The 230,686-nt window shown below is 28.8% G+C and carries 181 protein-coding genes, 14 tRNA genes, 5 rRNA genes, 1 other RNA gene and 6 pseudogenes (2 of these 207 cut by a window edge); 91 read left to right on the top strand and 116 right to left on the bottom strand.

The features are described 5' to 3' along the window. Window positions 1–206 carry the final stretch of a translation elongation factor 4 gene (gene lepA, locus GOQ20_RS01930; protein ID WP_167845184.1) on the top strand. 1,600 nt of this gene lie to the left of the window's left edge, so only the last 206 of its 1,806 coding nucleotides appear in the window; the start codon falls outside the window, past its left edge; it ends in the stop codon at window positions 204–206. 378 nt (window positions 207–584) lie between these two features. On the opposite strand, the pseudogene GOQ20_RS01925 reads toward lepA, so the two are convergent. From GOQ20_RS01925 to GOQ20_RS01900, 6 genes and pseudogenes are all read right to left on the bottom strand, one after another. After that, window positions 585–1,679 (bottom strand): annotated as a pseudogene (locus GOQ20_RS01925) (IS30 family transposase). A gap of 186 nt (window positions 1,680–1,865) precedes the next feature. Next, window positions 1,866–2,852, bottom strand: a complete 987-nt coding sequence (locus tag GOQ20_RS01920; RefSeq protein ID WP_167845183.1) for a 2-hydroxyacid dehydrogenase — start codon at window positions 2,850–2,852, stop codon at window positions 1,866–1,868. Between the two features lie 14 nt (window positions 2,853–2,866). Continuing rightward, window positions 2,867–3,970, bottom strand: a complete 1,104-nt coding sequence (locus GOQ20_RS01915) for an AEC family transporter (RefSeq protein WP_167845182.1) — start codon at window positions 3,968–3,970, stop codon at window positions 2,867–2,869. Between the two features lie 171 nt (window positions 3,971–4,141). Beyond that, window positions 4,142–4,217, bottom strand: a tRNA-Lys gene (locus tag GOQ20_RS01910). Window positions 4,218–4,223: 6 nt separating this feature from the next. Continuing rightward, window positions 4,224–4,310: transfer RNA gene (locus GOQ20_RS01905), tRNA-Leu, on the bottom strand. Window positions 4,311–5,017: 707 nt separating this feature from the next. Then, complete coding sequence (locus GOQ20_RS01900; protein WP_167845067.1) at window positions 5,018–6,196, bottom strand: IS30 family transposase; 1,179 nt, start codon at window positions 6,194–6,196, stop codon at window positions 5,018–5,020. A 674-nt stretch (window positions 6,197–6,870) separates the two neighbouring features. Between GOQ20_RS01900 and GOQ20_RS01895 the strand changes: the two genes are divergently transcribed. The 3 genes from GOQ20_RS01895 to GOQ20_RS01885 all read left to right on the top strand — a co-directional run bounded on the left by GOQ20_RS01895 (window position 6,871) and on the right by GOQ20_RS01885 (window position 11,244). Continuing rightward, window positions 6,871–8,979, top strand: a complete 2,109-nt coding sequence (locus GOQ20_RS01895) for an ATP-dependent Clp protease ATP-binding subunit (protein ID WP_167845181.1) — start codon at window positions 6,871–6,873, stop codon at window positions 8,977–8,979. A 113-nt stretch (window positions 8,980–9,092) separates the two neighbouring features. Next, on the top strand, window positions 9,093–10,997 hold the full coding sequence (locus GOQ20_RS01890; RefSeq protein ID WP_167845180.1) for a M13 family metallopeptidase: 1,905 nt from the start codon (window positions 9,093–9,095) through the stop codon (window positions 10,995–10,997). A gap of 91 nt (window positions 10,998–11,088) precedes the next feature. Beyond that, window positions 11,089–11,244, top strand: a complete 156-nt coding sequence (locus GOQ20_RS01885) for a hypothetical protein (RefSeq protein WP_167845179.1) — start codon at window positions 11,089–11,091, stop codon at window positions 11,242–11,244. A gap of 276 nt (window positions 11,245–11,520) precedes the next feature. Here GOQ20_RS01885 and GOQ20_RS01880 read toward each other — a convergent pair whose 3' ends face one another. From GOQ20_RS01880 to rsmD, 3 genes are all read right to left on the bottom strand, one after another. Next, window positions 11,521–12,567 (bottom strand): Fic family protein, encoded by a 1,047-nt coding sequence (locus GOQ20_RS01880; RefSeq protein ID WP_167845178.1) that lies wholly within the window; start codon window positions 12,565–12,567, stop codon window positions 11,521–11,523. A gap of 131 nt (window positions 12,568–12,698) precedes the next feature. Beyond that, window positions 12,699–14,015, bottom strand: a complete 1,317-nt coding sequence (locus tag GOQ20_RS01875; protein ID WP_167845177.1) for a class I SAM-dependent RNA methyltransferase — start codon at window positions 14,013–14,015, stop codon at window positions 12,699–12,701. Next, window positions 14,008–14,550 (bottom strand): 16S rRNA (guanine(966)-N(2))-methyltransferase RsmD, encoded by a 543-nt coding sequence (rsmD, locus tag GOQ20_RS01870; RefSeq protein ID WP_167845176.1) that lies wholly within the window; start codon window positions 14,548–14,550, stop codon window positions 14,008–14,010. The genes GOQ20_RS01875 and rsmD overlap by 8 nt, the downstream gene beginning before the upstream one ends. Before the next feature lie 71 nt (window positions 14,551–14,621). Between rsmD and trmB the strand changes: the two genes are divergently transcribed. Then, on the top strand, window positions 14,622–15,230 hold the full coding sequence (gene trmB, locus GOQ20_RS01865) for a tRNA (guanosine(46)-N7)-methyltransferase TrmB (RefSeq protein WP_167845175.1): 609 nt from the start codon (window positions 14,622–14,624) through the stop codon (window positions 15,228–15,230). 36 nt (window positions 15,231–15,266) lie between these two features. Here trmB and GOQ20_RS01860 read toward each other — a convergent pair whose 3' ends face one another. The 3 genes from GOQ20_RS01860 to GOQ20_RS01850 form a co-directional block, all read right to left on the bottom strand. Beyond that, window positions 15,267–17,174, bottom strand: coding sequence for an ABC transporter ATP-binding protein (locus tag GOQ20_RS01860; protein ID WP_167845174.1), 1,908 nt, complete (start codon window positions 17,172–17,174; stop codon window positions 15,267–15,269). Next, on the bottom strand, window positions 17,167–18,939 hold the full coding sequence (locus GOQ20_RS01855) for an ABC transporter ATP-binding protein (RefSeq protein WP_167845173.1): 1,773 nt from the start codon (window positions 18,937–18,939) through the stop codon (window positions 17,167–17,169). Before GOQ20_RS01855 ends, GOQ20_RS01860 begins: the two co-directional genes overlap by 8 nt. Window positions 18,940–19,088: 149 nt before the next feature. Next, a complete protein-coding gene (locus tag GOQ20_RS01850) occupies window positions 19,089–20,012 on the bottom strand; it encodes a nucleotidyltransferase (RefSeq protein ID WP_167845172.1) in 924 nt (307 codons plus the stop codon). Between the two features lie 50 nt (window positions 20,013–20,062). Here GOQ20_RS01850 and GOQ20_RS01845 point away from each other — a divergent pair, with 50 nt between their 5' ends. The 7 genes from GOQ20_RS01845 to GOQ20_RS01815 all read left to right on the top strand — a co-directional run bounded on the left by GOQ20_RS01845 (window position 20,063) and on the right by GOQ20_RS01815 (window position 28,575). Beyond that, window positions 20,063–21,268 carry an MnuA family membrane nuclease gene (locus GOQ20_RS01845; protein WP_167845171.1) on the top strand — a complete coding sequence of 402 codons (1,206 nt, stop codon included), beginning with the start codon at window positions 20,063–20,065 and terminating at the stop codon, window positions 21,266–21,268. 130 nt (window positions 21,269–21,398) lie between these two features. After that, window positions 21,399–21,602, top strand: a complete 204-nt coding sequence (rpmF, locus tag GOQ20_RS01840; protein WP_167845170.1) for a 50S ribosomal protein L32 — start codon at window positions 21,399–21,401, stop codon at window positions 21,600–21,602. A 104-nt stretch (window positions 21,603–21,706) separates the two neighbouring features. Then, window positions 21,707–22,309 (top strand): Holliday junction branch migration protein RuvA, encoded by a 603-nt coding sequence (ruvA, locus tag GOQ20_RS01835; RefSeq protein ID WP_167845169.1) that lies wholly within the window; start codon window positions 21,707–21,709, stop codon window positions 22,307–22,309. Further along, window positions 22,284–23,237, top strand: coding sequence for a Holliday junction branch migration DNA helicase RuvB (gene ruvB, locus GOQ20_RS01830; protein ID WP_167845168.1), 954 nt, complete (start codon window positions 22,284–22,286; stop codon window positions 23,235–23,237). The genes ruvA and ruvB overlap by 26 nt, the downstream gene beginning before the upstream one ends. 62 nt (window positions 23,238–23,299) lie before the next feature. Further along, a complete protein-coding gene (gene secDF / locus GOQ20_RS01825; RefSeq protein WP_167845167.1) occupies window positions 23,300–25,903 on the top strand; it encodes a protein translocase subunit SecDF in 2,604 nt (867 codons plus the stop codon). 78 nt (window positions 25,904–25,981) lie between these two features. Continuing rightward, complete coding sequence (gene obgE / locus GOQ20_RS01820) at window positions 25,982–27,247, top strand: GTPase ObgE (protein ID WP_167845166.1); 1,266 nt, start codon at window positions 25,982–25,984, stop codon at window positions 27,245–27,247. A gap of 188 nt (window positions 27,248–27,435) precedes the next feature. Continuing rightward, window positions 27,436–28,575, top strand: coding sequence for a low temperature requirement protein A (locus tag GOQ20_RS01815; protein WP_167845165.1), 1,140 nt, complete (start codon window positions 27,436–27,438; stop codon window positions 28,573–28,575). Window positions 28,576–29,556: 981 nt separating this feature from the next. Here the strand turns inward: GOQ20_RS01815 and GOQ20_RS01810 are convergent. Together GOQ20_RS01810 and GOQ20_RS01805 are read right to left on the bottom strand one after the other, a co-directional pair. Beyond that, a complete protein-coding gene (locus tag GOQ20_RS01810) occupies window positions 29,557–30,153 on the bottom strand; it encodes an NAD(P)H-dependent oxidoreductase (RefSeq protein ID WP_167845164.1) in 597 nt (198 codons plus the stop codon). Window positions 30,154–30,155: 2 nt separating this feature from the next. Further along, the gene (locus GOQ20_RS01805) at window positions 30,156–30,752 is read right to left on the bottom strand and encodes an FMN-dependent NADH-azoreductase (protein WP_167845163.1); all 597 of its coding nucleotides are present in this window, start codon (window positions 30,750–30,752) and stop codon (window positions 30,156–30,158) included. 148 nt (window positions 30,753–30,900) lie between these two features. Between GOQ20_RS01805 and GOQ20_RS01800 the strand changes: the two genes are divergently transcribed. Together GOQ20_RS01800 and rbfA are read left to right on the top strand one after the other, a co-directional pair. Next, on the top strand, window positions 30,901–32,088 hold the full coding sequence (locus tag GOQ20_RS01800; RefSeq protein WP_167845162.1) for a phosphopentomutase: 1,188 nt from the start codon (window positions 30,901–30,903) through the stop codon (window positions 32,086–32,088). Window positions 32,089–32,150: 62 nt separating this feature from the next. Beyond that, window positions 32,151–32,489 carry a 30S ribosome-binding factor RbfA gene (rbfA, locus tag GOQ20_RS01795; RefSeq protein ID WP_167845161.1) on the top strand — a complete coding sequence of 113 codons (339 nt, stop codon included), beginning with the start codon at window positions 32,151–32,153 and terminating at the stop codon, window positions 32,487–32,489. Window positions 32,490–32,577: 88 nt separating this feature from the next. Here rbfA and GOQ20_RS01790 read toward each other — a convergent pair. After that, window positions 32,578–32,651: transfer RNA gene (locus GOQ20_RS01790), tRNA-Gly, on the bottom strand. A 460-nt stretch (window positions 32,652–33,111) separates the two neighbouring features. Between GOQ20_RS01790 and GOQ20_RS01785 the strand changes: the two genes are divergently transcribed. Next, window positions 33,112–33,528: a helix-turn-helix domain-containing protein gene (locus GOQ20_RS01785; RefSeq protein ID WP_167845160.1), complete on the top strand. Its 417-nt coding sequence runs from the start codon at window positions 33,112–33,114 to the stop codon at window positions 33,526–33,528. 68 nt (window positions 33,529–33,596) lie between these two features. Here the strand turns inward: GOQ20_RS01785 and rpmG are convergent, their stop codons facing one another. The 4 genes from rpmG to GOQ20_RS01765 all read right to left on the bottom strand — a co-directional run bounded on the left by rpmG (window position 33,597) and on the right by GOQ20_RS01765 (window position 36,728). Continuing rightward, entirely contained in the window at window positions 33,597–33,749 is a 153-nt protein-coding gene (gene rpmG, locus GOQ20_RS01780) for a 50S ribosomal protein L33 (protein WP_129620440.1), read from the bottom strand. A 76-nt stretch (window positions 33,750–33,825) separates the two neighbouring features. Further along, complete coding sequence (locus GOQ20_RS01775) at window positions 33,826–34,653, bottom strand: deoxyribonuclease IV (protein WP_167845159.1); 828 nt, start codon at window positions 34,651–34,653, stop codon at window positions 33,826–33,828. Then, window positions 34,646–35,722: a potassium channel family protein gene (locus GOQ20_RS01770; RefSeq protein WP_167845158.1), complete on the bottom strand. Its 1,077-nt coding sequence runs from the start codon at window positions 35,720–35,722 to the stop codon at window positions 34,646–34,648. The genes GOQ20_RS01775 and GOQ20_RS01770 overlap by 8 nt, the downstream gene beginning before the upstream one ends. Window positions 35,723–35,783: 61 nt before the next feature. Continuing rightward, window positions 35,784–36,728: a LacI family DNA-binding transcriptional regulator gene (locus GOQ20_RS01765; protein WP_167845157.1), complete on the bottom strand. Its 945-nt coding sequence runs from the start codon at window positions 36,726–36,728 to the stop codon at window positions 35,784–35,786. Window positions 36,729–37,177: 449 nt separating this feature from the next. Here GOQ20_RS01765 and GOQ20_RS01760 point away from each other — a divergent pair, with 449 nt between their 5' ends. From GOQ20_RS01760 to pip, 3 genes are all read left to right on the top strand, one after another. Further along, on the top strand, window positions 37,178–38,428 hold the full coding sequence (locus GOQ20_RS01760; protein ID WP_167845156.1) for a hypothetical protein: 1,251 nt from the start codon (window positions 37,178–37,180) through the stop codon (window positions 38,426–38,428). 116 nt (window positions 38,429–38,544) lie between these two features. Beyond that, window positions 38,545–39,591: a M24 family metallopeptidase gene (locus GOQ20_RS01755; RefSeq protein ID WP_167845155.1), complete on the top strand. Its 1,047-nt coding sequence runs from the start codon at window positions 38,545–38,547 to the stop codon at window positions 39,589–39,591. Next, window positions 39,584–40,528 carry a prolyl aminopeptidase gene (pip, locus tag GOQ20_RS01750; RefSeq protein WP_167845154.1) on the top strand — a complete coding sequence of 315 codons (945 nt, stop codon included), beginning with the start codon at window positions 39,584–39,586 and terminating at the stop codon, window positions 40,526–40,528. The genes GOQ20_RS01755 and pip overlap by 8 nt, the downstream gene beginning before the upstream one ends. A 41-nt stretch (window positions 40,529–40,569) precedes the next feature. Here pip and rplO read toward each other — a convergent pair whose 3' ends face one another. From rplO to GOQ20_RS01635, 23 genes are all read right to left on the bottom strand, one after another. Beyond that, window positions 40,570–41,010, bottom strand: a complete 441-nt coding sequence (gene rplO / locus GOQ20_RS01745; protein WP_220096534.1) for a 50S ribosomal protein L15 — start codon at window positions 41,008–41,010, stop codon at window positions 40,570–40,572. A 2-nt stretch (window positions 41,011–41,012) separates the two neighbouring features. Beyond that, entirely contained in the window at window positions 41,013–41,654 is a 642-nt protein-coding gene (gene rpsE / locus GOQ20_RS01740) for a 30S ribosomal protein S5 (protein WP_167845153.1), read from the bottom strand. Beyond that, window positions 41,654–42,004 (bottom strand): 50S ribosomal protein L18, encoded by a 351-nt coding sequence (gene rplR, locus GOQ20_RS01735; RefSeq protein WP_129620431.1) that lies wholly within the window; start codon window positions 42,002–42,004, stop codon window positions 41,654–41,656. The genes rpsE and rplR overlap by 1 nt, the downstream gene beginning before the upstream one ends. A gap of 21 nt (window positions 42,005–42,025) precedes the next feature. Continuing rightward, the gene (gene rplF, locus GOQ20_RS01730; RefSeq protein WP_129620430.1) at window positions 42,026–42,565 is read right to left on the bottom strand and encodes a 50S ribosomal protein L6; all 540 of its coding nucleotides are present in this window, start codon (window positions 42,563–42,565) and stop codon (window positions 42,026–42,028) included. An 8-nt stretch (window positions 42,566–42,573) separates the two neighbouring features. Further along, a complete protein-coding gene (gene rpsH, locus GOQ20_RS01725; RefSeq protein ID WP_167845152.1) occupies window positions 42,574–42,969 on the bottom strand; it encodes a 30S ribosomal protein S8 in 396 nt (131 codons plus the stop codon). Window positions 42,970–42,971: 2 nt separating this feature from the next. After that, complete coding sequence (locus GOQ20_RS01720) at window positions 42,972–43,157, bottom strand: type Z 30S ribosomal protein S14 (RefSeq protein WP_129620428.1); 186 nt, start codon at window positions 43,155–43,157, stop codon at window positions 42,972–42,974. Continuing rightward, window positions 43,157–43,702 (bottom strand): 50S ribosomal protein L5, encoded by a 546-nt coding sequence (gene rplE / locus GOQ20_RS01715; protein WP_167845151.1) that lies wholly within the window; start codon window positions 43,700–43,702, stop codon window positions 43,157–43,159. The genes GOQ20_RS01720 and rplE overlap by 1 nt, the downstream gene beginning before the upstream one ends. A gap of 2 nt (window positions 43,703–43,704) precedes the next feature. Further along, on the bottom strand, window positions 43,705–44,034 hold the full coding sequence (gene rplX / locus GOQ20_RS01710; protein WP_187468897.1) for a 50S ribosomal protein L24: 330 nt from the start codon (window positions 44,032–44,034) through the stop codon (window positions 43,705–43,707). A 13-nt stretch (window positions 44,035–44,047) separates the two neighbouring features. Then, entirely contained in the window at window positions 44,048–44,413 is a 366-nt protein-coding gene (gene rplN, locus GOQ20_RS01705; protein WP_129620425.1) for a 50S ribosomal protein L14, read from the bottom strand. Between the two features lie 2 nt (window positions 44,414–44,415). Next, window positions 44,416–44,682, bottom strand: coding sequence for a 30S ribosomal protein S17 (gene rpsQ, locus GOQ20_RS01700; RefSeq protein ID WP_129620424.1), 267 nt, complete (start codon window positions 44,680–44,682; stop codon window positions 44,416–44,418). Window positions 44,683–44,684: 2 nt separating this feature from the next. Continuing rightward, entirely contained in the window at window positions 44,685–44,876 is a 192-nt protein-coding gene (rpmC, locus tag GOQ20_RS01695; RefSeq protein ID WP_129620423.1) for a 50S ribosomal protein L29, read from the bottom strand. Continuing rightward, window positions 44,876–45,301 carry a 50S ribosomal protein L16 gene (gene rplP, locus GOQ20_RS01690; RefSeq protein ID WP_129620422.1) on the bottom strand — a complete coding sequence of 142 codons (426 nt, stop codon included), beginning with the start codon at window positions 45,299–45,301 and terminating at the stop codon, window positions 44,876–44,878. The genes rpmC and rplP overlap by 1 nt, the downstream gene beginning before the upstream one ends. After that, the gene (rpsC, locus tag GOQ20_RS01685) at window positions 45,279–45,953 is read right to left on the bottom strand and encodes a 30S ribosomal protein S3 (RefSeq protein WP_167845149.1); all 675 of its coding nucleotides are present in this window, start codon (window positions 45,951–45,953) and stop codon (window positions 45,279–45,281) included. The genes rplP and rpsC overlap by 23 nt, the downstream gene beginning before the upstream one ends. Window position 45,954: 1 nt before the next feature. After that, window positions 45,955–46,296, bottom strand: a complete 342-nt coding sequence (gene rplV / locus GOQ20_RS01680) for a 50S ribosomal protein L22 (RefSeq protein ID WP_318028587.1) — start codon at window positions 46,294–46,296, stop codon at window positions 45,955–45,957. Continuing rightward, window positions 46,296–46,574 (bottom strand): 30S ribosomal protein S19, encoded by a 279-nt coding sequence (rpsS, locus tag GOQ20_RS01675; protein WP_167845148.1) that lies wholly within the window; start codon window positions 46,572–46,574, stop codon window positions 46,296–46,298. The genes rplV and rpsS overlap by 1 nt, the downstream gene beginning before the upstream one ends. Further along, window positions 46,574–47,419 carry a 50S ribosomal protein L2 gene (gene rplB / locus GOQ20_RS01670; RefSeq protein ID WP_129620418.1) on the bottom strand — a complete coding sequence of 282 codons (846 nt, stop codon included), beginning with the start codon at window positions 47,417–47,419 and terminating at the stop codon, window positions 46,574–46,576. The genes rpsS and rplB overlap by 1 nt, the downstream gene beginning before the upstream one ends. 107 nt (window positions 47,420–47,526) lie before the next feature. Continuing rightward, on the bottom strand, window positions 47,527–47,985 hold the full coding sequence (gene rplW / locus GOQ20_RS01665; RefSeq protein ID WP_129620417.1) for a 50S ribosomal protein L23: 459 nt from the start codon (window positions 47,983–47,985) through the stop codon (window positions 47,527–47,529). Continuing rightward, window positions 47,985–48,701, bottom strand: coding sequence for a 50S ribosomal protein L4 (gene rplD / locus GOQ20_RS01660; protein WP_167845147.1), 717 nt, complete (start codon window positions 48,699–48,701; stop codon window positions 47,985–47,987). The genes rplW and rplD overlap by 1 nt, the downstream gene beginning before the upstream one ends. 2 nt (window positions 48,702–48,703) lie before the next feature. After that, a complete protein-coding gene (gene rplC / locus GOQ20_RS01655; RefSeq protein ID WP_167845146.1) occupies window positions 48,704–49,498 on the bottom strand; it encodes a 50S ribosomal protein L3 in 795 nt (264 codons plus the stop codon). 50 nt (window positions 49,499–49,548) lie between these two features. After that, window positions 49,549–49,860 (bottom strand): 30S ribosomal protein S10, encoded by a 312-nt coding sequence (gene rpsJ / locus GOQ20_RS01650; RefSeq protein ID WP_129620414.1) that lies wholly within the window; start codon window positions 49,858–49,860, stop codon window positions 49,549–49,551. 198 nt (window positions 49,861–50,058) lie between these two features. Next, entirely contained in the window at window positions 50,059–50,397 is a 339-nt protein-coding gene (locus GOQ20_RS01645; RefSeq protein WP_167845145.1) for a thioredoxin family protein, read from the bottom strand. A gap of 2 nt (window positions 50,398–50,399) precedes the next feature. Beyond that, window positions 50,400–51,461, bottom strand: a complete 1,062-nt coding sequence (locus GOQ20_RS01640; RefSeq protein WP_167845144.1) for a hypothetical protein — start codon at window positions 51,459–51,461, stop codon at window positions 50,400–50,402. A 2-nt stretch (window positions 51,462–51,463) separates the two neighbouring features. Next, window positions 51,464–53,116 carry a ribonuclease J gene (locus tag GOQ20_RS01635; protein WP_167845143.1) on the bottom strand — a complete coding sequence of 551 codons (1,653 nt, stop codon included), beginning with the start codon at window positions 53,114–53,116 and terminating at the stop codon, window positions 51,464–51,466. A 205-nt stretch (window positions 53,117–53,321) separates the two neighbouring features. Between GOQ20_RS01635 and GOQ20_RS01630 the strand changes: the two genes are divergently transcribed. Further along, entirely contained in the window at window positions 53,322–53,606 is a 285-nt protein-coding gene (locus GOQ20_RS01630) for an HU family DNA-binding protein (RefSeq protein ID WP_167845142.1), read from the top strand. Window positions 53,607–53,667: 61 nt separating this feature from the next. On the opposite strand, the gene recU is transcribed toward GOQ20_RS01630, so the two are convergent. Continuing rightward, window positions 53,668–54,147 carry a Holliday junction resolvase RecU gene (gene recU / locus GOQ20_RS01625; RefSeq protein WP_129620409.1) on the bottom strand — a complete coding sequence of 160 codons (480 nt, stop codon included), beginning with the start codon at window positions 54,145–54,147 and terminating at the stop codon, window positions 53,668–53,670. Between the two features lie 300 nt (window positions 54,148–54,447). Here recU and tpiA point away from each other — a divergent pair, with 300 nt between their 5' ends. Both tpiA and GOQ20_RS01615 read left to right on the top strand, forming a co-directional pair. Beyond that, window positions 54,448–55,182: a triose-phosphate isomerase gene (gene tpiA / locus GOQ20_RS01620; RefSeq protein WP_129620408.1), complete on the top strand. Its 735-nt coding sequence runs from the start codon at window positions 54,448–54,450 to the stop codon at window positions 55,180–55,182. A 53-nt stretch (window positions 55,183–55,235) separates the two neighbouring features. Beyond that, window positions 55,236–56,660, top strand: a complete 1,425-nt coding sequence (locus GOQ20_RS01615; protein ID WP_167845141.1) for a hypothetical protein — start codon at window positions 55,236–55,238, stop codon at window positions 56,658–56,660. Between the two features lie 75 nt (window positions 56,661–56,735). Here GOQ20_RS01615 and GOQ20_RS01610 read toward each other — a convergent pair whose 3' ends face one another. From GOQ20_RS01610 to ffs, 3 genes are all read right to left on the bottom strand, one after another. Then, window positions 56,736–57,041 (bottom strand): hypothetical protein, encoded by a 306-nt coding sequence (locus GOQ20_RS01610; RefSeq protein ID WP_167845140.1) that lies wholly within the window; start codon window positions 57,039–57,041, stop codon window positions 56,736–56,738. 42 nt (window positions 57,042–57,083) lie between these two features. After that, window positions 57,084–57,160, bottom strand: a tRNA-Arg gene (locus tag GOQ20_RS01605). A 69-nt stretch (window positions 57,161–57,229) separates the two neighbouring features. Next, window positions 57,230–57,326, bottom strand: an RNA gene (gene ffs / locus GOQ20_RS01600) — signal recognition particle sRNA small type. 271 nt (window positions 57,327–57,597) lie between these two features. On the opposite strand from ffs, the gene GOQ20_RS01595 reads away from it, so the two are divergent. The 12 genes from GOQ20_RS01595 to GOQ20_RS01540 all read left to right on the top strand — a co-directional run bounded on the left by GOQ20_RS01595 (window position 57,598) and on the right by GOQ20_RS01540 (window position 67,682). Further along, on the top strand, window positions 57,598–58,776 hold the full coding sequence (locus GOQ20_RS01595) for an IS30 family transposase (protein ID WP_167845067.1): 1,179 nt from the start codon (window positions 57,598–57,600) through the stop codon (window positions 58,774–58,776). A 608-nt stretch (window positions 58,777–59,384) separates the two neighbouring features. Continuing rightward, window positions 59,385–59,468 (top strand) — tRNA-Tyr (locus GOQ20_RS01590). A gap of 3 nt (window positions 59,469–59,471) precedes the next feature. After that, a tRNA-Gln gene (locus tag GOQ20_RS01585) sits at window positions 59,472–59,546 on the top strand. A gap of 71 nt (window positions 59,547–59,617) precedes the next feature. After that, entirely contained in the window at window positions 59,618–61,057 is a 1,440-nt protein-coding gene (gene proS / locus GOQ20_RS01580; protein ID WP_167845139.1) for a proline--tRNA ligase, read from the top strand. Window positions 61,058–61,215: 158 nt separating this feature from the next. After that, a complete protein-coding gene (locus GOQ20_RS01575) occupies window positions 61,216–61,602 on the top strand; it encodes an MG284/MPN403 family protein (RefSeq protein ID WP_167845138.1) in 387 nt (128 codons plus the stop codon). A 2-nt stretch (window positions 61,603–61,604) separates the two neighbouring features. After that, window positions 61,605–62,735: a hypothetical protein gene (locus GOQ20_RS01570; protein ID WP_167845137.1), complete on the top strand. Its 1,131-nt coding sequence runs from the start codon at window positions 61,605–61,607 to the stop codon at window positions 62,733–62,735. Continuing rightward, window positions 62,728–63,117 carry an MHO_1590 family protein gene (locus tag GOQ20_RS01565; protein ID WP_167845136.1) on the top strand — a complete coding sequence of 130 codons (390 nt, stop codon included), beginning with the start codon at window positions 62,728–62,730 and terminating at the stop codon, window positions 63,115–63,117. Before GOQ20_RS01570 ends, GOQ20_RS01565 begins: the two co-directional genes overlap by 8 nt. Window positions 63,118–63,139: 22 nt before the next feature. Continuing rightward, on the top strand, window positions 63,140–63,358 hold the full coding sequence (locus tag GOQ20_RS01560) for a phosphopantetheine-binding protein (protein ID WP_167845135.1): 219 nt from the start codon (window positions 63,140–63,142) through the stop codon (window positions 63,356–63,358). 18 nt (window positions 63,359–63,376) lie between these two features. Beyond that, a tRNA-Trp gene (locus GOQ20_RS01555) sits at window positions 63,377–63,451 on the top strand. A gap of 43 nt (window positions 63,452–63,494) precedes the next feature. After that, window positions 63,495–64,484, top strand: coding sequence for an NAD(P)H-dependent glycerol-3-phosphate dehydrogenase (locus GOQ20_RS01550; RefSeq protein WP_167845134.1), 990 nt, complete (start codon window positions 63,495–63,497; stop codon window positions 64,482–64,484). 63 nt (window positions 64,485–64,547) lie between these two features. Then, the gene (gene tig, locus GOQ20_RS01545) at window positions 64,548–65,870 is read left to right on the top strand and encodes a trigger factor (RefSeq protein WP_167845133.1); all 1,323 of its coding nucleotides are present in this window, start codon (window positions 64,548–64,550) and stop codon (window positions 65,868–65,870) included. Window positions 65,871–66,053: 183 nt separating this feature from the next. Continuing rightward, the gene (locus GOQ20_RS01540; RefSeq protein ID WP_167845132.1) at window positions 66,054–67,682 is read left to right on the top strand and encodes an IS1634 family transposase; all 1,629 of its coding nucleotides are present in this window, start codon (window positions 66,054–66,056) and stop codon (window positions 67,680–67,682) included. 1,140 nt (window positions 67,683–68,822) lie between these two features. Here the strand turns inward: GOQ20_RS01540 and GOQ20_RS01535 are convergent. Next, on the bottom strand, window positions 68,823–70,001 hold the full coding sequence (locus GOQ20_RS01535; protein WP_167845067.1) for an IS30 family transposase: 1,179 nt from the start codon (window positions 69,999–70,001) through the stop codon (window positions 68,823–68,825). A gap of 245 nt (window positions 70,002–70,246) precedes the next feature. Then, window positions 70,247–70,438 (bottom strand): 50S ribosomal protein L28, encoded by a 192-nt coding sequence (gene rpmB / locus GOQ20_RS01530; protein ID WP_129620398.1) that lies wholly within the window; start codon window positions 70,436–70,438, stop codon window positions 70,247–70,249. Between the two features lie 478 nt (window positions 70,439–70,916). Between rpmB and GOQ20_RS01525 the strand changes: the two genes are divergently transcribed. Next, a complete protein-coding gene (locus tag GOQ20_RS01525; RefSeq protein ID WP_167845131.1) occupies window positions 70,917–72,581 on the top strand; it encodes a DUF2130 domain-containing protein in 1,665 nt (554 codons plus the stop codon). A gap of 148 nt (window positions 72,582–72,729) precedes the next feature. On the opposite strand, the gene GOQ20_RS01520 is transcribed toward GOQ20_RS01525, so the two are convergent. From GOQ20_RS01520 to GOQ20_RS01440, 17 genes are all read right to left on the bottom strand, one after another. Further along, window positions 72,730–73,830 (bottom strand): YihY/virulence factor BrkB family protein, encoded by a 1,101-nt coding sequence (locus GOQ20_RS01520; protein ID WP_167845130.1) that lies wholly within the window; start codon window positions 73,828–73,830, stop codon window positions 72,730–72,732. 5 nt (window positions 73,831–73,835) lie between these two features. Then, a complete protein-coding gene (gene gatB / locus GOQ20_RS01515) occupies window positions 73,836–75,260 on the bottom strand; it encodes an Asp-tRNA(Asn)/Glu-tRNA(Gln) amidotransferase subunit GatB (RefSeq protein WP_167845129.1) in 1,425 nt (474 codons plus the stop codon). Continuing rightward, on the bottom strand, window positions 75,260–76,579 hold the full coding sequence (locus GOQ20_RS01510) for an amidase family protein (protein ID WP_167845128.1): 1,320 nt from the start codon (window positions 76,577–76,579) through the stop codon (window positions 75,260–75,262). Before GOQ20_RS01510 ends, gatB begins: the two co-directional genes overlap by 1 nt. A 2-nt stretch (window positions 76,580–76,581) precedes the next feature. Beyond that, on the bottom strand, window positions 76,582–76,884 hold the full coding sequence (locus GOQ20_RS01505; RefSeq protein WP_129620393.1) for an Asp-tRNA(Asn)/Glu-tRNA(Gln) amidotransferase subunit GatC: 303 nt from the start codon (window positions 76,882–76,884) through the stop codon (window positions 76,582–76,584). Between the two features lie 11 nt (window positions 76,885–76,895). Next, window positions 76,896–77,744 (bottom strand): pseudouridine synthase family protein, encoded by an 849-nt coding sequence (locus GOQ20_RS01500; protein WP_167845127.1) that lies wholly within the window; start codon window positions 77,742–77,744, stop codon window positions 76,896–76,898. 45 nt (window positions 77,745–77,789) lie between these two features. Beyond that, window positions 77,790–78,362 (bottom strand): SMC-Scp complex subunit ScpB, encoded by a 573-nt coding sequence (gene scpB, locus GOQ20_RS01495; protein ID WP_129620392.1) that lies wholly within the window; start codon window positions 78,360–78,362, stop codon window positions 77,790–77,792. Beyond that, entirely contained in the window at window positions 78,352–79,119 is a 768-nt protein-coding gene (locus GOQ20_RS01490) for a segregation/condensation protein A (RefSeq protein WP_129620391.1), read from the bottom strand. Before GOQ20_RS01490 ends, scpB begins: the two co-directional genes overlap by 11 nt. After that, window positions 79,112–79,873, bottom strand: coding sequence for a lysophospholipid acyltransferase family protein (locus GOQ20_RS01485; protein WP_233091236.1), 762 nt, complete (start codon window positions 79,871–79,873; stop codon window positions 79,112–79,114). The genes GOQ20_RS01490 and GOQ20_RS01485 overlap by 8 nt, the downstream gene beginning before the upstream one ends. A 15-nt stretch (window positions 79,874–79,888) precedes the next feature. Then, window positions 79,889–80,197 carry a holo-ACP synthase gene (locus GOQ20_RS01480; RefSeq protein ID WP_167845126.1) on the bottom strand — a complete coding sequence of 103 codons (309 nt, stop codon included), beginning with the start codon at window positions 80,195–80,197 and terminating at the stop codon, window positions 79,889–79,891. 82 nt (window positions 80,198–80,279) lie between these two features. Further along, window positions 80,280–81,833 (bottom strand): MAG3240 family lipoprotein, encoded by a 1,554-nt coding sequence (locus GOQ20_RS01475; protein WP_167845125.1) that lies wholly within the window; start codon window positions 81,831–81,833, stop codon window positions 80,280–80,282. A gap of 235 nt (window positions 81,834–82,068) precedes the next feature. Beyond that, a complete protein-coding gene (locus GOQ20_RS01470; RefSeq protein WP_167845124.1) occupies window positions 82,069–82,896 on the bottom strand; it encodes a hypothetical protein in 828 nt (275 codons plus the stop codon). Window positions 82,897–83,091: 195 nt separating this feature from the next. Continuing rightward, a complete protein-coding gene (locus GOQ20_RS01465; RefSeq protein ID WP_167845123.1) occupies window positions 83,092–84,177 on the bottom strand; it encodes a ribonuclease III domain-containing protein in 1,086 nt (361 codons plus the stop codon). 314 nt (window positions 84,178–84,491) lie between these two features. Next, window positions 84,492–84,575: transfer RNA gene (locus tag GOQ20_RS01460), tRNA-Leu, on the bottom strand. Window positions 84,576–84,609: 34 nt separating this feature from the next. Continuing rightward, a tRNA-Thr gene (locus GOQ20_RS01455) sits at window positions 84,610–84,685 on the bottom strand. A 1-nt stretch (window position 84,686) separates the two neighbouring features. Further along, window positions 84,687–84,762 (bottom strand) — tRNA-Val (locus GOQ20_RS01450). Between the two features lie 5 nt (window positions 84,763–84,767). Further along, window positions 84,768–84,843, bottom strand: a tRNA-Glu gene (locus GOQ20_RS01445). Between the two features lie 6 nt (window positions 84,844–84,849). Then, window positions 84,850–84,924, bottom strand: a tRNA-Asn gene (locus GOQ20_RS01440). Window positions 84,925–85,192: 268 nt separating this feature from the next. Here GOQ20_RS01440 and nagA point away from each other — a divergent pair. The 3 genes from nagA to ptsP all read left to right on the top strand — a co-directional run bounded on the left by nagA (window position 85,193) and on the right by ptsP (window position 88,859). Continuing rightward, a complete protein-coding gene (nagA, locus tag GOQ20_RS01435) occupies window positions 85,193–86,293 on the top strand; it encodes an N-acetylglucosamine-6-phosphate deacetylase (RefSeq protein ID WP_318028586.1) in 1,101 nt (366 codons plus the stop codon). Between the two features lie 9 nt (window positions 86,294–86,302). Next, window positions 86,303–87,037, top strand: coding sequence for a glucosamine-6-phosphate deaminase (nagB, locus tag GOQ20_RS01430; protein WP_233091235.1), 735 nt, complete (start codon window positions 86,303–86,305; stop codon window positions 87,035–87,037). Between the two features lie 124 nt (window positions 87,038–87,161). Further along, window positions 87,162–88,859 (top strand): phosphoenolpyruvate--protein phosphotransferase, encoded by a 1,698-nt coding sequence (gene ptsP, locus GOQ20_RS01425; RefSeq protein ID WP_167845122.1) that lies wholly within the window; start codon window positions 87,162–87,164, stop codon window positions 88,857–88,859. Between the two features lie 94 nt (window positions 88,860–88,953). Here the strand turns inward: ptsP and GOQ20_RS01420 are convergent, their stop codons facing one another. After that, window positions 88,954–91,053 (bottom strand): hypothetical protein, encoded by a 2,100-nt coding sequence (locus tag GOQ20_RS01420; protein ID WP_167845121.1) that lies wholly within the window; start codon window positions 91,051–91,053, stop codon window positions 88,954–88,956. A 242-nt stretch (window positions 91,054–91,295) separates the two neighbouring features. Between GOQ20_RS01420 and GOQ20_RS01415 the strand changes: the two genes are divergently transcribed. The 3 genes from GOQ20_RS01415 (at window position 91,296) to GOQ20_RS01405 (ending at window position 93,252) form a co-directional block, all read left to right on the top strand. Continuing rightward, window positions 91,296–92,474: an IS30 family transposase gene (locus tag GOQ20_RS01415; RefSeq protein ID WP_167845067.1), complete on the top strand. Its 1,179-nt coding sequence runs from the start codon at window positions 91,296–91,298 to the stop codon at window positions 92,472–92,474. A 620-nt stretch (window positions 92,475–93,094) separates the two neighbouring features. Further along, a tRNA-Cys gene (locus GOQ20_RS01410) sits at window positions 93,095–93,169 on the top strand. A 6-nt stretch (window positions 93,170–93,175) separates the two neighbouring features. After that, a tRNA-Arg gene (locus GOQ20_RS01405) sits at window positions 93,176–93,252 on the top strand. A gap of 185 nt (window positions 93,253–93,437) precedes the next feature. Here GOQ20_RS01405 and GOQ20_RS01400 read toward each other — a convergent pair. Beyond that, window positions 93,438–94,196, bottom strand: coding sequence for a hypothetical protein (locus GOQ20_RS01400; protein WP_167845120.1), 759 nt, complete (start codon window positions 94,194–94,196; stop codon window positions 93,438–93,440). A gap of 80 nt (window positions 94,197–94,276) precedes the next feature. Here GOQ20_RS01400 and GOQ20_RS01395 point away from each other — a divergent pair, with 80 nt between their 5' ends. Beyond that, the gene (locus tag GOQ20_RS01395; RefSeq protein ID WP_167845119.1) at window positions 94,277–94,594 is read left to right on the top strand and encodes a hypothetical protein; all 318 of its coding nucleotides are present in this window, start codon (window positions 94,277–94,279) and stop codon (window positions 94,592–94,594) included. Window positions 94,595–94,907: 313 nt separating this feature from the next. Here the strand turns inward: GOQ20_RS01395 and GOQ20_RS01390 are convergent. From GOQ20_RS01390 to recO, 3 genes are all read right to left on the bottom strand, one after another. Next, window positions 94,908–97,793: ribosomal RNA gene (locus tag GOQ20_RS01390) — 23S ribosomal RNA — on the bottom strand. 286 nt (window positions 97,794–98,079) lie between these two features. Next, window positions 98,080–99,589, bottom strand: a 16S ribosomal RNA gene (locus GOQ20_RS01385). Window positions 99,590–99,739: 150 nt separating this feature from the next. Then, window positions 99,740–100,411 carry a DNA repair protein RecO gene (recO, locus tag GOQ20_RS01380; RefSeq protein WP_167845118.1) on the bottom strand — a complete coding sequence of 224 codons (672 nt, stop codon included), beginning with the start codon at window positions 100,409–100,411 and terminating at the stop codon, window positions 99,740–99,742. 107 nt (window positions 100,412–100,518) lie between these two features. On the opposite strand from recO, the gene GOQ20_RS01375 reads away from it, so the two are divergent. From GOQ20_RS01375 to GOQ20_RS01355, 5 genes are read left to right on the top strand one after another with little or no spacing between them, the layout of a single operon-like run. Beyond that, a complete protein-coding gene (locus GOQ20_RS01375) occupies window positions 100,519–100,848 on the top strand; it encodes a hypothetical protein (protein ID WP_167845117.1) in 330 nt (109 codons plus the stop codon). Then, on the top strand, window positions 100,841–102,469 hold the full coding sequence (locus GOQ20_RS01370) for a DAK2 domain-containing protein (RefSeq protein ID WP_167845116.1): 1,629 nt from the start codon (window positions 100,841–100,843) through the stop codon (window positions 102,467–102,469). Before GOQ20_RS01375 ends, GOQ20_RS01370 begins: the two co-directional genes overlap by 8 nt. After that, complete coding sequence (plsX, locus tag GOQ20_RS01365) at window positions 102,469–103,455, top strand: phosphate acyltransferase PlsX (protein WP_167845115.1); 987 nt, start codon at window positions 102,469–102,471, stop codon at window positions 103,453–103,455. The genes GOQ20_RS01370 and plsX overlap by 1 nt, the downstream gene beginning before the upstream one ends. Beyond that, complete coding sequence (rnc, locus tag GOQ20_RS01360) at window positions 103,448–104,143, top strand: ribonuclease III (RefSeq protein WP_167845114.1); 696 nt, start codon at window positions 103,448–103,450, stop codon at window positions 104,141–104,143. Before plsX ends, rnc begins: the two co-directional genes overlap by 8 nt. Before the next feature lie 12 nt (window positions 104,144–104,155). Then, entirely contained in the window at window positions 104,156–107,083 is a 2,928-nt protein-coding gene (locus GOQ20_RS01355; RefSeq protein WP_167845113.1) for an AAA family ATPase, read from the top strand. A gap of 114 nt (window positions 107,084–107,197) precedes the next feature. On the opposite strand, the pseudogene GOQ20_RS01350 reads toward GOQ20_RS01355, so the two are convergent. From GOQ20_RS01350 to GOQ20_RS01330, 5 genes and pseudogenes are all read right to left on the bottom strand, one after another. Further along, window positions 107,198–108,291: pseudogene (locus GOQ20_RS01350) on the bottom strand (IS30 family transposase). A gap of 169 nt (window positions 108,292–108,460) precedes the next feature. Continuing rightward, window positions 108,461–109,432 (bottom strand): energy-coupling factor transporter transmembrane component T family protein, encoded by a 972-nt coding sequence (locus GOQ20_RS01345; protein ID WP_167845112.1) that lies wholly within the window; start codon window positions 109,430–109,432, stop codon window positions 108,461–108,463. Beyond that, window positions 109,432–110,418: an energy-coupling factor transporter ATPase gene (locus tag GOQ20_RS01340; RefSeq protein WP_167845111.1), complete on the bottom strand. Its 987-nt coding sequence runs from the start codon at window positions 110,416–110,418 to the stop codon at window positions 109,432–109,434. Before GOQ20_RS01340 ends, GOQ20_RS01345 begins: the two co-directional genes overlap by 1 nt. Continuing rightward, entirely contained in the window at window positions 110,409–111,209 is an 801-nt protein-coding gene (locus GOQ20_RS01335) for an energy-coupling factor transporter ATPase (protein WP_167845110.1), read from the bottom strand. Before GOQ20_RS01335 ends, GOQ20_RS01340 begins: the two co-directional genes overlap by 10 nt. A 46-nt stretch (window positions 111,210–111,255) precedes the next feature. Continuing rightward, the gene (locus GOQ20_RS01330) at window positions 111,256–111,870 is read right to left on the bottom strand and encodes a ribonuclease HII (protein WP_167845109.1); all 615 of its coding nucleotides are present in this window, start codon (window positions 111,868–111,870) and stop codon (window positions 111,256–111,258) included. 43 nt (window positions 111,871–111,913) lie between these two features. Here GOQ20_RS01330 and GOQ20_RS01325 point away from each other — a divergent pair, with 43 nt between their 5' ends. The 3 genes from GOQ20_RS01325 (at window position 111,914) to GOQ20_RS01315 (ending at window position 113,753) form a co-directional block, all read left to right on the top strand. Continuing rightward, complete coding sequence (locus GOQ20_RS01325; RefSeq protein WP_167845108.1) at window positions 111,914–112,441, top strand: hypothetical protein; 528 nt, start codon at window positions 111,914–111,916, stop codon at window positions 112,439–112,441. Window positions 112,442–112,509: 68 nt separating this feature from the next. After that, the gene (locus tag GOQ20_RS01320) at window positions 112,510–113,337 is read left to right on the top strand and encodes an HAD family hydrolase (RefSeq protein ID WP_167845107.1); all 828 of its coding nucleotides are present in this window, start codon (window positions 112,510–112,512) and stop codon (window positions 113,335–113,337) included. A gap of 92 nt (window positions 113,338–113,429) precedes the next feature. Next, window positions 113,430–113,753 carry a TM2 domain-containing protein gene (locus GOQ20_RS01315; protein WP_233091234.1) on the top strand — a complete coding sequence of 108 codons (324 nt, stop codon included), beginning with the start codon at window positions 113,430–113,432 and terminating at the stop codon, window positions 113,751–113,753. Between the two features lie 174 nt (window positions 113,754–113,927). Here GOQ20_RS01315 and GOQ20_RS01310 read toward each other — a convergent pair whose 3' ends face one another. After that, window positions 113,928–116,312 carry a phosphoketolase family protein gene (locus GOQ20_RS01310; RefSeq protein WP_167845106.1) on the bottom strand — a complete coding sequence of 795 codons (2,385 nt, stop codon included), beginning with the start codon at window positions 116,310–116,312 and terminating at the stop codon, window positions 113,928–113,930. Between the two features lie 239 nt (window positions 116,313–116,551). Here GOQ20_RS01310 and GOQ20_RS01305 point away from each other — a divergent pair, with 239 nt between their 5' ends. After that, the gene (locus GOQ20_RS01305) at window positions 116,552–117,526 is read left to right on the top strand and encodes a ribose-phosphate pyrophosphokinase (RefSeq protein ID WP_167845105.1); all 975 of its coding nucleotides are present in this window, start codon (window positions 116,552–116,554) and stop codon (window positions 117,524–117,526) included. Window positions 117,527–117,557: 31 nt separating this feature from the next. Beyond that, window positions 117,558–118,127, top strand: coding sequence for an NUDIX hydrolase (locus tag GOQ20_RS01300; protein ID WP_233091233.1), 570 nt, complete (start codon window positions 117,558–117,560; stop codon window positions 118,125–118,127). A gap of 55 nt (window positions 118,128–118,182) precedes the next feature. Here GOQ20_RS01300 and GOQ20_RS01295 read toward each other — a convergent pair whose 3' ends face one another. The 5 genes from GOQ20_RS01295 to ftsY form a co-directional block, all read right to left on the bottom strand. Beyond that, the gene (locus GOQ20_RS01295) at window positions 118,183–118,662 is read right to left on the bottom strand and encodes a hypothetical protein (protein WP_167845104.1); all 480 of its coding nucleotides are present in this window, start codon (window positions 118,660–118,662) and stop codon (window positions 118,183–118,185) included. A 77-nt stretch (window positions 118,663–118,739) separates the two neighbouring features. Further along, window positions 118,740–119,330 (bottom strand): hypothetical protein, encoded by a 591-nt coding sequence (locus tag GOQ20_RS01290; protein WP_167845103.1) that lies wholly within the window; start codon window positions 119,328–119,330, stop codon window positions 118,740–118,742. Window positions 119,331–119,471: 141 nt separating this feature from the next. Then, window positions 119,472–120,053 carry a hypothetical protein gene (locus tag GOQ20_RS01285; RefSeq protein ID WP_167845102.1) on the bottom strand — a complete coding sequence of 194 codons (582 nt, stop codon included), beginning with the start codon at window positions 120,051–120,053 and terminating at the stop codon, window positions 119,472–119,474. Window positions 120,054–120,085: 32 nt separating this feature from the next. Further along, window positions 120,086–120,316: a sigma factor-like helix-turn-helix DNA-binding protein gene (locus tag GOQ20_RS01280; RefSeq protein ID WP_167845101.1), complete on the bottom strand. Its 231-nt coding sequence runs from the start codon at window positions 120,314–120,316 to the stop codon at window positions 120,086–120,088. After that, window positions 120,306–121,355 (bottom strand): signal recognition particle-docking protein FtsY, encoded by a 1,050-nt coding sequence (gene ftsY / locus GOQ20_RS01275; RefSeq protein ID WP_167845100.1) that lies wholly within the window; start codon window positions 121,353–121,355, stop codon window positions 120,306–120,308. The genes GOQ20_RS01280 and ftsY overlap by 11 nt, the downstream gene beginning before the upstream one ends. A 146-nt stretch (window positions 121,356–121,501) precedes the next feature. Here ftsY and GOQ20_RS01270 point away from each other — a divergent pair, with 146 nt between their 5' ends. Then, the gene (locus GOQ20_RS01270; protein ID WP_167845099.1) at window positions 121,502–123,409 is read left to right on the top strand and encodes a M13 family metallopeptidase; all 1,908 of its coding nucleotides are present in this window, start codon (window positions 121,502–121,504) and stop codon (window positions 123,407–123,409) included. A 52-nt stretch (window positions 123,410–123,461) separates the two neighbouring features. On the opposite strand, the gene GOQ20_RS01265 is transcribed toward GOQ20_RS01270, so the two are convergent. Next, window positions 123,462–126,395 (bottom strand): hypothetical protein, encoded by a 2,934-nt coding sequence (locus GOQ20_RS01265; RefSeq protein WP_167845098.1) that lies wholly within the window; start codon window positions 126,393–126,395, stop codon window positions 123,462–123,464. Between the two features lie 171 nt (window positions 126,396–126,566). Here GOQ20_RS01265 and GOQ20_RS01260 point away from each other — a divergent pair, with 171 nt between their 5' ends. The 3 genes from GOQ20_RS01260 to der are packed head-to-tail and all read left to right on the top strand — an operon-like array spanning window position 126,567 to window position 129,006. Next, window positions 126,567–126,989, top strand: coding sequence for a hypothetical protein (locus GOQ20_RS01260; RefSeq protein WP_167845097.1), 423 nt, complete (start codon window positions 126,567–126,569; stop codon window positions 126,987–126,989). Window positions 126,990–127,031: 42 nt separating this feature from the next. Continuing rightward, window positions 127,032–127,706 (top strand): (d)CMP kinase, encoded by a 675-nt coding sequence (gene cmk / locus GOQ20_RS01255; protein ID WP_167845096.1) that lies wholly within the window; start codon window positions 127,032–127,034, stop codon window positions 127,704–127,706. Then, window positions 127,699–129,006 carry a ribosome biogenesis GTPase Der gene (gene der, locus GOQ20_RS01250; protein WP_167845095.1) on the top strand — a complete coding sequence of 436 codons (1,308 nt, stop codon included), beginning with the start codon at window positions 127,699–127,701 and terminating at the stop codon, window positions 129,004–129,006. The genes cmk and der overlap by 8 nt, the downstream gene beginning before the upstream one ends. A gap of 127 nt (window positions 129,007–129,133) precedes the next feature. Here the strand turns inward: der and GOQ20_RS01245 are convergent, their stop codons facing one another. The 6 genes from GOQ20_RS01245 to GOQ20_RS01220 all read right to left on the bottom strand — a co-directional run bounded on the left by GOQ20_RS01245 (window position 129,134) and on the right by GOQ20_RS01220 (window position 137,281). Then, window positions 129,134–130,792 carry an IS1634 family transposase gene (locus GOQ20_RS01245; protein ID WP_167845019.1) on the bottom strand — a complete coding sequence of 553 codons (1,659 nt, stop codon included), beginning with the start codon at window positions 130,790–130,792 and terminating at the stop codon, window positions 129,134–129,136. A gap of 286 nt (window positions 130,793–131,078) precedes the next feature. Beyond that, complete coding sequence (gene parE / locus GOQ20_RS01240; RefSeq protein ID WP_167845094.1) at window positions 131,079–133,013, bottom strand: DNA topoisomerase IV subunit B; 1,935 nt, start codon at window positions 133,011–133,013, stop codon at window positions 131,079–131,081. Between the two features lie 47 nt (window positions 133,014–133,060). Continuing rightward, window positions 133,061–133,987 (bottom strand): SPFH domain-containing protein, encoded by a 927-nt coding sequence (locus GOQ20_RS01235; RefSeq protein ID WP_167845093.1) that lies wholly within the window; start codon window positions 133,985–133,987, stop codon window positions 133,061–133,063. Between the two features lie 120 nt (window positions 133,988–134,107). Beyond that, a complete protein-coding gene (locus GOQ20_RS01230; RefSeq protein ID WP_167845092.1) occupies window positions 134,108–135,151 on the bottom strand; it encodes a YwaF family protein in 1,044 nt (347 codons plus the stop codon). 316 nt (window positions 135,152–135,467) lie between these two features. Then, window positions 135,468–136,256 carry an alpha/beta fold hydrolase gene (locus GOQ20_RS01225; RefSeq protein WP_167845091.1) on the bottom strand — a complete coding sequence of 263 codons (789 nt, stop codon included), beginning with the start codon at window positions 136,254–136,256 and terminating at the stop codon, window positions 135,468–135,470. A 2-nt stretch (window positions 136,257–136,258) separates the two neighbouring features. Then, a complete protein-coding gene (locus GOQ20_RS01220; protein WP_167845090.1) occupies window positions 136,259–137,281 on the bottom strand; it encodes a lipoate--protein ligase in 1,023 nt (340 codons plus the stop codon). A 45-nt stretch (window positions 137,282–137,326) separates the two neighbouring features. On the opposite strand from GOQ20_RS01220, the gene GOQ20_RS01215 reads away from it, so the two are divergent. Continuing rightward, window positions 137,327–138,505 (top strand): IS30 family transposase, encoded by a 1,179-nt coding sequence (locus GOQ20_RS01215; protein ID WP_167845067.1) that lies wholly within the window; start codon window positions 137,327–137,329, stop codon window positions 138,503–138,505. Window positions 138,506–139,174: 669 nt separating this feature from the next. Continuing rightward, window positions 139,175–139,408 (top strand): hypothetical protein, encoded by a 234-nt coding sequence (locus GOQ20_RS01210; RefSeq protein WP_167845089.1) that lies wholly within the window; start codon window positions 139,175–139,177, stop codon window positions 139,406–139,408. An 18-nt stretch (window positions 139,409–139,426) separates the two neighbouring features. Here the strand turns inward: GOQ20_RS01210 and GOQ20_RS01205 are convergent, their stop codons facing one another. Further along, window positions 139,427–142,255 carry a UvrD-helicase domain-containing protein gene (locus GOQ20_RS01205; RefSeq protein WP_167845088.1) on the bottom strand — a complete coding sequence of 943 codons (2,829 nt, stop codon included), beginning with the start codon at window positions 142,253–142,255 and terminating at the stop codon, window positions 139,427–139,429. Window positions 142,256–142,513: 258 nt separating this feature from the next. Between GOQ20_RS01205 and GOQ20_RS01200 the strand changes: the two genes are divergently transcribed. The 3 genes from GOQ20_RS01200 (at window position 142,514) to GOQ20_RS01190 (ending at window position 147,312) form a co-directional block, all read left to right on the top strand. Beyond that, on the top strand, window positions 142,514–143,692 hold the full coding sequence (locus GOQ20_RS01200; RefSeq protein WP_167845067.1) for an IS30 family transposase: 1,179 nt from the start codon (window positions 142,514–142,516) through the stop codon (window positions 143,690–143,692). A 665-nt stretch (window positions 143,693–144,357) separates the two neighbouring features. Beyond that, on the top strand, window positions 144,358–145,824 hold the full coding sequence (gene lysS / locus GOQ20_RS01195; protein ID WP_167845087.1) for a lysine--tRNA ligase: 1,467 nt from the start codon (window positions 144,358–144,360) through the stop codon (window positions 145,822–145,824). A 111-nt stretch (window positions 145,825–145,935) separates the two neighbouring features. Then, window positions 145,936–147,312 (top strand): M17 family metallopeptidase, encoded by a 1,377-nt coding sequence (locus GOQ20_RS01190; protein WP_167845086.1) that lies wholly within the window; start codon window positions 145,936–145,938, stop codon window positions 147,310–147,312. Between the two features lie 200 nt (window positions 147,313–147,512). On the opposite strand, the gene GOQ20_RS01185 is transcribed toward GOQ20_RS01190, so the two are convergent. From GOQ20_RS01185 to rsmG, 3 genes are read right to left on the bottom strand one after another with little or no spacing between them, the layout of a single operon-like run. Continuing rightward, window positions 147,513–148,397 carry a hypothetical protein gene (locus GOQ20_RS01185; RefSeq protein WP_167845085.1) on the bottom strand — a complete coding sequence of 295 codons (885 nt, stop codon included), beginning with the start codon at window positions 148,395–148,397 and terminating at the stop codon, window positions 147,513–147,515. Between the two features lie 31 nt (window positions 148,398–148,428). Further along, entirely contained in the window at window positions 148,429–149,355 is a 927-nt protein-coding gene (locus GOQ20_RS01180; RefSeq protein WP_167845084.1) for an RluA family pseudouridine synthase, read from the bottom strand. 12 nt (window positions 149,356–149,367) lie between these two features. Then, window positions 149,368–150,054 (bottom strand): 16S rRNA (guanine(527)-N(7))-methyltransferase RsmG, encoded by a 687-nt coding sequence (rsmG, locus tag GOQ20_RS01175; RefSeq protein ID WP_167845083.1) that lies wholly within the window; start codon window positions 150,052–150,054, stop codon window positions 149,368–149,370. Window positions 150,055–150,111: 57 nt separating this feature from the next. Here rsmG and rrf (GOQ20_RS01170) point away from each other — a divergent pair. Next, a 5S ribosomal RNA gene (gene rrf, locus GOQ20_RS01170) occupies window positions 150,112–150,217 on the top strand. 219 nt (window positions 150,218–150,436) lie between these two features. Beyond that, window positions 150,437–150,542, top strand: a 5S ribosomal RNA gene (gene rrf / locus GOQ20_RS01165). On the opposite strand, the gene GOQ20_RS01160 is transcribed toward rrf (GOQ20_RS01165), so the two are convergent. Continuing rightward, window positions 150,543–151,085 carry a hypothetical protein gene (locus GOQ20_RS01160; protein ID WP_167845082.1) on the bottom strand — a complete coding sequence of 181 codons (543 nt, stop codon included), beginning with the start codon at window positions 151,083–151,085 and terminating at the stop codon, window positions 150,543–150,545. Window positions 151,086–151,190: 105 nt separating this feature from the next. Here GOQ20_RS01160 and GOQ20_RS01155 point away from each other — a divergent pair, with 105 nt between their 5' ends. The 4 genes and pseudogenes from GOQ20_RS01155 (at window position 151,191) to GOQ20_RS01140 (ending at window position 156,800) form a co-directional block, all read left to right on the top strand. After that, window positions 151,191–153,314 carry a HinT-interacting membrane complex protein P80 gene (locus GOQ20_RS01155; RefSeq protein ID WP_167845081.1) on the top strand — a complete coding sequence of 708 codons (2,124 nt, stop codon included), beginning with the start codon at window positions 151,191–151,193 and terminating at the stop codon, window positions 153,312–153,314. Further along, the gene (locus tag GOQ20_RS01150; RefSeq protein WP_167845080.1) at window positions 153,314–154,519 is read left to right on the top strand and encodes a HinT-interacting membrane complex lipoprotein P60; all 1,206 of its coding nucleotides are present in this window, start codon (window positions 153,314–153,316) and stop codon (window positions 154,517–154,519) included. The genes GOQ20_RS01155 and GOQ20_RS01150 overlap by 1 nt, the downstream gene beginning before the upstream one ends. 11 nt (window positions 154,520–154,530) lie before the next feature. Continuing rightward, window positions 154,531–154,848: a histidine triad protein HinT gene (hinT, locus tag GOQ20_RS01145; protein ID WP_167845079.1), complete on the top strand. Its 318-nt coding sequence runs from the start codon at window positions 154,531–154,533 to the stop codon at window positions 154,846–154,848. 278 nt (window positions 154,849–155,126) lie between these two features. Next, window positions 155,127–156,800, top strand: a pseudogene (locus GOQ20_RS01140) (IS1634 family transposase). Window positions 156,801–156,891: 91 nt separating this feature from the next. Here the strand turns inward: GOQ20_RS01140 and GOQ20_RS01135 are convergent. The 8 genes from GOQ20_RS01135 to GOQ20_RS01100 all read right to left on the bottom strand — a co-directional run bounded on the left by GOQ20_RS01135 (window position 156,892) and on the right by GOQ20_RS01100 (window position 173,945). Beyond that, window positions 156,892–158,229, bottom strand: a complete 1,338-nt coding sequence (locus tag GOQ20_RS01135; RefSeq protein WP_167845078.1) for an ATP-binding protein — start codon at window positions 158,227–158,229, stop codon at window positions 156,892–156,894. A gap of 100 nt (window positions 158,230–158,329) precedes the next feature. Further along, window positions 158,330–158,557, bottom strand: a complete 228-nt coding sequence (locus GOQ20_RS01130; RefSeq protein ID WP_167845077.1) for a hypothetical protein — start codon at window positions 158,555–158,557, stop codon at window positions 158,330–158,332. 476 nt (window positions 158,558–159,033) lie between these two features. Next, entirely contained in the window at window positions 159,034–159,996 is a 963-nt protein-coding gene (locus tag GOQ20_RS01125; protein WP_167845076.1) for an ABC transporter ATP-binding protein, read from the bottom strand. Then, complete coding sequence (locus GOQ20_RS01120) at window positions 159,996–168,065, bottom strand: ABC transporter permease (RefSeq protein ID WP_167845075.1); 8,070 nt, start codon at window positions 168,063–168,065, stop codon at window positions 159,996–159,998. The genes GOQ20_RS01125 and GOQ20_RS01120 overlap by 1 nt, the downstream gene beginning before the upstream one ends. A 168-nt stretch (window positions 168,066–168,233) precedes the next feature. After that, complete coding sequence (ftsH, locus tag GOQ20_RS01115) at window positions 168,234–170,300, bottom strand: ATP-dependent zinc metalloprotease FtsH (RefSeq protein WP_167845074.1); 2,067 nt, start codon at window positions 170,298–170,300, stop codon at window positions 168,234–168,236. A gap of 30 nt (window positions 170,301–170,330) precedes the next feature. Next, the gene (gene tilS / locus GOQ20_RS01110) at window positions 170,331–171,209 is read right to left on the bottom strand and encodes a tRNA lysidine(34) synthetase TilS (RefSeq protein WP_167845073.1); all 879 of its coding nucleotides are present in this window, start codon (window positions 171,207–171,209) and stop codon (window positions 170,331–170,333) included. Continuing rightward, a complete protein-coding gene (gene pth, locus GOQ20_RS01105) occupies window positions 171,196–171,750 on the bottom strand; it encodes an aminoacyl-tRNA hydrolase (RefSeq protein ID WP_167845072.1) in 555 nt (184 codons plus the stop codon). The genes tilS and pth overlap by 14 nt, the downstream gene beginning before the upstream one ends. Further along, a complete protein-coding gene (locus GOQ20_RS01100) occupies window positions 171,741–173,945 on the bottom strand; it encodes an ATP-dependent DNA helicase (protein ID WP_167845071.1) in 2,205 nt (734 codons plus the stop codon). Before GOQ20_RS01100 ends, pth begins: the two co-directional genes overlap by 10 nt. A gap of 234 nt (window positions 173,946–174,179) precedes the next feature. Between GOQ20_RS01100 and GOQ20_RS01095 the strand changes: the two genes are divergently transcribed. The 4 genes from GOQ20_RS01095 to GOQ20_RS01080 all read left to right on the top strand — a co-directional run bounded on the left by GOQ20_RS01095 (window position 174,180) and on the right by GOQ20_RS01080 (window position 178,900). Next, window positions 174,180–175,535: a DnaA ATPase domain-containing protein gene (locus tag GOQ20_RS01095; RefSeq protein ID WP_167845070.1), complete on the top strand. Its 1,356-nt coding sequence runs from the start codon at window positions 174,180–174,182 to the stop codon at window positions 175,533–175,535. Between the two features lie 147 nt (window positions 175,536–175,682). Then, window positions 175,683–176,801: a DNA polymerase III subunit beta gene (gene dnaN / locus GOQ20_RS01090; RefSeq protein WP_167845069.1), complete on the top strand. Its 1,119-nt coding sequence runs from the start codon at window positions 175,683–175,685 to the stop codon at window positions 176,799–176,801. A 5-nt stretch (window positions 176,802–176,806) separates the two neighbouring features. Next, on the top strand, window positions 176,807–177,019 hold the full coding sequence (locus GOQ20_RS01085) for an RNA-binding S4 domain-containing protein (RefSeq protein ID WP_129620331.1): 213 nt from the start codon (window positions 176,807–176,809) through the stop codon (window positions 177,017–177,019). A 207-nt stretch (window positions 177,020–177,226) separates the two neighbouring features. After that, window positions 177,227–178,900, top strand: a complete 1,674-nt coding sequence (locus GOQ20_RS01080) for an IS1634 family transposase (RefSeq protein ID WP_443093812.1) — start codon at window positions 177,227–177,229, stop codon at window positions 178,898–178,900. 117 nt (window positions 178,901–179,017) lie between these two features. Here GOQ20_RS01080 and GOQ20_RS01075 read toward each other — a convergent pair whose 3' ends face one another. Beyond that, entirely contained in the window at window positions 179,018–180,676 is a 1,659-nt protein-coding gene (locus GOQ20_RS01075; protein WP_167845068.1) for an IS1634 family transposase, read from the bottom strand. 902 nt (window positions 180,677–181,578) lie between these two features. On the opposite strand from GOQ20_RS01075, the pseudogene GOQ20_RS01070 reads away from it, so the two are divergent. The 4 genes and pseudogenes from GOQ20_RS01070 (at window position 181,579) to GOQ20_RS01055 (ending at window position 196,059) form a co-directional block, all read left to right on the top strand. After that, a pseudogene (locus GOQ20_RS01070) lies at window positions 181,579–183,207 on the top strand (IS1634 family transposase). Window positions 183,208–183,406: 199 nt separating this feature from the next. Then, window positions 183,407–184,585: an IS30 family transposase gene (locus GOQ20_RS01065; protein WP_167845067.1), complete on the top strand. Its 1,179-nt coding sequence runs from the start codon at window positions 183,407–183,409 to the stop codon at window positions 184,583–184,585. Between the two features lie 698 nt (window positions 184,586–185,283). After that, window positions 185,284–194,187 (top strand): GA module-containing protein, encoded by an 8,904-nt coding sequence (locus tag GOQ20_RS01060; RefSeq protein WP_167845066.1) that lies wholly within the window; start codon window positions 185,284–185,286, stop codon window positions 194,185–194,187. A 198-nt stretch (window positions 194,188–194,385) separates the two neighbouring features. After that, a pseudogene (locus GOQ20_RS01055) lies at window positions 194,386–196,059 on the top strand (IS1634 family transposase). Between the two features lie 103 nt (window positions 196,060–196,162). Here the strand turns inward: GOQ20_RS01055 and GOQ20_RS01050 are convergent. Beyond that, window positions 196,163–196,858 (bottom strand): PQ-loop domain-containing transporter, encoded by a 696-nt coding sequence (locus GOQ20_RS01050; protein ID WP_167845065.1) that lies wholly within the window; start codon window positions 196,856–196,858, stop codon window positions 196,163–196,165. Between the two features lie 48 nt (window positions 196,859–196,906). Here GOQ20_RS01050 and mnmE point away from each other — a divergent pair, with 48 nt between their 5' ends. The 11 genes from mnmE (at window position 196,907) to GOQ20_RS00995 (ending at window position 209,912) form a co-directional block, all read left to right on the top strand. Further along, window positions 196,907–198,265 carry a tRNA uridine-5-carboxymethylaminomethyl(34) synthesis GTPase MnmE gene (gene mnmE, locus GOQ20_RS01045; RefSeq protein ID WP_167845064.1) on the top strand — a complete coding sequence of 453 codons (1,359 nt, stop codon included), beginning with the start codon at window positions 196,907–196,909 and terminating at the stop codon, window positions 198,263–198,265. Between the two features lies 1 nt (window position 198,266). Beyond that, the gene (locus GOQ20_RS01040) at window positions 198,267–199,061 is read left to right on the top strand and encodes a TatD family hydrolase (RefSeq protein WP_167845063.1); all 795 of its coding nucleotides are present in this window, start codon (window positions 198,267–198,269) and stop codon (window positions 199,059–199,061) included. After that, on the top strand, window positions 199,061–199,834 hold the full coding sequence (rsmA, locus tag GOQ20_RS01035; RefSeq protein ID WP_167845062.1) for a 16S rRNA (adenine(1518)-N(6)/adenine(1519)-N(6))-dimethyltransferase RsmA: 774 nt from the start codon (window positions 199,061–199,063) through the stop codon (window positions 199,832–199,834). Before GOQ20_RS01040 ends, rsmA begins: the two co-directional genes overlap by 1 nt. 242 nt (window positions 199,835–200,076) lie before the next feature. Then, on the top strand, window positions 200,077–201,264 hold the full coding sequence (gene tuf, locus GOQ20_RS01030; RefSeq protein WP_167845061.1) for an elongation factor Tu: 1,188 nt from the start codon (window positions 200,077–200,079) through the stop codon (window positions 201,262–201,264). 202 nt (window positions 201,265–201,466) lie between these two features. Next, complete coding sequence (locus GOQ20_RS01025; protein ID WP_167845060.1) at window positions 201,467–202,408, top strand: Dam family site-specific DNA-(adenine-N6)-methyltransferase; 942 nt, start codon at window positions 201,467–201,469, stop codon at window positions 202,406–202,408. Continuing rightward, on the top strand, window positions 202,408–203,430 hold the full coding sequence (locus tag GOQ20_RS01020) for a DNA adenine methylase (RefSeq protein WP_167845059.1): 1,023 nt from the start codon (window positions 202,408–202,410) through the stop codon (window positions 203,428–203,430). The genes GOQ20_RS01025 and GOQ20_RS01020 overlap by 1 nt, the downstream gene beginning before the upstream one ends. Next, window positions 203,418–206,105 carry an McrB family protein gene (locus GOQ20_RS01015; RefSeq protein ID WP_167845058.1) on the top strand — a complete coding sequence of 896 codons (2,688 nt, stop codon included), beginning with the start codon at window positions 203,418–203,420 and terminating at the stop codon, window positions 206,103–206,105. The genes GOQ20_RS01020 and GOQ20_RS01015 overlap by 13 nt, the downstream gene beginning before the upstream one ends. Further along, window positions 206,106–207,368 (top strand): LlaJI family restriction endonuclease, encoded by a 1,263-nt coding sequence (locus GOQ20_RS01010; RefSeq protein ID WP_167845057.1) that lies wholly within the window; start codon window positions 206,106–206,108, stop codon window positions 207,366–207,368. Window positions 207,369–207,548: 180 nt separating this feature from the next. Beyond that, window positions 207,549–208,268, top strand: coding sequence for a UMP kinase (pyrH, locus tag GOQ20_RS01005; protein WP_167845056.1), 720 nt, complete (start codon window positions 207,549–207,551; stop codon window positions 208,266–208,268). 1 nt (window position 208,269) lies between these two features. Beyond that, complete coding sequence (gene frr / locus GOQ20_RS01000; protein ID WP_167845055.1) at window positions 208,270–208,821, top strand: ribosome recycling factor; 552 nt, start codon at window positions 208,270–208,272, stop codon at window positions 208,819–208,821. Window positions 208,822–208,883: 62 nt separating this feature from the next. Continuing rightward, a complete protein-coding gene (locus GOQ20_RS00995) occupies window positions 208,884–209,912 on the top strand; it encodes an ABC transporter ATP-binding protein (RefSeq protein WP_233091232.1) in 1,029 nt (342 codons plus the stop codon). Window positions 209,913–210,140: 228 nt separating this feature from the next. Here the strand turns inward: GOQ20_RS00995 and tsaD are convergent, their stop codons facing one another. From tsaD to GOQ20_RS00975, 5 genes are read right to left on the bottom strand one after another with little or no spacing between them, the layout of a single operon-like run. Then, window positions 210,141–211,079 carry a tRNA (adenosine(37)-N6)-threonylcarbamoyltransferase complex transferase subunit TsaD gene (tsaD, locus tag GOQ20_RS00990; RefSeq protein WP_167845054.1) on the bottom strand — a complete coding sequence of 313 codons (939 nt, stop codon included), beginning with the start codon at window positions 211,077–211,079 and terminating at the stop codon, window positions 210,141–210,143. After that, on the bottom strand, window positions 211,079–211,639 hold the full coding sequence (tsaB, locus tag GOQ20_RS00985; protein ID WP_167845053.1) for a tRNA (adenosine(37)-N6)-threonylcarbamoyltransferase complex dimerization subunit type 1 TsaB: 561 nt from the start codon (window positions 211,637–211,639) through the stop codon (window positions 211,079–211,081). The genes tsaD and tsaB overlap by 1 nt, the downstream gene beginning before the upstream one ends. Next, the gene (locus GOQ20_RS04650) at window positions 211,639–211,899 is read right to left on the bottom strand and encodes a tRNA (adenosine(37)-N6)-threonylcarbamoyltransferase complex ATPase subunit type 1 TsaE (RefSeq protein ID WP_233091231.1); all 261 of its coding nucleotides are present in this window, start codon (window positions 211,897–211,899) and stop codon (window positions 211,639–211,641) included. The genes tsaB and GOQ20_RS04650 overlap by 1 nt, the downstream gene beginning before the upstream one ends. Beyond that, window positions 211,889–212,041 (bottom strand): hypothetical protein, encoded by a 153-nt coding sequence (locus tag GOQ20_RS04645; RefSeq protein ID WP_233091230.1) that lies wholly within the window; start codon window positions 212,039–212,041, stop codon window positions 211,889–211,891. Before GOQ20_RS04645 ends, GOQ20_RS04650 begins: the two co-directional genes overlap by 11 nt. Continuing rightward, window positions 212,041–212,901, bottom strand: coding sequence for a DegV family protein (locus GOQ20_RS00975; protein ID WP_167845052.1), 861 nt, complete (start codon window positions 212,899–212,901; stop codon window positions 212,041–212,043). The genes GOQ20_RS04645 and GOQ20_RS00975 overlap by 1 nt, the downstream gene beginning before the upstream one ends. Before the next feature lie 37 nt (window positions 212,902–212,938). On the opposite strand from GOQ20_RS00975, the gene GOQ20_RS04640 reads away from it, so the two are divergent. Genes GOQ20_RS04640 through tyrS form a run of 3 tightly spaced genes read left to right on the top strand, consistent with a single transcriptional unit; the run spans window position 212,939 to window position 214,751 of the window. Next, a complete protein-coding gene (locus GOQ20_RS04640; RefSeq protein ID WP_233091229.1) occupies window positions 212,939–213,310 on the top strand; it encodes a hypothetical protein in 372 nt (123 codons plus the stop codon). Further along, window positions 213,211–213,516: a hypothetical protein gene (locus tag GOQ20_RS04635; RefSeq protein ID WP_318028591.1), complete on the top strand. Its 306-nt coding sequence runs from the start codon at window positions 213,211–213,213 to the stop codon at window positions 213,514–213,516. The genes GOQ20_RS04640 and GOQ20_RS04635 overlap by 100 nt, the downstream gene beginning before the upstream one ends. Further along, the gene (gene tyrS / locus GOQ20_RS00965) at window positions 213,516–214,751 is read left to right on the top strand and encodes a tyrosine--tRNA ligase (RefSeq protein ID WP_167845051.1); all 1,236 of its coding nucleotides are present in this window, start codon (window positions 213,516–213,518) and stop codon (window positions 214,749–214,751) included. Before GOQ20_RS04635 ends, tyrS begins: the two co-directional genes overlap by 1 nt. 39 nt (window positions 214,752–214,790) lie before the next feature. Here tyrS and GOQ20_RS00960 read toward each other — a convergent pair whose 3' ends face one another. Further along, window positions 214,791–221,750, bottom strand: coding sequence for a hypothetical protein (locus GOQ20_RS00960; protein WP_167845050.1), 6,960 nt, complete (start codon window positions 221,748–221,750; stop codon window positions 214,791–214,793). 246 nt (window positions 221,751–221,996) lie between these two features. Here GOQ20_RS00960 and GOQ20_RS00955 point away from each other — a divergent pair, with 246 nt between their 5' ends. Then, a complete protein-coding gene (locus GOQ20_RS00955) occupies window positions 221,997–223,091 on the top strand; it encodes an IS30 family transposase (protein ID WP_233091228.1) in 1,095 nt (364 codons plus the stop codon). A gap of 115 nt (window positions 223,092–223,206) precedes the next feature. Here GOQ20_RS00955 and GOQ20_RS00950 read toward each other — a convergent pair whose 3' ends face one another. Genes GOQ20_RS00950 through coaBC form a run of 3 tightly spaced genes read right to left on the bottom strand, consistent with a single transcriptional unit; the run spans window position 223,207 to window position 225,970 of the window. Continuing rightward, entirely contained in the window at window positions 223,207–224,043 is an 837-nt protein-coding gene (locus tag GOQ20_RS00950; RefSeq protein WP_167845049.1) for an HAD family hydrolase, read from the bottom strand. 41 nt (window positions 224,044–224,084) lie between these two features. Further along, complete coding sequence (locus GOQ20_RS00945) at window positions 224,085–224,831, bottom strand: type III pantothenate kinase (protein ID WP_167845048.1); 747 nt, start codon at window positions 224,829–224,831, stop codon at window positions 224,085–224,087. Further along, a complete protein-coding gene (gene coaBC / locus GOQ20_RS00940; RefSeq protein ID WP_167845047.1) occupies window positions 224,813–225,970 on the bottom strand; it encodes a bifunctional phosphopantothenoylcysteine decarboxylase/phosphopantothenate--cysteine ligase CoaBC in 1,158 nt (385 codons plus the stop codon). Before coaBC ends, GOQ20_RS00945 begins: the two co-directional genes overlap by 19 nt. Window positions 225,971–226,145: 175 nt before the next feature. Between coaBC and rrf (GOQ20_RS00935) the strand changes: the two genes are divergently transcribed. Beyond that, window positions 226,146–226,251, top strand: a 5S ribosomal RNA gene (gene rrf / locus GOQ20_RS00935). A gap of 73 nt (window positions 226,252–226,324) precedes the next feature. Continuing rightward, complete coding sequence (locus GOQ20_RS00930) at window positions 226,325–226,888, top strand: ECF transporter S component (protein ID WP_167845046.1); 564 nt, start codon at window positions 226,325–226,327, stop codon at window positions 226,886–226,888. 179 nt (window positions 226,889–227,067) lie between these two features. Here the strand turns inward: GOQ20_RS00930 and GOQ20_RS00925 are convergent. The 4 genes and pseudogenes from GOQ20_RS00925 to GOQ20_RS00910 all read right to left on the bottom strand — a co-directional run. Next, window positions 227,068–228,161 (bottom strand): annotated as a pseudogene (locus GOQ20_RS00925) (IS30 family transposase). 210 nt (window positions 228,162–228,371) lie between these two features. Continuing rightward, window positions 228,372–229,466, bottom strand: coding sequence for an IS30 family transposase (locus GOQ20_RS00920; protein WP_233091228.1), 1,095 nt, complete (start codon window positions 229,464–229,466; stop codon window positions 228,372–228,374). Window positions 229,467–229,645: 179 nt separating this feature from the next. Next, window positions 229,646–230,524, bottom strand: a complete 879-nt coding sequence (locus tag GOQ20_RS00915) for an aromatic motif membrane protein (RefSeq protein ID WP_167845045.1) — start codon at window positions 230,522–230,524, stop codon at window positions 229,646–229,648. Next, window positions 230,514–230,686: the 3' portion of an aromatic motif membrane protein gene (locus tag GOQ20_RS00910; protein ID WP_167845044.1), read on the bottom strand. 745 nt of this gene lie beyond the right edge of the window; only the last 173 of its 918 coding nucleotides appear in the window; the start codon falls outside the window, past its right edge; its stop codon occupies window positions 230,514–230,516. The genes GOQ20_RS00915 and GOQ20_RS00910 overlap by 11 nt, the downstream gene beginning before the upstream one ends.

Genomic DNA, 230,686 nt, shown 5'->3' with positions numbered 1-230,686 from the left:
GTGGTAAAATTATTGCTCGTGAAACCATTAAAGCTTACCGTAAAGATGTTACAGCTAAGCTTTATGGAGGGGATGTTACTCGTAGACAAAAACTTCTTAAAAAACAAAAAGAAGGTAAAAAGAGAATGAAACGTCTTGGTTCAATTGAAGTTCCACAAGAAGCATTCTTATCAATTTTAAAAACTAATATTGATAACAAAAAATAATGAAATTCACGCATTTAGCGTGAATTTTTGTTTGCTAAATTGCTTAATAATTCCATAAATGCCTATTTTTAAGGCATAAAAATGTTAAGCAAAAAATTGACTGCTTAGCAAATTAGTTTATAATAAATTTAATGCTTTCGTTAATAACGAAAGGGTGAGATTTGCTTAGATCAAATCGCTGCTTGCGTATAGTTACCCGCCATTCGCAAAATAATATTAGTGTAAGCGAACATGCTTACATTTTTTTATGCAAAAAAATCGAAAAGCTAATTGAGCTTTTCGATTGCTTGAGTGTAATCTCCAGTGCAACAAAAACACCATCCCAATGCAACATATGGGATGGTGTTTTTGTTGTGGTGTTTCTTTAAATTTTATGAATTATTTTTTATATCATTTGAAGAATTTGTTTCTTTCAATATTGGACTTTATTTTTCTAAAAGCACGATCATATAATTGGATTTCTTGTATTTTCGAATCTCAAGGTTTTTTATAATAATTCAAATCGAAAAACAACTCATCAGCTGAAAAATAATCAAGAATTTCTCTTGGCATATTGTTTATTTGTTTTTCTGTTTCCATAATTTCTTCATCGGATATTTTGTTAAAATTTGTTTTCTTTGGATATTTTCTTCTTATTAAACCATTAAAGTTTTCAATTGATCCTTTTTAGAAAGAAGCATATGAATCAGCTTTATAAATTTTAATTTGCAACCTATAACCAATCATGAAAAACGACTTAAATTCAAGTCCGTTATCAATAGTTATAGATTTAACATTTAGTCTTTTTTCTTTGATTAATTCAAACAACACTTTTGCTACATTTCACGGATTTTTGTCAGGTACTTTCCTTATCAATCCATAACGAGTTTGTCTTTCTTCAAAGGTTAATAAATGTGCAGTGGTTTTTCCTTTTTTACCGACAATTAAATCAGCTTCTCAGTGTCCAAATTCAGATCTATCATTAACATTTTTAGGTCTAAAAGTTATTGGTATAACATATCTATTACCTACAAGTCTTGTTATTGTGTCACCAGTTCTTTTTCCACCTTTTTTATAACGCGGACGTAGCTTGTTTTTTATTGTCAAAGCTCATAAACCACTATTCATTCAATTGTAAATTGTTTTTATTGTAGGTATTGGAAAATCATAATGATTCTTTATTTTGAATCAGGTAATTTTTACCCCTGAATAAGTATTGTCAAAGTTTTCTAAAAATACTTTTGTGAAGTCTTTATAATAATAAAAATCAGATTCCAATTTAAATTGATATTTTCATTTTTCTCTTATTTTAGATTTGTTTTCAGCTTCTTCAGCTATATACCCATTTTCGGTCGAATTATTTTTTATTTCTCTTCATATTGTAGATTTTGAAAAACCAAGAATTTTTGCAATTTTTTCTAAAGAAATCGAATAATCTTTTAAAAAAAGTTCTAGTTGTGCCCTATTTTTGAAACAAATTCTTTTATAATTCATTTATGTGGATCCTTTGCAAAAACACCACAAAAAAATTTTAATAAATTTAAAAGAAACAAAAACACAAGAAAAAAAGCGCGGCGTTTAGCCATGCCTTTTTTCTTGTGTTTTTGACCCCTCGCGTTGCAATGCAAATTACAATCGAGCAATCGAAAAGCTAATTGAGCCTTTCGATTTTTGTTTTAATTAAAGTTTGTTTGGACAATCACCAGATTCTACAAAGTTTTTAAGGTTTTCATATGAAATTTCAACCATATTAGCAACTGCTTCATCTGTGTAACTTCCAATGTGAGGTGACACTAATACTCTTGGATACATACTTAAAAGCTTTAAGATCACTTCATCTTTAATTTCAGGCTGATTTTTTCCAAAGTAAAGCTTTTCTTCATATAAAACATCAAGTCCAGCTCCACTAAGTTTTCCTGATTCTAATGCTTCTAAAATTGCGCTTTCATCTTGGATTTGACCTCTAGCGCTATTGATTAAAATTGAACCATCTTTCATTTTTGAAAGTAAGTCTTTATTAATCATTTTATCATTTACACCTTTAATATAAGGCATATGGAATGAAACAATGTCAGCTTGAGCAAGTACTTCATCTAATGAAGCATATTCAAGAACTTCTTTAGCTTTTTCATTTGGATATGGATCATACCCAAGAACTTTAGCTCCAAGTCCTTTAAACATTTTAGCTGATTCATAACCAATTTTTCCAGTTCCAATAATTGCTACAACACTGTTTTTCATTTCTTTAGCAAATCCAAATGGATCGATTTGGAAATTGTGTTTTGAAGCATTGTAAGCAAAGTGAGCTGTTTTTCTTGAAAGTGATTGCGCCATTGATACAGCAACTTCAGAAATAGCTGTTGGTGAATAACTTGGCACACGAGCCATTAAGATACCTAATTCTTTACCTTTAGATACGTCCATGTGATCAAAACCAACAGTTCTTGTTAAAACATATTTAATTCCGAATTCTTTAACTTTCTCAAGCACATCACAGTTGATTTTATCGCTAGCACGAGCGATAATCGCATCAAACCCTTTAACACAATCAACATTATCTGCACTTAAAGATTCACGACGGAGTTCTAAATCATAGTTATAGTTTTTATTATATTTTTCGAAGATAGGTTTTTCAACATCCCTAACACCAAAACAAATTACTTTCATTTATTTACCCCTTTTTATCTAAAAGCTACTTCACAAAGGAAGATTCAGAATGGGATTGCAACAATTGCAAGAAGTGTTGTTAAAGCAGAGCACTCGGCTGCAAATTGTTCATTGTTTTTATATTGCATCGCGTAAGCAATAACAACTGTAGCAGGTGGAACTGCAGCAAAAATAACCATTGAAGCTGCAACTGCTTTTGTGACTAATGCACCTGCATTTAAGGCTCAGAACACTCCGAATACCATAGCTGGAAGAGCTACTAATTTTAAAACAGCAAAAATTCATACTCATTTATTTTTAGCAGCTGAAGCAAGGTTTGAAGTTGCTAAAGTCATACCAATTGATAATCATACTAATGGACTAGCAAGACCGCTTAAGTATGTAAACGGTTTATGTAATCATGGCGCAGTCACTGAAAGGTCAAATCAAGCAACAATTTTTCCTTTTTCATTTGCACCTTGGAAAAATTTTGCAGGGATTAAACCACTTAAGTAACAAACAAGCCCTACAAATGTTGCAATAACAATAGGGTTTAAAAGAGCAGTTTTTAATGATTTTGTAATATTTGCACGGTCAAATTTTAACCCTGCCATAAGCATAAAGCAGTATGAGTATAAAAATACTCTATATGGAATTGATCAGATATTAGCTGCTGCTACTCCAGAGTTATATACTGATTTAATAATTGGAAGCCCAAAGAATGTTGTACTTCCAAAGATAAGCATCATTCAAATAACAAGGGCTTTTCCTTGAGATACATTTTCACCACCAATTGTTTGCACAATTGAGTTATCTGTAATTTTTGAAGATACTTTTTTGTTTGAGTAATTCACTCAAACAAAAGCTATTAAACAAAGAATTGCATAAAATGCAACAGAGATACCAAGAACAACTCCTTGCTCTTGAAGCTCTTTAATTGTAGCTGTTTTCATAAATCCTGAAATAGCAAGTGCAGGAAGAGCTACTTTTAAAACAATCGCATTTAAAACACCTTTTCATTCAGCTTTAAATACTTTGATTTTAACAAGAGTAAATCCTAAAGCAACAATTAAAATTGTTGATAAGATTGCTCCCCATAATTGCGAATTGGACATAACAGCTTTTAATGTTTCTAACATATTAAAATACATCCTTTTTTATTATGAATGCTTATTTTATAAATAAGCATTAAAAATTTTACATTATTTAAAATTTTTTAAAAAAATTAAGCACCTTAGTTGCTGTAGTTTTTTTAAAAAAGTGTGGAAAAAAACACCTTTTACAAGGTGTTTTTGGACAATTTCTTGAAATGGTACGCCCTAGAGGATTCGAACCTCTGACCCAATGGTTAAAAGCCATTTGCTCTACCTGCTGAGCTAAGGGCGCTCATCTTGGTGCCCAGGACTGGACTTGAACCAGCACAGTCTTGCGACCGAGGGATTTTAAGTCCCTTGCGTCTACCTATTCCGCCACCTGGGCTTTTTTGTTTGCTAAATTATTATAGCACATAAATAAAATCAAACAAATATTTTTTTATAAATTTTTTATTTTTATAAATTCTTGCTTATTTATATGTGCGAAATTTATTATACACTAAAAAAAATTAGAGCAAGCAAAATTCTTATTTTCATTTTCCTTAAAAATTGGAAAAGTGACGCGCAAGTTAAGTGTCAAAAAAATAACAATGCTTTTTTAATGTTTAAATTATAAAAAAATTAGAGCTAAAAATGAATAAATACTGACAAAGGTAAAATCAAAATTGCAAGCCCTTGTGGCTTGTTTTCTTATAAATTTTGAAGTTCTTTTGCTTCTTTTCTCCGAAAGAAAAGAAGGCCTGTGCGGCAGCGCAATCTTTGAATCTGTAACAAAAGATAGACATAGAACAATACAGCGATAAACTGACATTACACATCAAATGGGCTTCAACCACAAAAATCTAGTTTAGCGCTTAAATACCAAGCTTTCTTTTATTGCTATTAATTTGAATTTTGAAGTTCTTTTGCTTCTTTTCTCCGAAAGAAAAGAAGAGAAGGCCGCGTGCCAACGCAATTAATGTATTTGTAACAAAAGACTGTCATTACAAGACTATTCTTATTTAAACTGATATTTACACAAAAAATAGTTTTTCTTCACATAAATTTGGTTTAGGTCATCATTCTTGAACTTAGCATTTATTGATATTAATTTTAATTTTCTATTGCTAATATTCTTTTGTATTCATCGATTTGTTCTTTGATTCAAAACACGTATTCTTGTGTGAGTGAATTGAAACTTTTACCCTTCGGAATAAATCTTCTAATGTATCTATGAGCATTTTCAATTGAACCTTTTTGATACGAAGCATAAGGTTTACATTTAAATAACTTTTTCTTACCTACCACTTTATGAAGAAGTGTGTTTTCACTACCGTTATCTACTGTTAAGGTTTTTATTTCGAGATTGTATTTTCTTATTAACATCCTTAATGCTTTGTTAATTGATTTTGCATCTCTTTTTGTTAAAGCAATGTATAACTCTCTAGTTTTACGATCTAAAAGTGTGAAAAGAACAAACTTATCTTCTCTTTTACCAACTACTGTATCAGCTTCAAAATGACCTTTTTCTAATCTTAAATTTGCTTCTTTAGGTCTATATTTTACGTCTCTAGCGTGTATCAATGACCTTTTACCTTGCTTTAATGTAGTTTTTGTATAACCACCTCTTGATAAATATAAAAGCGGGTCAAAAGAAAGTTTTATTCTTTGTTGCTTTAGAGCTTTGTAAACTGTGCTAAATGTAGGACAAAAAGCATTTTGATTTGTTTGTTTAAACGAGTTAATCATAAACTTAACAGACATTTTACATTTAATGTTTTTAGAGTTTTTGCTTGCTTTTTTTCTTAATTCTTTAGTTACATCGTTTCAATATTTCTTAAAGTGACTTCACTTATTTTTTTGTGATTCTGACACTATCATTAACCTTTTGGTTTTATAACTAAGCAAATGATTTGATAGTTTTCTGAACGAGAGAAATTTAGTTATAAAAATTTTAGATCCGCAAATTTTGCAAATAACTTTATTTTTTAGGCTTTTATGATAGTCATTTTTTTCAATCATTATTTCCATTTTTTGCTTAACCGTTCTAGATTGATAACCAAAATATTTCGCCGCTTTTGATACTGAATTCAACAATAGAACTTTCAAAATAATTTCCCACATTAAGAGTATAGATATTTGTTTATCTCTAAGCAACCTTTTAGACGAAACATTTGAGTGAAGACGTTTTATCTCATCATCAGATTCTTTGATGATGAAGTGACGGAAGTTTTCAGCATTATTTTTTACACAAATAATATTTTGTTTAGATAAATCTATTAATTTTTTCATATAATAAAAATGTGTCCTTTCTATTTAGCATTATTATTTTACACAATGGACACAAAAAAGTCACACGCATTAAATTTGCGTGTGACTTTTCTAATTTATAATTTTCATTTTCCTGTAATTTTGTCAGATAATAAAAATGTGTCTTTTCTTTTTAGCATTATTATTTTGCACAATGGACACAAAAAGTCACGCGTATTAAATTTGCATGTGACTTTTCTAATTTTTCTTTTTATTTTGCTTGATCGTCTTAGCTCAATTTTTTAATATCTATATTTTTATATATAATAATTATGTGCCTATTTATTTTTTAACAGAGGATAATTAGGCACATAATTGCTAAAATTTGTTTTCGCAATTTGGATCCTCTTTTTTTAACTGGAGATATTAAAAAGCGTAGGATTGTTGAAACTCTGTTTAGAAACAAATCTTTTATAATTCATATGGTAAGGTGTTTTTTCTAATTTAGAAACACCGGGGTTGGTTTATGGCCAGCCTTTTTATTTAACTTTTGCCCCTTAAAGAAAACTTTATTTCAGGGGTTTGAATTACTTATTGTATAAACATAAGGAAAGGACCTCAATTTTTTCTCCGAAAAAATTTAGCAATTAAATTACTTGTTTGCTAAATTTGTGATACAATATTATATATAAAGATGGAAGCAAGGAGGAAAGAAGATGAATATGAGTTATGAAAAAGAAGAAAAAGCATTAGTTAAATATGGCAAAAATTTAACTAAACTTGCTGAAGCAAACAAACTCGATCCAGTTATTGGTAGAGATGATGAAATTCGTAGAATGATTCGTATTTTAAGTAGGAAAACTAAAAATAACCCTGTTTTAGTTGGAGAACCTGGAGTTGGTAAAACAGCTATTGTTGAAGGTCTTGCTCACAAAATAATTGAAGGACAAGTTCCTGAAAACCTAAAAAATGCTCAAGTTATTGAAATTGACCTTGCAGCATTAATTGCTGGTGCATCTTACCAAGGTGAATTTGAAAAAAGATTAAAACAATTATTAAAAGAAGTGGAAGAAAGTAAAGAAGAGCTTATTTTATTTATTGATGAAATCCATATGTTAATTGGTACAGGTAAAACTGGTTCAAATTCAGGAATGGATGCTGCTAACATCATTAAACCTTTAATGGCTAGAGGGATGCTTCATTTAGTAGGTGCAACAACTTTTGATGAATATCGTAAATACATTGAAAGCGATGCAGCTTTAGAAAGAAGAATGCAAAAAATAGATGTGGAAGAACCAAATGTTGAAAGTACAATTACTATTTTAAGGGGGATTAAAGAAAGACTAGAGCACTACCATAAAGTTAAAATTTCTGATGATGCTCTAATTGCTGCTGCTAAATTATCAAATAGATATATTACAGATAGATTTTTACCTGATAAAGCAATCGATTTAGTCGATGAAGCAGCCGCCACTATTAAAACTGAAATGAACTTTGAACCTGAAGTTCTTGAAAAACTTAAACAAGAAAAAATCAAACTTGAAATGGAAAAAATTGCGCTTAGAGATAGTAAAAATCAAGCCGCAAGAGTTGAAGAGTTAACTAACTTAATTAAAATAGGTGATGAAAAAATTGCTCAATTAGAAAAACAATGAAAAACTGAGAAAGAAAAAGTGAATGAGCTTTCACAACTTCAAAAAAGACTTTCAGATTTAAAATTTAGTTTCCAAAATGCTCAAAATGAAGGGAATTTTGAATTAGCTTCAAAAATTAAATATAGCGACATTCCTAAAATCGAAAAACAAATTGAGGAAATTGAATTTGCTAAAAATAGTGCTAATGCATTATTAAAAGACATTGTTTTAGAAGAAGATATTGCCAAAATTATTTCTAAATGAACTAAAATTCCAATTAAAAAATTAATTGAAACTGAAAAAAATAAATTAATTAACTTAGAAAAAGAATTAAATAATGAAATTATGGGTCAAAAACAAGCTATTGATTTAGTTTCTCGTGCTATTTTAAGAACTAAAGCTAATATTAATGACCCAAATAAACCACTTGCTAGTTTCTTATTCTTAGGACCAACAGGAGTGGGTAAAACTGAACTTGCAAGAAAATTAGCACTTCAATTGTTTGATAGTGAAAAACAAATGATTCGTCTTGATATGTCTGAATATATGGAAAAACACAGCGTAGCTAAAATAATTGGAGCTCCTCCAGGTTATGTTGGTTTTGATGAAGGAGGACATTTAGCTGAAAGAATTAGAAAAAATCCTTATACAATTTTACTTCTTGATGAAATTGAAAAAGCTCATCCAGATGTGTTAAATGTGTTCTTACAACTTTTAGATAATGGGATGATTCGTGATTCAAAAGGTAAAATTATCAACTGTCGTAATTTAATTGTTATTATGACTTCAAATTTAGGGGCTAAAGAAATTATCGAAAACAAAGGACCTCTTTCAGATAAAGAAGTTAAAGTAATTCTCACTCGGTTCTTAAGACCAGAATTTATCAATAGAATTGATGAAATCATTTGCTTTAACCCATTATCTAAAGATAATGTAAAAGCTATCATTAAAATTGAACTTGATAAATTAGTAAAAAGAATTAAAGAAGCTAAAAACATTGATTTAACTTATACAGATAAAGTTATTAATAAAGTTTTAGATGATGCTTTTGACCCTGAATACGGTGCTCGCCCAATTAAAAGATACATTCAAAAAAGAATTGAAAGTGTTATTGCTCTTAAAATTATTGAAAAAGACTTGCACGATACCAAAGTTGAATTGAATGTAAAAGATAATGAATTTGAAATTTAATATTTAGGTAGCAAATGCTACCTTTTATTTTTAAAATTTATTTGCTAGCTAAGAGTGCAAATAAAATATAATTAAAATATTATTTATTGTAAATAAAAATAAAAGGAGTAAAAATGAATTCAAAACTAATTAAAAATGACTTTTTTGATGCAGTAAATAAAGAATGATTAGATAAAACAGAAATTCCTTCAGATCGTTCTGCATATGGTTCATTTATCATTTTGGATATTGAATTAGAAAAATTATTAAAGAATTTATCTAATGATTGAGCTACAGGTAAAGCAGATCTCCCAAATGATCAAAGAATTCACGAATACGTGAAATTTTATAGAATGCTTACAGATTGAGAAAAAAGAGAAGCTCTTGGAATGAGCCCTCTTAAACCAATTATTGAAACTATCGAATCTTTAAAATCATTTGCTGATGTTGACCAAAATTACATCGAACTTTCTAAAAAACTTAGATCAATGCCTTATGAAATTTACAGCTATTCAGATTTTGAAGATAGCTCAGTAAATGTTTTATGATTAGGGATTCCAGGAATTATCCTTCCGGATAAAAAAGATTATGCTAATGAAAAGAAAAAAGAAGAACTTTTAGGTAAATATCAAGAAGTTGCTACTAAATTATTAGTTAAATATGGAAAAAGCACAGCAGAAGCAAGTAAAATCGTTGCAAATGCCCTTAAATTTGATGCTTTATTAGTAGAAGCTCAGCTCTCAAGTGAGGAAAGAGCTATTGTTAAAAACTACTACAATCCTTACACATTAGACCAAGTTACAGAGCAATTTGGATTTAACGTAGCTAAAATTGCTAAACAATTAACTAAAAAAGATTTACAAAAAGTTATTTTAGGAAACCCATATATTTTTGAGCAATTCCCAAAAATCTTTAATGAGCAAAACTTTGAAATTTACAGAGACTACTTAATTGTAGATAATATCTTCGCAAATGCTCAATATTTAGATGAATACACAAGAGTGCTTGCTGGTGAATATTCAAGATTTATCTCAGGTGTTAAGGAAGCTAAACCTAAGGAAAAAGCTGCTTACTTAACAGCTATGTCATTTTTCAAAATGCCTATTGGACTTTACTATGGACTTACATATTTTGGGCCTAAAGCTAAAGCTGATGTTGAAAAAATGATCCAAAATATGATCCAAGTTTACCAAGAACGTTTAGAAAAAAATACATTCTTAAGTCCAGAAACAATTAAAAAAGCTATTTTAAAATTAAATTCACTTAATGTAATGATTGGTTATCCAGAGGAAATTGAAAGCTACTATGACCAATATAAAACAAAAACATTTGAAGAAAACGGAAGCATTATTGACAACGTTTTAAGTTTTAGTGCAATTTCTCACGAATATAACTTAGCAAAATGTGGTGAAAAAGTTAATAAGAAAATCTGATCAATGACACCTGCTATGGTCAATGCATACTATAGCCCAACTACAAACTCAATTGTTTTCCCAGCCGGAATCTTACAAAAACCTTTCTACTCACTTGAACAAAGCAGCAGCGCTAACTTCGGTGGAATCGGAACAGTTATTGCTCACGAAATTTCTCACGGCTTTGATAACAATGGTGCCCTTTTTGACGAAAAAGGAAACATGAAAAACTGATGAACTGAAGAAGATTTTGCTAAATTCGAAGAAAAAACTCAAGCAATGATTGATCTTTTTGATGGAGAAGAAATTGAAGCTGGAAAATGTAACGGTAAATTAACCGTTTCAGAAAACATTGCTGATGCTGGTGGATTTGCATGTGCATTAGAAGCTGCAAAAAGAGAAAAAGATTACAACCCTAGAAAATTCTTTGAAAATTATGCTGAAATTTGAAAATTAAAATATACAGAAAAAACAGCTAAATTATTACTTCAAACAGATGTTCATGCACCAGTTAAATTAAGAACAAATGTTCAACTTAAAAACAACCTAGATTTCCAAAAAGAGTATGAAATTTCTGAAGGTGATAAAATGTATTTAGCACCTGAAAAAATGGTAAAAATTTGATAATAAATAAGCCATGCTACGCATGGTTTTTATTATTTTTAAAAAGCTATTTCGCAATTTTATATAATTTAATTAATAGAGTATGGAGGGGTAAATGGAATACATATTATATATTATTGGAGGGTTAATCCTTTTAGCAGCTCTTTGAGGAGTTATTAAACGTCTTTTAAAGATTTTATGATCTATTATTTCACTTGTTATCGGTGCAGGGATAATTATTTTCGCTTTAACAGCCTGCACAAACTTCTAATTTAAAATTAGCTAACGAACATATTAAGCTGGCATTGCTGGCTTTTTTACTTACTTTCCCACTTGCTAGTATAAAAAGTTATGCTACTAAGTGGGAAAGGTTGAAAGTGCTTAGTTTTCCGCTTAGTAGCATAAAAAATAAACTTCATTTTGTTTCCAATTTATATAATCTAAAATTACTAATAAATCTATAAATTAATCATATTGGTAATTGAATTTCGATTTTTCCAATGATAGCGAGCTTGATGTCAAATTGAAAACAAATCTACTTTCAACTCTACTTTAATCTAAAATAAGTTGTGGATTTACCAACACCTTCTCTTTTAATATCACCTTGGTTTACTAACTTTCTAAGTGAACCTTCAATTGAACTAATACTTAACGAAGGACAAAGCTCTCTTATATCTTGCTTTGTAAATCTTCCTATTTTTTGCATAACAGCTTTTCTCACCATTTCCACAGCTGGCATTTTACCTTCAACAATAGTAAATCGATCCTCAAAACTTTTATATGCAGATAAAACAGTGCCTAAAAGATATTTGATAAAAGGCGTTGGATCTTCATTGCCTTCATACCAATTTACACCTGATTTATTAAGTGAATTATAGTAATAATCTTTATCTTTAGCTATTATCGCTTCTAACGATATATATTTACCAACATAAAAACCATTTTGGTATAACAAAAGAGTCGTAAGAAGTCTGCTAATTCTTCCATTTCCATCATTAAATGGGTGAATACATAAAAAATCATGAATAAAAACAGGAATAGCAATTAATGGGTTTACTTCTGCATTACCAATTACTTTGTTATATTCAAAACAAATTCTTTCTAAAGTTTCGGGGGTTTCAAAAGCAAATAGTGGAGTAAATAGCACTTCAGAACGACCATCAGGATAATTAGCTACAATAACATTATCAGAACTTTTTGTTTTTCCACCAGATCCGTTTTCTAAATGACTAAACAAAATTTTATGTAATTGTAAAATATAGTTTTTAGAAATAGGTATTATGTCAAAATTGTTATGAATTATATTTAAAGCGTCTCTGTATCCTGCAATTTCTTTTTCATCTCTGTTTTTTGGCGTTGTTTTTTCTTCCACTATTTGTTTTAATCTACTTTTAGTTGTTACAATTCCTTCAATTTCATTGGATGATTCAGTACTTTGTATTTTAGCAATTTCAATTAATTTGTTTAACTCATCATTTTTTTCTTTTAAATAAAATTCTTGCTTACCTTGATATCTGTAAATGTCTGCAACTAAACTTAAAACATCTAAATCCCACTTCTTTTCTTTTAATTTGGAATAGTTAAAAATTCTCATGATTTCCCCTTAAAGATATTTCTTTCCCTTAAAATATAGCACTTTTTAAGGGAAAAAGCATTTTTTAATGAGAATTTATATAAAAAAATCTTTCTCAAGCTTTTTTTGAAAAAGATTTTCATTTTTATTTATTAATCATTCCTATACATAAACACAACCGTTTCAATGTGATACGTATTAGGGAACATATCAAAACCTTGTACAAAGTCAATTTTATAGTTATAAACTTCAGTAAATCTTTTCAAATCTCTCACCAAAGTCCTTGGATCACAGGACATATAAGCTATATTTTTCACACCTTTTTTAGCGATAAGATCAATTAATGCGTCATTAAGTCCGCTTCTTGGCGGGTCTAAAATAACAAAACTATCATTACTATTTAAATGTTTTTCTAATTCTTTAGATTTAAACACATCTTCAGCTTCATAAAAAGCTTTAGAAAAATTATTTTTAAGCGCATTTTTCTTGGCTAAGAAGATTGATTGCTCTTCTATATCAACACCAAAAATGCTTATAGATTCTTCAGAGACAAGTTGACCAATTGTCCCTACTCCGCAAAAAAGATCAATAATTACTTTTGGATTTAAAGACAAAATTCTTTCTTTAATTTTAGAAAACATTATAGATGCTATTTCATTATTGATTTGAAAAAATGATTTGTCTAAAACTAAAAATTTCTTATCCAAAAGAGAGATAACAAATGGTTTTTTAGTTCAATTTAAAACTTCTTTAGAAGTATCTAAATTAACAATTTTAATTTGAATTAAATTACGAATATCCTTGATTTTCAAAAGAAAATGGTTTTGAAAAACAATTTTGCCAGTCACTTTTAAACAAACAATTGTTTCGTTATTATTGTTTGTTTTAAGGATTATTTCTTTGAAATTATCTAAATCAGAATGATCAAATTCCAAGTTAATTAAGTTAACTATTTTTAATAAAACTTGGTTAATTGATTTTTGATTAAGAACTAAATTATCTGTATTAATTAAAATGTTAGACTTTGCTCTATATTCACCATAACGAAGTTTATTTTGGTCTACAAAAAGTGGATAAGTTGCTTTATTACGATAATTGTAAATGTTTTTAGCCCCATAAAAAAACTTTAAAACATTTGGATCTATATTTAAATTTCTTAAAAATAAGGTTTGTAAGTAGTGTTGTTTAAGCTCAATTTGATATTCGTATTTAAGATTAATTAAAGGGTTAGAAGATACACAATTGTAAGATTTTTCATTTCTAATAGATTCATTTTGCTCAATAAATTCTTCAACAAGTGCAAAAGAAAATTTTGAATTGCTTTTAATAATTTTTGCTTTAACAACTTCGTTTGTAAAAGCATTATAAACAAATATTTTATGCCCGTTTTCTAGGGTTGCTTGACCTAGACCTTCATAAGTGATTTGCTGAATTTTAACTGTTAAAACTTGATTATTTAAATTATTCATGAGTTATATATAAAATATCTACTTTTCCATATCTTTTGCTTTTAAATACCCTTAAACCTTTAGGGATGATCACTTCTGAAACTTTGTTAGTTTCTACAATAATTTCACCATCTTCATTAAGAATATTTCGCTGAGCAATTAACTTTAAAGAATCATTTAAAAGAGCATAGTCAGCATATGGAGCATCAATAAAAATAAAATCAAAAGTTTCGCTAGTGTTTTGTAAAAATAAAAGTGAATCTTTTTTAATTGCGTTAATATTATCAATTTGCAAGCTTGAAATATTTTTTTTAATAATGTTAAAAGCTACATTGTTAAGTTCAAGCAATGTTACATTTGAAGCCCCTCTTGATATTGCTTCAATTGCCATTGAACCACTTCCTGAAAAAAGATCTAGAAAGGTTTTATCAACAATTTTAAATTGAATGCTTGAGAAAATTGATTCTTTTACCTTATCCATTGTAGGTCTAGAAATTTCAAGTGCTGGTTGCTCAATTTTACGATTGCGATATTTTCCTGAAATAATTCTTAGCATAATAACTCCTTATTTTTACTAAATATATGTTTATAAATTATAAATACTTTTTTATATTATAATAGTTAAATATGAGATTAAGACATGACAAAACCGCAGCTGATAAATTAGCTCAATCCAAATTTTTAATTAAAAATTTCCCACTCAAAGTTAATGAAAATGATGTTTTAGAAATTGGTGCTGGAAAAGGTGAAATGATCACTCAATTAGCTCTAAACAACCCAAATGTTACTTACTATGCGTTAGAGAAGTACCCAACAGTTGCTAATAAAATCCTTAAAAAAATTAATGAACTGAATTTAGAAAATCTTTTTATTATCACTGAAGATGCCACAAAAATTGATGAACTTTTTGACGGTACAATGAACCAAATTTGACTTACATTTAGCGATCCATGACCTAAAAACGCACACGAAAAACGTCGTTTAACTTACAAAACTTTCTTAGAAAAATACAGAAAGATAATGAATCCAAATAGCGTTTTAAAATTCAAAACTGATAATGATAAATTATTCAACTATTCTGTAGAATCTTTTAAAGAAAATAATTGAACAATAATTGACATAACCACCGATTTGCATAAAAGTAAATATAATGCCGATAATTATCAAACTGGTTATGAACAAAAATGATCAGCGCTTGGAAAAAATATTAACTTTTTAATTGCTAAGCCAAATTAATCAAAAAGACAAGCTAGCTCTAGCTTGTCTTTTGTTTTAATCAAGTTCAATAGCACCTGTATAAAGTTTGTAATACATACCTTTTTGAGCAAGAAGTTCTTTATGGCTTCCTTGCTCAGCAATTTCACCTTTATCTAAAACCACAATTTTATCGACGTTTTTGATTGTGCTAAGACGGTGAGCAATAATAAATGAAGTTCTATTATTCATTAAATTATACATAGCTTCTTGAACATGTTTTTCGGTTTCAGTATCGATTGTACTTGTAGCTTCATCAAGGACTAAAATCATTGGTTGAAGCATACTTGTTCTAGCAATTGAAAGCAGTTGTTTTTGACCTTGAGAAATGTTTTCTCCAGCATTTTCAAGCTCAGTTTCAAATCCATTTTCCATTAAACCGATAAAACGATCTGCGTTTGCAACACTAGCTGCGTATTCAACATCTTCTTTAAGAGCATTTTCAACTCCATAAGAGATGTTTTCTTTAACACTTTTACTGAAAAGAGAAGTATCTTGAAGTACAAAACCAAGTGATTTTCTTAATGAAGATTTTTTAATTTCTTCAAGATTAATTCCATCAAGTAAAATTTCACCTTGATTTACATCATAGAAACGGTTAATTAAGTTAGTAATTGTAGTTTTTCCAGCTCCAGTTGCACCAACAAAAGCAATTTTTTGACCAGGCATTACTTCTAAATTAATATCTTTAAGAATCATTTTTTGGTCTGTATATCCAAAGTAAACATTTTTAAATACTACCTGTCCTTTAGCTTCTTTAAATATTACTTTTCCATCTACAAGCATTTTGTAGTAGAAATTAGATTTTTCAAGGTTTAACACAGCTAAAAGCTCTTTTTCAGTTTCATTTAAATCTCTTTCACGAACTATTTCAATAGTCCCAAGATCTTGCTCTTCTTTTTCTTCAAAAACAGCAAATACTCTTTGAGCTCCAGCAATAGCTACTGAAATTGTGTTAAATTGTTGGCTAATTGTTGCAATTGGGTTTGAGAAACTTCTTGTATATTGAAGGAATGAAACTAATACCCCGATGTTTAAACCTATATTTAAGGTTCCAACGTGTCCGTTATTAGCCAAAACAACTCCACCAATAAGAGCAACTATTGCATAATTAATGTTCCCCATATTCATAAAAAGCGGGAATAAAATGTTCATTATAGCTTTAGATTTAAAGTCACTTTTGTAAAATTCATCATTTTTCACTGTTAAATCAGATACTGATTTTTGTTCATGATTAAAGACTTTAATAACTTTAACCCCATTAATCATTTCACTTATAAATCCATTTAATTTACCTAAGCTCTTTTGTCTTTGCACAAAGTATTTTCCTGAATAAATAGCAAATTTACTTGAGAAAAACATAAGTACAAACACAAGTAAAAGCACTATAAGTGTCATAAATCAGCCGTAGTAAAACATTAAGAATAATAAAATGAAAATTGTTGCAATTGAGTTAATAATTTGCGGGAAACTTTGAGAAATCATTTCTCTTAAGGTATCAATATCATTTGTATAAATCGAAATTAAATTTCCATTCAAATTAGTATCAAAGTATTTAATTGGTAGTTTTTGCATTTTTGAATATAAACTGACTCTTAATTTTTGAATTGTCGAATGAGCAAGTGAAATTGACAATCTTGAAGCAACAAATTGACAAGTTACACCAATTAAATACATTAGCCCTAAAAGTATAATCGCTATTGTAAATCCATATCAATCGAATTTTTTAGCACCACTAATGAAATATGGGACTAAAAATTTATTGAAAAGAACAATACCTAAAAATGATTGGCTAAGTGAAAATGTAGCAGCTGTTACAAGCATCCCAAATATAATTAATGAAAAGTAAACTTTATTAGTTTCTCACATGAATTTCATTAATTTTTTGAAGGTTTGTGAATCGAATTTAGATTTTTTTCTATTCATTTCCACCTCCTGCTAATTGGTCTTTTCAAAGGTTTGCGTAAAATTCATTATTTTTTAATAAATTCTCATGGGTATCATATCCAGATACTTTTCCATCATCAAGAACAATAATGCGATCTGCATTTTCAATTGATGTAATTCTTTGAGCAATGATTAATTTAGTTACATCTTTGAGATTATTAGAAAATTCTTCTCTAATTTTACGATCTGTATTATTATCAACAGCGCTTGTTGAATCATCAAGTACAATAATTTTTGACTTTTTAAGAAGTGCTCTTGCAATACATAAACGTTGTTTTTGCCCACCTGAGAAATTATTTCCACCTTCTTCAACTTTTGAGTCTAATCCATTTTCTTTTTCGAATACAAATTCATATGCTGAAGCTTGTTTTAAAGCCTCAATAATTTCACTATCAGTTGCATTTTCGTTTCCTCAAAGCATGTTTTCACGAATAGTTCCGCTAAAGAGTGTATTTTTTTGAAGCACCATTGAAACTGCATCTCTTAATGATGCTACATCATAATCTTTAACGTTGTGACCATCAATTAAAACCTTTCCACTAGTAACATCATATAAACGAGGTAAAAGTGAAACTAATGAACTTTTTGAACTACCTGTTTTACCAATAATTCCAATTGTTTCACCTGCATTAATTTTTAAATTAATATTGCTTAAGTTTTCTAATTGAGCATTTGTGCTATATTTTAAATAAACATCAACAAATTCAATTGAACCGTTTTTAACTTCTGTAATTGGGTTTTCTGGGTTTTGAATGTAACTTTTTTCACCTAAAATTTCTTTAATTCTACCAACACTAGCTTTAGCAATTGTAATTGTTGCAACACTCATAGCAACAAGCACAAATGAAATAAGCACTTGAAACATATATCCAAAAAATGAAACTAAAACCCCTGGAGTAATGGTTCATTCATTAAATGGAGTAAAGACCATATGGTTTGTTGCAATTAAAATAAACGCAAAAACACATAAATAAATAGCTCCTGAGAAAATAGGTTGTGAAAGCGACATTAATTTTTCAGTATAAATTGAAATTCTTTTCACATCCTTGGTTTGCTTTTCAAATTCTTTAAATTCTTTTTCTTCTTTTGCAAATGCTTTAATTGTTCTCATTGCAATTAAATTCTCAGAGATTTTATTATTTAATTTATCGTAAGAACTAAGCATTAATCCGTATCTTTTAAATACTAAGAACATAATTGTAAAGACAATAATCGCAAGTACAAATACAACTCCGATCAATACTGAAGCAAGCATTGCTGCATTTACAAAAGCCATTATGATTGCAAAAACAATCATAATTGGCGCTCTAACTAAAGTTCTAACAATCATTAAATATGCATTTTGCACGTTAATAATGTCATTAGTCATTCTAGTAATTAAGCTTCCGCTTGAATATTTGTCTAAATTCTTAAATGAAAGTGAGACAATATTTTCGTAAATAGCTTTACGAATATTTTTACCAAGTCCAGCTGCAGCTTTAGAAGCGCAGACACCACTTAGAATACCGAAAATAAGAGAAATAAATGAAAGACCTAAAATAATAAGTCCGTATTTCACAATAGCATCCATATCGGTTTTTGGCATTCCAACTTTTAGTCCTTTATCCATTAATTCACTAATGAAAAATGGAATAAGAACTTGTGCTACAACTTCTAAAATAACAAAGAAACCTGATAAAAAAGAAACAAGTCTATACCCAGCTGTAAAAGGATATAAATGTACTTTTTTACTATTTTTTTGCATTTTTCCTTCCTTTTTTATTTTTTTATAATTTATAAATTATTTTATGCTTTTTATTTTTTAAAAAAGTATTTTCAAATTATTTTGAATTGTACATATGTAATATATTCCACATTAAAAAACCGAAAACTTGAGTTTTCGGTTTTATGCGATTATTTATATTTTTTAAGCAAAACAAAGAGATAAGCTCGCTTAATTCTACTACGAGTATAGCGCTTAGAAACGCAAGCTTCTACAAACTCTTCATAAGTTTCTAAATGAATGTTTTTCTTAAATAAATTTTCCACCCCCTCAGAGATCATCTTCATTTTCGCGAGCTTTTCTTTTTGAGTATTAATAACAATTTTTTGAAACTTTTTGTAAGTGTCACTAATATTTTTAGAAGTCATTTTCTCCCTAGGTATAGGAGTAAAAGGAGAAATATCTTCGCCACTCACAAGCATTGAACGAATTTTTGACGCTGAAGCAAATTGATTATTTGTCTCTTCAGAATGAAAATCAATTGTTCTTAAAATTGAAATTGGAATGATATCCAAATTGTGATTAACAATGGTTTTGACATATTCAAGGCCTAAAATGTCATTAGGCATTGTGATATTACTTCCTGAAAGCTCGCTTAAAGCTAAATTGGTTGCTCTAGGAAACGAATTACCTTTTTGTTTTAGATATTTTTTAATAAGAAGGTTGTATTGATCTAAGTTATTTTTGATTAAATTAGCAATTTTTAAAAATAAATTCACATCGTTTGTTTCAGAACCAAAAACTAAGTAATTGATACCTTTTTTAGCTAATTTTAAGACAGCTTCGGATGCAAAAATATGGGCAGCTTGAGCTGAAATATCGGTATGAAGCTTGACAAATTTATCTACACCATATTTTTTAGCATACTTTTTTCTTACTCTTCAAGGAGCTATGATTATCTCACCTCTTTGAGAATATTTATAGCTCATTGCAACAGTTATTTTGCAATTTGGAAACATTTTTTTAATTTGCTCAATTTGATAAATGTGGCCATTGTGAAAGGGATTATATTCTACAACTATACCCACATGTGGCCTTTTTTCTCTTAAAAACATATATTAAATAATACTAAATTTAGTATTATTAGAAAACAAAGAAAAGGGGAATGATGAAAAAGAAAAGAAGTAAAAAAGCACCAGTAATTTCTTCGGTTGCTTCAGTAGCAATTGCTGCTATTGCAATTGGTGGATATTTTGTTTATGATAAATTTTTCAAAACAGAGCAAACCACTACAAATAAAAACATTTCATTAAATAAAGAAGGGTTTAACGTTACTCATTGAAACATCCTTAATTATGGTGGTAAAAATTCAAATAAAGGTTCATTAAAAGTAACAGGAATCACTGAAATTCTTGCTAATTTAGATTCTTCAATTATTGGCTTAACTGAAATTAATCACGGAGCAGGGAATAAAGTCGCGAACATTGTTGAAGGGTTAAATAAACTTCAAAATAAGCATAATTACGCTTCAATTATTCAAAACGAAAATGATGCTATTAATCCGACTTTTGAAAACTCAAAAGAACAAATTGCTGTTCTTTATGACCAAAACGTTTTTCAACCAATTAATTTCAATGGTTTAGCTCAAAACCAAATGTCATTTAAGCAACCTATCAAATTTGTTGGTGCAGACAGAAATACAACTTATACAAGATTTCCAATGATAAACTACTTTGAAAATAAAGTTAATGGTGCAAAAGTTGCTACTATTTTTGCACACTTTGATTCACCAGATAGTAATTCTAAAAATGGTGAAAGTGATGTAAAACTACCAGATAGTTATCAAGGAGTAAATATTAGTAAATCAGGACAAGGAAGTCAAGAAGTATCAGAAGCTTTCGGGCTTGAACAAGTATTTGAGTTTGTTAAAAAATATGTTGATCCTAAAACTACTATTATTTTTGGTGGTGATACAAATATTAAACCTAATAATAACACTATTTTTCAACACTTTGAAGATATTAATAAATACCAAACTTACTACAATTCCGTTGATTTAGAAATTTACGAAACTAGTTTAGGATCAAGCAGTTCAAACCCTTATGCAAACCCATATGACAAGTTTCTTTTTATAGAAGGTGAAAAACTTGATGTAATTGATGCAAATGAAAATACTTCACAAGAATATAAAGAGCTTTTCAAATACGATATTGTCAATATGTTCAATAAATATTCAGAAAAATATGATCGTTTAAAATACCGTCAGTTATTTAAAAAAGAAAATCCAGATGGATCTGACTCAGATTTTAATATAGTGAAAAAAATAAGCGACCATGCTCCTATAACAATGACTGTTGTGTATAAAAAATAAATTTTTGTTATTTTTTGATATTTGATAAAATTAAAAAGCAATCTTTATTAACTAAAAAACTTAGTGTTTAAAAAATATTGAGTATAATAGAGAAAACAAATTTTCATGAAAATTTTTAAAGGAGGTGAAAATGGCTATTGTTCCTAAACGTAAGACTTCTAAACAACGTAAACACAAGAGAAATTCTCACAGTGCATTAACAATGCCTAACCTTGTAGCTTGCCCAAACTGTACAATGATGAAAGAACAACACGTTGTATGTAGAGAATGTGGATTCTATAAAGGACAAAAAGTTGCTGGTTTTGTTTCAAACCAAGACCGTATTGCTAAATAATAATATAAAATGCATTAATGTGAACAAAACGACGGTTTTGTTCATTTTTTGTACTTTTTTAAGCAAATTCTCCAATTTTTATATGTTAAAGATGGAGGCAAAAAATGATACTTTATAAAATTGGAGAAATTGTATATAAAAACTTTAATAACTTAATATTAGAAAATAAAGGGGAAGGGCACATTGTTAATGTAGCAAATGAATCTCGCTATAATGTAGGACAAAAAATTAAGTTATATTTATATGATTACAGAACTGATTATTTATGTAATACATACGGATTTAAAGACTTTAAAGAAAGACTTCTTTTTGTTGATTTAATTGCAATTGACAAAGTGGGTCCAAAAATAGCTATGGCAATTCTGGATAAAGGATGAGAATTAGTAGCTTCATGAATTGCTGAAGATAAATGAAGCGATCTTGCTAGCATTAACTTCGTTTCAGAAAAAGTTGCAAAAAATATTTGCAATGAATTACAAAGAAAATGAGCAAAAATTACTTCTAATATTTCTAAGAAAACTAAGGAAGATTTAAATAACATCTCTGAAGTTTCAAAAACGCTTGAAACATTAGGATTTAAGAAAAAACAAATTGAATATGCTTTAGAGAACTTAAAAGCAAAAACAAATATTGACCAAATGGTTGAAGATAGCATTAAAATAATAGCAACTAAGGGTCAAAATGAACTTGGATCTAAGGCCGCTTAATTTTAAGGAATTTATTGGTCAAGACAAAATTAAAAAGACACTACAAGTAATGATTAAAAGTGCGAAAGTTCAAAATAAACCAATTGATCATATTCTTTTTTATGGAATGCCAGGGATGGGAAAAACTACTCTTGCTACTATTATCGCCAATGAATCAGATAACAACATTCACTATGTGCAAGGTTCGAACATAGAGAAAAAGTCTGATTTAATCAGTATTTTATCAATACTTAAAGAAAATGATATTGTCTTTATTGATGAGATTCATAGCATCAATAAAGGAGTTGTTGAATTTCTTTATTCAGCAATGGAAGATTTCGTTTTTGACTTAATTATAGGTGCAGAAGGTAATAGCAAAGCAATGAGAATGAAGCTTAAACCGTTTACTTTAATTGGTGCTACGACTAAATTAAATGAAATTGTCCAGCCTTTTAAAGATCGCTTTGGTTATTTATGTAGACTTTCATCATATACACTTGAAAATATGATGGAGATTATCCAAAAATCTTCAAATGCACTCAAAATCGAAATTCAAGAAAACCTTATCCGCTTAATTGCTGAATATTCAAGATCTACACCTAGACTTGCCAATCATTTATTGAAAAGAATTAACGATTTTTCAATTTCACAAGAGCAAAAAGAAATTGATAAAAGAATTATTATGAAAACCTTTAAGAATTTGGATTTATATGAATTTGGACTCACAAAAGATCACATTGAATATATGAGCATTTTAAAAGATGGATTTGAAGAAAAATGTGTATCATTAGATACACTTTGCGGGCTTTTACTTAACTCAAAAGAGAACATAATAAACGAAATCGAACCTATTTTGCTTTATTTGAAGCTAATTGAAAAAAATTCTAGAGGGAGAAGAATTACAAGCAAAGGTATTGATTATTTAATTAGACAAAAATTGCATAAATAACTCTTCTTTTGAGTAATATTTAATACTAATTAAAAGCTCAAAATATGGTAATATTTAATAATATGATAGAAAGAATAAAAAAATTCTTTGCACTTACAAATTGAAAAAGATGATTAATCAGTGCAATCACTATTATTTCTACTTTTTTAGCTATCACTTTTGGTAGTGTTTTTTTTGTTAGCAAAAACGTTAATAAATCAATAGATTATGGTGGTGGTATTGAAGTTCGTGTTCAAATTAAAGATAGTAAAACTAATCAAAATGCTGATAAAACTTTAACTGAACAAGTTAATACTTCATTATTTAATCGTCTTACAGGTGGTACAGGTTTAAATGGTATATCTGTTTCAACTGAAGGTGATGGAAAAATTAGAATTACAAAAAGTGGTGAAATTTCAGATGCAGAAAGAAAAGAATTCGAATCTGAAATTGTTGAAAAACCACTTTTAACCATTACTGACATTAATATGAAACCTCTTTTTTACAATGGTAAATTCACTGAAGAGGGTTCATTAGAAAATGGTGAACCAATTAATTGAGTTCCTCCATTTCAACAAAATGGTGCTAAGTACACAAATCAAAACGGTAAAGAATCAGTTCAAATTACATTAAGCGATAATGATGCAGTAGCTGAATGAACAAGAGCTACCCAATACTTATCACAACAAGATAAACAATTAACAGGTCAAAACTTAGTGTTAATGTGACTTGATATTGAAAAACTTATAAATATTGCTAAAACAGAGTTTCCAGTTGAATGAGACAATGCAAATCACAACTTATGAAACTTTATTCACGTTAATGAAAAACCATATCAAGAATATGAAATTGATGGAAGAAAACAATATAGAGCTAATGCTATAAAAGAAAATGTTATTGCTATTAATGAACTTTTCTTAATTAGTTCAGCTTCTGTAAATTCACCAATTAACTCAAAAGAAGTTATTATTAATGGTAATTTCACAGCTGCTCAAGCTCAAAAATTAGCTAATAAAATTAACTTTGGTTTAAGTAGTTATGATTTAGAGTTATTATCAAGTGTGTATGTAAATGCAAACTTAAATAACACAGCATTTGATTATGCAATTATTGCTGGTATTGTTATTTTCTCTGTAATTTCTCTTTTCATGATTATAAACTATGGTCTTTTAGGCGCATTAAGCACAATCAGTATAGCTTTATATATTTTCTTAACACTTTTAATGTTCACAGTGCTTAGAGGTGAATATTCACCAGCTACAATTGCTGCTTTAATTATCGGAATTGGAATTAGTGTTGATGCAAACGTAATAACGTTTGAAAGGCTTAAGAAAGAAGTTTATAGTGGTGATACACTAAATAAAGCCTTTAAAAATTCAAACAAAATGTCTATTTCGTCAATTATGGATGCTAACATCACAACCATCATTGTCGGTTTTATCTTGTTCTTCTTAGGAACAAAAGATGTTAGAGGATTTAGTATAACTCTTATTTTATCTATCCTATTTACGTTATTAGTTATGCTTGTCTTTACCCGTTTCTTAGCTACTATGCTTGTCGGCACCGGTGCATTCAATGATCGTTTATACCTTTTAGGAATTAGAAAAAGATATATTAAACACACTTCAAAATTAGGTATTTTGGTTAACAAGTCAAATTATCTTAAAAATGCTAAATGATTCGCTCTTCTTTCATTAATATTTATTATCGCTGGTTCAATTGTCTTTACTATTTTCGCAGTCCAAGGACAAGAATTTAGTGCAGGAATTAACCGTTCAATCGAATTTAGCGGTGGAATTAACTTCTTAGTAAATGCTGATGTTGCTAAAGGTCAAGAATTTACGCTTGATCAAGCAAATGAATTAAAATCTTTACTTGTTAAAAATGCAAGCGATTTAAATTTACTAAATCCAGAAAACGTTATTTCAATTCAAAGCGCTGATTCAAATTCATTAAATTATGTTTTATCAATTAAAACATCACAAGATCTTACAAATAGTGCAGATAAAATCAAAAACTTAATTAATGATTATAATTCTGATTTAATCGTAACTAACTACCTTGTATCTGCAGCTGAAGCTAATAAATTAGTGCTTAATGCGTTTATCGCTACAGGAATTAGCTTTATCGGTATTGTTATTTACATTCTTGTAAGAATGAATTGAACTTACTCAATTGCTGCAATTATTGGTTTATTACACGACTTTTTAATGGTAATTGCTTTTGTTGTTATTACAAGATTACAAGTATCAACAATTATTGTTGCTGCTGTGCTGTCAATTCTCGGTTTAAGTATCAACGATACAGTTGTAACATTCGATAGAATTAGAGAAAAAATCCAAAACAAATATGCAAACAAAATTTTAGATAAAAAAGATATTAAAGACATAATTAATTCAAGTATTGCAGATACTTTAAAAAGAAGTTTATTTACATCAGGAACAACTCTTTTTGCAGTAGCTACCTTGCTTGCATTTAAAAACGCAACCAACTTTACCTTTAACATAGTTATGCTTTTTGGTATTTTAATTGGGGTATATTCATCGATTTTCATTTGTTCATGAGTATGAAGCAAATTAGAATTATTCAGACAAAGAAGAATTCAAAAGAGAATTCAAACTGGTTATTGAAATATCAACAAACCTGAAGAGCAAACATTTAAAGGAATTAATGATTTCAAATATTAAGCTAGTGCCAAGCTAGCTTTTTTCTTTACTTTCATGGGAATTTTGTATAATTTAAATTACATTTTAAAAAGGAGTAATATGGCGCGTTTTATAGATGAAATTAAGATTTTTTTACAAGCAGGAAAAGGTGGAGATGGAATGATGTCATTCCGTCGTGAAGCTCACGTTGATAAAGGTGGACCTGATGGTGGAGATGGTGGTAACGGAGGTAATATTTACTTCGTTGGTGACCTTGGTAAAAATACCCTTTTAAGCTTTTACAAAAATAAACACATAGTAGCTGAAGATGGTGTAAAAGGTGGTCCAAAAAACTTATACGGGGCTAATGGGAAACACACATATGTTAAAGTTCCGATTGGAACTTTAGTATACAAAGGTAAACAACTTGTTGCTGATGTTATTGAACCTGACAAACCATATTTAGTAGCTAAAGGTGGAAAAGGTGGTAGAGGAAACACTAAATTCAAAACCGCTAAAAATACTGCACCTAGAACTACCGAAAATGGAATGCCTGGTGAAAAATATGAAGCAGAAATTGTGCTTAAAATTCTTTCAGATGTTGGTCTTGTTGGTAAACCAAGTGCAGGTAAAAGTACCTTTTTAAATGCTATTTCTAATGCTAAAGCAAAAGTCGCTGAATATGAATTTACCACTTTGGTGCCTCAACTCGGAATGGTTCAATGATACGAAAATTCATTCACCGTTGCTGACTTACCAGGGCTTATCAAAGGTGCTGCTTTAGGTAAAGGGCTTGGTATTCAGTTCTTAAAACATATTGAACGTTGTCGTGTTATTGCTCATATTATTGACTTTGGTTTAGAAGAAAAAAATCCAATTGAAGATTATGAAACAATCAACCAAGAATTACATAGTTATAATTTAAAACTTGAAAAGAAAAAACAATTAATTGTTGCAAATAAATCAGATCTTCCTTCTTTTGAAACACATATGAAATCATTCAAAGAAAAATACCCAGATCTTGTTGTAATCCCTATTTCAGCAATTAATAAAGAAAACCTCAACCTTGTGAAAAAAGGTTTATGAGAAATGATTCTTCATACAGATTACGATCCAATTGATAATAGTGAAAATGAAGTAAAAGAAATTACTTTTGAGCCTGATTATGTAGTAAAAAACCCTTACAAAGGATACTTCGAAGTTAGTGGTAAAAAAGTTGAAGAGCTTTACCACAAAATTCCAATTAACACTTATGATAACCTTGTTCGCTTTAACAACATTTTAAAGAAAATCGGTGTATGAGAAGAACTTGTACGTCAAGGAGTAACTAAGGGCGATACTATTTCAATTTATGGATTCCAATTCGAGTGAGAAGATGAACAATAATTTTAGGCAAATAGTTTATTGGTTTGACACTTAAATAATTCAAAATGACGAATAACCCTAATACATAGAGTAATTCGTCATTTTTTGTAATAATATCCCTATATATTAAAATGATTGTAAATAGCTTTTTAGATAAGTGAAAAAATATAAAATTTAAAAATAAAAATATTAGGGGAAAGGAATAAATTATGATGAAACAAGCGGTAATAAATTTTGTTAAAAAAGTTTCGCTTGCTGAATTATTTTATGATTTAGTTTTTGTTTTAGCTATTTCGCGGTTTGTAAATATTTTTGAACATGATGACCATAGTAAAATAGTTTTTCAAGATTTTTTAAAATTTGGCTTAGTGCTTATCAGTTTAATCAACGTTTGGGTTACTAAAACCATTTTTATCAATCGGTATGGTAGGGATACCTTTGTTGAAAAACTATTTATGCTAATCGATATGGCTATTATTATGTATATTTCTTATTCAATTAATAATAATTGAGAAGAAAGTTTTACCAGGTTTAATTTAGCATTTAGTTTTATAGTATTTAGTTTTGTAGCGCAGTTTATTTACTTTTTATTTGCAAACAAAGAAGTTTGCGAATATCGGAAAGCATTTTATATTCACATTTCATTTTTCTCTGTAATTGGGATTGCAATAGTTTCAATTTCACAACTAAGCTACTCAATAGGTATTTATCCTGCAATTGTGATTTTAATTATCACTTGACTTGTGCCTCACTTCATTCGTTTTATTGTTAAGGAAAAACCAATTAATTCACCACATGCAATTGAAAGATTAAATCTTCTTACAATCATTTTCTTTGGTGAAATGCTTATTGTTTTATCACACTATTTTGAACACCTAGATTGAAAAGGGATTTTGGCTATTTTATTTTGCGGTTCTTTATTTTTATATTACACATTGTTTTTTGACAATATGATTGATCATCACAAAGGCAATAAAAGAGTTTATTGGTTATTCTTTATTCACTATTTAATATTTATAGCTCTTAGTCTTTTAAGTTTAGATTTTGAATTTAGCATTCATAATCAACTTTCATCCACTTTAATTTGAGTTATTTGTTATATAGCTTTAATTATTTATGTACTTTGCTTATTTGTCATTCTTTATCTTTTTGGAAAACCAAAATATCGTTTTAATTTAATTTACATTGGAAGCACACTTTGAATTCTTGGTTTTATTTTCGGAATAGGATTTATCAATATTGGCTACCTATTTTACCATTTCTGTTTAACTAGTTCTTTTGCTGTAATAATGGTAATTCAACTTTATGCTTTCATTTATTCCAAAAAAAGATACTCAAAAACAAATTAATCAAGAGCATTAATAAAATAAACAAATTACGATATACAAAACACCGTTTCCCATTTAATTAGGAAGCGGTGTTTTTGTGAATATTATTTATAATAATCGAAAATGTTAGTCTTTAAGTCAATCAAATCAACATTTAGTGATTCCATTTAAAGGTTCTTTTCCTTCTTTTGCACGAACTTTATTTCTAAGGCATATATTAAAATAAAGTCATAATCAGACAATGAAATAAGCCATTAATAAAGTATAAAACATAATTAATGTAAACAATAATGAATAAAGAGGGCTTTGGCTGCTTTGGCGTTCTCTTTCATGAATCGAATCTAATATTGTCGATCAACTCACATAGGCTGCAAAAATAGAAATCCCGAACACTGCTATCACAAATAATAAAGCAATAATTCAATAGAAATTATCTATAAATTGTCTAGTATCATTTAATTCATCATTTTCATACTTTCTTCTATAGAAAAATTTGCAAATTCAAGAACAAATAACTAAAAATGGGTTTATGCATGCTAAAGTAAAACAGAATATTTTTCTGCTAAATTCACACTGTCATTGCCAGAATAATACGAAATTAAACAGAAAAAATATAACGAATTTATAACTAGTATAGTCTGTAAAGAGGCAAAAAATGCATTTACATTCCTATTTTTGGATACAGGATAAAAAATTGCTTCGGTAAGAATCATATAATCTCCACTCTTTTTTTAGATATTTAAATGCGCAACTTTATAAGTTATAATTCACTTTATTTTGAGTATCAAAAAGTTGCTCATTTAGTTGTTAGTTCAAAGAAAAATATTTTAGGCTCCTTCCATATATTAATATTCTACAATTAATATAACCTTTGCCCCAATTATTTCTTTTTTTAAAAAATCTTTTTTTCCAAATAATAACCTATAAATTAAAAAAATTTTGAAACACTCTTTTAACTACTAAATATAAGAGTGTTTCAAAATCTAAGTCATTTTTATAATTTTATTGTGCAATTTCAGCAACTACCTCATCTAAAATTTTTTCACTATAAGCAATTGAACCCATTTTTTTCATCTCTGGATCTACATCTGTATTTTCAATTATTGTGCAAGCAAAATTTTGGAATCCTAATAAAATCATCACATTTCTAAAGTAATAAAGCGGGCTAGTTAGATCACGCGGATCGTTTTCTCCACCTGATTCAATGATTAAATGCACTTTCTTTTGTGAAAAATCATATTCTGGCTTTTGATCTTTTTTGTATGTAAAAGTTTTCCCTGGAATAGCAACGGAGTCTAGAAAGTTCCTTAAAATTGGGCTTAAACTACAATTTATAATGGCTGAAGATATAATTATTTGATCATGATTGTTAATTTGATTTAAAAAGTTTTGAACATCTGGATGATTATAATAAGAATCTAAGTTGTTTTCGTGTAACACACTTTTATAGTGCTCAATTTCATTTAAATCTACTTTTGAAACCTGAAAATCACTATGTCTTTCAAAGTGATTTGCTAAGCGATTTAATAAAGCTTTTGAAAAAGATCTTTTTTCATCTTTGAAAAAAGAACCATCAATAAATAATAATTTTTTACTCATTATTAAAAGTTTTTAACTAATTCTTGTAATTCTGCTTCTCTTGATTTTAAGTATTCTGCAGGTGTCGTTTTTGAAATTGGCTCAACTTTTGTGCCTGCTATTTCGATTGTTTCCACTTTATTAGCTCCCAAGAAATTTCAAGTTCCTTTTAATCATTCAATATGACTACCTCAAGGATATCAATCTCTTGGCGCTCCTTGTGAAGCAATAATAAGTACTTTTAAGTTATTTAAAAGACCAATTGCTTCACCTTTTTTAGAATATTTATAACTAAAAGTTTTATTTGCAACAGCGATTGAATCAATAAAGTTTTTCACAACTACAGTTGGCCCAAAGTTTGTCATTGAACAAGAAATTACTACTTTATCTGCGCTTTTTAATAAATCGATTCACTTATCAGATTCGACTTCTTGTCAATAAGTAGTCATATTATTTTTGTTTAAAAATACTTTTGAGTGTGTTTCGTTCAAATCAAAACGTAACACTTCATCATTAGGATTATTTTTTACATATTCATCATAAACAAAGTTTGTTGCATGTTTAGAAAATGAATTTTCGTTATTAATTAAGTTTCCATCAAAAAATAAAATTTTTGCCATTTTTTAGCTCCTTTTTTAATCTTTTTGCAATATTTATATTACATTTTACACAAATAAAGTCAAAAATATTTAAATTAATTGAAATAAAAAAGTTTAAAATTAATAATATATATAATTTTTATATATTCAATATATTTAAGGAGTCAAAATGGCTAAATTTAAACGTGTTTTTATGATTGTTACAGATGGTTTAGGAATTGGACCTGATCGCGATCAAAAAGCATTTGGTGATGCTGGTGCTAATACAATTAGATCTGCTTCATTTGCAGATGAATTCAAAATTGATACTTGAAAAAAATTAGGTATTGGTAACATCACAAATTTAAATGGTAATTATCATACAAAAAATCAATTAGCTTACATGGCTAAAGTTCAAGAGGTGTCAAATGCTAAAGATACACTTGCAGGACACTGAGAAATGATGGGGATTAAAACCCTTGTTCCTTTCCCTACCTTCTTTGAAGATGGATTCCCAAAAGAATTAATTGCTGAATTAGAAAAAGCATTTGATGGGCGTAAAATTGTTGGTAATAAAGCAGCTTCTGGTACAGATATTATTAACGAGCTTGCTCATGAAGAAAAAAACAATGGATCAATTATTGTTTATACTTCAATGGACTCTGTGCTCCAAATTTGTGCTCACGAAGAATGAACAGGTTTAGATAATTTATACAAATATGCTAAAGCGGCAAGAGAAATTTGTTCAAGTAGACCCGAATGAAACGTAGGTAGAATTATCGCTCGTCCATATGTGGGTGAAGAAGGAAATTACACTAGAACATTCAACCGTCATGATTATGCAAATAAACCAAAAGAAATGATTTTAAACGAACTTCAAAAACAAGGTGTTGAAGTTATTTCTGTAGGTAAAATCAATGACATTTTCGTAGGACAAGGAATTTCAAGACACATTCCAAGTGGTAGTGATGCTAAAGGTATGGATATCACAATTGAACTTGCTCAAGAAGATACAGAAAACAAATTTATCTTTACAAACTTAGTGCAATTTGATTCACACTACGGACACAGAAGAAATGTACACGGATTTGCTCAAAACATTGCTGATTTAGATATCAAATTAGCTAAATTAATTAATGTGTTAAGAGAAGATGATTTATTAATTATGACAAGTGACCACGGAAATGATCCTGCTTATCCTGGATTTAATCATACACGTGAATTCTTACCAGCTACAATTTATTCTAAATCATTTAAAAAACCTAAAACACTTGAAAACTTCAATGGTTTAGGAACTCTTGGAAATATTGTTGCTAGAAACTTTGGTGCAGAAATTGTAACCGAAACTGGTGATGATATTTTCGATAAATTAGTTTAGTTCTCATTCTCTCTAAGTTAAAAAACTTAGAGAGTTTTCTTTTATATTGTTATAATTAATATATGAATGAAATTAACTTAAAAAGAAAAGAATCGCAAGCTCATCAAATTGTAGCTGATATTTTAGCAAATGGAATCAAAAACGCAAACGTTGTGGATCCTATTGTAATGGATGTAGTTCTTTCATCTGACCTTTCACACCTTAAAGTTTTTGTTAACCTTTCTGGTAATCAAAATAAAGGGATCGAAGCATTAAACAACGCAGCTGGTTATGTAAGAAGTATTCTTGCTAAAAGATTAGATTGAAGAAAAGTTCCTCAAATTGTCTTCAAAATTGATGATGTTAGTGCTAATGGATTTAAAATTGATGAAATTTTAAGAAAACTTAACTCAGAAAACTAATACCTTCTTTAAGGTATTTTTTTATGTTATTTTTATTTGCGAAAATAAAAAAAGAACCATTAGGTTCTTTTTGGTCATAAAAATGAAATGGAGCGAGTAAAGGGAATCGAACCCTCATAGTCAGCTTGGAAGGCTGAAGTTCTGCCATTAAACTATACTCGCATTTGTTTGCCTAATTATTATAGCATATTATTTTAAACTCTCAAAATATTTTTTTGAAAATTTTAATTTTATATATTTCTTGCTAACAAGCTATATTATTATAGCACAAAGGCAGAGAATGCGAATAAAAAAATATAACATTACATTTAAAATTGATTTTTACAATAATTAATCCGTGAAATATAACAGAATTGACATAATAAGTCAAGTTTAAAAAGATAAAAGTTGTAAAAAATCTGATTTTTATAGTATTTTTATAATTTTCTAGAGAAAATCAGCAAGAAAATTTATACTTTTGAACCTATAATCAGTAAATATAGTTAAAATTTTCTAAAAATTAGATAAATAAAACTATTTTCTTACTTTTTTGTGTGGAAATTTTTCAAAAATTAAAGTTAAAATGTTCTATAATGTTTTTTTGTAGTTATAATTATAAAAAAATAAAAAAGGAAATAAGTTTATGATCAAACTATTAAAACGTAAAAGTACAGAATATGAGCGTAAACTCACGAAAAGGCTTAGATTTTTAGAAGAACACAAAGATTGATCAAACGTGAAAATCGCTAAAAAACTCGGCGTATCGCCTGAATCTGTGCGTAAATGAAGACTTAAAATCGAAAAAGGGGAAGAGATTTTAGTGCTTCACAAAAACAGAAAGAACACAAATGCTTCTAAACACTCATCGGAAGAATTAAATGAAATATTTATTGAATATCAAAACTTTTGTAACACACAAAATAACTTTAAATGTGTGCCATTAAAACAATATTATCGTGATTATCTTCAAGATAAGATTGATATTAGTTATGTTCAACTTTTCAGAAGATTTAAAACACTAGGGCTATCTAGTTTTTGCAATAGCAAAAAACAAAAATAGGGGAGAAGAAAAATCGGGAGCATCCGATTTTTTGTATAAAAAAACATAGCAAATGCTATGTAAATTTATTATTTTTTCTCTTTGTGAAGTTGGTGAGCATTACATTTTGAACAATATTTTTTAGTTTCTAATTTTTCTGGGTGATTTTTTTTGTTCTTTTTAGAAATGTAATTTTCCATTTTGCATTCTGTACATGCTAATGTGAATCCTTCTCTAGCCATAATTGCTCCTTTATGTATTTTATAACGTTATAAATTGTATGTATATTATACTATAAAACTACTTTTTATATAAACACTATTTTTTAAGTAATAATTCGATTTCTTCTTTATAAATTGGTCCAAAATCGCTTCATGGTGTTTCTAAAATAATTGGAATATTCTCAAAATCTTTATCATGCACAATTGCTTTTAATGTCTCAAGTCCGATTTTTCCTTTACCAATATTTTCGTGGCGATCTTTTTGAGATCCTTTGTCATTTTTTGAATCATTTAAATGGATAACTTTGATGTGTTTAAGTAAATCTCATTCAATCAATTCTTGTTTAAATTTCTCATAATTTTTAATGTCATATCCAGCATCTCAAACATGACAAGTATCTAAACAAATTTGAACTCTATCATTATTAATTCAGTCTAAAACATATCTCATTTGCTCAAAGTCAATACCAATTTCAGTCCCTTTACCGCTCATTGTTTCGATACAAATAACAACATCTTTAGTATTTTCTAAGATATATTGAAGGTTTTCAATTAGAGTATCAAGACCTTCTTGAGGTGAAAATACTGTATATGCTCCTGGGTGTAATACTAAATATTTAGCACCAATATAGTTCATTCTTTGAATTTCTTCAATTAAGAAATTACATGCAAAGGTAGTTTTTTCAGGATTAGCTGGGTTAACAATATAAGGTGCGTGCACAATAATATCTTCTTTTGCAATATGCTTTTCAAAAAGTTCTTCATATTTATCTAACTGATATTCTGAAGTATCCACTCTTTTTGATGTTTGTGGAGCCCCTAAATAAATCATCATTGTATTAGCTTTATTTGAATAACTTTCAGCAGCTGCACCGTGAAGATAATCAGGTTTTTTAAATGAAACGTGGCTTCCTAATTTAATCATTTTTTTGTTCTTCCTTTTCTTTTATTTTAGTTTCTTTATTTTCTTCTTTGGGCTCTTCTTTACTTTTTCTACCAAAAAGTTTGCTTGGTTTTTTGTTTTGTAAATGACTTTGGATATCTGTTAAGAAAGAACCAGCGATGATCCCGGAAGGAATTGCAATAATAGCTACTCCTAAAAGAGCCATAACACTTACTAATGCTTTTGAAATTGGTGCATGTGGTGAAAAATCTCCATAACCAATAGTTGTTAAAGTAATTGTTGAAAAGTAAATAGCATCTATAAAATTATCAATATATCCAGATCCAATTGCTTGATAATCAGCAGAGTTTTTAGCTGCTTCAATTGCAGCTTCTTTATTAGCAAATTCTTTATTTGCAAAAATAAAGATTGTGTTATTTTGTGATTTTACATTATCATCTAAGAAATTCTCACGTAATTGATTTACATACTCAAGTTCATTATTTCAAATAATAAGTCCAAAAAGGATAATTAAAATGATAATAAAAAGAAAAATGTAAGTAAGGAGTTTTCTTTGTTTTTCAAATACGTTAATAATGATTCTAAATGGAGCAATAAGTTTAAACACTAAAAAGATTCTAAAAATCTTTAAAATGTTAAGCCCTTTTAGGACTCCAAAGAATCCTTTTCCATCCATATTAACACCAATTAAGGATAGAGCATGCACTGAACTGAACACACAAAGAAGAAGCAAGATTCCAATAAAACTAATTGGGAAAAATAAAAGTGAGTACTTAATTTTTAATGGGCTAGTCACTTTAAAACGATATGTGATTAGGTGCGCAAAATAATCAAAGGAAAATACGAAAAATGATAAGATTTGTCCAATAAACACTAAACTTTTTCCAAATGATCCTAAACTATTTAAGTTAAATAAAGATGCAAACGAAATTGAACATACAAAAACAATTAAACAAGCATAACTCAATTTAGCAAATCTAACTTCGTTTTTGATTTTGTCATATTTTTCGTTAATTTCTGGATTAGATCAAACAATGTCAGATAGAATTTCTAAATTAAAATATTTTTTTAAAAACTTTGTTAATTTCATTTTTTACTTTCTTACATAATTTTAATAATATAAATAATAAAAATGCTACTAATTAGCATTTTTAAATTATTCTAGCTTTAATTTTCTTTTCTTGGGTAATTCCGTCAACATTGTTTAAAAGAATCATCTTTTCAATTTCCACACCAATAAGTGGGTAATCAATAAACACTTTAGCTTTGTAATGCTTGATGTAATCGTAAATTGATTTATAACCAATATCAGTTAATCTTAAGCTATTTCCAGCTAAGTTTGCAAGTACAATGTAAATTTCATGGCTTGAACACACTACATTAGATATTCCCTCAGCTCTAATGAAACGAATAATTGAGTTAAGATCATTCCCGTCTTTTGTATTAACTTCTTTTCTAATGTATTCAACATTTGAAGCTTCACAGCTTTTTACAAACCCTTCATAACGTTCTTGCATTTGCTGTGAATTGATTTTCTTATCAGCAAGGAATAAGATTTTTGATTTATCTTGCACTTCTCTAATGAATTTGAGAGTAACTTCTTCAAAACCTTTTTTCTCATCTACTTTGATTCAATTAAGCCCTGGCACTTCGTGTCCAAATACAACAATTGAAACATCATCAATGTCTTTTAGAAAATCAAATAATTTAATATCATAATTAGCCACAAAAACAACAATAGAAGTAGGTCTTCATGAAAGAATATATCTAATTGTTTCAATATATTCTTCTGTTGAAACACCTGTGTAAGTTGTATTTACTCTTCTTCCGTTTTTCTTACATGCTTGCACAATACCGCTAGTAATTGCTAATGAGACATTTTGTTCTCATTCAGGCATAATAACAAAAACAGAGTGATCTTTACCTCTAATCATTCTAGCACCGTGATTTGGGTAATATCTATGTTGTTTTACTACTGATTCAATTTTTTCTTTCGTTTTCTTTGATACGTATCCATTATTGTAATATCTACTAATAGTTGATATTGATACACCCGCCATCTCTGATATATCTTTATAAGAAATTTGTTTTTTCATAAAATGAATTTTAACAAATTATGGAAAATTTCCATATTTTAAGTTTCATTATTTTTTAAAAAATTCAACTTCTTAGCGATATTTGAACTAGATTAGAAATTAAAATCAACTTTTATTATTTTTTACAAATTTATAAAATTAAGTTGAAAAAATCGAAATATTTTTTTATTTTAAGAAAAAACATTTTTAGTACTGAAATATAGCTGCAAAAAATTAAACCATTTTTTAGAGTTAAAAAACAAAAAATTTAAAATTTATTATGTGAAATTAATATATTTACATATAAATTAAAAAAAACTTCAAGATTATTTGTATAGTTTTATAATTTAATTATATGGATACAATAAAAACACTTTATTTTTGAAAAAGGTAATCATATTTTAAATTTAATAAATACAAGTTTTTGTTGTATTTGTTGTAAAACATAAAAAAGTATGAAAGAAGGAAAAATGTTTAAAAGGACATTATTTTTAGGCATATTATCAGCTACAGGATTCGCACCAGTTGCTGCAACGGCAATTTCAGCAGCTGCACCAGTAGCTGAAGAAAATGCAATGATTGCAGGTATGAAAAAGACAATAGATCAAACTAAAACAATTTTTGATAGACTTGTTGAATCGCAATTAACTCCAGTTTTTACAAAATTCCAATCTGATCACAATGTGGAATTAAATTCAAAATACATTGAATTTCAAAAACAGAAAATGGAATATGCTAAAACCTCTTTTGATAAAGTTGCAAAAGAATATAAAAAATTATCTGCTGCTCAAGCATATACGAAAAAAAATGCAGTAGAATGACTTGTTCAAACTTTTATCTTTGCAATTAATATTTATTCAGATGCACAAAAAGAATTAGATAAAGCAAAAGCTTTAGCATCTGTTGTTGATAAATATAAAGTTGTACCAACAGAAGGTGAAACTTTAACAGAAGAACAACAATTAGAAAGACGCAAAACACAAGAAATATACGAAAAATTACTTGAATCTTTAAAACAAACAGAAACTCAACAAAAAGAAGAAAGAGCTAAAAAAGAGCAATATATTGAAGAATTAAAAGCTGAAAGAAAAAAAAGAGGTGCAACTGATTCAGAAATTTTTGACTTGTTTGTAGAAAGTGAAGATGAGCCAGGTAACTACACTTTTACATCAGCTTACTTACAAAATCTTTCTGTGGATTTCTCAAGTAAATGAGTAGATGCAAATGATGAATTAAAAGAAACTAAAGAAGAGTTAACAAAAGTTAACACTAAGGCTCAAGAATTAGATGCTGAAAAAGAAAAATTAATAAACGATCTTAAAGCATCTAAAGATAAAGTTGTTGCGCTTGAAACAAAAGGAACTGATTTAAAAACTGAAATTAACAAAATATTAGAAGGTATGGGTTCAAAAGAAAGAATCGCTGATAACGAAGATACTAAAGACGGAATTAGAAGGATTTTACATCTTCAAAAACAAGAAATTGAAAGCCTTAAAAATGATCTTGCTGGAGCTAAAGAATCAAAAGGAAAATTAGCTACTTCAGAATCTAAAAATGCATCACTTTCAAAAGAAAAAGATACATTAAAAGAAAAATTAGATGCAGAACACAGAAATAGAAATATTTTAGTTGCTATCCTTTCAGCTTGCTTAGCAGGTACATTATTAATGTTAATTTTATTGCTTGCTAAATTCTTAAATAAGAAAAAAGAAGAAAAATAAAACTCAGTTAGTTTGCGTAAGACTATTTGGTCTTACGTTTTTTCTTGCCCTTAAAAAGGCTTTTAATAATATTATGTATAATATTATTAAATTAATGATATTAGAAAAGAGGAAAAATGAATCGTTCAAGATTAGACAAGCTTTTTACAGAGCATGGTGTAGATGCTTATATTTCTGAAGCTCCACAAACTAGATTATGATTTGCTGGTGTTCAAACCTCAGATGGTTTAATTGTTATTGAAAAAGATAAAGCTACATTATTCGTAGACGGAAGATATATCGAATACGCACAAAATCACGCTAAAAACGTTGATATTGTGTTAATGCAAGGCAATTCTACAAAGGAATGATTTGCTAAAAAAGGATTTAGGAAAATAGCTCTTGACAATAACTATTTAGTAAAACAAGTGCAAGATCGCATTTTATACTACACAGGTAAAGATGTACAAATTCATTGAGTAGATGCGCAAGAGCTTAGAATTGTGAAAGATGAAAAAGAAATTGAAACACTTCAAAAAGCTATTAATATCTCATTAAAAGCTTATGACAAACTTATGGAGTGATTAAAACCTGGTGTAACTGAAAAAGAAGCAGCAGCTTATTTAAATTACCAATTAAAACTTAACGGGTGTCAAAAAGAAGGGTTTACAGAAATTATTGCAACAGGTGCAAATAGTGCTGAACCACACCATCATCCAACTGATAAAGTTATTGAAAACAACACTTTATTAAAAGTAGACTTTGGTGGTGAATATAACGGATATACAGCTGATATTACAAGAACAATTATTTTAGGCGGAGAAGAAAATGCTAAAGATCCTAAAATGGCCGAAATTCTTAATATTGTAAAAGAGGCAGCTGCAGCTGGTAGAAAAGCAGTTCGTCCTGGTATTAAAACAAGTGAAATTGACAAAATTTGCCGTGATTACATTGCGGAAAAAGGGTATGGAAAATACTTTGTTCACTCAACAGGTCATGGATTAGGAATTGATGTACATGAATATCCAAATGTTGGTGCAACTTCTAATTTTGTTTTAGAACCTGGAATGGTTATTACTGTTGAACCTGGTATTTACATCGAAGGACTTGGTGGTGCAAGAATTGAAGATGATGTTCTTGTTACTGAAAATGGACATAGAGTTTTAACTCGTCCAAATGAATAATAAAAACGTAAAATTTAAGGAAAACTATTTGGAGCTTGATTCAAAAACCAAAATGTGGTATGCCACATATGGTAATCCAAAAGGTTTTCCTATTTTAGTAGTCCACGGTGGCCCAGGCGGTGGATCACACACCGCACTAACAAAATTTGTAGATGTTAAATTCTTTAAATACATATTTTTTGATCAAAGAGGGTGTGGAAAAAGCACACCGCATTTAGAGTTAAAAAATAATAACACACAACAATTAGTTGAAGATATCGAAGCTTTAAGAAAATATTTAAAGCTTGATAAATTAACAATCTTTGGTGGCAGCTGAGGAACAACACTGACTTTAATGTATGCTATTAAATATCCACAAAATGTTGCTACAATGATACTTAGAGGTGTTTTTTTAGCCCGTCAAGAAGATGTGGATTTTCTTTATGAAGGAAAAGGTGCTAATTGATTCTTCCCTAAAGAATATGAAGTATTTAAAAATGCAGTAGTTAATTTAAAAGGAAGAACAAACATTGCTAAGTATTATAAAGCTTTAACAAATAAAAATCTTGATCTTGAATATAGAAAGAAGTTTGCTGCTATTTTTTATAAATGAGAATTTTCTCTTGTTAGTGTTAGAGAGCGTGAATTTAAAAAAGAATATGAGCAGGAAGCTTATGATTTAGCTCTTTTAGAAAGCCATTATTTTTACAATAAATCATTTATGCCAAGTGATAACTACATTTTAGAAAATGCAGATAAATTTAAGCATATTCCAACTTACATTATTCACGGGCATTTTGACATCGATACCCGTTTAATTGGGGCTTATTTATTAGAGCAAAAGTTGGATAATGTCAAAACTTATTACAATCACATGGCAGGGCATTCGCTTTTAGATTCAGCCAACTTACAAGCCCTTGAAGATATTTTAGAGCAATTAAAAAACAAAGCTAGTTAGTTAGCTTTGTTTTTTAATTGGTTTAATTTGAATTTTGATAATTATAATTCGTTAACTGATCCACCAGCTTTTTCTACTGCTTCTTTTGCGGCTGCACTTACTTTGTGAAGTGAAACTGTAACTTTTTTAGTTAATTCTCCATTTGCAAGTAATTTAACAGGTAAGTTTCTTTTTGCTAAGTTTTTTGCTTTTAATGTTTCAACTGAAACAACATCGTTATCATTAAATCTTTCTTGAATATCTGAAAGGTTAACTACTTGATATTCAACGTGATTTACGTTTGTGAATCCACGTTTACCAATACGACGGAATCATGGTGTTTGACCCCCTTCGAATCCAAGTCTGTGTCCTTTACGTTTGTTTTGTCCTGATTGCCCTTTACCAGCTTGTTTTCCTTTTCCAGCAGCGTGTCCACGACCTTTACGGTGTTTTTCTGGTCTTGAACCTTCTGTGAATTTAAGTGAATGTAATTTAATAGCCATAATTATATTAAGTCCTTTACATCTTTGTCTCTAATAAAAGCAATTTGTTCAGGTGTTCTAAGTTCTTGTAAAGCTTTAACAGCAGCCTTAACTGTATTAGCTTTTGAACGTGAACCGTATGTTTTTGTAACGATATCTGAGTATCCTGCAAGTTCTACAACCGCACGCACTGTTCCAGAAGCAATAAGCCCTTTCCCTTTAGGTGCAGGTTTAAGCATAACTTTTGATGATAAGAATTTTGCTCTTGTTTCGTGTGGCACTGTTCCATTTAAAACTGGGACTTCAACTAAGTTGTTTTGTGCATCTTTGATAGCTTTTTTAATTGCATCTGGAACTTCATTTGCCTTACCATGTCCATATCCAACGCTACCTTTTTTGTTCCCAACAACAACAAATGCTGAGAAACTAAATCTTCTTCCACCTTTAACAACTTTTGTAACACGAGCGATATCGATAACTTTTTCTGAGTATTCTGACACTGCTTGTTCTGATCTTGGTTTACGAGGTTTTCTTGAAAATTCTGAACGATTTGAACGAGGTTTTGTCTCTTTGTTTGAATCTTTAGCAAAAGAATTTCTTGGTTGTTTTTTAGCTGTAACTTCTTGTGTTCCAGCAGCAACTTTTGTTTCTTTTTGGTTTTCCATTAGAACTTAACTCCTTTTTCTCTTACTGAATCTGCAAATGCTTTAACTCTACCGTGGTATAAGTAACCTGAACGGTCAAATACGATTTCTTTAACTCCAAGAGCAACAATTTTGTCACCCATAGCAAGTCCAAGTTCTTTAGCAGCAGCGATGTTTCCGCTGTATTTTGAATCTTTTAATGTTGATACACTAGCAAGTGTAACACCTTTTGTATCATCGATAAGTTGAGCATAGAAGTTTTGGTGTGATTTAAACACACTTAAACGAGGTTTTGTTGCTGTACCAAAAATGTTTTGACGTAAACGAACGTGTTTAACTTTTCTAGCAGCGTTTCTTGATAAGTTTGCCATATGTAATACCTAAGCTCTAAATTATTTAGAAGCTGTTTTCCCTTCTTTACGTCTAATTTTTTCTCCTCTATAAGAAATACCTTTACCTGAGTAGACATTAGGTTTTCTTACAGCACGAACGATTGATGCAAATTGTCCAACACTTTGTTTGTCAATACCTTCTACAGATACTTCTGTTGGTTTTGCAACTTTAACTGTAACATCACTTGGTACTTGTAATTTTACTGTATGTGAGTATCCAGCAGCAATTTCTAAAACATTACCTGCAAGAGTTGCTTTGTATCCAACCCCTTTAATGTCAAGTTCAATTTTGAAACCTTCTGAAACACCTTTGATCATATTCGCAATATGAGCATTTGTTGTTCCGTGTAATTGTTTTGTGTGTTTTTCTTCGTTTGCACGAGTAGTTGTAACTTGTCCGTTTTCTACATTAACTGTAATTTTGTCGCTAAAAATTCTTTCAAGAGTTCCTAATTTTCCTGATACTGTAACTTTTTGTCCGTCTACTGTAACAGTTGTTCCAGCAGGAATTGTTAAAACACGATTTCCAACACGTGACATACTGTTACCTATCAAATGATGGCGATAGCTTCACCACCAACATTTTCTTTCTTAGCTTGTTTTCCAGTCATAAGACCTTTTGATGTAGACATAATTACTGTACCGTATCCTGAAAGTACTGAAGGAATTTCTGTTGATTTGTAGTAAACTCTAATTCCTGGTTTTGAAACTCTTTTGAAATCTTTAATAGCAGCTTGATTACCTTTGAATTTTAATGACACAACAAGTTTTTTCTCTGTTTTTTCACCTGTAACTTCGTATGATGAAATGTATCCTTCTTCTTGAATAAGTTTAACAATAGCTTCTTTTTTCCCTGAGTAAGGAATTTCTACAGTTTTGTGTTTTCTCATGTTCGCGTTTTTAATACGAACGATTAAATCTGAAATAGGGTCTGTAATAAACATAATTATCAGCTCGCTTTCTTAATGCCTGGAATTTTACCTTCGTGTGCAAGGTTTCTAAAACAAATACGGCATACTTTATATTTTCTTAAAACTGCATGTGGACGTCCACATAATTCACAACGTGTATATGCACGTGTAGAGAATTTAGGGTGACGTTTAGCTTTTTCGATTAATGCTTTTCTAGCCATTATTTAATTCCCTTTCCTTCAAATGGAATTCCTATGTTTTCAAGAAGTGTTTTTGCTTCATCATTTGATTTTGCTGTTGTTACGATGATAACATCAAGTCCTTTGATACGACGAATTTTATCAAATTCAATTTCTGGGAAGATAATTTGCTCTTTAATTCCTAATGAGTAATTTCCTCTTCCGTCAAATGCTTTAGGGTTTGCTCCACGGAAGTCACGAATACGAGGCATAGCAACATTAATTAATTTGTCTAAGAATTCTCACATTCTGTCTCTTCTAAGTGTAACTTTTCCACCCATTGGCATTCCTTCACGAAGTTTTCATGAAGCGTTTGATTTTTTAGCAACTGTTTGATATGGTTTTTGTCCTGAGATTAATGTAAGTTCGTTAAGAACTTCTTCAATAGCTTTTGAGTTTGAAACTTCTTTACCAGCTGTCATGTTGATTACTACTTTTTCAATTCTTGGCACTTGCATTGATGAAGAATAATTGTATTTTTCTTTAAGAGCAGGAACTGCTTTTTCTAAATAAACTTGTTTTAACATAATTAAATTTCCTTCTTAGTTTTTTTAGCAATTCTAACTTTTTTGCCATCTTTGTTTAATGAGTAACCAATTTTTGAATATTGAGCAGGTTTATCTTTGCTAGCTTTTTTAACTAAAATAGCAACATTTGATGCGTGAATTGGAGCTTCGATGTTTGAGATTGAACCATCTTGGTTTTGTTGTGAAGGTTTGTTGTGTTTTGTAACGATGTTTAAGTTTTTAATAATAACTTTGTTTGCTTTGTGTAATACTTTTTCAATTCTTCCTGTTTTCCCTTTTTCTTTTCCAGCAATTACGATAACTTCGTCATTTTTCTTAAATTTAACTTTCATCATAACTCCTTAATTAAAGCACTTCTGGTGCTAATGAAACGATTTTAGGGTATTTTTCACGAATTTCACGTGCTACAGGTCCAAACACACGTGTTCCACGTGGTGTTCCATCTTCTTTAAGTAATACAACAGCATTTTCATCGAAACGAATGTATGACCCGTTTTCACGAGCAATACCGTATTTTGAACGAACCACAACAGCTTTTACAACTTGACCTTGCTTAACGTTCCCATTAGGAATAGCTTTTTTAACTGAACAAACAACAACATCACCAATTTTTGCAACTTTTTTCTTTGATCCACCTAAGATACGAATAACACCAATTTCTTTAGCACCTGAGTTATCTGCAACGTTTGCTTTTGATAATTCTAATAACATTATTAATTATCTCCTTGTGCTGATTGTTTTACTTCTACTAATCTAAAACGTTTTGTTCTTGATAAAGGTCTTGTTTCCATAATAACAACAATATCATTTAATTTTGCTACATGGTTTTCATCGTGAACCGCGAAACGTTTTGTTGATTTATAACGTTTTGAGTAAAGTGGGTGTTTTTTGTATGTATCTACTGCAACAATAATTGTTTTAGGTGTTTTGTTTGCTGAAACAACTGTACCAACTAAGGTTTTTCTTGTATTTCTTTCCATAATTATTTAGCTCCTTTTTCATTTAATGCTGTAAGAACTTTTGCTATGTCTTTTCTGATACTTGAAATTTTGTGTGTTTGGTCTAAACTACCTGTTGAGTTTTTGAATCTTAAAGTTCAAAGTTCTGCTTTTAAATCATTAACAAGTTTTAATAACTCTTCTCTTGATTTAGCTTTAATGTCTTTGTATAACATTATTTATCTCCTTCTTGATTCTTTGTAATAATTTTTCATTTAACTGGAAGTTTGTGACCTGCAAGTCTAAGAGCTTCTCTAGCTCTTTCTTCTGAAACACCACCAATTTCAAACATAACTGTATTTTCTTTTACAGATGCATATCATAATTCTGGAGCACCTTTACCTGATCCCATACGAACACCAATAGGTTTTGATGTTTTAGCAAAGTGTGGGAAGATACGGATAATAACTTGTCCTTCACGTCCAAGACTACGTGTAGCAGCAATACGAGCTGATTCAATTTGTCTTGATGTAATAAGTGAAGGTGTTGCGGCTTGAAGTCCAAATTCACCGTATGATACTGTGTTTCCTTTGTGAGCTTTACGTTTGTTTGGGTTTACTAAAAATGGTTTACGATATTTAGTTCTTTTTGGTTGAAGCATGTTTTCTTTCTCCTTCCAAAATTTCTCCTAATGATACTCAAACTTTAATTCCGATTGCACCATATGTTGTTCTAGCTGTTGCTGTTGCATAGTCAACATTTTGTCTAAGTGTGTGAAGTTTCATTTCTCCTTCAGAATATCCTTCTGTACGAGCCATATCAACACCATTTAAACGACCACTAACGGCTGTTTTGATTCCTTTTGCTCCAGCTCTAAGTGCGCTACGAATAGCGATTTTTTGAGCTGAACGGAAGCTTTCACGGTTTTCTAATTTAGTTGCAATCATTTCTGCAAGTAATTTTGCATTAAGATCTGGGTTTGCAAGTTCTACAACTTGTAAATTAACATTTAAGTTTCTGTTTTTTAAGAATTTCTTTAATTTTAAAGTTAATTCTTGAACGTTTTTACCTTCTTGACCTAAAACGGCAGCAGGTTTAACTGTGTGAATATACACTGTTACTTTGTTATCTTGTGTTCTTTTTACTTGTACTTTTCCGATTTGGTATTGACGTACTAATTTATCAAAGAATTTATAAATTTTAGCATCTTCAACTAAGTAGTTTCCGAATTGCTCTTTACCAACAAATCAAGTTGAGTTATGTGCTTTAGTTACTCCGTAACGAAAACCATTTGGATTAACCTTTTGTCCCATATTAATTTCTCTCCTCTAATGTTATTGATAAATTTGATGTACGTTTTAAAATTGAGTAAGCTCTACCATGACTTCTAGGTTGGAATCTTTTAAGAGTTGGACCTTCATTAACATAAACTTCTTTAACAAATAATTTTGAAGCATCCATACCATGATTGTTTGTAGCATTTGCAATTGCTGAGTTTAATAATTTAACGAAAATTGGAGCAGATTTTTTGTTTGTATTTTTAAGGATTCCTAATGCTTTAACAACATCAAGTCCTCTAAATAAGTTAGCAACTAAAGCTGCTTTTGAAACGCTAACTCTTTGGAATTTAACGTGTGCTTTTGCTTGTTGTGCCATTATTTTTTCTTACCTTTATCTGCACCGTGACCTGAGAAGGTTCTTGTTGGTGAGAATTCACCAAGTTTGTGACCTACCATATCATCTGTTACGTATACTTCGTTAAATACTTTTCCGTTGTGCACTGCAAATGTAAGTCCAACGAAATCTGGGAAGATTGTTGAACGTCTTGATCATGTTTTAATTGGTTTTTTAGGTGCTTTACCTGATACAATAGCATCTACTTTTTTAAGTAAGTGCTCATCAGCGAATGGACCTTTTTTAAGACTACGTGCCATTATTTAGCATCCTTTCTTCTTCTTAAAATTAATTTGTTTGAAGATTTCTTAGTTTTTCTTGTCTTAACTCCAAGAGCTTTTTTACCTCATGGTGTAAGAGGAGCTTTACGCCCAACAGGTTGTTTTCCTTCTCCCCCTCCATGTGGGTGGTCTACAGGGTTCATAACTGATCCACGAACTGTAGGTCTGATTCCTTTGTGTCTGTTAATTCCAGCTTTACCAACGTTTACAAGTAAGTGTTCTTCGTTTCCAACAACTCCAATTGTTGCACGGCAACGAGCTAAAATACGACGTGTTTCACCTGATTTTAATCTTAAAACAACGTATTTTCCGTCTTCATCTTTACCAAGAATTTGAGCAGAAGTTCCGGCACTACGTGCAATAATACCTCCACCTCCTGGTTGCATTTCAATGTTGTGTACAAATGTTCCTTCTGGGATGTTTGCAAGTGGTAATGAGTTACCAACAACGATATCTGATTCAGGACCTGAAACAACAACTTGTCCTAATTTGATACCTTTAGGAGCTAAAATGTATCTTTTTTCTCCATCTGCATAAGCTAATAAACAAATGTTTGCTGATCTGTTTGGATCATATTCAATTGTTTTTACTGTAGCAGGAATGTTATCTTTATTACGTTTGAAATCTACAAGTCTGTAGAAACGTTTAACACGTCCTCCATGATGTCTTACAGTAATTTTACCTTGGTTGTTACGCCCTGCATTGTTTTTTAAATTCACAAGAAGTGATTTTTCAGGAGCGTGACCTGATAAGTTCTGTTTAAAATCAAGAGTAGACATGTTTCTACGACCATTTGTCGTAGGTTTATAGTGCTTAATAGCCATATTATTTGTCTCTCCTTTGCTTAAAAATAGTTGCGGATCTTCTTTTAAGCATGCATAATTCCGCATTTATCGCAATTTTAAATCTTGATTTAAAATTAGATTATTTATTATTCTCCACCAACTTTTCTTGATGAAGTTGATTTTTTAACTGATGATGTTTTGTTTGTTTTAGTTGCTGTTGCTTTTTTGTTGAATTTAGCAGCTAATTTGCTTTCTTTTTCAGCAACTTTTGCTTTTGTTTCTTTTGATGAAGCTTTTGCTTTAACTTCTTCTACTTGTTGTTCTTCACCTGGGAATAAGTTAATTACTTGTCCTTCAGCTACTTTAACGATCGCTTTTTTGTATCTGTTTGTAAATCCATGGAAACGACCAATGTTTTTTGGTTGTTTTTCAACTTTGATTGTATTTACACTAACTACTTTAACTTGGAAAATTGTTTCTACTGCTTGTTTAATTTGGTGTTTGTTTGCATGGTAATCAGCAATAAAAGTATAAACACCATTACTCATTTGTGAGTTTGTTTTTTCTGTTAAAAGAGGTGCACTAATAACTTTTGTAAGTTCCATTATTTAGCCTTCCCTTCTAAAATTTTTAATGATTCGTTTGAGATGATCATAACATCTGCTCAAATAAGTTCTTCAACGCTAATTGAGTTAGCTTTTGTTGTTTTAACATTTTGAAGGTTTCTTGATGAGTAGAATACATTTCTATCTTCTGTAACAATTAAAACGTGTTTTAAGTTTGCTACTTGTAAATCTTCAAGGTGTTTTACTAAAGCTTTTGTAGAAATTGATTCAAGTGTAAGGTCATTTACAATAACAGCTTTATCGTTTGCAAGAAGTGTTAATCCTGAAACAAATGCAGCGTATCTAACTTTTTTGTTAACTTTTAATGAATAGTTTTTAACTGATTGAGGACCAAATGCTCTACCTCCACCAACTCAAATAGGTGAACGCATTGAGCTGTGACGTGCACGTCCTGTTCATTTTTGTCTTCAAGGTTTTTTACCACTACCGCTAACTTCAGCACGGTTTTTAACTTGGTGTGTTCCTTGTCTTACGCTAGCTCTTTCTGACATAATTGTGTCAAAAATTGCTTGTTCGTAAATTTTTTCACTGTTGAAAAGGTTTTTTGGTAATTGAACTTCTACTGATGGTTTTGCAACTTTAGCTGTTTTTTGAACTTTAACTGCAGCAGGTTTTGAAGGTTTTTTAGCAGCTGATGCGCTTTTAGCTTTTGCAGCTGGTTTAGCTTTTGTTGTTGTTTTTTTAGTTTCAGCCATGATTATTTGTCCCCTTCTTTTGCTTCTGCTTCTTCGATTAATTGTTTAAGTTCACTTGAGTGCATTCCAACTGTAACTTCAATGTTGTATTTTTTAGCTTTTTCAACAAGTTCGTTCATTAAAATAACTTCTTGTACATCAACAAGTTTAACTGCTTCACGGTTTGGAAGCCCTTTAACAGCTTCTTTAACCATAACAAATGATTTTTTAGGACCTGGAATTGATCCTTTAACAAGAATGTAATTGTTTTCTACATCAACCTTTACAATCTCTAAGTTTTGAACTGTTGTTTTAACATGTCCAAGGTGTCCAGGCATTGTCATACCTTTGTAAACACGGTTACCTGAAATATCTCCAAGTGATCCTGTTTGTCTAACTGGTTGACTACCTCCACCTCCACCGTGAGATTTAGGTCCAATGTGTTGATTGTGTCTTTTAATTGTTCCAGCAAATCCTTTACCTTTTGAGATACCTGTTACATCAACAAGTTCTCCTGCAGCAAATAAATCAGCTGTAACTGTAGCACCGAGTTCGTATCCAGACATATTACGAACTTCTTTTATGAAGCGCTTAGGTGTTGTTTGCGCTTTAGCAAACTGACCAGCATCTGGTTTGTTTGTACGTGAAGCTTTTTTATCAAAAACTGATAATTGAGTTGCAACGTAACCATTAACTTCGTCAGTTAAAACTTTAGTAACAACATTTGGTTGAACTTCTATAACAGTAACTGGTATTCTTGAACCAGTTTCACTGAAAATTTGAGTCATCCCAACTTTACGTCCTAAGATTCCTTTCATTCTAGTCTCCTTATTTTTTTATAAATAAATTTTAAAATCACTAAGTGTGATTATTTAACTTTAACTTGAATTTGAACACCAGCTGGTAATTCAATTCTTTTAAGTTTTGCAAGAGTTTCTTTTTCGTTTGCAAATTCTGAAATTACGATTAATCTTTGGTGTGTTCTACTTTCGAATTGTTCACGAGATGGTTTGTTAATGTGAACAGATCTTAAGATTGTAATTTCTTCTCTTTTTGTAGGAAGAGGAACTGGTCCACTTACCTTAGCTTTTGTTTCTTCTGCTAATAAAACAATTTTTTTAGCAGCCGCATCCACTAATGCGTGGTCGAAACCTTGTACTTTAACATTTAATTTATTCATGTTGTCTCCTTTGTTCTTTTTTGAACATAGCTCACTATAAAAACTCAATAAACCCTCAACAACTTTTTTTGGTGTATTGACAACCTTATAGGTCCTCGCTATATTGCTAATTAATTATAAGTTAAAAAATAAAAAACGGAAATGAAAATTCCGCTTTTTTTATTTGAACAACTCTTCTTGGTGTATTGAGCGCAAAAATTAATGTAAACTTTTCTCAATTCAACTTTTTAACACAGGTGCAGGAATATATTCGTACCCTTTTTCTAAGATTTCTTCGTTTTTAATCAATAAAATTGTAGGCACTTTCAAAACTTTTCATTTAGTATCTGGGTTTCTAAAAAGTTTTGCTTCTTCAGCATCTACATTAATAAATGAAATGTTGTTGTTATCTTTATATTCGCTTGCAACTGAATCTACAACTGGCTTCATCATTTTACAATCACCGCATCATTCTGTAGTAAATTCTAAAAAGATTAATTTATTTTTATTTGATGCAAGAAACTTTTCTGCATCTTGTCATAACATTTTTTCAAACATAATTATTCCTCGTTATTAATAATTGGTGAATGTTTTTCTAATATCTCAAAAACATTTAGGACTTTTTTATCTTCATTTTTTTGTTCTAAGTTTCCCTCTAAAGTTTCGTCAGTTTTATTAGTTATTAAATAACTAGTAGTTGCTTTTTTTGCTTCAGATAAAGAATTCATTTCTTCTTTTGATAAGTTACGTTCTACTTCATTAAATTTAATAAGCTCTTGAATAAGCTTTAAAAAACTAATTGAGTTATATTGTAACTTTGCATATTTTGCATTTTTAAAAAATACATCAAATCATTCCACTGTTTTTTCAGTTAGCACAAAAGGAAGTTTTCTATTTTTAAGTTTTGAATAATATTCAGTAGCTGTAATCTTGTAGATTTTTTGCTTAAACATTTTAAATGGAAAAATAAATCTAAGTTTGACAATGATAAAACCTAAAAATAAGATTAAGAGAATAATTGAAAAAACAAACGCAAGTGGTAAGTAATATAAAATGTTAAAAATAGTATCAAAAAGAAAACCAATATGATTTCAGAAAAAGTTTTCTTGAACTACATATTGCTCTCAAAATCCCGTTTTAAAGATATTCTCGGTTAAAATGATTTTAAATTGGAAATCCTTGTTGTATGCATAATTTAAAATCATATGATCAAAAAAGCTTCAAAAAATAAAGATATTTCAAATGAAAATAAGAATTTCTCTTTGGGCATGGAAAATAGAAACTTTTCGATATTTTCCAAATCACCCTACACATTTACCATTATAAGCATTACTTATAATAAGCACACCACAAGTAGCATAGCCACATAAAATTAAAGGTAAAACTAAGTTACCAAAAATTAAATCAATGGTGTAAATGTAAAACTTCACAAATCAATATGAAGCACCAAAAGAAGCATTTAAAGCAAGTGCAGTTATGTTAAAAAACAAAAGAAAAGTTGTAAGTGAAAAAATAAGAGCAATTTTTCATCTTTTGTTCTTTTCCACGAAAGTTCGATAATCTTTTGGTTCATCTTCAATTTTAAGATTTTGAATTTCTTTATTTATATCTTTTAATTTCATAATTAAATAGTTGTAAATGTAACTGCAACCATTGGGTCTTTATCAGTTAATTTAAAAATTCTCTTTCTTATGCTTTTTCTAAGTTTTTCAGTTACTTCTTTTAATGAAGTGAAGTCATTTTCTTGGAATACTTTAATGATTGTTTCTTTAACTAAAGTGTCAATTTTTTCTTTATCAGATTCATCAATTACACCGATGTAATTAATGTGTAAATTACTAATTATTTTCTTTGTTTTAGGAGAATAAATAGAGTTAATAATCACCACTCCTTCTCTACCTAAAGCTTCTCTTTCAGAGATAACTTCACTTGAAATATCTCCTACCCCAAATCCGTCAATAATTAAATCTCCAACTGGTTTTACTTTACCATTTGTACTAAATAATTTTCCATCTACAAAGTGAGCAATTCTTCCATTTGATAAAGAAATAGAGTTAATTTTTTGATTCTTTTTAAGATTATTTTCAACATACATTATTGCGTCTGCTAAATATCTATAAAGACCTTGAGTTGGAATAAAGTGTTCGGGTTCCAGCATATTAACTAGGTTAGAAATATCTTCCTTTGTAGGTCTATTTCTGTAATATTCATTATCCGGAATATCGTATAAAATTGGAAAATTCTTTGCGATATTATCAAGCACAACAGCTGCAGTTGATTCAAGACCATTTACTGGTGGAGCAAGCATTAATACTGTATCAGTTGGTAAGATTTTTAAATAAACATCTTTTTCATCTGTGATTCTCATGAAACGTAAATATAAGCGTTCAATTGAACCAGTAACTAAAATAACAGCATTTTTGTGTTTTGAAACTTTCTTATAATCAATAAATTCAGGCATTTCAAGCTCTGGGTTTGCTTTCTTAAGCAAATCAAGCAATTGACCGTAAGTCTTCCCATAAGGAGCTACAGGGCGATTGTATTTTTTAGCAAGGTCTAAAATTTGCTGTAAAACAACCATTTCTTCATCATAAGCACCAACAATAATTCTGCTTTCTTTATTTGTTTTTTCGAAAATGTCTAAAACTTCAGAAGGAAGCCGGAGTTTATCGATTGCTTTTCCTGAAAAATTACTTTTACCAGCATCAGAAATTAAAGCAACTATTTTACGATTATCTAAAAGCTTTTTAAGGAAAGAAAAACTTGTTCTTCCATAAATTCCAAGATTCCCTTCAATATAGTTAAACATAAAAAGGTAATCTCCATTTGGTGTTATGAAATCAAAAGCATTATTTCCTGGCATACTTCCAGTAAGCGGAATCGGCATAACTTCTAAAGAACCAATTTTAGTTCGAGCATTTAAAATAACAATTTTATAATCCTTTGGATTGATTTTGTATTTATTTAAACGATCAATAATCATTCATTTATTAAATGCTGATGTATAGATCGTTAAATTAGGAATTTTCAGCACAAGTCAAGGAAGTGCGCTAAAAGTTTCATTTTTAACATCAGAGATAAAAATTCCCTTGATTTTCTTTCTTTTTGATTCTAAATAACCAAAATCTGGAATTAAGGTATCAACACCATTTTGAGAATTAATCGGAATTTTCACACCCGCATTGATTACAAAGATTTCATCATTGTATTCAAACACGTATGAATTTTTACCATTTTCATCTTGCCCTCCTAAGGCAAAAATATTTACGTGATTCATTTTTCTCCTTTAAAAAATTATTTATGTGAATTGAAAAAATATTTAATTTATTAAATAATTAATTTAATTATAACAAATGAAAAAATAATGTGAATTTTTAAATTTTAGAAATGCTTTTTTACTCTTTGAAAATTTTCATTTTTTTCTTTAAAGGCCTAAAATATAGTATAATTTGTACAATAAAATTCATTTAGGAGAGAAAAAAATGACAAAAAAAGAATTTATTGCTCAAGTAGCAGAAAGAGCTCAATTCACACCAAAAGAAGTAGAGAAAGTTTTTGACTCAATGGTTTTTGTGCTTAAAGAACAATTAATCGCTGAAGAAAAAGTGCAATTATCACACCTTGGAATCTTCTCAACAGTAATTAAACAAGAACGTACAATTACAAATAGATTTACAGGTGCAGAACAAGTTGTTCCACAAAAACGTGTGATTAAATATAAACCTTCTAAATATTTACGTGAAACAGTTGATATTAGAAATGACTAATATTAATTTGTAAAAATTTAGTTTTTCCAAAAATTATAAAAGTGGCAATTTGCTGCTTTTTTTACAAAAATGACAATAAACCTGGAAATTCTAACTCTAAATATAAACAATTGCTTTTTACATCATTATAACTAATATGTTTTTTACCTTCCTTGATTGCCTTCTCAATAAATTCTAGACCAACCTTTCAAAAAGTATTATTGTGCGAGAAAAACAAAACTATAAAAGATTCTCCACCACTTTGTTTAATAATCCTTAGATATTCTAATTGGTGCTTTTGGATGTTCGCTAAATAGAAATTATCTTCATTGCAGGTTTTTGCTTCAAAACACACAAAAATACCCTTATAACACCCTATATAATCAACAGTGCTTTTTCCTGATAGATAGGCTTTTGAAACATTTTTCTTTTCTCCGTTTTTAGTTATATCCACAAATTTTATAGGTATTTGTTTTTTCTCAATATAAGCAATTTTATTCTTTCAATAAAAATCAATTGTTTTATTGATTATTTTCTCAAGTAACATTCCTTTATTTTTCATAACATTATTAATATAATTTTTTTATCTTTGCGCACATTTTTTAGGAAAATTGGAATTAAAAAATGTGCGCTCGTAAAAAAATAATTAATAAAGTCACGAAGATAATTATAAAAACAATTCTTGTGTGAAATCGTATGCTATATGAATTTTAAATATAAAAAACAAGTTAAATAAAATTTTTAAATTTTCTTTGGTTAATGAATCAATTTTTTAAGCCTTATTTTCATAAAAATTGCTTAAAAAATTTCGTTATATTTGTATAATAATTAACAACAAATGAAAATATTTTAAGGAGTCAAAATGCGTAAAACAGTTATTGTTGGTAACTGAAAAATGAACAAAAATTTTTCTGATACTAAAGCTTTTTTAGGGCAATTAGAAAATGTTTTTGAACAAAATAAAAACAAAATAATTGATAACCTTGACTTTGGTATTGCAGCACCTTTCCCAAATTTAGCTGCATTTAAAGAATCAAAAGTTGAAGGTTTAAAACTTGCAGCACAAGATATGTCACAATTTGACAAAGGCGCTTACACAGGTGATACATCTGCAGATATGCTTTTAGATTTAAATGTTAAATATGTAGTTTTAGGTCACTCAGAAAGAAGAGCATACCACTTTGAAACTGATGAAGTTGTTAATGCAAAAGCTGCTAAAGCTATTGAAAAAGGTTTAACACCTATTGTTTGTGTTGGTGAAACACTTGAACAATATGAACAAGGTAAAACAAAAGAAGTTGTTAAGGAACAAGTAGAAAAATCATTAAAAGGTTTAGATTTATCTAAATTAGTGATTGCTTACGAACCAATTTGAGCAATTGGAACCGGTAAAGTTGCTACTCCTGAAGTTGCTGAAGATGTATGCAAATACATTCGTTCAATTACAGCTGATCATGCAATTATTCAATATGGTGGATCTGTTTCACCTAAAAATGTTGCTGAACTTCACTCAATGCCAAATATCGATGGTTTTCTTGTAGGTGGAGCTTCATTAGAAGCTGATAGCTTTGTTCAACTTTTAACATTAGGAAAATAAAAGATACTGAATTGTTATTATTTTTAATAGCAATTGGTATTTTTTTATAACAAATGAACAAAAAAATAATTTATATTGATTTTGAAGCTATTACAGAAAATTACCTCAGTCCTTTAGGGATTAAAAAAATTCATGATTTACCTTTTATGTATACCATCGGGCATTACAACAAAAATAATAAGTTTATAACTAAAACATCTTTTTTTAAGTTTGATAAGCTTGTTAAAAAAGTGAATGAACAAAATAAAGCTAACTGACCCTACATTAAAGAGCACATTGTTAATTCAATTAATACTTTAATTCACGAAAATTGAACAGCGCAAAAATTAGAAAATCAAATTGATTTTGCTGGTTGAAACCCTGGTCTTGAAAAGAAAATTCTTACTGAATATTGTAAATTTGATAATTCAGTTTTTAATGTTATTACTCACAAAACACCAATAGCTTTAGATAAAGTAATTCCAAAAAATTTATTTCTTAAGAAACAAAATACAGACTATTTTTCATATACTAAACCATTTTTAAGTCAAATGGGAATTCATAAATTGCAAATCGATAAATCTGGTAATATAGCTGCATTTTTAGGCTCAGTTTTGCTTGGTTCAACAATTCGCTCTTCATATATTTTTAAGAAACTTCGAAAAACTGGGGATAATTTAGAATTCCAAAAAGTGCGTCAAGAACTTATTAAATATAACTTAGATGATGTTTTAAAGCTTGATTTTTATGAACAAAACAAACAAAAGTTAACTAAATTAATTGATGAACAAGATGAGCTTGTAGGCCCAATTAAACTTCAAAGAAAGAAATTTAACAAAGTTATTTTAGATATTGCAAAACAATTTCGTCTTGAAAACTTTAAAAAGTTTCATAAAGCATATTTAGATAAGTTTAAAAATTTAGACTCAAGTAATTTAATTAAAAAAATTCAATCCGTCTTTGATACATTTAAATTGAATACTGAATTTCTCTTAAGCTTCCAACAAAATTACTTAGGATCAAATCTTGAAATTATTTCACAAGGTCTTGTAACTTTCTTAGAAAAAGTGAAAAACATTGGTGATGATGTTCTTTTAGAACAAATTACCGAATCACAACTTCAGCCAATTGAAGTTGTGATTCTAAAAAATGTGATTGCGCTTGAAATTAAGAACACTAATCCAAACTTTTTCAAAATCACTGATATTTTAAACAAAAGAATTAAAGCCTTTAATCAATTTGAAAGCTACTTAAAAAACAACTTCAAGCTAAATACAGTCTTAGAAGTAAAAAATATGATGCTTACAATTGGTTCTGTCCTTGAATTTATTCAAGAAAATGATTATCAAAATGGTTTTGCTTCCCTTAAAAATGATTTCATTGAATTTACTAAAAACACACGTGATGAAAATAAATTAAAAATTGAATTACTTAATAAAGAAGAAGAAAAAGTTGTCTTTAATTTATTTAAAAAATACTTAAATATCTCAATCAAATAACAGGTATTTAAGTATTTTTTATCACTAAAATTTAGGAATATCTAGAAAAAAAGTAATAAAAAATAGAGCCAGGCTCTACTTATCATTTCTTGAAATATAAAGTAAATATGGAATAAAAAACATTCCATAAATACTTCCAAGGATCGGAACTACAATTAAAGATAAAAGAAATAATGTAAGGTTTTGAACGTTCCGTTGATAAAAAGTAAAAATTAAAATAAATAAAATGATAATTTTAAAAATGAATACCATTATTGCAAGTAATAAAAATAATGGATTAGGGTTAGGTAATTGAGTAAGGAATATAATTCCAAAAATCACTTCTAATAAACCGAAGATAAGTGTTGGAATTCCAAAAAATTTTAAATTTAATCTAAGCATAGAATTAATAGTATACTAAATTTGAAAAAAGGTATAAAAAAATGGCGATCACGAGAGGATTCGAACCTCCGACCACAAGCTTAGAAGGCTCGTGCTCTATCCAGCTGAGCTACGCGACCACGTAATATTATTTTACAACAAAATCAAAAAATCAAAAACATTTTATTGAATTAAAATTGTGATATTTACTAATAAAAAAGACCACTAGACACAACACTTCCTCATGTGGCTGCTACATTTCTGTCCTGACCAAGTTAGTGGGTTATTGTTCTAATGGCTATAAAATTATAGCACATAAAAATGAAATTTATAAATTAGAAAAATCACTCGCATATTTTTATTAAATAGCAAACGAAATGTCACATTAGTTAAGTTTATTTTGTATAATTGTTTTGCTATATTAGTTGCACACTTAAACAAAAAGATTTTTATAGTAAAATTGATAAAAAATATTTTTATAAATTAGAAAAGTCACACGCAAATTTAATGCGTGTGACTTTTTTGTGTCCATTGTGTAAAATAATAATGCTAAATAGAAAGGACACATTTTTATTATATGAAAAAATTAATAGATTTATCTAAACAAAATATTATTTGTGTAAAAAATAATGCTGAAAACTTCCGTCACTTCATCATCAAAGAATCTGATGATGAGATAAAACGTCTTCACTCAAATGTTTCGTCTAAAAGGTTGCTTAGAGATAAACAAATATCTATACTCTTAATGTGGGAAATTATTTTGAAAGTTCTATTGTTGAATTCAGTATCAAAAGCGGCGAAATATTTTGGTTATCAATCTAGAACGGTTAAGCAAAAAATGGAAATAATGATTGAAAAAAATGACTATCATAAAAGCCTAAAAAATAAAGTTATTTGCAAAATTTGCGGATCTAAAATTTTTATAACTAAATTTCTCTCGTTCAGAAAACTATCAAATCATTTGCTTAGTTATAAAACCAAAAGGTTAATGATAGTGTCAGAATCACAAAAAAATAAGTGAAGTCACTTTAAGAAATATTGAAACGATGTAACTAAAGAATTAAGAAAAAAAGCAAGCAAAAACTCTAAAAACATTAAATGTAAAATGTCTGTTAAGTTTATGATTAACTCGTTTAAACAAACAAATCAAAATGCTTTTTGTCCTACATTTAGCACAGTTTACAAAGCTCTAAAGCAACAAAGAATAAAACTTTCTTTTGACCCGCTTTTATATTTATCAAGAGGTGGTTATACAAAAACTACATTAAAGCAAGGTAAAAGGTCATTGATACACGCTAGAGACGTAAAATATAGACCTAAAGAAGCAAATTTAAGATTAGAAAAAGGTCATTTTGAAGCTGATACAGTAGTTGGTAAAAGAGAAGATAAGTTTGTTCTTTTCACACTTTTAGATCGTAAAACTAGAGAGTTATACATTGCTTTAACAAAAAGAGATGCAAAATCAATTAACAAAGCATTAAGGATGTTAATAAGAAAATACAATCTCGAAATAAAAACCTTAACAGTAGATAACGGTAGTGAAAACACACTTCTTCATAAAGTGGTAGGTAAGAAAAAGTTATTTAAATGTAAACCTTATGCTTCGTATCAAAAAGGTTCAATTGAAAATGCTCATAGATACATTAGAAGATTTATTCCGAAGGGTAAAAGTTTCAATTCACTCACACAAGAATACGTGTTTTGAATCAAAGAACAAATCGATGAATACAAAAGAATATTAGCAATAGAAAATTAAAATTAATATCAATAAATGCTAAGTTCAAGAATGATGACCTAAACCAAATTTATGTGAAGAAAAACTATTTTTTGTGTAAATATCAGTTTAAATAAGAATAGTCTTGTAATGACAGTCTTTTGTTACAAATACATTAATTGCGTTGGCACGCGGCCTTCTCTTCTTTTCTTTCGGAGAAAAGAAGCAAAAGAACTTCAAAATTCAAATTAATAGCAATAAAAGAAAGCTTGGTATTTAAGCGCTAAACTAGATTTTTGTGGTTGAAGCCCATTTGATGTGTAATGTCAGTTTATCGCTGTATTGTTCTATGTCTATCTTTTGTTACAGATTCAAAGATTGCGCTGCCGCACAGGCCTTCTTTTCTTTCGGAGAAAAGAAGCAAAAGAACTTCAAAATTTATAAGAAAACAAGCCACAAGGGCTTGCAATTTTGATTTTACCTTTGTCAGTATTTATTCATTTTTAGCTCTAATTTTTTTATAATTTAAACATTAAAAAAGCATTGTTATTTTTTTGACACTTAACTTGCGCGTCACTTTTCCAATTTTTATAAAAAATATTTTTTGTTTTTTGTTTTTTATGTATAATAATTTAGCAACCAAACAAAATGGGGGGATAGCAAAGCGGCCAAATGCGGGTGGCTGTAACCCACTTTCTTAGGATTCGGGGGTTCGAATCCCTCTCCCCCCACCATTTTGCCCCATAGCCAAGCGGTAAGGCAGCGGGTTTTGGTTCCGCCATGCGTTAGTTCGAATCTAACTGGGGCAGCCATATCACCGGAAGGTGATTTTTTTATACCTTTTTAAAATAAAAAATAACTTTTTGTTTAAAATTAATTTAATATGAAAAAAGAATTAGAAAAAATTACTCCACTTGAAGTGGACTTTGCCAAATGATATACAGATGTAGTAAAAAATGGGAATTTAATGGCTTATGGGCCAACAAAGGGAACTATCGTTTTTAAACCTAATTCATATGGGATTTGGGAAATTATTCAACAAGAATTGAATAAAATTTTTAGGGAAAAAGGTGTTCAAAACGTTTATCTTCCACTTCTTATTCCAGAAAGATTATTTAACTTAGAAAAAGAACACATTGAAGGATTTAACCCCGAATTAGCCACAGTTACTAAAGTGGGAGATAGAGATCTTAATGAAAAACTTTTTATTAGACCTACTTCAGAGGTTTTATTTGCTGATTTATTTAAAAATTCAATTGAATCTTATAATGATTTACCACTTATTTATAACCAATGATGTAGCGTTATGAGATGAGAGAAAACAACTAATCCTTTCTTAAGAACTCGTGAATTCTTATGACAAGAAGGGCACACATGTCATTCAGACCCAATGGAAGCTCGTAAGTTCACAAGAACAATGATTTCAACATATGCTAAATTCTTACAAAAATATTTAGCTATTCCTACAGTTGTGGGTAAAAAAACTCCACATGAAAAATTTGCAGGTGCTTGTTCAACTTACACAATTGAAGCAATGATGAAAGATGGTAAAGCTTTACAAGCTGGTACAAGTCATTACTTGGCTCAAAACTTTTCAAAACCATACCAAATTACATTCAAAAATAAAAACAATCAACTTGAAAATGTGTATCAAACTTCATGAGGTGTAACTACAAGGCTACTTGGTGCAATCATTATGACTCACGGAGATAATAGAGGGATTATCATTCCGCCTAGAGTTGCTCCAGTACAAGTAGATATTTTAGAACTTTTTGCAAATAAAGAACCAAAAGTTAAAGACGTATCAAAACAAATTTATGATCAATTGAGCAAGAAATTCAGAGTAAGAGTTGATGCAAGCGATAAAACAGTTGGTTTTAAAGCTTCTAATAGCGAAATTCAAGGTGTTCCATTAAGAATTGAAGTTGGACCAAGAGATTTAGCTAATAATCAAGTCACATTAGTTAGAAGAGATACACTTGAAAAAATAACTGTTGATATTAATGATATTAAAAAAACAGTGACTACGCTTCTTAATAACATTCATGACAATTTATATAGCGCAGCCAAAGAAAGATTAGATTCTAGAACTGTACTTGTTAAAAATTACGATGAATTTAAAGAAAAAATTGCCCAAAACTACTTTGTTATTGCTCCATTTTGCTGTGGATCTGAAGCAGAAGAAAGAATTAAAGAAGAAACTGGTGCATCAACAAGATGTATTCCAAAAAATATGGATAAACCAGGTAAAGATGTGGAATGTATTTTCGAATCTTGCGACACAAAAACAGCTAGATATGTTGTTTTCGCAAAAGCGTATTAATTTTTTAAGCTAAAACTTTCAATAGTTTTAGCTTTTTTATTTTTTCTTTTTAAAAAAGACGAATCATTGAAAATGTGGAACAAAAATGATCCAAAATCAGATATTTTTTGCAAAGAAAGCCCAATTTTTGTACATTTAAAAATGAAAGGAGAATAATAATGAATTCAATTCTAACAAAGGAAGAAAAAACATTTTACAATCAACAATGTAGGCTTACTAGAGAAATTTGCAAAATGCACCTACTTTATTTAGACAACATTAAAAAACAAATATCTTGTCTTAAGTTTAAGGAAAGATTTGAAAAAACTAATCCTGAATTTACCGCAAAGAGACAATTACTTGAAGAAAAACTTCAACAAAATGATAGTTTGATACAAATTGTATTATCGAATATGTCTCCAAAAAATGCATGAATAATCGAAAAAACCTATTTAAGTAATAATTACAATAGTGAATGATACTTAGATTATTTTTCTAAAACAACTTTTTACAAAAGAAAACGTGAGGCAATTAAAGAATTTGTTGATCTTTATTTTAGTAACTAATTATGATAGTTTGAGATCACGTTTATAACGAACATAAAATCTTTGAAGTAGACAATTTTAACTACAGCCACAAAATCTTAAAGCACCATCCTTATTTATCAGGTTTTGTTAATGAAGCATTTATCAGAATTAATAAAAACTTGGAAAGTGGGTTTTTTGACATTGATTCTAAAATTTCTACCAATTTCCCAAGTTATTACCAAAGTCGATCTAGTTATGTAATTTATATTAATGGTAAAAAGATAATTAATAAAACTTCAGTGAGCAAAGAACATGTTCACATTGATGAATCTGTTTTAAACCTGAAATACACCCAAATTAAGGAAGTTACTTACGAAATTTATTATGAAAACCAAAAAGTTTTAACTTATGCAACCTTATTTTCAGAATTTGAAAAAACAAGAGTTGAAGAAGTGATTAATACACCTAAATTTATTGCAAAAATTCCAAGAAGCATTGAACTAAATTATCGAAACGCTAAAACAATTTATGTTAATAAATACTTTGCTTCATATATTTTAGATATCAACAAATTAGATAATCAAAATTATTTAAATAAAGTGGCTCATTTAACTATCGGCAGCAACCCAAAATGATATCCTCTCTCGGATAAAGAAAAGCCATTTAAAAATTTAAATTCTCTAACTTTAAAGAAATTCCTAGTTCCAGGTTTATATAAAAATAACTTTGAAGTGCGAGTGAAAGAAATAAGTAAAAAAGAATACAACATCCGTGCGCGTGAATTTGAATTATTAATTGACTCTTTTTACATAACTGATGAAAATACAGGAAAAATTGTTAAAAGCAGTTCATTTGGCTCTAAAAAATCAATCAAGGCTCCTTTTAGATACAAAGGCCAAGTAGAAATGCAATTTTGACTAGATTGTCCTGATATTGAAATGTTAGTAACTTACAATTATTTGCTTAGTGAAAATACGCAATACCAAATTCCAAAGAAACCAAAAATTCAAATTGATCCAATTAACCAAAAAGTAACTAACTTCAGATATAAAATTGACTTTGACAAGCTAACTGACAAACGCAAAGAAGGTTATGTGTTTATTAAAGATGATTGAATTCTTGAGCAACCTTTTATCCTAGAAAATAAGGAAAATAAGCAAAAAGATGATTAAAAAAATCTTCATTTATTTAGCATTAATGCTTTCAGTTTGTGCAATTTCCTTTGGTTGCTATTTCGTTATAAAATCAAATACTACTAACAACGAAACTAAAAATAAAGAGTTAAAACCAAGTGAAGAATTTTTGCGAATTTTTCCACTTGTTGATGCAAAATATTTCCAAGATTATTTGCTAGAAGATGGCGATGGAAGCTTTTATATTAATACAGAAATTATTGATAAATTAGTTGAAGATATTTCTCGAAGAGTGAGCACTTATGACGGCGATTTATACTTTGATTATGAGATAGTGAGCAAACAACAAATTCTGATTCACTTCTTATTTGGACACCAAAATGGTCAAAAACTTACTCAAAGTTATAACATTCACATTTAATTAATTGGTATATAATAAAACTATGAACACAAGAGAAATTATTATTAAAAAATTACAAAATTTAACTAAAGTTAAATTTAATGAAGATTCTTTGTTAGAAGATCTTAAAATTGATTCATTGGATTTAGCTGAATTAATTATTGAAGCTGAACAAGCTTTTGACATCAGTATTGATGATAATAAATTAAATGATGTTAAAACTGTAAAAGATGTAATTTTACTAATTGAAAATTCTAATTAGTGTATAATATAAAGGCTTAGGAGTATAGTTCAACGGTAGAACAACGGGCTTCAACCCCGTGTGTTGTGGGTTCGAATCCTGCTACTCCTGCCATTTTTTTTATACTTTTTTTTACTAAATTAATATAATTAAAATTATGAATAATAAATTTTCAATTATTGGCACAGGTGCTTGAGCAACCGCTATTGCAAATGTTTTAATCGATAATAATGTACAAGTTAAAATGTACGGAATTAACAAGCAAGAAATTAGTGATATTAACAAAGGAAGAAACACTAAATTCTTTGGTGAAACACTCCTTACAAATTCACACTTGCTTTCTGCTACAAGTAGTTTAGATGAAGTGCTCCAATTTTCAAATAATATCGTGCTCGCAGTTCCATCAGTTGCTTTAGATTCAGTAACAAAAAACATTAAAGCACAGCTTAAGGATGCTAAAATTAATGTAATAAACGTAGCTAAAGGTTTTGATAATACAACCGGAAAATTCTTATCAGATATTATTGAAGCTAACCTTGGTGATTCAATGATTAATCTTGCAACTTTTATTGGTCCTTCATATGCAATTGAGGTTTTTGAGAAAAAACTCACAATGATTAATGTAGCTACTAAAAACGAAATTTATGCTAACTTTTTATGCGAAATTTTTGATAATCATTACTTTAAATTGGAATGAATTTCAAATGAAATGGGAGCTCAAATTTTCGCAGCTCTTAAAAACGTTTTAGCTATTGGAGTTGGGATAATTGCTTACAATAATCCTGGTAAAAACACTCACTCAGCAATGATTTCACTTGGAGTTAGAGAAATTCTCAAGGTTTATCACGTAATGAGTAATGATAATAATGATATGGTTGGGTATGAACTTTCAGGAATTGGAGATGTGTTTCTTACTTGTTCATCAACTAAGAGTAGAAATTTTAGTTTTGGACAAAAAATAGCACAAATTGGTGTGGATCAAAGCCTAAAACAAGAAAAAATGACCATTGAGGGTTATGACACAGCTAAAATTCTTAAAAATATTTTAGAAAGTCATAAAGTTTATGTTCCGTTATTAAAAAACATAGTTGATGTTCTTTTTAATAGCAAGGAGCCAAACCAAATCTTGGACTTTCTAAATTGATAATTTAAACCTTGAATATGGTAAAATATAAAAAATATAAATCATTAAGAATCATTAAGGAGAAAAATGATTAAGTTTACATTAGATAAAAAAAGTGCTGAAGTTGTTGCTACTTCAGTTGTTAATAAAGAAGACTTTACAAAAGCATTAGAAAAAAACATTGATGCTGCTGCTAAAAAAGTGGTTGTTAAAGGTTATAGAGCAGGTAAAGCGCCTCGTGAAGAACTTTTAGCTAGAGTAGATTCATCAAAAGCTATTGCTAAAACAATTGAAGAGTTTGCTTCAAAAAGATTCCAAGATGTTTTAAAATCATTTAGCGAAAAAGAAAACGAAGAATTTGCAAAAGCGGCTTTCGGGCAACCTCTTTTAGATAATGAAACAGACAAAGATGGAAACGTAATTCTTAAATTTGTTTTCCCAGCTCTTCCTGATACATCAGAATTATCATTAGAGAAAGTAAAAGTTAAATACCACTTGGATAAAGTAACAAAAGAAGTTGTTAATAGTGAAATTGACAAGCTTGAACAATCACTTGGAACAACAAGAGATCTTAAAAAAGGTGAAAAAACACAATTAGGTGACATCGTTACAATTAACTTCAAAGGATTCATTAACGATGAAGCTTTCGAAGGTGGAGAAGCTTCAGAATATGACCTTGAACTTGGTTCAAAAGCTTTCATTCCCGGTTTTGAAGATCAACTTCTTGATAAAGCAAAAGGATACAAAGGTGATGTTACAGTTACTTTCCCAGCTGATTACTACGTTAAAGAATACCAAAGCAAACCAGCTGTATTTAAAGTAGAAATCTTAAAAGCAAAAAGAAAAGAATCAGCAAAACTTGATGAAAAAACTTTAAAAGAAATATTGCCTCACTTAAACGTTAAATCTGTTGAAGAACTTAAAGAAGTAATTAAAGAGAACTTATCACTTCAAAATTGATCACAATCACAAGATGCTCTTCTTAAAAGCATTGTTGAACAATTAACAAAAGAATCAAGCTTAGTAATTAACAAAGCTCTTTACCAAAAAAGAGTTGCTGAATTAAACAAAAACTTCTCGGATTCATTAAAACAATTTGGTGTTAAAAAACACGAATACTTACGTGTAACAAAAACAACAGAAGAAGATTTAAATAAACAATTAGAAGAACAAGCGCTTAACGAAACAAAAGAAAGTGTTGTGTTTAACTGATTATTATCTCTTTCTCCACAAGCTAGCGAAGAAGACGTTAAAGAATTCCAAGAACAACTTGGTAATAAAGAAAAATTAGGTAAAGCTGATCTTACTGCAATTACTTCAAGATACAAATTAGTTAAATTTATTCTTTCAGTAGTTGATAAAAAAGGTTTAGAAGCATTTGAAAAAGCAACAAAAGAAGCTTTTAAATAAGAGTGCAAAAAATAATCATCACTTCTAGTGGTGATTATTTATAAAAAAACGAAGACAAATCCTGAGTTTCCAAGTTGAGCCTATTTTTAGGCTCATTTTTTTATACATATATCAAAGATATATGAGCTAAAGAAAAAAATATTTTTTACTTACATTACACACATAAAATGATATAATAAGAGCATGAGTTACAGTTTATGCAAGAAAAAACAAAATGGAAAATATTATTTAGTTTTAGCTATTTCTAAAGGTTTTAAAAAAGGTTATGGAAATCAGATTGGTCTAGGATACTGAGAAGATATCAAAGAAAAGTATGGATTATCTTCAATTGATGATCTGAAAGAAATAGCGAAAAAAGTAGATACATCTTTAGATAAAGCTGTTGCAAAAGAAGAATTTTTTAAATTATTAAAACCCACTTCTGTAAAAACAAGTATCCAAAATATTGGAGTTGATTTAATTTATAAAGTTATTAAAGAATTAAATTTATTTTCAGCATTACCAAAAAGTAAACATAAATCGTTAGAAGAGGTTTTGGAATTTTTCATAGCAACTAGAATTATCCTTCCAAGAAGCTATATGTCACAATATAAAAATAAAAGTGATTTTATAAATGATATTAATGTTAAAAAATCATCAATATATAACTATCTTGATGTTATTTTCGAAAATAAGAATTCTGTTTTAGTCAATTTATTTCAAAAAATAAATGAATTTACAAATCGTAATAATAAAGTTATTCACTTCGATAACACAACAGTTTATTTTGAAAGCTTTACAAGAGAAGGGATAAGAAAAAACGGTTTTTCAAAAGACGGAAAACACAATGAAGATCAAGTAGTCATAGCAATGGCTGTAGATGAAAACGGAATACCAATACACTATAAAGTTTTTCCAGGTAACACAGCTGATGGTAAAACAATGTTATCCTTCGTTTTAGAACTTCAATCAATCTATAAAATAAAGGATATTACAATAGTTGCAGATCGTGGAATAAATAACAACGCAAACTTACGTTTCCTAGAACAAAAAGGAATTAAATATATATTCCAAAAAAGATTAGATACATTAAGTATCGGGATGAAAAAATTCATTCTTGAAGACAAATATTATGTTTTTAGAGACGAAATGTTTTGAAAAGAACAAATTGTTGAATCTGTTTGAAACAAAAATAGATTTAATGGTAAATACAGAAAATGATGTGTGTTTTTCAGTCCTGGGAAAAAGACTTTAGATAAATTAAAAAGAAATAATTTTATTGATAAATTGAATAAGAAAACTGTAAATGGAGAACTCCCACTTAGTTCTTTAGTTCCAGAATATAAAAAGAAATACATGGACATTGATGGTAAAACAGTAGGTAAATTAAATTGAGAGAAAATTAAGAAAAAAGAATCTGAAGATGGTTTTTACATTATAGAAACCAATATTCTAGATTTAACACCAGAAAAAGCTAATGAAATTTACAGAAAACAATGAAAAGTAGAAGAAAATTTCAGAACATTAAAATCTTCTTTACAAGTTAGACCTGTTTTTGTTCATAATGAACAGCATATACTTGCGCATCTTTTATTATGTTTCATTGCTCTTGTTGTTTTAAAATACTGTCTTTACAAATTAAAGAAATATTATGAAATCAATGGAGAAATACAAAAAGTGACGTTAGATTTATTTGTGGATTCATTAAGAATGATGACTATAACAAAAAAAGAAGTAAATGGAAAAGTGGTACAAGAAATAATTAATGATTTGGATGAAAACCACAAAGAAAATATAAAAATTTATAAAGATTTTATCGCATGTATGAGTTAATTCTATGTGTGTAATTTTAAATGTAAAAAAACGAATACACCTCATTTATAGATGTATTCGTTTTTTATAGTGTCTCAACTTGGAAACTCAGGAAGCATTTGAAAAAGCAACAAAAGAAGCTTTTAAATAAGAGTGCAAAAAATAATCATCACTTCTAGTGGTGATTATTTATAAAAAAACGAAGACAAATTATCGATGTCCTCGTTAGATAAAAAAATATAAGAAATAAGTAAAAAATAAAAAATTAAAAATTTAGGATATTTTCGCGTTTACAAAATAAATAAAAGACTAGGCTAAAATCCTGAAATACACAAGCAGGAAGACTGGAGGGAAAGAAAGGGAATAAAAAAATAAAAAAGGGGAATACCAATATTACAGCCTGTAAAAATACAAAATTCAAGAATGTTTTTAACAGTATTTTAAGCCTTTGTTTAATAACATTTTAAACAATCAACGAATAAAAAATATTTGAGTGAGAGAACATAAAAGAATTTACTTTTATGTAAGTTGAGAAATATCAAATTTTTAACTTTAAAATACGATAAACGGGGGTATTTTCACCCCGGTATTAATTATAATACAAAATAAAATTAAAAATTGGAAAAGTGACGCGCAAGTTAAGTGTCAAAAAAATAACAATGCTTTTTTAATGTTTAAATTATAAAAAAATTAGAGCTAAAAATGAATAAATACTGACAAAGGTAAAATCAAAATTGCAAGCCCTTGTGGCTTGTTTTCTTATAAATTTTGAAGTTCTTTTGCTTCTTTTCTCCGAAAGAAAAGAAGGCCTGTGCGGCAGCGCAATCTTTGAATCTGTAACAAAAGATAGACATAGAACAATACAGCGATAAACTGACATTACACATCAAATGGGCTTCAACCACAAAAATCTAGTTTAGCGCTTAAATACCAAGCTTTCTTTTATTGCTATTAATTTGAATTTTGAAGTTCTTTTGCTTCTTTTCTCCGAAAGAAAAGAAGAGAAGGCCGCGTGCCAACGCAATTAATGTATTTGTAACAAAAGACTGTCATTACAAGACTATTCTTATTTAAACTGATATTTACACAAAAAATAGTTTTTCTTCACATAAATTTGGTTTAGGTCATCATTCTTGAACTTAGCATTTATTGATATTAATTTTAATTTTCTATTGCTAATATTCTTTTGTATTCATCGATTTGTTCTTTGATTCAAAACACGTATTCTTGTGTGAGTGAATTGAAACTTTTACCCTTCGGAATAAATCTTCTAATGTATCTATGAGCATTTTCAATTGAACCTTTTTGATACGAAGCATAAGGTTTACATTTAAATAACTTTTTCTTACCTACCACTTTATGAAGAAGTGTGTTTTCACTACCGTTATCTACTGTTAAGGTTTTTATTTCGAGATTGTATTTTCTTATTAACATCCTTAATGCTTTGTTAATTGATTTTGCATCTCTTTTTGTTAAAGCAATGTATAACTCTCTAGTTTTACGATCTAAAAGTGTGAAAAGAACAAACTTATCTTCTCTTTTACCAACTACTGTATCAGCTTCAAAATGACCTTTTTCTAATCTTAAATTTGCTTCTTTAGGTCTATATTTTACGTCTCTAGCGTGTATCAATGACCTTTTACCTTGCTTTAATGTAGTTTTTGTATAACCACCTCTTGATAAATATAAAAGCGGGTCAAAAGAAAGTTTTATTCTTTGTTGCTTTAGAGCTTTGTAAACTGTGCTAAATGTAGGACAAAAAGCATTTTGATTTGTTTGTTTAAACGAGTTAATCATAAACTTAACAGACATTTTACATTTAATGTTTTTAGAGTTTTTGCTTGCTTTTTTTCTTAATTCTTTAGTTACATCGTTTCAATATTTCTTAAAGTGACTTCACTTATTTTTTTGTGATTCTGACACTATCATTAACCTTTTGGTTTTATAACTAAGCAAATGATTTGATAGTTTTCTGAACGAGAGAAATTTAGTTATAAAAATTTTAGATCCGCAAATTTTGCAAATAACTTTATTTTTTAGGCTTTTATGATAGTCATTTTTTTCAATCATTATTTCCATTTTTTGCTTAACCGTTCTAGATTGATAACCAAAATATTTCGCCGCTTTTGATACTGAATTCAACAATAGAACTTTCAAAATAATTTCCCACATTAAGAGTATAGATATTTGTTTATCTCTAAGCAACCTTTTAGACGAAACATTTGAGTGAAGACGTTTTATCTCATCATCAGATTCTTTGATGATGAAGTGACGGAAGTTTTCAGCATTATTTTTTACACAAATAATATTTTGTTTAGATAAATCTATTAATTTTTTCATATAATAAAAATGTGTCCTTTCTATTTAGCATTATTATTTTACACAATGGACACAAAAAAGTCACACGCATTAAATTTGCGTGTGACTTTTCTAATTTATATACAAAATAAAATAAAAAGTTCTAAATTTAGGGTGTGAAGTTAATTATTTTCCAACTTTTGATTTTTGATATTTCTTAAAATAATTGCTTATTTTAAGCTAAAAAATAAATAAAAAATCGCTTGATCAAGGCGATTTTTCAATGATTAAATTAATCCTTTTAATTTAAGAGTTTTTAATGTTTTGGCACTAACTCTTAATGTTTGAGGTGTACCATCAATTGTAACTTTCACTTTTTGAAGGTTAACATTGAATTTACGTTTTGATGCGTTCATAGCATGTGAACGTGTGTTACCTGATAAAGGTCCTTTACCTGAAAGAACGTCTCTTCTTGCCATATTGAATCCTTTCTATTTATTAGCTAATAATTAGTCTTGTTTATTCATATTTCAAGACGTGCCTTTAAATTATAGCAAAAAAGTTAATTTGTGAAAAATAAAATTAACCAAGGTTTTTCTTTATTAAATAACAAACAAAATGTCACATGTTTTCTTTCTATTCAAAAATTTACCGATTGTAAAAAAATTTTACAAAGGTTTTAATAAGAAAATTTTGATCCAATATTTTTTCCATAAATTTAAAGTGAAATATACTTGACTCATTATTAAATAAATAATAGTTAACTTAGTAATAATATTTATTTAATAATGGTTTTTGAATATATTTTGGAGCGCTCAAAAAATAGCTCTATTTTGCATCAAAATTAACAAGATATATCAACAGTCATTTTTAGTTTTTTTTGTAAAAATTCTGTTATTTCTGACCTTCTGAGAGTAAAGGTATATATAATTAAATTAGATATACGGAGGTGTGATTATGGCAAAAGAAATAAAAATTAAATTAATTGATAGTAAAGAGTTAATCTTCCAAATTGAAGAAGATGCTCAAAAAGGTGATTATTTTAACATTAAAGAGGCATTTGATGTTGATTATTCAGAATTAATCAAAGCAATTGAAGAAGGAAAAAATGATGAATATAAAAGATTAGTTGAAAATGAGAAACAAAACTGAGAATCTCAAATTGAATTAAATCCTAAATTCAAGCAAGTTAAAGATTTGCTTTCACAATTTGAAAAAAGAAATGAATTGTTACAACAACAAATTGAACAAATCAAAAGTGATAGCAAAAAGAATGAAGAATTACTTAAATCAAACCATCAAAATGAAGTTAGTGCAAAAACTACAAACTTAAAAGAAAGTTATGAACAAACAATTAACCAGTTAAGATCTGAAGCTGAGTTATTGAAAGTTGAACTCCAAAACACAAAAGAAAATCTAGAATTACAAATTCAAAATAAAGTAAGCGAAAAAGAAAAACAAATCCAAGATAAATACTTACAAAGTATTGAAAAAGAAAAAGAAAAAATTAGCAATTTAGAAAAAGAAAAAGAAAAAGAGCTAGGTGCGTTAAAAGTTCAAATTACAGAACTTCAAAAAAATCAAGAAAATGCCGAATTACAAGTAGAGAAAAAATACTTAAACCTTCTTGCCGACGAAAAACAAAAAGTAACTCAATTAAAATCTGAGCAAGAAGCTCTTAAATTAAAATACGAAAAAGAAGTGCAAATAGAGTTAGAGAAAACTAAAAATACTTATGAAGAAAAAATCTTAGAAAAAGAAAAAGCAATTGCGAAATTAGAAAATGCAAATCAGGAATTATTAACAAAAAAAACATACTTAAGTACAAAACAGCTTGGAAATAGCTTTGAAGATGCTGTTTATCAAACTCTTAGAGATTCTTTCGGATATTCACAAACAATTAAAATTGAAAAAGCTAAAATGGTTGCTGATGAAGATGGTAAAAAAACAGCAGCAGACTTTTCTATTGAAATTTATGAAAATGCAGATTCAAAAGAACCTATCGCAAAAATTGCTGTAGAAGCTAAAACAAAACAAGAAAATTCAACAACTAATATAAAAAATGAAGATCACCTTAAAAAATTAGAAAAAGATAGACAAAAATCAAAATCAGATTATGCTATTTTAGTTTCTGAACTTGATTTTAAGGAGGGGAACTTCTACATTAATAACCCTCGTGATTACAAAAACATTTACATCTGTAGTTTAGACTTAATCGTTCCGGTTGTAGGACTTTTAATTAATATTTCACAAAAAACTCACTCAATTAAAGCCAGCGAAACTAGAATCGAAGAAAAAGTAAAAATTCTAAGCAAATTTGAAGACTTAAGAGAATATCTTGCAAAACATATGGAAGCTATTAACAAGAGCTTAAATGATATGCGCGCAAGTGCAGAAGCAATTCAAAAATCAGCTCAAAAAATTAAAGATAATGCTGACAAAATTCAAGATAAAGAATTCCGTTTAATGAATAATAAAGTTGACGGATTCAAAATTGAAACACAAGTTAAAAAACTTGAAAAATTAGGAGCTTTTGAATCTTCTGATCCAAAACAACTTCAACATGTTATTGAAGTAAATCCAGAAGAATTCTCTGAATATAACGAGAAAGATGAAGAATAATTAATCATTTCCAAGTTATAAATATAAAAACACCGAATGTGTCTATAAATAAGGCATATTCGGTGTTTTTGCGCAATCTAATTACACACATAGAACCTAAGGCATTTTAAAGTAATAAAAAATCGAAACATTGCTGTTTCGATAATTATTAAAAGTAGTAGAAGAAGCTTTTTTTAGAAATAGTTCTACCACTAATAAAGTTAGAATAATAAGCTTTATTAAATGTAATTCCAAGGAACATAAAGTAAGTAAATAAGTTAATAAAGAAAGCGATAGTAAGGAAAAATCCTACTGCTCCACCGAATTTATCATAACTGAAAAGTTTGTTAATTGACGAGAAAATAATAGCCAAAATCGTAATTGGTAGCGCAGAAATAATAGCTCCACGATATACTGAATTCATCTTTTGTTTAAATGAAGGAGCTAATTGAAAAAGACCTATAAATAGGATGACAAAGAAAATAAATGACATCATAATAAAGTGCACTTCTCTCACAATTGAAAACACGGAAGAGTCTTTATCAAAAATATTTTTTGCCATTAAAGCATCGACTAAGATATGGAAAGTTGAGAAAAATCAAAGAAGCACAGACACAAAAAGCACTAAGAAAAATCCTTTAAGTTTATTCCCGATAAATGTTCCGATTTTTTTATGATCGTAAATGAAGTTACATGAAGAAATAAGTTTAGCATACCCTTCGCTAGAAATATAAAGAGCTGAACCAAGAAGCAATAATTTAGGGATTAAAGTAGCATAAGAGGCTACATTGCTATTTTCTTGGAAGTCTTGAATACCAATAAGGTATTTGACAGATCCAGGCATAAAACGTCCTAAAATGATGCTTCCAAATGATTCTTGAAACTTACTTGATGAAAGACCGATAAATGGTGTAATTGACACTGTTAAGTTATTTAGAAGAAATACAACATAAATAACAGGTACGAATGAAATTAACAAATAAAAAGCAGTGGAAAGTCAAATAAAATTATATTGTCTTGATGAAAAATCTTTATAAACGGTATTGATAACATTTTTCTTTTTCTCACCTTCATTTTCATCTCTCACTCTAATGAAAATAGTGGAAACTATCTTGATGAAAAACTTAATGATTTTTTCATAAAACTTCTCAATAGCATCAAATTTTTCTGGTCAAATTAAGTTAAGGTGAAAATCTTTAAAAACTTTTCGTTTTTTATTGATTTTCACAAGTTCTTTATAGTTTAAAGTTTTTTTTCTTTTTCAAAACATAACAATTATTTTTTGAATTTATTTTTTAAAAATTCAACTGTTGAATCATTTGCAAGTTGTGGGTTAATTTGTCCACCAGTTTTTTTCATCATAGCACCTAAAATAAATTTAACAACTTTTTCAGGACGATTTGGATATTCGCTAATTAATTCTTCATTTCCGTTAATAATTTCTGAAATAAGATTGTTAATTAATTTAGGATCTGAAATTTGTTTAAGATTTTCTTTTTCTAAAAGCTCGTTAACATCACCTTCAAAGCCAGCTAAAAGTGGAATAAGTTTTTTAAGTGACTTACCTGAAATAACACCTTCTTCAAGTAATTCTAATGACTGCTGGATAAATTCAGGTTTGATTTTAAGCTCAACTGGATGAATTCCTTTGGCATTAGCAAGGGATACAACTTCAGCAAAAAATACTTTAGAAAGTTTATCTTTATCTGGATAAGGAATTGAATCAAAATATTTTGAAAGCTCAATATCGTCAATTAAGCTTTGAACATAAATGTTTTGGATATTGCATTCTAAATATCTATTTTTCTTCTCTAAAGGAAGCTCTTTTAAAATCACTGAATCAATAAATTCTTTTGACAGCTTAATAAATGGAATATTTGGCTCTGGGAAGTATTTATAATCAGTTGTTCCTGTTTTGGTACGCATAACAACATTGATGTTTTTTTGGTCATCAAAACGCTTGGTTTGTTGAAGAATTTCTTGGTGAGTAAGAATTTTTTCTCTTTGAAGCGCAATTTCATATTCGATTGCTTTTTTAATATTTGAAAGCGAGTTCATATTTTTAATTTCAACTTTTGTCCCAAATTCTTTGGTTCCAAAAGGTCTAAGCGAAATGTTAATATCAGCTCTTAATGATCCTTGCTCTAATTTACCTTCAGAAATTTCTAAAGCAAGCACTGTTTTTTTGATCATATCGACATACGCCGCAGCTTCATCTGCATTTTTAATTGTTGGATAAGACACAATTTCAATAAGTGGAATTCCAGCGCGGTTATAATCGAGCTTTGTTCCGTTTTCATCATGGTGCTGTCTTGCAGTATCTTCTTCAAGGTGAATTCTTTCAATTTGAATTTCTTTAAGTCCATTTGAAGTTTCGATGCTTAAGACACCATTTTTACCAATAGGTCTATAATACTGAGTGATTTGGAAACCTTTAGGTAAATCTGGATAAAAATAATTCTTACGGTCAAAGTGAAGTTCATCATCAATTTCCATTTTTAAAGCTTTAGCTAAAGCTACAGCGTATTTAACTGCTTGTTTATTAATAAGTGGAAGCGTACCTGGATAACCTAAATCAATTTGATTTGCACAAGTATTTGGAGCCGCTTCAAAATCAATTCTTGAAGGAGAAAACATTTTAGTTTGGGTTTTAAGTTCAACGTGGATTTCGATCCCAATAACTGTTTCAAAATTATTCATTAGTTCCCTCCTTTAATTAACTGTTCAAAGTAATTAGCATAGTTTAATAACTCATTATCTTGATAAATTTGTTTTTCTAAACAAAGGTTAAATGGCATATTATCAAAGCTTCCAAACGGAATTGTAATTGAAGGAATACCCGCTAAATTAGCACCTGTAAGAATATAATCCATTAAGTTTGGTTCTTGCACTTCATCAAATAATGGAGCAATTCCACGATAAGCTGGGTAAATAACCACATCACCTTGCTTTTGAAGAGAGTCAATATAATCTTTAATCACTCTTCTTGCTTTTTGAGCTCTAATAAAGATTTCCTCTTGGTTTTCACTATATAAGAAATAACTTCCTAAAGTTAATCTTTCTTGCACCATTTTTCCAAATTTCTCAGAACGAGTGTTTTTCATAATTTCTTCTCAAGTGTTTCCATTCACTCTTGAACCAAAGCTAATTCCTGTAAGATTTGATAAATTTGAAGAAGCTTCAGAGAAGCTTACTACTTGGTACACAATTTTAATAGCTTTTAAAATGTCATAATTAGGATTAATTTTAAGAACTTCAACTTGCTCATTTTCAAGCTTTTTGAGTAAGTTATCAAAAGCTTCATTCACATAAGAATTACAAAAGATACTAAAATCTAGGGCTACAACTTTTTTAGGTTTGCTTGTTTGAAGTTTATTAAGCTCAACATTAACACTTGTCATATCTTTTTTATCTTTACCAAACATCGCTTTAGATGCAGCAAAAATATCATTTACATTGTGAGCAAAGTAAGCTACTGTATCAAGCGAAGAAGCATAAGCAAACATTCCATATCTACTAATTGCTCCATAGCTTGGTTTAAACCCTACAACCCCTTGGAATGAAGCTGGAAGACGCACACTATCACCGGTATCACTACCTAAAGCAATTGACACATTTTCAGTAAGAGTTACAACTGAACCTGAAGAGCTTCCTCCTGAAAATCTTCTTGGATCTAGTTTATTTTTTACAAGACCAAAAGCACTATAAGTTCCAGTTCCACCTAAAGCAAGCTCGTCATTATTTACTTTAGCAGCAGCAATAGCACCTGCATCTAAAAGTTTTTGCACTGCAGTTGCATTATAAAATGGATTGAAGTTTCCTAAAATTTTACTTGAAGATCTTGTTGGAGCATTTTTAGTAGCAAAAACATCTTTGATAGTAATTACGCTACCATTTAAAATACCTTCGCTATCTTCTCTATAACCATTTTCATACACAAAAGCCACAGCATTATTATGATCATTTTTAAGCTCAATGAGTGCTTTTTCTAAGTTTCCTTTTTGTTTTACTAATTTCATTTTTAATCGACCACCTTTGTTGTAATTACAAATGAATCATCTTTTTCAGTTGCGTTTGCTAAGATTTGTTCTTTATTAATGCTTGGTAAGCTTGCTGGTTCATCTTCTCTTAAAAAATCAATGTGTAACTGTTCATTTATATGTGTCATTGGCTTAACATTTTCTAAATCTCAAGCTTTAATATCTTCAAGATCATTTTGGATTGTCTCTCATTTTTCTAAGATACCTTCAATAACTTCTTTGCTTGGTTCAAGCATTAATGAGTTAACTATTTCATAAAGTTTTTCTTTACTAATGTGTTTCATTGTAGCTCCTTTTATCATTTAGGGTGCGAGATAAACTCTAAACCATTTAAATATTTTAAAGCACCTTCAAGGCCATTTAATTTTAAATAATATGAATGTAGCATTAAGCGCTTAGCTTTTTTGCCACCATATTTTTTATCTCCGTAAATTGGATAACCTAGGAATTTTAGGGCAATTCTAATTTGGTGCTTTCTTCCAGTAAGAATTTCTGCTTCTTTTCTTTTACCATCATAAGTTAAAATAGTATGTGCCATTTTTGAATTTTTTCTTTCTTTAGTGCTAAATTTTAACTTCTGAGTTTCTTTATCAATATATTGATAAAGCACCACTTCTTTTTTATCATAATTAAAATCGCTTATAAAAAGATATTTCTTAGTGAAGTTATTAGTTGCATTATTGAATTGCACTACAGCTTCATAAGTTTTTCCGTACACAATAATTCCGCTGGTTTCTTTATCTAACCTTCCTATGTGGCTTGGTTTAAAGCTATCAGTTTTTTTGTATTTTAAATAGCTAAGAACTTGATTATCTAAGCAATTATCACCATCATGGATGCTAATACCTTCTTTTTTGTCAATGACTAAAATATTAGCATCCTCGTGTAAAATAGTGAAATTGTGATTTACCTTGATAATTTCTTCTTCTTTAGAAACATCGCTAATTCCATAAACTCAAATTTGATCACCTTCTTGAACAACGTAGTCTTTAGGAAGATTTCTTCTACCATTAACTTTGATATCTTTTTTTCTAAAAAGTTGCTCTAATTTGCTTTTAGGAACATTGTCAAAATATTTACTTAGAAGTTTATATAAACTTCTTCCTTGATCATTTTTAGTAGCTGTAATTTTTTCTAATTGCATAAATTTCCTTTAAATAATAAAAAATCCTATTAAAAAATAGGAAATTTAATCTTGTCTTTGACTTGTAAATAAATTGAAGTCTTGATCTTCGTTTTCAACTCCATCAACATAGTTGAAGTCTCTCATTTTAGGTAAATCAGTCATGTTTGTTAATTTAAAGTGGTCATAAAATTTAGGAGTAACTCCATAAAGAACAGGATTTCCTTGTGTTGGTGAAACCCCAACTTCTTCAATAACTCCTTTAACTAAAAGTGTGTTAACAACTTGATCAGAAGCTGCACCTCTAATTTTTGCAATTTGGCCTCTAGTAATTGGTTGCTTGTAAGCAACAATTCCTGCCACCTCAATAGCAGCATTTGAAAGTCTTTGTTTTTTTGTAACATTTACCATTTTGCTAACAAAATCTTTAACTGTTTCTCTAGTTGCTAATTTATACACTTCATTAAAAGCAACTACTTTAAGCCCTCGATCTTGCTCGTTAAAATCTTTATGAAAATCTACTAAAACTTTTTTAGCTTCGCTTAATGTATTTAAGTTAAAAATTTCTTTTACTTGCTCTAATGTTAACCCTTCATCCCCTTGAATGTATAAAAGAGCTTCTAAAATCTTATTTTTCATATTCAGGCCCCCTTTTGATAACAATTTCCCCAAATTGTTCTTCTTGCTCAATAATTAATTTTTGTCTTCTTGAAAGATCAAGCACAGCAATTAATGTAACCACAAAGTGATTTAAGCTAGGTAAAGTAAAAACTTCTTCAAAAGAAAGGGTTTCTTTCTGTTTAAGTAAGTTCATAATAAAATCAAATTGATCTGCCGGTGTAAGCTTAAATGTTTCTAGCTTAGTCATTCTTAATTTTTGAGCATACACTCTTTCAAACATTTTTCGAAGTGTGCTTACAAGTTTAACAATGTTTGATTTTCCATCAAGTCGTGCATCATTTGAATCCACCACAAATTCATCAATGTTACTTGGTTTTTTAATAAAAATATCCTGGCGAGCATCTTGGAAAGTTTTTAAAGCTTCCTTAATTTCTTTAAATTGTTGATATTCAATAAGTTGTTGAATAAGGTTCTGTTTTTCTTCTTCAACTTCAGCTACTTCTTCCGGTTCTTCAAGAATCATTTTAGCTTTTAATTGAATCAAGGTAGCTGCCATTAAAAGATAATCTCCAGCTAAGTTAATTTCGCTATCTTGAAGGTGTTTAATAATTTGTAAATATTGGGTTGCTATTTCAGCAATGTCCACGTCCATAATGTTTATTTTTTTATCCTTTACAAGTGAAAGCAATAAATCTAATGGACCATCAAATTTACCGATTTTAAATTTATACTCTTCTAGTTTCTCAAATTGAAGTGTATTTTCTGTATTATTCATTTTTATCTATTTCCTCTTGAATTAATTTTCTTACTCTTTCAGCAACAGCTTTAGGATCTTGAGTCATGTAAGCAATTGGTTTTAATGGATTTAAAAATGATACTACTACTTTTAAACGACCTTTTCTACCTTTATTAAATACAGTTTCGCTACCGTTAATTGCGACTGGAACAATTGTGTAATAATCATTTTTTGCTACCTTGAAAGCTCCAGAATTAAATTTACCAAGTTCTTTACCTTTAACTCTTGTCCCCTCAGGGAAAATAACACCATAAGTTTTATTTTCCTTAACAAAAGCTGAAAACTCTTTAAGAACTTCTAAACTTTCTCTAAAGTTACTACGATCAATAGCAAAAGCATCATTTAATGAAAGTGCATTTCTAAGAATTCTTCAATCTAATAGCTCTTTTTTAGCTAAGAAAGTTGGAACTTTTCTTTCTTTATTTGGATCATCTTGCACCTTTCATAAAGCTGCCATAATTGCTAATGAATCAGCGTTTGATTTGTGGTTTGGTACAAGCATTACATTACCTGAACTAGGAAGATTGTCAGCGCCAAATACTTCTAAATCAACATTATAAATGTCTAAAATTTTACGTGAAAGCTTGCTTAAAAAATCATTTCTTAATTGTGCAGGCACATTCTCAGGTGTTTTACGATATTTTCTAGATAAAGAAAAAATCCTTCTAAGTCTATTTAATCATGGAAATACAAATAAAATTTTCTTGAAAATTGGTTTTATTGTTAACTTCATTTCCCCTCCCTAAAATTAATCATTTTCAACCACAAAAGCAACAATGAAGTCATCATCATGTGAAATTGAAATGCTAAAGTTTTTAAAAACTCATTTTTTATCTTCTTTAGACAAATCAATTTCGGTAAATTTAGCATAATCATTATTTGCTTTAAAAATTGCTTCTTTAATTGCTCATGAACGAGCTAAAAAAAGAGGTTTTCTTTCTTTTGGTACTTTTTTATAAATTGCTAATTCTGAAATAGATAAAATTCGCTTTGCGAAATTAATGTCTTTGTTAGCAAAGCGAGATATTTTAGTTAAATCTACCCCAATATTTTTCATATTAAAAATATTATAATTTATTAATTAAATAAAAATAATAAATTTATGCAAAAAATAGGCTTAAAAAGCCTTTTGCAATTTGTTATTTTGCTTTAGAAAATCCTTTAAATCCTTTAATTGAATATTCAAATTCATCGTAAGTTAATTTATTTTTTAAACCTTTAATTTTGACATTCACATCAATTATTCCAGCTTGGTTTTGGTTTATTTTTGCATCACTAAATTCCACAATAAGGGGTTCAAAAAGTTCTCCTGGCATATCAAAATTAATTAAGTATCCATTAATGAAAGTTGAAGCTACTCAATTTAAAAATAGCAGTTGATTTTGATTAGAATAATAAAACTCATATGGATCAATTTCACTTTGCTTTTTACCTCAAAATGCAACTTTGGAGCTTAATTTTTCAATAGATAAATCTAAGTTATTAATAAGAATGTTTTTAAAGTCACTGTAACTAATTTGGCTTGAACCAATCATATTGCCTTGCTCATCTTTTTCATATGAATTATAGTGATATAAGTCAAAAAGATCATCATTATCAATGCTTGTTTTATAACCATTAAAAAGGTGTTTATGAGATGAAAAATCAATTGAATAAAGATAAGTGTTATCTAATAAATTCCCATTTTTATCAAATTTATTCAAGTAGATCTTATTAATTGAATTTGAGTTATTAAGCAAATTAGTACTGCTTGAATTTTCTATATCTATTTTAAAGGTGTATTTGCTGTTGATGTAATTAGGAACACTTACTTTAAAGTAATCTTTAGCTTGTTCAAGAAGTGCTAAAAAACCTTTTGCTGTCATTTTATAATCTAAAATACCATTTTCTAAAAGGTCTTCAACATCTCTAACACCTAATAAATTATTATCAAGAGCAATATTAAAGCTTTGAACTTGTTCATTAAATAAAGCAACTTGATCAGGAATTTCTAATTTAAACGAAGTTGGAAAGCTTGAAGCACGGTTGTAGTTAAAAAAATCAAAAAGAAAAGCAGAAGAATTTTCAAAAATTAATTTGTCATCTTGATCATAAAAAGAAATTTGTAAATAAAGTTTATTAGACGAAGAATTAAGTGGTTGAATGTTTACCCTTTTTAAACTTTTTCCATTGAATTTATAGGCTTTAAAGTAAAAAGTTAAAATCTTTTCTAAATAATTGATTTGTTCTTCGTTATTAATAAAACCAATCATTCTCATGTTGTTTATTTTGATAAGATTAGGAAAAATAGAATAATATTTATCGATGTGAGAAATTATGTCTAAAAGGGCTAATTGAATATTTTTAACATAGAAATTACCGTTAAAAAAGTCTTTTTTTATAGAGTTGATTTTGTTCTTACTTAATTGTAATGCAAGTGAATCTAAATTGTAGGCATTATTAAAAAGCACATTAAAATCAGAAATATTTTCTAAATATTTCTCTTGAAAGTTATTCTCTGATATTAATACAGTTTCTCCTTTTTTGTAAAAATTACCTAACTCTTTTAGAAAAAGAAATTGATCTTTGTTGTAAATTTGCTCATTTAATTCTTTTTCAATTGTAATTTTTTGAGCTTCATTGCAACTAATAAAAACACTTGGGATTACAAGTGTGGATAAGGAAAGTAAAAAAATTTTTTTGTTTTTTCTCATATCTAAATTATATTGAATCATTATTTTTGTATACAAAAAAATCCAGAATAACCTGGATTTTCTTTAAATTATTTTATTTTGTATTTTTGTGTTTTAGTCTGATTAAGAAAGTTACAAGAACAATGCTTAAAAACATAAAAACCCCTGAAAATACAGATCCAACAATTCCTCTAATTTTATTATTATAATTTTCAGTGCTTAATAATGATAATTTTACAGAGTCAAAAGAATTTTTTTAAAGTTCTTTATCTTTTTGAGCTAAAGCACTTTCTAGATTAGATATTTTTTCTTTTAAATCTGCATTTTCGGTACTTAAATTTTTATTATCCTCATTCAATTGATTAATTGAGGCTTCTTTTTCTTTTAAAGATAGATAGTTTCCTTGAATGATTCAAGTTTGCTTATCTAAATACTCAAGAAGTCATTCTTTAGATATGTCATTTCTTGATTCTTGATGAATAGTGCTATATAAAACTTTAATTAATTCAGCTTCTTTTAATCAATACGAAAGTACTCTAAAATGTGTGTTTGTTTGAACGTTTTCATTGAAATTGTTTATTAAATTCTCATATTCTTTGCTATAACCTTTTTCTTTGATTTCTTCTGTTTTTTCATTAATTTTCTCTAATTTTTCGTTTAATTGTTTCGGAATAAGATTTACCTTAATAAAAGCTACGGTGTTTATAAAATATTTAAAATTAGAAATAATAAGTTTTTTGTATTTTGCAGCTTGTTCTTCACCACTTCTTCCTTTATCAACATCTCTATTATAAATTTTGATAAGACTAAGCACTTCATTTTTTAATGATTCAAAAGTTTCTTCAGTACCTTTTCCATTAGTTACAAACTCCCCTTTTAAACCATCAATTTGTTCTGTGTATCATTCAAAATCCGCTAACTCATGGCTAGATTCTGTATCAATTTTTGTATGCAATGTTGATAATTGTTCTTCTGTGTAATTTAAATTATATGGACTATTTTCTGTATTTGTTTCACTTGCAGCAGCACTAGCTGCAAGTGTCGTGACAAAAGGAGCACTAATGCTTGTTAAATAAAAGCTCATTTTTTATACTTCATTATCTCACCTAAAAAACTTCGTTTTATATATAAAATTTTATTCTTTTCTGGCTTTTTAGCCCTGAAATGCAAATGATCTGATACAAATTCCAAATTTATGTGTGAAATTATAAAAAAATTCCTTTCATAAAACCATTTTTGTAAAAACATAGTTCTCATAAAAGGAATTGTAATGTGTTAATTATTCATTTTCATACTCATCTTCTAAATCAAAAATTTCACAAAGACATAAATATGCAGCATATCTTTTTGCTTGTTTTTTAGAATCTCAGCTTGCTGTTCAAGATATATCTTCGCTTTTTACTTTGCAAGTAACTTCTCAAAAAGGATCTCCATCTTCATCATATAATTCTTCTTCTGGAATGTAATATTCTGGCATTGAAATATAACCTTTTTGAGCTAAATTATGAAGTGTAGAAATTGAATTTTGTAGAGTTAAATCTTCTGGACATTCATCATTAATTGTCCATAATTCATCATGTTTTCATAAATCATCATATGCTTCTTTAGCAACCAATCTTCTTCCTTCAGATTTGCTATCTGAAAATACTTGATATAATTTTTGACCTCTTGGTGTACTAAGACTCAATTTCACAAGATATTTTTTATTTTCATAATTTCGCATATAAGTTGTAGTAAAACCGAAATCAAACGGATCTCTTTTCTTTGGATAACAATCAATAAACTCATAAACTGGAATTTCACCATGTTCTTTTTGGTTTCACTCTTGAATAAATGTGACATAATCTTCTTCTTTGAAATTTTTATCTAGAAGATTTTCTATGTTTAACATCATTCCTACAGATTCTTCTAAAGATTTCGGATCTCAATTTGAATCAATGGCAATTGCTCCTAAAATTGCTTCAAATAAATCTTCTTTAACAGATGCTTCTTGGTGGCGTTTTTGTTTATTGTCACCTTTACCCATATAAAGAAGATCTTCTAGTTCCATTTCTTCGATTCTACTTGAAAGTGTGTGCTTATTTACAAGTCTTTTCATCAAATTAGTTAGTCTACCTTCTGTTTTGTATTTGCGAGTAGCAAATTCGTCTGAATCATTTTGAAATCCATATTTATCCATGAGAATTTTAGTAACATATAAATTTAACACTTTATCTCCGATAAATTCTAAAACTTCGTTATTTTCTCCACCTTCTTCAATAGAGTAACTTCTTCTTGTAAATGCTTGATATAGCAACTCTTTGTTTTGAAATTCATAACCGATTTGGCTTTCTACAACTTCAATATAATCGTTTAAATTTCTCATAAAAACCTCCTGAAACATTAATGTGTCATAAGATAAATAAAAAATTCTATAAAATAATTGCATTTGAAAAAAGACAAAATATTTTATAGAATATAAATTTCCAAAATTTCTTTATAAATCACTTTTGTTGAATTTGCCCCACTGTTCATAAGGTAAATTCAACAAAGAGAATTCCATAACTTAATTTGAGAGATTTACACCCTTTATTCATCTTTTGACATTAAAATTGTAATAAAAAATCATGCAACCTTTAAGCAAATTGACAAAAATTGATTAAAAAAACTAACGACTATACATCGTTAGACACTAAAACATGGTGCGCAAGAAGGGACTCGAACCCTTATGCCGGAGGCACTAGAGCCTAAATCTAGCGTGTCTGCCAATTTCACCACTCGCGCTTAAAAAAGTTATAAAAAAATATGCATATGCATATGGTGCCGTCTATAGGACTCGAACCTACGACCTACTGATTACAAGTCAGTTGCTCTACCAACTGAGCTAAGACGGCGTGGTGGAAGATAAGGGACTCGAACCCATGACATTCGCCTTGTAAGGGCGACGCTCTCCCAGCTGAGCTAATCTTCCATAAATGGCAGTCTGTACGGGGATCGAACCCGTGCATGCATGGATGAAAACCATGTGTGTTAACCGCTTCACCAACAGACCATATAATGGCGCCGATTATTGGGATTGAACCAACGACCAACTGGTTAACAGCCAGCTGCTCTACCGCTGAGCTAAATCGGCATCTTGCGTTTGTTTGCTAAATTATTATAGCATAAAAATTTTTATTAACAAAATATTTTTTAATTTTTTTGCTAACCGAACATCACTTGCGGTGTGTTCGATATTTATTATACATTAAAAATATGAAACAAAAGCTTTTTTCATATTTTTTTAATTTTTATGCAGATTATTAAATGTATTATAAATAAGTAATAAAATTATATACAAAAGTATTAATCTAAAAATTATTATTTAATTATCAAAAATCTTCAAGAAGAGGTTTGCATTAATGAAAATTATTGAAAATGTTACAGTTGTAAACGCTGATAGCACAATTGAATGTGCAGACATTTATATCGAAAATGACAAAATATCTAAAATTGTTGCTAAGGAAGAGCAAAAAGCGGAAAAGCTTGCTATCCCCGGATTTATCGACACACACATTCACGGTTTTGTTGGCTATGATGTAATGGAAGGGACTAAAGCAACGGAAATTATTTCTGAGAATTTAGCTAAATATGGAGTTACTTCTTTTATGCCTACTGCAATGACTAATTCATGAGAAAAAATTCTTGCTTCTTTAAATGAAATTAGTTCAAACAAAAAATGAGTCAGCAAAAACTTAGGTCTTCACATTGAAGGTCCATATATTGGTGAAAATAAAAAAGGTGCTCACAAATCTGAATGATTATTAAAAGCTAGCGATGAAAATTTAAATCAAATGTACCAAGCTTCTAATAAAATGTTAAGAAAAATTTCATTTGACCCTAAAATGGTTGATCTTAATGTGCTTAAGAAAATGTTTGATCTTAACATCATCCCTTCAATTGGACATTCAGATGCTTCATTTGATATTTCCCAAGAATACTTTGCAAATGGTTGTGCTTCGGTGTGCCATTTATGAAATGCAATGAGTGGGGTTGATTCAAGAAAACCAGGAATGGCCCAAGCTGCTTTAATGAATCCTAATGTATATACTGAATTAATTGTTGATTTAAATCACGTAAGTGCTCAGACAGTAAAATTCACTATTCAAAACAAAGGTGTTGATAAAGTGTATTGTGTTTCTGATGCAATTAAACCAGCATATGGCCCAAATGGTGATAGTATATCAGGTGGAGTTGCTGTGATTAAGCAAGATTTACTAATCACAATTAAAGAAAACGGAACTATTGCAGGAAGTGGAATTACCCTTTATGATAGCTTTAAAAACATCATTAAACTTGGGTATTCGCTTCAAAATGCAGTTGCCCTTACATCAGCAAATGTTGCCACAATGATGAATTTAGATCTTGGTGCTATTAAAGAAAATAAAATAGCTGACCTTGTTATTTTGGATAAAAAGAATTTAGATATTTTAAGTGTTTATGTAAACGGAAACAAAATCTAAGGAGAAATAATGAAAAACGAAATTAAGGTACAAATTTTCCCTACTTATAACCAGCTTTCAGAAAAAGCTGCACAAATGTTTATTGATCAAATTAATAGCAAAGCAGATAGCAGAATTTGCTTTGCTACAGGATCAAGCCCAATTGAAACTTATAAAAACTTAATTAAAGCTTACCAAGATAAAAAAGTAAGCTTTAAAGATGTTGTAAGTTTTAATTTAGATGAATATGTTGGTATTGAAGAAACAAACAAATGTTCATACCACTACTTTATGAATGAAAACTTATTCAATCACATTGATATTCAAAAACAAAACATCAACTTCCCTAATGGAAATGGAAATATTGCAGAAAATGCAGATGAATTTAACAAAAGAATTGACGCTCTTGGCGGAATTGATTTTATGATTTTAGGAATTGGAACAAATGGACACATCGCCTTTAATGAGCCTGGGTCACAAAAAGATCAATTAACAAGAGAAGTGCAACTTACACAAAGCACAATTGAATCAAATAAAATTTACTTTGATAACCCTAATGATATCCCAAAAACCGCTATTTCTTTAGGGATTGGTAATATTTTAAGTGCTAAAAAAATTATTTTAGTAGCTTCAGGATCATCAAAAGCTCAAGCTATTCATGATGCTGTTAAAGGGCCTATTTCTTCAGATTGTCCAGCTAGTTTCTTACAATTACACAATGATGTAACATTCTTAATTGACGAAGAAGCAGCTAAATTATTATAAGAACAAAATCTAAAATGTGTAAATGATTACACATTTTATTTTTGCCCTTTTTTGCGCTACCTAAATTACTGTGGTAAATTTTGTAAAATTTAAAAACTATTAACATTGATAATAAGGAGTTATTATGGTTATCAAAGGTATCGGGGCATCTAAAGGTGTTGCAATTGCAGAGGTATTCAAAATTGAAGAATTACCTATGGACATTACAAAAACATCTTCAGATCCACACAAAGAATTAAAATTATACGAAGAAGCGCGTCAAAAAGTTTTAGTTAAATTAGAAAAAACAAGAGAACTTGCTTCAAACCCTGAGCATGCAGCAATTTTTGATGCTCACATTAGTTTCGTGCTTGATCCAGCTGCTATTGATGGTGTAAATGCTGAAATTAAAAATGGTTCATCTGCAGAATATGCAGTTAAAACATTCTATGACCAATTTGCAGCTATTTTTGAATCTATGGATGATGAATATATGCGTGAAAGAGCAGCTGATATTAAAGACGTGGCTAAAAAATTATTATTTGCTCTTAACGGAATTGAAGAACCAGATCTTTTAGGAATTGATAAAGAAGTTATTATTGTTGCTGAAGATCTTTCTCCAAGTCAAACAGTTCAATTAAACCGTAATTTTGTTAAAGGTTTTGTTACAAACATCGGAGGACCTACATCACATACAGCTATTATGGCTCGTTCACTTGGAATCCCTAGTGTTGTTGGAACAAACTCAATTATGGAACACTCAAAAATGGGTGATGTAATTGCACTTGATGGAAGTAAGGGTGAAGTTGTAGTTAACCCTTCAGAAGAAGAAGTTGCAAAATACAAAAAAGCTCAAGAAGAATATGCAAATTACTTAGAAAAACTTAAATTATTAAAAGGTAAAGCATCAGTAACAAAAGATGGTAAACATGTTGAACTTGCAGTAAACATTGGTTCACCAAAAGAAATCGAAGCTGTTTTAGAAAATGACGGTGAAGCTGTTGGACTTTTTAGATCAGAATTCTTATACATGGATAATGAAAATTGACCAACAGAAGAAGAACAATTCCAAGCATACAAATCAGCAGTTGAAGGAATGAACGGAAAAAGAGTTGTTATCCGTACTTTAGATATTGGTGGAGATAAAACTTTAAAATACTTTAAGTTCCCAGATGAATTAAACCCATTCTTAGGATATAGAGCTATTAGATTCTGTCTTTCAAACTTAGATATTTTCGAAACACAATTAAATGCTTTAATTCGTGCCAGTGAATTTGGAAAAGTAGCAATTATGTTCCCAATGATCACAAATGTTCAAGAATTTATTGATGCAAAAGAAGTATTTAACAGATGTTATGACAAAATGCTTGCTAAATATCCAAACATTGCTAAAAAAGAAGATATTGAAGTTGGACTTATGATGGAAACACCAGCTGCTGCTGTGCTTTCAGATAAATTCTGTAAATATGCAGATTTCGTATCAATTGGTACAAACGACTTAATTCAATACTCAATGGCTGCAGATAGAATGAATGAAAACATTTCATATCTTTATCAACCATTAAACCCATCTATTCTTAAATTAATTAAATATGTTATTGATGGAGCACACAAACACGGTAAATGAGCTGGTATGTGTGGAGAAATGGCTGGTGATCAAAAAGCATTACCTATCTTATTAGGACTTGGACTTGATGAATTCTCAATGAGTGCAAGAAGCGTGCTTCCAGCTAGAGAACTTATTAATAATCTTTCATACGAAGAATGCAAAAAAATCGCTGAAAAAGCTTTAGAACTTGATACAGATAAAGAAGTTCAAGAATTATTAGCTAAAAGCTTTTAATAAGCATTAAAGAGCCCTTTAAGGGTTCTTTTTTATACAACAAAAAACGACATCAAATAGATGTCGTTTTACTTTTAACTATTTAACAATTTAATTAAGCTGTTGGTTCAGAAGTAACTTCTGTTGGAGTTTCTACATTTTCTGAACCTGCTGTTGATTCAGCTGCAGCTGGATCTGTGCTTTCAGAAGTTGTAGTAGGGTTATTATTTGTTTCAGATGTTGGTTGAGAATCAGTTGATGATTTAGGTGATTCAGACTCTGATACTGGTTGTTCTCTATCTGTTGCAACTTCTGTACCACTTGTTTCTTCTGTAGTTTCTTCATTTGATGAATCATTAGATTCTACTGCTGCATTTTCATGAGGAATTGTGAATGATTGTGGGTATTGTTTTTCATCTGTTCCTTGAATTACAAATGAAAGAACACCTGCTTGTTTATTAAATGAAGCTGTAGCTATAATATTTTTTTTCTTTCCACTTCCTGATAAAACTATTAAACTTTTTACTTCTTCTTCAACTCTAAGAACATCTCTTGAGGAATCAGTTCCAGAACCTTTAGGTCTTACTATTGAATTTGCGTAAAGTTGTAATTCAAAAGTTACAACATTTGGATCTTCTGTTTCTTTAAATTTATTTTTTGGATTTGTTAAGCCTTCACTAATAGCAAGAACTTTTTCAACTGTTAACCCTTCTACTAATGTAATTTTACCTGTAAATGGTGTTGTTTCAACAGTTTCTTCAGGTTGATTGTTTTCTGGTTGTTCTTCACCTTCATTATTTGTCACTGGTTCAACATTATTATCTGTGCTAGAACCTGAACCTTCTCCTTCAGCCGGTGCTGGTTGTTCTGGAGCAACAACCGGTGTAACTTCTTTTTTCAATCCTTTAACAACTACTACGAAATAACCATTAAACCCTTTTGCTTTAGGATCTTCTGGGTATTCAGTAGTTGTTTCACCTAATGAATTAAGATAAAGTACATTTTCATCTGTAGGTTTATTTAATAATACTTTGTATGTTAATACACCTGCTTTTTTATCAGCATTTAATACTTCAAATGCAACTTGGTATCTTTCAACAAAGTTTGTACCTAACGGGATTTGTACACCTCTTACTGTGATTGAACTTGGTAATACAGTAATTTGTTTAAGAATTTCTGGTGTAAATTCTTCTGGAGAAATTTCTGATTTTTCTTTTTCTCCAAATGCACTAGCAAGGTTAACTTCAATTGCTTCTGTAAGTGGAACTTTATCTAATTTTGGATGTGAAGCTGAATCAAATTTAGAACCAAGAACAAATCCTGTTAATACTAATTTTTGGAACCCTCCAACTTCAATACTTTTATCTGCTTTTTTGTTGTAGAAAAGAACAGATTCTGGCTCGATAAATGCCATTTTTGTATATGTGAGTTTTCCTTCTAATGGTTTACTTTCAACATTAACATGAACTTTTCCTCTCATTCCTGGTTTTTCAGTTAATGTAAAGGCGTTAGTTGTGTCATAGAAAGCGTTGTTGATTTTATCAAAGATTTTCCCTGATCTTGGAACAACTAATTTTACTTTACTTTCATTAAAAATTGAAATGTATGAACTAGCAAGTGATTCAGTAAGAATTTCATCCACTTGTGTTTTATTTAAATATCCGCTTTGTTCAACTTTTTTACTTGCAACTAAGTTTGCATCACCGCTTTCATTTGGTGTACTTATTTTTATATTAAATTGTTTTTTACCATCTTTGTATAATGTTTCTAATTCTCTGAATTGATCTAATCTTGTAAGATCTTGTTCTAATTTAAGTAATTCATCCCCAAGAACTGAAGTAGTAACATTAACTGTTACTAAATCTAAGTGTTCTTGTTTTACAGATGGATTTGAATCTTTAACTTGAAGTGAAACAACTAAATCTGTAGCTTTAGCTCCAAACGGTGTTTTTGAAGCAGCTTCAGGGTTTAAACTAATCACTAAGTTATTTGCTAAAATGCTGTTAAGCATTTCTTGTGTAACAACTGTCTTAGTTGAAGATTTAGGTTCTTCAACTGGTGTAGCAGGTGTTGTGGTACCTGTAGTTGTCTCACCCTTATTTTTAGAATCTTTGTTTTCAACTTTTTTTGTATCATTACATGAAACTACTGAAAATGTTGAGGCTGCTGTCAAGATTGTAGCACTCGATAATAATAAATTTCATTTCAATTTCATAAAACTCCTAAAATTTTGTATTTTATACAAAAATTTTAAACAAAACACGCATAAAAATTCAGAAAAGTTAGTTTTTTTCACTTTTTATTGAAAATTTTGATTTACTTATGAAAAAATCTTTATTATCGCATTTTTATGTTATTATAAATTAGAAAAGTCACACGCAAATTTAATGCGTGTGACTTTTTTGTGTCCATTGTGTAAAATAATAATGCTAAATAGAAAGGACACATTTTTATTATATGAAAAAATTAATAGATTTATCTAAACAAAATATTATTTGTGTAAAAAATAATGCTGAAAACTTCCGTCACTTCATCATCAAAGAATCTGATGATGAGATAAAACGTCTTCACTCAAATGTTTCGTCTAAAAGGTTGCTTAGAGATAAACAAATATCTATACTCTTAATGTGGGAAATTATTTTGAAAGTTCTATTGTTGAATTCAGTATCAAAAGCGGCGAAATATTTTGGTTATCAATCTAGAACGGTTAAGCAAAAAATGGAAATAATGATTGAAAAAAATGACTATCATAAAAGCCTAAAAAATAAAGTTATTTGCAAAATTTGCGGATCTAAAATTTTTATAACTAAATTTCTCTCGTTCAGAAAACTATCAAATCATTTGCTTAGTTATAAAACCAAAAGGTTAATGATAGTGTCAGAATCACAAAAAAATAAGTGAAGTCACTTTAAGAAATATTGAAACGATGTAACTAAAGAATTAAGAAAAAAAGCAAGCAAAAACTCTAAAAACATTAAATGTAAAATGTCTGTTAAGTTTATGATTAACTCGTTTAAACAAACAAATCAAAATGCTTTTTGTCCTACATTTAGCACAGTTTACAAAGCTCTAAAGCAACAAAGAATAAAACTTTCTTTTGACCCGCTTTTATATTTATCAAGAGGTGGTTATACAAAAACTACATTAAAGCAAGGTAAAAGGTCATTGATACACGCTAGAGACGTAAAATATAGACCTAAAGAAGCAAATTTAAGATTAGAAAAAGGTCATTTTGAAGCTGATACAGTAGTTGGTAAAAGAGAAGATAAGTTTGTTCTTTTCACACTTTTAGATCGTAAAACTAGAGAGTTATACATTGCTTTAACAAAAAGAGATGCAAAATCAATTAACAAAGCATTAAGGATGTTAATAAGAAAATACAATCTCGAAATAAAAACCTTAACAGTAGATAACGGTAGTGAAAACACACTTCTTCATAAAGTGGTAGGTAAGAAAAAGTTATTTAAATGTAAACCTTATGCTTCGTATCAAAAAGGTTCAATTGAAAATGCTCATAGATACATTAGAAGATTTATTCCGAAGGGTAAAAGTTTCAATTCACTCACACAAGAATACGTGTTTTGAATCAAAGAACAAATCGATGAATACAAAAGAATATTAGCAATAGAAAATTAAAATTAATATCAATAAATGCTAAGTTCAAGAATGATGACCTAAACCAAATTTATGTGAAGAAAAACTATTTTTTGTGTAAATATCAGTTTAAATAAGAATAGTCTTGTAATGACAGTCTTTTGTTACAAATACATTAATTGCGTTGGCACGCGGCCTTCTCTTCTTTTCTTTCGGAGAAAAGAAGCAAAAGAACTTCAAAATTCAAATTAATAGCAATAAAAGAAAGCTTGGTATTTAAGCGCTAAACTAGATTTTTGTGGTTGAAGCCCATTTGATGTGTAATGTCAGTTTATCGCTGTATTGTTCTATGTCTATCTTTTGTTACAGATTCAAAGATTGCGCTGCCGCACAGGCCTTCTTTTCTTTCGGAGAAAAGAAGCAAAAGAACTTCAAAATTTATAAGAAAACAAGCCACAAGGGCTTGCAATTTTGATTTTACCTTTGTCAGTATTTATTCATTTTTAGCTCTAATTTTTTTATAATTTAAACATTAAAAAAGCATTGTTATTTTTTTGACACTTAACTTGCGCGTCACTTTTCCAATTTTTAATTTTTATGTTATGAAAAAAATAAATTTATTGTATAATAAATTAGCACATAAATATTGTGATGCCAATCTTGGCACCATAGCCAAATGGCCAAGGCATGAGTCTGCAAAACTTTGATTACGGGTTCGAATCCCGTTGGTGCCTCCAATTTATGCGCCCGTAGCTCAATTGGACAGAGTGTTAGGTTACGGCCCTAAAGGTTGCGGGTTCGACTCCTGCCGGGCGCGCCATATAGTATTTATTACTACCAAATCTCACATTTGATGTGAGATTTTTTTATTTTTAAATTAACAATCCTTCATAATTGAAATAACTGAAAATAAGCTTAATAAATGCCCAAAATTGAATAAAAAAGCAATACAAATCAATTAATTCATATTGCTTTGAGTTTTGATTAAAATAAGGCTTAAAAACGCTAATTAAACGATGTAATTTGAAGGTTTTTAAAGTTCTTAGGATCTTGTTGCATAACTTTGAAAATACGATAATAAATTTCAGAGACAAACATTCTTCCTTCCATTGCGTAAAGGCGCATCCCATCATTTTGTTCTTTTGATAAAATTTGGAAAAAGATAGTGACTTTGTCTTTGATTTCATCTGGCATTCATGAAGAAAGAAGAATAATTTTAGCTTCTGTGTATTTGATTAAGTCAATCATTCAAGAGTGCTGAAGTGATACTGAATTTACAATGATGACATCATCTTTGTTTAAAAGTCTTGAAATTCCAATTTGTTCATACTTGTTTCAAACAATGATAGCTGTTTTGTTCATTCTAAGAAGCTTAATTTGGAAGTCCATATTATTGCCTAAAGCTCCAGATACCCCAATAAAGAAGTTACGATGTGCTTTATTGATTAATTCAGCTGCTTGAACTATTTTTTGATCTTCATTATTTTCAATTTCATATTTAGCGTTAATTGAACTATTATGTAAAAAGAAAATTTCTTTGGCATTATTGACTTCAAATACCTTAACAAAAATACTAAGTGCCGAAGGGCTAACTCCAATTTCTTCACAAAATTCAACACCTCTTTCGATGCGTTGTTTCATTTTTAACTTATGAAGAAGTTGTTCTGCAATATAACCGTTAATATTGCTTCTTTCTTTCTTGATTTTGATCAATTTAGCTAAATATTGATCAGCAGATATTTCAAAAGTTTCTGTTTTTCCCATAGCTTTATAATTATAAAATAATTAAAAATTTAATCTTATAAATTAAAACTTTTTATTTTTAATAGTGTTAAAATTTTGTTATGGAAAAATTACAAATAAAAGATGCCAAAGAGTTAGAATTATCATTTGATTTTCAAATCAAAAGTTTTGAAAATAGAAATTTTGTAATTGCTGTTAATGGAATGCTTAGAGACATTCAATATAGTCCAAGTTTTAATGAATGATTTATCGAGGATTTAATTTATTTCCTTGAAAAAAACAGATACCAACTTCGTTGAGACGTTCAAATTGTTCTATTAGAAAACCTGGAATCATTAAAATTAAGCAAAGAACACTTACAAAGTTTAAAAGACTTTTTGGTTTCAAATATCACAAACTTTGATATTACATTTAAATAGATAATGGCGATGGTCGTTATTTTTTATGCCTATTTTTGTGAATTAAAAGATAAAATGCAGGTTTTAAATCTGCATTTTTTATGCTACTGACTGGGAAACTGGAAAAATCAATTTTAGCTTTGTGACATTTCCCAGTTAGTAGCATTAAAAGTTTGTTTAGTGACTTATACCTTTCGGAGTTAGCAGCATAACTTTTATACTAGAAAGTGGGAAAGGTAATAAAAAAAACTCCACTAGGGAGTTATTTGTCCTCTGAAAACTGAATAGTAAATTCTTTATAATAATTCATTAAAATGTCTTGAATAACATCTTAACTTTTAAACCTATCAATTTATTAGTAATGGTCAGCTGAATGTATTACTACACTTACACTTCCATCCTATCAACCTCGTAGTCTACAAGGAATTTCAAGGGAATACTCATCTCTGAGGAGGCTTCCCACTTAGATGCTTTCAGCGGTTATCCCTTCCGTACTTAGCTACCCAGCTATGCTCCTGGCGGAACAACTGGAACACCAGCGGTACGTCCACTCCGGTCCTCTCGTACTAAGAGCAGCTCTCATCAATATTCCAACGCCCACATCAGATAGGGACCGAACTGTCTCACGACGTTCTGAACCCAGCTCGCGTACCGCTTTAATTGGCGAACAGCCAAACCCTTGGAACCGACTCCAGCTCCAGGATGCGATGAGCCGACATCGAGGTGCCAAACCTTGCCGTCGATGTGATCTCTTGGGCAAGATAAGCCTGTTATCCCCAGGGTAACTTTTATCCGTTGAGCGACTGCCGTTCCATGACGTACAGCCGGATCACTAAGTCCTGCTTTCGCACCTGCTCGACTTGTAGGTCTCGCAGTCAAGCACACTTCTACCTTTGCGCTCTACATATGGTTTCTGACCATATTGAGTGTACCTTTGAACGCCTCCGTTACCTTTTAGGAGGCGACCGCCCCAGTCAAACTACCCACCACGCACTGTCCCCCCACCGGATAACGGCGGCAGGTTAGAAACTCAACATACCAAGGGTGGTATTTCAACGGCGACTCCCTTAAGGCTAGCGCCTTAAGATCAACGTCTCCCACCTATCCTACACATGTTAGGCCAAGTTCCAATACGAAGTTGTAGTAAAGCTCCATGGGGTCTTTTCGTCTTGATGCGGGTACCCAGCGTTTTCACTGGGACCATAATTTCACCGAGTCTAGTGTTGAGACAGTTGAGAGATCATTGCGCCTTTCGTGCAGGTCAGTATTTAGCCGACAAGGAATTTCGCTACCTTAGGACCGTTATAGTTACGGCCGCCGTTCACCCGGGCTTCATTTCAACGCTTCGCATAAGCTAACGCATCCACTTAACCTTCGGGCACTGGGCAGGCTTCACCCCCTATACATCACCTTACGGTTTAGCAGAGAGCTGTGTTTTTGATAAACAGTTGCCCCTCACAATTTACTGTGGCCAACTCAAAGTTGGCACCCCTTCTCGCGAACTTACGGGGTCATTTTGCAGAGTTCCTTAACACTAGTTTTCTCGCTCGCCTTAGAATACTCATCTTGGGAACGTGTGTCCGTTCTCGGTACAGGTGACCGTTATTTTAAACGTTTAGAAGCTTTTCTTGGAAGCATGAAATCACATAATTCGCTCAAATGAGCTATGCATCATACATCCCGGTTATAGAGTGCGCATTTAACTACACTCACCAGTTTGCATTTACCCCCAAATCCAATAATGGGTAATGTTATCCTTCTCCGTCACTCCATCACTAATAACAGCCAGTACAGGAATATTAACCTGTTATCCATCGAATACGCCTTTCGGCCTCTCCTTAGGTCCTGACTAACCCTGGGTGGACGAACCTTCCCCAGGAAACCTTTCCCAATAGGCGTTGAGGATTCTCACCTCAAATCGTTACTCATACCGGCATTCTCACTTCTTAGCGCTCCACCAGTCCTCACGGTCTGACTTCACCGCCCTAAGAACGCTCCTCTAACGTACTTTCGTACCCGTGGCTTCGGTATTGTGTTTTACTCCCGTTACATTATTGGCGCAAGATCTCTTGACTAGTGAGCTATTACGCACTCTTTAAAGGATGGCTGCTTCTAAGCCAACCTCCTAGTTGTTTATGAAATCTCACAACCTTTCTGACTTAACACAATTTTGGGACCTTAGCCGACGATCTGGGTTGTTGCCCTCGCGAGCCGGGACGTTAGCACCCCGGTTCCGACTGCATGACAATACACAATGGTATTCGGAGTTTGATTATAGTCAGTACCGCTAGGCGCAGCCATTCCATATTCAGTGCTCTACCACCAAAGTTTAACATCACACGCTAGCCCTAAAGCTATTTCGAGGAGAACCAGCTATCTCCAAGTTCGATTGGAATTTCTCCACTATTCACAAGTCATCCGGGCACTTTTTAGCGTACTACGGTTCGGCCCTCCACTTGGGGTTAGCCAAGCTTCAGCCTGCTCATGAATAGATCACATGGTTTCGGGTATATGACAACATACTAAACGCCCTATTAAGACTCGATTTCTCTGCGGCTCCGCTTTTATCCACTTAACCTCGCATGTTATCATAACTCGCCGGTCCATACTGCAAGATGTACGCCATCACCCTTTAATGGGCTCTGACTAATTGTAAGTAAGTGGTTTCAGAATCTATTTCACTCCCCTCCCGGGGTTCTTTTCACCTTTCCCTCACGGTACTAGTTCACTATCGGTGTCTGGTTAGTATTTAGCCTTACCGGATGGTCCCGGCAGATTCAGACAGGGTTTCACGTGCCCCGCCCTACTCAGGATACTATCAGAAGTCTTTACCATTTCGCTTACGGGAGTATCACCCTCTTTGCTTAGCTTTCCCACGCTATTCTGCTATGATAAAGATTTGTAACTTCATGTAGATAGTCCTACAACCCCGACTAATGTCGGTTTGGGCTCTTCCACGTTCGCTCGCCGCTACTAATGGAATCATTATTTATTTTCTCTTCCTGTTGCTACTAAGATGTTTCAGTTCACAACGTGTCTCGTCTATATAACTATTTGATTCATTATACAGCAACTAGAAATTACTCTAGCTAGGTTTCCCCATTCGGAAATCCCCGTATCGTAGCTCATATCCAGCTCCACGAGGCTTATCGCAGGTAATCACGTCCTTCATCGACTTCCAGACCCAAGGCATCCACCACAAACTCTTACTTATTTAAAAGTTGTAACAATATTTACCTATTTGTTTGATGTATTCAAAGACATTTCAATAAATTATTATTTTTAAAATAATAATTAACTCGGTATCACAAAACAAATTGACTAATTTATTTTTTGATGTCGTTGTTATATTAATTTAATATCTTTACTTTACTATTCAGTTTTCAAAGAACAAAGAGAGAAAGTTCTCTCAAAACTAGATATATGACATGACCTATTATTTGTCGTTAATATTTAATAATTTTTGTTGTATTTTTCAGCACTAAACTGAAAGGTGTACTCCGTAGAAAGGAGGTAATCCATCCCCACGTTCTCGTAGGGATACCTTGTTACGACTTCACCCCAGTCACCAGTCCTGCCTTAGGCAGTTGTCTCCGTAGTTAACAAAACCGACTTCGGGCATTACCAGCTCCCATGGTGTGACGGGCGGTGTGTACAAGACCCGAGAACGTATTCACCGTAGCGTAGCTGATCTACGATTACTAGCGATTCCGACTTCATGTAGTCGAGTTGCAGACTACAATCCGAACTGAGAATGGTTTTTTGAGATTTGCTCCACGTCGCCGTATTGCGTCTCTTTGTACCATCCATTGTAGCACGTGTGTTGCCCCACTCGTAAGAGGCATGATGATTTGACGTCGTCCCCACCTTCCTCCCGGTTACCCGGGCAGTCTCCCTAGAACGTTTAACTAAGGACAAGGGTTGCGCTCGTTGCAGGACTTAACCGAACATCTCACGACACGAGCTGACGACAACCATGCACCATCTGTCATTCTGTTAACCTCCACTATATCTCTATAGCTTTGCAGAAGATGTCAAGAGTGGGTAAGGTTCTACGCGTATCTTCAAATTAAACCACATGCTCCACCGCTTGTGCGGATCCCCGTCAATTCCTTTAAGTTTCACTCTTGCGAGCATACTACTCAGGCGGATGATTTAATGCGTTAGCTGCGCCGATGAGTTCCCCATCAGCTAATCATCATCGTTTACGGCGTGGACTACCAGGGTATCTAATCCTGTTTGCTCCCCACGCTTTCGTCTCTCAGTGTCAATATGTGTCCAGTTAGCTGCCTTCGCCATGTTGATGTTCTTCCTTATATCTACGCATTCCACCGCTTCACAAGGAATTCCGCTAACCTCTACACAATTCTAGTTTGCCAGTATCCAATGCAATTTGGGGTTGAGCCCCAAGTTTTCACACCAGACTTAACAAACAACCTACAGACGCTTTACGCCCAATAATTCCGGATAACGCTTGCAACCTATGTATTACCGCGGCTGCTGGCACATAGTTAGCCGTTGCTTTCTGATAAGGTACCGTCAAGGTCAAGGCATTTCCTCCTCGACTTTTTCTTCCCTTATAACAGCAGTTTACAACCCGAAGGCCTTCATCCTGCACGCTGTGTCGCTCCATCAGGCTTTCGCCCATTGTGGAAAATTCCCTACTGCTGCCTCCCGTAGGAGTCTGGGCCGTATCTCAGTCCCAGTGTGGCGGATCAGTCTCTCAACCCCGCTAAACATCATCGCCTTGGTGAGCCATTACCTCACCAACTAGCTAATGTTACGCACCCCGATCCCCTTGTGAAGCTTTAAAGGCTCCTTTTATAAATACCTCATGCGAGATATTTAAGTATCCGGTATTAGCGCTAATTTCTCAGCGTTATCCCAATCAAGGGGGCACGTTAAGTACGTGTTACTCACCCATTCGCCGCTAAGTTCCGAAGAACTCCGCTCGACATGCATGTATTAGGCACACAGCCAGCGTTCATCCTGAGCCAGGATCAAACTCTCGAAAAAATTGACTGTCATGTACATTGTATATATCTAGTTTTCAAAGAACTTTTTATTTCGCAAATGTTGCTAAATTATTATAACACCATTTTTAAAAATCAAAAACTTTTTTAAATATTTTTTTGAAAAGCTTCGTTTTTAATTTGCGTGATATTATTATACACCAACACCATTTTTAACCAAAACTTTTTTTAACTTTTTTTGAAAATCATTATTAAAGAGTTCATCAACATTATTTATATATGTATAGACATCATTATAAGAAGATCAAATTAAATTAAGTAAATTAACATCCATTCATTTTTGTTCTTCATGAATATTGCAAATAAAACCACCTTCTTCTAAATCAAAATAAACGATTGCTTTATAACTGTTACAAATCCTACAACTACTGAAGTTTGGAGCTATCCCAAACATAGTTATAAACTGGGTTAAAAAATGCGTATATATATAATTTATATTATAGGGGTTAATTTCAGGAAGAATTTTAAGGTATTTGCTCACAAATAAGCTGCGAAATTCACATTGTTTTAAAACCTTAGTAATTTTTAATTTAAATTGGCTAACTGTCTCATCATAAAATTTAAAATTCTCTACAATATGAACTTTTTTGAGCTTTCCGATTTTTCCTTCAAAACGTGGCTTATAATATTCAATTCTTACAGGAAGTCCAATTTGTAAATTTGCTCTGTTTTTGCTCTTTGGTTTAGAAAGTCCAAGTGCATATAAATTCAAAATTCCGCTATTGGTATAAAATGAAACTATATGAGCATTTTCTTCATAAGGGTAAATATCAAGTACAATCCCTATCATTTCACTATGAGACATTTTCAATTTTCCTTTTTTTGTATATAATAACAATTAATTACTTTATAAAATAATATTAATATTATATATTTAAATTTCATATTTAAATAGGCAAGAGGTATTTGCGCATGAGTATTGAAGCTGCACAAGAAATTTTCTACAGGGTAATTATTGCTCAACCAGGAATTGTTTCAATTTTGCCCTTAAATAATTCAGGCCTTGAACAAGAACAAGAAGAACTTGATTGACCATTAGATGAGAAACAAATTTTTAATCGCTTACATGTTTACCAATTAAACCAAGGTTGAGTTTTTAAAGTCAACTTACAAATTCAAAACGATATATCAGTAAATATTATTTCAAAAGAGATCTTACAAAGATTACAATATGAACTTAAAAAGAAAAAAATGAAATTAGATAATTTAACTATTTTCATTAAAGGAGTAATTAATGTCTAAATTTTTAGATGGAGAAAAATTATCCAAAGCTATAATCTCTGGTGCTTATGCATTAGCAAATAACAAAAACAGAATCGATTCATTAAATGTTTTTCCAGTTCCTGATGGTGATACTGGAACTAATATGTCTTCAACATTTTTAGCTACTGTTAAAAACCTTGAAAAACTAAACAATCCAGATGTATCTAAAGTAGCTGCGTCAGTTGCTCATGATACCATTTATGAAGCTAGAGGAAACTCAGGGGTTATTTTAAGCCAAATTTGAAAAGGTTTTGCTCTTGGTGTCGATAAGAAAAAGAAACTTTCTGCAAATGATTTAATCATCGCTTTTGAATCAGCAACTCAGAGAGCTTACAAATCAGTATTTAAACCAATTGAAGGAACTATCTTAACTGTTATTCGGGAAATTTCAGAAAATTTACGTAAAAATCACTTTGATCAAAAAGACCTTGAAATAGAAGATCTTTTTGATGAAATTGTTGCTTACGCTCGTAAAAGTTGTGATGAAACTCCAAATAAATTAAAAACTCTTCGTGAAGTTGGAGTTACCGATAGTGGCGGGGAAGGTTTATACCAAATCTTATGAGGAATGAATGAATTTCTTCATGGAAATCCAGTGAACTTAAAAGAAGAGCAAGAGGCAATCACAGCTTTTATTAGTGATAGCGAGGTTTATGATGGTGAATTTGGATACTGCACTGAGTTTTTAATTGATATGCCAAATTGAAAAGATTTTGACAAAAACAAATTTAACGCTGAACTTGAAAAAATTGCTAACTCATTAGTTATTGTTAATGATGATAACCTTTTAAAAGTACATGGGCACACTTTAAAACCTGGTGATATGCTTAACTTTGGTCAAAAATACGGTGAATTTATCAAAATTAAATCTGAGAATATGACACTGCAAGCTAACGATTCTAAAGCTACAACTATGGAACTTGCAGATAAAAATTCTCCTAGAGCTCTTTGTGGTGTAGTTTCATGTAATTTAGGGAATGGAATTATTCGAACAATGAAAGAACTTAACTGTGATTACATTGTTGAAAGCGGGCAAACTCAAAACCCTTCAGCTCAAGATTTAATTAATGCAATTGAACAAGTTAATGCTGAAACTGTGTTTGTGCTTCCTAATAATTCAAACGTGATTTTAGTTGCTCAACAAGCTGCCCAAGTGGTTACTGATAAAAATGTAATTATTGTCCCAACTAAAACTCAAATTCAAGGAATTACAGCAATGATGAATTTCAACAGTGAAATTCCTTCAGAAGATAACTTAGAACAAATGCAAGAAGCAATTGCAGGTGTATCAACTGGTGAAATTACACAAGCTGTGCGTAATACCAAAATTAATAATGTTAAAATCAAAGAAGAAGACTTTTTATGTATTTTAGATAACAAAATTGTTGCTTCTGAAAAAGATCTCTTTACAGCTGGTAGAAAATTAGTAGACCGCATGATTAAACCAAAAAATGAAATCGTGTCAATTTATTATGGAGATGAATCTAGCTTAACTGAAGCAGAAGAATTACTTAATTATATTAATAGTAAATATGATATTGAAGTTGAAATTATCGAGGGAAATCAACCGAATTATCACTTTTACATTGGGGTAGAATAATGATTAAGTATAGAATTGCTTTCGATATTAACGGGAATGATAACGGTCCAATGGCCGCTTTTTTTGCTTCACTCAAATTTACTACAAATAATCCAGAAATTGAAATTATTTTAGTTGGAAACACTGATGAAATTAAGTACGATCAAGAAATTCCAAGCAACATCAAATTCATTTTAAATAAAAACAAACCAAGTGATATTAAAAACATCCGCGCTATTATCAAAGAAGATTTTTCAATGAATCAAGCTATTGATTTAGTTTTAAATAAAGAAGCTGATGCAATTGTTTCTAGTGGTGATAGTGGTGCTTACATTTCACTTTTAACTCTTAAAGCTAAGCGTATTCATGGAATTAGTCGTCCTGCATTTATGGCTGAAATTAATACAGTAAAAAGAGAAAAAACACTCTTTTTAGATATTGGGGCTAACATTATAGTTAAACCTGAATATTTATATGAATGAGCTAAGCTAACTAATGCTTTTTATAAGCAAATGCATGGTAAAAACAATCCAAAACTTACTATTTTAAATATTGGGACAGAAGAATATAAAGGGCCAGAGCTTTTACAAGAATCTGCTAAGTTAATTAAGCAAGATTCAAGCATTAATTTTATTGGTTTTAGTGAACCAAGAAACTTGCTTAAAGGTGATTACGACATTGCTATTTGCGATGGATATGCTGGAAATTTAATTCTAAAAAGTTATGAAGGTGCAATTTTCACATTTAGAGACCTTTTAAAAGAGTCAATTATGAAAAAGCTTAAATATAAGCTTGCTGCACTTCTTTTAAAAGGTGCTTTCAAAGATACAATGGAAGTTTTAGATTATCGAAATGCAGCTTCTGGTTGAGTTTTAGGTGTTAATGTTCTAGCAATTAAAAATCACGGGTCTAGCGATCAAAAAAGCTATGAAACAACACTTGAAAAACTTAAAGCAGCCTTTGAAAATGATCTTTTAAATAAATTAAAAGAGGTTGCTAATGAATAAAATAATTACTAAAGCAACTTCACTTGAGCATTTTTTGTTTCTAAACGAAATTGAAACTTCGAATATTAAACTATATCAAGAAGCCATCACTCACTCGTCATATTTGGTAAATCATCGATCAGCTCATAGTTATGAAAAGCTAGAATTTTTAGGGGATGCAATTTTGCAGTTAGTTTCTTCAGATTACATTTTCCGTAAATATAATAAATTGGAACCTGGATATCAAACTCGACTTAGAGCTAATGTAGTGCGAACCGAAACTCTTGCAAACATTACCGAATCACTTGGTTTAGTGGAGCTTATCCGCACTGGAAGTGGACAAATGGAAACTGATGTTAAGTTTTCTCAAAAAGTAAGAGCTGATGTTTTTGAAGCAATGGTTGCTGCAGTTTATTTAGATAAAGGATTTCGTTTTGCTGCTAAATTCATTGGTAAATATCTTTTTGATATTATCGATGATATTCATGGCGGACATAACAAAGATTCAAAAACTGAGCTTCAAGAATACTTCCAAAGCGTAAGCAAGGAAAATATCCACTATCAAGTTGAGCAGCTCAGTGATGGAAAATTCAAGGCAAAAGCTATCCATGATAAAATAATTTATGGTAGCGGAATAGGGAATACAAAAAAAGAAGCTGAAACGCAAGCAGCTACTGATGCTTTAACTAAGTTAAAAAGCGACAATTAAAGAAGGTAAAAAATGAAATTAATTAAAGTTGAAACACATGGATTTAAAAGTTTTGCTGATCCAGTTACACTTCGTTTTGATGGGGGTGTTGTTGGAGTTGTAGGACCTAACGGTTCAGGTAAAAGTAACATCAACGATGCGATCAAATGAGTTTTAGGGGAACAAAGTTCAAAAGAACTTCGTGGGGATAACATGCAAGATGTTATTTTCTCAGGATCAAAAATTGTGCCTGCAATGAATAAAGCAAGCGTAAAATTAACATTTGAAGACCCACAAGAAGGTGTTGTGACAATCGAAAGGGTGATTCAAAGAGGAAAAGGTTTAAACCAATATTTTATGAACAATAAACCTGCTCTTCATAGTCAAATTAAAGCTCTTGCAATGCAATCAGGAATTGGAAAAAGCTCACTTGCAATTATTTCTCAAGGAACAGTTAGTGAGATTGCTCAATCTAGTGATGAACAAAGAAGAGGAATTTTTGAAGAAGCTGCTGGTGTATCTAAATACAAAACCAGAAAAGAAGAAGCAATTAAAAAATTAGAAAAAAGTGAAGGTTCATTAAAAAACATCAACACAAGTATTAATGAACTTGAAAGACAACTTGAACCATTAAGAAAACAAGCTGAAAAAGCTATTAAATATCGTGATAAATCCAGAGAACTTAAAGAAATTGAAATTGGTTATTTAGCACACGAAATTGAAAGATTATCAGCACTGAGCGAAGAACTTAATGCAAACTTAGAAGGTGTTCAAGAAACTAAAGAATCATACGAAAACGATATTGAAGAAATTACTAAAAAAATTGATCGTAAGAAAATTGAATCAAATGAACTTAATAATGAAATTAATAAGCTTGCTGGTGTTGAAATGGCTCTTAATCAAACCATTAACAACTTAGAGCGTTCATTTGATTTAGAAAACCAAAGACTTCAAATGATTGCTCGTGGTGAGTTAAATGTTGATCCAGAACAAAGAAAGAAAGCTATATTTAATCAAATTGAACAACTTACACACCAAATTAACTACTACCAAGATATCAAAAATGATCTTGAAAGTAAGTTAGAAGAATCAAAAACATTTATCAGTCAAAAAAATGCTTTATTAAATGAAAGAAGAGCTAAATTCGAATCTCTTAATAAACGTAAAATTTCTTACGAAACTCAATTAAGACTGTTAAAAGAAAAACAAAGCAAAAGAACTAACCTTTTTAAAGGGACTAGAACTATTTTAGAAAATAAATCTAACTTTAGAGGGTTTAAAGGGATTGTTGCTGATTTAATTGAAGTCGAAAGTAAATATTCAGTAGCTATTGAGACTATTTTATCTAACGCATTGCAACACATTGTAGTTGATAATTCAGATACAGCTGTTAAAGCAATTAACTTTTTAAAAGCAAATAATGGTGGTAGAGCTACATTTATCCCTCTTACTTCAATTAAAGAAAAAGGAATTAGAGACGATTATTTACTTGTGCTTAGAAGTCAACCAGGATTTGTTGGAATCGCGAGTGATTTAGTTAAAACTAAACCTGAATTTGCTAAATTAGCGCAATTCTTACTTGGAAACGTCATTGTTGTTGATAAAGTTGATCTTGCTGATAAAATCTCTGTTTTATTAGAAAGAAAATATATGGTTGTCAGCATGGAAGGGGACATTGTTCGTCCTGGTGGAGTTATGGTTGGAGGGGTTCAACAAGAAAGTGAAGAACTCCTTGGTTTAGATAGAAAAATTCAAGAAATGGAAAATGAACTTCCTGGAATTAACTCTCAAATGAGTGCTATTCAAACCGAAATTGAAAACCTTGCTACCGAAAGAAACCAAAAAGAACATTATTTTAGAGAATATAGCAGTAAAATTAGTGCTAATAATGTTCTTTTAGAAAATGCCAATGCTGCGCTTGAAGAAGCTAAAGTGCAAGCTTCATCACTTGGTGAAAGTGTGCAAAATGTAGGCAAAGAAGCTAAAGTAAATGATGCGCTTGAAGATTTAAATAAAGCTAAAAGAAATCTTTCAGTAACTCAATTCGATCTTTCAGCTAAAAGAAGCACTAAAGCTACTTTAGATGATGAAATTAATGCTCTTGATAGAAGTAGAAATGACTTATACAAAAATTTAAAAGCATTAAACAATTCATACCGTAGCAAAATTGAAGAAGCTAACAGAGCATCTTCAACACTTGCAGTGCATAAAGAACGTCTTTCTGAGTTCTATAAATTAACTTTAGAATTTGCAAGAGAAAACTTCCCACTTCAAATTTCAGTGGAAGCTGCTGGTGAAATTATTGCTGATATTAGAAGTGAAATTGCTGAACTTGGAAATGTAAACCTTGAATCTATCGAACAACTTGAAGAAGTAGAATCAAGATACAACAAACTTACAGCTGATCGTGATGAACTTGTTGAAGCTAAAAATGCAGTTATTGAAGCTATTGCAGAACTGGATAAAATCATTATTACTCGCTTAACAAACGTTGTGCATGATATTAACTTAGAGTTTAACAACGTCTTTAGCTCAATGTTTGGTGGTGGAAGCGCTAAAGTTGAATTTGTAGATCCTAAAAATGTGCTTGAATCTGGAATTTCAATTTTTGCGCAACCTCCAGGTAAAAGTATTAAGAACTTAAAGCTATTCTCTGGTGGTGAAAAATCACTTATTGCAATTTCTCTTTTATTTGCAATTCTTAAAGCAAGACCTCTTCCTCTTTGTATCTTAGATGAGGTTGAAGCTGCACTTGATGAATCAAATGTTGTGAGATTTGCTGAATACTTACAACAACTTAAACATCAAACACAATTTATCGTTATTACTCACCGTCATGGAACAATGACACGTGTAGATCACCTTTTTGGTGCTACAATGCAAAAACGTGGAGTTACTTCATTTTTCACAGTTAAAATTGAAGATGCTAAAAAGCTTATTGAAGAAGCTCCAGAAGCTTAATAAAAAACTCGCGATTGCGAGTTTTGCTTGAGTGTAATCTCCAGTGCAACAAAAACACCACTCCCAACGCAACATATGAGGTGGTGTTTTTTGTAGTGTTTCTTTAAATTTTAATTATTTTTTATATCATTTGAAGAATTTGTTTCTTTCAGTATTGGACTTTCTTTTTCTAAAAGCACGATCATATAATTGGATTTCTTGTATTTTCGAATCTCAAGGTTTTTTATAATAATACAAATCGAAAAACAACTCATCAGCTGAAAAATAATCAAGAATTTCTCTTGGCATATTGTTTATTTGTTTTTCTGTTTCCATAATTTCTTCATCCGATATTTTGATAAAATTCGTTTTCTTCGGATATTTTCTTCTTATTAAACCATCAAAGTTTTCAATTGATCCTTTTTGGAAAGAAGCATATGAATCAGCTTTATAAATTTTAATTTGCAACCTATAACCAATCATGAAAAACGACTTAAATTCCAGTCCGTTATCAATAGCTATAGATTTAACATTTAGTCTTTTTTCTTTAATTAATTCAAACAACACTTTTGCCACATTTCACGGATTTTTATCTGGTACTTTTCTTATCAATCCGTAACGAGTTTGTCTTTCTTCAAAGGTTAATAAATGTGCAGTGGTTTTTCCTTTTTTACCGACAATTAAATCAGCTTCTCAATGTCCAAATTCAGATCTATCATTAACATTTTTAGGTCTAAAAGTTATTGGTATAACATATCTATTACCTACAAGTCTTGTTGTTGTGTCACCAGTTCTTTTTCCACCTTTTTTATAACGTGGACGTAGCTTGTTTTTATTGTCAAAGCTCATAACCCACTGTTCATTCAATTGTAAATTGTTTTGATTGTAGGTATTGGAAAATCATAATGATTCTTTATTTTGAATCAGGTAATTTTTACCCCTGAATAAGTATTGTCAAAGTTTTCTAAAAATACTTTTGTGAATTCCTTGTAATAATAAAAATCAGATTCCAATTTAAATTGATATTTTCATTTTTCTCTTATTTTAGATTTGTTTTCAGTTTCTTCAGCTATATACCCATTTTCGGTCGAATTATTTTTTATTTCTCTTCATATTGTAGATTTTGAAAAACCAAGAATTTTTGCAATTTTTTCTAAAGAAATCGAATAATTTTTTAAAAAAAGTTCTAGTTGTGCCCTATTTTTGAAACAAATTCTTTTATAATTCATTTATGTGGATCCTTTGCAAAAACACCACAAAAAAATTTTAATAAATTTAAAAGAAACAAAAACACAAGAAAAAAGCGTGGCGTGCAGCCATGTTTTTTTTCTTGTGTTTTTGCCCCTCCGCGTTGCAATGCAAATTACAATCGAGCAAAACTCGCGATTGCGAGTTTTTTTATACAACTTTTAAAAGGGTGTATCAAGAAGGAAGGTATCCGCCGTTTAGACCTGGATTTATAATATTAACAATTAAAAAGGCCATTAATGAAAGGATAAATAAGACTACAAAAAGATCAAGTCATTTAAGTTTTAATTGTCTATATTTAGTTCTTTTTTCGTATGGATCATACCCTCTAGTTTCCATTGCATTTGATAAATCTTCCGCTTTAGCAAATGATGAAATGAAAAGCGGAATAATTAAGGTGGTAAAAGCTACTACTTTTTCTTTAATATTACCATTTTTGAAATCAACTCCCCTAGATGATTGAGCTTTCATAATTCTTTGCGCTTCATCTAAAAGTGTTGGAATAAAACGAAGTGCAATTGAAATAATCATCGCAATAATGTGCACTGGTACAAATAAGAATTTAAGCGGTCACATTAAATCTTCAAGTGCTTTAGTAAGTAAAATTGGTCTTGTTGTATTAGTTAAAATTGTAGTTGATAAAATCATTGTATAAACTCTTAAGAAAAGAGATAATGTTTTATTTAAAGTAAGCATTGAAATTCCATATTCAACACGATATGTGCTACCACGTTTTAAAGTAGTTAAAACTCCATTAATCATAAATGTTGCACTATCAATATTAATTTTTTGTTCAGAACCTTGGAAGAACTTAATAAATGAAGCTGGATAATATCCTTTAATTCCAACTTGATAATTAGTAAGTGAATAAATGTTAACTAAAAGGATCACTAACGATACAAAAATTGGAAATTTTAGCATTGAAATAAGTGGTCTAACTTTCTTAATTGTAAATAAATAAACAATAATTAATGGTGCCAATAAAATCACCATATCAATGAAATACTGTGAAATGAAAACAAAAACGATATAGAAAATGGCAATTAAAATTTTAATCCTTGGATCAAGACGATACATAAAAGAGTTATCACCAGGGATGTATCTACCAAATACACTTTTCATTAGTTAACTCCTTTACTTTTTAAATAATCATTAAGGAAAGTAATTAATTCTTCTTCTGTTGTTACTTGTGGAACGTTAATTCCTTTATTTCTTAGTTTATTTACAAATTCAAGCAATTTTGGGGGTTGTAAGTTATTTTCTTTAAGAAACTCCACATCATTAAGAATTTCATAGGGTTTACCATCACGCACAATTTGTCCATCTTTAAAAATGATAACTCTCTTGCTTCTAGCTAAAATATTATCAAGATCATGTGTTACATTAATAATGGTAACATTGTGGTTTTCATTTAAATCAGTAATGATATCCAAAATTTCTTTAACTCCAACAGGATCAAGTCCAGCTGTAGGTTCGTCAACTACTAAACAATTAGGCTCCATTGCTAAAATCCCCGCAAGAGCAACCCTTCTTTTTTGCCCACCACTTAGGTCAAATGGACTTCTTTTTAAATAACTGGTAGGAAGCCCTACAAGTTGAATGTATTTTTCAGCTCTTTTTTTAGCTTCTTCTATAGGAACTCCTAATGAAACAGGTCCAAAGATGATATCTTCTTCAATTGTTGCTTTAAAAAGTTGATATTCAGCAAATTGGAAAACAATTCCTACATTTTTACGGAGCGTTTTGATTTTTCTGAAACGTTTGTTCTGGCGAATAAGTTTTTTGTTCTCATCATATTGGTTGTATCTAAAACGAACTGAGTTTTTCATTTTAGGATTTGAACAATAAACTTCTAAAGTATTAACTTCATTTTGCTTAATTTTTTTATTATAAATGTCTGTATCGTAAATTCAGGTAATTTCACCTTTTGTAGGCAATAAAAGACCATTTAAATGTTCAATAAAAGTGGTTTTACCACTTCCTGTTTGTCCAATAACTCCAACATATTCACCTTGCTTAACTTCAAAATTTACATTATTTAGAGCTTGAAATTCTCATGGTGTTTTACGGGAGAAAATATGACTAAGATTTTTAATTTTTATTTGCATAATTCGTTAATCAACTCCTCCTCGTTATATGTAGGTTCAATTCCATTTAGTTTTTCACTAATTCTGTAGTAAAAAGGCGAGTCTATTTTAGCAATATCAATGATTTCTTTATTGTTAAGAATTTCTTTTGGTGATCCAGCTGCAACAAGCTCTCCACCAGCGAAAACTAAACATTTATCAGCTAAAATCGCTTCATCCATATCATGTGTAATTGAAATTAAAGTCTTATTTTCATCAGCTTGAATTTCTTTGATAATTTCAATAATTCTACTTTTACCTTTAGGGTCAAGCATTGAAGTAACTTCATCGAAGATAACAACTTCAGGGTCTAAAGCAAGCACAGAAGCGATAGCAACTCTTTGTTTTTGACCACCACTAAGATTTTCAGGCTCTTTTTCTAAGTGTTTTTGCATATCAACTCTTTTAGCATACTCTAACACTCGCTTTTTCATCTCGTTTTGTGGCATATTCTTATTTTCAAGTCCAAAAGCAATATCATCTTCGACACTTGAACCCACAAATTGGTTATCAGGGTTTTGAAAGATAATTCCAATTTTTTGTCTGATTTTTCTAAGGTTTTCTTTAGAGTATAAAATACCATCAATTTCGATGGTTCCTTTTTGCGGTTTAAGTAATGCTACAAGTATTTTAGATAAGGTACTTTTCCCTGATCCATTATGTCCTAAAATTGCTACATATTCGCCTCTTTTGATCTCAAAACTAACGTTATTAAGTGCAGGTTTTAAATCATCTGGACGGTATCTAAATGTTAAGTTATTGACTTTTATCATAATACTAATTTTACCACATATAATAATCGCTAAAATTAGTTAAAAATTAATTTATACCATTGTTTTTTGTGCTTAAAATGCTTTTTATGGGTTCAAAATTCTTTCTATGAAAATCAGTGATTCCGTATACAAAAATAGCCTTTAAATGTTCCTTGGTTAGATATCCTTTGTTTCTATCCCAACCAAATTCAGGGTGCTTTGAACTAAGATTGTCCATATATTGATCACGAACAACTTTAGCTACAATGCTTGCTGCGGCAATGCTAATGCTTTTTTGATCACCTTTAACTAAATTAATTTGCTCTATTTTAGTCTCAATTTTCTCAAAATCAGTTATAACTAAGTCGATTTTAGTTTTGATAAGCTCTAAACATCTTTCCATTCCTGTTTTTGATGCTTTTTTAGGGTTTAAATTAAAAATTTCTTCTTCACTCATAAATGCATAAACTACTTCAAGTGCATCTTTTTTAATTATTTCAAAAAGTTCTTCTCTTTGTTTTGCAGTAAGCTTTTTGGAATCTTTAATTTTGCTATTTTCGTAGTTAATTGGGAAAATTACTCCAGCTACTACCATTGGGCCAGCAACACACCCCCGACCCACTTCATCAAGGCCAATAATGCTTAAATTTTTATCTCAATACTCTTGTTCATATCTTTGCATATGTCTAAATTATAATTCATAAAACAATATATAATACATACATATGGGAGCAAGAGTTTATACATTATGTAATTATTGCAATGATGAGCATATTTATATTATTGGTTTAGTAGGAGAAATATTCATCATTGATCAGTTTTTAAGAATATGAAAAACTAAGCAAAAAAATTTCTTTCAAAGAGAAAATTTTGATAATGATTTTGTTAGTTTCATTAAGGAAAATAAGGTCTTTGATGGAGTTTCTGAAAGCGAAATTCAAACTCAATTAGATGTTGTTTACAAATTTGTTAATGGTTTTTTTAATCCACGTGAAAAAGAACTGCTTACCAAAAATATTTTGCTTAGTCACCAAGTTGAAATCACGCCAGTTGTTAATAGCGATTTGGAAGAATCAAAAAGAGAAGTGACTAATATCCCAATTTTGAAGCTAGAATTTCTAAACGAAAAACCTTACATTCGAGAATATTCTAAAAACGTACTATATCTTCAATATAATGAAACCTTAAAGGCATTTATTTGTCCTAGGTCATTACAATTCAATGCTGTGGTTACTCGAAACGAAGAAGATTAATCTTGCAGAAGGTCTATAAACGACCTTTTGCATTTTTTATTATCTAAATTCTCTATATAATTAAGATTATGAAGAAACCAGAAATAATTTTTGTCGACTTAGATGCGACTTTACTTGATTCAAAAGATAATTACACAAAAGTTCCAAGTAAAGAAAACTTAGAAGCAATTGAAAGAGCTAAAAAAGTAGGTATAAAAGTAGTTGTATCTACAGGTAGAGGAATTAATCACGAAACTGAATACATCGTTTCAAAAATTGGTGATTTAAATTATATTGCTTGAAATGGAGCTCAAATTATTCACCACAATAAATCAATTAAAAACTTTTCAATTGAAAAATCAGTTATGCAAGATCTTTTTAATGAATTGGATAAAGCTAAAGCAAGTTTTATTTTAAATTCAGACCCTGTAAATCACGCTTATGTAAGAAATATTTTTATGAAAGCAATTATGATTTTTACTAAATTTACAGGTAAACCATTAAGTGCTTTTAAAAATGATTTAGATGTTTTTAAAGTTCTTGTGTGATCGCCATCAAGAAAGAAAGTGCATCGTTTATGAAAAGAATTAAGCAAGAAATTTGAAGGGAAGCTTAACGTTGCTCTTAGCGGACATAAAGACCACGCTTTAGAAATTACAGCGCCAGAAGCTACAAAAGGTGATGCAGAAGTGTTCTATTGCAACTTTTTAGGAATTGATCCACAAAATGCAATTCACATTGGTGATTCAGGTAACGACGCTACAACACAAGGAAAAATTGGTAAAGCTGTTGCTTTAGGAAACTCAGTAAAAAGATACAAAGAAATTGCTGATGAAATTTTTGAACATCATTACAAAGATGCTGCAGTTGGCTTATACATTAATAAATTGCTTGATAAATTAGAAAGAAGTAAATAACCACAAAAATTGCTTAATAACCCTAAATTTAAGAATTATAAAAATAATATATAATACTAGCAATTAATAAAAAAACAAAAAAAGGAGAGAATATGAATAACGGAGATAACTTCGGAAATGGAAACAATTTTGGAAACGGAAATTTCAACATGAACAATAACATGAATAACAATATGAACATGGGATTCGGTGGGTTCCCACAAGTAAGTAGAAAAAACAGAACTACTTTAGTACTTTTAAGCTTTTTCTTAGGTGGTTTAGGAGTAGATAGATTTTATGCTGGAAGAATTGGTTTAGGAATTTGTAAATTAATTTTTTGTGTAGTTACATTTGGTATTTGATATATTATCGACCTTATTTTAGCAATTTGTGGTGCTCAAAGAGACGAATACGGATTACCAATTTCACAATGATAATGCAAAATGGCGCAAATCTTTTATAGATTTGCGTTTTTTATGTGTATAAATTGGAAACATTAAATCACTAATATCGCTTAATTTTAGGGATATTAGTGATTTTTGATTGCCCTAGCTCGGAAAGCAAGTAAAAGAAAAACCCCGCCTAATAAGGCAAGGTTTTGAAGTTAAATATTATTTTTTAACACCTTCTCATTTTCAGTATCTAACTTCATCCATATCGATACCATATTGTTTAATGTAAGCTTTGTGTTCTTTGACTTTATTTTGCATTTGTTTTACAAATTCAGAATCATTATCTTTATAAACGGCTTTAGCTACAGTTTCTGAGATGTGGAATCTGTCCATATCACTCATTAAACGAATGTCAAATGAAGTTGTAATATCTCCTTTTTCACGATATCCATGAACTTTTAAGTTGTGGTTATGTCTATTAAAGAAGATATCTCTAATTAACCCTTCGTATCCGTGGAATGCAAATACAACTGGTTTATCTTTTGTGAAGATTGCGTCAAATTCTTCATCACTAAGTCCACGTGGGTCGATGCTTGGGTGACGAAGTCTTAATAAATCAACAACGTTTACAAATCTAATTTTAAGTGATGGATATTCTTTGTTAAGGTATGAAATTGCTGCAAGCATTTCAAGGTTTGGTTCTGTACCACTTGCTACAAGCACAACATCTGGTTCTTCACCATCTTTAACTGTTGATGCTCAGTCAATAACTTTAAGTCCTTTTTCAACTAATTCTTTAGCTTCTTCTACGTTGTAGAATTGTTCTCTAGGTTGTTTTGAAGCAACGATTAAGTTAATTACATTTCTTTCTTTAAATGCTTTTTCTAATACAGCTAAAAGAGTATTTGAATCAGCTGGAAGGTATTCACGAATAAGTTCAGGTTTTTTATCAGCAAGGTGTCCTAAAATACCTGGATCTTGGTGTGTATAGCCGTTGTGGTCTTGTTGGAATGCTGTTGAAGTAGCAATTACGTTAAGTGAAGGGTAATCATTTCTTCAGTTAACTTTTTGTGCTTTAGCAACTCATTTCATGTGTTGTGTAAGCATTGAGTCAACAACTCTTAAGAATGATTCATATGAAGCAAAGTATCCATGTCTTCCTGTTAATACATATCCTTCTAAGAATCCTTCTGCTTGGTGTTCTGATAATTGTGAATCAATTAATCTACCACTTGGTCCAATTGCTTCATCTAACTCAGCATCAACTCTTTCAAGTCATTGTCTTTTTGTGACTTTTAACACTTCAAACACACGGTTTGATTTAGTTTCATCTGGTCCAAATGCACGGAAGTTGTGTGGGTTTTTCACAATCATATCAGCAAAGTATTTTCCAGCATTAACCATATCTTGATCTTTAATTTCACCTGGTTTATCAAATTTTAAAGCAAATTTCTCTCATGGTGATAATTCAAGAACTTTAGGATCTACACCACCATTTGTAATTGGGTGCATTCCCATTCTTTTGTTTCCTTTAGGAGCAATTTCAGCATATTCTGCTTTGAAGCTTCCATCTTTGTTAAATAACTCTTCTGGTTTGTATGATCTAAGTCATTTTTCAAGTTCGTCTTTGTATGTTAAGTTTTCAGCACTAACTGGAAGCGGAACTTGGTGAGCTCTGAAACTTCCCTCAATTACTTCCCCTTTAAATGAGTGAGGAGCAGATCATCCTTTTGGAGTTCTAACAACAAGAACAGGTCAAATTCCTCTTTTTGCTTCATCAGCACTTTTTTGACGAGCTTCTGCTTGAATTTTTAAAATTTTCTCAATTGCTTCATCGAATGCTTTAGCCATTGGTTCATGAATTGCTTCAGGATTAAATACGTCACCTTCTACAAAAATAGCGTCTCATCCGAATCCGTTAAGCATATTTTTAATTTCTTCATCTGTTTTACGAGCTAAAAGTGTAGGGTTAGAAATTTTACCACCGTTAATGTGTAAAATTGGCAAAACAGCACCATCTGTTACTGGGTTAATAAATGAATTTGAGAATCATCCAGCTGCTAATGGACCTGTTTCAGCTTCACCATCACCAATTACTGTTGCAGCAATAATTTGTGGGTTATCTAAAATAGCTCCTGTTGCGTGTGAAAGTGCATATCCAAGTTCTCCACCTTCATGGATACTTCCTGGTGTTTCAGGTGCAGCATGTGAAGCTGTTCCCCCTGGGAATGAGAATCTTTTGAACATTCTTGTCATTCCTTCAACATCTTGAGTAATTTCTGGGAAAAGTTCTGTGTAGCTTCCATCAAGATATGAGTTTGAAATCATAACTTGTCCACCATGTCCAGGACCTTCAATGTAGAACATTTCTAAGTCATATTTATTAATAACACGGTTTAAGTGTGCATAAATTAAGTTTTGACCAGGAATTGTTCCTCAGTGTCCAATTGGGTAAATTTTAATATCATCTGCTTTTAATTCTTCATGTAAAAGCGGGTTGTTTCTTAAATAAATTTGTCCAGCTGATAAATAGTTTGCAGCACGTCATCAGGCATGAATCTTGTTTAAATATTCTTTAGAATCGAAAAATTTTTTATCTTTCATAAAACCTCTATTTATTGTTTGTATTTATTAAAAATTTGAAAGAACCTTAATTCTTTCTTTATATTTAAATTATTTAACTTTTTAGTGTTGTTTTTTAACTAAAAAGGTTAAAAGAATATAAATTATGTAATTAATTCCACTATTTTTTATAAAATATTTTTTCACTTTTTCATTTTTAGTATTTATATTTTAAAAATAACATATAAAATATAGATGTAAAAAATTTTCAAAGGATCATAATGAACAAATCAAATACAATTTTATTTGGTATGAACAACACTGAAAAACTTGCAGAAAAAGTTTCTGAAATTGTTGGAATACCTCTTTCAAAAGTGGAAAAAACAGTTTATGCAGATGGTGAATTTATGCTTGTTGCTGATAAAACCGTTAGGGATCATGATGTTTTCATTGTAGCAAGTACATCTAGACCAGTAAATGACAACATTATGGAATTATTGCTTTTTATCGACTCACTTAAAAGAGCAAGCGCAAGAAGCATTACAGTATGTTTAAGTTACTATGGATATGCTCGTCAAGACCGTAAAGCAAGCGGTAGACAACCAATTGGAGCTAAATTAGTTGCTGATCTTCTCCAAACAGCAGGTGCTACAAAAGTTATTTGTGTTGACTTACACAACCCTTCAATTCAAGGTTTCTTTAACATCCCAGTCGATGATTTAAAAGGCCAATATCCACTTGCAAAAGTGTTAAAAGAAACACACGAAACTTTCACAGTAGTTTCTCCAGATCATGGCGGAACTGTTAGAGCTAGAAAATTAGCTGAATTAATTGCTGATACAGTTAAAATTTGTATCATTGACAAACGTAGAACTGGTGTTAACCAAACTGAAGTTATGGGACTTATTGGGGATATTAACAACCAAAATGCAGTTATTATTGATGATATTATTGACACTGGTGGAACAATTTTAAAAGCTGCTGATACACTTAAAAAAGAAGGTGCTAAAAAAATCATTATTTGTGCAACCCATGGAATTTTCACCAAAGGATTTGACGTTTTTGAAAACAACCCAAATGTTGACAAAGTTATCATCACAGATAGTATTGACAACACAGAGCTTGTGAAAAAATACTCAAAACTTCAAGTGGTAAGCTTGGGTGATTTCTTAGGTAGAGTTATCAAACAATCAATTAATGGCGAAAGCATTTCAGACGTTTATAAAGAACTTAAAAAAGAATTACAATCAATCTAGAATTTGTTGATACAAATTCTTTTTTTAATTTATGAAAAAAGCTAAACACATTCAAGAATATAAAGTGCTTTACCAAAATGAGTGACTTTCTTTACACCAAACTTGCAAAGGATTTGTGTATGCTCAGCGCAAAGGGATTAATAGCATTGCTTCATTAGTATTCAAAAAAGAAAATAATGATTTTTACTTTCTAATTAGAAAGCAACTTCTTCCTAATTTAGTCTTAGAAGAAAAACCTGAAGACTTTCTATATCCTTCATGTATCACCGGTACAATTGAAGAAGGTGATGCTCCTTTAGAAACTGCTCTTAGAGAAACTTTTGAAGAAGGTGGAATATATTTAGGAAGCTCACATCTTAGAGCAAGCGGAAAATATATTGCAACTACACAAAGCAATGAAGTAGTTTATACTTTTGTTTTTGAAAAAACAAGTGAAGTTGTTCAAACTGAACCCCAAAACGATGGTTCATACTTCGAACAAATTAGTAAAAACGAGTGAGTACCCTTACAAAAATTGAAAGATATTTTGCAAAACGCTTTATGTCATTCATCCCTATATAATGCTTATTTATTGTTTATAGACAACGTTATGCATAAATAATTCAGAATTAAAAAATCAGCAAGTTTTAATTATTATCTTGCTGATTTTTTAATTCCTAATATCTTCGAGGATTTACCGCTTTATCAAGAGCTTCATTGACTTTATTACCAAAGTAAAACCCTACTATCATAAGAACTAGTGAGATTATTGATGTGAAAATTCCGAGAAAAGGTATTATATTTAAGACGTTTTTACCCATACCAATACCCAACAAAATTGTGGCCACTTTTGCGTCGTTTTGGATTTGTGGATTATCAATATAAGGCGTTTTTTGAAAACCAAATTTTCCTAATTTCACGGCATAAATAATTCCAAAAGTTAAAAATACTACTAAAAAGGCCATTCTTACTAAAAAGAAAAGAATACCAATTAATATTAAATATCAATATTCTTCTGGTTTTTCTACTAATGCTGCAAAAATTCCTATCATTATGTGAATTGAAAAACCAAGTGAAACGCTAATAATTCAAAAGATTAAAGCTTTTTTGTATGCTTTTTTCAAATTCGGTTGGAATTCGCGAATACTTTCTTGCATTTTTTCTCCTTTTTTGAATTAATATTTTAATTATACTAAAATCATTTTTATGTGAATTTTGGTTATAAGATAGAAAATTAAAATCTTTGCGGACTTGAGTGGATCATTTGTCGTTGTTCTAATTGTATTAATTCATTGTTAATTTTACTTCCTAATCTATACGCTGTAACATTAAGTACAAGCATAGGCATCGCCATTGCTCCTGAATTGTAATTAATAAAAGGAATTCAATAAATAACAAAAGTGAATGCGATAAGTGACATACTAATAATTAATAATATAGCAATGTTTTTAGCTCTCTTTTTTATATCAATTAATAAAGGATTCTGGGTTAAATGTTCTTTAGAGAGACTAAATTGAAATAACGGAATAATGTATAAAATCGTAAAAACAATGTAACAAATTATACTTGTAAAAGCTAATAAAGATAGCAAAATAGCTATAACTAATTTAAAAACATCAGATGCTTGTGAGCCGCTTTCATTTTGGCTTGAACCTGAAATAATGCTATTTAAACTATCAGATGTTTGGGATGTAATTGAGTCATAAATTCAATAGATAATAAATATTATGGCTATTGACACAATTATTTGAGTGCAAAGTCAAGAAATAAATGAACCTAATCATCTCTTCTTGAGTTTTTGTTGTAAAGATAAATTTTTTTCCATTTTTCTTCTTTCTATTACATTTAGATAATAATAGATTAATTATACTGATATAGTGAAAATTAGCATACAAAAAACTTTTCCAGTTAAGAAAAACCTCCCTTGTTAATAGGGAAGTTTTTTAACATATTTTAAGTTCGAAAATTAGTTTGTTGTTGTTTGTTGATTAAACATTTGGTATTTATCCATATTACTTAATTTTTTATTAATGCTGTATCCAAAAACAAACCCTACAATATGAAGCGCGAAAATTGCAATAGCTGAAAATCCAATGATACCATTTATAAATGGTATAAACATCACAATAAGATTAAAAGCTCAAATAGATAAACTTATGATAAATAATATTGCTGTAGTTTTTGCTTTTTTTCTTAATTCTGTTATCATGAAATTACCCATATCATTTGGTTCTGGGTTTGAGAATTTCATTAATGAAATAATATATAAAATTGTTAATACTACAGATGCAATAGCAATAGGTAAAAGTGTTACAACAGTAAAAATACCTAATCCTAAAAATTTAGCAAATAGTAAATATCAAAAACCATTTGTAGAATGTGATTGAAATGTTCCTCCATCCTTAGATGAATTATAAATATATGCAATTATAAGTGCAACACTTATAATCCCAATTATTGTTCCTAAAATTTGACCAGCTAGTCAAACATAAAATGAACTTGTCCAAAGTTTTTTTAATTTAGTTTTAAAAGATAAAATGTTGTGCATTTGCGCCTCCAATATAAAAGTTTTTTGCAATGCTAATTTGTCATTTTCTCATCTAATTTTTCTAATTTCGCAATTGCTTTTTTGACTGTATCATAAGCATTTGTTCTTGTTGTTGCTAAGATTTCAGCCACTTCAGCGTAAGATAAATCGTTGTAAAAATAGAGTTCAAAAACTTGTCTTTGGTTTTGAGTAAGAAAGTTTTTGTATTTTTCAAATAGCACTGAATATCTATGTAAATTTTCTAATGATTTTTTATTTTGCATCAATTAAATCCTTAGTCATTTGGTAAATAAATAGCTCTAAATCAAATTCTTGTAAATCATCTAATTTTTCACCTAGACCTAAAAATTTAACATCCAAATTGTATTCATCTTTAATTGAAAGGACAATTCCACCCTTTGATGTTCCGTCCATTTTTGTCAGAATAATTCCTGTCAAATTAGCAACTTCTTTAAATGCTGCAGCTTGTGAAAGACCATTTTGGCCTGTAGTTCCATCTAAAACTAAAATTGATTCATGTGGAGCATTTTCAACAAATTTGTTCATTACTGAAATCATTTTTTGCAGCTCATTCATTAAGTTGACTTTGTTTTGTAATCTACCTGCTGTATCAATAATTAAAAGGTCATAATTTTCGCTTGTTGCCTTATCCATAGCTTTATAAACTACAGATGAAGGATCAGCACCTTCTTTATCCGGGCGTACAATATCAACTCCAATTCTGTTTGCTCATTCATTAAGCTGATTTACAGCTCCAGCTCTAAATGTATCAGCAGCGGCAATTAAGACTTTTTTACCTTGCTGAGCATATCTATAGGCTAATTTAGCAATCGAAGTTGTTTTTCCTGAACCATTAACCCCAACAACTACAAAGACATTTAATCTACCATCTTCATAATTTAAAGTTGTATCAACTACTGAGTTATTAGCATAAATAACAAACATTTGATCAGCAACAATTTCACCAATTAATTTTGGATCATCAATTTGGTTAGTCTTTACTTCTCTTTTAATTTTTTCAACTATTGTATAAACAAGTGAAGAGTTAATGTCGGACATAATAAGAAGTTCTTCAAGTTCTTCAAAGAATTCCTCATCAATTTTTGTGTGTCTGTTTTGCAACTCTAAAAGTCTTTTTCCAAAGTTAGAACTATTGTTTAACCCCGTTTCATACTTTTGAAATTTGCTACTATTAACGATTTCTTCCCGCTTTTTTTCTTCTAGTTTTTTCTCTAATTCTTGAGCGTCTTGTTCTTTGTTTTTATTAAATACTTTGTTAATTAAATTCTTAAAAAATCCCATATCACTTAAATTTTACATTTTTATGTACTTTTTTATAAAAAAAGTACTATATGCTAGATTTGTTTGAAAATTCTAGAGCCATTTTGCACATCTAAAAACAATTAATGTAAAATTAATAAATATAGATTAATACCAAAGGAAAATATATGAAAAACGAATTAAAAAACGATTTTTATAACTATGTAAATAAAAACTGGATTAAAAAAAGAAAAATCCCTAAAGATCTTTCAAGTTTAAGCTCATATTCAGAGCTTCATTTAGAGATCGAAAAAGGCCTTAGAAAGCTAGTAAATGATTGAGCAACTGGTAAAAAAGAGCTACCAAACAACCCTCAAATTCATGAGATGGTGAAATTTTACAAAATGCTCAAAAACACTAAAATGCAAACTAAATTAGGTTGGAAACCAGCTTTAGAAGATTTGAATTTTATCGAGTCACTTAATAGCTGAGAAGATTTTAATAACAACTACTTTAAAGTAAGAAAAATCTCTTCTTTTTTACCTTATGATTTTGAAGTAGCTGAAGATTTTGTAAATAACAAAGTTTATACCTTATGATTTAGCGAACCTAACTTGCTTTTACCTTCAAAAGAATATTATTCACGTAAAAAAGAAGCTAAAAAAATTCTTGCAACAGTTAAAGAAGTGGCAATTAAACTTTTTAGATCACTAGGCAAAACAAAAGCAGAAGCTTTAAAAATTATTAAAAATGCTTTTCACGTAGATAAATTACTTGTTGATTTAAAACTTTCAAGTGCTGAGCTTCACAAAGTTGAAGTTGTTTATAACCCACTTGATTTAAAACAAATTAGTGAAAAAGTACACTTTTTCCCAGTTGCCGACAATGCAGAAAAACTTTTAAAACAAAAAATTGATCAAATAGTTGTTCCTAACCTTAAATACTTAGAAAACATTGATGATTTTTATACAAATAAGGTAACTTTTGAGCAAGTCAGAGACTTAATGTATTTAAGAAGTGTGCTTGCTTTTGCAAGATATTTAAACCCTGAAACACGTTTAACTGTTTTTGAAATTACCAAAGTATTAAGTGGTGCAGAAAAGCCTAGATCGCTTTCAAAATGAGCTTATTCATTTACACTTAGTTTTTTTAATGAACCATTTAGTTTATATTATGGAAAAGCTAATTTCACTGAAGAATCAAGAAAAGATGTGCTTAGAATGATTGATAAAATTGTCAAAGTTTATCAAGATAGATTATCAAAAAACACTTGACTTACTAAAGAAACAGCTCAAAAAGCAATTAGAAAACTTAACAAATTAAGACCAATGGTTGGATATCCAGATTATATTTATTCATATTTTGATAAATTTATAGTGGAAGCTTACAAAGAAGGTGGGTCACTTACTTCAAATATTAGTAAATTTGCTGATATTATCGAAGAGCACCAATTAAGTTTATACAAAAAAGAAGTTGACCCTAATATCTGAGGAATGGCTTCATTTGAAGTTAACGCATACTTTAATCCACTTTCAAATGTTATCGTCTTCCCTGCAGGATACTTGAAAGCTCCGTTTTATGACTATAACCAAAACTCAAGTGCAAACTATGGTGGGCTAGGAATGACAATTGGTCACGAAATTTCGCACGCATTTGACAATAATGGTGCTCAATTTGACGAAAACGGAAGCTTTGAAAACTGATGAACAAAAGAAGATTATGCTGCTTTTAAAGAAAAAACCAAACTTATGATCGATCTTTTTGATGGATTTGAAACTCCATTTGGAAAAATTAATGGTGAATTAACAGTTTCTGAAAACATTGCTGATCAAGGTGGAATTATCTCTGCTCTTGAAGCTGCTAGAACAGAAAGTGATTTTGATATTGAGAAATTCTTTGAAAATTATGCATACTGTGAAAGAGCAATTACAAGAAAAGAATCTGCAATTCAAAGACTTTTAACAGATCCCCATTCACCAGCAAAAGAAAGAGTTAACTTACAATTACGTATTTCCAAAGATTTCCAAGATCACTATAAAATAGATAAAAACGACAAAATGTATGCTGATGAAAGCGAAATTTTTGAAATTTGATAATTAGGTTACGCAATAATTTATAGAAAAAACTGGCTTATGTTTGCCAGTTTTTTTACCCAATTGCGGCCTTTGTATAAGTTGAGTAAATAACAACTTTTTTAGGATTATCTGTTTCGTTTTTAGCAAGTGGGAAGACAGGAATTGAGTGAGATTGTGAGCTTTGGTGTGAATTAAAGTCTCATTTTAACGCATCATCTACATATAATTTGAAAGTCAATTTACCATAGAATGTAGCTATAAAAGGATAATTCGCTAAAGGATATCCAAGTTTTTTTAGAGCACTTAAATCACCGTTATTGTTTTTGATAATTTCAAGTGGGCGTTTCGGATCTTCACCTGGTTTTCAAGAAGCTTCATCATTATTAAGAGAAATTTCTACTCTAACTTTTTGGCCACTTTGAATTTGGAAGTGATTTACAAAGCTAGTGAATCCAAAATCAAAGAATGCTCCACCAATTCCATTGAAATTTTTGGTATTAAAATCTTGGTTTGCAGTTGCTTCAATTTGGTAAGTGAAACTTCCTAAGTTTGTGAAAGTTTTAGTAAAAATTGAATTTTCTTTATTAAAAGTAAAGTTAGAATTCTTAAAATTCAGCTCTGTGAAGAATTTTAAGAAAGTTACCCATAATGCATTTCCGTATGTAAATGATTGTCCATTACTAATTTTTGAATTTCAAAGATTATTTCATTCGGATCTCACTTGAGTACTTAAATAATTTAAATCTGAATCCATTTTACCCTTGAAATCAATTGAATATCCTCTAGGGAATAATCAAAAATCATCTATTGAATTAGCTACAATTTCTGATTTAATTGGTGTATTATCAATATCTTCACCAGTTCTAATTCATGGTTTATTGTTATAGATTTCTGAATAATCATTAGCATCCATTAATGAGTTTTCTATATAATGAACTTCTCTTGTATCTGGGTGATAAATTTTGATTTCAATTCATCTTTCCTCATTATCATTAAATGAATATACTTCACTAATTGAGTTGTTATCAAAATCTATATCACTTATATTGATCTCTTTTTGAATTTTAGAAAGATTAGGTCTTCTACCTCTTATTATTAATTTTAAGTTTAAAAATTTTGTTTTAAGATGTTTGTAAAGATGTTTCAGGTATCAAAATTCATTTTGTGACTTATCAGGATTAAGGATTTTAATTTTTAAATCGAATTTACTGTTAGTTGGCACTTTATAATAATCATTTCCATCATAGTCTTTATTTTTTTTAGCGTCTGCTTTTAAGTAAGCTTTATACCCAAGTCTCTCTGGTTTATTAGTGAGAAATCTATCTGTTTCTTCTTTAAATACATCCATCTCAGATGCTTGCATTTTGAATTTTGAATACTCTTCAATAAATAAATCTAATTTTTGATTTTCATCTTGTCTAGAATCATAGCTAGAAACAATATCATTTATATATTTCTCAAAATCATTTGAGTAATAGTTATTTGCTTTGAGTTCTTGTAATTTCGGTAAATTCAATGATTTTTGTGCATCAAAAAGTTCTTTGCTATTTGAATATGATAAATTGAAAGCTTTATTAATTTCCTCAAGTTTTTGGTTCAATTCTTGAACTGAATAGCTCTCAAGATTTTCAAATAGAATTGTTTTTTCGGCTAATATGTTTTTTAATTCGCTATTAGTGAATAAATCTTTATGAGCTTCAATTTTGAAGAACATTTCTTTATTTTCATTAATTTTAGAAACTAATGATTGCTTTTCATCTTCTTTATTTTCCTTGATGACATTAACAATAATTTTGTCACTAACTGCTTTGTTTTCACTTTCGCCATTTGCTAATAAGTAACCTTCTGGAATTCATTTATTAATAGAAATTGTTGCAGTATCTACATCAATTTGCTCTACTCTTTGAAAAACTTCTGCATTATTAAATCTGTAAATTATAGTTACTGATTTTTGTTTTTTTCTTACGTTTATATCTATTTCTTGAGCATATTCATATGAAGATTGATCGCTTATTAATTCATAATTATTTGGTATTTTTGTTTTATCAAGATTTACAATTGTTTCGTCTACATAAATTTCACTGAGATATTGCGAAATTACGTTGTTTTCGCTTAAAAACTTAACAATAAAAGCTTTTTTCATTTTATGAATATATAATGTTACTTCATTTTTATAAGTAACATTTTCATCAGTTGGGTTGTCAAAAGCAAAGTTTTGTGGAAGATATTTTTGAATATTTACTGAATTATCTTCGGCGCTAATGTTTGTAATTGTTACATCTTGATTGTTTAATGGATTTACTTTATCTACAAAATGAAGAAGCATTTGTTTTACATTTACAATTTTTGCTACATCAATTCTGATTTCTTTTTGAGTGCTACTGAAATTTATTCTTTCAGGTTGAATTTGAGCAAATTTATATCCATTTGGCAATTGAATATTTGAGCTTAAAATGCTATTTTCGTTTGAAAATAGGTTAAATGTTTGAGTAGAAACTTCTGAACTATTATCAATAAGTTTTACACTTATAACATTATAAATTGGTGTTATTGTTAAATTAACAACATCTGCAAAATCAACTTCATTTACTGAAGTGCTAAATCGGAAAGGAAACTTAATTTCATTTAATTTGATTTTGTTATTTGTCACTCTTGCATCAATAGAAAAATCTTTTCCAGTTAAGTATTTATTTCCAATGAAGAATTTGAAAGTCACGTTTTTTGTAACTTCCACAACTTCAATATTAGGGTTTTCTGGTTTGGCAGTCTCATCTACCGGTTCTCGAGCATCTTTAGAAGGCTCACTTGGTTGGACATTTTCCCCATTAGGTTCTGAAGTTTTTTTATCGTCATCAACTCGTTTTTCTGGTTGATTTTCTTTTTCTGTTTCACCTGTTTTTTGATCATTATTTTTAGCAGTTTTTACTCCAAAAACAATCCCTGTTGCTATTGATCCAATGAACAATATGCTTGAAATACCAAGTAAAATGATTTTTGTTTTTTTCATAATAGCTCCTAAAAAGATTTTTATGTTATGCCAATGTTGTATAAATAATGATAAAACAATTTCTGTATAAAATCAAATTTATGTTTTGAATTTATTTTAAGGCATGCAAGAATTAAAAATTTCTATTTTAAATTACTATTATTTATATTTTAAAGTAAAATATAACAATATATGATGCGTAATAAACAAGAGGATGTTCCAATTACGCAAAAATATGATTTTCGGAAATTAAAGTTGTTATCACTTAATGAAAATCAATCTCTTTTAAATGAGATCAATTGAATTAATCAAACTTTCAATAACAACTTACAATTATCTAATACAAAAGAATTTGAAGAGCTTGCTATTAATACAAATTCAAATAAAGTCGAAAATCAAAATTTAGTTGAATTGGAAAAAAGTTTCATCAAGTTAAATGAAAAACTCCAAAATGATAGGGGTTCTTTTATGGACACTTACAATTTCCAATCAAATGAATTAGATGATTTACTTTTAGAAATAAATCAAAATTTTACAATTAAAAATTCTAGTGCTAACAGCATAATAGATATGAAAAACACCACCAGAATAATTGTCAAAAAAATGGACATTTAAACTCAAGGGTGTTTTTTAATATATTTTAAATAAGGAGCAAAAATGAAGGTAAATATAGCTATTGATGGACCGTCAGGAGCAGGTAAGTCAACAGTTTCAAAACAATTAGCTGAAAAATTAAACTACACTTTTATCAATTCAGGAAGCATTTATCGCGCTGTTGCGTTAAACGCAATTAACGCAGGTGCAGATTTAAAAAATCATGATCAGGTAATTTCTACTTTAGAGCTTGGAATGGTGAAATTAAGAGAAAATGACACTGTCTTTTTAAAAGGTGAAGATGTTTCTCTTAAAATCCGTGCAGAATACGTTTCTCAATCAGCAGCTACTGTAGCAAAAATTCAAGAAGTTAGAAATTTTGTCGTTGATTTTATTCAACACATGACTAAAAAAAGCAAAGGGTTTATTATCGACGGTAGAGATACAACATTTAGAATTATGCCTCATGCTGAAGTTAAGATCTTCCTTTGAGCTGACCCTGAAGAAAGAGCCAAACGTAGATGACAACAAAATAAACAATTAGGTTACGAAACTAACTTTGAAGAAGTTTTATACGACGTTAAAAAAAGAGATGCTCAAGATATGAACCGTGAAGTTGATCCGCTTCATAAAACCGAAGATTCTATTTTAATCGACTGTACCCACATGACACGTGAAGAAGTAATTGATAAAATCGTAGAAATTGTAAACTCAAAAATTAAGGAGCAAAATGCGTAATACAGTTGCAATTATTGGTAAACCAAATGTCGGTAAAAGCACTTTCTTTAACAGGTTAGTAGGTAAAAAAGTTTCTATCGTTTATGATCAACCAGGAGTTACTCGTGACCGTTTATATGAAACAATCGAATGAACAGGTCATAAAATTAAAATTATCGACACTGGTGGAATCGAAATTGAAAATAAACCTTTCCAAGAACAAATTCAAATTCAAGCTAAAATCGCTATCGAAGAAGCTGATGTAATTATCTTTCTTTTTGACGGAAATAGCGAAATTACAAACGATGATTTGTTCATCATGAACATTCTTAGAAAAAGCAATAAACCAATTATTGCCGTTGCTAATAAACTTGAAAACAACCAAATGTTTGATTATTCATGATATAAATTAGGAGTTGATGATATTTTTGCTATTTCTGCTCTTCACGGTGAAGGGATTGGTGAAGTTTTAGATACTTGTGTTGAAAAACTTGACTTTACAGAAACACAAGAAGAAGAATTATTTAACCTTGCAATTATTGGTAAACCTAATGCTGGAAAAAGCTCTCTTTTAAACAATTTAGCTAAGGAAAATAGATCAATTGTATCTGAAATAGCAGGTACTACTCGTGATAGTGTTAAATCTACCATTACCATTGATGGTGACAAATACAACGTTGTTGATACAGCTGGTATTACTAAAAAATCTAAATTAATTGAAAGTGTTGATCATTACGCTTTAATGCGTGCTATGAACTCACTTGCTGAAGCTGATTTATCTTTAATTGTTATCGATGCTACTCAAGATGAAATTAGCCACTTTGACTCTAGAATTATTGGTTATGCTCTTGATAATGAAAAGCCTGTAATTATAGTAGTAAATAAATGAGACTTAATTGAAAAAGAAACTAACACAATGGCTCAATATGAAGAAAAAATGAGAAGAAAATTCCACTTTGTTCCTTGAGTTCCATTTGTCTTTATTTCAGCTAAATATAACCAAAGAATTAGCAAGTTAATTGACACAATCAAAATGGTTCGTACTAACCTCGAAAGAGATATTAAACCTTCACTTCTTTCCAACTTTGTGTTAGAAACACAATTAATTCAACCTGCAGTTCCTTTCAATGGTGGTAGATTAAACATTTACTACGCTAGAAAAGAACTTTCAAAAATTCCTACTTTTACCTTCTTTGTTAATAACAAAAAGTATGCTCACTTTTCATACCTTCGTTTCCTTGAAAATCAACTTAGAGAAACTTTTGATTTTAGAGGTTGCCCAATCAAAATTAACCTTAAAAACAAAAATGGTCTGGAATAATTTTAAACTCAAAGCTAATTTGCTTTGAGTTTTATTTTTTCTTTTTCCTAAGTTTGACACTTTTAAAACTTAAAACGACGAATAACCCTACAATATAGAGCTATTCGTCGTTTTTATATCACAATTCCTATATAGTAAATTTTACGTCTTCACATTTACCAATAGTTTCAATTGGTTTAAGTCCAAGAACTTTTAATATAGTTTTGAACTCTTCAGATTCTTCTGATTTAATATAAGTATTTATTTCTGGGATAATTGATAATTTTTGATTTTTAATTGATTCAATTATTTTATTCGTAGGAAGCGGATAACCACAATATTCAAGAACAAATTCTAAATATCTTTGAATCGTGAGTGCAAGGAAGCAAATTAAAAAATGTCCTTTGATTGTCTTTTCAGTTGAAAGATAAATTGGTCTTACTTCAAAGTTTGTTTTCATCACTCTAAAACTTTCTTCTATTTTTCAAAGTTTTGAATATTGTTCAATAATTTCCATTTCATCCATATCTTCATGAGATGTTAAAATTCCATAAAATCCATCTGCGGCTTCATCTTTCAAAATCGCTTGATGATCTAACTCAACTTCGTTAGCTGAAAGTTTTAAATACTTCTTACCACCTCTTTTCATTTCTGATTTTATAGCTGATAAATTGAGTAATTTTTCAGCTTTTTTAATAAGTCTTTCACGATCTTTTTTATCTTTTCTTTGTCTCTTTCCAGAGAAAGTTAAAATCAGTTTATTGTCAATTTCATAAAAGGTATTATTAGATTTAAAAAGCTCTTTGTGATCTTGTTTTTTCACACTGAATTCTTCATACATCATTTTATATGTATCAAGATCATAAATTCCTTCAATTTTATTTTCTTTACCTTTGATTTTGTAAGCCATTATGTAATCGTATCCTGCTTGTTTTATGGCTAATAAGTTACTTTTTGAGTTTAAACCTCTATCTGCAACAATAGTAATTTTATCTATACCTAAGTCTCTTTTTATATTCTCTAAAACAGGTTTTAAAGTCAAGAAATCAGATGTGTTTCCAGGGAATAAATCATAATAAATCGGTATTCCCATATCGTCGATTAAAAGACCTAAAACAACTTGAGTTTGGTTAACTTTATTGTCTTTTGAAAAACCAAATTTTCTAAGTTCATCAGGTATAAAACTTTCAAAATAAACAGTTGTAACGTCATAGAAACAGAATGTTAAATTTCTGTTAATTTTGTCTACAAATTGTTCATTTAAATGTTTTAAAATATCCGCTTTTTTATCCTGTAAAAACTCAAGTGATCTATAAATGTCTTTCAAACTATCATCAAATTTGTATCAATATTTTTTAATTTTTTCAACTGAACTTCTTTTAGAAGATGGTTCTAAAATTCTTGTTAAAATTAGCATTTTTGTAATTGATGCTAGGTCATATTTTGACCTACTATTTTTCTTTTGTAAGTCATTTAAGAAATTTGGTAATTCTAGATAATTTATGATTTCTTCGTAAACTAAATTTCCATATCCTTTAATTTCTGTTCCTTTAAATTTGTCCAATTTTAAAGAATTCATGATTTGTAAAATTTGTTCGTTTCTATCTTTTTGTTTTTGATTTTTCTTTGAACTAACAGATTCTTTTAATTCTTCAATGAAGTTTGGATTATCTTTTGTAAGATCTTCTAATTTACCTAAAAATTTTACTTCTCTAATTTTTGGTTTTTTAGTTTCTTTATCTCAATATGATTCTACGATTCTTACATATTGTGTTTTATTCTTTTTGATGATTTGTACTGATGCCATAATTTGTCCTTTTTACCATATTATACCATATATTTACTATATATGAAATAAAAAAATAAAAAATTTCTTAATATATGTAATATATTAAGAAATTCAAAAAGTCTTAAAAAAGACCAAAGTGTCAAAGTTAGGAGGTTGCCCAATCAAAATTAACCTTAAAAACAAAAATGGTCTGGAATAATTTTAAACTCAAAGCTAATTTGCTTTGAGTTTTATTTTTTCTTTTTAACAACGCCTTATAGGAGTCAAAGTATTTAAAAAGCACATGCTTAGCATGTGCAATTTATTAATTATTAGTTTTAATTTTCTCAATGAAATCATCTTCATTTGAAAAGTCCACATTACGGTCAATTCACTCTCTTCTATTCGAAACATTATCACCCATAAGCACGCTTACTCTTCTTTCAGCAAGTGAAGCATCTTCAATGGTTGCTTTTACAAGCGTTCTAGTTTCAGGGTTCATTGTTGTTTCTCAAAGCTGGTCAGCGTTCATTTCACCAAGTCCTTTGTAACGTTGAAGTTCATATGCACCCTTGATTGAATCTAAAATTTCTTTAAGCTCTTCATCATCTCAAGCATACTGAATTTTCTTATTAGCTTTAGTAGTTACTTTATAAAGTGGAGCTAGAGCAATATAAATTTTTCCTTGCTCAATTAAAGGTTTCATAAAACGATAAAAGAAAGTTAATAATAAAATTTGAATATGAGCACCATCGGTGTCCGCGTCAGTCATAATTACAATTTTTCCATATTGAGATTTAGAAATATCAAAATCTTTCCCATATCCAGCACCAATTGTATTAATGATTGTCCCAATTTCTTGATTTTTAATAATATCTAAAAGCTTAGATTTTTCTGAGTTAATAACTTTCCCTCTAAGAGGTAGAATTGCTTGATATCTTCTATCTCTACCACTTTTAGCACTACCACCAGCAGAATCTCCCTCAACTAAGAAAAGCTCTTTTTCTTCTGCTTTTTTAGATGTGGCTGGAGTTAATTTATCACTAAGGACAACTTTGTCTTTAAGCACATTTTTAGATTTTCTAGCTTCAGCTCTACGCTTACGTTCCTCTTGACGAATTTCATAAGCTTTTTTAAGTTTATCAAGCACTTTTTTCGCTACATTTTTATTTTCTGCAATTCAAATTTCTAAATACTTAGAAACAACTTCTTCCACAACATTTTTAGCATCAGGAGTTCCTAATTTATCTTTGGTTTGACCCACAAATTCAAGTAAGTGTTCAGGGATTTTTAAAGATAAAATAACACTAAGTCCTTCACGAATATCATCGCCATCAAAAACATTTTTATTTTTAAGCACACCTTCACGAATAGCAAAATCATTAAACACTTTAGTGAAAGCATTTTTCATCCCTATTTCATGAGTTCCACCATCACGAGTTTTAACATTATTTACAAAGCTAAGTCCAATGTAATTATATGAATCGGTTCATTGGAAAGCAAAATCCACTTCGATTTCTTTTTTAATTTCATGGAACGAAACAGCTTCAGTAAGCTTATCTTTTGAATCATTAAGGAAGCTTAAGAAAGCTTGAAGTCCATTTTGATATTCATAAACTTCTTTAAAGTCACTAATTTCATCAATTAATGTGATCTTAAGTCCTGAAATTAAGAAAGAGCTTTCTTTTAATCTCTCACTAATTGTGCTGATGTTCAATTTAGCTTTTTTGAAAAATGAATAGTCAGGTCAGAATTGAACTGTAGTTCCTGTTGTTTTTGAAGTTCCAATTTCGTGGGTTCTTTCCACAATTTTATCTTGCACAAAAACTGTTTGATATAACTTTTTATCCCTTGCTACAGTAACAATTAATTTGCTTGATAATGCATTTACAACACTAGAACCAACCCCATGAAGTCCACCACTAGATTTATATGCTCCAGCGTTAAATTTCCCTCCAGCATGAAGTTCTGTAAAGACAATTTCAACTGCAGTTCGATTTTCACCTTTAGCTTTATCAACTGGTATTCCACGCCCATTATCTGATACAATTACTGACCCATCATTTTTTAAAATAACATCAATTTTGTTGGCATATCCTGCAAGAGCTTCATCGATTGCGTTATCTACAATTTCTCAAACAAGGTGATGAAGTCCATGTACATCAGTTCCACCAATATACATTCCTGGACGTTTTCTAACAGCTTCAAGTCCTTTTAGTTGAGTTATGCTTTCAGCATTATAGTTATTATTTTGCTTCATATTGTTTAATTATAAATTAAAAAATTAGCCAAATGGCTAATTTTAAATTATTTTTCTTTGCTTTCTTTTTCTTCTAACACAGCTTTAGCAACTGCCATAGATGAAGCTACATCCCCTAAATTAGGTGGAATAATGATTTTTGTAGCTCTTCCATTAGCTAAGTTTCCAAGCTCTTCAATTGCTTTATAATTAAGCACTTGCGCTGAAATTTCACTTGCATTAAGAAGTTCAATAGCTTGTTTTTTACCTTGAGCTTCAAGAATGCTTTTTTCTTTTTGAGCTTCAGCTTCTAAGATTAAAGCACGTTTATTAGCTTCAGCATTTAAAATCTTACTTTCTTTGTATCCTTGAGCTTTTAAGATTTCACTTTGTCTAATTCCTTCAGCTTCTAAAATTTGAGCTCTTTTGTCCCTTTCAGCTTGCATTTGACGCACCATAGCTTCTTGAACTTCATGTGGCGGAATAATGTTTTGTAATTCTACACGGTTAACTTTGATTCCTCATGAATCACTAGCTTTATCTAAAATACTTGTTAATTTTGAATTAATAATTTCTCTCGATGTTAATGATTCATCAAGTTCTAATTCTCCAATTAAGTTTCTAAGTGTGGTAGAAACTAATGCTTCAATAGCTCTAATTGGATTTTCAGCTCCATAAGCAAAAAGTTTTGGATCTTCAATTTTCAAATACACAACTGTATCAATTTTAATTGTTGCATTATCTTTAGTAATAACGCTTTGAGCAGGGAAGTCAAAAACCTTTTCCTTAACACTGTCTTTAACCACTACTCTTTCAATAAATGGAACAAGGAAATGAAGTCCTTTAAATAAAATTTTGTGATATTTTCCGAATCTTTCAACAACATAAAAGTTTGTTTCTGAAACAATTTTGATTGTTGAAAGAAGGATAATTACTGCTAATGAAAAAATCACAACTAAAACAATAACTAAAACTGCTATTGCTACTGCACTCATTTTAAATCTCCTTTATTTATGATTAATAATTAAATTATATCTTTATCTATAAGAAATTAAAAAAATATCTAAGTTATTAACTTAGATAAATTAGTTATTTTTGAAAATATTAAACTCACTTTATGAAAGATGTTCCTTAAAATATTTAAGATTTTCACCTTTAATGATTTTCACTTTCATTTTTCCTTTTGAAAACTCAAATAAAACATTGTCTTGATAAAGGTAAAAAATGTTTGAAATTGCCAAAAATAAAGCACCAAAGAAAATATAAGTGAAGAAATGTCAAGGGTGTTTTGTTAACACTCCAAGTTTTTTTGAGTAAATCTTATTAACAGTATCAAGTCCTGCATAAAAGTAGTTACTTTGTCATTGAATTGGAGCTGTGATATCTAAAATTCAATTTAAACAATACATAAATAAAAAGGTTGTAAAAATGATAACAAATGAAATTACTGAAGTTCTAAGTCTATATTGCATTGGGAAAAGAATCATAATCACAATTGGAGAAAGAATTACAAAAGCGTGAATAAGGTAGAAATCTCAGAAGAATAAATTATTAAAGTTAACTTTAAAGAAGTTATCTCCAATTCATACTTTTTGGCCATAAACCATAAAGAATTCTCTGTGGTTGTTTGGATCAACTTGAATGAAATTTTCTACTCCCATTTGTTTTAAATCACCCTTAGTTATTGTGTAAATGTATTTTAAATCAGGAAGAGAAAGAGCTACAATTCCACCAATAATTGAGAAAAATCCAAAGTATTTAATATATTCAAGCCTATTAAATAAAAGTAAAAAACCAATTACCAAGCACATTAATCTACAATAATGGAACGGAATTGCTTCTCACATTCTTTGGAAGTTAGAAGAAAGTAAAAGCCCTGATCTTACACAAATAAAGAAGATTGTAAAAAGACCAGCAGTTCTAATTAAAATATTTTTTGTAAGCGGGGAAAGTTTGTTATTTTGGTATCTTGCATAAATTTGTCTTTTAAAAATTCATAACAAAAGACATGTGATAAATACTAAAATTGCACCTATAAGAAAAATCACGTTGCTTAGTTTTGAAATTTGATGATATTCTGGTGCGCTATTTGGTGTTGTTCCGGTTCATGAGAAAAAACCAGGTTTAAGAAAGGGGAGTTTTTCTTCAATAGCTGTCATTTTTACCTCCTATTAATAATTAACTGATAAATAAAAATATAAGCTTTAAGCTTATATTGTTTAAGAACATTATTAAGCAGCTGCTCTTTCAGCTCTTCTTTGATCTCTTGCTTGTTCTTTTTGTAATTTGTGTTTACGTTTTTCAGCACGTAATTTATTTTTTAATCTAACTACTTTACGCATATTTTGTCCTTTTGTTTGAATTATTTGATTAATTATTTTTAACTTAAAAAATATATTCGAATAAATTAAATTATCACCTTTTAAATATAAATATTATTTTACATTAAAAAAGAAAATTTGTGAAAAATAAATATTACTTAATATGTTCATTAATAAAGTTTAAACACTCATTTTTAGCTTCGAAAAAGATAGCATGCCCTTTATTTTCAAAAAGAGTTAAAGGTATGCTGAATTCATTAGAAATCTTGATAATCCCTTCTTTTTTTGTATACTCATCTTCGTTTCCACTGATAATAAAAATATCTTTTCCTTTTTTAAATAAGTCAAATACATTTTCTTTAAGGAAATTTTCATTTAAAATTTGATCGTTAATCATTTTTCCAAGCACTTTTGTTCTTTTACTTCAATCTCTATCTTTTAATAAACTAATTGTTTTTACAATTAACGGATTGTTCTTGTCATAAAAAAAGTGGAGATAAGACTGCCTAAGTTGCTCTAAATTTTGCGGCTCTAATCAAGTTCTAAAAACACTTACATCCCTATTTTCAAGTAAGAAAGGGTTAAATGGACTGAATAAAAAAGTTTTTTTAACATTTTCTTTTTGATTAAGCATAAGAGCACAATATGAACCCAAAGAATGCGAAGCTATATATACTACTGATTCATTTGCAAAGTGCTCATTGTAAAATGCTTTAACTATTTGTGCATAATCTTCTAATTTTCAAGATATATCAGAGTTATTTTCATTTGGGAAATTAATTGCTGCAATTCTGAATTTACGATCAATATTTTTATAAGGAAAAAGGAAGGTTTTCATAGAATCTCCAAAACCATGAATAAAAAGAAGAATTGGCTTATTTGCTTCTTCTTTTTCATAATAAAATTCAACCTTTATACCTAAATATTCTAAGTATCCGTTCATTATTATCCTAAAAATAAGCTTAAAATTTCTTCCTTGCTAATTCCACCAAAATACATTTCTAAATCAATTGATGAAAGAACTTTATCAAGTTCTTCTTTTTTAAATGAAATTCCTTTGAATTTATCCATAATATCATCAATGTCTTTTTTGGCTAAAAAGTCACCTTCGAATTTCACTTCGTCTAAAAGCCCATCTTTGACATTGAATTTTACTTTTAAAATTCCATTAGTAAATTTAGATTCATTAGTTGCTTCAAAAGGTATGTTTTTGTTGTAAATTCATTCTTCAGATGCTCTATATTTAGCAAGTTTATCAAGCTCATCTTGATATTTGCTCATTGGTAACTCTTCATATTTTGCGCCATAATTTTTCACAAAAAATTCAATTAACTTATCAATAAATTCTTTTTCAGTAAGTGAATAATTAAGCTCTTTAGCTATATTTGTTACTCTTTGACGCACTGATTGAATTCCTTTTGATTGAATTTTTAATTTAGAAGGATTAAGTGCATTTGCAAGCTTAGTCAAATCAACATCAAAAAGTAAGGTTCCATGTGAAACAATCCGATTTCCACGGATAAATTGTGAGTTACCGCTAATTTTGTAACCATTGCATAATAAATCATTTCTTCCTTTAAATTCAGCATTTAAACCAAGTGAATTTAAATAACCAATAATTGGGGTTAAAAATCTTTCATAACCACCTTTTTTATCATAATCGGTAATAAAAGAAAAGCAAATATTACCCATATCTTGGTAAACAGCTCCCCCTCCACTTAATCTGCGAGCTAATTCAATTTTGTTTGCTTCTACATAGTCACGCTTAATTTCTTCATAAGCATTTTGATTTCTTCCGATAATAACAGCGTTATCGTGTTGATATAAATATAAAATATCACCAGTCATTTCTGGGTCATTGACTAATAATTCTTCAATACTTAATGTCACATAAGGTGAAGTTGCTTCAGTTTTATAAATTAGAAAAGTCACACGCAAATTTAATGCGTGTGACTTTTTTGTGTCCATTGTGTAAAATAATAATGCTAAATAGAAAGGACACATTTTTATTATATGAAAAAATTAATAGATTTATCTAAACAAAATATTATTTGTGTAAAAAATAATGCTGAAAACTTCCGTCACTTCATCATCAAAGAATCTGATGATGAGATAAAACGTCTTCACTCAAATGTTTCGTCTAAAAGGTTGCTTAGAGATAAACAAATATCTATACTCTTAATGTGGGAAATTATTTTGAAAGTTCTATTGTTGAATTCAGTATCAAAAGCGGCGAAATATTTTGGTTATCAATCTAGAACGGTTAAGCAAAAAATGGAAATAATGATTGAAAAAAATGACTATCATAAAAGCCTAAAAAATAAAGTTATTTGCAAAATTTGCGGATCTAAAATTTTTATAACTAAATTTCTCTCGTTCAGAAAACTATCAAATCATTTGCTTAGTTATAAAACCAAAAGGTTAATGATAGTGTCAGAATCACAAAAAAATAAGTGAAGTCACTTTAAGAAATATTGAAACGATGTAACTAAAGAATTAAGAAAAAAAGCAAGCAAAAACTCTAAAAACATTAAATGTAAAATGTCTGTTAAGTTTATGATTAACTCGTTTAAACAAACAAATCAAAATGCTTTTTGTCCTACATTTAGCACAGTTTACAAAGCTCTAAAGCAACAAAGAATAAAACTTTCTTTTGACCCGCTTTTATATTTATCAAGAGGTGGTTATACAAAAACTACATTAAAGCAAGGTAAAAGGTCATTGATACACGCTAGAGACGTAAAATATAGACCTAAAGAAGCAAATTTAAGATTAGAAAAAGGTCATTTTGAAGCTGATACAGTAGTTGGTAAAAGAGAAGATAAGTTTGTTCTTTTCACACTTTTAGATCGTAAAACTAGAGAGTTATACATTGCTTTAACAAAAAGAGATGCAAAATCAATTAACAAAGCATTAAGGATGTTAATAAGAAAATACAATCTCGAAATAAAAACCTTAACAGTAGATAACGGTAGTGAAAACACACTTCTTCATAAAGTGGTAGGTAAGAAAAAGTTATTTAAATGTAAACCTTATGCTTCGTATCAAAAAGGTTCAATTGAAAATGCTCATAGATACATTAGAAGATTTATTCCGAAGGGTAAAAGTTTCAATTCACTCACACAAGAATACGTGTTTTGAATCAAAGAACAAATCGATGAATACAAAAGAATATTAGCAATAGAAAATTAAAATTAATATCAATAAATGCTAAGTTCAAGAATGATGACCTAAACCAAATTTATGTGAAGAAAAACTATTTTTTGTGTAAATATCAGTTTAAATAAGAATAGTCTTGTAATGACAGTCTTTTGTTACAAATACATTAATTGCGTTGGCACGCGGCCTTCTCTTCTTTTCTTTCGGAGAAAAGAAGCAAAAGAACTTCAAAATTCAAATTAATAGCAATAAAAGAAAGCTTGGTATTTAAGCGCTAAACTAGATTTTTGTGGTTGAAGCCCATTTGATGTGTAATGTCAGTTTATCGCTGTATTGTTCTATGTCTATCTTTTGTTACAGATTCAAAGATTGCGCTGCCGCACAGGCCTTCTTTTCTTTCGGAGAAAAGAAGCAAAAGAACTTCAAAATTTATAAGAAAACAAGCCACAAGGGCTTGCAATTTTGATTTTACCTTTGTCAGTATTTATTCATTTTTAGCTCTAATTTTTTTATAATTTAAACATTAAAAAAGCATTGTTATTTTTTTGACACTTAACTTGCGCGTCACTTTTCCAATTTTTAGTTGCTTCAGTTTTAAAAATTTTCATAATAATAGTATATAAAACATTTATAATTAAAAAAAGGAATAATAATTTCAAAACAGTATTTTGCATAAAATTTTCATATCTAAAAGGGGAGAGAATGGATATAGAAAAAACAAAAAAATTGCTTAAATTCTTATTATTTTCACTACTTTTAATTTCTTTGGCATTAATCGGCGTGTCAATATGAGGGTTTGTTTCATGGGTTTTAGAAGCTGCTTTAATACCAATAATTGTTATTTTAGCTTTAGTGATTTCATTCCAAAATATTTACTACAAAGCACAACTGCAAGGTATTAAACTTTTTGAAAAAGATCAAATTAATGCAAATTAAAAGCAAATAGATTTAGATCTATTTGCTTTTTTGATTAAATTGTTTAATTATGTGCTTTTGAGTGTTTTTGAAAAAATCCAGTTGTTGTAGAATCTGAAAAAGGCAGGCCACATCATCATTTGCATTGTGAGCATTGTATTGAATCCCAAAATACCCTGCTAACACTTCTTGTTTATAAGAAGTAAGTTTTAAATGATTTTTTGCATAAGCTAGACTATCTACATATAAAAATGGATCACCTATAATTTCATATCTTTCAAAAACTTTTTTTAATACATCTACATCATAACTTGCATTGTGAGCTACGCAAATATAATATCCATTAAAATAATGCTTGATTTTTTCTCAAACTTTAGGAAAAGGATCTGCTAAATATACTTTTAAATATTCAACATTTGCTGCTTTTTTAGCGTTAGGATTAATTTGCCCTCCATCGCTATTAATGTAGTGACTTTCATGTTTTAAAACCTGTTTTCCGTCAGTAACTAAAATTCCAATTTGGACAGGTGTTTGCCGTGATCAGGTCTCAAAATCAAAAATCACATATTGTTTTTTATCCGTTTCTTCCAACGATATTGATTCATTAGTTTTTCGCTCAAATTCTTCATTGCCTAAAAATACTAAAGATTCGGTTTGAAGATTTTTTAAATGCATATTGATTAAGCTGATATTTTTATTTAAGTCATTAAGCAATAAGTCTATGTTTTCTGTAGAGTTTGCTTTTTCAATAAATGCAGCATCATTAATTTCATCGTTTCTATTTTCTTTAATCTTATTTTCAAGCATTAAATCAACAATTAAATCAATATCTTCTTCACTTGTTAATAATTCATAAGCAAAGTTGTTTTTAATGTTATAAAGCACAAATTTATAATCTTTATACTTTTCATAATCGGTTTTTAATAATAAATATTTATAAACCGCAAGTTGTTTAAAGTGATCATTTTGAACATCATTGACAAATTTAAATTCATAAACAATTTTATTTTGATCATCAATAGCATCAATAAATCCAATGATGTATCGATCAAGTCCATTTTTAAATACTTTAGCTCTCTTTTCAACCTCAAATTCAATATTTTCGAGATTATTATTAAAAATTCTGTTAAATAATTTATCTAAGTAAACAAGACTTCTGCTTTCCATTCATGTGCAATCACTATATGCAATTTGTCTAAAAATTGCTACATTTTTGGATTGAACTGTCATTAAGGCGTTTGTTACATATAAAAGTCATTGTGGATTCAACTCTTTATTAAGACTGATTTTTTGGCAACATTCGTAAATTTGCTTAATTTCTTCCTTGCTGAAATTCACCTTATCTCTTGGATTAGTAGCTGAAATAACAGTTTTAATACTTTTTGCAAGTCTATCAAAAAACTCTTCTTTGTTCTTTTTAATCATCGCATTAACAGTTACTAAAGCACCATTAATTGAAGATACATCTTCTGTATAAACTTTGTTTCTAGAAACTGTAATTTGGCTTGTAATGTTCTTAAAAAAATCAGTATTAATTTCTTTGGCTAAGCTTTCATATTTTTGAATAACAATTTTACTTTTAATAAAGTTTTCAAGCTTATAATCTAAAAACTTTACAAGATCAACTGCTCCAAAATTAGTAGTATCTTCTTCTATTTCTTCTTCATATGATTCTAATTTAATAACTTCAAAAAGCTCTTTAGTATTTTGAAACTCTACTAAATCTTGTCTGTTTACAACTTTATTTGAATCAATTCATTTAAAAAACTTATTTTGTACATCATGAACTAATCAAGTTTCCTTTTTTGCCCTTGTGCAAGCAACGTAAAGAATATTTTGAGGTGTATCTTGTCTTTCATTTTTAGCATAATATTTGTAGTAGCTTCTATCAAAACCAAAGACAAAAACTACATCTCTTTCAATCCCTTTAGCTTGGTTATAAGTTGAAACTAAAACTTTATTTTTTAAAAACTCATCGCCTTTGTTTAAATCATCTTCATTTTTTGTTAAGTGAAAATGGATTTCATCTAATCCTTCTTGACGAACAATCTCTGAAATTGTATTGGTAATATTTTGGATCTTAGAACTCTTTTCGACACTAGGAGATAGGATTAAGACGTTTTCAGCTCCATATTCTAGAATTTTATTAATGATAATATTGCTAAGTTGACGGACTTCTTTTTCATAGTTAGCAAAGTAATATCTGATTTTTTCATTATTTTCGTTTTTAGCCACACCTTCAATTATGTTTTTATTTTTGTAAAAGAAAACATTAATAAAATCAGTAAAGTTTTTATTTAATCTAAAACTTTTACTAAGTTCAGCTTCGTCTCAAGGGTGGTTATTTTGAAAAACTCTATCAGCAAGAGTTAAATACCTAGGATCAGCACCTAAAAATCCATAAATACATTGCTTATCATCACCAAGAATAACAATTTGATAATCTTTATTTTGATTTTCTGCCATTACTTTTTTGATAAAGAAAAAGTAAACAAAATTAAGATCTTGAGCTTCGTCTACAACAATAAAATCATAATTTATATCAGTATTACGTAATGGTTGTTTATCTTTTTTAATAACCGAAATAAGTCCATCATCAGTATTTGCTTTTTCACCATATTTTTGATTACAAAATGAGTGAATTGTAAAAATATCTAAATTATAAAGACCCTGAAGATTTGCTCTTTCTTGCGTTTCCTCCATTAATCTACGGTTATAAGTAAAAAACAAGATTTTTTTGTCTTTGAAATTATCTGCAATTCTTAATATAGTTGTGGTTTTCCCGCTTCCTGCTACCGCATTAATTTTTAAGTTCAAACCTTGTTTTAATTTTTCTATAATGCTGACTTGTTCTTTTGATAAATTCATAAAATCCTTTGTTATTAATAATGATATAACAAATTTCCTTTTAGCGTAGAAAAACAGCATTATTAGGTGTTTTTTGATAAAAATATAACTTAATTATGAGATTTGCACTAACTAATAATTAGTGATAAATATTATTAGTTATAATAAAATAATTTCTTTATAAATTAGAAAAGTCACACGCAAATTTAATGCGTGTGACTTTTTTGTGTCCATTGTGTAAAATAATAATGCTAAATAGAAAGGACACATTTTTATTATATGAAAAAATTAATAGATTTATCTAAACAAAATATTATTTGTGTAAAAAATAATGCTGAAAACTTCCGTCACTTCATCATCAAAGAATCTGATGATGAGATAAAACGTCTTCACTCAAATGTTTCGTCTAAAAGGTTGCTTAGAGATAAACAAATATCTATACTCTTAATGTGGGAAATTATTTTGAAAGTTCTATTGTTGAATTCAGTATCAAAAGCGGCGAAATATTTTGGTTATCAATCTAGAACGGTTAAGCAAAAAATGGAAATAATGATTGAAAAAAATGACTATCATAAAAGCCTAAAAAATAAAGTTATTTGCAAAATTTGCGGATCTAAAATTTTTATAACTAAATTTCTCTCGTTCAGAAAACTATCAAATCATTTGCTTAGTTATAAAACCAAAAGGTTAATGATAGTGTCAGAATCACAAAAAAATAAGTGAAGTCACTTTAAGAAATATTGAAACGATGTAACTAAAGAATTAAGAAAAAAAGCAAGCAAAAACTCTAAAAACATTAAATGTAAAATGTCTGTTAAGTTTATGATTAACTCGTTTAAACAAACAAATCAAAATGCTTTTTGTCCTACATTTAGCACAGTTTACAAAGCTCTAAAGCAACAAAGAATAAAACTTTCTTTTGACCCGCTTTTATATTTATCAAGAGGTGGTTATACAAAAACTACATTAAAGCAAGGTAAAAGGTCATTGATACACGCTAGAGACGTAAAATATAGACCTAAAGAAGCAAATTTAAGATTAGAAAAAGGTCATTTTGAAGCTGATACAGTAGTTGGTAAAAGAGAAGATAAGTTTGTTCTTTTCACACTTTTAGATCGTAAAACTAGAGAGTTATACATTGCTTTAACAAAAAGAGATGCAAAATCAATTAACAAAGCATTAAGGATGTTAATAAGAAAATACAATCTCGAAATAAAAACCTTAACAGTAGATAACGGTAGTGAAAACACACTTCTTCATAAAGTGGTAGGTAAGAAAAAGTTATTTAAATGTAAACCTTATGCTTCGTATCAAAAAGGTTCAATTGAAAATGCTCATAGATACATTAGAAGATTTATTCCGAAGGGTAAAAGTTTCAATTCACTCACACAAGAATACGTGTTTTGAATCAAAGAACAAATCGATGAATACAAAAGAATATTAGCAATAGAAAATTAAAATTAATATCAATAAATGCTAAGTTCAAGAATGATGACCTAAACCAAATTTATGTGAAGAAAAACTATTTTTTGTGTAAATATCAGTTTAAATAAGAATAGTCTTGTAATGACAGTCTTTTGTTACAAATACATTAATTGCGTTGGCACGCGGCCTTCTCTTCTTTTCTTTCGGAGAAAAGAAGCAAAAGAACTTCAAAATTCAAATTAATAGCAATAAAAGAAAGCTTGGTATTTAAGCGCTAAACTAGATTTTTGTGGTTGAAGCCCATTTGATGTGTAATGTCAGTTTATCGCTGTATTGTTCTATGTCTATCTTTTGTTACAGATTCAAAGATTGCGCTGCCGCACAGGCCTTCTTTTCTTTCGGAGAAAAGAAGCAAAAGAACTTCAAAATTTATAAGAAAACAAGCCACAAGGGCTTGCAATTTTGATTTTACCTTTGTCAGTATTTATTCATTTTTAGCTCTAATTTTTTTATAATTTAAACATTAAAAAAGCATTGTTATTTTTTTGACACTTAACTTGCGCGTCACTTTTCCAATTTTTATAAAATAATTTCTTTTTTGAATTTTGAATATTATTAAAGAAATCAAATATAATTAAAAAAGAATTTACATTTTATATGATAAAAAGAAAATTTTAGAATTAAATAGAGGTACTAAAATGTCACAACAAAAATTTAGTGAACAAGAGTTAGTAAGACGTAATAAACTCAATTTTTACAAAGAAAATAATGTAGAAGCTTTTGCTAAAGCTGATAGTTTAAAGCCACTTTCATACTCAGATGAAATTAAAAGCAAATTTGAAAGTTTTTCGAAAGAAGAATTAGAAGAAAAACAACAACAAGTAAACCTTACAGGTCGTATTTTAACAATGCGTGGACCTTTCATTTTACTTCAAGATTATCATGGAAAAATCCAAGTTTACTTTAACAAAAAAGCACACCCAGAATTAGCTAAAATTGTTGATTCATTTGACCTTGGAGACATTGTTTATGTTGAAGGAACAGGTATGAAAACACACACAGGTGAAGTAACTGTAAAAGCAAGTAATATCAAGTTATTAACTAAAGCTTTAAAACCTCTTCCGGATAAATTCCACGGGCTTACAGATATTGAAGAAAGATACCGTCACAGATATGTTGATTTAATTGTTAATGAAGAATCAAAAAATGTTTTCTGAACAAGAACTAAAATCATTAGCGAAATTAGAAGATATTTTGATGAACTTGAATACATGGAAGTTGAAACTCCTTTCTTACACGATTATCTTTCAGGAGCTAGTGCTAGACCATTTAAAACACACCACAATGCTTTAGACCAAGAATTTGTGCTTAGAATTGCAACTGAAATTCCTCTTAAAAAATTACTTGTAGGTGGAATTGATCGTGTTTATGAAATTGGAAGAATTTTTAGAAACGAAGGAATTGATACAACTCACAACCCTGAATTTACTTCAATCGAGTTTTATGAAGCATACTCAAATTTAGAAGGTATGATGCAAAGAACTGAAGAACTTTTCAAAAGACTTGCTAAAAAATTAGGAAAAGAAAAAGTTCTTAACAAAGGTGTAGAAATTGATTTAACTAAACCATTTAATCGTATTGATATGGTTGATGCAGTTTCAAATGCAACAGGTAAAAACTTTAGGGAAATTTCTTTAGAAGAAGCTGTAGAAGTTGCTAAAAAACACGGTGTAAAAATTCAAAAATTCCACCAATTAGGACACATTATTAATGAACTTTTTGAAGTTTTAATTGAAGAAACATTAATTCAACCTACATTTGTTTATGGGCATCCAATTGAAATTTCACCACTTACAGCTAAAGGACAAGATCCAAGATTCACAGAAAGAGCTGAATTATTCATCAACACTAAAGAATATGCAAATATGTATACAGAGCTTTCAGATCCAATTGATCAACTTGAGCGTTTTGAAGCTCAATTAGAAGAGAAAAACAACGGAAATGATGAAGCTAGTGATATTGACTGAGATTTCGTTGAAGCTCTTGAATACGGAATGCCTCCAACAGGTGGATGTGGAATTGGAATTGACCGTTTAACAATGCTTTTAACCGAGAAAGAATCAATTAGAGACGTTTTACTTTTCCCAACAATGAAAAGAAAATAAGTTAATTTTAAGAAGCGTTACTTGCTTCTTTTTTTATAAAAAAATAAGCATTATTTAACAAAAATAGTAAAATAAATTTATAAAACTAAAAATTGAAAGGATATTTAGAAAATGATTAAAAAAATCGATTCGCAACGTAACGAATCTATGCTTGTAAAAGCTGTTTTCAAAGGTGATGAATACCCTAAAACATTACTTGAAAAAAACGGAGCAGCTACAGAATATTTTGCTCAAAATGAAATTTTAGTATACATGGGTGAAGAAGATAAATATGACTATAAATCAGTATTTAATTTTGCTAAATCATTTTTCTCTTCTCTTGTAAGAGATGTTCAAGTTGATCTTGATTCATTTGTTAAAGGTAAAGTATGTATTCCTTGTGTTGTTAAAGCAATGACACACGCTTACAACTATGTAAATGCTGATATTTACTCAGCTAAAACAAACAAAAAAGAAGAAAAACACTCAGTTTCACTTCTTTCATCTCAACCAGAAGAAAAATTTGCAGAAGCTTTCAAGGAAGCTACAGTTCTTTCAGAATCAGTAAATTTCGCAAGAAACTTACAAGTAACACCTCCAAACATTTGTAATTCAGAATGACTTGCAGAACAAGTTAGAAAAGATCTTGAGCAATATGACAACTTAAAAGTTACTATTTTAGATAAAAAAGCTATTGAAGAATTAAAAATGGGATTATTACTTTCAGTAAACCGTGGAAGTATGTATGAACCAAGAGTAGTTGTTATTGAATATAATGGAAATCCTGAATCAGAAGAAAAAACTGTTTATGTTGGAAAGGGAATTACATTTGACTCAGGTGGATACAGCCTTAAACCATCAAGAAGCATGTTAGGAATGAAATTTGATATGTCTGGTTCAGCTTTTGTTGCTAGTGCTTTAAAAGCTATTGCGCAACTTAAACCAAAAACAAACGTTGCTGCAGTTATGTGTATCACAGATAACCGTGTAAATGGTGATGCTTCATTACCTGATTCAGTTTGAACATCAATGAATGGAAAAACTGTTGAAATTAACAACACAGATGCTGAAGGAAGACTTGTTATGGCTGATGGACTTACATATGCTGTAAGAAACCTTAAAGCTACACGTTTAGTTGATGTTGCAACACTTACAGGTGCTATTTTAGTTGCTTTAGGTCAAACATACACAGGAGTTTGAGCTACAACAGAAAAGGCTTGAGAAGATCTTAAAGGTGCAGCAGATACACAAAAAGAACTTGTTTGAAGAATGCCTTTAGATGAAGCTTTTGGAAAAGAAATCAAAAACTCAATCGTTGCTGATCTTAAAAACACAGACTTATCAGGAATTGGTGGAGGAAGCTCATCAGCTGCTATGTTCTTAAAAGAATTCACAGAAGGTGTAGAATACATTCACCTTGATGTTGCTGGAACAGCAGATATTGGTGGAAGACCTACAGGTGTAATGGTTAAAACACTTGTTCAACTTGCTTTAAACGCTTCAAAATAATTTATTATTTGCAAAATACCATGTTCTAGTTTTAGAATATGGTATTTTTTATAAATATTTAGCAACCTATGTATGTAATTTAAAGTATTCAAAAACAAATACACCTTAATTATAGGTATATTCGTTTTTATGAGAGATTAACTTGGAAATGATTAGTGAAGGATTTAAACGCATAAAAAATAATAGAGCTTAACACTCTATTATTTTTCTTCTTTTTGACTTTGTTTTGAATAATTGTAAATTGTATTTACTAATGTTTCTTTATCCATGTCTTTGTATCCAAAGATATGCATTTTTTCAGCAATTTCGTAAAGTTTATCATTAGGTAAATCAAATAATTTCTTAATAATTTCGTCTTTTTTGTTTTGTTCTTCGTTTGTTTGTTCAGCATTAAAATTGTTGGTTGCTGTATTTTCATTTTTAAATCCTGTAAATGGATTAGATGTTGCGTTTGAATTATCAAAAATTGTGTTTCCGGCGCTTGCATTAAAGATTTTTGTAAGTTCTTGTGCAGCTTCTTGGAATCTAACGTATCTAAAAACATTAATAATTCTCATGATATTTAAAGCTAAATAAACTGATCCAATTGAAAGAATAAGTTCTAAGATGTAAATAGCTAAAATAGTTCTATTAACACTTGATGTTCCAACACCATCATACCCACCTTTTAATAATGTGTAAAAGAAGGTTGATATTGAGTAAATTGATGAAATAAACACAAAAAGAACAACAAAAGTAGATAAATTAGCAAAACTCTTTTCTTTATAACAAGTAATTGTTCTAAACACAAAATAAGAGCATAAAGCTAAGTTTAAAATTGCTTTAATTAATGTATGTGCTTTCTGTGAATTAACAATTGTTCTTATCTCTGAATCTGAGAAATTAGTATTAGATGTTTTTAATTGTTGAAATAATACATCTTGCTCTACAAATATTAAGATTGTTAAAGAAAGTTGTAATGCAAATCATGCAAATAAAACAAAAATAAATCCAAAAATAAAGTAACGAAAGACTTTTTTGGTTTTAGCATCTCAAAGATGAGATACTTTTTGAAATTTACTTATTAAATCTTTAGAATTAATCATTCTTTTCTCCTTTTAATTTAGGATATCTATATTATATAGAGTTCTTTACTTTTACAAGTTCAGAAAAATCGAATCCTGAAACATTAAATTCTGCTGGTGGCATTGCATAAAAAGTCATTTGTTCGCCTGTGAATGGATGCATAAAATCTAATTTATATGCATGAAGTCTTTGACCGAAATCATCAACTTTTTTTCCATATACTTCATCTCCATAAACTGGGTTTTTTACATAAGCCATATGAACTCTAATTTGGTGAGTTCTACCAGTTTCTAATTCACATTTAACTAAGGATTTAGGCATTTTATCAATGTAAAAGGTTTTTAGAAGTTCCACATGAGTGATTGCTTCTTTTGAATTTTGATGTGTAATTGTCATTTTTTGACGATCTTTTACGTCTCTACCAATTGGTAAGTTTAACTTAAGTTTTTTATCCGTTAACACGCCATCTACAATTGCAACATAGCTTCTTTTAATATCGTGAGTGACAAATTTTTCAGCAAGTTTTTTGTGTGCTTCATTTGTTTTCGCAACAAGTAAAAGGCCACTAGTATCTTTATCAATTCTATGCACAATTCCAGGACGTAAAAGTCCATTTTCATTAGATAAATTGTTTTTAAAATGGTATAAAAGACCATTTACTAATGTCTTTTCATAATGACCTGGAGCTGGGTGCACAATTAAACCAGAAGGTTTATTAAGAACAATTAAATGTTCATCTTGATAAACAATGTTAAGCTCCATTTCTTGGGGTTCAATTTTTATTTCTTTATCAAGCAATTTCACAATTTTAATAATTTGACCTTCTCTAACAATATATTTAGGTTTAATTACATTTGTTTCATTGATATAAACTGCTCTTTGCTCAATTAACTGTTTAATATCACTTCTTGATAAATCGGTGTTATTTGCAATGTATTTATCAATTCTTTCTTTATATTTAACTTCAAGTTCAATCATTTTTATCCTTTATTATTTTTTGTTTTTTACTATATCTTTTCATTTAAAAGGGAATTGCTTTGGTGTAGATCTTTTTTTAGTTATCTCAATAACTTTATTTTCTTTATCCACACCATCTATTTTAAGATCAAAAATATTTATTTCGTATTTAAGCATTTTTAAAATATCTTGTGCTTGTTCAACTTCTTTAGCTAAATTTTTACCTTTAATTAAGCTCATTTTACCATCCAGTTTAACTGTATGAAAAGCAGCCATAAGTAATGAACGCACATCACTAACTGCTCTTGCAGTTACGATGTCAAAAATATTTTTTTGCTCTTCTTCTTCAACCCTTTTAATTTGTATACTTACTCAGTTATCTAAATTTAGCTCCTGAATTACTAAATTTAAAAAATCCACCCTTTTTTTAAGCGGTTCATAAATCACTATTTTATTATTAGGTTTGGTTAAAACATAAGGAATAGACGGAAACCCTGCACCAGCTCCAATATCTAAAATAACTCCATTACAAGAGTGCTTGGTTATAGCATTCATAAAAACTAAAGATTCATAAATCCCTTCTTGCCATAATCTATCACCAGAAAAACCAGTAAGATTCATTACCTTATTTTTCTCTTCAATTAAGCTTACATATTTTTCGAAAAGAGTAAAATCTCAATTATTTTGCAAACACAATTCTTGTACTTTATTTTTAAACATAATAAAATTATAAAGAAAAATATTTTTGTTTTTTAAAAATGGTGTTATAATAATTTCACTAGTAGCGATAGCAAGAGGGATCACCTGATACCATTCCGAACTCAGTAGTTAAGCCTCTTAGTGCCGACGATAGCCGAAAGGTGAAAATAGGGAGCTGCTTTTTTTTATAACTTTTGGTTGTATTTGCTTGCTATTGCTTTTTGAGTTTCCAGAAATTTTAAAATTAAAAAATCATGCACAAAGTTTAAAAGCATGATTTTTTGTGTCCTTTGTGTTAAATAATAATGCTTAAAAAGAAACAGCAAATTTTTAATGTGAATAAATAGAAAAATTTTTTGAAAAAATATTTTGAGTTTTAGAAAAATGGTGTTATAATAATTTCACTAGTAGCGATAGCAAGAGGGATCACCTGATACCATTCCGAACTCAGTAGTTAAGCCTCTTAGTGCCGACGATAGCCGAAAGGTGAAAATAGGGAGCTGCTTTTTTTATAACTTTTCAAGTTTTTTAAAGTAAGGAAAGTTAATTCCTGGGCTATATTCAAAAATACTATAATAACTTGGGTTAATATTTGAAAACTTAGCCATTTCTAACTTCGAAGTTTCGTTGTCCAAATAAATAAAAATTCAAACATCTGGCTCATCACTATAAATTGCATCATATAAATTTGAAATATTCATTTTGTTAAATTTTTTGTTAAAAGAGTTTTTTAAAGACTCTATTTTTTTACTTTCAAAAATTAACTCATTTGAAGGAATTAATAAATTTAGGTAAATCCTTACATTTAGGTAGTAAAAGTAATAAAATGGAGAAGTTACACTACTTTCTTGATCAAGCAAAATTTGGCCCTTGTAGTGCATTTTAAGCTTAATAAAATCATTAAATACAATAGCAACATCAAGCTTATTTAAGTTGATGTTTTTAGACTTTAAATCACTTTTGGTATGACCTAAAAGTGAGTAAGTAAAATGCAAGCTTCTTGCAATTTGGTCAAATTTTAATAAAGCTTTAATTCCATTATTTTCTTTCATAGCTTAAATTATATTTTAATATTACACAAATACAAAAAATTACATTTTTAGTATAATTTAAATTAACTATTTAATATTTATAAATATTAAAAGATAAGGAGTAATATGGCAAAAAGACAAAAATCTTTTTTTGAAAGATTAGCTGAAAAAAATTCTAACCACGACTCAAAAAAACAAATTAGCACATCTCAAAAAAGAAGAAACAAGGGCACCATTGCTGCCCTTGCAGTTTTAGGTGTGGGTGTGGTAACAGCTATTGTTGTTCCGCTTGCTGTTAACGTAACTAGCGTAACTTACAACCAAGCTCTTGCTGGAAATACATCAGTAGCAACTTTCAATGGTAATAAAACAGCAAATTTAACAGTTGATCAAACAATGGCACTTTTAAATGATAAAAAGGTTACAACTGCAGAAGAACTTGAAAATCTTTACAAGCAAGCAATTTATTACTGATATGAAAAAGAAGCAGCAGCTTCAGTGCAGTATCAAGAACTTTATAATGCTTCTCTTCCAAGTGGAAAAAGTGCTAACACAGGAATTGCCCTTAAAAGCATTAGCGAAATTAGAAACACAAAACAAAAAATCATTAGCGATTTAATTAGCAACTTCAAAAAAGTTTATGGATACGAAAATTGAAATAGTCAATTTATCAAAACTATTCAAACTGATAACTATGGAAAAAGCAATACAGAAACTGAAGCAGTTGAATATTTAACTTTTAAAGAAATTGAAGATATTGCTAAAAACAGTTTTAAAGTTGCAGTAACTACACTTGATAAATCAGAAGTTCAAAGAATTGCTAATAAAACAGTTTATGCAAAGGATGCTTCAGGAAATCAAATTAAAGATGCTAATGGACAAGCTAAAGTTCTTGTGCAAAAAGGGGACAATCCTTTCCCATGACTTAAAGAAAACACAAACTACTTCGTTGGTGAAAATGGTAAGGTAACTACTTTCTTAACTAAATCATTTATTGAATCAAGAACGTCTGCTGATGCATACTTAGAAGAATTTTTCAATAACAACACACTTGTAATTAACACTGAAGTTTTATTACCTGGGGTTTATAATGCTAACTTGGATCTTCCATGAACATTTAGTGATGAAGCGAAAACTCAATTAATTAACTTAAACAAAGTTGCAATCATTGATTCAAGTGATAATGCAAATGGTTTTGAAATCGTAAATAACTTAGACGTACTTAAAGGTTTCAAAAAAGCTGAGCAATACCTTGCAAATAGTTCAGAAGCAGGTAAAAAAGCTAAAACTCAATACGAAACATTCCTTAAAGCTTTAACTCTTTCTTCAAATAATAATCTTGGTACAAATGGAATTCAATCTTACTCAAGCATTATTTCTTCAGATGTGAAAACAGCTTTAGCTATGATTTCTGATCAAGTTTTTGAAAAAGATACAAACAAATTACCTTCAGTTTCACTTGCTAACCTTTACACACTGCCAACTGTTAACGAGGAAATTAATCAAAAAATTGCTAAATTAATTGAAGAAGCTAAAACCATCACCGATAAAAATCAAGCTGCAAGTAAAATCGAGTTAATTAACAGAGAAATTGAAAGTTACATCAAAAACTTATCTGCTGCGCAATGAAACGAATACATTTTAAGCACATTTAATAAAACTTTCAATATTGAGTTAAATGCAGAAAACTTCCAATCATTTGTTTATAGAGTAGATGAATTTGCTGATGCTAAATTAGTTCTTACAGATAAAGGGATTAAGCTTGTTAGAACCACAACCATTGATTCATTAGATAATCTTAAATACTACGTACATGAAGATTTAAAAAACATTGCTAATGGAAATAAATCATACTTTGATATAGTTTCTAAACTTACAAGCACTCAAAACAAAAACCAAATTATTGCAACAACTCTTAAGGAAGCAGATTTCATTGAAAGACTTAAAAAAGAGAAAAATCCATATTCTTCAACTTCAAATGCAAATTACACCCAAGATGATATCGCTGAACTTCAAAACAAAAACAATTCAATTCTTCTTGTTGATAAAAACAAAAACTTCATTAACTCCTTAGTAGAAACTTCAAAATTCATCTCAACTTCACTTGCCAACCAAAGCAATTATAACTTTGTGGTTAAAGATGGAATTATCAAAATTGCTTATAACTTAACTAATTCAAATTACAGTGAATTATCAGCAATTGACACAATTTCAAGCGTTATTAAATCAAAAATGAAAGTAGGTAATTAATGGCATTTTCATTCAGAAACAAACTTGCTCCTCTTGCTTTAGCAACCGTTCCCGCAATAGCTCTTGCTTCTTGTGGAAGAACTGAGGATACTACAGCAAAAGTTGAACAAGATGCAAAATTCAAAAACGAATCAATTAAAAAAGTAATGGAAAGCTTTTGACTTAAATCAACACTTCAATCAATTTATAACACAAGTGATGATTTAACAAAAAATGACCAATACCTTAATGACGCTTTTTTAGCTTACAAAGCTACAGTTTCTTATAACAACATCTCTAACCCATATTATTTATATGAACAAATTAATAGTTGAAATGCCGATGGAATTTTTACAGCTGCAGAAAATGAAGCTTTAAATTCACTTAGATTATCAAATTCAAATGTTAATAAAGAGCAATTTAAAATTATTTTTAACAACAATTCAACAAACATTGATCAACAAGTAAATAAGCTAATTTTAGTGTTAAAATACTTCCAAATTAGTTCAGATGAACAACTTAAAAAAGTTAATAACAGCTTTGAAACAAACAAAGAAAATTTTCAACACGATCAATTTAACCTTATTTCATATGTGTTAAACAAAAAGGTTGCTCAAGTTTGAAATTACAAAAGTTCTTCTTCAGATGATATTTTCGCAAATAGCGCTAGAACTATTTCAAATGTTTCAGATTACTTAAACCTTACTTTAAATTCTTCAGTTAACCAAAACAAAGTTTCTGTCGATTTATTATTTAACTCACAAAATAGCTTTGAATTAAAATTAGGCGGATATTTAGGACTTGTGGATTCTTCAAAAGTGAATGCAGTTCTTAACTACACAGTAAGTGATTTGAAACAATCAACAATTAATACAAGTGGTTTTTATGATTTTAGCAATAACAAAATTGTTACAGTTGATCAAAACGAAACACTTGCTACTCCAATTGCTGCTTCAAATGACGGAAGCACAATTAACGTAGTTTACTTAAACCAAATTGTACCTGTTAAAAAAGATGTAACCGAAGGTGATAAAACAACTTCAATTCTTTCATTTGATAACACAGTATATGCTTCTGACCTTACAAAACTTGAGCTTTTACTTGCTTTAAGTGATAATACTCTTTATGGAGTTGCTCAAGAGGCTTTTGTTAAATTAGGAAATGTTTTAGAAATCAAAAACGACACAATTAAAGAAACATTAGGTAATTTATCTTTCATTAAATAAGGAAAAAAGTTATGGCTTCAGTATTTACTAAAATAATTAACCGTGAAATTCCTGCTAATATTATTTACGAAGATGATCGTGTAATAGCATTTTTAGATGCTTTCCCATCGACTGAAGGTCACTTTTTAGTAGTTCCTAAAATTGAAAAACCTAACCTTTTAGAAACTTCAGATGATGATTTTGTTTATGCTATTTTAAAAGCAAGAGAACTTGCTAAAAAAGAAGTATTAGACAAAGGTAAAACAGGATTTAAAATCTTAATAAATACAGGTGCTAGTGCTGATCAAACAGTGTTTCACACTCACATTCACGTTATTCCTTACAAATAATTTAGATTCTCCTACTTATAGTAGGAGATTTTTTATAACTAATATTAATTAAAAAGTGAATATACCTTGAAAATAAGGATATTCACTTTTTAATTAATCTTATTCTTCTTTATCCATGTTCTCATTAATTACTCAGTATCCGGTTTTTCCACTTCTTATATATTCGATTTCCTGCGTTTCCCACTTAAGTGAGTTTTTTTACATTTTCGCAGCAGTACATATTTATCTAATAAATATGTAAAAAACCTAGTAATTTACTAGGTAAAATATGATATAATATGTGCATGCAAGCAAAAACAAAAGAAAAAAGAACATGAATATTGTGTGTTTCTAAACAAAAAGCAGGTACATATATACAGGTCGGGTGCAGAAAAATAAAAGGTACAGGATATGAAACTAGATTTGGGATTGGCTATGAACATGACTTTGAGAAGTATCAAAAAAATTCAATTGAAAAAATCAAAATGCTTGTTAAAGACATACCTTTAACAACTCCCAAAGAAGAAATTATTGAAATTATTAATCAAAAGTTTAAAGAAAACAAAAATGATCTTGTTGAATATAGAAAAAGATTTAAGGGATATGAACTTGTTTCTTCGTTGGTTGATCATTTTGACATTTTTAAAGACTGTCATAAAACAAAATCAGTAAGTTTAAAAGAAGTTGTGATGCAACAAATTTATCAAAGATTAAAAGAGCCATTAAGTATTTTAGGCACTTTCAATAGTCTAAAAAAAGAACAAGAATTTGTTTATTCTAAAAATTCTTTTTACAGATCGTTAGATTACATCGCTGAAAATAGGGGGCAAATTTTACAAAATGTAAATTCAGTTCTTGTAAATGAACACAAAAGAGATGTAGAAATCATATGATATGATTCCACCACTACTTATTTTGAAACTTTTAGTAGAGAAGGGTACAAAAAACCTGGTTATTCAAAGGACGGTAAGTTTAAAGAAGATCAAATTGTTATTGGGATAGCAACTGATTCAAACGGAATTCCACTACATTACAAAGTCTTTCCTGGGAATACAACAGATGCAAACACATTCATCCCTTTTGTCTTGGAAATTCAAAAAATATATAAGATAAAACAAATTACAATTATCGCTGATAAAGGTATGTCTTTAAACAAAAACATCAGATTTTTAGAGTCCAAAGGTTTAAAATTCATTATTTCTTACCGGATGAAAACAGGAACAAAAGACTTTAAAGAATTTGTTTTAAACCAAGAAGGTTATATTCATTCTAAAACCGGTTTAGTGCATAAATCAGAAGAATTTCTTTCTCAATATAGAAACGGTAGAATCAATGGAAAAATAAGAAAAAGAATCATTACTTTTAGTAAGAAGAGAGCAAGAAAAGATGCAGAAGATAGACAAATTTTAATCAATAACTTCCTCAAGAAAGCTAAAAACGGAAAAGTTTCTTATGAAGATATTGCAGGCGGGAAGAAATATAGATTCTTTAAAGCTGTTGACAAATCTGGTTATTATGAACTTGATAACGAAAAGATTTTGCAAGATGAAAAGTTCGATGGATATTATGTTTACGAGACAAATAGATATGATTTAACTCCTGATTAAATTGTAGATTTATATGCAAAACAATGAAAAGTTGAAGAGAATTTTAGAAGCTTAAAGAGTAGATTAGTTCTTAGACCCATGTATTTATCAAGTTGGAAACACATTACTGGTTATATCTGTCTTTGCTTTTTAGGTTTAGTTTTAATGAAATTCTTAGTTTTCAAAATTAATGATTTAATAGGTTTATCTCAAAAAGATAAATTTACAGAACATAGATTAAACAAAATGATTAATGACATTATAGAAGTTGAAGAAAAATTCAACAATAAAACAGTCAAAATTTTCGATATTAAAGATAAAAGTTTGGAAGATAGTTGAAATGACTATCTATTAATTCAAAAAGTTTTAGAAATGATTAAAAAGTAAAAATAAATATCCGCTTCAAACGGATATTTTGCTTTTTATACTAGCAAGTGGGAAACGCAGGAAAATAAGGATATTCACTTTTTAATTAATCTTATTCTTCTTTATCCATGTTCTCATTAATTACTCAGTATCCGGTTTTTCCACTTCTTATATATTCGATTTTATCCTTTAATCTTAATATATATATTTCTCTTCTTATTGTTCTTGGAGATACCTCTAGAATTTCAGCCATTTCATCTATGGTGATTCTAGGGTTTTCTTTCATCAGAAAGATTATTTTTTCTGAACGTTCAAGTTTTTTTAGTTCTTCTAAATCGTTAATATTGTTAGGTTTTTTTTGGCTCTCGTCATAGTTGCGATTAAACAAGGTAAGTGATATACCATTTTCAGATATATAATAAGTGGGTTGTTTTTCAAAACCTTCATAACCTTCAAATATCTTTCTTACACCTGTTGCATAGTTTTCAATAAGACCGATTTTGTCTAGCACATTTACAATTATTTTGTTTCTTTTAGCTGTAAAACCTTCTTTTATATCTTCTAAAGTAAGATTATCTGGTAGTCCACCAGGAGAAAAAATTTTCACTTTATCATCAAAGAATTCAATTTTAATATCACCAGTTAACGAATAATCTCTATGACAAAAACAATTTACTATAGCTTCTCTCAAAGCTACTTCGGGTATATCTAAATATTCATTTCTTTCCGGATTTCCATTAATAGTTATTTTCTTTCTATTTAATAAATTAGAAAAATAAATCATGTCATCTAATTGTTTTACTATTGACCCTGCGAATTCTTTCTTATCTAAAAAAACAGAAACTTTTGAGTCTGCAAATACAGCAAATTTACTAATTGTTGGGTTTTGATCACTAAAAAGTAAAGCAGCATTATTATATTTATTATCTTTATTAATTAAAGATAATGCTATAGGGTTAAATTTAAGCCCTTTTTCTTCAAATTTGTTTTCAAGATATTTAAAAGTAAGCTTGTCATTATTAATTAAAGTAGACTCAAAGTTATTAGGTTTACGATTAAAAAGCATTTTTTTAACTTCTTCTAATTCTGCTCTTCTTTTAGTGCTTCCCACTCTAATATAGATACCTTTAGAATTAAACCCTTCACCTTCTTTATAATAATAGGGTTTGTTGTTTCCTTCTAAAATTTTTATCTTAAATGAGGAGTCATCAGAAATAATCTCCACAAAGTCTTTAACATTTTCATTAAATGCATTGGTGATTCAATTTGAAATAATTTCTTCTCAAAATTTGCTTTTCTCTTTAATTAAATTTAAATTAGGAACACCATTATCATCAACACCTAAGTATATTTCTCCATCATTACTATTTAAAAAAGATACCATTTCTGCTTTTAGTTTATTGTGTTTTTCAGGTATATCTATCTTGAATTCAATATTTTTATTTTCCATTTTAACCTCTTGGATATGCAAAACATCTAAAATAACGTTCTCTATATTTATATTCTAAAATAAAAACATATATTTTTATTTATAGATTATTAGTTTTTAGTTAATTTCTTAAAAAATAACTTAAGGTTGCGCGATTAACAAAATGCTTTTTGATAGCCATTTGTGCGGCCATTTGTGCGGCCATTTGTGCGGCCATTTGTGCGGCCATTTGTGCGGCCATTTGTGCGGCCATTTGTGCGGCCATTTGTGCGGCCATTTGTGCGGCCATTTGTGCGGCCATTTGTGCGGCCATTTGTGCGGCCATTTGTGCGGCCATGTTGGGTGACATATTGGGTGACATATTGGGTGACATATTGGGTGACATATTGGGTGACATATTGGGTGACATATTGGGTGACATATTGGGTGACATATTGGGTGACATATTGGGTGACATATTGGGTGACATATTGGGTGACATATTGGGTGACATATTGGGTGACATATTGGGTGACATATTGGGTGACATATTGGGTGACATATTGGGTGACATATTGGGTGACATATTGGGTGACATATTGGGTGACATATTGGGTGACATATTGGGTGACATATCTTACATTGTTATTTAAGGTTAACGAATTTCAAAAAATAATGAAATTTTTATTTTATTTTTATATGTCTAAATTAACACAGTAGTACAAAATATCATTAATTTGTATTTATATATGTTTCATTTATTGCCACTCTTTTCAAAAGCGAAAAAAAACAAATACACCAATATTTAAGGTATATTCGTTTATTAATTAATAATTAAAGGTTACATTAATCTCACACAATATCTTTAGGGTGTGTTGGTTTTTTGTTCACTTTAATATCAGTGATTTTTCCATCTTTTACGCGAACAACTTTATCAGCAATTGATTCAATTGAAGGATCGTGGGTAACCATAACAATTGTGGTTCCATATTTTTTATTGATGTCAAATAAGTAAGATAAAACAATTTTTGAAGTATTTGAATCAAGAGCTCCAGTAGGTTCATCAGCAAAAATAATTGATGCATTTTTAGCTAAAGCTCTAAGAATGGAAATACGTTGTTGTTGTCCCCCTGACATTTGAGAAGGATATTTATCTTTAACTTCTTCCATTTCAAATTCTTTAAATAAATCGTCTAAATTAAGTTTTTTGTCTTTGTTTTTTTGTAAATAAGCACCAGTTTCAACATTATCATAACCTGTAAGGTTTTGAAGTAAGTTATAGTTTTGGAATATGAAACTTACGTTTTCTCTTCTAAATAAGGTTAACTTTACATCAGATAAATAAGGGAGATTAGTGTCACAAACAATAACATCTCCTTTACTTGGTCTATCAAGCCCAGAAATAAGGTTTAAAAGTGTACTTTTACCACCTCCAGACTTACCAAAGATTAAAATGAATTCACCTTTTTTAATCTCCATAGAAACATTTTTTAAAACCCTAGTAACCGTATTACCTGAAAGATAATATTTACTTACATCTCTAACTTCAATAATGTTTCCTTCATTGTTTTTTAAATCAATGTGATCATCTTTTGGTCTTTTTTGATTAGCTGCTTTTCTTAATTTTTTAGCTATTGATCTGTCAACACTTATTTTATTTGTTCCTTCTGAGGAATCAAGAAAATTAAATACATTTTTCTTTGTAATTTTTTCCTTAATATCTTTTTTAGAAATAACAACTTCATCAGTATTTTTTTCAGAAGTCTTTTCTTTCTTTTTGAAAATTTTTAATATTTTGTCTAAAAACATTATTTTCCTTTCAATAAATCAATAGCTTTAATTTTGTTTATATTTAATCAAGAAATAATTGATGTTACTAAGAACACACCAAATACTGTTGCTATTGTTAATGCAACGTTTCCTATTGTTAATGTTAAAGGTATTGTGATAGAAGCTGCCACAGTTAAGAATTGCGAGAATACACCCATAAGCCCAACTGCTATAGGCATAGCTAAAAGAACAGCTCCGATAATAAATGGAATGTAAATCCCAAAGAACATAAAGATTTTCTCTTTGTTATTGTATCCTAAGATAGATCAAATAGCTATGTTCTTTTCATTTTCATTAATTAAGATTGTTGAAATAATAATAAGAATAACAATTGAAACAATGAAACTGATAATTGTAATTAATGTAACAATAATTTGCACTGTTTTAGCAATTGTTAATGTAAATCCAATTTCCATTTCTTTGGAGTCAATTGAAGAAGCAGTTGCTACATATAATTTATTTTCGAAAATCTTAGCAAATTTATTAATTGCAGTTCCTGCTGACTTTTTCATCTCTAAGTAGTTTTCTTTAACTGATTGAGTTTCAGGATCAAAGTCTTTATTTAAGAATTTAGCAATCTCTACATCTGTATAACCAAGTTTTGCCATTTGCCCTTCAGAACGTAAGTTATCAACTGTTGAATGAGTTGCAAATAATCCGTCAAAAAGATCAGAAATAACATTTGATGAAATACCGTTAGTATCTAAAGTATCAGCAGCTGGTGAGTATCCTGAAATTGAGTAAAGTGCAGTTGTTCAAAGTAATTGTTGAGGCAATTGATCTTTTGATAAGATACCGTTAAATGGTTCAGATGTAATGTTGTTTTGAGTTTTTGTAAGTGAAGCAAGTCCAGTAATTATATCCGCAATTGGTTTAGGAATAATAAATTCAGTATTAATAAATGTTGGGTTAATACCTATAACTTTGAATTTGTATCCTTTAATTTCTTCCACTACTTCTTCTTCAACATTTTCATCAGTGATAACTTTTTCTTCTACTGGGTTGTAAATTTCTGCATTAAGTTTTTCGGTGTATCTTTCAACATTGTTAAGAACTGGAAGTTTTAATTTAGAACCAACTTTTAGTCCAAATTTGTCAGCAGAAACTTTATTAATTACTATTGGTAATTCTTTTTCCATAAGTAATTCAGCTTTTTGAGCATTAGTTAATGAAGAAGGAATTGTTTTTTCAAGCTCATATCATTGTTTATAAACAAGATCAAGCAAGTTATTGTCATTATCATCAATTAATTTAATTTGTGATGAATTTTGTTTATATCCATATAACTTAATGTTTTGTTTTTTGTATTTAGATGCTACATATGAATAAGTTTCATCTTTAAGTGGATTAAAATAAATTCCGTTAAATGCAACAAAGAAATCAGTTACAAGATCTGAAACTCTAGTTCCACTATTTTCTTTTTGTTGGTTTTGTTGTGAAAGTTTTCTGTATCCATCCACAAGGAATTGACGGTATTGATCTCTATGACTTGAAGTAGAGATAATATCGTGAATATAATCACCTTCTGTTGGATCATATCTTAAGTATAAGAACTGACTTTCTAATGGGTTATTTTCATTTTCTAAGTAGTAGAAGAAATCTCTCTTGGTAAGTTTTGTTTTTGCAACGTCATATTTATTTGGATTATCTTTTTCATAAACAACTCAATCTTGAGTTTTTTCAAGAGCATGTCCAACTAAGTTTCTAATTTTAAGAATCTTAGATTTTTGAGTGTCTGGAAGTGAGTTATAAACTAATTTTCATGGGTCAATACTTACTGAAGAATCAATTTTAACATTAACTGAAAATTGCGAAATAACATGTGGATCAAAAATAGTTGGATTACCGTTTTTGCCATTTGCGTTAACTGCAGTTGAATATCCAGGTGCAAAGTAATCACTTTGGTATCAGTTAAGTTCACTAACATCACCAATTGTTGTATATAAAGAATTATCTAAATGTTGAACATAGTAAGGATTAAATAATCCCCCTTCTTTAGTTGGTGTTTCTAAATCAAATTTGTAGTTATAACTACGGTTTTTGTAAGTTTTTTCAATTGATTTTTCAAACACTCCAAAGGTTGCGAAACCAAAGATAGTTGTAATACTTGCTAAGATAATACTAATTGCAAATGAAGCAAGTTTTCAGAAACTATTAAATACAAGTGATGCACGAAATTTAGTTTTAATATTTGATTTGGTTCATAATTTTTTATATTGGTTTTGAAGTTCACCAATATTTAAATCAACAATTCCACTCATTAAATCAATTGATTTATATCTAAGTGAGTAAAGTGAAATTGCAATAATAAGAAGCGACATTCCAATTAGCGGCACGATAATTGAGACACTAAATGAAACAATTGAGAAATTAAGTGTGGTAATTGGAACTGTTCAATAGCTACTTAAAATATTAATTGCTGAAGCTTGGAACATAAATCCAGTTAAGTAACCAATTACACCACCAATAAGTACTGAAAATACAGCAAAAGCAGTCATAGAAATTGAAATTTGAAGCGGTGTATAACCTTGAGCCACTAAAATACCAATAACTTTATTTTTGTTAGAAATATAACGTTTAATAATAAAGATAATTGAGATTCCAACAAGTGCAATTAAGATACCAATTAAAATATTTGAAGTATATGTAACTGATGAAATAATTCCCGCTACAACTGTAATTCTTAAGCTTCTTTCTGGGTTAATTGGATCCAATTGATCTTTTCTAAACACCCTCTCAAGTTTCGCAGGGTCATTAACAGCTTGATTTACATATTCTCTTGTCTCTTTAATCACTGTATCAAGGTCTTGATTCGGTTTAGTTTTAGCTACTAAATACTCTTTAACCACATTTCCACGGTAGTTTTGTCTAATTCTATCAAACCCTTTATCATTTAAGTAAACAATAGCTTGGTTTTTGGTGCTTACTTGCAAGTTGTTTTCATCAATTACTGGATAAACATAATCATAAGTAATATCATCACCAAGAATTAAGAATTTAGTTCCATCAACTTCAAGTAAGTATTTTTTATCTACATTTTCAATTAACTGTACCATTCCAACCGGATCTTTAGGTAAATATCCAGCATAAATTTCTTTGTTGTTTTGTTTAAGTCAAGCATAATTTACTTTTGCAACATAAGCACTTGCTTGGGTAAATACAAGTAAATTATTAACTCTTTGAAGACCTGTAATTGAGTTCATTGCGTTAAGCATAATATCAACTAAGTTAATTCCAAAAACAGACATTTTGTCTTCTTTGTATTCAGGTAACTCAGTTAAGTTTACAAAATAATCATTATCAATTGCAATTGCAAAAGTAAAATCATTTTCTAGTACAGGTGTAATTACTGAAGGCTGGATAAAGCTATTAATAAACTCAGAGATTTTTTCGTCTCCTTTATTTACTAAATCTTCAAAATTCACGATTTTGTGGAGTAAAAGGAAAGCTAAATTTGAAATTGATTGATTTCCAACGTTGTTTGTGTTAGTTAATAATCAAACAATAAACTGCGGAGTATTATTAAGCAATAATGAGTTAAATAAAAGATTATTAAGACCTAAATGTTCAATTGATACTGTGTAGTAATCATTATTGTAAATGTAATCAATTGTGTTTAATTTTTCTTTAATTACTCTTCTTTGCATTACTCCATTAAGGAAGTTGTCAATAATTACAGATAAAATGTTGTTGTATTTTAAAGCATATTTATCAATTTTTGTAGTTTCTCCAAAGTTTTGGTACATTTGTGAAACACCAATGTAAGCAAAATCATTAGTTATGTTTAATTCATTTTCTTTAATTCATTTTTCAAATTCAGGGAAATCTCTGACTAATTCTTTTAAATCAGCATTTACATATTTCCCACTTGCATCTTTAGCGAAAAACTCATCACGCATTTTAAGCGGAGTTGCAATTGAACGAGAAACCCCAAAACCTGTGCTTTGATACTTGGCAATATTTTGATCAGATCCTTCAAAAAGATTAAAGCTATTAAATGAATCTAAAACACTTTGTTTATTCGCAAGTGCTAATAATCTATTAGCAAAAGCAGTTCTTCTTTCGTAACTAATATCTTTATTTTTAATAAAAATACTGCTTCAGTTTTTAAGAATTAAACGACTATCTTTGATTGGAGAAAATCCAGGTGTATATGAATTGTTAGTAAGTTTTTTAAGTAATTTATTAAGAATTGATCAAGTGAAGTTAACTTCAAAATAATTAGAGAAGTTAGCATAATAATTCATTAAATTACCAATTGACATATCACTATGAATTTCTTTTAAATCATCAATGTAGGTAAATGTATCAACAAATGCTTGTCAATCGCTAAATGCTTTGTTTTTAGCATCACCACTTAAAGTGTGATCTTTTGTAAGGTTAAAGAATTGTTGAGCAATAGCTCTATCTTTAGATGAAAGGTTGTTGTATTCAATTGAAGTTACATTTTTAAACTTATTAATAAAGTAATTAACTTTTTCTAAAGTATTATTTGTTGATGGACTAGCTGGCGTATTGGCAACAGGTGATTCAGAAGAATTAGGTTCTGCATTTTCCGCAGGTCTGCTTGCAGGACTTATAAAAGCAGAAACTAAATCAATAAAGTCTAATTTATCTGGATCTTCAATCGGGAATGAAATATATGTATTATCATCAATTCTAATGCTATCACCTTTAGATGATAAGTTAAACATATCAATAATACGTGTTTTGATATACTTATCTGAACCAGGCATACTGAAAATTGATTTAATAATTGTTGAATAAATATCAATGTTATTAATTGAACCTAAAGCATAGTATTTAATTGTTTTTTCTTTTGTTTTAGTAAGGTTATTAATTTGTACATTTTCAACATCATATGGAGAAACAGTTAATTTTTCTCTAAGATTTGATGAAACAATATTTAAATCAATTGTGTCAATTAAAAGTTTAAGTTGTTCAATGACGTTAGAGAACGCTTTTGTAGGGTCATTTTCATAAGCATTTGCTTTTTTAATAATCTCCTTAATTGAAGCAGGTAAATTAGTTAAAAAGTTTGCAAGTAAACTATTTGGATCATCTGCATTTAAAATCACATTAATATTAATGTTATTTAAAATTGAGTTAATTGATTTCTTAAGTTCATTTTGATCAAAACTTTCGATAGCTCATAAAATAATTTCAACACTACTTAATTTTCTCTTGTATGATTTTCCGTTAAAAAGGTGCTCTTTATCATATTCGTTATCAAAGAAGTTTTTTAATTTAGATCCATATTCCTCAAAGTTAAATGAATTGATAATTGCAATTAGACTATCAATTAATTTAATTGGTTCTTTAACTAAATAAGCTAATTTAGCAACCGGGATAAACATTGAAGCATTTTGTCCACTGATTTTTTCAATAAATTTATAAAGATTTTCAACTTGACCAATTAAGTAATTTCTTTGGTTTTCTAAACTTCCTTGTTCAAGAATAAGTTGTTTTACTCTACTTAAAATTGATGTCACAATTTTAGTTAAATAATCACCATTTGGAGAATGAGATAGTTCATAAACTAAATCAAGCGCCATTTTAGGAATAACAATTAAGTTGATATTTCCAGTACTAAAAATCTTAGCAAAGTTATTTTTATCAATAACTGTTGAAATTGATTCAATTAATGTATAAACTTCTTCTTTGCTTAAGAAACCTTTTTTAACTAAATCAGATTCAAATAAGTATTTTTGAATGTTTACAAGTCCACTTCTTAATGTGTTTTGATTTAAAGCTTCATTAATAATTTCGATTAATGGACCTCTAAATGCAAAAGGAATGTAAACAGTATTTGGATATTCTGATAATTTTTCAACCCATCCTTGCGTATTTAAATATTTGTATCTTAAAGTGAAATTATGATCAACAAAATATCTATAAAGTTCTTCATGTGTAAGTGAACTAATTTGTTTTTTAGGAATATTTACATTTTCTCAATGATCAATTTGATCTGGATTGTTTGGATTATAAATTGCTCTTAATAAGAATAAAGTATCATATGAAGTTCATGCAACTCCATAACCGTTAAATTGGTTATATGCTTCTTCTGGTAATCCATTTTTACCAATATAATTTGCTAATTTATACACTTTAGCATTGTGCAAAATAGAAATTTCATTATTTGAAGGGTCAATGATTTTAACATCATAAAAATCAAAGTCAGCTAGGATGTATTCATTAACTGGGTTAACGTTGTCTCTAGTACTACTGATAATTTCTTTAGCAATAAAAGGTGGTAATTCTTTTATCATAAAGTAATTATCTAATGCAACGGAAATTTCATTAAGATCTGTTTTATTAGTTGCTTCGTTGATTAATTTATCAACATTTAGTTTAATTCCGTCAACTTTATTATCTTTATCTCCGGTGTCAATAAAGTGGAAAACAGATTTTTCCCCTAAGTTATTTACAGAATCAACTGTTATTGTTTTACGTTTACCAATATTTGCTTCGCTTACTTTTTGAACTAAATAATCGTAAATACTCTTTTTGGTGATGTTTAATGCACCATCTTTAATGATCTTAACTCTTTCATCCACATTTTGCACATTAATAATATCTTTGTATCAATTATTAATGTTGAAATTTACATCTTGAGCTCTTGCGCTAAGATTGTCAATTTCTGCTATTGTTTTAGGTTCGCTTAAAATATATGAATTATAGTTGAATTGAGCTATATTTGGGTTGAGAGGTTGCTCAGACATATTAGCTAATGTTAATTTATTTTTTTGAGTTTCCTCAAATGAAATGATGTTATTATTTTCTGATTTTAAAATTTTCTGATTGTTTACACTTCCATCCTCATGGAATTTAATGTTATATGAAAGTGTTTGTTTACTTCAATATGAAAAATCAGAAAAATATAGCGGTAAGCTTCCATTATTTTCTTTTTCAATCCCTTCCATAAAAGTAGCGTAAGTTCCATTTCATCTACGCTTATCTTCGGGTGTATCATAAGTTGTTGTATAGTGTTTTCTTTGTCAATACACTAAGTTTTCTTTTTTAACTGCTCATTGAACAGGAAGTGAAAAGTCAATGTTTTTTCTAAGTGTATATTTTTCAATTGAATCATGATCAACTGAAGCTTCTTTAAAAATATCTGAATAAGGGATATTAAGTTTAATTTCTTTTTCATAAAAATCAGAAATGCTTTCATTCCCACTTATCGAAATAAGAATAGGTGATTTTGTATTATCTAACTTGAAAATAAAGTTAGAGTCATTATATTTTGAAAAACCTAATTTTTCAACATAATCAACCGGACTAACTTTAACAGCATTATCTTCTATATCTCATTTTTTACCAACGTTATAATCAAATGTTGCTTGTTTAGTTTTAACGTTAATAAAAAGTGTTGACATTTGAGAAAGAATTGGTGTTCTTTCATTTTCAGAACTAATAGATGCAATATCTTCTAATTTATATGCCTTATCAAGATGGAAAACATCACTTCTTTGTAAGGTATATCTTTTTTCATATTTCACAAATTCTTCACCATTTTTAACAAAAAGGTCTGTTTCAAAATCTTTAGTTAATCTAAAGGTTTTTTCTGGGTTTTCAAAATTGTAAATAACAAATTGATCAACATTATTTTTTTCAATAAGTTCTGTTAAAGTTGATTTTTTAATATATTTATCTTTTAAGAAGTTGTCATTTTGAATAAAATTATCCATCTTAACATATGGAGTTTCAATCGCTTCTATATCGATTGAGTCATAAATCTTACGATAATTTGGCTCAACATAATTTAAACCTTTACCAAAAAATGGTCCTCCTTCAATTTGGGTAAGACCGTTAACAAAATATCCATTGTTATAGATGTTTCCGCTAAATGGCAAGTTTAAATCTACTGTAAATTCGTGTCCATTTGAAATTTCATCATACTTTTTGTATTGTTGTTTCATTGATTTGGACATATCGTGTAAAAGAGTAAAAATAGCAGATGAAAGGAAAACCAAAATAGTAAGTCCTGCAACTGTTGCTTTATTCTTTATAAGCGATTTGAAAACTTCTTTGAATAATCTTCACATATTACACTCCTAAGTTAAAGTGTTTTTTATAATTAATTTATTAATTATATAGTATTTTTAGAAGATGTAAAAAGTCATAAAAGTATCTCTGATGGCATTTAATTTTGTTCCCTTAGCTCAATTTTCAAAGAAAAACAAATATGCCTTTAAGACATATTTGTTTTTTGATTAATTAGATTCACTTTTTTCTTCTTGAGCAACTTCTTCATTTGATTTACTTAATTGTTCAGCAACATCTGTGTTTTGAACTTCTTTAGCTTCAGAATTATTTTCATTTAATAAATCATCTAAATCAAATGGTTCTTCAGCTACTTTAATTTGCTCTTCTTTTTTAGGTGGTAATTTAAGGTTTTTAGCAATGTAATCAATTTCTTCAGCAATAATTGTTTCTTGCTCTAATAAAAGGGTTTTGATTAACTCTAAAAGTTCTCTATTTTCATTAATTGTTTTGGTTGCAATTTCTTTAGCTTGGAAAATAATTTTTCTTACTTCCATATCTATTTCGTGGGTAATTTGGTTTGAAATACCTGAGTTTTGAGCCAATGTTTTACCAAGGAATGGACTACCTTCTTCTTCCATATATTTAATTGGTCCAAGGTCACTCATACCAAATTCAGTAACCATTCTTCTTGCTATATTTGTGGCTTTTTTAATATCATCTGAAGCACCTGTTGTGATGTGTTTTTCACCATAAATGATTTCTTCAGCTGCTCTACCACCCATAAAACTTGCTATAGAAGCTAAAAGTTCTTGTTTGGTGTAGTTGTATTTTTCATTTTCAGGCATCATTAAGTTATATCCGCCTGCTTGTCCACGAGGAATAATTGTAATTTTTTGAACTTTGTTTCCACCTGGTGTTCTAATTCCAACAACAGCATGACCAGCTTCATGATAAGCAACAAGTGTTAATTCTTCTTTAGTTATTGTTCTAGATTTTTTAGCAGGTCCAGACATAACTCTATCAATAGCTTCGTCAATTTGTGCAAGACTAATTAAATTAGTTTTTTCTCTAATAGAAAGAAGTACAGCTTCATTAATAACATTTTCAAGTTGAGCACCTGAGAATCCAGGAGTTCTTCTAGCAACATTATTAAAGTGAACATCGCTTTCAAATCTTTTTCCTTTTGCATGTAATTTTAAGATCTCTTCACGCTCTTTAACATCAGGAAGTCCAACAGTAATTGTTCTATCAAAACGTCCAGGTCTAATTAAAGCAGGATCTAAAACGTCTGTTCTGTTTGTTGCAGCAATAAATAATAATCCTGAGTTTTCTTTGATTCCATCCATTTCAACAAGAAGTTGGTTAAGTGTTTGTTCACGTTCGTCGTTTCCACCACCAATTCCACCACCTCTTGTTCTACCAATAGCATCAAGCTCATCGATGAAAACAATAGCAGGAGCATTTTTTCTAGCTTCAGCAATTACTTGTCTAACCCTTTTGGCTCCCATACCAACAAAAAGCTCAACAAAGTTAGAAGCTGAAACAAAGAAAAACGGTACATTTGCTTCACCAGCTGTAGCTTTAGCAAGAAGTGTTTTACCAGTTCCTGGAGGACCACCTAAAAGGATACCTCTAGGCATTCTTGCACCACTAGCTTCATATTTTTTAGGGTTTTTTAAGTAATCTACTATTTCTTTAATTTCTTCAATTGGTTCTTTATTACCTGCAATATCACTGAATTTTTTATCTGATTTAATCAATTGTGCAGGTGATTTGTCTTGTCCGCCAAATCCAGAAGCTCCACCACTCATTCCTCTTAATGATCATCTTATGATAAAGTAGAATAATAATAAAACAATAATTTGTGGTAATAAACCTCTTACAAAGAAAGAAACAAATCAGTTTTCTTCAGTAACACCAACTGATGAAAGACCTGCTGATTGAATTACTTCATTATTTTTTAAGTATGAAAAAGCAGCAGAAGGTATACTTTCATATCCAGCAACACCTAAATCTCTATAGTTACCATACGCGAGGAAATTAATGGTTTTTTGCCCATCAACAAACACACCGGTAAACTTATTAGTAAAAGGATCTACTTCTATTTTTTCAAAATATATACTGTCATTTGGTTGTTTTGCAGCGTTAGTAATATAATCTACTAAAGCTGAAATACTAATTTTTTCTGGTGTAGTTGTGAATAGTTTGTTAACAATCATATAAATCATTATTCCAACGAAAGTTAAAATAAGAATGATCATTAGCACTCTAATTCAATTTAATTTAAATTTCATTCTTTTCCTTTCTATTTTAAATATAAAATATTATAAACTTTTTACTAAAAAAAAGCAAAATCCTTTATTTTTCACCAAAAAAGTGCTTTTTGATAATTTATAACTGCTTGTTCTTTTTTTAGAAAGTATGAAGTCTTTAATGCTTTGTATTTTTCCACTTGATAAATTAATGTTTTGTGTTTGAGAATTTACAAAAGCATAAATGAGGTGATTTTTATGTTTTAACGAAGCAAAAGCATCTTGATTAAAGTTGCTTTTTTGTCATTTTTTAAATGCTTTAGCAATCTTTCTTTCTTTAAAACTATTTCAAAAATTAAGTAGTTTAATCTTTAAATAAAATAAAGTTTTGTTTCAAATACTTTTGTTTTTAAGTCTTATTGCATTCCTTGTATATTTGTTTGAAGCATTTGAATAATCAATTGCATAATCTAGTCCTAATTTTTCAACTTTTGCTTCAATAGATCTTTTTCAATATTTAAACAAAAAAGGTCTATTGATGTTTAAATCAAAAGCTTTGCTTTCTTTTTTAATTCCGTAAAAAAAACGGAATTTTTTTTTATCTAATTGCATCTGAGCAGTTTCTATAAAATCATCTTTATGATGCGCTGTTAGAACTAAATCGCACTTTTGTTGCTTGCAAATAGTCTTAAAAAATTCATAACGCTGAATTCTTGCTCAGTTTTGGAAGTTATTTTTGATGTGGTCATTTTTGCTTAATTGCAATGAATAAAAAGGTATTTTTCACAAAGTGCAATACCTTTTAACAATTACTTCATCATTATTACTATCTTCTCTTTGGTGATAATTTACATGAGCTACAACAACATCTTTGTTTCGATATTTATAAAGAAGAAAAATACTATCGGGACCACCACTAACTGCAAGTAAATATTTTTTATTTTTTAGCATTATATTTATTCATTATTGTGAGAATATCAGTAAATCCGAATAAAACTGAAGCTTCAGCTGCTTTTTGAATTACTTCTTGGAGAATTGTAAATTCAGTTGCAGTAAAGTTTCCTAAAACAAAGTTTTTTAATTCACCTTTTCTTTCAGGTGAATTGATTCCAATTTTTAATCTTTTAAAATCTCTTGAACCAAGTTGAGTAATTACATCAATTACACCATTGTGGCTTCCACCACTTCCACCAACTTTAATGACACTTTTACCTAAATCTAGGTCTTTTTCGTCATGAATAATCATAATATCATCAGGATGAATTTTATAAAAGTTAGCCACTTGAGAAACAAAAAGACCTGATTTGTTCATAAATGTGGAAGGCTTACCTAAAATAATGTCATCGCTTTTTGCTATTTCACCATTAAACTTTGATGATTTAAAGTTAACATTTAATTTTTTAGCAATTTCATCTACCGCTAAAAAACCAGCATTATGTCTAGTGAATTTGTATTGAGAACCTGGATTGCCAAGACCGACAATTAATTTCATTCTTTCTCCTTTTCTAAAATAAGTAATTGAAAGTTAGTTAAAATTTCATTTTTCTTTAGGTAACTTGTGTATAAAGTTTCTTCTATTGGTACATTTATTGATGTAACGATATTTAAGGTTTTTTTAGCACGAGAAGCACCTGTATAAATAAGTTTTTTATTAAGCATAAAACTATGTGAGTCAAGAACCAAGAAAATAACATGATCAATTTCGCTACCTTGGAATTTATGAACTGTAATTCCATAAGCTAAACTAACTTCGTTTCTAAATTCTGAAGCGGTGTATTCTAAAAAGCGATCTATGCCGTTGTTTGAAAATTTAACAGTAATTGTTTCAGTAGTATTTTTGTTTTTTGTAAAATCGACAATTTCCCCTATATCACCGTTATAAATATTATCTTGAGTTCTATTTTCTAATTGAATAACTCTATCTTTGAGTTTAAAAATTATTTCTCTACCTTGTTTTTGTGTCTTAAGAACTTCTTGTGAATCTTTATTTATAGCGTTTTGGATTTGGTTATTAAGTTCAATAAGTCCATAATCACCACGATAAGTTGGAGCTAAAACAATGGTATTTTCTATCCCATCTTCTTGAATTAACTTTTTGAATAATTTTGTAATGTTTTGAACTAAAACACTTTTGTCTCATTCATATAAATTAACAATTCCTTTTTTAAACTTAGGTAACTGGCCTTTTTTAACACTTTCAAAGAAATTAAAAATGTCTATTGAATCACTTCTGAAAAACTTAGTTAAATAATATGTTTTAACAAAATCAATTTGAATCATTTGTTCAAGCAAATTTCCAGGCCCAATGGCTGGTAATTGATTTACATCACCAAGTATAATTAAATGCTCTAAATTTGAACAAGCCTTAAGTAACTTTTCAAAAACATTGATATTAACCATTGAAAACTCATCAATGATTAAAACTTTAATTTTGTCATATTCATCACTTGAAATATCAACTTCTTCATTTTCATCTTTAATTTTTAATAAGCTATGAATTGTTCTAACTTTATCATCGATTTTTAATGACACATTAGTGGAAGCTCTACCAGTAGGGGTTAAAATGTAATAATCCTTTTCATTTTTTAAACCATTTTCTTTAAGGGTTAAATTTAGGTATTTAATAATGTAGCTTTTTCCAACTCCAGGGCCACCACTAATTATTGAAACATTATTTTCTAAAGCTCCAAAGTATGCATTTTTTTGCTCATCTGACATTGATGAACCTTCAATTTTAGAACTTGTAATGTAGTCAAGTTTTTTAGCATTATTAATTTGATATAAACGTTTTAAAATATAAAACTCTTTTTCGAGAGTAACTTTTTTAGAAAAGTAAAATTTGTCATTAACTTTTTGAACAATAATATTGTCGTGATTTAGCAGTAAGTTGCATGAATCAGTGAAAAAATCATGTGAAATGTTCAATTTAGAACGTAAATTTCTTTCAACTAAATCATAAGGAATTAAAGTTGAATTGTTCATTTCTTCTTCTGAAATAACGTTAAAAACAAAAGCTTCAAAACGAAAAAGACCAGTTTCTTGATAACCGATTAATAAAGCAAACTTATCAACTAGTTCAAAAGGAATAAAATCCTTCATATATAAGTTATAGACATTGTTTTGTTTATAGTGTTCTTCGAAATTTATATTTTCACCTTTATGCTTTTCTTTCAGAAATTCATAAAGTTTTTGTAAGTTATTAAGATAGAAAAATTTAATATTACTTTTTTCTTCTTCACTAATTGATAAAAGCGATTCAATTTCACTTCGCTTATCAACATAATGCTGTTTTAAGTGTTCAATTTGAGCATCAGTTAAAAGAAGATGAAGTTCGTTAGGTTTTTCGTCTTTGATAAAATTTGCAATGTTTTGTCAAATTTTTTCACCTTGAGCTTGGACTATTTTTTTTGCCGTTACTAAACCAATCCCTTTAACGTTTTTAGAAATATAGTCGACTCAATCAATTTCCTTTTCTTTGATACTTGGAACAAAAGAAAGAAGTTTATAAGTTCTATAACCTTCGTTTTCAGCTAGCTCTACTTCATATTCTTGATAAAGAGAAGGGATGTTAGTTCCTGCAAAAACGACTGCTTTGAACTTTTTATCTTGTGAAACAAAATTAAAAAGTGCTCAATTATTTCCACTTTTTATTATTTTAAAAAAACTACCTATAACTTTTTGAACCATATTATTTTAATTATATAGATTATATTGATTTACCTTACAAATATTAGAGTTTTTTTAATGTTGATAACTGCAGTTATTCACAATCTTTTTTAGGTTGTTAATAACGATATTTTTAAAATTGTGTATAATTTACTTAAGTGACTAAAAAATAGTATTAAAAGTTGTGAATAAGTACTTTGTAACTTAGTTTATAAACAACAGTTATTCACAACTTAAAAAACCAGAAAGGTTTATATGATTTCAGCAGATAAAACAGCACTTAAAGTTTATACTTCTCAAGTTCGAGATTACTTAAAAAATGAGTTTGATAATATGGTTTATCAAAACTTTTTTAGAAGCATTAACGTACTTTCTTACGAAAGAAATGAAGTAGTTTTTTCATTTCCACAATTTACTGACTCAATAATCAATATTATTAAAACTTATTACCAAAAAAATATGCAAAAAACTGTAAAAGAAATTTTTGGACCAAATATTGTTTATAAAATAGTTAATTACGATCAAGAGCAAATTAAAGAAATTGAAAAAAATAATGAAATTCAATATGAAGAATTCAAAAAATTTGGTTACGATTCCAGTGTTGATCCAAATTTAACTTTTAGCAATTACATTGTTGGTAATTTCAACAAAGAAGCAGTTAATATTTGTAAAAATTTATTAAACAAAGATTTTTTAACCGTTTATATTCATAGTAAATCAGGGTTTGGTAAAACACATCTTTTATACGCAATTGCAAATACTTATCTAAGCAATAATAAAACTGCAAGTTATATTAATCCTACTAATTTCACCAGAGATATAGCGGCTTTATTACAAGAAAATGATCAATCAAAAATCTCTGCTGTTTTAAAACACTTTACAAATGTAGATGTTTTATTATTAGATGATTTTCAGATATATTCTGAAGGCGAGAAAAAGTCTACAAAAAACTTTTTATTCCAAATTATAGACGGAAGAATGTCGGCTAAAAAGAAAACTGTGATTTCTTCTGAATGTAGTATTGATGAAATTAAATCAAAATTTGACACCAGAATCATTACTCGTTTAACTTCAGGATTTACCACAAGTATTAAAAAACCAAGCTATGAAGATTTAGAAAAACTTTTTGATTACTTTATGAAAAAAGAAGTTTTCGATAGTTCATTATTAGATAAACAATCGAGGGATTTTATTATTTATAATTCAAGCGGTTCTATTAGAAATTTAATTGGTTCGGTAAAAAGAATGCAGTTTTATAAAGATAAAATTCTTACTGTTGATGATAAACTTGAATACATTAAAGAAATTTTTGAAGATACTATAAAAAATAGAAAAGAAGTGAAACCGGAAGAAATAATTAATGTTGTATGTAATTACTACAAACTTAATCGAAAAGATTTGCTAGGTAAGTCAAGACGCAAGGAAATTGTAGTTGCTAGGCACATGGCAATTATTGTTATAAGAAGTTACTTGCAACTATCGACAACTGAGATAGGAAAAATCTTTAACCGGGATCATTCAACAATTGTTAATGTTTTAGGAAAAACAGATGTTAATAACTCTTCAATTAAACAAGTTAAAGATTTAATTATCGCAAAGTTATACAACTAAAATAAACAATTTTTAACGTTTTATTAATATGTGAATAAACACAAAAAGTTATTTTTTAAGTGAAATATTGCCTTAAAAATGTACTTTTTAAAACTTATCCACATATTAACAGCTTATATTTATCATTTTTAAAATTTAGGAGAATTTATGAAATTCACAATCAAGAAAAATATTATTGAAAACACCGTTGACTTTTTAAATAACTATGTAGATTCAAACGATGCTTCTGTTTTAAATAGATGTTTATTTTTTGAAATAAACTCTGAAGCTTTAAATATTTCTTCTAATAACCCTGCTGTATCTGCTAAGAAAACAATATTTGTGGATGAGTCAAATTTAAAACTTGATTCATCAGGAAAAGTATTTATTAATGCCAATATTTTTAGAAACATAATTAAAAAATTTGAAAACAAAGTAACAATTAATGTAAACAATAATATTATTGATATATATGAAGGTAAAACAAAATTTACAATTGCTAAATTAGATAATGACAACCAAATGCAATTAGTTGATTTCAATGAACCTTCAAACAAAATTGAAATTTCGTCTAAAAAATTAGAAAATGTTATCAATGAAGCTTTAGTTTCAACAAATTCAAGTGTCGATAAAATCAATAATTTAATTTATAAAGTTATTAATATTAAATCAAATAATAATAAATTATTAACTATGGTTTCAACAGATGGATTTAGACTTTCTAAAGCAGAAATTGAAATTGATTCAGAAGTTGAAATAGATATTAATGTTGATTCAAAAATTCTTAAAAAATTAGTTACTAAAGATGCACCTAAAAAAGTTAATTTATTCTTTAAAGATTACAAGTTAGGTATTTCATATGAAAATACAATTATTCAAGCTAACTTAGTGGATTTAAAATATTTAGATATTAGCAATGTTTTTGAAAGAAATTACTCAAAAGAAATTATTATTGAAAAACAAGAATTATTAAATTTAATTAACAAAACAATTTTCTATGTTTCAGACAAAATAAAAAGACTATCATTTAACATATCAAAAGAAAAAATTAAAACATCATATGAAGTTCCAGAAATTGGTTATGCTGATGCAGAAACAACAAACTTCGAATATGAAGGTGAACAATTTGATATTGATGTAAATTATAATTTCATAAAAGATGCTGTATCAATTTTAGATAATGGTAAAATTAAAATACAAATTTCAGACAAAGAAGATCAATTGTTATTTACTTCCCTTGAAAATGATAAAAACAAACAATTGATAACTCCTATGAGAAGGTATTAAAATTTATGATAGTAAAAATCAAAGGTGATTCAATTAAAGTTAGTCAGTTCCTTAAAAAAATTGGTGAAATTTCCACTGGTGGGCAATCAAAATCTTTTTTTGATAACAACACCATGAAAATTAATGGTGAAGCACCAAAAGGTAGAAGTAGTAAAATTAAACCTGGCGATATAATTTGGGTTAATGATACTTTAATTAAAGTTGAATCAGAAGAATAATATTAATATTAATTTCTACAACATTAGTTGTAGATTTTTTAATTAAAAAAGTACCTAATAAAGGTACTTATATACTTTGTTTTTTAGATTTAAGTTTATCCTGCGTTTCCCACTTAAGTGAGTTTTTTTACATTTTCGCAGCAGTACATATTTATCTAATAAATATGTAAAAAACCTAGTAATTTACTAGGTAAAATATGATATAATATGTGCATGCAAGCAAAAACAAAAGAAAAAAGAACATGAATATTGTGTGTTTCTAAACAAAAAGCAGGTACATATATACAGGTCGGGTGCAGAAAAATAAAAGGCACAGGATATGAAACGAGATTTGGGGTTGGATATGAACATGACTTTGAGAAGTATCAAAAAAATTCAATTGAAAAAATCAAAATGCTTGTTAAAGACATACCTTTAACAACTCCCAAAGAAGAAATTATTGAAATTATTAATCAAAAGTTTAAAGAAAACAAAAATGATCTTGTTGAATATAGAAAAAGATTTAAGGGATATGAACTTGTTTCTTCGTTGGTTGATCATTTTGACATTTTTAAAGACTGTCATAAAACAAAATCAGTAAGTTTAAAAGAAGTTGTGATGCAACAAATTTATCAAAGATTAAAAGAGCCATTAAGTATTTTAGGCACTTTCAATAGTCTAAAAAAAGAACAAGAATTTGTTTATTCTAAAAATTCTTTTTACAGATCGTTAGATTACATCGCTGAAAATAGGGGGCAAATTTTACAAAATGTAAATTCAGTTCTTGTAAATGAACACAAAAAAGATGTAGAAATCATATGATATGATTCCACCACTACTTATTTTGAAACTTTTAGTAGAGAAGGGTACAAAAAACCTGGTTATTCAAAGGACGGTAAGTTTAAAGAAGATCAAATTGTTATTGGGCTAGCAACTGATTCAAACGGAATTCCACTACATTACAAAGTCTTTCCTGGAAATACAACAGATGCAAACACATTCATCCCTTTTGTCTTGGAAATTCAAAAAATATATAAGATAAAACAAATTACAATTATCGCTGATAAAGGTATGTCTTTAAACAAAAACATCAGATTTTTAGAGTCCAAAGGTTTAAAATTCATTATTTCTTACCGGATGAAAACAGGAACAAAAGACTTTAAAGAATTTGTTTTAAACCAAGAAGGTTATATTCATTCTAAAACCGGTTTAGTGCATAAATCAGAAGAATTTCTTTCTCAATATAGAAACGGTAGAATCAATGGAAAAATAAGAAAAAGAATCATTACTTTTAGTAAGAAGAGAGCAAGAAAAGATGCAGAAGATAGACAAATTTTAATCAATAACTTCCTCAAGAAAGCTAAAAACGGAAAAGTTTCTTATGAAGATATTGCAGGCGGGAAGAAATATAGATTCTTTAAAGCTGTTGACAAATCTGGTTATTATGAACTTGATAACGAAAAGATTTTGCAAGATGAAAAATTCGATGGATATTATGTTTACGAGACAAATAGACATGATTTAACTCCTGATCAAATTGTAGATTTATATGCAAAACAATGAAAAGTTGAAGAGAATTTTAGAAGCTTAAAGAGTAGATTAGTTCTTAGACCCATGTATTTATCAAGTTGGAAACACATTACTGGTTATATCTGTCTTTGCTTTTTAAGTTTAGTTTTAATGAAATTCTTAGTTTTCAAAATTAATGATTTAATAGGTTTATCTCAAAAAGATAAATTTACAGAACATAGATTAAACAAAATGATTAATGACATTATAGAAGTTGAAGAAAAATTCAACAATAAAACAGTCAAAATTTTCGATATTAAAGATAAAAGTTTGGAAGATAGTTGAAATGACTATCTATTAATTCAAAAAGTTTTAGAAATGATTAAAAAGTAAAAATAAATATCCGCTTCAAACGGATATTTTGCTTTTCCTAAGTTTGACACTTTTAAAACTTAAAACGACGAATAACCCTACAATATAGAGCTATTCGTCGTTTTTATATCACAATTCCTATATAGTAAATTTTACGTCTTCACATTTACCAATAGTTTCAATTGGTTTAAGTCCAAGAACTTTTAATATAGTTTTGAACTCTTCAGATTCTTCTGATTTAATATAAGTATTTATTTCTGGGATAATTGATAATTTTTGATTTTTAATTGATTCAATTATTTTATTCGTAGGAAGCGGATAACCACAATATTCAAGAACAAATTCTAAATATCTTTGAATCGTGAGTGCAAGGAAGCAAATTAAAAAATGTCCTTTGATTGTCTTTTCAGTTGAAAGATAAATTGGTCTTACTTCAAAGTTTGTTTTCATCACTCTAAAACTTTCTTCTATTTTTCAAAGTTTTGAATATTGTTCAATAATTTCCATTTCATCCATATCTTCATGAGATGTTAAAATTCCACAAAATCCATCTGCGGCTTCATCTTTCAAAATCGCTTGATGATCTAACTCAACTTCGTTAGCTGAAAGTTTTAAATACTTCTTACCACCTCTTTTCATTTCTGATTTTATAGCTGATAAATTGAGTAATTTTTCAGCTTTTTTAATAAGTCTTTCACGATCTTTTTTATCTTTTCTTTGTCTCTTTCCAGAGAAAGTTAAAATCAGTTTATTGTCAATTTCATAAAAGGTATTATTAGATTTAAAAAGCTCTTTGTGATCTTGTTTTTTCACACTGAATTCTTCATACATCATTTTATATGTATCAAGATCATAAATTCCTTCAATTTTATTTTCTTTACCTTTGATTTTGTAAGCCATTATGTAATCGTATCCTGCTTGTTTTATGGCTAATAAGTTACTTTTTGAGTTTAAACCTCTATCTGCAACAATAGTAATTTTATCTATACCTAAGTCTCTTTTTATATTCTCTAAAACAGGTTTTAAAGTCAAGAAATCAGATGTGTTTCCAGGGAATAAATCATAATAAATCGGTATTCCCATATCGTCGATTAAAAGACCTAAAACAACTTGAGTTTGGTTAACTTTATTGTCTTTTGAAAAACCAAATTTTCTAAGTTCATCAGGTATAAAACTTTCAAAATAAACAGTTGTAACGTCATAGAAACAGAATGTTAAATTTCTGTTAATTTTGTCTACAAATTGTTCATTTAAATGTTTTAAAATATCCGCTTTTTTATCCTGTAAAAACTCAAGTGATCTATAAATGTCTTTCAAACTATCATCAAATTTGTATCAATATTTTTTAATTTTTTCAACTGAACTTCTTTTAGAAGATGGTTCTAAAATTCTTGTTAAAATTAGCATTTTTGTAATTGATGCTAGGTCATATTTTGACCTACTATTTTTCTTTTGTAAGTCATTTAAGAAATTTGGTAATTCTAGATAATTTATGATTTCTTCGTAAACTAAATTTCCATATCCTTTAATTTCTGTTCCTTTAAATTTGTCCAATTTTAAAGAATTCATGATTTGTAAAATTTGTTCGTTTCTATCTTTTTGTTTTTGATTTTTCTTTGAACTAACAGATTCTTTTAATTCTTCAATGAAGTTTGGATTATCTTTTGTAAGATCTTCTAATTTACCTAAAAATTTTACTTCTCTAATTTTTGGTTTTTTAGTTTCTTTATCTCAATATGATTCTACGATTCTTACATATTGTGTTTTATTCTTTTTGATGATTTGTACTGATGCCATAATTTGTCCTTTTTACCATATTATACCATATATTTACTATATATGAAATAAAAAAATAAAAAATTTCTTAATATATGTAATATATTAAGAAATTCAAAAAGTCTTAAAAAAGACCAAAGTGTCAAAGTTAGGAGTTGAAATGACTATCTATTAATTCAAAAAGTTTTAGAAATGATTAAAAAGTAAAAATAAATATCCGCTTCAAACGGATATTTTGCTTTTTATACTAGCAAGTGGGAAACGCAGGTTTGTTTTAATCTTTATTGCTTGAAAAAGATCAAGAAATAAACAATCTTAATAACTAACCATCTCTAACCAGGAGATGGGCTCGATTGTAAGTTGCATTGCAACGCGGGGGGGAAACAAAAACACAAGAAAAAAAGGCATGGCTATACGCCACGCTTTTTTTCTTGTGTTTTTGTTTCCTTGGTTTTTGTGGTTTTTTATAAAGGAAAAAATAATTAATAAAAAAGCAATTTATTTAAAAAACAATGGTAAAGCAGTGTTTATTTAAGTAATATTTCGCTTTTATTAAAAATTATAAAAATTAAAGATTTTTCAAAAGGCAGAAAGTTGAAAAGAACAAACAAAAGAGAAAAAAAGCAACAAAAATACCATTTCTATTGCGTTAGGAACGGTATTTTTGTTGCACTGGAGATTACACTCAAGCCCATCTCTAACCAGGAGATGGTTTTTGTTTAATTAAGGATACTAAAGTGCGCTAATTAAGTGTTTAATTTTAAGTAAAGTGTGGTAAATTGTGAAAAAAACTATAAATCCTGAGTTTACAAGTTGAGCCTATTTTTTAGGCTCATTTTTTTATACATATATCAAAGATATATGACCTAAAGAAAAAATATTTTTTTACTTACATTACACACATAAAATGATATAATAAGAGCATGAGTTACAGTTTATGCAAGAAAAAACAAAATGGAAAATATTATTTAGTTTTAGCTATTTCTAAAGGTTTTAAAAAAGGTTATGGAAATCAGATTGGTCTAGGATACTGAGAAGATATCAAAGAAAAGTATGGATTATCTTCAATTGAAGATATGAAAGAAATAGCAAAAAAAGTAGATACATCTTTAGATAAAGCTGTTGCAAAAGAAGAATTTTTTAAATTATTAAAATCCACTTCTGTAAAAACAAGTATCCAAAATATTGGAGTTGATTTAATTTATAAAGTTATTAAAGAATTAGATTTATTTTCAGCATTACCAAAAAGTAAACATAAATCGTTAGAAGAAGTTTTGGAATTTTTCATAGCAACTAGAATTATCCTTCCAAGAAGCTATATGTCACAATATAAAAATAAAAGTGATTTTATAAATGATATTAATGTTACAAAATCATCAATATATAACTATCTTGATGTTATTTTCGAAAATAAGAATTCTGTTTTAGTCAATTTATTTCAAAAAATAAATGAATTTACAAATCGTAATAATAAAGTTATTCACTTCGATAACACAACAGTTTATTTTGAAAGCTTTACAAGAGAAGGAATAAGAAAAAACGGTTTTTCAAAAGACGGAAAACACAATGAAGATCAAGTAGTCATAGCAATGGCTGTAGATGAAAACGGAATACCAATACACTATAAAGTTTTTCCAGGTAACACAACTGATGGTAAAACAATGTTATCCTTTGTTTTAGAACTTCAATCAATCTACAAAATAAAGGATATTACAATAGTTGCAGATCGTGGAATAAATAACAACGCAAACTTACGTTTTCTAGAGCAAAAAGGAATTAAATACATATTTCAAAAAAGATTAGATACATTAAGTATTGGAATGAAAAAATTCATTCTTGAAGACAAACATTATGTTTTTAGAGATGAAATGTTTTGGAAAGAACAACTTGTTGAATCTGTTTGAAATAAAAATAGATTTAATGGTAAATATAGAAAGTGATGTGTATTTTTTAGCCCTGGTAAAAAGACTTTAGATAAATTAAAAAGAAATAATTTTATTGATAAATTGAACAAGAAAACTATTAATGGAGAACTACCACTTAGTTCCTTAGTTCCAGAATACAAGAAGAAATATATGGATATTGATGGTAAAACAATAGGAAAATTAAATTGAGAAAAAATTAAGAAAAAAGAATCTGAAGATGGTTTTTACATTATTGAAACTAATATTCTTGATTTAACACCTGAAAAAGCTAATGAAATTTATAGAAAACAATAAAAAGTTGAAGAAAATTTCAGAACATTAAAATCTTCTTTACAAGTTAGGCCTGTTTTTGTTCATAACGAAAAACATATACTTGCACATCTTTTATTATGCTTTCTTGCTCTTGTTGTTTTAAAATATTGTCTTTATAAATTGAAAAAATATTATGAAAGCAATGGAGAAATACAAAAAGTTACATTAGATTTATTTGTAGATTCATTAAGAATGATGACTATAACAAGAAAAGAAGTAAATGACAAAGTAGTTCAAGAGATAATTAATGATCTGGATGAAAACCACAAAGAAAATATAAAAATTTATAAAGATTTTATTGCATGTATGAGTTAATTCTATGTGTGTAATTTTGATTATCAAAAACGAATACACCTTATTTATAGATGTATTCGTTTTTTATAGTGTCTCAACTTGGAAACTCAGGAAAAAAGCTATAAATTAGAAAAGTCACACGCAAATTTAATGCGTGTGACTTTTTTGTGTCCATTGTGTAAAATAATAATGCTAAATAGAAAGGACACATTTTTATTATATGAAAAAATTAATAGATTTATCTAAACAAAATATTATTTGTGTAAAAAATAATGCTGAAAACTTCCGTCACTTCATCATCAAAGAATCTGATGATGAGATAAAACGTCTTCACTCAAATGTTTCGTCTAAAAGGTTGCTTAGAGATAAACAAATATCTATACTCTTAATGTGGGAAATTATTTTGAAAGTTCTATTGTTGAATTCAGTATCAAAAGCGGCGAAATATTTTGGTTATCAATCTAGAACGGTTAAGCAAAAAATGGAAATAATGATTGAAAAAAATGACTATCATAAAAGCCTAAAAAATAAAGTTATTTGCAAAATTTGCGGATCTAAAATTTTTATAACTAAATTTCTCTCGTTCAGAAAACTATCAAATCATTTGCTTAGTTATAAAACCAAAAGGTTAATGATAGTGTCAGAATCACAAAAAAATAAGTGAAGTCACTTTAAGAAATATTGAAACGATGTAACTAAAGAATTAAGAAAAAAAGCAAGCAAAAACTCTAAAAACATTAAATGTAAAATGTCTGTTAAGTTTATGATTAACTCGTTTAAACAAACAAATCAAAATGCTTTTTGTCCTACATTTAGCACAGTTTACAAAGCTCTAAAGCAACAAAGAATAAAACTTTCTTTTGACCCGCTTTTATATTTATCAAGAGGTGGTTATACAAAAACTACATTAAAGCAAGGTAAAAGGTCATTGATACACGCTAGAGACGTAAAATATAGACCTAAAGAAGCAAATTTAAGATTAGAAAAAGGTCATTTTGAAGCTGATACAGTAGTTGGTAAAAGAGAAGATAAGTTTGTTCTTTTCACACTTTTAGATCGTAAAACTAGAGAGTTATACATTGCTTTAACAAAAAGAGATGCAAAATCAATTAACAAAGCATTAAGGATGTTAATAAGAAAATACAATCTCGAAATAAAAACCTTAACAGTAGATAACGGTAGTGAAAACACACTTCTTCATAAAGTGGTAGGTAAGAAAAAGTTATTTAAATGTAAACCTTATGCTTCGTATCAAAAAGGTTCAATTGAAAATGCTCATAGATACATTAGAAGATTTATTCCGAAGGGTAAAAGTTTCAATTCACTCACACAAGAATACGTGTTTTGAATCAAAGAACAAATCGATGAATACAAAAGAATATTAGCAATAGAAAATTAAAATTAATATCAATAAATGCTAAGTTCAAGAATGATGACCTAAACCAAATTTATGTGAAGAAAAACTATTTTTTGTGTAAATATCAGTTTAAATAAGAATAGTCTTGTAATGACAGTCTTTTGTTACAAATACATTAATTGCGTTGGCACGCGGCCTTCTCTTCTTTTCTTTCGGAGAAAAGAAGCAAAAGAACTTCAAAATTCAAATTAATAGCAATAAAAGAAAGTTTGGTATTTAAGCGCTAAACTAGATTTTTGTGGTTGAAGCCCATTTGATGTGTAATGTCAGTTTATCGCTGTATTGTTCTATGTCTATCTTTTGTTACAGATTCAAAGATTGCGCTGCCGCACAGGCCTTCTTTTCTTTCGGAGAAAAGAAGCAAAAGAACTTCAAAATTTATAAGAAAACAAGCCACAAGGGCTTGCAATTTTGATTTTACCTTTGTCAGTATTTATTCATTTTTAGCTCTAATTTTTTTATAATTTAAACATTAAAAAAGCATTGTTATTTTTTTGACACTTAACTTGCGCGTCACTTTTCCAATTTTTACTCAGGAAAAAAGCTCTTTTTTGTATTATAATTTATGATATTTTGTGTTATAAAATTATATTGTAAAATTATAAATAAATAAAAAATGGTAAATTGAAAGAGAAGTTTATGAAAAAAGAATTAATAAGAGATTATTATTAACATTACCAATGGTGGGAGTAGCGTTCCTACCGTTGAGTTTTATCAACATTCAGACAAGTAAAACATACAGAAAAGATGATGGACAGCAAATTACTTTTGATCAATTCAATAATTTTATTAGTGATAACAAGTGAACTGAGCCTAATTTTAGTAGGTATGCCAAAGAGTGAAATAATAGTAATTCAAATAGTTGGTCTGTCGCTGATGCTACAAATGGAGCTGAAACGATTGAACCTATTCCTTATTTCTATAAGAAGAATGTTTTTATAGGTAACTTTATAAAAGATGGTACAGGATATAGACCTTGAGATTCTTATAGAAACGAACCTGGTGGTTGATTCATTGGTGGTAGAGGTTTTTCTAAAGCGGATGGTACAAAAACATTTAAAATAGCTTTCCATAGAAGCACTATGAGACTTGATGAGCGTAGATGAGTTGGTGGTTTTTACATATCAAATGATTTGGTGTTAACTGGTAACATTATAGTCAGTCTTTTTTCATTAGATAGAAATAATAACGTTACTAATAGACGTGAAAATACAGATACAATTAATTGAAGATTTATTGGTATAAATGAAAATGATGATTACAACACTTTAAAGCAAATCAATCCATTTAAAGATAATTCTGCATTAGATTTAAAAGATGGTAATGATGTAAAACTTTCTGTAAGAAGTATAGATGGCTCAAAAACAATTCCTTTTTCTTGAGCTAGATATTATTCAGCGTATGAAGGCCAAGAAAAAAGAAATCAAGTTAATGATATTATTATGAATCGTAATGTTGATTTCAATGATGGTAGTGGTACAGGAACATTTTTACAAGGATTAAAATTACTTCCAAGAGATGCATTCACAGATACCCCTTATAACTCAATGAGCAGAAACTTAGGTGCATATTTTGAATTTTATGTACTTACTGAAAGCAATGTAGAATCTAATAATGGTGTTATTATTGAATTTACTGTCAAACCAAATGATCGAGAAGCGGAACCTGGACAGTCTCCGATGGAATATGTAGGAGAATCTTTTGTCGGGGCCGGTATTAGTATTCCGCATAAATATATTGGTCAATACTGATTTGGATCTTTAGGATTTCACGCACAAGCTAAAAGAAATCAAACTTGAATTAAGAGATTTATTACAAAAGAAAAAGTTAAATCTTATGAAAATGTAGCTGATCAAATTAACTATACAGAAGATGAAGAACTTCCACAAACAACATTAGAAATATATGAGCCAAAAAACGGAGCTCGAACTAAATTATATGATGTTAATAAAGATAGATTTGATGATGTTAAATTTCAAAAATCTTTAAAAGGAGAAAAAAATAAATCATATTTCACTAAAAACATTTTTAACGATGAAAGTCGGATTACTTCTTATGATCAAATGACAATAAAAGTAGCATTTAAAAATGAACAAGATAAAAAGAAATGAAAAATTAAAGATGAATATAGAATTTTAACTGGTATGTCAACCGATCTTAGAAATTACTGATCTTTTGAAGATATTGAATACGATCTTACCGATAGATATAAGTTAATAAAATTAATCGATAAAAGTGAATATTTAACAAAAGCGCAAAAAGATTATTTAAAAAATGATTATTTAAATCAACTTTTTGGTAGTACGGATGTCAATGATTTTCCTGCTGATGATACAAGATCATTCCAAAGTGCTGTTACCGAAATAAAAAGATGAGATCTTGCTCAAAAAAGTTTAGAACTTGCATATCAAGAGTTAAAAAGCTATACGACTAGTGACAACAAAACTTTAAAAAATGGTCAACAAAGTGAATATACAAATAGAGAAGACTATATTTTTAGTGATAAAACAATAAGAGATGAAATTGAAACAGCATTAGAAAATGCTAAGCCATTTGCTGATTTACAAACAACATCAAATCCAAGTGGAAAAGATAGAAATTCTGCTGACATTCCATTAATGAAGTTAAGCGAACCTACAAATAATAATTTAAAAACTTCTCTTTTAGCATTAAAGAGTAAACTTTCTAAAATGAACGGTAGAACTTACTTAGATGCAGAAAAACAAAAATTAGATAATAATAATTTATCAATATTACAAGCTAATAGCGCAAATATTACTAAAGCTAAAGAATTATTCAATAGTTACTCAAATCAAATAGCAAATGGTTATGACCAAGCAGCGTCAAAAGCTTGAATTAATAATGATTTAACAAATAATCCACAAGGAACACTTGAAAGAGAAAAACTTAATAATTATGTTCAAAAAGTAACTGAGTTATCAAATGAATATGATAAATTAAAAGAATTACATCAAATCACAAGCACTCTAAATCAAGATAGCCCTGTTGTAAAATATTCGGAAGATTCAATAAAGAATTCATTTAATCAAGATAATACAAGTGTTAACAATTTAGTTAACGGAATTCAAAATGGAACAACAGATTTATTTTCAAATACACAAAGATTTGAAGAAGCAACAAATAATTCAAATCAAAATAGTGTTAAAAATACGCGTGAAAGACTAGAAACAACACTAAAACAACTTGATGGAAATAAAAGAGAAGCAATTAAAGAATTAGATGGGTTTAAAAATTTAACATCTCCAAATCCACAAGGACAAAATGTTGATTCTAAAGCTAAAGTTAATGCATTACCTTCTAATTTTGTAGATAATGGAACTTCGATTACAAATAATCTTGTAAATAATAATGTTGAACTTGGCAAAATAATGAATGAAGCGTGAGAAACAGCAAAAACTAATTTTAAAGAAAAAATTAATGCTCTTTCTAATTTAACAGATACACAAAAAGAACATTTTAAAAATCAAGTAACTGATGATAAGAAATACTCAACTGGTTTATTATATTTTGATGATCGTAATTTAGACTTTACTAATCCTACTTTCTCTAACCTAACTCCACTTAATACAAATATGGGTGATTTAAAGAGTTATTATGATTCATTGGAATCTTCAATGAAAGATGGAACTGATGAAAGATATTTATTCGCAGACCTAAATTACAAAAATGAATATGAAAAGCAACTTTTACGTACTAAACAATTTTTAGGAATTCCACTTACAGAAGCTGAAAGAAACAGTTCTAATTATGTAGAAGTTCCGGCAAGTGAATTAGTTGATCCTACAAAAGTACAGGAAGCCAAAAACCAATTAGAAGCTGCTAAGAATAATCTTAATGGTATTCCGTTCTCACCAGAAATTGAAAAGCTTGCATATTTAAGCGATACTTTAAAATCACAAATTAAAAAAGAGAAAGAAACTTTAAATAATCAAGCTCCAGCAATTATTAATTTACGCGAAAAAGCAATTGAACTTAACAACAAAGCTAAAGAATTAATCGATTTAATGAAGGATGTTGTTCAAAATAAACAAAACGAGAACTATGCAGATTATGCAAATGCATCTGATGAAACAAAAAATCCTTTCGATGAAGAAATTAATTTAATTAAAGATCTTTTTGAAGGCGATTTTGCAACAAATGGTGATGTAAAACTTAAAGGTGCAGACCCTGAACCAAGTTCTTGAACTGATTTTACAAATTCTAAAATAACACAAGTTCAAGAAAGAATAAACCAATTAAAAGCCAAATTAAATGCCTTAGATGGTGAAGAAATTAAAGCAGAACAAGAAAGAATTAATAATCTTGCAATTACATACGATTATCCTAACGATTTAAAACGCAATATTTTACCATCAGAAGTAGCTGCTAGTGAGCACTGATCTGAATTTACTCATACTGTCCAACCAGAAAATGCTCAAGATTTTGAAGTTAGAATTGTAGATGTAACTCCACAAGCTGATGATTTTGAGCCAGGTACTGTTAATGTTACTTATGAAGTGGTATCTACAAAATTCCCTTCGATTTCAAAGAGAATTGTTTCAACCAAAAATCAAGATATCACAGGATTTTTAACAGCTAGAGAAAAAGAATTTAGACTTAAAAAAGCTGAAATCATTGAAAAAATTAATAATTTAGCTAACCAAGGAAAATTAACTCCTGAACAAAAAGCTCAATTGTTAAATGAAGTAAATGCGCTAAGTTATGAAAATGGAAATACTCCAGATGATTTAAATTTAATTAATAATAAAATCGATGCTCTTGTTGATGCTAATAAAGTTATCGATGATTTACCTAATTTAACAGATGATCAAAAAGCACAATTAAAATCACGTTATTTAACTGATAATTCACCTGAAAATATTAATAAAATCCAAAGAGAAGCTCAAAATCTAGATGATTTAATAGGTAAGTTAAAAGAAAAAATACAAGCTGCTGAAAATACTAAAAATGAACCAATTTACACAAAAGATCAGCAAGATAGAAAAGATGCATTTGATCAAGCTTTAGAAGAAGCTAAAAACAAATTAAATGAAATCTTAGCCAAAGATCTTACTAACGAAGATTTACCTACTCTTGCTAAAGAAATTGATAATCCAGATCAAACTCAGCCAGGTGTTATTCAAAAATTAGATAAAGCAAGCGATGATCTTGATGGTAATAGACATGATTTACTTAGCAAAGTTAGAAATTTTGCTCATTTAGAAGCAGATGATTTAACATGACTAGATGATGAAATTAATAGATTACCAAAAAGACCGACCGAACAACAACAAAAAGCTATTTTAAATAAAGCACTTGAGCGTTGTAAGTTAAATGCTAAAAAGAAAATTAAAGCTTTAAAATTATTAACAGATGCCGAAAAACAAGCATATGAACAAGAAATCGATCAAATTACGTTACATACAGCAAGCAATGGAATTGATCCAGAAGTAGATTCAAATAATCAACAAATAAAATATAACGTTGATATTGACTCTATTTTAGAGAGAGCAAATCAAGATGAACTTACAAAACGTAAAGCTATCGGAAAACTTTACGGTGATAATGAATTAAGTATTTTACCTGCTTACGAACATCTTAATGACAACCAAAAAGCTTATTTAAAAAATTTAATCATTAATAATCCAACTTCTGAAACAACAAGAATCTTACAAGAAGCACAAGATACAAATGATGCAATGAAAATGTATAAAGATCTTTTTGTAAGCTCAGATAATCAAGAACCTAATAATGTTAAACCATCTGACAAAACCGATTATCTTGATGCATCTGAAAACGTTAAAAATCTTTTTGACCTTGGTCTTGAAAATCGTGATAGCATAGTAGCTTCTAATGGTGAATTAAAAACTTTAGATGAACTTATTAGCTATAAAAAAGACTCAAACAATAATTTTATTCTTGATGAAAACGGAAATAAAGTTATCGATCTAGAAAACGGATTAATAGGTAATTTAATTAAAGCTAGAAATGATTTAGATGGTGATGAAAGGCTAGCAAAACGTAAAGAAGAGCTAGCTAAAAGATTAGATAAAGATAATTCACAACCACCTGTATTGCTTGAGTTTTTAATAGACAATCAATTAGAAAAAGCTAAAGAAAAACTTGCAGATAGCAGCATTGATCGTATTTCAAAAGTTGATGACCTTGAAGATAATTTAGTTCATTTAAATGATGAAATGCAAAAAATGTTAATGTACATCGAAAGTAAAAATGGTAATCCAGACAAAGGAATGACTCCTTTCACTCAGACATTAATGTATACTGGTTCGTTTGATGATAAACGTAAAGCATATGATGATGCTCTAAAAGAAGCGGAAGAATATCTTGCTACTTTAAAAGCTTCAAATAATCCTGATGAAATTCTTAATTCAACTAAGCTCGAAGAAATTAACAAAAAAATTGCAAAAGCAATTGAAAACTTAGATGGTGAAAAGAATATGGATAAACTTCAAAATGAAGCGCTTGAAAAAATTAATTCATATCAAAATCTTAATGATGCCCAAAAAGAAATGCTTAAAATGGAAGTTTTAAATGCTAGAACTCCTGAAGATCTTTTAGGTAATGCTAATAAACAAGGTTTAAATGACAAAGCTAAAGAATTAAACGATCAAATGGGCATTCTTAATGAATTAACTAAAAATGAAAAAGGTGAAAACCCTGATACAACAAATACTAAAACAACAACAGGTTATATCGATTCGGATAATGAACCGTATGAAGTTACAAATCCTGATGGAACTAAATCTGAGTCAACTCTTGGTAAAAAAGATGCATATGATAAGTATATTCATGATGCAGATAATCTTTATCAACCAAATGATGTCGCAAATAGTGATGGAAGTGGTGGATCTACAAGAGTAGATACTTCGAACAAAAATGCACAAACAGATCCTAATGTTGTTAAAGAATTAATTGTAAAATTAAAAGAAGCAAAAGAAGCACTTAACGGTGATGATAAATTCGGAGCAGAAAAAGAAAGATTACTCAAATCAATTCATAATCAAGATAATGAACTTAATATCAAATATCCTAATTTAAATCCTTCGCAAATTGAATATTTTGAGCAAGAGATTGCTAAAACAAAATCAATTAAAGAGCTTCAAAAACTAGAATTAACAATTAGCAAGTTAAATTCAGCTATGGGTCATTTATTAGAACAAATTGATCTTGCAGATAATGATCACGAAGTAACTATAACAAACGAAGATGGTACAACTTCTACTCAAACTGAAAAAGCATTCGAAAAAATGCCTAAATACACAGAAGCAAGCCAAAAAACAAAAGATCCATACGATCAAGTTAAAGAAATTATGAAGAAATTGGTTGATAAAAATAAAGATGTTGAAACCAAGAATGATGAACAAGGAAATCCAGTACAAGTTGATACTGATTTAATTATTGAACCAAGCAAAATTGATCAAATTTTAAACGATTACTTAGTAGCAAAAGAAAATCTAGATGGAGATAACACCTTTAATTTAGAAAAAGAAGCTACTATTAATGAAATTAAAAATAATTCATATTTAAATTTAGCTCAAAAGAAAGATTTAATTGATAAAGTACAAGCATCAAAAACCAAAGATGAATTAAATGCTGTCAAAGAACAAATTGAACCTTTAACTGATGCTATGAAAAAACTTAGAGATATTCAAAACGAAGCATTAGAAACGTTAGAACAACCAAGATATAAAAACTCTTCAAAAGATCGTCAAGATGCTTTAAATAATGAAGATCCAGCTAATTTAGGTGTTATTCAAAATAATAAACCATCAGTTGATGATGTTCTTAAGCATTTTATCCCTGAAGAAGATGCAAAAAACACTTCGCAAAACCTTACAATTGATCAAATTAATGATCTTGTTTCAAAAACAAGAGCAGCACTTGATAACTTAAATGGTGATGAAGAGCTTGAAAAAGCTAAACAAAAAGCAATTGAGTTAATTAAAGGTGATAATTTATTTAATGACGGTGATCAATCATACAATAAATTAAATAGAGCTCAAAAACAATATTTAATTGATAAGATTCAAAAAGCAATTTTAATTAACGACGATAATAACAGCAGTGTTAATGAAATTTTAGAAGAAGCAAAACAATTAAATGAGCAAATGAATGAACTTGACAAATATATTAAAAATACAGTTCAAGAAGGTCAAAATATTGATCCTAAATCAAGAAATAATTATAAAGATGCTAGTGATAATCTAAAAATGAACTTTGATAATTCATACAATGACTCGCTAAATAATCTTAATTATGATAATGGACGTAATTTATCAAAAGAACAAGTTCAAGAGTTGCTTAATAAAGTTGAAAAAGATTACAATAGCCTAGATGGTGATAGCAAGAGAGATGCAGCGTTAGATGAACTTGCTAAATTAATTCAAAAAGATCCAGCATTTAAGCAAACTGATCTTTATTTAAGTAGTGAAGAAGATAAAAAAGCATTTTATGATAAAGCTATTAGCGGTGGAAAAAACATACTAGCTGATAAAGATAATGTTCCACTAAGTCAAATCAAAAATCAAATTCAAAAAATTAAGGACGCAATTAAGAAGCTTGAAGATAACAAAGAGTTATTTAAAAAACGAATTGATGCTCTGCCAAATCTTTCAGATGAAGAGAAAGCAAGGTACAAACAAGAAATCGAAGATTCGCAATCATTTGAAGATAGAACAAATATTTACCAAAAAGCAGTAGCTAACAATGACGGAAAACAAAAAGTTATTGACTATATTAATTCTCTTCCAAATCTTAGTCCAAGAGATAAAAAAGAATTAATTCAAAAAGTAATTAATGCTAATGGTGAAAATCAGGCTGAATTAGATAAAATTCAAGACGATGCAAAAACAGCCGATGCTTTAATTGCTAAATTATTAAATGATGCAAAAGGTGACCATACTCTTTCATTGCAAGAAATTAACGATATTACTAATAAATTAAAAGAAATTGGTATTACAAACCCAGAGTACTTTAATTTAGCTGATGAAATGTTACAATTTAAAGATCTTAAAGATACATTAGAAAAATATCGTAGTGAAGATATAAGTAGTCCAACATTTAAAGAAACATCAAATAAACTTGATAAACTAATTGAGTCAATTCATTCATCTATTTATGCACAACCAAATATTAGAGATGCTTGAAATAAATTAAGTCAAGACACCTTAAAATTAAAAGATCAAGCCCTTAGTGAAATGAGATTAGTAGAATCCTTATCGAATTTAAGATTTGATGATTTTACCACTGAAATTAATAGTGATAAAGTAGTTGAATCTAATAAATATCAAGAATTTTATAAGGAACTTAAAGATAAAAACTTCTTTAACTTAATCTTAAAAGATAAAGGTACACTTACAAAACAAGAACTAGCAACTCTCAAAGGAATTGAGAAAAAAGATGCTTCAGATGTTTTATATAGTGTAATTCAAAAATTAATTCACGAAAAAGAAATCAAAGAAAAATTAAGTTTTTGATGATATGTCGCTCTTTCATTAACTTCTCTTGGTATTTTTAACCTCCTTTACCTTCTTTATCGTCAAAAAGAAGACAAAGAAGAATAAAAACAAAAAAGCCACCTTTAAGGTGGTTTTTCTTTTCTATATGAAATTTTGCAGCGGAAAACTATCAAGTAGATATTAAGAGTTTATTTTCCTGCGTTTCCCACTTAAGTGAGTTTTTTTACATTTTCGCAGCAGTACATATTTATCTAATAAATATGTAAAAAACCTAGTAATTTACTAGGTAAAATATGATATAATATGTGCATGCAAGCAAAAACAAAAGAAAAAAGAACATGAATATTGTGTGTTTCTAAACAAAAAGCAGGTACATATATACAGGTCGGGTGCAGAAAAATAAAAGGTACAGGATATGAAACTAGATTTGGGATTGGCTATGAACATGACTTTGAGAAGTATCAAAAAAATTCAATTGAAAAAATCAAAATGCTTGTTAAAGACATACCTTTAACAACTCCCAAAGAAGAAATTATTGAAATTATTAATCAAAAGTTTAAAGAAAACAAAAATGATCTTGTTGAATATAGAAAAAGATTTAAGGGATATGAACTTGTTTCTTCGTTGGTTGATCATTTTGACATTTTTAAAGACTGTCATAAAACAAAATCAGTAAGTTTAAAAGAAGTTGTGATGCAACAAATTTATCAAAGATTAAAAGAGCCATTAAGTATTTTAGGCACTTTCAATAGTCTAAAAAAAGAACAAGAATTTGTTTATTCTAAAAATTCTTTTTACAGATCGTTAGATTACATCGCTGAAAATAGGGGGCAAATTTTACAAAATGTAAATTCAGTTCTTGTAAATGAACACAAAAGAGATGTAGAAATCATATGATATGATTCCACCACTACTTATTTTGAAACTTTTAGTAGAGAAGGGTACAAAAAACCTGGTTATTCAAAGGACGGTAAGTTTAAAGAAGATCAAATTGTTATTGGGATAGCAACTGATTCAAACGGAATTCCACTACATTACAAAGTCTTTCCTGGGAATACAACAGATGCAAACACATTCATCCCTTTTGTCTTGGAAATTCAAAAAATATATAAGATAAAACAAATTACAATTATCGCTGATAAAGGTATGTCTTTAAACAAAAACATCAGATTTTTAGAGTCCAAAGGTTTAAAATTCATTATTTCTTACCGGATGAAAACAGGAACAAAAGACTTTAAAGAATTTGTTTTAAACCAAGAAGGTTATATTCATTCTAAAACCGGTTTAGTGCATAAATCAGAAGAATTTCTTTCTCAATATAGAAACGGTAGAATCAATGGAAAAATAAGAAAAAGAATCATTACTTTTAGTAAGAAGAGAGCAAGAAAAGATGCAGAAGATAGACAAATTTTAATCAATAACTTCCTCAAGAAAGCTAAAAACGGAAAAGTTTCTTATGAAGATATTGCAGGCGGGAAGAAATATAGATTCTTTAAAGCTGTTGACAAATCTGGTTATTATGAACTTGATAACGAAAAGATTTTGCAAGATGAAAAGTTCGATGGATATTATGTTTACGAGACAAATAGATATGATTTAACTCCTGATTAAATTGTAGATTTATATGCAAAACAATGAAAAGTTGAAGAGAATTTTAGAAGCTTAAAGAGTAGATTAGTTCTTAGACCCATGTATTTATCAAGTTGGAAACACATTACTGGTTATATCTGTCTTTGCTTTTTAGGTTTAGTTTTAATGAAATTCTTAGTTTTCAAAATTAATGATTTAATAGGTTTATCTCAAAAAGATAAATTTACAGAACATAGATTAAACAAAATGATTAATGACATTATAGAAGTTGAAGAAAAATTCAACAATAAAACAGTCAAAATTTTCGATATTAAAGATAAAAGTTTGGAAGATAGTTGAAATGACTATCTATTAATTCAAAAAGTTTTAGAAATGATTAAAAAGTAAAAATAAATATCCGCTTCAAACGGATATTTTGCTTTTTATACTAGCAAGTGGGAAACGCAGGAGTTGTAGATTTTTTAATTAAAAAAGTACCTAATAAAGGTACTTATATACTTTGTTTTTTAGATTTAAGTTTATCATTAAGAGTAAATCCGAACTGAATAGAAAATAAAGTAAGTGATATTGATTGTCAAGTAAGTGAAATAATTAAATTTACAATTGATTTTGATTCTGATAAATCAATTTTAATTTTTACAATTCATAAAACAATTCAGAAGATATTGTTAATTACATAAAGTAAAAACATGTAAATTGAAATACCTTTTCAATTATTTGTTTTAAATGACATTCATAATTGCGGAGTAAAAGCAAGAGTTGTAAGACCAGGAGCTATTGCTGAAAAGATACTTGCACCTGAATCAGGAATTCTAACATTTTTAGCTGCTAAATAAATAACAACAAAAATAATTCCAATTACAAATGTTGCTATAACTCCTAAATAACCATACATTTTTTGTTTTTTAGAAAATTCTGTTTTGTAATGATAAAGTAAAATAGTCATTCATCCATTAACAAAAAGTGAAATACCATCAGCTAGAACAACAGTTCATAAATTACTTGGATGAAGAGATCCATACATTACTCACAGTAAAATACCGATGTGAAATACTCAAAATGATATAAAACTTACATCACCTGTTTTTTTATCTTTAAGTAATTTTAATAATTGTGGGATGCTAAGTGAAATCACTAAAATAGAACAAATTCAACCTAGCACAGTATCAAGTGTTTGTAATTGCATATATAATAAATTTTATACAAATATCAAATATAAAGTAAAATAAATTACATGTATGATAATATAGCTGCTATTTCGTCTGGTTCAAGAACTAATCAACCGATTTCAATTGTTAGGTTAGCAGGTCCAGATACGTTAGAAATAATTAAAAAAATATTTAAAGGTAGACTTGGAAGTGATCATGAAATTACTTATGGTCATATTTACGATAACGATCAATTAATCGATGAAGTTTTAGTTATGTGGTTTTTAGGTAAAAAAGACAGCAACGGAAACTTAATTTTTAACAACTACGTAGGCGAACCTATTATTGAAATTAATTGTCATGGTGGGATTGTAGTTACAAACAAAGTTTTAGAACTTTTACTTAAAAATGGTGCTAGGTTAGCTGAACCTGGTGAATTTACAAGAAGAGCTTTTTTAAATGGGAAAATGGACTTAGTTAAAGCAGAAGCTATTCATGATTTAATAATGTCAAAAACAAGCAAGCAATCACTTGCATCAGTTAATAAATTTAATGGAAAAACTAGTGAATTAATTGATAACTTCTTGAAAGAAATTTCACTTTTAATTGGAATGGCTGAAGTTAATATTGACTACCCTGAATATGATGATATTGAACAACTTGATACAAGTAAAATGCTTGTAAAAGTAAATAAATTGATTGATGATTTAAATAATGTTATTAAGGTTTCCGAAGATGCTAAATACATCTTTGAAGGTGTAAATGTTGCTATTTTAGGAAAACCCAATGTTGGTAAAAGTAGTATTTTAAATTCTCTTCTTTCTGAAGATAAAGCAATTGTTACTGATATTGCAGGAACTACAAGAGATTTAGTTGAAGCAAGTTATCAAATTAATGGAATGCTTTTTAAACTTGTTGATACAGCAGGTATTAGAAAAACAGATGAGAAAATAGAATCAATTGGGATACAAAAATCTTTAGAACAAATTGAAAAATCAGATTTAATTATTCATGTAGTCGAACCAACTCAAAATGATAATGAATTTGACAAATATATTGAAGAACAAGCATTAAAACATCAAAAAATGTATGTAAAAGTTGTTAATAAGTCAGATCTTTTAAATATTGAAAAACAAAAAGAATTAATATACGTTTCAGCTATAAATAAAGATATTAAAGAACTTGAAAATAAAATGGTTGAATTATTTCAACATATTGATATTTTTGACGAAAAAATATTATCTAACACCAGACAATTGTCATTAATTAAAAAAGCTTGTGAAAACCTTTTAGACGCTAAAAATAGTTTAGAAAATTACCAAACATTTGATGTTATTATTATTGATTTGTACGCAGCTTGAGATAATCTTCAAAATATTAAAGGAAATGTAAATCGTGAAGATTTATTAGATGTTATGTTTGCAAACTTTTGTTTAGGGAAATAATATGGGTAAAAAAAGAAGTAATTTTATTGATGCTCACAATCATATAACTACTAAGTTTTATTCTGAAGAGCAAATTCAAAAAATAATTAATAAAGCAACCGAAAACGATATTGAATTTATGATTGTAAATGGTGGACATAGAAGTGAAAATATCGAAGTTTTAGAACTAGCAAAAAAATATCCAATTATTAAACCTGCAATTGGAATCCACCCTGAAGATGGTGAAGGTGAAAACGATGTGCTGCTTTATAAACATTTAATTAATGAAGATGTCGTAGCGATTGGTGAAATAGGTTTAGATTACTATTATGAAGATGCTCCAAGCAGAGAAAATCAACTTAAAAGTTTTGAAAACCAAGTTAAATTAGCTGATGAACTTAAATTACCTGTTGTTGTCCACGTAAGAGATAAAGAAGAACAAGAACTAGCTTATAAAGATGCTTACGAAATTCTTAAAAAATATAAGAATTTAAAAGTTATGTTGCACACATATGCAGGTAATATTGAATGAGCAAAGTTATTTTTAGAATTAGGATGTTATTTTTCTTTTAGTGGTGTTATTACATTCGGTTCTAGTGATAAAACAAGAGAAGTTTTAGAGTTTATTCCGCTAGATAATTTATTGATCGAAACTGATGCACCTTACTTAAGACCACATCCATTTAAAAATGTTTTAAATGATCCTAATCAAGTTCTTTTTACTACTTATTATGCCGCGGGTCTTAAAAAAGTCGGGATTGAAAAATTTGTAACAAAAATAAATTCAAATTTAAGAAAGTTGTTTAATTTAAAATAATGAAAAAAGAAATATATGCAAAAAAACAGTTTGGTCAAAACTTCTTACAAGATAAAAACATTATTAAAAAAATAGTAAAAGTTTTTGATTTAAATAACGAAAATATAATTGAAATTGGTCCTGGTAGAGGTGCTTTAACCAGAGAACTTTTAGAAGTTGCAAAAAGTGTTATTGCTTTTGAAATCGATAAAGATATGATTGATGTTCTTAATAAAGAATTTAATCAAAAAGACAATTTTATTTTAGTTAATGAAGATTTTTTAAAAATCGATATTTCAAATTACAAAGATTATTACATTGTTGCAAATATTCCTTATTACATTACAACTGATATTCTTTTTAAAATTTTCGAGCAATTTAGAAACTTTAAAGGTGTTGTTTTAATGGTTCAAAAAGAAGTTGCAGAAAGAATAGTCGCAAAAGAAAGGACTAAAAACTATTCTAAATTATCAGTTACATCACAATTTTTAGCTGAAACAAAATTAGAATTTGTGGTTCCTGCTAGTTGCTTTTCACCAGCTCCAAAAGTTGATTCTGCAATTATTTCTTTTAAATTTAAAGATTTAAAAGAAGAAAACATTAAAGATAAGCTCGAATTTTTCAAATTATGTTTTCAAAATCGTAGAAAAAAATTATCTTATTCATTAAAAACTATTTTTAATAGTTCGCTTATAAATGAATCATTCCAAAAAATGGGTAAAAACGATAATTTGAGAATTCAAGAACTAACTGTAGAACAAATTACAAAGCTCTATGATTTACTTAAAAAGTAAATATAAATTACTTCGTTAATTAAAAAATACAGATTTAATATTTATTAATAAATATTAAAAATTAGGTTAACAATTTTAATGCTTGATTATATAAATTATTTTTTATGGTAAAATATATTTGCTAAATCTATTAATGTTTACGGACAGGTTCTAGCTGAAAGACTAGACTTAGGTGGTTTTAGCGCTAAAACATTCAAAAATTAAAATAATAAAAATAATATTTTTACTAGAAAGGATTCAAAATGGCAAAATTAGATTTTGATCGTAGTAAAGAACACGTTAACGTTGGTACAATTGGTCACGTTGACCACGGTAAAACAACTTTAACAGCTGCTATTGCTACAGTTTTATCTAAAAAAGGATTATCAGAAGCTCGTGATTACGCTTCTATCGATAATGCACCAGAAGAAAGAGCACGTGGAATTACAATTAACACAGCTCACATCGAATACCAAACAGAAGCTCGTCACTACGCTCACGTAGACTGTCCAGGTCACGCTGACTACGTTAAAAACATGATTACAGGGGCTGCTCAAATGGATGGAGCTATCTTAGTTGTTGCTGCAACAGATGGACCTATGCCTCAAACACGTGAACACATTCTTCTTTCAAAACAAGTTGGTGTGCCTCGTATCGTTGTTTTCTTAAACAAATGTGATATGTTAGAAGGTGAAGAAGAAATGATTGAACTTGTTGAAATGGAAGTTCGTTCACTTCTTTCAGAATACGGATTTGACGGAGATAACGCTCCAATTATCCGTGGTTCTGCAACAGAAGCTCTTGCTGGAAACCCTAAATATGAAGAAGCAGTTATGGAACTTATGAACGCTGTTGATACATACATCGAAACTCCAGTTAAAGAATTTGACAAACCATTCTTAATGGCTGTTGAAGACGTATTCACAATTACAGGACGTGGAACAGTTGCTACAGGTCGTGTAGAACGTGGAACATTAAAATTAAACGATGAAGTTGAAATCGTTGGATTAAAACCTACTAAAAAAACAGTTGTTACAGGAATCGAAATGTTCCGTAAAAACCTTAAAGAAGCACAAGCTGGAGATAACGCTGGATTATTACTTCGTGGAGTAAACCGTGAAGACATCGAACGTGGACAAGTTTTAGCTAAACCAGGTTCAATCGTTCCTCATACAGAATTCGAAGCTGCTATCTATGTACTTAAAAAAGAAGAAGGTGGACGTCACACACCATTCTTCAAAAACTACAAACCTCAATTCTACTTCCGTACAACAGACGTAACAGGTGGAGTTGAATTCGAAGCTGGACGTGAAATGGTTATGCCAGGTGAAAACGTTAACCTTAAAGTTAAACTTATCGCACCTATCGCTGTTGAAGAGGGAACAAAATTCTCTATCCGTGAAGGTGGACGTACAGTTGGTGCTGGATCAGTTACAAAAATCCTTAAATAATATCCAAAAACAATGAAATATAATAAAAAAATTGGGGTTTCCCAATTTTTTTATTATATGAATTTTTAAATTATTTAAAACAAAACATTTTAATTTTGCATAAAATTATATAATTATTTTGAAACTAATTGTATTTAAAAAAGTAATTTTATAAACATAAAAATATTTATAAAAAATAATATAAAAATAGGAAGAATTAGCAATGAAATTAATTAAATCACCAATAAATTACACAGGAAATAAATATAGGATTCTTGATCAATTAAATACCTTTTTTCCAAAAAAAATCGATTGCATGGTCGATCTTTTTTGTGGTGGAGCAACTGTTGGGTTAAATATCAATGCAAAAAAAATCATTTTTGTTGATAATAACGAAAGAATAATTAATTTACTTGTTTTTCTTTCTAAACAAAATTTCGATGACTTTATTATAAAATGCGAAAAAATAATCAAAAAATATAACCTTTCTTATTCAGCAAAACACGGATACAAATTTTATCTCGATCAATGTAAAGAAAAAAGTACAAATAATGGTTTGAAAGAATACAATTATATAGGTTTTTACAAAATGCGCAATGACTATAATTCCTTAGTCGATAAAAACACAGAAGAAAGTAATTTATTGCTTTATATCCTTATGATTTATTCATTTAATAATGATATAAGGTTTAACAGTGATGGTCATTTTAATTTACCTGTCGGGAAAACGGATTTAAACAAAATGAATATAAATAAAGTAAAAGAATATATTTTACGCATTCAATCTATTGAATCAGAATTTATATGTGCTAGTTTTGAAGATTTAAATGATTTAGGTATTATAGAAAAAGCAGATTTTATATATATGGACCCCCCTTATTTAATAACTAACGCTGTTTATAACTCTGGTTGAAAAAGAGAACAAGAATACGCACTCCTAGATTTTATAGACTCTTTAATTGAAAGAAAAGTGAATTTTGCTTTATCTAATATTCTTGAAAAAATCGGAAAAGTAAATGAACCATTGCAATATTGATGTTATAAAAAAGATGCATTAATAAATATTCATGACATAAATTATCATTATAGAAGTTCTAGCTACAACAAAATAAAAAGAAATTCTAATGAAAAAGAAGTGTTAATAACAAATAAGGAGTATAAATAATGAAAATAGAAAATAGAAGGTATATAGGTTGTAAAACAAAACTTTTAAATTTTATATACGATAGTATAAAAGAGTTTAATTACTCTAAAAATTCTATTTTTGCAGATATTTTTGCAGGAACTGGAGTTGTCGCACATAAATTTGCAACTGAAGGTTATAGAACAATATTAAATGACACACTTTACTCCAATTATGTAGTTTATCAAGGTGTTTTTGGAAAAGGGAAGGTACGCAAGAAACTATTAAAAGAAATAATAAATGAATTAAATAAAATAAAAGGTGAAGATTTAGAAGAAAATTATTTTTCAAATATATATGGTGGAAAATATTTTTCTGTTAATGATGCAAAAAAAATAGGTTACATTCGAGAGTATATAGAAAACAAAAAATCAGAACTAAGCGAAAAAGAATATTATTCCTTAATTTCATCTTTAATTTACATAAGTGATAGAATAGCGAATACAGTGGGTCACTTCGAATCTTTTTTAAAAAAAGAACCTATTGACAAAAAATGAAATTTATCATTATTAGAAAATTTGTCTACAAAAAATGATTCCGAATTATTCAATGAAGACGCTAACAGTCTTGTAAAAAAAATTAAAGCTGATATTGTTTACATTGACCCTCCTTATAACGCTAGACAATATATAAATTTTTATCATGTACTTGAAAATTTAGCAAGATGAGAAAAACCTACAGAATTTGAAGGTAAATCAATGAAGTTCAAAAGGGATGAACTAAAAAGTGGATATTCTCGTAGTACTGCACCTCTATTGTTTGAAGATTTAATAAATAATATAAATTCTAAATTAATAGTCGTTTCCTACAATAATACATATAAAGCAGGAAGTACTTCTTCTGTTAATAAGATCACAGAAGAACAAATGATTAATATCCTTAAGAAAAAAGGAAGAGTCATAATTAAAGAAATACCTTATAAAGTATTTAATTCTGGAAAAACAGAACTAAAAGGACACAAAGAATTATTATATATATGTGAGGTAAATAAATGAGATTATTAGATTTTTATTTAAACAAAAACGAAGATAAAGAATGATTCGAGGAATTTAGTAGTTCAAGTGATGACTGTTCAGGAAAATTTTTATCTTGTTTCAATGTTAATTTTAGAAGTATAAAATCATTTTATACTCAATTACAAACGTTTGAAAATAAATTAGGTTTAAAAAGAGAAGAATGAAAAGATTATCAAAAAAAGGGGCAAGAAAGAGATAAACACAGAATCAATAGTTTAATAAATGCTGGTTTTATTGAATTAAAAGATAATAAATACAATATTACAAAAAAAGGTGAAGAACTTTTTAGAATTTATAAAAACCCTTTATTAACAGAAAATGAAAAACGATTATTAAATTTTATGTTGTTTGTAAATTATTCTAAGAAAAACAATGAATATGATTTAATAAAAAGAACTTTAAAACTAGAAAGTGTCTTAACTAAACAAGATTTTAATATTAATAAACTACTTGTTGAACTAAAAAAATCGATTAACCTAACAACAAAAGAAGACTTTGTCAAAAAAGATATTTTTTGACTTATGTCTTTTATAGATGATGAAGAATTTATTAAATTCTATTTAAGATCTACAAAGAAAGAAAAAGAAGATTTATTCAATCTAGTAATTAATCGTTTAGAAAAAAAGAATGAAGAAGATGTAATCTCAAAAAAATTTAGAAATGGTGGAGTTTATACTTCCAAAACTTTTAAAGATGAAATTAATATAGTATTTTCTATCTTGATATTATTAGCGATTATGGATATTGATTGAATTAATTACATCAATATAATATCTGCATTTTACGCAGATTGTAATCCTAATAAAATAATATCTTTTATAAACGAAAATAAAAATGTTTATGAAAAAGTATATTCTAACTCATTCTTAAAAATAAATAATATTTGTAAAAAAGATAAAAAAGAGGAAATAATTATGAGTATTCAAAAAAATTTAAAGGAGATTAAATTAGTTTTAGAAATTGAAACAGGAATAGAACCTTTATCGCCCGAATGATTTGAACAAGAAAGTGAAAAATTTAAATATCTTGATGAAAAAACGGAATCTATTTATCTAAATTTCCAAAATAGTTTTAATAAAGAACAATTAATAAAATTGTCAGGTGAAGAATTGATTAATAATTTATTTATTGGTAAAAATAACATAAATCTTTGCTATGAATTAGAACAAATATCAAGACAAGGAATCTTTTTAGATGGTGCAAAAAACAAAAATCTTTATGAATATCCATTATTTTTTGATAAAGAAAAAAATTCTTGGGTCACTTGCACAGACGACAACTTTAAACTTTTGACTATAGAAGAAGCTATTGAAAAAGGACAAAAGATAAGAGATGAATTATTAGAAATAATAAATACAATTGAAAAAATAAAAAATTTTAAAAATGTACAAGATTATATTACGTTACAAGAGAAAATAGAAATTACATCTCCAGATTTATTTAACAACAAATGGGTGATTAAATATCTCCATATGATTTTCAAAGATTTAATACCAGTTTTTTGTGACATGGAAATGCAAAATAAAGTTTTAAATATTCTTGATATAAATCCTCTAAATTCTATGTACGGAAAAATAGGACAAATTATTGAGTTTAAAAATACACATAACTTTTCTAATCTTGTTTTTGGAAAAATAATAAAAAATTATTTAATGGATACAAAAAAAGAAGAAAGGGTTAATGGTGGGGAGAATATTATTTTTTATGGTGTGCCCGGTTCAGGAAAATCGCATATTATAAAAGAAGAATATTGTAAAGATGAAAATTATGTTGAAAGATTGGTTTTTCACCCTGATTACACATATACAGATTTCATAGGGCAAATTATGCCTAAAATAACAGAAGATAAAAATTTAATTTATGAATTTAATCCAGGTCCATTTACAAAAATATTAAAAAAATCTTACGAAAATCCATCTAAAAAATTTTATTTAATAATTGAAGAAATTAATAGAGGGAATGCTCCAGCTATATTTGGCGATGTTTTTCAATTATTAGATAGACAAGGTCCAAAAATAAAAGATTATAAAAATAATAAATGGGTGGATAATCCAAGTTATGGAGAAAGCGAATATTCTATTACTAACTTGGAAATTGCTAAAACAGTATATGGGGATGAAGAACACAAAGTATCAATTCCGTCTAATCTTTATATTTTGTGCACAATGAATACTAGTGACCAAAATGTATTTACACTTGATACAGCATTTCAAAGAAGATGAAATATGAAACTTATAAAAAATGAATTAAAAAATGATGAATTCAATAACGAATTTATTAATACAAAAATTTTAGATTCAAATATAACTTGACAAAAATTTTTAACTGTTATAAATGAATTAATAATTGAAAAAAGTAATGGTATAAATTCCACTGAAGATAAAAGAATGGGTATTTATTTTGTTAATTCTGAAGAATTAAAATTACCAGAAGATAATAATAAAAATTTAAAGTTTCCAGAAAAAGTTCTTAAATATATGTGAGACGATGCTTTTAAATTTAATAGAGACGAAGTTTTCGATATCCAAAAAGTAAATACTTTAGAAAAAGTTATTAAAGAGTTTAGTGAAGCAAAAGAAGATCAAAGATTTTTCAAAATTTTTAAAGAAAATGTTGCTCAAATGCTAAAGGAATCGGATTCGGATAATGAAAAGAAAAACTAAATGTTTAATAAGGATAAAAAAATATTTTTAAAAGAACAATTTTCTGTTAAAAATGAAGAAAATTCTAATAAATTTGTTGGTATTAAAATAAAATCTTCAAATATTACAATCCAATTTCCATTAGGTTATGAAATACCACACGAAGAATCTGAGTTAAAATCGGATATTAAAGACTTACTATATTTGTTATCAAGTTTTCTGGATAAAAAAGATGGCGAAATTATTAATAATAATTTTGATTTCTCAATTAAAACCAATTTTCCTATTCAAGCTTATTTAAATGTAATTAATTATTTTTTTAGCAAAAATGGAAATTATTACACTGAAAATGATATTAATTATAAAATAAACAAAAAAGGAAAAATAGATTGAACAAAAACCATAAAAAGAATAAAACCTTTTTTTACAAACGGTTCTGTATTTTATTTAAATAATGTTGTTCGAAATAAAGAAGAAAACGTAAACAAATTAATCACTGAAATTCATAAATTTTGCGTTAGAGAAAGTTTTGAAAAAATAGGTTGAATCTATACTAATTTTTTACCTAAAAAAATAAATGCTCCATCTGACAAAAAAACAATGATTTCTATTTTGAAAAATAAAATTTCTCTTACACACAATGATTTTGATAAAGTTCTTTTTACTTCTATGATTGCAATTATAGAATTTATGAATACCGAAGACATAAATAAAGAATATTTTTTCGGCACAGAATACTTTGAGAGAATATGAGAAAAATTAGTAGATGCTCTTTTTGGAGAAAAAAATAAATCATATTACTTTCCAAGAGCTAAGTGAATAGAAAGATATGGTAAAAAAGAAACTAAAAAAATTAGCGCATTAGAACCAGACACAATAATGAAATACAAGAATGATTATTATGTTCTTGATTCAAAATATTATAGATATGCTGTAAATTCACAACCTAATGTTTTTTCATTGCCTCAATCTTCTGATATCAACAAACAAATTACTTACGGTAGATTTGTTAACAAAAGAAAAAAATCAAAAAACTCCACTGTTTATAATGCTTTTATTTTACCTTACAACAAAAATCGAAACTCTTTTAAAAGCGATAAAGAAGAAGCGGTGTTTTTAAATGTAGCAGAGGCTACCGGTGATTGAATTGAAAATCCACAGACATATGAACTTGTTCAATGTATTTTAATAGATACTAAATATCTCTTAAAAAATTATTCAAAAGATCACGATAGTAATAAATATAAATTATCGAAGGAAATAAAAAAGTATTTTAATAAATAAAAAGAAATTTTTTTAAAGTTATTCAAACTTAGTTTTAATAAAATAAAATAATATTTTTTCATACTTTTAAACTTATTTTTTAGGTATAAAAGTTATTTTTTATTTTAAAAAATCATTATTTATCTGTAATTTTTGTTTTATAATTTAAATACTATTTTAAAGTAATATAAAAGAGGTAAAATGCTTAAATACAAAAAGATATTAATAAAATTGTCAGGTGAAGGATTTGCAAATAAATCAAAACACCTTGCAATTGATTATGATTTAGTTAACAATATAGCATTACAACTAAAACAAATCATAGATTTGGGTGTTCAAGTTTCAATCGTTATTGGTGGTGGTAACTTCTGAAGAGGTGCATCAGCTGCTAAAAATGGAATACCTAGAAGTAGAGCTGATTACATTGGTATGATGGCTACAATGATGAATGCAATAGCTCTTAGAAGTGGTTTTGAAAATATGGGCTTAAAAGCTAGAGTGTTAAGTTCATTCGACATTGATCCACGTGTTGCTGAATATTATGTTAAAGAAAAAGCAATGAAATATCTTGGTGATGGAGAAATTGTTATTTTTGGTGGTGGAACTGGTAGACCATACTTTACCACTGATACCGCAGCTACTTTATATGCAGCTGAAATTGGTGCAGAAGTAATTTTAATGGGTAAAAATAACATTGATGGTATTTATGATTCAGATCCTAAAACAAACCCAGGTGCAGTGAAATTTGACACAATTACATATGATCAAATTTTAGAACGCAAATTACAAGTTATGGATCTTACAGCTACAAGTATGGCTAGTGAAAATAACATTAACTTAATTGTTTTTAACATCTTAGAAGATAATTCAATTGTAAGAGCTTTAAAAGGCGAAATCGAGCATACGGAGGTAACAAAATAAAATGGAATTAGATCTTTATTTATTAGAACTTGATGAACACAGTGATAAAGCAATTAGTCACTATAAATTTGAACTTTCTAAAATCTCAACCGGTAGAGCTAATCCTCAAATTGTTAAAGGTATTAAAGTTGATTATTACGGAATTATGACACCTCTTGAAGAGTTAGCTAATATTAGTGTCCCAGAACCACAACAATTGTTAATTAAGCCATATGACATTTCTTCTGTTAAAGATATAGCAAAAGCTCTTTTAAACGCAAATTTAGGTATCAATCCTGTTGATGAAGGAAACCAAGTTAGAATGACTTTCCCTACTTTAACAACAGAAAGAAGAAGAGAACTTGCAAAAAGTATTTCTAAATTTACCGAAGCTGCAAAAGTAGGTGTTAGAAATGCTCGTCAAAACGTTAATAAAGCAATTAAAGCTGATGAAGAATTATCTGAAGATGTTCAAAAAGCATACTTAGATAAAATTCAAGCTGAAGTTGACAAATACATTGATAAAATTAACGAAATTGCAAAAGCTAAAGAACAAGACTTAATGAATAATTAATTAACTTCACAACCTTTATGGTTGTGATTTTACTTGTCTTTTTTAGTATAATAAACTTAATTATGAAATCAAAAATTCTTAATAAATTTAAACTTTTTAAGCACCTTAAATCTTTAATCTTTATTCGTAAAGAAATCAAAAAAATTAGCGAAGAAACAATTATTAATGATAATCAAAATATAGTGCTTTCAATTAATAATTTAACTAAGTTTTTTATTAACTCACAAGGTGAATATAAAAGGGTATTAGATAAAATTAATTTCAAACTAAAAAAAGGTCAATTTCACGGTTTTGTAGGTGATAATGGTGCAGGAAAAACCACTACATTTCGCTCAATTTTAGGTTTTTATAATTCTTATGGTGGAAAAATAACTATCAATGGGATCGACTCAAAAAACAAAGAATCCAAAAAGTTTATTGGATATATTCCAGAAGTTGCAATTTTCCCTAAAAACATTAATTCATGAGATTTTCTTACCTCAATGGGGCAAATTTCAAATAAAAAATTACCCAAAGAAGATATGAAAACAAGAATTACAAACATTTGTAATAAACTAGAATTTGATCTTAAAGAATTAGATAAAAGCCCCTACTATATGTCTTCTGGTCAAAAAAAGAAAATAATGCTTATTCAAGCACTTATTCATAATCCAGAACTACTTATTTTAGATGAACCAGCTGCTAATTTAGACCCTAGTGCTAGAAATGAATTCTTCTCTATCTTGCAACAATTAAATAAAGAAGGAAAAACTATTTTGATTTCAAGCCACATTATTTCAGAACTTCAACTTTATATTGATAGTTACACTTTTATAAAAGGTGGGAAAATTATTGAAACTACTTCGATAGAAGATAAAATCAATAATCTTTCTTATGATAGAAAAATAAACACAAATAATAATTCATTAATTATCGACTTTCTTACTTTAAATAATGTTTCGTTTCATTTAAAAGATAATTTTATTTTTTACAAACTAAATGAATATCAAGAGAAAGTATTTAATGATTTCTTATTAGAAAATAAAATTCATATTTATGAACTTCAAAAAATAAATATAAATCTAAATGAGATAATATTTAACCAGAAATAATTAATAACGAAATTTTACTATTTACTTTGATACTTTTAAAAATGAAAACAACTAATAAATCTATATTTTAGATCTATTAGTTGTTTTTTACATTAAAATTCCTATATAGCAAATTCATAATTATCTATTTATAATTAGTTTTAAAATTAAAAAACAATTAAATTTATGAAAAAAATTCCAAAATAACATAAAGCAAAAACCAAAATTTCAAGTCATATCAACTAGTTTTTAGTCATTTTTATTTCTTTTTAATTGCAAATATGCAGCTTGTGCAATCATAGCTCCATTATCAGTTGCATATTTTAATTCTGGAATGATTGCTTTTGGATGAAGTTTTAAAAACCTTTTTCTTAATTCTTTGTTAGCACTTACTCCGCCACCTAAAATAATTGAAGCAGGTTTAAGATTTTCAATAGCTAAAGTTGTTTTTTCAATTAAATAATCTACTGCGGTTTTTTGGAAGCTAGCAGCAATTTGAACTGGATTAATAGGAATATTTTTCATATTGTGAGTATTGATATATTGAAGAACTTGCGCTTTTAATCCACTAAATGAAAAATCAAATTCATTATCTGTTTTAGGTTTTGTAAAATTAATATATTCGCCACTATAATTAGCAGATATTTGGTCAATAATTGGACCACCAGGAAAACCTAAATTACATTTAACAGCTACTTTATCAAAAGCTTCACCGACGGCATCATCCAAAGTTTCTCCAATGATTTTAAAACTATCTACATCAGTAGCCCAAATAAGTTGAGTATGCCCACCAGAAACTAGAAGACAAAGAGCAGGGAAAGTGATTTCTTGGTTAATTGAACCTGATAATAAATGTCCGTGTAAGTGATTTATAGGCAATAAAGGAACGTTTAAACAAAGCGCTAATGCAGAAGCGAATAATTTACCAATTTGAAGCGTACCAATTAATCCTGGTTCTTTAGTGTAAGCAACATAATCTACTTCTAAATTTGAATATTTAGTTAAAATAGCTTGCTGAATAAGTGAGATATTTTTAACATGCTCTCTTGAAGATATTTCTGGAATAGTTCCGCCAAATTCTTTAAAAATATCAATTTGCGAAATACTTCACATATCAATAATTTGACCATCTTCTAAAATTGCAATTGAAGTATCATCGTGTGAAGTTTCGATAGCGATAATTCTCATTAATTACCTCCTATTTGAGGTTTTTTAACATATTGAGGTTCTACTGACATTGGATCAGTTTCTTTAAAGCAATCTTTGTAAGAAACAAAGTTTTGAGTAAGTTTTTGAAAATCAATTTTTTGAATCTTACTTAAATCCAAATCAACTACGTTAATTGAGTCAAAAACATCTATAGAATTAATGTTTTGGCTTGGTTTTAAAAAGTACATTTTTTTACCTTGAGCATCTAAATATAACTCTGAAGCCTCGGGAAATTGTTTTTGCAACAAAGCAAATGAGTTAGTAACAAAAAAGTGAGTTTTAAGCATTAAAGCAATGGTTCTAAAGTAAATAAATGAACTTCTAATTCCGGTAAAAAAACCAGGGCCAATATTTGTATATAAACCCTTTATATCCTGAATTTTAAGACTGTTTTTAGCTAATATTTGTTCAGTTGAAGAAATAATTAAGTCCACTTTTTTCTTTTGAGCGTCGATAAAAACATTATCAATTACATTGAAATTATCGTCAAATAAAATTAAGCAAAAATCTTCAGTTGCTGTATCTAAAAAAAGATTCATTATTTCTCCTTAACTATCACTTGACGAATATTATTATCATTATTTATAAGTATTTGAATATAGCTATCAAAGTAGCTATCGATTTTTTTTAAAGAAGCTCATTCAATTGCAACGATATTTCCTTCAAAATAATCCTCAAATTCTTCTAGATCACCTTTGTAGTTATATAAATCAATATGAATTAATCCTGGATAATCTTTCATATATGAAAATGAAGGAGAAGTAATGTTTTGTTTAATGCCAATTTTTTTACCAAGCATTTTTACAAAAGTTGTTTTTTCCAGCTCCTAAATTACCATCTAATAAAATAGTTTGAGTTTTCTGAATCAAAGGAAAAATTTCGTTTAAAATCTCTTCTCATTGTTCAATTGTATTAATTGTGTAGGTTTTTTCAAATTTCATTATAAAACTGCTTTAACTTCAGGAGCAATCTTTTTAGTTAAAATTACAACGATAGCTTCTGGGCCAGTGTGGATTGAAACAACAGAAGGGATATTTCCTGTATAAACATCTAAATTATATTTTTCTTGAATGTACTGTTTTACTTTACTTATTTCTGAGTTATTTGAATGAAGTAAAATAAAATCATAATCTTTAAGATTATCAACTTTTGAAGCTTTATCATCAATTGAATTAAAAACTGCTTTTAAAAATACTCTTCCCTTACCTTCTTTAAGAAGTTGTCCTTTTTCGAATTTGATAAGAGGAACAATTTTAAAAAGTTTAGCAAGAGCAGCAGCAGCAGGGTGTAATCTTCCACCTTTAACTAAATAATCATTATATTTAGGGATTAAAGTAACATCAAAGTTTTCATCTCATTTTTGAACTTCTGCAACAGCTTGCTTTGTGTTCATTCCTTGTTCAAGAAGCGCTTTTAAACGAAACGCTTTAATTGTAATTAAACAAGCAATGTCTTGAGATTCAATAACATGCAAGTTTTTAATTTCACTCTCTAAATTCTTAGCAATTTTATATTGGCTAGAAAGATGTGTAGAAATTGGAAAATAAACTACATTTTCATATTCGTTACTAAGTTTTTCAAATAGATTCTGAATATACCCTAGTGGTGTTGAACTGGTTTTTGCAACCTTTGAATCAAGTGTAAAAATATTAAAAAGATTATCAGATTTAATATCGATACCATCTTTATATGTTGTACCATCAATATCTACTTGTAATGGTAAGAATTCAAATCCGATTTCTTTAGCTTTTTGAGCATCAAGCCCAGATGATGAATCAAGAATTATTATAGTGTTTTTCATATCTCTTATTATATTTGAAATTTGATAAAATTAAACTATGTTAATAGCCAATAATTTAATGATAAATTCACAAGAATATAGCGTTGTTTTTGTTGATTCTAGAGTCAAAAATAATAAAAAAATTATCGATGAAAAAAACAATATGGTTTTCTTTGTTGATGAAGAAAATAATGTTAATTCAATTAATGTTTTTAACAAACATTTTGCTAACTCAAACAATCATTTGCTTTTTTCTTTAAATGATGAAGAAGCAAGTTTTTTAGAGCAATGTGCAAGCGAAAACGGATTAAAAATTAATAATGATCCAAAATTTGTATATGTTCAAATCAAAAAAGAGAAGTTCATCCAAAAAGTGAAAAACTTTTCATTCTTACAGTTTTTGACGGAATTAGAGATATTCAAATTGTAACTAACACCTTAGAGTCAACTGAAGGTAAAGTTTTAGTAATGGCAAAACCTGGTTCATTTACTTTTAAAGGTGATTCGGTTGTGCTTGGTAAACTTATGGATGTTGAAAGTGAAGGAATGCTTACAGGTTATAAAACATTAGGTCTTGAAGGAGAAGGTCTCATTTTCGGTACTAATGAGCAAATTGGAAAGGATTTTGTAATCTAATGCAAGAAATTTTAAATGAACTAAGAAATAGAGGTATTTTAAAACAAATCTCTAATGAATATAAATTTAAAAATTTAAAAGAAAACGACGGAGTTTACTGTGGATTTGATCCGACAGCAGAAAGCCTTCACCTTGGAAATTACATTCAAATTGCCAACTTATTACGTTTTAAAAAACTTGGTTGAAACGCAGTAGCTGTTCTTGGAGGAGCAACTGGAATGATTGGAGACCCTTCATTTAGAAATTCAGAACGTTCACTTTTAGATGAAGAAACACTTCAAAGAAACAAAAACAAAATCCGTGAACAACTTGAAAGATTTGGACTTACTGTAGTTGATAATTATGAATTTTACAAAGAAATGAACATTTTACACTTTTTAAGAGATGTGGGAAAACTTGTAAATATTAGTTATATGATTAACAAAGATTCAGTAGCTTCTAGAATTGAAAATGGACTTAGCTTTACTGAATTTGCTTACCAATTAATCCAAGGATGAGACTTTTACCAACTTTATAAAAATAACAATGTTAAAGTTCAATTTGGTGGCTCAGATCAATGAGGTAATATTACAACAGGACTTGAAATTATTTCAAAAGAAACTAGTGATGAGCACCAAGCTGTAGGTCTTACAATTAATTTATTAACCGACTCAAATGGTGTTAAATTTGGAAAATCAACTGGTGGTGGAAACTTGTGAATCGATAAACAAGCTACAAAACCATATGATATGTATCAATTTTTATTAAATCAACCTGATTCAGAAGTTGAGAAATTACTTAAATGATTAACATTCCTTTCAATCGAAGAAATTGAAGTAGTTATTACAAAACATAAAGAAAATCCAGCACAAAGAAGTGCTCAAAAAGTATTGGCATTTGAAATTATTAAAGATTTACATGGTGAAAAAGAAGTTCAAAAAGCTCAATTAACAAGCGAAGTTTTATTTAATAAAAACATTGATTTAAAATCACTTTCACTTGATCAATTAAGTGAACTTGAAGATAATTTAAAAGTAGTTAATTTACACTTTGGCGAAAGTTTATTTGAGCAATTAGTTGCTGAAAAAATTGTATCCTCAAAAAGAGAAGCTAGAGAGTTTCTTCAAAATAAAGCTATTAAAGTCAATGGAGAAGCAATTAATGAAGAGTTTATTTTAAACTCTCCAGAATACCAAAATAAATATGCATTTTTAAATGTGGGCAAAAAGAACTTTTATCTTATTAAAGAGAAATAAAAAAACGAATATCACTTATTTTTAAGTGTATTCGTTTTTTTAATTACTATTTTTAAATTTAATTCATCCGAATTTTTTGTTAAGGAAGAAAAGACCAACTCCAGCAAAAGGAACAAGTAAGCCTAAAACAACAGATAATGTTATTGCTAGCGCATTACTTTTTGAAGTAGAAGAGCTATTTTGAGAAACAATTCCTAATTGTTCTTTAAATAGGTTAATTTTTCTAATTTTTTCTTTAACTTGATTGTTATCCATATTTTGTTCAAGGTTAATTTCACCTTTAAGAGATTGGTATTTTTTAAGATCAGTTGAATTTAAATTCCCATTTTGGACTTTTTGATCAAGAAGTCTTAATTCTTTTCTTAATTGTTTCATTGAATTATTTAAATCTTTGTTTTCTTGGGTAAATTGTTGAGCTTTTTCAGCATCAATAATTTGAGATGCTTTTTCTTTCTCGGATTCAATTTGTTTATCATTTAACGAATCAGTTTGTAAGTTGCTAATCGCATGATTCACAGCATTTATATCACTGTTTAATTTTTGGATATTTATAAACTCATTTTGTGGTGAGTTAATTTCTGAGAATTTTTCTTTTTGGAACTCAGATAAATTATCACCTTTAATTAACTCTTTATTTGTGCTAATTAATTTAAGTTTATTAGCTTCATTATTATTAGTAAAGTTATTATAAATTTTGTCAATTTCTTTTTTAACCATAACGTTTAATTCGTTAAATTGTTGGTTTGTTAATTTCGACACATCAATTGTTTTTAAATCATTTGCATACTTTTTAAAGCTATCAATTAATGGAGAGTTTTCAAATCCTAAAAGATGTTCTAAAAGAGTATCTACTTCACTTAAATTCAATCTAAAATCAGCATCTAGTCTTTTTCTAAACGTGATAATTGAATTTATTTTATTGCTATTAGAATTTTCAAATGAAATTAAAGCAGTTTTAATTTCTTGAAGCCTTTCTTTTTGCATATTTTGGTAATTTAGAGTTGCAAAATCACGGAAATTTTGTTTGTATCGATCTAAATCAACAAAGTTATTGTTACTAAATCATTGTTGATTAATTTTATTAATTAATGCAGAAACTTCTTTTTCTAAAACTTTTCTAGATTCAATTTTATCTTTTAGTTCATTTAATCTTTCTTTTGCGGTTTCAATTTCTGTTTCTAATTTATTTAGCGAAATTTGATCTTTAATTAGATTTACTTGTTTAAAGTAAACAATAAAAGGTTTTTTAATTTCATCTTCAACACTTGTATTGTGAGAAGTAAAGATATCTTGAAACTCATTTAAAACAGCATTTAATCTTTCTTTTGCTTTTTGAACTTGTTTTTGATGCTCAGCATGTATTTGAGTTTTCTTGTCTTCTAATTGTTCAAAAACAGTTTGTCAATTTCTATATTCTTCTTCAAAAGTTGAATCATTTAAAGGTTCATAATTTCAATTCTGAAGTTGATTATTTTGTGATTGTGCATCATTTACAAGTGAGCTATATATCTCGTTATTTGAAATAACTTGATCTAATTCTTGCATTTTTTGCTTAATTTCATCAACTTTTAATTGTCTTTGTTTTTTAGCATTATTCGCAATTAATTCTTTATAAACAGACTCATATTTAGTGCTTAAATTATCTAGGGAATTAGTTAATTCTTTAGTTTTAGTTATTGATAAATTAGTAGTATTTACACTTTGATTATAAATATCTTTTAAATCAGAAGCATTATATGAAACTGTTTTAAGTTTTTCTAAAATGTCATTAGCTCTTTCTTTTTGAATTCTAAAAGCTTCTTTAATTTGAATTTCATTGTGCTTATCATTTTCGTTTTTTAATTCTTGCGCTTTTGCAAGAAGCGCTTCACCCGAATATCCAGGAAGCTCTGAATTAATTTGTGAAAGAAGCTCTGAAAGTTGATTTTGATAATTATTTAAATAAGGGAATTTAATTCTATATTGTTCAAGAAGTGCAAGAGTTTTTTCTTGCTCAACTTCAAATTTATTTAAAGCTTCATTTTTGATTCTTTGAGCTTCAAGATGCAATCTTTTGTTTTGGATTTCACTAATTAAATTCACTACTTTTAAATTATTTTCATCAATTAAGTTTTCTTTGACATTAATAACAAATGAGCTAGATGCAATCTGTTCTAATTTTTCTCTAATTTCAGAGACAAACATTTCAATATTTGTGTATTGTGATGAAATCAAGTGCAATTGTTCATTTACTTTATTTAGAGTTTTCTGTAAGCTAGATTGTTTTATAAGAAGGGATACATTAGCTTTTCAATTTTGTAAATTAGAAATTTCTCTTGTAATTTCTAATTCATCTTTAACTTTTACTTTGTTTTTAAGATCAGTGAATTTTCCGTGAAGAGAAACTAACTGCTCGCTAATAAAGTTGTTGTTTGGATTAATTTTCTCTGCTAGTTTTTCAATCGCTAAAAGTTCTTGATTAAAGTTGCTTAAAGCTTGATCTTTAGCGTTTTCCAAATTATTAATTTCAGTCTCAAATGTCGGGAGAACATCTAAAGCATTTGAAATTTCTTCTTTATTTGAATTTGATTTTAAATTATTTAAGTTAGCAATTTTTGAACTTATTTTTTTAACAATAGCATCTTCTTGTGTGAATTTAGAAGTAAGGCTTATTTCTTTATCACTCAATTTTTGGATTCATTGGTCAATTATTTCAGTTAAAATGAATATTTCATTTGAAGCATACTGAACATTTAAATCATTTATATATTGCTTAAGATCTTCATTAGATGCGCTAGATAAATTATTTTTAATATTATTAATGTTTGACTCATATGTAGAAGAATTTGAATTTAAGTTGCTAAAGGTTTTCATTTGAGCAAGAAGCTCTTCATTTTTGCTGATTAAAAGGTTTAAAATTGATAAGTTTTTGTTTTTTTCATCGCCTTTTTGAGTAAGTAAAATGTCTTGCTCTAATGCTCAATTGTACTTTTGATTAAGTAAATTGGTATTAGAAATAATTTGCTCAATCGAAGGGTTGTTTTGAATTTTTAAGTCTATATCAGCTAAGAATTGTTCTAGTTCAGTGACAAAAGTTGCTTCAGAATTATTAGCATATTTATCTTTGAAATTTACAAGTGAAACATCAACTTTTTCTTTTAAGTTTTGATACTTAGTAAAAGCAACATCTCTTCTTGTTTGTTCGATGCTACTTTTTAGGTATTCATTTTTTTGTTCAACTGTTTCAAAAGAGTTATATGAAGATTTTTGAGAATCAATTTCAGCAACTAAAGCTCTTAAATTGTTAATTGATTCATTTGTTTGGTTTTGATTATTATTAATAAATTCTTGAGCTTTAGTAATTGTTCTATCAAGATCATTTAAGCTATTTTCAAGCTGCATTTGTGTCAAAAAGCTTTTGACAAGTGGAATTTGATTTTCATAAACTTCTTTTGTGTTTGAAGCAACATTGTTATTAAATTCACTAATTTTATTATTGATTTTCATAACAACCGGATTTGATTCACCTTTAGAGTTAACTAATTGATTTTTAAATTCGTTAAGTAAATTTAACTCATTTTCAAAGTTCATTCTAGCTTCTTTGATCTGTAAATTAGTCACAAAAGTACTAATTTGCTGTGTCGTTGAATTAATTAAATCTTGATCAATTTTATGTGAAGATGCAAGAAGTGAATCGATTTGATTTACAAAATTAAAGAATTCATTTTTTAATTCACTATGATTTGAAATTTCAGAGAAATTGTTTTGAGCTTTTTTAAGTGAAACTAAAATTTCTTTAAATTTATTTATAAAATCAGAAGTGTCATTGATGTTTTTGAACAACACTTTATATTTATCAAAGTTATCAGTATTTAAATTTTTAAATGAGTCTGCAAGCACGTTGTATATGTGTGAATTTGCAGAAGAAATGTTTTGAAGTTTTTGATAGCTCAACAAGAATTCATTAATTTGATTATCAATGTTATTTAAACTATTAACACTATTAGAAGAACTTATAAATTGTTTAAATAAAGCTTTAGTTTCATTAAATAAAATTGATCTTTCTAGAAAACTGGACACTTCTGCTTTTTTATTATTTAAAACTTCTTGTCCATTTAATTCTCTTTTTGCTTTTTCAAAGTTCTCAATAACTCCTGAAACACTTTTTGCTATATGATTAGCATTTTTGTTATCTACAAAGATATTTTTTAAAGCATTATAAACAAGAGAAAAATTAGATTGAAGCGATGAACTTGCTTCTGTGTAATTAGGGTTTTGTTTGTAGTTAATATTTTGTTCTCATAAAGATGAAGCTTGATTCATTAATGATTCAAGTTGTTCAAGTTCAAGTGAAGTAGTGTTGTAACTGTCTTGAGATTCAGAAGCAAGTAATAAAGTCCTGAAACTTTCTTTTTGAGCACTATTTAAATATTGTTTAGAGTTAAGTAAGGTTTCAATTTCATTAAGATTATTTTTGGTTTTTGCATTATTCACAATCTCATCAATTGCAGAGTTATCATAACTGTTTTCTATTTGAACTGCATAACTATTTAACTTAAATTTAGGTAAATTAGGCAAGTTATTAAGGATGTAAGTTTTTTGGTGATTTTTATACTCTTGAATATTTGTTCAGTGAGTATTGATGTCAGTTTTAATTGATTCTATTTCATTAACTGTACTAATTAAATTTGTGGTGTTTAAACCTAAATATTGCGGATTTTGAGAACTAAAATTATTAACCAATATTGATATTAATTCATTATATCTATTTCGTTTACTTTCTTGTGAGTGCCTGAAATTGTCAGAATTAATAAAAGTATTATTTTGAGAAATTGAATCTTGAGCTTTTTTAGTGTAGGTGTTAAGTTGGTCAATTTCATTAATTAAATTATTGACTAAAACTTGATCCATTGAATTTAAAACGGAAATATATTGGTTTTCAAGTTTATTTTTCTGAGATTGAGCTAAATTAGTTGCCTGATTTAATTTTTGTTCAAGTAACCTGCTATTTGCTTTTCAAAATTCGCGATACACCTTAATTTCATTATTAAACGAAATCGCGCTTTCTTTGTGTGGATCAATTGCACTTAAAGAAATATCATTAATAATGCTACTTATTTGTTCATTAATTAAAGTTTTTTTATCATTAATAAATTTTAAATATTGCTCTTTCCCTCATTGATATTGACTTTGTGAATTTAAAGAAGATTCTATTTCTGTTTTTCCAGTTGAAAGATTATCAATTACAACTTCATTGTAAGCTTCTACTTTTTTAGTTAAAAGATTTACTGCATCATAAATTGAATCAAAGAAATTGTTGTTATAAACACTGTTTTCAAAAATTTCATTATATCCATTTTCAAATCTTGAAATTTGACCCAATAAGGTTTGGACAGGAGTTGAATCTAAATAATCTCCAGAAATTAATAAAGAACTAGTTTGATCAAGTTTAGTTTTTACATCTTTTTTCTTATCAATTATTTCTAATCATTTATCTTTATTATTCGCTATAAAATCAGAAAGAGATTTGAGTTTTAAAGCATTTTCTCTAATTGGCAATCTAATGGCTTTTATTGAACTGATTGAATCTAAAAATTTAGTCTTTAAAAATTTAATTTCAACAGAAGAATCCCCAAGACCTTTTTCTCTTAATTGAGAAATTAATAAATTTGTTGCATTTTCAGTTGTTTGAATGAGTCTTGTAAATGCTTCGTTTTCTCTTACTCTAAAACTAAATGATCCTTTGTTGTATTGAAGACCTTTGTAGTAAATATTATCTTCAGTTTTCATATAGTAATTTAAAGTAATTTGATCATTTTTGCGGAATACATAACCATCTAAGGACACTTTATGATTTGTGTGATCAAAAACTAAATTGTATTTAGTTTCTTGATTAGAGCCTTCACTTATAACTGTAGCTTCACCTTGAAAACCATTAGAATCACCATTGTAAATAAGAAACTCTTCACCTTCATTTATGTTATTTAAAAATGAAAGAGTTTTAACAGGGAATCATTCGGTGTTTTCTAGTTCGGCTTGAGTATAGGTGTAATTAGTCTTGATAATTTTTTCAATAAGAGCATCACTTGGATGATCAAAAACCGAAATACCAGTTCTTAATAAATTAGTTTCTCTATTGAATTTTTCATAAACTTTTTGATTAATAGGTGGAGCTGTTTGGTAAGGTCTACTACCGCCTTTAGAACGAGTTGTAAAGTTGATGTGTAACCAATTTTTATAATCCCCACGATTGCTTTCGTCCATAACTATATTAATAAGATTAAGTTTTATATTTTCTTCAGTTTCATATTCATCTTGAATAATCATATTTGGAGCTCTTCAATATGTACCATAACGTTTATCTTTATCGACAACTAAATGATGCATATTGTTTATAATAAACATTTTTCCACGCAGTTGATCTAGTGTGGGGTTTATCGAAGAGTTTCCTGTTTCGTTTTTAAATAAAAATCTATTAAATCTATTTCAAACAGTTTCTATTTTATTCGCTCATTCTTTTCGATTCTTTTCAGACATTCTAGATATATTTTCATTTTCATCTTTAACTCTAATGATTATAGTTTCTGATGGATAGTTAGATAAAAAACTAGCCATTTGACTGATATATTGTTCAAAAGTTGAATTTGAATAGGCTCCACCATGATTTATTCACATATCAGAAGAAATTCGAATGTCAAAAAACCTTATCCCTTCTTTAAGTTGTTGTGTAAAGTCACGACTTTGAGTTTTTGCTCAAGCTTGTCCAAAAAATCATTTAATACCACTTCCACTAAACATAGCTGAATCATGTGTTCCAGGAATTGAAAGGTGACTAAGTGGTTTTCTACCATCCACATATTTCATTCAATCATTGAAGTTTAATCTTGTCTTAGTGATATCAACAGAACTAATTTCGTTTCTGTCATAGTTTTGATTTGTCATTCTGTAAGAGGAAAGTGAAAAAAGTGTAGTTGCAATTGCAGCTGTGGCTAAAAAATTGATTTTATTTTTTCATTTCATAATAATTTTCCTCTTTTTCTATTTATTTTTTTATTTTATTCTTTTTTTCCTATTTTGTGAATAATATGGTAAAAAAATTAACCAATTTATTGGTTAATGCTCGATTGTAATTTGCATTGCAACGCGGGGGGTCAAAAACACAAGAAAAAAAGGCATGGCTACACGCCACGCTTTTTTTCTTGTGTTTTTGTTTCTTTTAAATTTATTAAAATTTTTTTGTGGTGTTTTTGCAAAGGATCCACATAAATGAATTATAAAAGAATTTGTTTCAAAAATAGGGCACAACTAGAACTTTTTTTAAAAGATTATTCGATTTCTTTAGAAAAAATTGCAAAAATTCTTGGTTTTTCAAAATCTACAATATGAAGAGAAATAAAAAATAATTCGACCGAAAATGGGTATATAGCTGAAGAAGCTGAAAACAAATCTAAAATAAGAGAAAAATGAAAAAATCAATTTAAATTGGAATCTGATTTTTATTATTACAAAGACTTCACAAAAGTGTTTTTAGAAAACTTTGACAATACTTATTCAGGGGTAAAAATTACCTGATTCAAAATAAAGAATCATTATGATTTTCCAATACCTACAATAAAAACAATTTACAATTGAATGAATAGCGGGTTATGAGCTTTGACAATAAAAAACAAGCTACGTCCGCGTTATAAAAAAGGTGGAAAAAGAACTGGTGACACAATAACAAGACTTGTAGGTAATAGATATGTTATACCAATAACTTTTAGACCTAAAAATGTTAATGATAGATCTGAATTTGGACACTGAGAAGCTGATTTAATTGTCGGTAAAAAAGGAAAAACCACTGCACATTTATTAACCTTTGAAGAAAGACAAACTCGTTATGGATTGATAAGGAAAGTACCTGACAAAAATCCGTGAAATGTAGCAAAAGTGTTGTTTGAATTAATCAAAGAAAAAAGACTAAATGTTAAATCTATAACTATTGATAACGGACTTGAATTTAAGTCGTTTTTCATGATTGGTTATAGGTTGCAAATTAAAATTTATAAAGCTGATTCATATGCTTCTTTCCAAAAAGGATCAATTGAAAATTTTAATGGTTTAATAAGAAGAAAATATCCAAAGAAAACGAATTTTAGCAAAATATCCGATGAAGAAATTATGGAAACAGAAAAACAAATAAACAATATGCCAAGAGAAATTCTTGATTATTTTTCAGCTGATGAGTTATTTTTCGATTTGAATTATTATAAAAAACCTTGAGATTCAAAAATACAAGAAATCCAATTATATGATCGTGCTTTTAGAAAAAGAAAGTCCAATACTGAAAGAAACAAATTCTTCAAATGATATAAAAAATAATTCATAAAATTTAAAGAAACACCACAAAAAAACACCATCCCATATGTTGCGTTGGGAGTGGTGTTTTTGTTGCACTGGAGATTACACTCAAGCATTAACCAATTTATTGGTTAATTTAGTTTAAATTTGTTAATGATAAAATGTATTCTCCAATTGTTCCGCTTTCATGATCGCCAATAACTATATTTGCAGCTGCTTTAGCTTCATCAGTTCCATTTCCCATTGAAACACCAATAGCTGCTCCTTCAAGCATATGAACATCATTTCCTGAATCACCAAAAGTTACAAGAGAGTCTTTTGATAAGTTTAAGTTTTCTAAAAGTTTGTATAAACCAGTAATTTTTGAAACTCCTCGTGGATTAACATCAGTGTAAACTTCATTAGTTAAATATACTTCATAAAGATCAGGATCTAATTCAGATTCAACTTGTTTTGTGGTCTCTAAGGCTGTTTCAATTGGGTTTCTAAGCGCCATTTGAGTAATTTTTGAATTTGGATCATAAACAACTTTTTCCATTTCTTCAAGAGTTGCTCTATGAAGTAAATTTAAATCCATAATTTGCTTTTGACTTAATCAACTTGGGAATTGATCATTTTGAGAAATAAATGAACCGTTGTATTTATCAGTGTCAATTGTTAAAATAAGCTCCTTTTCAATTGCATATCTTTTAACAACCTCAAAAGCTGAAGGATGAAGTGAAGCAAGAACTGTAATTTTATCATTGAGCACATCATAAATTAATGAACCATTTGAACAAACAATGTAATCAATCCCTTCAAGAATTTTATTTTTGATAAGAGGAATTACTTTTAAAACACCTCTACCGGTAGCTATAACATTAATGTGCCCATTTTTTTCTACCTTTTTAAGCGCTTCTAATGTAAAGGGATGCACTGAATTATCTTTTCTTAACAATGTTCCATCTAAATCGTAAGCAAATACATATTTCATAATAAACCCACTTTCTAAGTTTGAATTATAATTTGGCAAAATTAAAGATTAAAGTTATCTTCAAAAATTTGATAATAACCTTTTAAAACAATATTATCTACTACTTTGTGCTTGGTTTTGCAAATGTTTTTAATATCACCACCACTAACATATGGCCTTGTGTAGTTTTCTTTTTCACTGGTTTTTAAAATATCTAAGTGCGCTTGAATAAAACCTCTACGGAGCATATTAAACCCCATTTTTAGCGCATCAATGGTGTTTGTCCCCATTGCTATTTGTTTAGTGTAGCTAAATTGTAAGTGTTTTAAACCATCTGCTTGCTCAAGCAGTTTATTAAAAGCAAAACCAATACCAGGAGCAATTGAAACTCCCTTTATTTTGTAATCTTTAATTTTTATAGCAACGGCAGCTGTACCAAAAAGAAAAATCATGCTATCTTTTTGTTCTTTGCAAGCATAATATGAAGCTCCAAGGATATCAGTTCCTACCTTTTGCTTATCTATTTTACCAAATGAAAAATTAAATTTTAAAGATGAATTAATTTCAAATAAATTCTTGAAATCTGCACTATAAAAATCTTTCAAAATTTTGCTAACTCTTTTTACAACACTTCCATAAACAACATTATCTTCAGGCAAAATTTCAAAAACGGAATTTAAGTGCGCAACTGAATCATCATTAAAAGATTCGGTGTGAATTTGCTCAACTTTGACAAGTTTTTTATTTTCAAAAAGCCCACATTTTACATAAGTGTTACCTACATCATAAACTATTGTTTTTCTTTTCATATTCTATAAACCTTTTCGCTAATTAATTGAGCTAAGTTGTGTTTTGAAATTTGAGCAAATTCGTTAAATCCATCTTTTTCAATTAAAAAACCAGTTGAAAATTGGCTTTTTAATGTATTTTTATTATTAACCACAATTAAGTCTAATTTTTTAGTTTTAAGCTTTTTAGTCCCATTTTCTAGAAGGTTTTGACTCTCAAGAGCAAAACCGATTTTAATTTTATCTGGGTAAAGAGCAGAAACTTCTTTTAAAACATCCATTCCGATTTTATATTCAAAACTTACGCTATCTGATTTTTTAATTTTAGCTTCATGTTTTTCAAAAATAAAGTCACTTACAGCAGCAACCGACACAAAGACATCATTTTTTTTGATGTACTCAAAGACTGCTTCTTGGTACTCAAAAACAGAATCTACATTAATGATTTTAGTGCGTGAATCGAAGTAATTATTAAGTTGTGAAATATTGGCATTAATAATTGTTAAATCAAAGTATTTAGAGAGTTCTTTAGCTAAAAAGATACCCATTTGTCCGCTTGATTTAACACTCACAGTTCTAACATCATCTAAATAAACATTGGTATAACCAATTGAAATTAAAAGTTTAGGTTTGTTTTGGTTAGTTAAAAAACCTACAACTTCATAAGGTTCAATAACTCTTCCGAGCCCTATATCTCCACATTGAAGAATTCCGTAATTTGGGCCAATAAAAGTTACACCTAGTTTTTTCAGTTTTTCAATGCTTGTCTGCAAGATGGGATTTTGATACATATTCAAATTCATTGCAGGAGCAATGATTGTTTTATTATGAAATCCCATAGCTAAAATAGTGGTAGCAAGGCTATCAGCAATTCCATTAGCATATTTATTAATTGTGTTAAATGTAGCTGGATAAATAAGAATGTGATCAAATTCTTTAGCTAATTCAACGTGAAATGAAGGATTATGCACAAAATCTTCCATATCTTTATTTTGGTTTAAAACATAATCATTATATCTTTCTGTTGAAAAAGTAAAAATTTCACCAGCTTTATTGGTAAAAAGAATTTTAATTTCTCAATTAAGTTCTTCCAAATTGCTTATAAGAGATTCTAATTTTTTGATAGCAACACTAGAAGAAGCAATTATTAATATTTTCATATATACAATTTTAATAAATTATGGTAAAAAATAATTTTTGTTGATTAAAATAAACAAAAGATTTTTACTCCTTAATTTCAGCAGTTTAATTAAAAAAGCAAGTGGTTTTTAAAAAACCAGAAAAAATTTTTAAAAAAATATTTTGTGTTTTAAAAAATGGTGCTATAATATTTTCACTAGTAGCGATAGCAAGAGGGATCACCTGATACCATTCCGAACTCAGTAGTTAAGCCTCTTAGTGCCGACGATAGCCGAAAGGTGAAAATAGGGAGCTGCTTTTTTTATTTTCTTTAAGCTTGTTTTTTAGACAAAAACAAGCTTTTTTATATAATTATAGATACTTGGAGATTTAAAATGGTAAGAAAAATCACTTATTTAAGTATTTATTTTGCAATAGTGTTGCTTTTATCGCTAGTTCCTAATCTAGGTTATATTAGTCTTGGTGATATTTCGATTACTTTTGTACCAATAATCATCATTATTGGGTGTTATCACTTAGAAAAATTAGGTGCTTCTATTGGTTTTATGATTGGGCTAGGTTCATTTATAGCTGCTCTAGTGTTTGGAAGAATTTTATTTGTCTTCCCTGATATTTCAATCATTCCACGTTTATTATTAGGGATAATTGTCTACCTAATTATTAAAGTTTTAGGTAAGCCAAAGCTTTGAAAAACAGCAATAATAGGAATGACAACACCTTTATTAAATACTTTTTTAGTGAGTGCCTTTATCCTTGTTCACAATGAAATTTCAGATTTAAACATTGGGCTTACTGTTAAAGGTTGACTAACTTTAATTTGAATTAATGCAATTGCTGAATTTATTTTTATTACCATTATAACTTTATTGCTTCATCCGTTTTTGGTTTATTTATATAATCAAAAACCATTTACAAGCAAAAACTATTTAATGTATTAAAAAATATCTCTATTTTTAAGAGATATTTGCTTGAGTGTAATCTCCAGTGCAACAAAAACACCACTCCCAACGCAACATATGGGATGGTGTGCTTGAGTGTAATCTCCAGTGCAACAAAAACACCACTCCCAACGCAACATATGAGGTGGTGTTTTTTGTAGTGTTTCTTTAAATTTTAATTATTTTTTATATCATTTGAAGAATTTGTTTCTTTCAGTATTGGACTTTCTTTTTCTAAAAGCACGATCATATAATTGGATTTCTTGTATTTTCGAATCTCAAGGTTTTTTATAATAATACAAATCGAAAAACAACTCATCAGCTGAAAAATAATCAAGAATTTCTCTTGGCATATTGTTTATTTGTTTTTCTGTTTCCATAATTTCTTCATCCGATATTTTGATAAAATTCGTTTTCTTCGGATATTTTCTTCTTATTAAACCATCAAAGTTTTCAATTGATCCTTTTTGGAAAGAAGCATATGAATCAGCTTTATAAATTTTAATTTGCAACCTATAACCAATCATGAAAAACGACTTAAATTCCAGTCCGTTATCAATAGCTATAGATTTAACATTTAGTCTTTTTTCTTTAATTAATTCAAACAACACTTTTGCCACATTTCACGGATTTTTATCTGGTACTTTTCTTATCAATCCGTAACGAGTTTGTCTTTCTTCAAAGGTTAATAAATGTGCAGTGGTTTTTCCTTTTTTACCGACAATTAAATCAGCTTCTCAATGTCCAAATTCAGATCTATCATTAACATTTTTAGGTCTAAAAGTTATTGGTATAACATATCTATTACCTACAAGTCTTGTTGTTGTGTCACCAGTTCTTTTTCCACCTTTTTTATAACGTGGACGTAGCTTGTTTTTATTGTCAAAGCTCATAACCCACTGTTCATTCAATTGTAAATTGTTTTGATTGTAGGTATTGGAAAATCATAATGATTCTTTATTTTGAATCAGGTAATTTTTACCCCTGAATAAGTATTGTCAAAGTTTTCTAAAAATACTTTTGTGAATTCCTTGTAATAATAAAAATCAGATTCCAATTTAAATTGATATTTTCATTTTTCTCTTATTTTAGATTTGTTTTCAGTTTCTTCAGCTATATACCCATTTTCGGTCGAATTATTTTTTATTTCTCTTCATATTGTAGATTTTGAAAAACCAAGAATTTTTGCAATTTTTTCTAAAGAAATCGAATAATTTTTTAAAAAAAGTTCTAGTTGTGCCCTATTTTTGAAACAAATTCTTTTATAATTCATTTATGTGGATCCTTTGCAAAAACACCACAAAAAAATTTTAATAAATTTAAAAGAAACAAAAACACAAGAAAAAAGCGTGGCGTGCAGCCATGTTTTTTTTCTTGTGTTTTTGCCCCTCCGCGTTGCAATGCAAATTACAATCGAGCACACCACTCCCAACGCAACATATGGGATGGTGTTTTTTTGTGGTGTTTCTTTAAATTTTATGAATTATTTTTTATATCATTTGAAGAATTTGTTTCTTTCAGTATTGGACTTTCTTTTTCTAAAAGCACGATCATATAATTGGATTTCTTGTATTTTTGAATCTCAAGGTTTTTTATAATAATTCAAATCGAAAAATAACTCATCAGCTGAAAAATAATCAAGAATTTCTCTTGGCATATTGTTTATTTGTTTTTCTGTTTCCATAATTTCTTCATCGGATATTTTGCTAAAATTCGTTTTCTTTGGATATTTTCTTCTTATTAAACCATTAAAATTTTCAATTGATCCTTTTTGGAAAGAAGCATATGAATCAGCTTTATAAATTTTAATTTGCAACCTATAACCAATCATGAAAAACGACTTAAATTCAAGTCCGTTATCAATAGTTATAGATTTAACATTTAGTCTTTTTTCTTTGATTAATTCAAACAACACTTTTGCTACATTTCACGGATTTTTGTCAGGTACTTTCCTTATCAATCCATAACGAGTTTGTCTTTCTTCAAAGGTTAATAAATGTGCAGTGGTTTTTCCTTTTTTACCGACAATTAAATCAGCTTCTCAGTGTCCAAATTCAGATCTATCATTAACATTTTTAGGTCTAAAAGTTATTGGTATAACATATCTATTACCTACAAGTCTTGTTATTGTGTCACCAGTTCTTTTTCCACCTTTTTTATAACGCGGACGTAGCTTGTTTTTTATTGTCAAAGCTCATAACCCGCTATTCATTCAATTGTAAATTGTTTTTATTGTAGGTATTGGAAAATCATAATGATTCTTTATTTTGAATCAGGTAATTTTTACCCCTGAATAAGTATTGTCAAAGTTTTCTAAAAACACTTTTGTGAAGTCTTTGTAATAATAAAAATCAGATTCCAATTTAAATTGATTTTTTCATTTTTCTCTTATTTTAGATTTGTTTTCAGCTTCTTCAGCTATATACCCATTTTCGGTCGAATTATTTTTTATTTCTCTTCATATTGTAGATTTTGAAAAACCAAGAATTTTTGCAATTTTTTCTAAAGAAATCGAATAATCTTTTAAAAAAAGTTCTAGTTGTGCCCTATTTTTGAAACAAATTCTTTTATAATTCATTTATGTGGATCCTTTGCAAAAACACCACAAAAAAATTTTAATAAATTTAAAAGAAACAAAAACACAAGAAAAAAAGCGTGGCGTGTAGCCATGCCTTTTTTTCTTGTGTTTTTGACCCCCCCCGCGTTGCAATGCAAATTACAATCGAGCAAATATCTCTATTTTTAAGAGATATTTTTTTAATTATCAATTTTAATATCATAAAGTGTGAACCTTAGAATAGAACCACCATAATGTTCTTTAAATAATATTTCTCGGCTTTTATCAGATTCTACTTCATAAAAATCTTTAGAGTCTAAAACATATTTATTGATATTAAAGATATCTTTGATATTTTTCTTGTTAATTACACCGCTATAAATTGATAGATAAGCGGAAATTGTAATGTCGTCATCATATTCAGGATCATTGTAATCGTTAATTTCGATATCAATGATAAAACCTTCATTAGTTAAAAGAAAGTAGTTGATATTTTTAGACTCGTCATAATCTTGGATTTGAACAGCATAGTCTAAAATTTGATTACTTTTTGGTGTATAAAACGAACTAAGTTTCAATGCATTTTCTTGAGTTTCTAACCCGATATTTGCAGATGAACCTTGAAACTGGTCAAATTGTGGATAATAAGCAAATTCTAAGTTTTCTAAGTTAAATAAAAATCATAACCAATTCTTTTTGTAAAGTTCATCAAGTTTATTCCGAGCTTGTTTTAGCGCGTAAGGCATGGTATTAGAGTTTCAAAAACTTTTTCCATCATAATCAAAAGTTTTAGCAACATTGTTTCCAAAATATAGTCATTTTTTAATTTCTTTACTATATTCTTGTCCTAAATCTTTTTGAGATTGAATATATTCATTTTTCTTTGTGTCATCACTTTTATAAATTCTATTTAGGATTGATTGAACGTATTTTTGTTCAATAAAGATGTTTCATTTATCTTCAGTGGTTGATTCATTTTTAGTAGAGATATTATTTGAATTTTGTACATTAATTGGAGAGGTGGAAAATAAAGAAACAGGAGCAATTAGAAAAAACGGAATTAACTTTTTAATTTTCATTTTTCTCTCCTTTATTAACTAATAAAACTTCTGAAGGCATATTGTAACGATATTTATTCACAATATCTTCTTCTAAACGATCATATCCTTCTTGATCATTATGCACAAATCCACTATGAACAATATTTGAAATAAGATTTAATGAAATTTTGCTTTTACTTT

It is taken from the genome of Mycoplasmopsis gallinacea (genome assembly GCF_012220205.1).
In the GTDB taxonomy this organism is placed as follows: Bacteria; Bacillota_I; Bacilli_A; order Mycoplasmatales; family Metamycoplasmataceae; genus Mycoplasmopsis; species Mycoplasmopsis gallinacea_A.
This window is presented reverse-complemented; position numbering and strand designations above follow the sequence as displayed.